Below are 218,622 nucleotides of genomic sequence, written 5' to 3'. Positions count from 1 at the left end.
GCCGCCCAGAAGCGCAAGCAGCGGATCGCCCTCCTTGCCCGGCGCGACGGATTGTACGAGATGCGTGACATTGCCCATTGCGGCGACGAGTTCGTCATTGAGCTGAACGCCATCGAAGAGCAACGGCGTCATGCCTGCGGCGACGAGGTTTGGAAACTTTTCCTGGCTGCGTGTGGTGCCGGAAACGCTTGCCGCTTCGGTTCTTAGCGCCTTAGCGATCGCTTTTCCCGAATATCCCGCGCCGAAAATCATCACATGCATGCGTCACGCCTCTGCCAGTTGCCATTCCATTTCCGCCTCCGGATCAGGCTCCGGCGCGCGACCGGCAGAGTATGTACGGAATTCGTCCCTGTCCATAAGCCGTGACAAAGCCCATGCGGCCATGCCGCGTACTTCGGGCGAAGGGTCGGTTTCGGCAAGTGCTTTGCATTGTTCCACGAATTGCCGGTCTGCGGAGTTGCCCGCCGCGATCAGCACGTTGCGGATGAAGCGATTGCGGCCGATGCGCTTCACGGGCGAGCCGCTGAAAAAACCGCGAAAGGCGGCGTCATCGAGCGTGAGCAGGAAGGCGATGGAAGGTTCCTTCAGATCCTCGCGCGCCTGCAATTTCATTTCGGAGGCGCTGGCGGCGAATTTATTCCACGGACAGGCGGCAAGGCAATCGTCGCAGCCATAGATGCGATTACCGATCATGGGCCGGAATTCGTGCGGGATCGGCCCCTTGTGCTCGATGGTGAGATAGGAAATGCAGCGGCGCGCATCCAGTTGATAGGGAGCGGGGAAGGCGGCCGTCGGACAGGCATCGAGACAGGCGCGGCAGGAGCCGCAATGGTCCCTCTCAGCCTCGTCAAGACAGAGTTCGGCCGTGGTGAACATGCTGCCGAGAAACAGCCACGAACCATGGGTGCGGCTGACGAGGTTGGTGTGCTTGCCCTGCCAGCCGAGACCGGCGGCGGCGGCAAGCGGTTTTTCCATTACGGGTGCGGTATCGACAAAGACTTTCACATCCTCACCGGCGCGCGCGGCAAAACGGGTAGCGATTTCCTTCAACCGCCCCTTGATGATGTCGTGATAATCGCGATTGCGGGCATAGACCGAAATGGCCGCCTTGTCGGGTTTGGAAAGCAGGCCGCGTGGGTCTTCCTCGGGGCCGTAGTTCAGCCCGAACATGACGATGGAGCGCACGTCTCCCCAGAGCGTTTTCGGCTCTGCCCGGCGGGCCTCGGTTTCTTCCATCCACGCCATCGTGCCGTGATAGCCATTGTCGAGAAATTGCCTCAGCCGTTCGGGTGCGAGCGGAATGCTGTCTGGGGCAGTGATGCGGCAGAGATCGAAGCCAAGCGAAAGCGCTTCCTGACGAACGAAGTCCGTCAGTTTACGCGCGCGTATCCGCTGCTTTTCGCTCGCGACGTCGATGGTCGTCTCTCCTGCGGGTTATTCTGCGGCATATATAATGCATGTCGCCCGAAAGTGCGCAGCGGTTTCGGGACAATGACATGCTTTAGATACAGCCGCACGCCACAGCAAATAACCCCGAGGCCAGACCTCAGAAGTCCAGATCGGCGTAGTGGGAGGAAGGGGCAAGGCGCGGAATGCGTTCGCTGAGGAACGGCCGGAAGGAAGGCCGGGATTTCACCCGCTGATACCATTCCTTGGCAATCGGCGCTTCGAGCCAGTTGATCTCACCGAGATAATCCAGCACCGAGACCGCGGCAGCCGCGGCAAGATCGGCATAGCTCAACCGGTCGCCGGCAAGCCAGGTGCGTGAACCGGCCAGCCATTCCAGATATTTGATGTGCTGGCGAATGTTGTTGCGGGCGGTGCGCAGCAGCTTGGAATCCGGCGGTCCGCCACCCTGCGCTGCCGTCATCTGCAATTTATAGACCCGTTCCCGCACCAGCGGCCGGGTCACATCGTTTTCCATCTTCTGCAGAAACCATTCCGTCAGCCGGCGGATTTCCGCGCGCTGAAACGGGTCTTCGGCAAGAAGCCGACGGTCGCGCTTCAGAACGCCATGCGTTTCATCAAGAAATTCCGCAAGCACATAAGGCCCGCTCAGCGAGCGCATATTGTCGTCCAGATAGACCGGCAGGGTGCCGGCCGGATTGAGCGCCAGAAACTCCCGCCGTCTTTCCCACGGTTGCTCCTCCACGAGATCGGTCTGGAACCCGTATTCCGCGAGAATCAGACGAACGAACCGGGATGCGGTCGACATCGGAGAGTGATAGAGAGTTGGCATCGGTACTCAATTTTTACGATTGGTTGTCATGATCGGCATTTGCCGAAAAACTTTTTCAGTTTCGCTTCATCAAGACGCTATAAGAGCTTGGCTACTTTAAAACAAGTTTAACGCAATTGCCTTCCATTGCCACTTTCCCCCTGAAAAGAAGGATACCTCATGGGTGACCAATCGATCATCAGCGCGCTTCTGCTGGGCATTATCGAGGGTCTGACGGAGTTCATTCCCGTCTCCTCAACGGCGCACGTGCTGCTGGCCGGGCATTTCCTCGGCTTCAAATCACCCGGCAACACCTTTGCCGTTCTTATTCAGCTTGGTGCGATCCTTGCGATCCTTCTTGTTTATTTTCAAAAGCTTGTGTCGATTGCGCTCGCTCTGCCGACAAGCGCGAAAGCGCGCCGCTTCGTGCTGGCCGTCGCTCTCGCTTTCCTGCCGGCGGCGATAATCGGCGCTTTGGCGCATGACTTCATCAAGACCGTGCTGTTTGAAACGCCGATGCTCATCTGCGTGGTGCTGATCATCGGCGGCGTCATTCTGCTCGGCGTCGACCGCATGCCCCTGAAACCGAAATATACCGACATCATGGATTATCCGCCGTCGCTCGCCTTCAAGATCGGCCTCTTCCAGTGCCTTGCGATGATTCCCGGCACATCGCGGTCCGGCGCCACAATCGTCGGGTCGTTGCTGATGGGAACGGACAAGCGCTCCGCCGCTGAATTTTCGTTCTTCCTGGCGATGCCGACCATGCTCGGCGCTTTCACGCTCGATCTTTACAAGAACCGCGATGCGCTGAGCTTCGATGATGGCGCGCTGATCGCCGTGGGTTTCATCGCCGCTTTCGTCTCGGGCCTCTTCGTCGTTCGCTCCCTGCTGGATTTCGTATCGCGGCGGGGCTTTGCACCCTTCGCCTGGTGGCGCATCGCCATCGGTTCGCTGGGCCTGATCGCGCTTCTGGTTCTGGGTTGAACCAGGGGCGGGAATAATCTCCGTTCGCGACGAACGAACAGAAAAAGAAAAAGCGCCCCCGGAGAACCGGCGGCGCTTTTTCTTTGAAACTTTTAAAGGCCAATCAGTTGGTGCTGATCGAAGCCGTTGCGCAGGGGTCGACGCCATAGGCGGGAGCGCAACCGCTCTTACCCGCTGCAACCGTTCCCGGCGCCATGAAAGAACCCGCCAGAACCACCAAAGCCGCACACGCAAAAAAGAGTGCGATAGATCTGCCCATTTTATGATTGCCTTTCAGACGTTCGTTCGCGCGGATCATGCCGCCCTGTGTGAATTGAGTGGTCGGGATATGTTTGGAATGTGGCGAATATCAATAAAGCAGCTTGTTGAATACCGGGTTAATACGAAGTCTTTTCCACAGTTGCGCTTGTGCCACGCTTGCCTGTGGAGGCCGGACCGCCGTTAACTTTTACCCGGCTTTGCAAAACAGCCCTCGTTCATTCAACACCTCCCCTGCAGTTGAGGGGGAAATGCACGAATAGCGGTTTGGTTGCAATTGAATTGCGCAAAAACAAAAAGCGGGAATGGCTCCCGCTTTCGTTTATGGTCGATGAGGCTGAAGGTGGGCTTCAGGCCGCTTTTCCGGCATTGGAGAACTGGCCGTGAGGGCGATATTGCACCATGTAGGAAGGCAGAATGGACGCGACGCAAACGGGGGTGATGCCGATGCCTTCCAGCGTCAGGCCGTTCTTTTCGGCGTCAGCGGAAACGACATTGTCCTTTTTCAGCATGGTCACCTGATCGACCGTAAGCGGCGGCTTAATCAGCGGTACTAGCGAAGTGATCTTGGCGATCGTCGAGGCGATACCGAAAGGCAGGTCCACGAAAGGACGCTGGCGGTACGTTGCAGCAAGAACCGCCTCAAGACAGTCGCGGAAAGTCATGACGTCCTGGCCACCGAGTTCGTAAATGGCGCCGGGCTTCAGCTTGCCGTCGACGCTGCGAGCGACGGCTTCCGCGACATCTTCGACATAGACCGGCTGGAACCTGGTTTTCCCGCCACCAATCAGCGGCAGGAACGGCATGCTGCGGGCCATTTTTGCGAACTTGTTGAAGAAATCGTCTTCCGGTCCAAAAATGATCGACGGGCGCAGGATCACGGCGCCAGGCAGGATGGAATGAATGGCGGCCTCGGCGCGGCCCTTGGTGCGGCCATAACCGGTCGACGAACTGGCATCCGCGCCGATGGCGGAGATATGCGTCAGCGTGGCGCCGGCATCGCGGGCCGCCTCGGCAATGGCTTTCGCGCCGAATTCCTGTACGGCGTCAAAGGTGTTGCGGCCGCTTTCGGTCAGGATGCCAACGCAATTGACCACATGGTCGGCGTCTTCCACGGCTTTGACGATGGAATCGCGATAACGCAGGTTCGCCTGGGCGAAGGAAATCTGCCCGACATTGCCGAGCGGCTGCAGGAAACCGGCGAGATCCGGGCGGCGCACGGCGACGCGGATGCGATAACCGCGCTTCGCAAGTATCCGCACGACATGCCGCCCGACAAAACCCGAACCGCCGAAAACGGTGACGAGGGGTGGAAGGTTGGCCAAGGTCATGGGAGGCTCCTCAGAAGCTGTCGATAAAGCGTTTTTCAGTCTCTTAGCCCAAAGCCGCGCGCGCGTGAAGAGATGTTGTCGCGAGGCTAAAAGCCGGTTCGGGAAATGCGGTTGACGGACGTCAAATTCCTTCGACGATCATCATCTCCGCATCCGCGACTTCCTGGCGGATTTTGGCCGCGGCCTGATATTCGGGAGAATTATAGCAGTCGATGGCGTGTTGCACCGAGGGGAACTCGATGATGACGTTGCGTGCACGCGCCTTGCCCTCCAGCTCGGTCAGTGCACCGCCACGGGCCAGGAAATTGGCGCCGAACCGCTCGAATGCGGGCTTAGCCGTCGTGACATAGTCCTTGTAACGCTCACTGTCGCGCACATCGACGCGGGCGATCCAATATCCCTTTGCCATTTCATCTCCTCCGATTGTCGTTACTGATTGGCCGGAAAGCTGGCGCGCAGCATGTCGTCAAGAATGGCGCGGGCCGCCGCTTTCGGGTCTTCCGCCCTGACGATCGGCCGGGCGACCACCAGATGGCTCGATCCGGCCTTGATGGCGTCGTAGGGTGTCATCACCCGCTTCTGATCGCCGAGATCTGCGCCGGCCGGGCGAATGCCGGGGGTGACGACGGCAAGGTCCGGACCGAGGATTTCGCGCACGGCGGTCGATTCTTCCGCCGAACAGACGATGCCGCCCATGCGCGCCTCGCTTGCCTGCTCCGCCCGGCGCAGCACCAGCGAACGGGCGTCAAGGGCATAACCCGCCTCGGCGAGATCGACGTCGTCCATCGAGGTCAGCACGGTGACGCCCAGCAGGCAGAGACCGGAGCCTTCGGCGGCCTTGACGGCAGCGCGCATCGCTTTGGGATAGGCATGCAGCGTCAGCATCGACATACCCATGCGGGCGATGTTTTCGACACCGGAGGCGACGGTGTTGTCGATGTCGAGCAGTTTCATGTCGAGAAAGACCTTCTTGCCGCTCTGGACAAGGTCGCGCGCGAATTCGAGACCGCCGGCAAAGACCAGCTGATAACCGATCTTGTAGAACAGAACCTCGTCGCCGATTTTCGACACGATGTCTTCGGCCTGCTGCACAGTCGGAACATCCAGCCCGACGATGAGTTTTTCGCGCGCGGTCATTGTCTTATCCCTGCCATGTTTCCATTGCCGTCCAGTCGCATGTGGGGGACGCGGCTGCAAGTGAAAAGTCGGCGATGGAGAAGCGAAAGAGATTGCCGCCACCGGGCGGCTGGTCCTTGCTGCGGCTGATGCCGCGGCCTTCGATATGGCATTTCAGAAGCGTACCCACGCCACCATGGCCGACAAAGGCAATCGGCTGCTGCGGGTCGTGCCGGTCAAGAATGGCTTTGACTGCCCCGACGATCCTTGCCTGAGCGTCGATTGCACGCTCCCAGCCGTGAAAACTCTCCTCGGGATGGGCGAAGAACCAGTCCGCCGCCTTTTCGAATTCCGGCGGCGGCAGGAAACCGGTGGCGGACCGGTCATTTTCGTGCATCGCCTCGACGATGTCCATTTCCGCCCCGGAGGTTTCAGCCAGGATGCGGGCGGTTTCGATCGCCTTGGTCTCGGCGCTGGAAACGATGCGGCGCAATGACCGTGCCCAGGGCAGGTGGCTTGCCTCACGCGTCCGCTCGGCACCCCTGTCCGAAAGCCCCCATTCGGGAACGGGAACAGCCGGATCGATCTTGACCTGGGGGTGGGTGATGTAGAGCGCATGCATGGCAATCGGTCCTCAAGGGCGATGGAAAGGGCAAATCGACACCCTAACCATTCGTCACGACCGGGAAATGACGGGTTCCGGCACTCTGTCGAATATCAGGCCCGCGTATAGGTCCACAATTGCGCCGGCGGAATATTGCGCACGATGAAATCGAAATGGCGGATGTGGTAGAGATGCGGCTGCGCGACGATGGGGGAAATCGGGCCGTAGGATATCTGCACGACAGGGCGGCCATGGGGCACGCGCTTCAGCAATTCGTCGAGAAGCTTGATACGGGCGGCCATGGGGAAATTCAGCATCGGCACGGCGGAAACGACGCTGTCGAACATCTGGCCCTTGTGTTCGCCAAGCGTCGCATCGAGATCGAAGGCGTCGCCATTGACGAAATTGACGCCCGGATAACTCCTGAGCAGCTGGTTGTAGAAATCGGTCGAATATTCGATGGCGGTCAGGTTCTCCGGCTTGATGCCGCGCGCCAGAATGGCCTTGGTGATGACACCCGTGCCGGGGCCGAGTTCGAGAACCGGCAGGCCGGAATGGGGATTGATGACACTCGCCATTTTTTTCGCCGTGATCGACGATGTCGGCACAATGGCCCCGACTTTTTTCGGCTGGCTGACCATGCCCTTGAAAAAGCGGATTTCTTCTTCAAATTTCTGTTCAAGCCGTTGCTTCAGGTTAAGTGCCATAGTTCCCTCAGATGCTTTTGGTCATTGTCAAAAAACTGTTACGCAATGTTGATCCCATTTGGCGCAAAAACAAGGCAAAATGTCGTAACTGGAAAAATTCACTTCCGACGGGAAACCTTCTTCGGCCGAATCAAAAAACGCCGGTGAAGCAGTTCCCCGGCGTTTTGGATGAAACCGATGAGAAATTCGCGTTTTCAAACGCGCATCGGCATCAAAACATATAACGCATCATCGCCAGCGGTGTCGCGAACGAGCGTCGGCGAGCCGGCGTCGGCCAGCAGGAAAATCGCGTCGTCGCCGGACAGCTGCGAGGTGATGTCGAGCAGATATTTGGCGTTGAAGCCGATTTCCATCGAATCATTGTCGTAGCCAACGGCGACTTCTTCCGTAGCACTTCCCGAATCGGGATTGTTGACGGTTAGCGTCAATTGCCCCTCTGTCAGCGCCAGCTTTACGGCGCGGCCGCGTTCGGAGGAAATGGTGGAGACGCGGTCGACAGCCTGCGCGAAGGTCTGGCAATCGACCCGCATTTCCTTGTCGTTGCCGGTCGGGATCACGCGCTGATAATCCGGGAAGGTGCCGTCGATCAGCTTCGAGGTCAGAACGACCGAGCCGATGGTCAGGCGGATTTTCGCATCCGAAACTTCAACCGTGACTTCCAGTTCCGGGTTGTCCATCAGCTTCTGCAACTCGCCGACGGTCTTGCGCGGAATGATGATGCCCGGCATGCCTTCGGAGCCGGAAGGCGCATCCACATCGGCGCGCGCCAGGCGGTGACCATCGGTCGCGACGGCGCGCAGCTTCAGGTCGCCATTGCTTTCGATGGTATGGAAGAAGATGCCGTTCAGGTAATAGCGCGTTTCTTCGGTCGAGATCGCAAATTGCGTCCGGTCGATCAGCATCTTCAGGTCGGTCGCCTTCAGTTTGAAGGTGTGGCTGAAGGTGCCGGCCGTCAGGTCCGGGAAGTCCGCTTCCGGCAGGCATTGCAGCGAGAATTTCGAACGGCCGGAGGCGACCGTCATCGAGGAGCCGTCCGGATTGGTGGCCAGAAGCACTTCGGAACCGTCCGGCAGCTTGCGCACGATTTCATAGAGCAGGTGCGCCGGCACGGTGGTGGCGCCTGCCTGCTCCACCATGGCCGGCGTCGCTTCGGTGATTTCGAGATCGAGGTCGGTCGCCTTCATGTCCAGATTGGCGCCGGAGGCGCGCAGCAGGACGTTGGACAGGATCGGGATCGTGTTGCGACGCTCGACGACCCGGTGGACGTGGTTCAGCGATTTCAGAAGGTTCGACCGCTCAAGAGTAATACGCATGGACGCTACCGCTTTCAACCGTTGCGAACCGGCCACCGCCGGATCGGCAAGAAGAGTCTTCACCGGCCAGAAAGCCGGATAATGTGGACGGGCAAAATGGCAGAGTTATTGCAGGAAATGCAAGAGCCGAGTGCATCTGCGGCGGGTCATTTTGCTGCTATACAGCATGATCCACAGGCTGGCACCGCTCATGGACCTTGTTCGCCTGTTTTCTATTGCCCATAAAGAGGGGTAAACCAGAGCGACCGGCCTGACAGGATCGGCCAGAATGATTGGAAGCCGAGTGACGGAAGACATATCGAACAGCGACATGAGAGAGGCGACCAAGAGCTTCAGGATCGGCACTGCCACCATTCCGGCGCGGCCGCTGGAGCCGGCGCTTTATCTCGTGGCCACGCCCATCGGCAATCTTGGCGATATCACCATCCGCGCGCTGGAAACGCTGGCCTCGGCCGATGTTCTCGCCTGCGAGGATACCCGCGTCACCCGCATCCTGCTCGAACGTTACGGCATCCGCACCCGCCCGCTCGCCTATCATGAGCACAATGCAAACGAAGCGGGGCCGAAGCTCATTGCGGCGCTCGAGGCGGGAAAATCCGTGGCGCTGGTCTCGGATGCCGGAACGCCGCTCGTTTCCGATCCCGGTTACCGCCTCGGCCAGCTCGCGCTCGAGGCTGGGCACCGTGTCGTGCCGGTGCCGGGAGCATCCGCACCGCTCGCCGCCCTCGTGGGTTCGGGAATGCCGAGCGACGCTTTCCTGTTTGCGGGCTTCCTGCCGGTGAAGGATCGCGGCAAGCGCGACCGTTTTGCTGAACTCGCGAAAATCCCGGCCACGTTGATCTTCTTTGAATCGCCGCATCGCATCGGCGCTTCCGTCAAGGTCGCGTCCGAAGTGCTCGGCCGCGACCGCCGCGCCGTGGTCTGCCGCGAGCTGACCAAGACCTTCGAGGAGTTCCGGCGCGGCACGCTGGGCGAGCTTGCGGATTATTACGATGGCGACCGTGTGGTGAAGGGTGAGATCGTGCTTCTGGTGGAGCCGCCCTCCTATGACGAGATTCCCGATATCGAGGATGTCGAGAAACTGCTGAAGGATCTCGTCGCCACCATGCCCGCCGCCAAGGCGGCAGGCGAAGCCGCAAAGCTGACGGGCCTGCCGCGCAAGGAGCTTTATCAAAGGCTGCTGGACATGAAGGAAACGGATGGCCGCTGACGGGCGAAGCAATAAAAGGCGCAAGGCCGAGCGACGCGGCCATGCCGCGGAATATTGGGCGGCTCTTTATCTGCTGCTGAAGGGATATCGCATCCTCGCCATTCGTTATCGCACCCGGCTGGGGGAAATCGATCTCATCGCCCGCAAGAAGGACCTCGTCGCCATCGTCGAGGTCAAGGCGCGAACGTCCGGCGCGGGTGCGGTGGATGCCGTTGGTTTCCATTCGCAGCAGCGCATTCGGGCGGCGGCCGATCTATGGCTCGCCCGTCGCAAGGATGCAGCGCGGTTTTCACTGCGTTTCGATATCATCGCCGTTTTGCCGCGACGCCTGCCGCAGCATTTTATCGACGCCTTTTGAGGGGAGGGAGACAATGTCCACCGAGCGGGAAAAAATGGCCGCGGGCGAATGGTACAGCTGCATGGATGCCGAGCTGGATATATTGCGCTGGCGGGCACGAGGGGCCGTCCACCAGCACAATACGATGCCGCCGGATGGGCGCGGGGGCAATGGCCCCCTTGCTACGGGCTCTTTTCGCTTCTGTTGGTGAAGGGGCATTTATCGAAGCGCTGTTTCATTGCGCTTACGGTTTCAACATCACGCTGGGCAAAAATGTTTATCTCAATGCCGGCTGCACCATTCTCGATTCCGCGAAAGTTACGATAGGCGACGGCGCGATGCTGGGGCCTGCGGTGCAGATCTATTGTGCGGAACACCATCTGGACCCGGTGCCGCGCGCGCAAGGCATTGAAATCGCAAAGCCCGTCACGATCGGCCGTGATGTCTGGATCGGCGGCGGAGCGATCCTTCTGGCTGGCATCACCATCGGTGACGGAGCGATTGTCGGCGCCGGTTCGGTGGTGACGCGCAATGTGCCGCCGGGGGTTACGGTGGTCGGAAATCCGGCTCGGCCCATAAAGCGCATGGCCGACTGAGATTTTCGTCAGTCGCTGTAATAAATCTGACATGGAACTGTCAAAGAGGCGTCATGGAACGTCTCTATTCGCATCCTCATCCCAATAAATGGTGGAGAGGATTTAGTAATGTTGAAGAAGATTTCCATGGCCGCAGTGGCCGTCAGCATTTCGGCGACGTCTTCCATGGCTGCTACCAACATCACCTGGTGGCACGGCATGGGCGGCCGCAATGGCGAAGTCATCAACGAAGTCGCCCAGAAGTTCAACGAAGCCCAGAAAGAATGCGCTCTGACGCCGGTTTCCAAGGGCTCCTACGAAGAAGCCCTGGCCAGCGGCATCGCTGCTTTCCGCTCCGGCGAACAGCCGAACATCCTCCAGGTTTTCGATGCTGGCGCCGCCACCATCATCAACGCCAAGGGCGCTGTCATTCCCGCCGAAGACCTCATCAACAAGGCCGGTTACAAGTTCGACCGCGACGCCTTCATCAACGGCGTGCGTTATTTCTACGCTGCCGCTGACGGCAAGTTTGTCGGCATGCCGTTCAACTCCTCCGCTCCCATCATGTACGTCAATGACGAAGCCCTGAAGAAGGCCGGCGTCGAAGCCCCGAAGACCTGGGAAGAGTTCGAGCAGGTTGCGCCGAAGCTGAAGGAAGCCGGCTACATTCCGCTCGTTCAGTCGCAGCTCACCTGGCAGTTCACGGAGAACTTCTTCTCCCGCAACAACATCCAGTTCGCCACCAACAATAACGGCTACGACAGCGTCACCGACACCAAACTCAAGGTCACCGACCCGAACCTCGTCATGATGTTCGACAAGCTCAAGGACTGGAAAGACAAGGGCCTGTTCGCCTATTACGGCGCCGGCTGGAACGACAACCAGAAGCCCTTCGAAGAAGGCAAGGTCGCCTTCTGGATCGGTTCCTCGGGCTCCTTCGGCGGCCTGCAGAAGACGGCGACCATGCCGTTCTCGGCAACCTTCCTTCCTTACTGGGGCTCCATCAAGGGTGCCGGCACCAACTCCTTCATCGGCGGCGCTGCGCTCTTTGCAATGTCTGGCAAGTCTGAAGCAGAAAACAAGTGCGTGGCCGACTTCTTCCAGTTCCTGACCTCGCCGGAAATCCAGGTCTTCTACCACAAGGCAACCGGTTACGTCGCCATCACCAAGGCGGCTTACGAAAAGGCCAAGGCTGAAGGCTACTACAAGGAAAAGCCGGTCGCGGAAGTCGGTATCCAGCAGCTCTCGCTGCCGGGCGGCGAATGGTCGAAGGGCTACCGCCTCGGCTTCTACCCGCAGATCCGCGCCGTCATGGAACGCGAATATAACCGCATCTTCTCCGGCGAAGTTACGCCGAAGGCTGCTTTCGAGATCATCGAGAAGGAAGGCAACGACCTGCTCGCCCGTTTCGCCAAGACGGCCGGCTGATCGTCTGTTTCGAAACCAATGACCATTGCCGAGCCTCCTTTCCCACGGAAGGGAGGCTCGCTCTCGGATAAGGAAGCGCAAGCGTGGCCTATACATCGTCTCAACCGCGCCGGTTTTTGTCCGGCTGGTCCGCAAAGGCTGGAAAGCCAGCCAAACCTGCCGACGCCGGCATGAAGCGCGTGCAGTTCTCCTCGTCCTACGTACCCTACCTGTTTCTGGCGCCGCAGCTTGCGGTGATTTTCATCTTCTTCTACTGGCCATCGGTTCAGGCCATACATTCGTCCTTCTATATCGAAGACCCGTTCGGCTTCGGCGCTTCCTTCGTCGGACTTGCCAATTATTCGGATGCGATCTTCAGCCCCGAATATCTCAGCATCGCCAAATTCACGGTTGTCTTCACCGTGCTGGTCACCTTCTTTTCGCTGGCGCTTGGCCTGCTGCTCGCCGTCAAGGCCGACGCGGTCATTCGCGGCAGCTCGACATACAAGACGCTGTTGATTTCCGTTTATGCCATCGCGCCGCCGGTCGCCGGTCTCATCGGCATGATGTTTTTCGACCAGCATATCGGCCCCTTCGTCAAAATGGCCGCATTCCTCGGCTGGGACATGAAGGTCGGCCTCAATTATTTCGATACGGCCTTCGCCATGATCGTCGTCGCGGTCTGGAAGCAGATCCCTTACAACTTCATCTTCTTCCTTTCGGGTCTTCAGGGCGTGCCGGTCTCGGTGCGGGAAGCCGCCGCCATCGACTGCCGCTCGGGCTTTCGCCGGTTCTGGACTGTGATCATGCCGCTTCTGGCGCCCACGGCCTTCTTCCTGCTGATCATCAACATCACCTATGCGCTCTTCGACACATTCGGCGTCATCGACGTGATGGTGAAGGACAAGGCCGCCAACAATCCGATCACGCTGGTCTACAAGGTGTTTCTCGACGGTTTCCGCGGCAATGACATCGGTGGCTCTTCGGCCCAGTCCGTCATCCTGATGCTGGTCGTCTTCGTTCTCACCATCATCCAGTTCCGCTTCATCGAAAAGCGCATCCATTACAATTGAGGGAAAAGACCATGTACAAGACAAAACCCCTCGATCATCTGGTGCTGATCATCGGCGCGCTGTTCCTGATACTACCGGTCATCGTGGCCTTCATGACCTCCACCCACACCGCTGCGGAAATCCACCGCAGCGGTCTGACGATGGTTCCCGGCGACAATTTCATCGAGACTTATGAAAAGGTCCTGACCCAGAAGGGCGGCTTCACCGGGCAGATCACGGGTCTCAATATGGTGCTGAATTCGCTGATCCTCGGCATCGGTTTTGCCGTCGGCAAGATCGTCCTGTCGATGACGGCGGCCTATGCGATCGTCTATTTCCGTTTCCGGTTTGCAACGCTCGCCTTCTGGATCATTTTCACCACGCTGCTTCTGCCGCTCGAAGTGCGCATCATGCCCTCCTACGAGGTGATGAGCAAACTTGGGCTTCTGAACTCCTATACCGGCCTCATCGTGCCGCTTCTTGCTTCGGCGACAGGCACCTTCTATTTCCGGCAGTTCTTCAAATCCGTGCCAGAGGAGTTGCTGGAGGCTGCCCGCATTGACGGCGCAGGGCCGGTGAAATTCTTCATCGACGTTCTCATCCCGCTGTCCCGCACCATGATGGCGGCGATCTTCATCATCATGTTCGTTTATGGCTGGAACCAGTATCTCTGGCCCATGCTGATGACGACGGATGAGGGCTTCTTCACCCTGATGCGCGGCATCAAGTCGATCCTGCAGGTCTGGGTCGGTTCGCAAATTCCCGATTACAACGAAGCTTTCGCGCTCGCCGTGCTGGCCATGCTGCCGCCGGTGCTGATCGTCGTCATTTTCCAGCGCTGGTTCATCAAGGGCCTGACCGAAAGCGATAAATAAGGAGACCGAAATGGCCGCGATAGAAATCAGTCAGGTCTGCAAGGATTATCATGGCGGCGTGCGCGCCGTGCACCACGTCGATATCGACATCAGGGACGGCGAGTTCATCGTTCTGGTCGGGCCCTCCGGATGCGGCAAATCCACGCTTCTGCGCATGGTCGCAGGGCTTGAGGATATTTCCGAAGGCACGGTGAAGATCGGCGACCGGGTGGTCAATCAGGCCGATCCGGCTGACCGGGATATCGCCATGGTGTTTCAGAACTATGCGCTTTATCCGCATATGTCGGTGCGCCAGAACCTGGAATACGGGTTGAAGAACCGCAAGACGCCGAAGACGGAGATCGATGCGCGTGTGGCCGAAGCCGCGCGTATGCTGCAGCTCGAACCCTATCTGGATCGCAAGCCGCGCGCCCTTTCCGGCGGCCAGCGGCAACGCGTCGCCATGGGTCGCGCCATCGTGCGCAAACCGGCGGCCTTCCTGTTCGATGAGCCTTTGTCCAACCTCGATGCCAAGCTGCGCGTTTCCATGCGCGGCGAGATCAAGCGCCTGCAAAAGCGTCTCGGCACCACCTCGATCTACGTCACCCACGATCAGCTGGAGGCCATGACGCTCGCCGATCGTCTTGTGGTGCTGAATGGCGGCTGTATCGAACAGATCGGCGCGCCGCTGGATGTCTATCATACGCCTGCCTCGACCTTCGTTGCGAGTTTCATTGGCTCTCCCGCCATGAACCTGCTGAACGCCGAATTGCATGGCGATAGCCTCGCCATCGGTCCGTCGCTCTTTGCGCTCAACGGTTTCGCACCTGCCTCCGGCCCCGTGACGGTGGGCATGCGGGCTGAGGATTTCCGCCTTGCTGCGGCAGGTGAGCAGGGCTTCCCGCTTCGGGTCGATTATATCGAGGAACTGGGTTCGCAGCGCCTTATCCACGGCATGATCGGCGACCAGAGCCTGACAGTTGCTTTCCCGCCGGATGTCGAGGTTCCGTCTGCGCTCTCCGTCACGATAGCGCCGGAAAAACTGCATTTCTTCTCCAGCGAAACCGGCAAGCGCATTGCCGGCAAAGCGGAGCAGCTGGCGACGCAGCCCACGCAACTGGCGACGGCCTGAGTGCTTCGCAGAAATCGGCGCGATGACTAAAATTGCGCCGATTGTCAAAACCGCTTCGTTACGATCCCGATGATAGAAGACCTCCAATATTTCACGGGGGTTTTCTAATATGTCCTTCAAAATGATGTTCGCTGCCGCGGCAACCATGGCGATCCGCACGGTGCCGATATTGCCGGCCTATTTGCGCCGGTCAAAAGACGAAGCTGTCGTCAGCGCATCTTGCACCGATCTGCGGCTTCAGCCGGCCCCCATCAATCCGGAATGGATCATTTCCGGTAACCCCCAGGCGCGCGCGGCGGATCATTCCAGAAGCGGCGACCGTGCCTCCAGCACCGCCATGTGGGATTGCACAGCGGGTGAGTTCCGCTGGTTCTTCGGTTGGGATGAAACCGTGTATATTCTCGAAGGCGAAGTGCATGTGACCGCGGAAGACGGTTCCATCAGCATCCTGCGGGTCGGCGATGTCGCCTATTTCCCTGCGGGAACATGGGCCACCTGGCGGGTGGATGATTATGTCCGCAAGGTTGCCTTCATGCGCCGTCCGTTCCCCAAGGCGCTGGCGCTTGCCTATCGCGTCAAGAACAAGCTGTTTGCCGGCCGTTCCTATAAGCTGGCGGCCTGAACCCATAAAACATTCCAGTCGGCGGGGCCTGCATGGCTTCGCCGACGGAATTGTGAAGGTTCAATAAAACTCACACGAACCACCGCTTGCAGCAGTTGCCTTTGAATGGGCGCTGCCCTACATCTTCAGGGTTTTCTGAAGCATTTCCGGGTTTCTACCGGTCCTGCAGGGAAGCTTGAAAAGGCGAGGCAATGGGCACCGCGGGCCGGCAAAGCGTCCGCATGCTGCAAGAGGAACATGCGCATGGCGAAGATCAAGAACGTCGCGATCCAGATGGATCATGTCTCCGGCATCAATATCGCCGGTGACTCCACCTTCGCCATGAGTCTTGAGGCGCAGGCCCGCGGATACCGGTTGTTCCACTATACGCCTGAGCGCCTCTCCATGCGCGATGGCAAGATTTACGCCACTGTCGAGCAGATGGAACTGCGCGACATCAAGGGCGATCATTTCTCCCTGTCCGAACCGGAGCGCGTCGATCTGTCGACCATGGATGTCATCCATCTGCGTCAGGATCCCCCATTCGACATGGCTTATATCACCTCGACCCATCTGCTGGAACGCATTCATCCGAAAACGCTGGTGGTCAACGATCCCGCCTGGGTCCGCAACTCGCCGGAAAAGATTTTCGTCACCGAATTCGCCGATCTGATGCCGAAGACGCTGATCACCAAGGACGTCGAGGAAATCGCCCGCTTCCGCAATGAAATGGGCGATATCATCCTCAAGCCGCTTTATGGCAATGGTGGCGCCGGCGTCTTCCATTCCGCGCGCGACGACCGCAATTTCTCCTCGCTGCTGGAGATGTTCGGTCAGATGTTCCGCGAGCCTTACATCGCCCAGCAATATCTGCCTGACGTCCGCAAGGGCGACAAGCGCATCCTCCTGGTAGATGGCGAGCCGGTTGGCGCAATCAACCGAGTGCCGGCGGAAAACGACGCCCGCTCCAACATGCATGCCGGCGGCCGGCCGGAACCGACGGAACTGACGGCGCGCGAGAAGGAAATCTGCCGCCGCATCGGCCCTGCCTTGCGGGAACGTGGTTTCCTTTTCGTCGGCATCGATGTGATTGGCGACTATATGACGGAAATCAACGTCACCTCGCCGACCGGCATTCGCGAAGTGCGGAAATTCGGTGGTGCGGATGTCGCAAGCCTGTTGTGGGATGCGATCGAGAAAAAGCGCGAAGCGCAGGATTTCTGAGGCGAGCTTACGCCGATCCAGCTTTGTTCCGCGAGTACAACTAGATACAACTAAAATACATCGCCAGCGAGAAATTGTTCGCTGGATGTTCTTGTTTTATTCTTTGCCCTGTGGCACGTTGCTTTCGGGTGGCCGTGATGGGGCGTGAAGCTCTGTTGATGCGGCCGGTTTGCGGGGGCAGGCCATGGTGGCAAGGGTCAATACGGTCGCATTTCAGGGCATAGAGGGTGTGCCCGTCGAGGTGCAGGTCATGGTCGCACCGGGAAAGGTGGGCATCCAGATTGTCGGCCTGCCCGATAAGGCGGTGGTCGAAAGCCGCGAGCGGGTGCAGGCCGCCCTGCATGCCTCCGGTCTGGCGCTGCCGGCCAAAAAAGTCACGGTCAATCTCGCGCCTGCCGATCTGCCCAAGGAAGGATCGCATTTCGATCTTCCCATTGCGCTTGGCCTCATGGCCGCTTTGGGCGCGATACCGGCAGAAATGCTGGGACGTTATGTGGTTCTCGGCGAACTCAATCTCGATGGCACCATCGGTATGGTTTCGGGCGCCCTGCCGGCGGCGATCGGCGCCAATGCGCTTGGCAAGGGGCTGATCTGCCCGGCTGAAAGCGGGCCGGAAGCGGCTTGGGCCGGCGCCGGTATCGATATTCTCGCCCCGCGCAGCCTGATTGCGCTGGCCAATCATTTTCGCGGCACCCAGCTTCTCTCGCGCCCGACGCCCGCCATTCGCGCCAACCCGGTCAATCTGCCGGATTTAGCGGATATCAAAGGACAGGAGAGCGCCCGGCGTGCACTGGAGGTGGCGGCCGCCGGCGGCCACAATCTGCTTATGGTCGGCCCGCCCGGCTCCGGCAAATCCATGCTCGCAGCCCGCCTGCCATCCATCCTGCCGCCGCTAGAGGCGGCGGAATTGCTGGAAGTTTCGATGGTTCATTCCATCGCTGGCCAATTGTCCGGCGGCAAGCTCTCGGACCGCAGGCCGTTCCGCACCCCGCACCATTCCGCTACCATGGCGGCGCTGATCGGCGGGGGGCTTCGCGCCAAGCCGGGTGAGGCTTCGCTCGCCCATCACGGCGTTCTTTTTCTGGATGAGTTCCCGGAATTTTCGCCGCAGGTTCTGGATGCACTGCGCCAGCCGCTGGAAACGGGCGAATGCATTATTGCTCGGGCCAATCATCGCGTCAGCTATCCGGCGGAAATTCAGCTCGTTGCGGCGATGAACCCCTGCCGCTGCGGCATGGCGGGAGAGCCAGGTTTCACCTGTGCCCGAGGCCCGCGCTGTGTGACGGATTATCAGGCCCGCATTTCCGGCCCGCTGCTGGATCGTATCGATATCCGCATCGACGTTCCCGCTGTCTCCGCCGCCGATCTCATCCGCCCAGTCGCGTCAGAGCCGAGTGCGGCGGTCGCCGCCCGTGTTGCCCGGGCGCGCCTTGCGCAGCAGGAACGTTACGCTGCAGCGGGATTTGGCGCCATTCGCACCAATGCCCGCTGCATGACGACCCTGATAGAAAAATATGCCGAGCCGGATGCGTCCGGGCTGCAATTGTTGCGCGATGCAGCCGAGCGGCTGAAGTTCTCCGCGCGCGGTTATCATCGCATTCTCAAGGTTGCCCGCACCCTGGCCGATCTGGATGGCAAACAGACGGTCGGCCGCATCCATGTGGCGGAAGCCGTGTCCTATCGTATCTCAGGCGAAAGGCTGACGGCGGCAGCCTAGAGCAGCCAGTAAAGTGCGAAGCGGTTGTGCGTCCGGAAATCCGTAAAAACAGGGAGATAGAGCACACCCACCGATTCCGTTTAAACCGGATATGCTCTGGAAGGTTGCCCTTTGTGCCTTGCCTAAAAAACATTGTGCCGCCAGCGGAGCCGGCGGCACATAAGAATATTCGCTAATCTGGCGCGCGATCGTACCGCGCTTGAAAGCGTGGACTTAAAGTCCAAGGCCCTCGAAAAGCGCCGTCGAAAGGTAACGTTCCGCAAAGGAAGGAATGATGACGACGATGTTCTTGCCGGCATTTTCTTCCCGCGCGCCGACCTTGATTGCCGCCGCCAGCGCCGCACCCGAGGAGATGCCGACCGGCACGCCTTCCAGCCTTGCCGCCAGACGTGCGGTTTCGAAAGCCTCGTCATTGGTCACGGTGACGATCTCGTCATAAATGCCGGTATCAAGGATGGCGGGTGCAAAACCGGCGCCGATGCCCTGAATCTTGTGCGGGCCGGGGTTGCCGCCGGAAAGAACCGGGCTGTCGGCAGGTTCGACCGCAATGACCTTCACCTCGGGCTTGCGGGATTTCAGCACCTGACCCGTGCCGGTGATCGTGCCGCCGGTGCCGATACCCGAGACGAGAATATCGACCGTGCCTTCGGTGTCGTTCCAGATTTCTTCAGCCGTCGTCTTGCGGTGAATATCGGGATTGGCAGGGTTTTCGAACTGCTGCGGAATGATGGCGTCAGGCAGCGTTTCGGCCAGTTCCTGCGCCTTGGCGATGGCGCCCTTCATGCCCTTGGGACCTTCGGTCAACACCAGTTCGGCGCCGAGCAGGGCCAGCATTTTCCGGCGCTCAACCGACATGGTTTCAGGCATGGTCAGGATCAGCTTGTAGCCCTTCGCAGCGGCCGCGAAGGCAAGCGCGATGCCCGTGTTGCCGGAGGTCGGCTCCACCAGCGTGGTCTTGCCAAGGGTGATCTTGCCCTGAGCTTCCAGAGCTTCGATCATGGCGACGCCTATGCGGTCCTTCACGGAAGCGATGGGATTGAAAAATTCGAGCTTGGCGAGAAGGTTGGCCTTCACGCCCTTCTCTTTCGCCAGCTTGTCGAGCCGCACGATCGGCGTGTCGCCGATTGTTTCCGTAATCGAGGAATAGACGCGTCCGCGTCCGGGCTTTCTGGCTTCGGGCATGATGCTCTCCTGTGTAAGACCGCAAGATTTGAGCGGCAGAATAGGAGCAATAGCTTTCGCAAGCTAGCGAACGTTCGTCCTAATATCCCTAGATTGCAGGAATAATTTCACGATAAATCGCGTAAATGCACTAATTTGTTTTACGTGCTGCGGATCGCGATCATGGTCGCGGTTCCGGCCAGAATACCCGCCGCCGTGCGGTTGAGGATCGTCAAGGCGCTCGGCCTTTTCAGGAGGTTACGCGCCTTGGCCGCAAGCAGGATATAAGGCAGGAGAACCGCCATCAGCACGACGAAGGTGATGGCGAGAAGTGTCGCATATTCCGACGGGCCGATCATGCGGATATCGATCAGCGTCGGCACCAGCGCCACATAAAACAGCATGGTTTTCGGGTTGCCGAGCGTGATCAGCAGGCCGGACAGGAAGGACATGGGCATGCTGGTGCTTTTCTTTGCCTTCAGCTCCTGTGGCAGCAGGCCGGCGGTCCAAAGCTTCCAGGCGATATAAAGGAGATAGGCCGCGCCCGCGAATTTCAGCACCATGAAGGCTTCCTGAAAGGTCTGCGCCACGAAGGCCAGGCCCAGGATCACAGCGGTCAGGTAAATCATGTCGCCCAGCACCAGCCCGAGACCCATGAAGAAGGTTTCGCGAAAGCCTGAACCCAGCGCCCGCGCCACGATCGCCGTCATGCCGGGGCCTGGAATGGCGGCGGCGATGAAGAGGGCAGTGGCATAGGCGAAAAGGGTCGTCAGCGTCATGATCGTGTTTCCCGGAAAATCCGCTAAATCCATAACGAAATTGCCGGATAAAGACAATCAGTCCGCGCGTCTGTTCCAGCGGCGTCGCTAAACCCCGGTGGAGCCAAAACCGCCGGTACCCCGTGCCGTCTGCGAGGTCTCCGTCACCTCGCTCACAACAACCTGGGTTACCGGCGCAATCACCATCTGCGCAATGCGCATGCCGCGCTCGATGATAAAAGCCTCCTGGCCAAGATTGGCGAGGATGACTTTCACCTCGCCGCGATAATCGCTATCCACCGTGCCGGGAGAGTTGAGGCAGGTGATGCCGTTCTTGATGGCGAGGCCGGAGCGGGGGCGGATTTGCGCCTCATAACCCTGCGGAACCTCGAAGACGAAACCGGTCGGGACCAGGGCGCGTTCGCCGGGTTGCAGGCTCATCGGTTCACCGGCAGGTACGGCAGCGCGCAGGTCCATGCCGGCGGCGCCACGGGTCTCATAGGACGGCAATTCGAGGTCAGCGCCATTGGCGAGGCGGACGAGCCGGAGAGGGGGGCGATTGTCGTTTTGAAGGGTCATGCGGCATTAGTTTGCCGAGATCGCGGCAAGGTCAATTGCAAATGCGGGCCTGAAACGCTAGATAGCCCGCAATTCCACAGGATTTGTCAGATGGCCGAAACACTTGCCGAGGCGGTCTCCCGCCGCCGCACCTTTGCTATTATTGCGCACCCGGACGCGGGTAAGACCACGCTTACCGAAAAACTGCTGCTGTTCGGCGGAGCGATCCAGCTTGCCGGTGAGGTGAAGGCGAAGAAGGACCGCATCCAGACCCGTTCGGACTGGATGAAGATCGAGCGCGAGCGCGGCATTTCGGTCGTCACTTCGGTCATGACCTTCGAATATAACGATCGTGTCTTCAACATTCTCGATACGCCCGGTCACGAGGACTTTGCTGACGACACCTACCGCACGCTGACGGCGGTGGATGCGGCAATCATGGTCATCGACGCCGCCAAGGGTATCGAGCCGCGTACGCTGAAACTGTTCGAAGTCTGCCGCATGCGCGATATTCCGATCATCACCTTCATCAACAAGATGGACCGTGAAAGCCGTGACCCCTTCGAGATTCTGGATGAAGTGGAAGAGAAGCTCGCGCTCGATACCGCGCCCATCACCTGGCCGGTCGGTCGGGCAAAGACCTTCTGCGGCGCCTATAATCTCGCCGACAGCACCTTCCGTGGCGTCGATACGCAGGTGGAAGCCATGCCGGTTAACGGTCCGCAGGCAGTTGCCGATCGTCTGCCGGAAAATGAGCGCCATCTTTTTGTCGAAGAAACGGAACTGGCGCTGGAGGCCTGCCGTCCTTTCGATCGTCAGGCATTCCTCGAAGGTCATATGACGCCGGTGTTCTTCGGTTCGGCGCTGCGCAATTTCGGTGTGCGTGACCTCATCAATGCGCTTGGCGATTTCGCACCGCCGCCGCGCGATCAGGTGGCGGATACCCGCACTGTACATGCAGCTGAAGAGAAAATGACGGCCTTTGTCTTCAAGATTCAGGCCAATATGGACCCGAACCATCGTGACCGCATCGCTTTTGCCCGCATCTGCTCCGGCAAGCTGGAGCGCGGCATGAAGGCGCGGCTTGCTCGCACCGGCAAACAGATGGGCCTCACTGCGCCGCAGTTCTTTTTCGCCTCGCAGCGCCAGCTTGCCGATACGGCCTTCGCGGGTGACGTGGTCGGCATCCCGAACCATGGTACGCTGCGCATCGGCGATACGCTGACCGAGGGTGAAAACCTGGTTTTCCAGGGCGTGCCGAACTTCTCGCCGGAAATCCTGCGCCGAGTGCGTCTGGAAGACGCCATGAAGGCCAAGAAGCTGAAAGAAGCCCTGCAGCAGATGGCGGAAGAAGGCGTCGTGCAGCTCTTCTCGCCGGAAGACGGTTCGCCGGCCATCGTCGGTGTCGTTGGTGCGCTGCAGCTCGACGTGTTGAAGGAGCGCCTGATGGGCGAATATGGCCTGCCGGTCTCCTTCGAAATGTCGCGCTTTTCCGTCTGCCGCTGGATTTCTTCCGATCAGCCGGCGGAAATGGACAAGTTCCTCAACGTCAAGCGCGGCGATATCGCCCGCGATCTGGATGGCGATCCGGTGTTTCTGGCGCAGGACGCCTTCTCGCTCCGCTATGAGTCCGAGCGTTTTCCGGCGATCAAGATGGTCGCGATCAAGGAATATCACGTCGCCAAGGCGGCGTGACAAAGGCGTGATTGCACTTTGTATGCCAAGGGCTTAGTTTCCCCTCAAACGGGAAACTGGTCCGGCATCATGACGCTTTCAGGCAAACATATTCTCCTCATCATCTCCGGCGGCATCGCGGCCTATAAAAGCCTCGATCTCATCCGCCGCCTGAAAGAGCGCGGCGCGAAGGTAACGCCGGTGATGACGAAGGGCGCCCAGGAATTCGTCACGCCGCTTGCTGTCGGTGCGCTGTCTGCCACCCATGTCTTCACCGAGCTCTTTTCCCGGCAGGATGAACAGGATGTCGGCCATATCAGGCTGGCGCGTGACTGCGACCTCGTGCTTGTGGCGCCCACTACCGCCGATCTGATGGCGAAGATGGCGCATGGTCTGGCAGACGATCTTGCTTCCACAGTCCTTCTCGCGACGGATCGAAAGGTGCTGGTGGCACCGGCGATGAACCCGAAAATGTGGACGGCGAAGCCCACGCTGCGGAATGTCGAAACGCTGAGAGAAGACGGCGTGTTTTTCATCGGACCCATGGCCGGTGAGATGGCAGAGAAGGGTGAGGCTGGTTTTGGCCGTATGGCCGAGCCATTGCAGATCGTCGAAGCCGTCGCCGCACTGCTGGATGAGGGGCCAAAGCCACTGAAGGGCAGAACGGCCATCGTGACCTCCGGTCCCACGCATGAACCGATTGACCCGGTGCGCTACATCGCCAACCGCTCCTCGGGCAAGCAGGGCCATGCCATTGCGGCGGCTCTGGCTAAGCTGGGGGCAGAGGTCACGCTGGTGTCCGGTCCGGTCACCATCGCCGATCCTGCCGGGGTCACGACGATCCATGTCGAGCGCGCCGAGGAGATGCGCGATGCGGTGATATCGAGACTGCCGGCGGATATCGCCGTCATGGTCGCCGCCGTCGCCGATTGGCGGGTGACGGGCTCGTCGGAGCAGAAGATCAAGAAGCAGCCGGGCGATGCGCCGCCAGCGCTGCAACTGACGGAAAATCCCGATATTCTCAAAACCGTCGGCCATCATGAAAAGCGCCCGAGGATTGTGGTGGGCTTCGCTGCCGAAACGCAGGATGTCGAGAAGAACGGCCGGGCGAAGCTGGAGCGCAAAGGCGCGGATTATATCGTCGCGAATGATGTTTCGGTGGAAACCGGCATTATGGGCGGGGATCGCAACAGCGTGAAGATCATTTCCGCAGATGGCATCGACGTTTGGCCGGATCTGGACAAGGTCGACGTTGCAAAACGTCTGGCGGCCCTGATTGCGGAGAAACTCGCATGAGCCTGTTCGATCGCAAGACTTTCGACAGGGTGCTCGGTAAATGGCCGGGCGTGCGTTTTGTCGACCAATGGGATTCCCATGTCGCCAAGGTGGGCGACAAGGTCTTTGCCGTGCTTGGCGAGCGGGAGGACTGGCGGCTGGTCGTGAAATGCTCGGAAGAGAGCTTCGAGATATTGACCTCGCTGGAAGGCATAGGGCAAGCGCCCTATTTCGCCAAACGCAAATGGATATCGATTGGCGATCATTCCCCGCTCGAACAGGAAGAACTGGAGCATTATGTGCGCCGCTCCTATGAGCTTGTCGCAGCCGGTCTGACCAAAAAACTGCGGGGCGAACTCGGTATCGTGATCGATACTGCGCGTGCCCTGTAGTTTTTCGGTTCAGTCGAGCTTGGTGTCCTTGCCGATGATCTGGCGGACGCCTTCCTTGGTGAAGGGCTGCAGGAGCTGCGGCAGGAATCCTTTCGCAATCTTACCCTTGATACCGATATCGGTGGAAGAGGGCCTGTCGGGGTTATGATAGGAGCCGAAGATCAAATCGAAGAAGACGAGATTCTCGCCGTAATTGGTGTTTCCTTCCGGAAGCTGCTTGGAATGGTGCCAGCGATGCAGGCGCGGTGTGCTGAACACGTAATCGAGCGGCCCCGTTTTCATATCGACGTTGCAATGGGTCAAAATGCCGATGAATGCGGTAACGGCACCGAGCCACCAGAAAACCTGTAGCGGCGCACCCATGAAATAGAGCGGAATCTGGCTGAGCGCGATCTTGAACAGGGAATCGGCCACATGGAACCGTCCCGTATTGACGACCCAGAGCCGCACGACGCTGTGATGCAGCGCATGGAAACGCCAGAAGAATACGGTTTCATGCGCAATACGGTGGGACCAGTAGAGGCCGAATTCGGCAATCGTCACCGCAAGGGCGACCTGAACGATCATCGGCAGATGATCCGGCCACAGATCGAACCGCATGGCGGCGAGCGGCTGCAGCACATTGGCGGTCACCATCGGGAAGATTGCTGCTGCGGCTGCTGCGAGCTGGACCAGCCCTTTCGTCAAAAGCGTATGGCCGATGCTGTTCACGGTCTCGCCATCACCCTCAAGCCATTGGATTTCGTAAGGAATATAGCGTTCGAGAAGAAACAGGCTCAAAACCGCGCCCGCATAGACGGTCAAAAAGGCCGCGATCGGATGGCTGCTCGTAAAAGCGAAATAGGACCCCACCAGGCCGCCGACAAACACCAGCGGCCACGAAGAATAGGAAAGGGCCTCTTTCAGTACCTGCGCTTTTGCCATCAAAATCAAATCCCGTCCGGCATCGTCCGTCTATACCGCCGGCGCAATTCCGCGCAGGCATCAAAGCAGCCCTTACCCCGCATCGATCACCTGTCTCGATTAGAGATCAGGCCCTTATCGCTCCAATGCATTACACAAACATGGCACTCACCGGTGCCGAGATGCTCAGCTTATCCTGATTGCGATGTAAAGAAGCGTCAGCGCTATGACCCAGAGTGCCGCCCGTCCCCATTTGGTGTGGCGCGCTTCCGCCTTGCCGATGGCTTCCGCCGTCTGCGCGTCGAAACGCAGGCCGTTCTCGCTCATATACATCAACTCGGAATGCAGCTTTTCGGTCTTGGCGGCGATCTCCGGGGCTGCCTCGGCAAGTTTGAGAGCCGCCTTCACGCCGTCCTTCAGATCGGTGACGATGCGTTTCGGGCCGAGATTGTCCCTGATCCAACCGCCGACAACCGGGTCTGCCGCCTTCCACATGTTGAAGCGCGGATTGAGCATGCGCGACACGCCTTCCACCACCACCATGGTCTTTTGCAGCATCACCAGTTCCGGCCGCGTTTCCATGTCGAAAAGCTCGGTCACTTCGAATAGCAGCGTCAAAAGCTTGCCCATGGAGATCGTTTCGGCCGGCTGGCCGTGGATCGGCTCACCAATGGCGCGGATCGCCTGGGCGAAGCTTGCTATATCGTGATGGCCCGGCACGTATCCGGCCTCGAAATGCACTTCCGCCACCCGCATGTAATCGCGGGTAATGAAGCCGTAGAGAATTTCGGCAAGGAAGCGGCGTTCTTTTTTGCCGAGACGTCCGGCAATGCCCATGTCGACGGCGACGATCTCGCCCTCAGCATCGACGAAGAGATTGCCGGGATGCATGTCGGCATGGAAGAAGCCATCGCGCAGGGTGTGCCGCAGGAAAGATTGGATCAGCGTGTCGGCGAGTTTGTTCAGGTCGTGGCCGGCGGCCTTCAACCCTTCGATGTCCGACATCTTGACGCCGTCGATCCACTCCATGGTGACGACATCGCGCCCGGTGCGTTCCCAGTCGACCTCGGGAACCCGGAATCCGGGATCGTCCCTGGTGTTTTCCGCAAGTTCGGAAAGGGCGGCGGCCTCGAGTCGCAGATCCATCTCGATCTTGGTGGTCTGCTCCAGCGTGCGTGTAACCTCGACGGGGCGCAGGCGACGGGCGGAGCGGACGAAACGCTGCTGCAGATCGGCGATCAGATACATCGCCTCGAGATCGTTCTGGAAACGCTGGCGCACGCCAGGGCGGATGACCTTGACGGCCACCTTGCGCGGCCCCTTCGGCGTATCCACCATTGCCGGATGAACCTGGGCAATGGAGGCGGCGGCGATAGGATCGCCGAATTCCCTGTAGAGATCGGACACCGAACGTCCGAGCGAGCCTTCGATATTGGCTTTCGCCGCAGCCGCCGGAAAAAAGGCCATGCGGTCCTGGAGGCTCGCGAGATCGTCGGCGAAGTCGGCGCCCACCACATCCGGCCGGGTGGCGAGAAACTGACCCATCTTCACATAGGAAGGACCAAGCCGTTCGACAGCCACCGCCAGACGGTCGCTGCGCTGCGCCCTTTTCGCCTTGCTGCGGGCGAATGGCTTCAGCAGCGCTTTCAACAATTGGGCGGGAGCAGGCAGGTCATCGGAAGGCAGGGCCAGCACGACGCCTTCGCGCACGAGAACCCAGCCAACCCTTGCGAGGCGGAAATATGCGCCCAAAGTACTCATGCTTATGCTTGTCTCCTGCGTCTGCCGGCCATGGTCTTAAAGCTTCCAGCCGAAATGCAGGGCGGCGATGCCGCCGGTGTAATTGGTGTAGGTGACACGGGAGAAGCCGGCGGCGCGGATCATCGTCGCGAAATCCTCCTGATTGGGGAATTTGCGGATCGATTCGACCAGATATTGATAGGGCTCGGCGTCACCCGTGATCATCTTGCCGAATTGCGGGATGGCGTTGAACGACCAGGCGTCATAAACGCGGTCGAGCAACGGCATTTCGACTTCGGAAAATTCCAGCACCAGCAGCCGCCCGCCGCGTTTCAGCACGCGATGGGCCTCCTTCAGCGCGACATCGATGCGCGGTACGTTGCGAATGCCGAACGCGATCGTATAGGCGTCGAAACTGTTTGCCTCGAAAGGCAGTTCCTCGGCATTGGCTTCCACGAAGGTCAGATTGTCGGAAAGCTTCTTTTTTGCCGCGCGCTCTTCGCCGACGGCCAGCATCGAGCCGTTGATGTCGAGAACGGTGGCATGCGCCAGACGGTTGGAGGCTTCGATGATGCGGAAGGCGATATCGCCAGTGCCGCCGGCAACGTCCAGAACCTTGTAGGACGCGTCCTTGCGCGGCGAAAGCGAAGAGACCATGGCGTCTTTCCACAGTCGATGCAGGCCAGCCGACATCACGTCGTTCATGATGTCGTAGCGTTTGGCCACCTTGTGGAAGACTTCGTTGACCAGCCCCTGCTTTTTGCCTTCGTCCACCTTGTGGAAGCCATAGGACGTTTCCATGCCGCCTTGGGCAGTGGTACGGGCGTCGGTCATCGTCTGTCTCCATATTTATTGCGTGGCGGACCATAGCGGAAACGCCATGGCAACGCTATCTGTTGCCGCATCGCCTGGGCGCGACATTTCGCGTGCACTGTATAGACCACATGGTCCTAACGATAAACTGTCGGATAAGCCAGATGCCAGAATTGCCAGAAGTCGAAACCGTCAGACGCGGCCTTGCGCCCGCCATGGAAGGCGCAAGGGTCCGCAGGCTCCATCTCGGCCGCCCCGATTTGCGCTTTCCATTCCCGCAGGATTTCGCAGCGCTTATCGAAGGCAAGACGATCCTGTCGCTCGGGCGCAGGGCGAAATATCTTCTGATCGAACTGGAGGATGGGCTGACCATCGTTTCCCACCTCGGCATGTCCGGCTCGTTTCGCATCGAGGCGGAAGCGGGCGAGGCCCGCGATGCTCCCGGCGTGTTTCACCATGCCCGTTCCAAGGACGGCAAACATGACCATGTCGTCTTTCATCTGGATAAAGGAGAAGAGCGCGTCTGCGTCATCTATAATGATCCGCGCCGCTTCGGCTTCATGCATCTGGTGGAGCGCAACAAGCTCGACCTTTACCCGGCCTTTGCCGAGCTTGGCCCGGAGCCGACAGGCAATGCGCTGAGCGCGGATTATCTGGCGAGCCGGTTTGAAGGTAAAAGCCAGCCCCTGAAAAGCACGCTGCTGGACCAGAAGGTCATTGCCGGTCTCGGCAATATCTATGTCTGCGAGGCGCTGTGGCGCGCGCAGCTTTCGCCTTTGCGGGCGGCGGGAACGCTGGTGACGAAAGGTGGCAAGCCCAAAGCGCAGCTCGTCGATCTGACGGAGAAAATCCGCGACGTGATCGCGGATGCGATAGCGGCCGGCGGTTCCTCATTGCGAGACCATATACAGACGGACGGAACGCTCGGTTATTTCCAGCATTCCTTTTCGGTCTACGATCAGGAAGGCCAGCCTTGCCGGACACCCGGCTGCGGGGGTACGGTTGAAAGGGTGGTGCAGGCGGGTCGTTCGACCTTTTATTGCGCCGCCTGCCAGAAGTAACGGAGCCGGAGTGCCGGAAGGGGAGATTGCCGTGGACTATGAAACGATACTGGTCGAGAAACGCGATGAGGTGGGTGTCATCACCCTCAACCGCCCCAAGGCGCTCAACGCTCTCAATTCGGTGCTTCTGAAAGAGCTGCGGCACATTCTGTCTTCGTTTTCCGCCGATGATTCCATCGGTGCGATCATTATCACCGGTTCGGAAAAGGCATTTGCGGCAGGCGCCGATATCAAGGAAATGCAGGGGCTGGATTTCGTCGATGCCTATGTCGGCGATTTTCTCGGCGGCTGGGACGAGGTTGCGGCCACCCGCAAGCCGGTCATCGCTGCCGTATCCGGCTTTGCGCTGGGCGGCGGCTGCGAACTGGCGATGATGTGCGATTTCATCATCGCTTCGGAGACGGCAAAATTCGGCCAGCCGGAAATCACCCTCGGCGTCATCCCTGGCATGGGCGGCTCGCAGCGGCTGACACGGGCAGTCGGCAAGGCGAAAGCCATGGATCTGGTTCTGACGGGGCGTATGATGGATGCGGCGGAGGCTGAACGGGCCGGTCTCGTGTCGCGTGTTGTGCCGGCTGCAAATCTCATGGAGGAGGCGGTGGAGGCGGCAACCCGCATCGCTTCCCTGTCGCGTGCTTCCGTTCTCATGGCCAAGGAAAGCGTCAATCGCTCCTTCGAGGTGCCGCTTGCGGAGGGACTGAGATATGAAAGACGATCCTTCCAGTCGCTCTTTGCGACAGTGGATCAGAAGGAGGGCATGGCCGCCTTCGTGGAAAAGCGCAAACCCGCTTTCCGGAATCGCTAAGGATTCGGAATATCGGCGCTTTTAAGCGTTTTGCGCGTTGACGGGCGTAAGCTTTAGCGGTATATGCCCGCCCACGGTTAAGGAAAGCCATCCGGCTTGTCCGAAATTACTCCCGCATTCTTGGGTTACGTGAGGTCTTCGAACGACCCGATCCTATGGTTGCGGAATTTGGTTTGAATTCGAAGAGAGGCATACATGGCCAATACAACTTCGGCGAAAAAGGCGACCCGCAAGATCGCTCGCCGTACCGCAGTCAACAAGGCTCGCCGTTCGCGCGTTCGCGGCTTCATCCGCAAGGTCGAGGAAGCCATCGCTTCCGGTGATCTCGCAGTCGCTACCGAAGCTCTGAAGGCAGCTCAGCCCGAGATCCAGCGCGCCGCCACCCGGGGCGTTCTGCACGGCAACACCGCATCCCGCAAGGTGTCGCGTCTCGCACAGCGCGTTAAGGCTCTTTCCGCCTAATCCGGCTAATCACAAATAATTATTCAAAAAGCCTGGTCTTTTGACCGGGCTTTTTGTGATTCTAACTGCCCGTTAACCATTGCTGCCGTAACGTGACAAACGCGTGTCAGATGGACGACAGGAAATTTGCAATAAAAACAACAGCTTGCTGGAGGTCTCTGGAAAACTCGGGGGCTTTCTCTACGGAAGTCGCGGCTAGTTTTGAGTCAAGAAGATTTTTATTTTTTTGCCAAAATCAGCTCTCAAAAATCGCCAAAATTGAATCTCATTGATTCATAAGCGATTCTGCTTCGCACCTCGTCGGTGATGCAAAACGGCCTTTGCGAGTCAATGGCCGATCTGAGTTTTTGCAGAAAAAACGCCATTGATCTCTCCCCACGATCCTGCCTAAATGCATTTCAACAAGGGGTGCGGATCTCAGTCCACAGATTATCTCGATGATCGTATCGACGATATTCACCTTCTTGCTGGCGGGTCTTTCGGGGTCCGTTTTTTCAGGTCATGGAGCTTTTTGTGCCGTTTCGGTCTCCGGAACGGGCGGGAGTTTTTTGTCCTCAAGAATGCGCCTTTAGGTTGTAACGAAAGGAGCGTTTTAGCGTGTCGCAGGCCTCTCCATGAGGGGGAGGGAAATGGGATAACCGGCTCGCAAACGAGTAGTCGCCTTTGCGTTCTTTCGAGGGGAACGCTGAAGGCAAAAATATACGAGGGGGATCTCTGGCGATCGATCTTTGATCGTCAGGCTATGATTGGCAATTTGAAAGGCGGCAATATGCAACTGAATTTGGCGATGGGTGCGGTGGCTGATGGGGACCGCGCACCAAAGACGCGTGATGCAACTTGCTCAGATGCGGCAGGGGACAAATCGGCAATGACGCACGATGCGCTGTTTGAACGTTTTAGCGCGCGGCTCAAGGCACAGGTTGGTCCGGAGGTCTATGCAAGCTGGTTTGCACGGCTCAAACTCCATTCCGTTTCGAAAAGCGTCGTCCGTTTTACCGTTCCGACGACCTTTCTGAAGTCCTGGATCAACAACCGTTACATGGATCTGATCACGAACCTCGTCCAGAGCGAGGATCCGGATGTGCTGAAGGTGGAGATTCTGGTCCGCTCGGCCAGCCGCCCGGTCCGTCCGGCTCAGACCGAGGAAAGGGCGCAGCCCGTTCCGGAAGTCGGCGCGGTTCAACGTAACAAGTCCTTCATTCCGTCGCAGCCCGCGACGCCTGCCGCGCAGCCTGCGGCTTCGCAGGCGACCCTGCGTCAGGGCGGTTCCGGGCCGTTGTTCGGCTCGCCGCTCGACACACGTTTCACCTTCGATACCTTTGTCGAAGGCTCGTCCAACCGCGTCGCGCTTGCGGCGGCAAAGACGATCGCCGAAGCCGGTGCCGGCGCCGTGCGCTTCAATCCGCTGTTCATTCATGCGGGTGTCGGCCTCGGCAAGACGCATCTTCTGCAGGCCATTGCCAATGCCGCCATCGACAGCCCGCGCAATCCGCGCGTGGTCTATCTGACGGCCGAATATTTCATGTGGCGTTTCGCCACTGCGATCCGCGACAATGATGCGCTGACGCTGAAGGACACGCTGCGCAATATCGACCTGCTCGTCATCGACGACATGCAGTTCCTGCAGGGCAAGATGATCCAGCACGAATTCTGCCATCTGCTGAACATGCTGCTCGACAGCGCCAAGCAGGTCGTGGTCGCGGCTGACCGTGCGCCGTGGGAGCTGGAATCGCTCGATCCGCGTGTCCGTTCCCGTCTTCAGGGCGGCATGGCCATCGAGATCGAAGGTCCCGACTACGATATGCGCTATGAAATGCTCAACCGCCGCCTCGGCTCTGCACGCCAGGACGATCCGTCCTTCGAGATTTCGGATGAAATCCTGACCCATGTGGCCAAGAGCGTGACGGCAAGCGGCCGCGAACTGGAAGGCGCCTTCAACCAGCTGATGTTCCGTCGCTCCTTCGAGCCGAACCTCTCGGTTGATCGTGTCGATGAGCTGCTGTCGCATCTCGTCGGGACGGGTGAGGCCAAGCGTGTACGCATCGAGGATATTCAGCGCATCGTCGCCAAGCACTATAACGTGTCGCGACAGGAGCTGGTGTCCAACCGCCGCACCCGCGTCATCGTCAAGCCGCGCCAGATCGCCATGTATCTGGCAAAGATGCTGACGCCGCGGTCTTTCCCCGAGATCGGTCGCCGTTTCGGCGGTCGCGATCACACCACGGTTCTGCATGCCGTGCGCAAGATCGAGGAACTGATTTCCGGTGACACCAAGCTCGGCCACGAGGTTGAGCTGTTGAAACGCCTGATCAACGAAAACAACGCATGAAAAAAGCGGCCTTCGGGCCGCTTTTTTATTGTCGTCTTGTTTATGGGGCTAAAGCTGGGTGGAGGCTGGCGTCAGCAGGCGAGATCGGCCACCACCGCATCGAGAATGAGCATGCCGGACGGCGTGCAGCGCAGGCGGGAATTGCCGAGCCTCTCCACGAAACCGTGCTGAAGGAGGAATTCCTCCTTTTCCGGGTCGAGATCGCGGCCGGAAAGGTCGCTCCAGCGGGCGAGGTCGATACCTTCGCGCAGGCGAAGGCCCATCAGCAGCAACTCATCGGCCTGCTCGTCGACGCCAAGCAACTCCTGATCGACCATGCCGTGGCCTTCCCGCTCAACGGTTTCGAGCCAGTTTTCCGGGTGGCGCTCGGTGGCGGTTGCGAGCTTGGAAGCGCCTCTCGTCAGGCGTCCATGCGCGCCGGGGCCGATGCCGGCATAATCGCCATAACGCCAGTAGGTCAGGTTGTGGCGGCTTTCAGCCCCCGGCCGGGCATGGTTGGAAACCTCATAGGCAGGCATGCCGTAACGCTCGGTGATTTCCTGCGTCGCTTCATAAAGCACGGCCGAATGTTCGCCATCCGGCACGATCAGCTTGCCGGCCTTGTGCAGCCCGTAGAAGGGCGTGCCTTCCTCGATGGTCAGCTGATAGAGCGACAGATGGTCGACCGCGTAGGAGACAGCCTCTTTCAGCTCGGCGTCCCATTCGGCCACCGTCTGGTTCGGACGGGCATAGATGAGATCGAAGGACATGCGCGGAAAAATCTCCCGCGCCAGCCGGATGGCTTTCAAGGCATCGGCAACATCATGCAGGCGGCCGAGGAACTTCAGGTCCCGGTCGTTCAGCGCCTGCACGCCGAGCGAGACACGGTTGACGCCCGCCGCGCGGTAACCGCGAAACCGTTCCGCCTCGACGCTGGAAGGATTGGCTTCCATGGTGATCTCGATACCATCGGGCACATGCCAGAAGCGCGAGACGCCATCGAGAAGTGCTGCGACCGTCTGCGGGTCCATCAGCGATGGCGTGCCGCCGCCCATGAAGATACTGGTCACGACCCGCGGGCCGCTCAGCGTCCGCATATGTTCCATTTCACGGAGAAAGGCCGCCGTAAACCGTTCCTGATCCACCGGCCGGTGGCGGACATGGCTGTTGAAATCGCAATAGGGACATTTGGCCGCACAGAAGGGCCAATGCAGATAGATCCCGAAACCGGGATCGCCCGTATCCGGCAGAAGCGATGCGCCGGGGGCAGAAAGTTGATGCTCCCCGACCATCGGGTTCATGCCTCCAGGCAGGTTTCTACGAATTTTTTAAACGCACGCGCACGGTGCGAAAGCGCGAAGGCGTCGCCATGTTTCCAGCCGTGTTTTTCATCCGCGCTCATCTCACCGAATGTGGTGTCGTATCCCTCCGGTTTGAAGACCGGATCGTAACCGAAACCGCTCGTTCCGCGCGGCGGCCACACCACCGTGCCTTCCACCTCGCCACGGAAATATTCGAGATGCCCGTCCGGCCAGGCGAGGCACAGCACGCTGACGAAACGGCCCGTGCGATCTTCGGGTTTCGATGCGCCGCGCTCGGCCAGCGCATCCTCGACCTTCTGCATCGCCATGGCGAAATCACGCGTGCCATCGGCCGTTTCCGCCCAATTGGCGGTATAGACACCCGGCGCGCCATCCAGCGCATCAATGACCAGACCGGAATCGTCTGACAAAGCCGGAAGGCCGGATGCCTTTGCGGAGGCAAGCGCCTTGATGGCGGCATTTTCCTCGAAGGTCGTACCCGTCTCATCCGGCTCTTCGAAATTCAGCTCTGCCGCCGATTTGGCGGAGAAGCCGAAAGGCCCGATCAGATCGGCGATTTCGGCGATCTTGCCCTTGTTGTGGCTGGCGACGACGATCGTTCTGGTATCGAGCTTGCGCATGGTGCTTTCCTGTCGGCTCAGGCGATTGCCTGTTTCTGAAGGGCGACCAGTTCGCCGCAACCGGCCTTGGCAAGACCGAGCAGCGTCAGGAATTCTTCCTCGGAGAAGGGCGCGCCTTCCGCCGTGCCCTGAACCTCGACGATGCCGCCGGAGCCGGTGATGACGAAATTTGCATCGGTCTCGGCCGACGAATCCTCGAGATAATCGAGATCGATCACCGGCTGGTTGGCGAAGATACCGCAGGAGATCGCGGCGATATGGTCCTTCAGAACCTTCTCGACCTTGATCATGTTGCGGGTTTCCATCCATTTCAGGCAATCGTGGAGCGCAATCCATGCGCCGGTGATGGAGGCGGTGCGGGTGCCGCCATCGGCCTGGATCACGTCGCAGTCGATGCTGATCTGGCGCTCGCCGAGCGCCTGCAGATCGACGACGGCGCGCAGCGAACGGCCGATGAGGCGCTGAATTTCCTGCGTTCGGCCGCCCTGCTTGCCGGAAGCGGCCTCGCGCTTCATGCGCTCATGGGTGGAGCGCGGCAGCATGCCGTATTCGGCGGTGACCCAGCCCTTGCCGCTGTTGCGCAGCCACGGCGGCGTCTTTTCTTCAAGGCTTGCGGTGACGAGCACATGCGTGTCGCCGAATTTCACGAGACAGGAACCTTCGGCATGTTTCGAGAAATTGCGCTCGAAGGAAACCTTGCGCATCTGGTCGGTTTTTCTGCCTGAAGGCCGCATATGATCCACTCTCCATGTTGGTCCCTGCCTTCTAAGACGAGGTCCGGGCTTTTGCAAAGCCAATTTCCATTTTGCCCCGGCGTTGCAACGCATTATATTGATGCAAGCTGGTTTGAACGACAAAGAACGGACGAAATGGGTTTTTCCGCACCGCTATCAAAAGATCAGGCATCGCTGCTGGATGAACGGTCTCGGGAAATTTTCCGGCGCATCGTCGAAGGCTATCTCGATACGGGCGAGCCGCTCGGATCGCGCAGCCTGTCGCGGCTGTTGCCGATGTCGCTTTCACCCGCCTCCGTTCGCAATGTCATGAGCGATCTCGAAGAGCTCGGCCTCATCTATTCGCCGCATATCAGCGCCGGTCGCCTGCCGACCCAGACGGGGCTGCGCTTCTTTGTTGACGCCTTCATGCAGGTGGGTGATCTGCCCGCCGAGGAAAGGGCGACTATCGACCGTCAGATCGGGCCGGTCGCCGGTCACGAACAGTCGCTGGAAGGGCTGCTGACGGAGGCGAGCCGCATGCTGTCCGGCATGTCGCGCGGCGCCGGCCTCGTATTGACGGCGAAGAACGACGTCATCCTCAAGCATGTCGAATTCATAAGGCTGGAACCCACCAAGGCGCTCGCCGTGCTGGTGGGCGACCACAATCAGGTCGAAAACCGCATCATCGAGCTGCCGGCCGGCATTTCCTCGTCGCAATTGACCGAAGCGGCGAATTTCATCAATGCTCATCTCTCCGGTCAGACGCTGCATGAGTTGCGCGGTCAGTTCCAGACGCAGCGGGCGGAGCTGCAATCGGAACTTGGTATATTGGCGCAGGACCTCGTGGAGCGTGGTCTTGCGGTATGGGCGGGAGACAATGAGGAGGGCAAGCTCGGCCGTCTCATCGTTCGCGGTCGCTCCAACCTGCTCGAAGGTCTCGCCGGTGAGGAAGATATCGATCGGGTGCGCCTGCTGTTCGATGACCTGGAGCGCAAGGAAAACCTCATTGAAATCCTCAATCTCGCGGAAAGCGGCTCGGGTGTCAGGATTTTCATCGGCTCGGAAAACAAGCTGTTTTCGCTGTCCGGTTCGTCGCTGATCGTCGCGCCCTATCGTGATGAGGACAATCGTGTCGTGGGTGCGGTCGGCGTCATTGGCCCAACCCGGCTGAATTACGCCCGTATCGTGCCGATGGTGGACTACACGGCGCAGATCATGGCCCGCCTTTCCCGCAAGCAGAGATAGGACAAACCCGCAAGGTCAGGGAATGCGGCAAGCTTTTCGCCGCAAGCCTTGATTTTTGCCCGTCAAAGCTCGATATCGGGCGCAACCAACATATTCAAATCTGGAGAACGTCATGACCGACGATACAAAAAAGCCCGGACCTGACGCGGACGTCGCCGAAGAGTTTGTCGAACCCGCGCTCGCCGGGGAAGAGCCGATTGACGCTGCCGAACCCGATCCGGTCGAGCTGCTGAAGGCTGAAAATGCCGACCTGCGTGACAAGTTCCTGCGCCTTGCAGCCGAAATGGACAATCTTCGTCGTCGCACGGAGCGCGATGTCAAGGATGCGAAAGCCTATTCGCTCGCGGGTTTCGCGCGCGATATGCTCGCCGTTTCCGATAATCTTCGCCGCGCGCTTGAAGCCATTCCCGATGAACTCAAGACCAATGGCGAAGCCGGTCTCAATGGTTTGATCGAGGGCGTCGAGATGACGGAACGTTCGATGCTGTCGACGCTGGAACGTCACGGCGTGAAGAAGATCGATGCCGAAGGCCAGAAGTTCGACCCGAATTTCCATCAGGCCATGTTCGAAATTCCGAATCCGGCGGTTCCGAACAATACCGTGCTGCAGGTGGTTCAGGCCGGTTTCACCATCGGCGACCGCGTCCTGCGCCCGGCAATGGTCGGCGTCGCCAAGGGCGGCCCGAAGGCGGAAGTTGCCGCATCGGCCGAGCCGGGCACCTCGTCTCTCAATGAAAAGGACGCGTAAGGCATCTGTTCTTACGTCATAAAAAACGCGCCTTCAGGGCGCGTTTTTTATTGCCGTTAAACTGAGGGAATTAGCCCGCGATCAGGCCGCCGTCGCCTGCTCCTGATTGAGGAAAGCGTAGATTGCGGTGTCGGAATCGGTGGCGCGCAGCTTGGCGACCAGTTCAGGGTCGCGCAGGGCGCGTGCAATTCTGGACAAGGCCTTCAGGTGATCCGCGCCGGCGCCCTCGGGCGCGAGCAGCAGGAAAACCAGATCGACCGGCTGGTCGTCCAGCGCTTCGAAATCGACCGGTGTTTCAAGACGTGCGAAGACGCCGGTGATCTGGTGGATGCTGTTGAGCTTGCCATGCGGAATGGCGATGCCGTGGCCCACACCGGTGGAGCCGAGTTTCTCACGCTGGAGGATGACGTCGAAAACTTCCCGTTCCGAGACTCCGGTAATTCTGGCTGCCTTTGCGGCCAGCTCCTGAAGCAACTGCTTTTTGGAATTCACCTTGAGGGCGGGAATAATCGCATCTTGTTGCAGCAAATCTGCCAACGCCATTCTCTTTTTCCTTCATGCCATCGAGACGATGCAGGAGGCAGCTACGCTTTCGCGCTCTGCCTCCCACGTCTTGTCAGACTGTTCAGCTCTTGATCGTTTCCGCGTCGATCCAGCCAATATTGCCGTCATGACGCCGGTAAACGATGTTGAGATATTCCTTGCCCGGGCTGCGGAACAGCAGAACCGGTTCGTCCGTCATGTCGAGCGCCATCACGGCGCTGGCGACGGACATTGTCTTAATCTGTTTCGAACTCTCCGCTACGATGGTGGGTGCGTAATCTTCAGGAACCTCGTGGTCCTCATCGGGAATAGCATCCATCACCGTATAGGCGATTTCCTGCGACACGCCATTCGCACCATTGTGGTGGTCCTTAAGCTTGCGCTTGTAGCGGCGCAGGCGCTTCTCGATCCGCTCTGCGGCGGCATCGAAGCTCGCCTGCGGATCATTTGCCTGACCCGCGGCATGCAATACAACGCCGGTATCGAGATGCAGCTTGCAGTCCGCGGCAAAACGCGATCCGGACTTCTCCACGGTCACCTGGCCTGAATACCCCCCATCGAAGTATTTGGTAACCGCCAGACCTATATTGTCCTCGATCCGCTGACGGAAAGATTCACCGATCTCCATATGTTTACCAGATACACGCACACTCATGGAAATTTTCCTTTTTGTAGTGATTTGCGAGTACCAGCTTACGTCAAGCCGCGCGCGCATCCAAGCGTTTCGAAGACCTTAAAAAGCCCTCATTCGAATTTTACGCCCATGGACGGTGGAGATGAATCCGTTACAAATGACCTTGCTTACGTGTGCGGCGGGCTTCTAGCCCTTGCCGTGGCAAGAGTCAATGGTGCGGCAAAAAACCGCCATAAACGTGATCGCGGCCGCCGCTCAGAAGGCGGACAGCTTGGCCAGCGCCTTCTTTTCCCGACGTCTCTGCACGGAGGAGGGGATGTTCATCGCCTCGCGATATTTGGCGACGGTGCGGCGGGCGATATCGATACCGCTCTTTTTCAGATTGTCGACGATATCATCGTCTGAAAGAACCGCCTCGGCGGCCTCCTGCGCGATCATGGCCTTGATGCGGTGGCGCACCGCTTCCGCCGAATGGCTGTCTCCGCCTTCCACGGCGCTGATCGACACGCTGAAGAAATATTTCAGCTCGAACAGACCGCGCGGCGTCAGCATGTATTTTTTCGATGTCACCCGGCTGACGGTGGATTCGTGCATCTTGATGGCGTCGGCCACCGTCTTGAGGTTGAGCGGGCGCAGATGATCCACGCCATTCACGAGAAAGGCGTCCTGCTGGCGCACGATTTCCGTCGCCACCTTCATGATCGTCCGGGCGCGCTGGTCGAGGCTGCGGGTCAACCAATGCGCCGTCTGCATGCACTCAGTCAGGAAATCCTGATCCTCGCCTGCACGCGCCTTGTGTTTCGACACCTCTGCGAAATAACTCTGGTTGATAAGCACGCGCGGCAGCGTCTCGGGATTGATTTCCACCAGCCAGCCGCCGGTGGAGGAGGGACGAACGATAATATCGGGAACGATGGTTTCGGACACCATCGAATCGTAGCCTGCGCCCGGGCGGGGATTGAGCGTGCGGATTTCCGCCAGCATGTCGAGGAGGTCTTCCTCATCGACGCCACAGATTTTTTTCAAGGAGGCGAAGTCGCGTTTCGCAAGAAGTTCCAGATTGTCGACGAAAGCCCGCATGGCCGGGTCGAGCCGGTCCTTCTGGGCAAGCTGGATCGACAGACATTCGCTTAAAGAACGGGAAAATACACCCGGTGGGTCGAAGCCCTGAAGTGTCTTCAGAACGTGCTCGACCGCTGATGGGGCCGCTCCCAGCCGTTCGGCGACATCATCGACGGCATCCGCCGCAATATAGCCGGTCTCGTCAAGCTGGCCGATCAGCGCATCGGCGATCATCCGGTCCTCGGCGGCGGATATGGCGAGCGGCAGTTGCTGATTGAGATGGTCGCCGAGGCTCTGTCTGGCCGCGACGAAATCGTCGAGATCGTAACTTTCCCCCGACTCCTGGCCGGGCATGGATTTCCATTGGCCGGCCAGTTCGGGCGCATCGGCCTTTCGGGGCTCGGCATCGTCGGGAAAGACGTTTTCGAAGCTGGTGTCCAGTTGCTCGCCGAGATTTGCGGCGCGATCACCATACCAGTCGTCGCTGTCGGGCGTCACCGTGGCGGATCTCTCCGAGCCTTCGCCGTCCGCGTCACCGAAACTCTCAGTCTCTGCCGGGGCATCGCTGCTCAAATCGCCATCGTTTGCCGCAATTTCCAGCAGCGGATTGCGCTCCACCTCCTGCGCGATGAACTGCGTCAGCTCGAAATGCGTCATCTGAAGCAGCTGGATGGACTGCATCAGTTGCGGTGTCATTACGAGAGACTGGTTTTGACGCAGCAAAAGGCTGGCAGACAATGCCATGGCGGACGCGAAACTCCCCTTACAGCTTCTCCGTCGCCTGATTTTCCAGAAATTTTACTGAGACGACGGAACTTGGCCCAAAAATTGCTTTTTTATCTTGTTTGGTCAAGCGTCAGGGTGGGGCGCGATGAAGAATCTTTCGCGCCCAGGCGTTTAAAGGCTAAAATTATTGCCGAGATAGAGACGGCGTACATCCGGATTGTTGACGATATCGTCCGGACGTCCATGCGTCAGAACCTCGCCGGCATGGATGATGTACGCGCGGTCGATGAGACCGAGCGTTTCACGGACATTGTGGTCGGTCACGAGAACGCCGATGCCGCGCGCTGTCAGGTGTCTCACCAGATTCTGAATATCGCTGACCGAAATCGGATCGACGCCCGCGAAAGGTTCGTCGAGCAGCATGAAGGTTGGATCGGTCGCGAGTGCGCGCGCAATTTCCAGACGCCGCCGCTCACCACCCGAAAGCGCCACGGCAGGGGACTTTCGCAGTTGCGCGATATGAAACTCTTCCAGCAGCTCATCGAGCTTGCGGTTGCGCTTGGCAGCGTCCGGCTCATGCACTTCCAGCACGGCGCGGATGTTTTCCTCGACCGTCAAGCCCCGGAAGATCGATGCTTCCTGCGGAAGATAACCGACACCGAGACGCGCGCGTCGATACATCGGCATGGTGGTGACATCATTGCCGTTGATGGCGATCTTGCCGGTATCCACGGGCACCAGGCCCGTGATCATGTAAAAACAGGTGGTTTTGCCCGCACCGTTCGGGCCGAGCAGTCCCACGGCCTCGCCACGGCGTACGACCAGCGAAACCCCGTTGACGACACGGCGCGTATTATAGGTCTTCGTCAGGCCATGCGCGATCAGCGTGCCCTGATAGGGGGTCTTGTCCGCCGGCGAGGCCGCGTCCGCGGATCGGCTGCGCCCGCCGCCGAATATCTTTGAGATCGAGGGTATCTTCACGAGGAAAGACTACTGTTTTTTCTGCGATTTCGGATCGAGCATGATCCGGACAGGGCCGCCGCAGCTTTCCAGCTTGGCCTGTCCTGTATTCATCAGGACGGTGAGCTTGCAGCCCGTGAAGACATTCGTGCCTTCGGACAGCACGACCTGCTTGCCGGTCAGAATGAAGGTCTGCGCCGCCATGTCGAATTCGCCGTGATCGGCCGTCGCCTTCTGGGTCTCGGACGTCAGATAGACATTATTGTCGACGAAGATTTTTTCGATATTGGCGTCACCGCTGGTGAGCGAAGAACCCTCGCCCTTGTAATTCACGGTCATCTTGCCGGCCTGAAGGGTGGTCGTTCCCTGCACCACTTTCACATTGCCGGTGAAATAGGCCTTGCGCTCCTGATCGCGAATCTCGAGCTGGTCGCTTTCAATCGCGATCGGCTGGTCGCCGGAAAGCTTGACGCCCTGCATGTTGCTGGTGGTGTTCTGGGCGAAAGCCACAGTTGCAAGACACGAAAAGACAAGGCCTGCGGCTGCAAGGCCGGCGGATTTGCCAAGGGAAACGGGACGGGAAATTTGCATCATCTGGACCGGGCTCTCACTTGCCTTCATTCTTGATATTGGATGCAGCGATACGTGCCCGTACCTGCCCCGAAAATGTAATTGTCTTGCCATTATCGGCGATGTCAATCGATTGCGCAACAATCGAGCCGTCGTTTGTTTTGATCGAAACCGGCTCCTGGCTGCTCATTTTCCCGGCCTTCAGATCGACATCCGCAGACTGGAACTTCGCTTGTATGCCATTGCTGAGATTGATGTCAAAAGGGGCGGTCATCTTCAGCTTGTTGGTCGCCCGGTCGAAAATGCCTTCCTGGGCGATCACCTGCGCGACGCTGTCGTTTACCGGCACTGCCGCCAGAACCTTCTCAAGCGTCATGAGATTGGGGTTGGCGATGTCCTGCAACGCACGGTCGGCGTTCATGGAATAATCGATCCCCTTCTCGTTGCGGCCGGCAACAGCGGGTTTTTCCATCACGATCTTGCCGTCTTCAATTCGTGCGCTCTCAAGAGAAACCTCGTCGGGCGCCCAGGTGCGGATAACCGAAACAGCGATGAAGGCGAGCGAAATGATTGCCGCGCCGAGCGGCAGAATGATTTTCAGCCGCTTCACGCGCGCAGAATGCCGCAGCGCGGTGTCATAAGCGCCGTTCTGGTCATTGGGCAGCGAAAATGCTGGCGCGGGTTCGCGGAGTCTTTCGAGCATAAGAGTGGGTCCGGAATGCTTCTAGGGCGCCATTCTGGCGCACAATCGAAGCTTGTGTCTCTATCTAAATGTCTTTGGCATGAGTGCTTTGTCCTGCCAATATGGTTTTTGTCTGGAGAGGTGCAAGGGAAATGCGAATTTTATCGTAATTCTGGTTTCCTTATTGTTTCCTTGCGGCTTCGCGTTAGAAGAACCATATGGCCTGAAGCGCAAAACCGGATGACAGAGGTTTTTATGGATAATATGGCGATAGCGGATCGCAGGCGGTTGCGCCGCAAGCTGACTTTCTGGCGGATTGCCGCCGTTCTCCTGCTTGTCGCCGGCGCTTTCGGTCTTTACCGGTTCTTATGGGATGGACCGCAACAAAGTGCGAAGCCCCATATTGCCCGCGTCGAGGTTTCCGGCCTGATCACCGACAATACCGAACTTCTCGAGCGGCTCGACAAGATCGCCAAGAGCGAGAATGTCAAAGGGCTGATCGTGTCGATTTCCTCGCCAGGCGGCACCACCTATGGCGGTGAGCGCATCTTCAAGGCCATTCGAGGCGTCGCGGAAAAGAAGCCGGTCGTCTCGGATGTGCGCACGCTCGCCGCTTCCGCAGGTTATATGATCGCATCGGCAGGCGATGTCATCGTTGCCGGCGAGACCTCGATCACCGGCTCGATCGGCGTGATCTTCCAGTATCCCCAGCTTGGCCCGTTGATGGAAAAGCTCGGCGTTTCGCTGCAGGAAATCAAGTCGTCGCCGATGAAGGCGGAGCCTTCGCCGTTCCACGAGGCGCCGGAAGAAGCGAAGACGATGATCCGCGCGATGGTGATGGACAGCTATGGCTGGTTCGTCGACCTTGTGGCCGATCGTCGCAAGCTGCCGCGCGAAGACGTGCTGAAACTGGCGGATGGATCGATTTTCACCGGCAGGCAGGCGCTCGCCAACAAGCTGGTTGATACCCTGGGCGGCGAAAAGGAAATTCGCAGCTATTTCGAAACACGCGGTGTTGCCAAGGATCTGCCGATCGTCGAATGGCGCGCGCCGTCATCCCGTTCGCCTTTTGCGCTTTTCAGTGTTGCGCAAATAGCGAAGTTTCTGGGATATGACGATTTAATTCCCTTCGCAGGCCCCGGCCAGCTCGGTACGGACAAGTTGTTTCTTGACGGTCTTGTTTCCGTTTGGCAGGTTGAGCCGCGTTAAAAATCCAATTCTTTCAGGGGGCAACCGTGATCAAGTCTGAACTGGTGCAGATCGTTGCTGCGCGTAACCCGCACCTTTATCACCGTGACGTGGAAAACATCGTCAATGCGGTGCTGGATGAAATCACCGACGCCCTGGCGGCAGGAAATCGTGTCGAGCTTCGTGGTTTCGGCGCATTTTCGGTGAAAAACCGTCCGTCGCGTTCCGGTAGGAACCCGCGCACGGGTGAATCGGTTTTCGTCGAGGAAAAATGGGTGCCTTTCTTCAAGACGGGCAAGGAACTGCGCGAGCGCCTGAACCCCGGCATGGGTGACGAAGAGGACGATTGATCGTCCTCACTGCCCGCGCCGGAAACGGAGCTAGCGGAGCCCCGCAGCGATGGAGTATTCTCGGATGTCGAAAAAAATCATCAACCTCATCATCCTGCTTCCGCTGGCGATTATCCTCGTCATCCTGTGCGTGGCCAACCGCCAGTCCGTGACGCTGGCGCTCAATCCGTTCCGACCGGAAGATGGCGTTCTGTCCTTCACCGCGCCGTTTTTCGTATTCCTGTTTCTGGCGGTCATTTTCGGTGTGCTGCTGGGATCGGCGGCCACATGGTTCGCCCAGGGCAAACATCGCAAACGCGCCCGCATCGAGGCGAAGGAAGCCGTTCGCTGGCATGACGAAGCGAACCGGCAGAAAGCCGCTGCGACAGGCCATCTTCCAAATGCCGGACAACTCCCCGCAAAGTGATGTAGCCGACATTCGTTCCGGCTCTAGGCGAGCGGCGCGTGGAATGCTATTTGCTGCGCCATAAGACGCGGGCAGAAGCGGAAAGATTTCCATTGAAGAAAAAAGACAGTCGGCCGGGCAATCGTGCACGTGCCGGGAGCGAGAAAAAACAGGTTCATGCCGCAAAGCCGGCACGACGGGCGGAAGTGGCACCGAAAAAGCGCGAGCCGGACGCTGTCCGCAGCGCGCCAAAACCTGCGCCGAGGGAAAAGGTTACTCCGGCGACAGCCGTTGAGCAGGTGCCTGCGCGACCGCTCAAGCCCCGCACCGGCGACCGTCCCGCTGAACAGGTTCCGGTTATTCTGGAATCGAGCGGTGCTGGCGATTTTCACCTGATCGACAGCGGTAACGGCCTGAAGCTCGAACAATACGGCGAATATCGCGTCGTCCGTCCCGAGGCGCAGGCGCTGTGGCAACCGTCGGTTCCCGACCGTGTATGGCAGAATGCCGACGCCGTCTTTACCGGCGATACCGATGAAGACGGCATGGGCCGCTGGCGCTTTCCGAAGGTGGCGCTCGGCGAAACCTGGCCCCTTTCCCTGCTCGGCATCGAATTTCTCGGCCGCTTCACGGCCTTTCGTCACGTCGGCGTCTTTCCGGAACAGATCGTGCATTGGGAATGGCTGAAACATGCCATCGAAACGGCCGACCGTCCGCTGAAAGTGCTGAACCTCTTCGGGTACACCGGCGTCGCGTCGCTGGTCGCGGCGGCCGCAGGCGCTGAAGTCACCCATGTCGATGCCTCCAAGAAGGCGATTGGCTGGGCCAAGGAAAATCAGGCGCTCGCCGGGCTCGAGCAGGCGCCCATCCGCTGGATCTGCGAAGACGCGATGAAGTTCATTCAGCGTGAGGAACGCCGCGGCAGCACCTACGATATCATCCTCACCGATCCGCCGAAATTCGGCCGAGGCACCCATGGCGAAGTCTGGCAATTATTCGACCATCTGCCGCTGATGCTGGATATCTGCCGGGAAATCCTGTCGCCCAAGGCGCTTGGCCTTGTGCTGACGGCCTATTCGATCAGGGCCAGCTTCTATTCGATGCATGAACTGATGCGTGAAACCATGCGCGGCGCCGGTGGTGTCGTCGCGTCCGGCGAACTCGTCATTCGCGAGGCCGGGCTTGATGGCAAGACGCCGGGCCGCGTGCTTTCCACATCGCTGTTCAGCCGCTGGGAGCCGAAATGACGAAAGATATGCGCGAAAACACCACGCGCCGGGTTGGCCAGGTCAAGGAAGTGACCAGCCTTGCCAATCCCATCATCAAGGATATCAAGGCGCTCACCCAGAAAAAGGGCAGGGAAGAGACCGGCACCTTCATGGCGGAAGGCCTGAAGCTGGTCATCGACGCGCTCGAACTCGGCTGGACGATCAAGACACTGGTTTACGCAAAGGCCGCCAAGGGCAAGTCGCTGGTGGAGCAGGCGGCGGTGAAGACGGTCGCATCGGGCGGACTGGTGCTCGAAGTCAGCGAAAAAGTTATCGCCTCGATCACCCGCCGCGACAATCCGCAGATGGTCGTCGGCATTTTCGAGCAGAAATGGAAGCCGCTGAAGGATATCCGCCCGGAAAAGGGCGAGACCTATATCGCGCTCGACCGGGTTCGCGATCCCGGCAATCTCGGCACCATCATCCGCACGGCGGATGCGGCGGGTGCTTCGGGCGTCATTCTTGTCGGCGACTGCACCGATCCGTTTTCGCTGGAAACAGTGCGCGCCACCATGGGTTCGGTCTTCGCCACCCCCGTCGCCCGCGCGTCGGTCGAGGAATTCCTGGCCTGGAAAAAATCGGCGCAGGTCAGCGTTGTCGCCACCCATCTCGCCGGCTCGGTGGATTATCGGAAGATCGACTATGCCGGAAGGCCGGTCGTGCTCCTGATGGGCAATGAGCAATCCGGCCTGCCGCCGGAACTCGCCGGCAAGGCCGACCAGCTCGCGCGCATTCCCCAGCAGGGCCGCGCCGACAGCCTCAATCTCGCCATCGCAACCGCCGTCATGCTGTTTGAAGCACGGCGACATCTCCTCGAACTCGCACCGGTGACGTAATGGCCAAAGCGGCTTTGTTCTCGAAATTCGGCCCGGCTTTCGCGCTGATCGTCGCCGCACTGGTGCTGGACCAGATCGTCAAGCAGTTGGTCGAAGCCTATCTGCCGTTGCGGGAGATGGTTCCCGTTGCCCCGTTCCTGGCGCTTTATCGCACCTATAATCTCGGCGTGGCCTTTTCGATGCTGGAGGATATGCATGGCTGGTTCATTGTCAGCATGCGGCTCATCATCGTCGTCTTCGTCTTGTGGCTGTGGCGCAAGACGGCGGCGGACCGCACCTTTGCCCATCTCGGTTTTGCCTTCATCATCGCGGGTGCAGCCGGCAATCTGCTCGACCGTTTTTTTTATGGACATGTCATCGACTATATCCTGTTTCATACGCAGACATGGTCTTTCGCGGTCTTCAATCTGGCTGACAGTTTCATAACCATCGGCGCAGCCTGCGTCATCCTCGACGAGTTTTTGCACGCCCGGACGGCTAAAAAGTAAAATTTTAGGGTTTCAGCCAAACATATCAAAACCGCTGCCGTGGTAGCGGTTGCCTATGAGCGAACTGGCAAGACTTCGGCAAAAAGTTTCAGATGAGCTGGGCCTGGCCGCCACGGCGGCGCAGCCGGCGGATCGTGTCGAGACAACAACGCACCATGCGGATGAAGAACATGCGACCGATACCAGGTCAATTGCGCTCTATGTCGCCGCGTCGTTATCGGTCGGGGCTTTTTCCGCAGCCCTGATCGCGCTTGCTGTGCCCTATGCGGTTACCGTTGCGCTGGCGACCTTCTTTGGCGCCGTGCTCGTCGGTGTCCTGCTCTATGCACTCTTTGATGAATCTTTCCATCAGCCCACCGTGCGGGCTGCAGATTCCGATCTTCGGCTGCGGCAAACGCAAAACCGCTCGCTGATTGCCGAAATGCAGGAATCCATGGGCGATATCGTCGTGATCCGCGACATGAACCGGCGCATTGTCGAGGCGAACCGCGTCTTTCGTGAAATGACCGGCTGTGCGGCGCCCGAAGGGCTGAGCTGCGAGGAAATCGGCATCGCTTTCCGTCCGGGCGAAAAGGTCCATGCCTATGATGTGGAGATCGCGACCCCGTTCGGTCAGCGCATCTTTTCCTGGCATGATGTCGTGACCCGCGATCTGGTAAGCAGCCGTCTTCTCATCAGCAGCATTGCCCGGGATGTGACCGAGGAGCGGCTTGCGCTGGCCGAAAGGGAAGACGCCCGGCAGCGCGCCGAAAAGGCCGATGCCGAAAAGGCGCGGCTGCTTGCCACGGTAAGCCATGAAATCCGCCTGCCGCTTTCCGGTATGCTGGGCATGAACCATCTTCTGTCGCAGACGAGGCTCAACGAGGAGCAGCGAAATTATCTCGATGGCATGCGGCAGTCCGGCCAGTCGCTGGTGCAGCTTGTCGAGGATCTGCTGGATTATTCGACCATGGAGGCCGGCCGCTTCAGGCTCAATCCGCGCGCGGAAAACCTGCGCCGGCTGATCGAGAGCATCGTGGAGATGCTGGCCCATCGCGCCCATGAAAAAGGCATAGAAATTACCTCCTTCGTTGCGCCGAATGTGCCCGATCATCTCGATTTCGACCCGGCGAGGCTACGTCAGGTCCTCTTCAATCTCCTCGGCAATGCCGTCAAATTCACGCAGGAAGGCGGCGTCGTCATCCGGGCGCGCATGGCCGACGACGAATTGCACATTGCCGTCGAGGATACCGGCCCGGGCATGAGCCGGGCGGAGCAGGCCCGTATTTTCGGGGAATTCGAGCAGGCGGGCCCGTTGTCGCAGCGAAGCGCCGGCACGGGCCTTGGGCTTGCGATCTCCGCCCGTATCGTGCGGGAATTCGGCGGCCGCCTCACGGTTTCGAGCCGCAAGGGCAAGGGCAGCACTTTCAAACTGGCATTTCGCCCGGCGGGCGCCCCGGCCGAAATGGCGGATCCGGCAAGGCGTCATTGTCTGCGGCATACAAATGTCCTGCTCATCGCACCGAAGGGCGTGGCGGCGGCGGTGACGATGGAGGCGATCGAGGCTTTCGGCGGTCAATGCACTCTCATCCATCAGCCTGAAGATCTGGAAAAGCTGAGGAGGGGTTCTGCCACGCGAGCGGCCGACCTTACCGATATCATCGTCGACCGGCGCATTTCGCCGCTTTTCAGGGACGCCCTGAAGGATTGGCCGCAACAGAATGTCCGCCGCACGCTGCTGGTCAGCCCCGAAGAGCGGCCGTCGACCATGCATGTGGCCTTCGACGCCTGGTTGATCCGGCCATTGCGGGAAAAATCCCTGATCGACGTCCTGTGCGGCCGTCTGCGCGGCATTGAGCGACGCGACGCCATCAACGACAACCACCCGGATGTGGGATTTTCCTCGCGGGTGGCGGAAGGGGCGAGCGGTATCGAGATACTCGTGGCCGAAGACGATGCCGTCAATCAGCGCATCATCCGCGCCGTTCTGGAAAAAAGCGGCTATATCGTCCGCGCTGTCGAGGACTTTGAGGCGTTGCGGCAATCTGTGGAGCCGGGCGCATCCCGCTTGCCTGACCTCATCGTCTCCGATCTCAACATGCCGGGCGGCGAGGGGCTCGATGTGCTTCCCGACCTTCTCCATATGCTGAAGGGCGAAAGAAATATTCCCGTCATCGTGCTCAGCGCAGATGCGAGTGACGCAACCGCCGAAATCCTGCTTGGGGCCGGTGTCGGTGCGGTTTTGACCAAGCCTGCCGACCCGCGACGGCTGGTTGAGGAAATTCGCCGTCTGCTGGAGGCGAAACGCCTGTCGCTATCATAACTTGACAGACTCGCGCTGGCGGCATTTTGTCACTATTCTGTCGTCAATTAGTGATTTATGACAGGAAAATTCTTTGGTGGCGGAGCGATTCCCCATGGTTGCCGAAATCCTCAATCACGACATTTGTGAAAACAATGTTGTCATTAATCCTCGTCCCGAGGCAGCTCAGGACAATGAGGGTCTTTTCGGCCGTATCGGCACGCTGGAAACACGGCTCGCCAGAAATGAACGCGAGATCGATGCCGCGCAATCCGTGCGTTACCGGGTTTTCGTCGAGGAAATGAAGGCGAGGCTTCCCGCGGAAGCCATGCGCCGCAAGCGCGACATCGATGCCTGGGACAGCGTCTGCGACCATCTGCTCGTGCTCGACAAGGCGATCGAAGGCGACAGCGAAGACCAGATCGTCGGCACCTATCGCCTGCTGCGGCAGGAAATCGCGCTTGCCAATAACGGTTTTTATTCCGCCAGCGAATTCGACATCGCCGGTCTCGTTGCGCGCCATCCGGGCAAGCGCTTCATGGAGCTTGGCCGTTCCTGCGTGCTGCCCGAATATCGCACCAAGCGCACCGTTGAGCTTCTGTGGCAGGGCAACTGGGCCTATGCCGTGAAACATCGCATGGACGCGATGATCGGCTGCGCCTCCTTCCCCGGCGTGCAGCCTGAAGCCCACGCGCTTGCCCTGTCTTTCCTGCACCATAATTGCGTGGCCAAGGGCGAGTGGGAAGCTTCCGCCCTTCCTGAGCTTTACCATGAGATGGATCTCGTCCCGGCCGAAGCGCTGAACGCCCGCAAGGCGCTGAACGCCATGCCGCCGCTGATCAAGGGCTATATGCGCCTCGGCGCCATGTTCGGCTCCGGCGCGGTCGTGGACCATGCCTTCAACACCACAGACGTCCTCGTGGTCCTGCCGGTTTCGTCCATCGCCGGTCGCTATATCAGCTATTACGGCGGCGAGGCCGAGCGCATCAACGGCTGACCGGGTTTTGGCGCAGCCGCGCGGGATGTTCCTGTGGGCAGCGTCCCGCGCGTGTTGTGTTGAGGTGGAGATTGCCGCTAGTGTCGGCGCTCCTTTTCCGCAACACGATATGACATCGGCAGGCCATTGACGGACGTTCTGACAACCGCTTCCCTGATCTCGGAAGAGAGCCGCGCGACGGCCACTCCGATGATGGAGCAATATATCGAGATCAAGGCGAACAATCCCGGTTCGCTGCTGTTCTACCGCATGGGCGATTTTTACGAATTGTTCTTCGACGATGCGGTTGAGGCTTCCCGTGCTCTCGGCATCACGCTGACGAAACGCGGCCAGCATATGGGGCACGATATCCCCATGTGCGGCGTTCCCGTCCATGCGGCAGATGATTATCTCCAGAAACTCATCCTGCGCGGTTATCGCGTCGCCGTCTGCGAACAGGTGGAAGATCCGGCGGAAGCCAAGAAGCGCGGATCGAAATCCGTGGTCAAGCGTGATGTGGTGCGGCTTGTCACGCCCGGCACGCTGACCGAGGAAAAACTGCTGTCGCCGACGGAATCCAACTATCTGATGGCGCTTGCCCGCATTCGCGGCAGTGCCGAGGCGCAGTTTGCGCTCGCCTGGATCGATATTTCCACCGGCGTTTTCCGTCTGGCGGAAACCACGCTGACGCGGCTGCTCGCCGATATCTGGCGCATCGATCCGCGCGAACTGATCGTCGCCGACAGCCTGTTCCATGACGAGGAACTGCGGCCGGTCTTCGATGTGCTTGGCCGCGTGGCGGTGCCGCAGCCGGCGATCCTCTTCGACAGCGCCACGGCGGAAGGGCGCATCGCCCGTTATTTCAACGTCTCGACACTGGATGGTTTCGGCACCTTTTCGCGGGTGGAAATGGCGGCCGCCGCCGCAGCCGTCGCCTATGTCGAAAAGACCCAGATCGCCGAGCGCCCGCCGCTTGGCGCACCGGAGCGCGAAAGTGCCGCCTCCACACTTTTCATCGACCCCGCCACCCGCGCCAATCTGGAGCTGGTGAAGACGCTGTCCGGTGAAAGAGACGGATCGCTGCTGCACGCCCTGAACCGCACGGTAACAGGCGGTGGTGCGCGGCTTCTGGCCGAGCGACTGATGTCGCCCCTGACCGACCCGGAAAAGATCAACGCCCGCCTCGATGCCGTGGCCTATCTCATCGATGACGTCTCGCTGTGTGATGGCCTGCGTGATGCTCTGAAACAGGTTGCCGATATGCCGCGTGCGCTCTCCCGCCTTGCGCTGGAGCGCGGCGGCCCGCGCGATCTCGGTGCCATCAGGCAGGGGCTGGCTTCGGCCGAAAGCATCGCCGCGATTCTGGATCAGGGATTGTTGCCGGATGAGCTGGCGGCGGCGCTCGCGGATTTGAAAGCCTTGCCCGGCGGTCTCGAAGCCATGCTCGGCTCGATGCTTGCCGACGATCTGCCGCTTCTGAAGCGTGATGGCGGTTTCCTGCGAGAAGGCGCCAATCCCGAACTCGACGAGGTGCGGGCGCTGCGCGACCAGTCACGCCGGGTGATTGCCGGGCTGCAACTGAAATATGCCGATGAGACCGGCATCAAGTCGCTCAAGATCAAGCACAACAATGTGCTGGGTTATTTCATCGAGGTGACAGCTGGCAATGCCGATGTGATGACGGCGACGGACGAGGCCAAGGCGCGCTTTATCCACCGTCAGACCATGGCGGGCGCCATGCGCTTCACCACCACCGAGCTTGCCGATCTCGAAAGCCGCATCGCCAATGCCGCCGCGCAGGCTTTGACCATGGAACTGGAAGCCTTCGAGCGCATGGTCAAGGCTGTGGTGCAGCAGGCGGAAGCGATAAAGGCCGGCGCGCTGGCGCTGGCGGTGATCGATGTCGCCTCGAGCCTTGCCTATCTCGCCACCGAACAGGCCTATTGCCGACCGATCGTCGATGCTTCCATGACCTTTGCGATCAAAGGGGGGAGGCATCCGGTGGTGGAGCAGGCGCTGCGGCGGCAGTCGGCCGGACCCTTCATCGCCAACAACTGCGATCTGTCGGCCGTCAATGGCGGCAAGAACGGCGCGATCTGGTTGCTCACCGGCCCCAATATGGGCGGTAAATCGACCTTCCTGCGCCAGAATGCGCTGATCGCCATCCTCGCGCAGATCGGCTCCTTCGTTCCGGCGGAAGCCGCCCATATCGGTGTCGTCGACCGGCTGTTTTCCCGTGTCGGCGCATCGGACGATCTGGCGCGCGGCCGCTCGACCTTCATGGTGGAAATGGTGGAAACCGCCGCCATTCTCAATCAGGCGACGGATCGTTCGCTGGTCATTCTGGACGAGATCGGCCGTGGCACGGCGACCTTTGACGGTCTTTCCATCGCCTGGGCGGCGGTGGAGCATCTGCACGAGGTCAATCGTTGCCGTGGTCTCTTCGCCACCCATTTCCACGAATTGACCGTGCTGTCGGAAAAACTCGGCCGCCTTTCCAATGCCACGATGCGGGTGAAGGAGTGGGAAGGTGACGTCATCTTCCTGCACGAAGTCGGACCGGGCGCTGCGGATCGTTCCTACGGTATTCAGGTGGCGCGGCTTGCGGGCCTGCCTGCCTCGGTGGTGGAGCGCGCCCGCGAGGTGCTGACGAAGCTCGAAGATGCCGACCGCAAGAACCCGGCGAGCCAGCTGATCGACGACCTGCCGCTGTTCCAGATAGCGGTTCGCCGCGAGGAAACCCGCAAGGCCGGACCGTCGAAGCTGGAGGAAGCTCTGAAAGGCTTCAACCCCGACGAAATGACGCCGCGTGAGGCATTGGACGCGCTCTATGCGTTGAAGAAAGAACTTGGCAAGGCTTGAGGGGATAGATTGCCTGTCCATCGCCTTTAAAACTCGCTATAGGACACTCCCATCGCAAGTGGTGGGATTTCCCACAGGACATGGATACCGGCATAGATGGCCATCAAGGACCTGGATTTTTCCGACATTCTCGATGTATCGGCGCTGAAGCGCGAATGCGACATCATCTTCAAGGAAGACGGCAAACGCATTGCCGATATTCGCTCCGATCTGCTGCCGATCTTTCGAAAGGCCAGCACGGAAGGCCGGGAAATGGCCAGGGAACTGCTGAAAGCCGATGGCAGCGGCATCGACTGCGCCAGACGCATCTCCTGGCTTCAGGATCGCCTGATTGAAATCCTCTATGATCTCGCCTGCCAATATGTCTACCCGAAAGATACACCGCAGATAGCGGTCGCTGCCGTCGGCGGTTATGGTCGTGGCACGCTCGCGCCTGGATCGGACATCGACCTCCTGTTCCTGCTGCCGGCCAAGAATACGCCGGACATGCACAAGGCCGTGGAGTTCGTGCTCTATCTCCTCTGGGATCTCGGTTTCAAGGTCGGCCACGCCACCCGCACGGTGGATGAGTGCATCCGCCTCTCCAAATCCGATATGACGATCCGCACCGCCATTCTGGAAGTGCGGGCGATCTGCGGTAAAAAATCCCTGACCGACGATCTCGAAAAACGCTTCGAGTCGGAAGTCGTCACCGGCACCGGCCCGGAATTCATCGCCGCAAAGCTGGCCGAGCGCGACCAGCGCCACCGCAAGGCGGGCGATACGCGTTATCTGGTGGAGCCGAACGTCAAGGAAGGCAAGGGCGGGTTGCGCGACCTGCACACGCTGTTCTGGATCGCCAAATATTATTACCATGTCCGCGATACGGCCGATCTGGTGAAGCTCGGTGTCCTGTCACGGCCTGAACTCCGGCTGTTCGAAAAGGCCGATGATTTTCTCTGGGCCGTCCGCTGCCAGATGCATTTCATCACCGGCAAGGCGGAAGAGCGACTTTCCTTCGACATTCAGCGCGAGATCGCCGATGCGTTGAACTACCAGCCGCGCCCGGGCCTTTCCGCCGTCGAACGCTTCATGAAGCATTATTTCCTCGTGGCGAAAGATGTGGGTGACCTGACCCGCATCGTCTGCGCCGCACTTGAAGACCGGCAGGCGAAGGATGTGCCTGGCCTTTCCGGCGTCCTCAGCCGCTTCGCCCACCGTGTGCGCAAGATTCCCGGCTCGGTGGAATTCGTCGAGGATCGTGGCCGCATCGCGCTCGCCAAGCCGGATGTCTTCAAGAACGACCCGGTCAATCTGATCCGGCTGTTCCACATTGCCGATATCAACAATCTGGAACTGCATCCCGATGCGCTGCGTGTCGTCACGCGTTCGCTTTCGCTCATCAATGACGAGCTGCGGGAGAACGAAGAGGCAAACCGGCTTTTCCTGTCGATTCTGACGTCTCGGCGCGATCCGGCGCTGACCCTGCGCCGCATGAACGAAGCAGGCGTGCTCGGCAAGTTCATCCCCGAATTTGGCAAGATCGTCGCGATGATGCAGTTCAACATGTATCATCACTATACGGTGGATGAGCATCTGATCCGCTCCGTTGGCGTGCTCTCGGAAGTGGACAAGGGAACGGCTGTCGATGCCCACCCGCTCGCCAACCAGCTGATGCCGAGCGTCGAGGAACGCGAGGCGCTTTATGTCGCCGTTCTGTTGCACGATGTGGCGAAGGGTCGCCAGGAAGACCACTCGATTGCCGGCGCGCGTGTCGCCCGCAAGCTCTGCCAGCGTTTTCGTCTCACCGGCAAGCAGACCGAAACCGTCGTCTGGCTGATCGAGCAGCATCTTCTGATGTCCATGGTTGCCCAGACGCGTGATCTGCACGACCGCAAGACGATCACCGACTTCGCCGACAAGGTGCAATCCATGGAGCGGCTGAAGATGCTGCTCATCCTGACGGTCTGCGATATCCGCGCCGTCGGTCCGGGCGTCTGGAACGGCTGGAAGGGGCAGCTGCTGCGTTCGCTCTATTACGAGACCGAACTGCTGCTGTCGGGCGGCTTCTCGGAGGTCTCCCGCAAGGAGCGTGCGCAGATCGCCCGGCAGGCGCTTTACGACGCCCTCGAAGACTGGGGCCAGAAGGCGCGGCGCAAATATACCAAGCTGCACTATGAACCTTATCTGCTGACGGTGGCGCTGGAAGACCAGGTGCGCCACACCCGCTTCATCCGCGAGGCCGACAAGCAGGAAAAAGCGCTGTCGACCATGGTGCGCACCCATTCCTTCCATGCCATCACCGAAATTACCGTGCTGGCGCCGGACCATCCGCGTCTGCTGTCCATCATCACCGGCGCCTGTGCGGCCGCCGGCGCCAATATCGCCGATGCGCAAATCTTCACGACGTCCGATGGGCGGGCGCTGGATACGATCCTCATCAACCGCGAATTTCCGATCGATGAGGACGAGACGCGGCGCGGCAACAATGTCGGCAAGCTGATCGAGGAAGTTCTCTCCGGCAAGCAGCGCCTGCCGGAAATGATCGCCACACGCACCAAAAGCCGCAAGAAGAAGAGCGCCTTCACCATTCCGCCCTCGGTCATCATCTCCAACGGGCTGTCGAACAAATTCACCGTCATCGAAGTGGAATGCCTTGACCGGCCGGGCCTTCTGGCTGACATGACGGCCGTCATCGCCGATCTGTCGCTCGATATTCACTCCGCCCGCATCACCACCTTCGGTGAAAAGGTCATCGATACCTTCTATGTGACCGACCTCTTCGGCCAGAAGGTGACGAATGACAACCGGCAGGCCAGCATCGCCACGCGCCTGAAGGCGGTGATGAGCGAGCAGGAAGACGAATTGCGAGACCGTATGCCCAACGGCATCATCGCCCACCCAGACGTGGCGGCCCTGCCGGCCGCGCGCACGGCAAAGGCTTGAGATTATGAGCCTGATCGGCAAGTTCGCCACCGTCGGCACCGCCACGCTCGGCAGCCGCATCTTCGGCTTTCTGCGGGAAACCCTGATGGCAGCCGCCGTCGGCACCGGCCCGGTGGCCGATGCCTTCAATGCCGCTTTCCGTTTTCCGAACACCTTCCGGCGACTTTTTGCCGAAGGCGCGTTCAACTCGGCTTTCGTGCCGCTCTTCGCCAAGGAAATCGAGGCGAACGGCATGGAGGGCGCAAGGCGCTTTTCCGAAGAGGTCTTCGGCGTTCTCTTCACCGTGCTTTTGGCCCTGACGATCCTGATGGAACTGTCGATGCCGTTCATCGTGCGCACGGTGATCGCGCCGGGCTTTCTGGAAGACCCGGTGAAGTTCGAAAACACCGTCCATCTCGCCACCATCATGTTTCCCTATCTCGCCTGCATGTCTCTGGCGGCGATGATGGGCGGCATGCTGAACTCGCTGCATCGTTATTTCGCAGCGGCAATCGCGCCCGTATTCCTCAACATCATCCTCATCGGCGTGCTCGCTTTGGCATGGTGGAAGAATTACGATCCGCTTCAGGTGGGTTATGCGCTCTCCTGGGGCGTCATGGCGGCAGGCCTGGTGCAGCTCGCCATCGTCTGGATCGCCGTGCGCAATGCCGGCATGCGCATCGGTTTCCGCAGGCCCCGTCTGACGAAGAATGTGCAGCGCCTTCTGGTCCTTGCCCTGCCGGCGGCCATCACCGGCGGCATCACCCAGATCAATCTTTTGATCAACACCAATATCGCATCTGCCGGCGAAGGCGTAATCTCCTCGCTCGCCTATGCGGACCGGATCTACCAGCTGCCGCTCGGCGTCGTGGGCATCGCGGTGGCCACCGTGCTTTTGCCGGAGCTGGCGCGGGCGTTGCGCGGCGGGCATATGGTGGAGGCGGGAAGCCTGCAGAACCGCTCGGTGGAATTCGTACTGTTCCTGACATTGCCCGCTGCCGCAGCACTTCTCGTCATGGCGGAACCCATCGTTCGTTTTCTTTACGAGCGCGGCAATTTCTCGCCTTCGGCCACGATCACCGTCGCGCAAATCCTCGGCATCTATGGTCTTGGTCTGCCCGCTTTTGTGCTGATCAAGGCCTTCATTCCCGGCTTCTTCGCCCGTGAGGATACGCGCACGCCGATGATCTTCGCGGCGATTTCCGTCGTCGTGAACGTCTCCCTGGCGCTGACGCTCTTCCCGCGCCTTGGCGGTCCGGGCATCGCCATTGCCGAAATCACTGCCGGCTGGGTCAATGCCGCCCTGCTGTTCGGCATGCTTTTGTGGCGTGGACACTGGCATGTGGATATTCCGCTGCTCACCCGCATTCCGCGTTTGCTGCTGGCAGCGGCCTTGATGGCCGGTTTCGTGCACTATGCGCTGACCTGGCTGACTTTCGAACTGTCTTCCGCCTCGTCCATTCTCGTGCGGGCCGGCACCATCATGGCTCTCGTTTTTGCGGCCATGCTGGTTTATTTCGGGCTCGCTTTCGTTTCCGGCGGTGCCGATATCGGCATGGTCAAACGAGCCATCCGCAAGCGCGGCAAGAAGAACATCGAGACGGAGGCGGGCTGATGTCCTTCGCCGAGAACCGCCGCATCGCGATCGTCACGCTTGTCGTGGATGATTACGATCGGGCGAAGGCGTTTTATTGCGACGTTCTCGGGTTCGAATGCCTTTCCGATCAGCCGCTTGGCGACGGCAAGCGGTGGCTGGTGGTGAAGCCGCAAGGCGTCGAGGGCGGCGGCCTGCTGCTTGCCGAGGCGGACGGTGAACAGCAGAGGCTTGCCATCGGTAACCAGACCGGCGGCGTGTCGGGTTTTTCCTGCATACCGATAATTTCCAGCGCGATTATGAGACCATGCTCGCCCGCGGCGTGCGCTTTCTGGAAGAACCGCGCCACGAGGTTTACGGCTCCGTTGCGGTCTTTGCCGATCCTTATGGAAATCGTTGGGATCTTCTGGAACCGCGCGGCTGACAGGCCCTGAAACCGCTTGATTGCCGGGGGCTGCGGGTGCATAAGCGCGCGTGCAATTCCAACCATGGGGCGGGGCCCTCCACAAGCCTTTTCGAGGACGACAATGAACGCATTCAAGCCGCTGGTTTTCTCGGGCGTCCAGCCGACCGGCAATCTGCATCTCGGTAATTATCTCGGCGCCATCCGCAAATTCGTGGCGCTGCAGGAAGATAACGACTGCATCTATTGCGTCGTCGATATGCATGCCATCACCGCCCAGCTCGTTCACTCGGACCTGAAGGCGCAGACCCGCTCGATTGCGGCCGCCTTCATCGCCTCGGGCATCGATCCCGTAAAACATATCGTCTTCAACCAGTCGGCCGTGCCTCAGCATGCGGAACTCGCATGGGTGTTCAACTGCGTGGCGCGCATCGGCTGGATGGAACGCATGACGCAGTTCAAGGACAAGTCCGGCAAGAATGCCGAGCAGGTCTCGCTCGGCCTGCTCGCCTATCCGAGCCTGATGGCCGCCGACATTCTCGTCTATCGCGCCACGCATGTTCCCGTCGGTGACGACCAGAAGCAGCACCTGGAACTTGCCCGCGATATCGCCCAGAAATTCAATATCGATTTCGGCGATCATATCCGCAAGGCGGGCCTCGGGCTCGATATCACCGTGGGCGATGAGCCGGTGCACGCCTATTTCCCGATGGTGGAGCCGCTGATCGGCGGTCCGGCGCCGCGCGTGATGTCGCTCAAGGACGGCACCAAGAAGATGTCGAAGTCCGATCCCTCCGATCTGTCGCGCATCAACCTGATGGATGATGTCGACGCGATCTCGAAGAAGATCAAGAAGGCGAAGACCGATCCGGATGCGCTGCCGAGCGAAGTGGAAGGCCTGAAGGGTCGCCCCGAGGCCGAAAACCTCGTCGGCATCTATGCCGCGCTGTCCGACAGGACCAAGGCGGATGTTCTTTCCGAATTCGGCGGACAGCAGTTCTCGGCCTTCAAGCCGGCCCTCGTCGAGCTTGCGGTCAATGTGCTGGCTCCCGTCAACAATGAGATGCGCCGCCTTCTCGATGACCCGACCCATATTGACGCCATCCTCAAACAGGGTGGCGAGCGGGCGCGTGCCATCGCCGAAAAGACGATGAACGAGGTGCGCGACATCATCGGCTTCCTGCGCTGACAGGTCGCTGCTGCGCGAATGCGGCGGGCGGTTTGCGCGTGCCGTGATTTGATATAATCTCCGCCCGAACCGTCGGGCGGTTTTACGGATCACGGCGGACCTAGGGAGTGCAGAATGGTTTCAAAACGGCTGTCGCGTCTGGAAGGGCATCGTCGCAAATTTCTTGCAGTTATCGATGACACACCGGAATGCGAGAGGGCCGTGCACTATGCCGGTCGTCGCGCCAAGAACTCCAATGGCGGGCTGGTGCTGCTCTACATGATCCCGGAAGGCGATTTCCAGCAATGGCTGGGTGTCGAACAGATCATGCGGGCCGAGGCGCGTGAGGAGGCGGAAGCCACGCTTGCCAAAATCGCCCAGAAGGTGCGCGAGACCATCGGCATCGAGCCGGAAGCGGTCATTCGCGAAGGCAGCGCCACCGAGCAGATTCACGGGCTGATCGAGGAAGACCGCGATATCGCGATTCTCGTTCTGGCAGCAGGCTCGACGAAGGAAGGGCCGGGACCGCTTGTTTCTTCCATCGCCGGACGCGGGGCAGCCTTTCCCATTCCCGTCACCGTGCTGCCGGATACGCTGTCGGACGAGGAAATCGACGCGCTCTGCTGATCCGGGTTCCGGACAAGATTTAGGGGCTGACGATTTCTTGAATGTAATTATCATGTCAGGGCTTGAAGTGCAGCTTCGCCGGGCGTATTTTTGGAAGAATTCTAAATTGCGGGGCGTGAACGGCGACCTCGAAGGAGACAGACGATGTTCATTCAGACGGAAGCCACGCCGAACCCGACGACGCTGAAGTTCCTGCCGGGCAAGGTGGTGCTGGAAAGCGGGACAGTTGAGTTTCTCAGCCCGTCGCAGGCGCAGGCTTCGCCACTGGCGGAACGCCTCTTCACCATTCCCGGCGTGACCGGCGTTTATTTCGGTTTCGATTTCATCACCGTCACCAAGGACGGCGCGGAATGGCAGCATCTGAAGCCCGCCATTCTGGGCTCCATCATGGAACATTTCATGTCCGGCCGCCCGATCATGGGCACGGCAATCGCTGCCGAAGTCTCGGATGAGGAAGGTGAGTTCTTCGAAGAGGGTGACGAAACCATCGTCGCCACCATCAAGGAACTGCTGGAAACCCGCGTCCGCCCCGCCGTGGCGCAGGATGGCGGCGACATCACCTTCCGCGGTTTCCGCGATGGCACGGTGTTCCTGAACATGAAGGGCGCCTGCTCGGGTTGCCCGTCCTCCACCGCCACGCTGAAGCATGGCGTTCAGAATCTGCTTCGCCATTTCGTGCCGGAAGTGCGCGAAGTCGAAGCGGTATAAAAGCGCAAGCCAGGCCATCATGATTGTTCTCGCACTCGACACCTCAGGTGTGGATTGTTCCGCCTGCGTTTATGACAGCGCCTCCGACAGGGTGCTCGGCGAGGTATGCGAAACGATCGGCAAGGGCCATGCCGAAAGGTTGATGGCGGTGATCGACGGTGCTCTGGGGCAGGCGCAACTGTCGCTCCAGAATGTCGGGCGCATCGCCGTGACCATCGGGCCGGGGTCTTTCACCGGTATCCGTGTCGGGGTTGCCGCCGCGCGCGGCTTTGCCCTGTCGCTCGGCGTCGAGGCCGTGGGCGTCACCACGCTTGAAACGCTGGCGCTTCATCATCTGCTTGCAAATCCCGGCCGGCCCGTGGCCGTCGGGCTGGATGCCAAACGCGGCGAAGCCCATCTCCAGACATTCGGTGCGGATGGATCGCCGCTGCGCGATGCCGCGCTTCTGTCTCTGGACGACGCCAAAACGGTCACTACCGGTTTCGATGGCGTCGTTATCGGTTCAGCCGCGCCGCTTTTGGCGGGGTTGGAGGCGGGTTCGGGACCGGATCACTTCCCGATTGCCTCGGTCGCGCGTGCTGCTGCGCGCAAGCCGGCTGGTCAGCCGAAACCCGCGCCGCTTTATCTGCGCGGGCCGGATGCCCGGCCGCAGACCGGTTTTGCGCTGGCACGCCAGGGCGTTGCCTGATAGGGCATTCCTCGACATGTGCAATGATTCCTGTGATGCCCGATTCCTGTTATGTTTGACGACTATCTGACCTGGAAACCCTATTTCGAGATCGTGCCGATGCAGCATGAGGATTGCGCCGCGGTGGCGGAGCTGCATGCGCTGCGCTTTCCGCGCCCTTGGAACGACGGGGAGTTTTCCGGACTTTTGACGCAAGGGTCGGTTTTCGGTGCTGTCGCACGCCAGACCAACGCCTTTTTCAGCAAGCCGCTCGGTGGTTTCGTGCTGGCGCGGGAAGTGGCGGGCGAGGCGGAAATTCTGACCGTTGCCGTGGCCGATAAATTCGCACGCGTCGGTCTCGGCTGGCGTCTGATGCAGTCGGCCATCCGCGAAGCGATGATGCGCGGCGCCGAAACCATGTTTCTTGAGGTGGATAATAATAATGCCTCTGCGCTGGGGCTTTACAGGAAGCTCGGCTTCAAAACCGTCGCGGAACGCAAGGCCTATTACACCGCAAAGGATGGAACGAAGTCGACGGCGCTTGTCATGCGTCGCGATCTTCGCTAGTTCCCTGCGACAGGCATTTTTTCGGCGAAAGCCGCAAACCGGAATTCTCAAAAGGCCAGAAGACGTGACAGACCTTTCGAAAACGCTGGAGGAGCTTTGTGCCGAACGCGGCATGCGGATGACCGACCAACGCCGTGTCATCGCCCGCGTCCTTCAGGAGTCAGCCGACCATCCCGATGTCGAGGAGCTTTACCGCCGTTCCTCCGCCGTGGATCCGCGCATATCGATTTCCACCGTCTACAGAACGGTGAAACTGTTCGAGGATGCCGGCATCATCGAGCGTCACGATTTTCGCGACGGCCGTTCGCGCTACGAGACCGTGCCCGAGGAACATCACGATCACCTGATCGACCTGAAGAACGGGGTGGTCATCGAATTTCATTCGGCCGAGATCGAGGCCCTTCAGGAAAAGATCGCCCGGGAACACGGCTTCAAGCTCGTGGATCACCGCCTGGAACTTTACGGCGTGCCGTTGAAGCCCGGCGAACACTGAGACGCCGGTGAACAAGCGGTCTTTCCCATCATGATGTGGCTGCGGACAGCCTATATTGCGGTCGTTCTCCTGATCGTCACGCTCGTCTTGCTGCCGCTTCAACTGCTGGGCCTTGCCTTCGACTGGCGGCTTCGCCGTCGCATTCCGCGCCTCTGGCATCGCATCGCCTGCCATGTTCTCGGCATCCGCGTGCATGTGCATGGCGATGTGGAGCGGGCGAAACCGCTGATGCTGGCGGTCAATCACGCCTCGTGGAAGGACATCCTCGTTTTGGGCAGCATTGCCGACGTCGTGTTCATCGCCAAGACGGAAGTGCGGGACTGGCCGGTATTCGGCTGGCTCGCCCGCCTGCAGAAAAGCATATTCGTTCAGCGTGAGCAGAAACGCAGCACCGGCGCGCAGGTGAGCGAGATCGCCAGCCGCATGGCCGATGGCGAGATCGTCGTTTTGTTTCCGGAAGGCACCACCTCGGACGGCAACCGCATGCTTGCCGTCAAATCCTCGCTGTTCGGTGCGGCCTCCACCGCCGCTGAACAGGTTCCGGGCAAGCTGGTTTATGTGCAGCCGGTCGCCATCGCCTATACAAGGGTGCAGGGCATGGCCATGGGGCGTTACCATCGCGTCATCGCCGCCTGGCCGGGCAGCATCACGCTGGTGCCGCATCTGCTCGGCATCATCAGGGCCGGCGCCATCGATGTCGACGTGACATTCGGTGACAGCGTTCCGTTTCACAGCACGGATAATCGCAAGCGCTTGGCGACCGATATCGCCGCTTCCATCCGCTCCATGCTGGCCTTCAGCCTGCGCGGCGGCTGGCGGAAATAGCGAGATCGTAGCTTTTCCGGCATTTTTCTGTTTAATCTGGCCGTGAAAAACACTAGATAGCCGCCATGACCCAGGAAACGCTTGGCCTTGACGCCCCACCCATGATCGCCCGCGAGGGTTCGAACAGCCAGCCCGCATCCATCGCGCGCGATGGGGCAAACAGCAGAAAGGTCTTCATCAAGACCTACGGCTGTCAGATGAACGTCTACGATTCCGTCCGTATGAGCGATGCGCTGGCGAAGGACGGTTACGTTCAGACAGAAGATATGGGCGAGGCGGATCTGGTTCTGCTGAACACCTGTCATATCCGCGAAAAGGCGGCTGAAAAGGTCTATTCGGCGCTCGGCCGCCTGCGCGACATGAAAAAATCGCGCGAAGAGCAGGGCCGTGAATTCATGATCGGTGTTGCCGGCTGCGTGGCGCAGGCGGAAGGCGAGGAAATCCTTCGCCGTGCGCCCGCCGTCGATGTCGTCATCGGCCCGCAGACCTATCATCGCCTGCCGGACGCCCTGAAGCGGGTGCGCGGCGGCGAGCGCGTCATCGAGACCGAATATGCGGTCGAGGACAAGTTCGAGCATCTGCCTGTGGCCGAAAAGGCGACGCTGCGCACGCGCGGCGTAACAGCGTTTCTGACGGTGCAGGAAGGTTGCGACAAGTTCTGTACCTTCTGTGTCGTGCCCTATACGCGCGGTTCGGAAGTCTCCCGCCCCGTGCGCCAGATCATCGATGAGGCGATGAAGCTCGTCGATGCCGGCGTGCGCGAGATCACGCTGCTTGGCCAGAACGTCAATGCCTGGCAGGGCGAAGGTCCAAAGGGCGAGAAATGGGGCCTTGCCGAACTGCTTTACCGGCTGGCGGAAATTCCGGGCCTTGCACGGCTTCGCTACACCACCAGCCATCCGCGCGACATGGACGAACGCCTGATCGGCGCGCATCGCGATCTGCGTATTCTCATGCCCTATCTGCATCTGCCGGTGCAGTCCGGGTCGGATCGCATTCTGAAAGCGATGAACCGTCGCCATACGGGTGAGGAATATATCCAGCTTGTCGAAAAAATCCGCGCCGCCCGCCCTGATATTGCCATGTCGGGAGACTTTATTGTCGGTTTCCCCGGTGAGACGGATCGCGATTTCGAAGATACGATGGCGATGGTCGAGACGGTGAAATATGCGCAGGCCTTCTCGTTCAAATATTCAACCCGCCCCGGCACGCCGGGAGCCGATCTCACCGATCAGGTTGCGGAAGAGGTGAAGGCCGAGCGGCTGGAAAGATTGCAGGCCCTGTTGCTGCGGCAGCAGAAGGAATTTGCGGAATCGCTGGTCGGAAAAACCATGGATGTGCTGCTGGAAAAGCCCGGCCGCATGCCTGAGCAGTTGATAGGTCGCTCTCCGTGGCTGCAATCCGTGAATCTTGATGCAAAGACTTTGAAAATCGGTGACATTGTTAATGTACGAATCACCGCAACGGGTCCAAACAGCTTGTTTGCCGAGGTGGCAGGGAGTTAGAGTGAGGAGCCGACACTGATTGGGACAGGAGCCTGACCGCTTGAACGCACACGAATTGGTATCAAATTCATCGCGCCAGCCACGCCAAGCCGCGACCGACGCCAATCACTTCGTCCTCACGTTCGAGAATAACAGGATAGCGGGAGAGCTATTCGGTCAGTTCGATCAGAACCTGAAGCTTCTGGAACAGCGCCTCAATATCGACGCTCGCCCGCGCGGCAATTCCGTCGCCATCACCGGCGATGTCATTGCCACCAATCAGGCTCGTCGGGCGCTGGATTTCCTTTATGAACGGCTGCTCAAGGGCGGAACCGCCGAGGTTTCCGACGTGGAAGGCGCGATCCGCATGGCCATGGCCGCGGACGACCAGCTGACCTTGCCGACGATGGAACGCAAGGCGAAGATTTCCATGGCGCAGATTTCCACCCGCAAGAAGACCATCGCTGCCCGCACGCCGACACAGGACGTCTACATGCGGGCACTGGAGCAATCCGAACTGGTTTTCGGCGTCGGCCCCGCCGGTACCGGCAAGACCTATCTTGCCGTCGCTCATGCGGCGCAGCTTCTGGAGCGCGGCGCGGTTGACCGCATCATCCTGTCGCGTCCTGCCGTCGAAGCGGGCGAACGTCTGGGCTTTCTGCCGGGCGACATGAAGGAAAAGGTCGATCCTTATCTGCGCCCGCTTTATGACGCGCTTTACGACATGATGCCGGGCGACAAGGTGGAGCGCGCCATTCAGGCGGGCGTCATCGAAATCGCGCCGCTGGCCTTCATGCGCGGCCGCACGCTCGCCAACGCCGCCGTCATTCTCGACGAAGCCCAGAACACCACGACCATGCAGATGAAGATGTTCCTGACCCGCCTTGGCGAGAACGGCCGCATGATCGTGACGGGTGACCCGAGCCAGGTGGATTTGCCGCGCGGCGTGAAATCCGGTCTTGTCGAGGCACTGCAAATCCTTGGCGATGTGGAAGGCGTGTCGGTCGTGCGCTTCAAGGATGTCGACGTCGTGCGTCATCCGATGGTGGCGCGCATTGTCCGGGCGTATGAATCCCACACGGCGGTGCCGGATGAAAGCCTTGTGAAGGGCAACTGACGTAAAGACAATGACAGCTCTGGATATTCAAATCAGCGTCGAGGCCGAAGGTTGGTCCTCGGAAGAGGATCTGCTGGCCTTTGCTACCAAGGTGTTGGACGCGGCGGTCGATTTTCTGAAGCGTGAAGAAGGCCAACCGTTCCCGAAAATGCCGGTGGAGCTGTCGCTGGTCTTTACCGACGATGAAAATATTCGGGAAATCAATGCCGAGTGGCGCGACAAGGACAAGGCGACCAATGTCCTGTCTTTCCCCGCTTTTCCGCTGGAGCCGGGCGGAATGCCGGGCCCGATGCTGGGCGATATCGTCATCGCGCGCGAGACGGTTGAACGCGAGGCCCTTGAACTTGAGAAGAGTTTCGGGGATCATCTGACCCATCTGCTCGTTCATGGGTTCCTGCATTTATTTGGTTATGACCACATGGACGAGGAAGAAGCGGAAGAAATGGAGTCGCTTGAGACTCGCATTTTGGCGGTGCTTGGCCTATCTGATCCATACGCGGGTCAGGAACCGCTTTGAATATTGTCTGGAGCCATGAACGAACATTCTGCACGACCTGCCAATGAGGGCAGAGAAAACGGCGAGCAGTCCTCTTCGGAGGAGGGCAGTAGTCACTTACGTCACGACTACAACGCCAAGCCGAAATCGACCATCTGGTCACGCATCGCACGGTTGCTGAAACCATCCCAGGGCGAGCGCCTGCGCGAGGATTTGACCGACGCGCTGATGGACGACACCGAAATCGGTGCGGCCTTTTCGCCCGAAGAACGGGCGATGCTGAACAATATCCTGCGTTTCCGCGAGGTTCGGGTCGAAGATATCATGATCCCGCGTGTGGACATCGACGGTCTCGATGAGAATATGACGATTGGGGATGCGCTGATCCTCTTCGAGGAAACCGGGCGTTCCCGCATGCCGGTCTATGACGAGACGCTGGATAATCCGAAGGGCATGATCCACATTCGCGATCTGCTGGCCTATGTCGCCAAGCAGGCCCGCAATAAACGCCGGGCCGGTTCGCGAAGCGTCGCTTACGGTGAGGTGAAGGCGCCTCGTTCACCGCGGCCGAATTTCGACCTGGCACGTGTCGATCTGGAGCAGACGGTCGCCGCTGCCGGGCTGGTGCGCAAAATTCTTTTCGCACCGCCCTCGATGCTCGCGTCCGACCTTTTGAAGACGATGCAGGCCCAGAGAACTCAGCTTGCGCTGGTGATCGATGAATATGGCGGCACCGATGGTCTCGTCAGCCACGAAGATATCGTTGAGATGGTCGTGGGTGACATCGACGACGAGCATGACAAGGACGAGGCGATGTTTTCGCGTCTTTCCGCCGATGTGCTTGTCGCGGATGCACGCGCGGAACTCACCGAACTTGCCGAGGTGATCGGGCCGGAATTCGATGTTCGTGAACATCTGGAGGAAATCGATACGCTCGGCGGTCTCATCTTCTTCGCGCTCGGCCGCATTCCGGCCAAGGGCGAGGTGGTCCGGGCCGTGCCCGGTTTCGAGTTCCAGATTCTCGATGCGGATAGCAGGCGCATCAAGGGCGTTCGTATCGTCCGGGATCATGGCTCCGAAGGTGAGGATGATCGCGCCCCGGGCGAAGCGGGCGCCAATGAGGTGATTGCGCTGCCTGCGCCGGATGTTCGCCTTATCACGCACCAGCAGAACGCCGATTAAGAAAGGTCGACGGGGTTTTTCCCCGTCGCTTCCACCTTTCGACAAATCAATCCGACAGGTATGAATGCCCGTGTTCGGCGTCGAAAAGAACAAGTGGCGCTTCGGTCGCCATGCCTCCTGTGGACTGCGAATCTTTTTTCCTTTACGTCGGGTCTGAGGGGAAATTCCGTGGCGCGGCCTTGTCGGCTGCGGGCTTTTCCGGACGCGCATAAACGGAGATGGCATGGAGCGTCTTGCAGGCAGGGTAATGCTGGCCGGCGGCATGAGCCGCGCAGTTATGGCGATTGCCGCAGGTGCGGTCGGGGCGCTCGCTTTGCCTCCATTCGGCTTTTTCGCGGCGCTGTTTTTCTCTTTCACCCTGCTTGTCTGGCTCGTGGATGGCTGCACCGGTAAGCCGGGCGGCGGCCTCTTCAGCCGCATCCTTCCGGCTTTCGGCATCGGCTGGTGTTTCGGGCTCGGTTACTTCGTCGCGGGCCTGTGGTGGCTCGGCAATGCTCTCCTGCTGGAGGCCGATGAATTCGCCTGGGCGCTGCCGCTCGCCATTCTTGGCCTTCCCGCTTTTCTGGCGTTGTTCTACGGTTTTGCGGTTGCCGCAGCCAATCTCCTCTGGTCCGAGGGCCTCGGCCGTATCGCTGCACTTGCTGCCGCCTTCGGCTTTTCGGAATGGCTGCGCAGCTTCCTGGCCACCGGCTTTCCGTGGAACGCCATCGGCTACGGCATCATGCCCATCCCGATCATGATGCAGTCGGCACATCTGCTTGGCCTTTTCAGCATAACGACGCTTGCGGTTTTCATCTTCGCCTCGCCCGCGCTGACAGGCACGAAAAAAGGCATGTGGCCGGGTCTCGCCGTGGCGGGGCTGCTGCTGGCCGGCCATTTCGGCTATGGCTTTTACCGTCTCCAGACGCCGGCGGAGGTGCCAGCGGACGCACTGACCGTTCGGATCGTGCAGCCTTCCATCGATCAGTCACGCAAGATGCTGAACGCGGACAGGGCGGAGATTTTTGGTGAGCATCTGCGGCTCTCTGCTCTGCCGCCCGGCGAAGGGAAAAAGCGCCCCGATATCATCGTCTGGCCCGAAACCTCCGTGCCGTTCATTCTGACGCAAAACCCGGATGCTCTGGCGGAAATCGCCAAAACGCTGGAGGATGGACAGGTGCTGTTCACCGGCGCCGTCAGAATGGAAGATCAGGGAGCCGGCCGCCCGCCGCGTTATTACAATTCGGTCTATGCGATCGACAGCCAGGGCGAGATCATCGGCGCGACCGACAAGGTGCATCTGACCCCCTTTGGTGAATATGTTCCCTTTGAAGGTATCCTGCGGGAATTCGGCATCGACAATGTCATCGCCCTGCCGGGGGGCTTTTCCGCCGCTTCCTCGCGCACGCCGCTCACGCTTCCCTCGGGCAAGACCTTTTATCCTCTCATCTGTTACGAGATCATTTTTCCGGGTGAGATGACGCCGGGGCTGGCCGGCTCGGCCGCTATCCTGAATGTGACCAATGATGGCTGGTTCGGCGACACGCCCGGCCCCTATCAGCATTTTCTGCAGGCGAGGGTCCGGGCCGTTGAGACGGGCGTGCCGGTGATTCGCGGTGCCAATACCGGAATTTCCGCCGTCATAGATCCCTATGGCCGCATTATTGCGGGGCTCGATTACGGTCGGGTGGGAATTGTTGACGCCACTTTGAGTGGTGGGTCAAACGACGCATTTACTTACGACACACATCGGACGTATTTCTGGTTGATTTTTTCTATCTTGATGATCGTTGCGGTATTTCCCGCCTTGAGTTTCGCTCGGCGCCAGAATTGACCGGGAACCCCTGTAATTGCATAGTGAATACGTCAGTCGTAAAACAAGTTTAGACGCTGTCGAATTGCCGACTCATTTCTTCGAATAGTAATGAAGCGAGATATCAACCCTTTCCGAGTGTCAGGACCGCATGATGACCGAGAATAAGAAAAAGCCTAACCCCATCGACATTCATGTCGGAAGCCGAATTCGCCTTCGCAGAACCATGCTCGGAATGAGCCAGGAGAAGCTGGGTGAAAGTCTCGGAATTACCTTTCAGCAAATCCAGAAATATGAAAAAGGCACGAACCGCGTTGGCGCCAGCCGCCTCCAGAACATTTCCGCGATCCTCAATGTGCCTGTTTCCTTTTTCTTCGAAGATGCACCCGGCGATCAGGTCGGCGGTACGACCGGCATGGCGGAAGCGTCGAGCTCCAATTACGTGGTCGACTTTCTGTCCTCGGCTGAAGGTCTGCAACTGAACCGCGCCTTCGTGAAGATCGCCGACCCGAAGGTTCGCCGCCGCCTTGTCGATCTCGTCAAGGCGCTCGCCGCCGAGGGTGACGCTGAGTAAGCGCAACCCGCGCGACGCAGAAAATTTCCGGCACGGGATGCCGGGCACTCAACGGTCCGCAAGGACCGTTTTTTTGTGCGCGATTAGAAAGGAATTCTCACATAAAGATATATTTATGTGGTTGTGTCCTTGTTTTTCACGGCCGAAATGACTAACAAACTCCAAGACCGTTCTTTGAGGGGAATCCCGCATGCGTGCCAATTATCTGTTCACCAGCGAGTCCGTGGCCGAGGGTCATCCGGACAAGGTTTGTGACCGTATTTCCGATGAAATCGTGGATCTCATCTATCGTGAAGCGTCCAAGACGGGCGTTGATCCCTGGACCGTGCGCATCGCATGCGAAACGCTTGCGACGACCAACCGCGTCGTTATCGCCGGTGAGGTTCGGGTTCCCGATACGCTTCTGAAGAAGGACAAGGACGGCAAGGTTCTCAAGGACGCCGCTGGCCATCCGGTCATCAACCCCTCGAAGTTCAAGTCCGCCGCCCGCAAGGCGATCCGCGACATCGGCTACGAGCAGGATGGTTTCCACTGGAAGACCGCCAAGATCGACGTTCTCCTGCATCCGCAGTCGGCTGATATCGCGCAGGGCGTGGACAACGCCTCCGACAAGCAGGGCGACGAGGGCGCCGGCGACCAGGGCATCATGTTCGGTTACGCCTGCAAGGAAACGCCGGACCTCATGCCGGCTCCGATCTATTATTCCCACCGTATCCTGCAGCTGCTCGCCACCGCCCGTAAAAGCGGCGAAGGCGAAGCGGCAAAGCTCGGCCCCGACGCCAAGAGTCAGGTCACGGTTCGTTACGTCGACGGCAAGGCGGCGGAAGCCGTATCCATCGTTCTGTCCACGCAGCATCTCGATGCAAGCTGGGATTCGAAGAAGGTTCGCGCCGTTGTCGAGCCCTATATCCGCGAAGCTCTGGGCGACCTGAAGATCGCTGACGATTGCCAGTGGTATATCAACCCGACCGGCAAGTTCGTCATCGGCGGTCCCGATGGTGACGCCGGCCTGACGGGTCGCAAGATCATCGTCGACACCTATGGCGGCGCTGCGCCCCATGGCGGCGGTGCATTCTCCGGCAAGGACACGACCAAGGTCGACCGTTCCGCCGCCTATGCCGCCCGTTATCTCGCCAAGAACGTCGTGGCTGCCGGTCTTGCCGAGCGCTGCACGATCCAGATTTCCTACGCAATCGGCATCGCCCAGCCGCTGTCGATCTATGTCGATCTGCATGGCACCGGCAAGGTCAGCGAAGATCAGGTCGAGGCCGCGATCCGTAAGGTCATGGACCTTTCGCCGTCGGGCATTCGCCGTCATCTCGATCTTAACAAGCCGATCTACGCCAAGACGTCTTCCTACGGCCATTTCGGCCGCAAGGCTGGCCGTGACGGCTCCTTCTCCTGGGAGAAGCTCGATCTGGTGAAGCCGCTCAAGGAAGCTTTGAGCGCTTGAAGCATTTCCAGTAAAACTGCGTAGCGGTTTTACGTCCGGAAAATGCGTCAACCAGATATGGCGCTTGTTATTTGACGGCGATTGAGAGATACCGTCACCAACTTTTGTAACCCGCACAGCGCCTCATGTGGCGCTGTGCGGGTTAAGTCTATTTGTTCTTGAGAGTATGAGATGACGGAAGAACGGCGTTCGCGCGCGACGGAAGCTTTTTTTGGCAGACGCAAGGGCAAGCCCTTGCGCAATCAGCAGGTCGATACAATCGAGAACCTGTTGCCTTTGCTGAAAATCGATCTGGAAAGCGCCCCGCCGCACAATCTCGCCGCTCTTTTTCCCGCGGATGTGCGATCGATCCGCCTGGAGATCGGTTTTGGCGGGGGCGAGCATCTCGCCCACCGCGCGGTTGAAAACCCGGAGACGGGTTTCATCGGCGTGGAACCCTTCGTCAATTCCATGGCCAAGCTGCTCGCCGCCGTGCACGAACGCGAGTTGATGAATATCCGCCTTTACGACGATGATGCGACGCAATTGCTGGACTGGTTGCCCGAGGGATCGATCGATCATATCGATCTTCTCTATCCTGACCCGTGGCCGAAGAAGAAGCACTGGAAGCGTCGTTTTGTTTCAGACGTCAACCTTGCCCGCTTCCATCGTGTGCTGAAACCCGGCGGAAAGTTCTGCTTCGCTTCCGATATCGATACCTACGTCAACTGGACGCTGCAGCATTGCGCCCGCCATGGCGGCTTCGAATGGACGGCGACGAGCGCCGATGACTGGCGCACGCCCTACGCCAACTGGCCGGGCACGCGTTATGAGAACAAGGCGAAAAGAGAAGGCCGCAGCTCGGCCTATCTCACCTTCATTCGCCGTTGAGCGGCTGATCCCTCAGAGGGCCGCATCCACTTCCGCTGCCAGCGGAATGGAAGGCTGGGCGCCGGCGCGGGTGCAGGCGAGCGAACCTGCGACGGCGGCGCGCTTCAGCGCCTTCTCGAAATCCATTCCCTGATCGAGGCTGGCGGCGAGATAGCCGCAGAAGGTATCGCCCGCACCGACCGTATCGACCGGCTCGATCTTGAGGCCGGAAGCCCGGAAAACCTTGCCGTTGCGCATCGCGATCACACCATCGGCGCCAAGCGTCACGATCAATGTCTGGCCGGTCCTGTCATGCAGGGCTTTCAGTTCGTTTTCCCGCTCAGAACCGGAAAGGCCGTTCTTTCCGAGCAACAATTCGAACTCGGTTTCGTTGGCTATGACGATATCGGCAAGGCCCGCAAGGCGCGGCCCATCGGCGGTCAGTGGCGCGGTATTGATGACGGTGGTGACGCGCTTTGCCTTCGCAGCCGTCAGCGCCGCTTCGATAGCGGACGCGGGTATCTCGAACTGCAGCATCAAAATATCGCCCGCCGACATTTCCGCCAGGGCTTTCGCGGCGTCGGATGCGGAGACTTCACCATTGGCGGCGGGAATGACCGAGATCATGTTTTCCCCGCCTTCGCCGATAAGGATCACTGCCGTCCCCGTAGGGCCGGGCGTGGTCTTCACCAGTGAGAGGTCGGTGCCGGCGTCGCGCAGCAATGTCAGCGCCGGCGCGGCAAAGGTGTCATCGCCCGCAGCCCCTGCCATCTTGACCGTGGCGCCCGCACGCCGTGCGGCCAGCGCCTGGTTGGCTCCCTTGCCGCCGGCGGCCGTGGAGAAGGTCTCGCCCGTCACGGTCTCACCGGGCTTGGGCAGGCGTTTGGCGGTGGCGACGAGGTCCATGTTGATGGAGCCAAAAACAGTAATCATGGAGGGCGTATCCGTATAGAATTCAAGCAAGGCGGCGACTTTGCCCGAGCGGATCACTCGTCGTCAACCACCCGCAACTTTGCCGTTCCCGCCCTGTTCTCGGCAAAGCGTCGGGCCTGCTCGATTTCCCCATGCGAAGTCTCTTTTTCCGTCGGTGAAAAATCGAGACCTTCGATTTTCTGACCGCGCGCCAGCACCTTGTCGGAGGAGATCAGCATCATGTCGATATCTTTTTGGGCCAGTCCAAAATGGGCCTGCAGCTTGCGCGTCCGGTCGTCCAGTCGCCGCACATCGTCCATGAGAAGGGCGACTTCGCCCTGAATGAGATGCGCCTGCTCGCGCATGCGCTGATCCTTGAGCACGGACTGGATGACCTGTACCGACAGCATCAGAAGCGATGGCGAAACGATGACGACACGGGCGCGGTGAGCGCGTTGCACCAGATATTCGAAATGCTGGTGGATATCGGCGAAGATCGATTCGGACGGCACGAAGATGAAGGCCGTATCCTGCGTCTCGCCGCGGATGAGGTATTTCTCGGCCACATCGCGAATATGCACTTCCATATCGCGGCGGAACTGCTGCACGGCGGCGCGTTTGGTTTCGGGCGTCTCGTCCGCCTTGATGGCATTCCACGCCTCCAGCGGAAACTTGGCGTCGATGACGAGCGGTGGGGCATTGTTGGGCATCTTGATGGTGCAGTCCGGCCGGTAACCGTTCGAAAGCGTCGGCTGCAACTGGAAGGCCCCGGCCGGAAGCGCATCGGCAATCAGCGTCTCCATGCGCGCCTGTCCGAAGGCGCCGCGCGTCTGTTTGTTGGAAAGAATGGCCTGCAGCCCGACGACGTCCTTGGCCAGATCCTGAATATTGCCCTGCGCGGCGTCGATGACCGCGAGGCGCTCCTGCAGGCGGCTCAGATTCTCATGCGTCGACCGGGTCTGCTCCGTCAGTGTTTCGCCAAGGCGCTGCGACATGCCGTCGAGGCGCTGGTTCAGCGTCTGGCTCATCTCGGTCTGGCGGGTGCCGAGCGTTTCCGCCATGGCGGCGATGCGGCCATGCAGTTCGGACTGTGTTTTCAGGAGGTCGGAGATTTCGCCGTCGGCTCCCGCTTTTTTCCCACGGCTCGCCGTCACCAGCCAGGTGGCGACCAGACCGAAAACCAGAGCCGCGAGCAGCGCGCCGAAGCTGATGTCGACGGAGCCGGCCCGCAGCGCGGGATCGAGGAGAACGGAGAAATCTATGCTCATGATTAAATCTAGCAGGTTTCTTGTGATTCGGAAGATCAAAACAAGAACATTCCTGCGGCGGAATTGAGTCGGGCGGGGCGGATGCCGGAGGCGGTTTGAACCTCGTGTTTTTTATTTCCTCCGCGCAAGAGATACGTTATGGGAAGCCATGACCATCAAACCGCTTATCATTTTGCCCGATCCCGTGCTGCGCCAGCAATCGAAACCCATCGAAAAGGTGGATGCCGAGGTGCTGCGTCTTGCCGACGACATGCTGGAAACCATGTATGATGCGCCGGGTATCGGCCTCGCCGCCATTCAGATCGGCGTGGCGCGCCGCATGCTGGTGATCGACGTTGCGCGCGAGGGCGAGGAAAAGACCCCGATCGTCTTCATCAATCCGGAAATCGTCAAGGTGTCGGACGATGTCTCGACCTATGAGGAAGGTTGCCTCTCCATCCCTGATTATTACGCCGAGGTGGAGCGTCCCGCGTCGCTCACGGTGCAATATGTCGGCCGTGACGGCAAGCAGCAGACGGTCGAGGCGGATGGCCTGCTCGCCACCTGCCTGCAGCACGAGATCGATCACCTGAACGGCGTTCTCTTCATCGACCATATTTCGCGGCTGAAGCGCGACATGGTCATCAAGAAATTCACGAAAGCGGCCCGCGCAAAGATCTGATCCGTCCTCTCTGGACCGGAATGGACGACAGGGCAGGGGGCGACGATGGCTCTTCGCATCATTTTTATGGGTACGCCGGAATTTTCCGTTCCCACCCTGCGTGCACTGGTGGAGGTCGGCCACGAGATCGCTGCGATCTACACCCAGCCGCCGCGTCCCGGCGGCCGTCGTGGCCTCGATCTGCAGAAGTCCCCGGTGCATCAGGCCGCCGAACTGCTGGGCCTGCCCGTACTGACGCCGGTGAACTTCAAGGCAGATGAAGATCGCCAGAAGTTTCGGGATTTCAATGCCGATGTGGCGGTTGTCGTGGCTTACGGGCTGCTGCTGCCGGAAGCGATCCTCAGCGGCACGCGCCTTGGCTGTTATAATGGTCACGCCTCGCTGCTGCCGCGCTGGCGCGGCGCTGCCCCCATCCAGCGGGCCATCATGGCCGGCGATGCCGAAACGGGCATGATGGTCATGAAAATGGAAAAGGGGCTCGATACCGGCCCCGTCGCGCTAACCGCGAAAGTCGCGATTAGCGAGAACATGACAGCCGGCGAGCTGCATGACAGCCTGATGCTAACAGGCGCGCGGCTGATGCGGCAGGCTATGGACAAGCTGGAATCCGGCGACCTGCCGCTCGTCACGCAGGCGGAAGAAGGCGTTCTCTACGCCGCGAAGATCGACAAGGGCGAGACCCGCATCGATTTTTCGAGGCCGGCGCAGGACGTGCATAATCACATTCGCGGCCTTTCGCCATTTCCCGGCGCATGGCTGGAAATGGACATCGGCGGCAAGGCGGAACGCGTGAAGGTTCTGGCCTCCGAACTGGCAAGCGGCATGGGAGAAGCGGGCGCGGCGCTCGATGACGCCCTTACCATTGCCTGCGGCAGCGGCGCCGTGCGGCTCACCCGTCTGCAAAAGGCGGGCGGCAAGCCGATGTCGGCTGCCGATTTCGTGCGCGGCACACCGGTTCCGACCACAACGAGGCTCGGCTGATGCCACGTTTCCGCATGACCGTCGAATATGACGGCACGCCCTATTATGGCTGGCAGAGACAGGATAACGGCCCCTCGGTTCAGGGTGCGCTGGAGGCTGCGGTTCGTTCACTGACGGGGGAGAGCGTCTCCATTCGCGGTGCGGGCCGCACTGATTCCGGCGTGCATGCCGTCGGGCAGGTCGTCCACGTCGATCTTTCCCGAGACTGGGAGCCCTACAAGCTGCGCAATGCCCTCAATGCGCATCTCGCCATGGCGGGCGAAGCCGTGGCCGTCCTCGATGCCGCTTCCGTGACCGAAGATTTCGACGCCCGGTTTTCCGCCCTTCGTCGGCACTACCTTTACCGCATCATCTGCCGGAAGGCCCGGCTGGCGCTGGAGCACAAGCGGGCATGGTGGGTGTCGAAGGACATGGACCATGAGCGCATGCATGAAGCGGCCCAGATGCTCGTCGGCCGGCATGATTTCACCACCTTCCGCTCCGTGCATTGTCAGGCGAACAGCCCCGTGCGCACGCTCGACCGGCTGGATGTGACGCGCACCGGCGATCTCATCGAGATACGTGCGACGGCGCAGAGCTTCCTGCATAACCAGATCCGTTCTTTCGCGGGCACGCTGAAACTGGCGGGCGAAGGCACGATGACGCCGGGGGATGTGCGCGCCGCGCTGGAGGCGCGCGATCGCAAGGCCTGCGGCCCGGTCGCACCGCCGGACGGTCTCTATTTCATGCAGGTCGATTATCCCGACGTCATTCCGCCGCGTCGCAGGTACCCTGAAGCCGATATGGCTGAGGACGCGGACTGACCGTGAAAACCCACGCCGCTTCTCAGGCCGGATAAACGCCGAGAAAACGCTGCAGCGCTTCCGACAGAAGCATGCCGGGCACCAGCAGCGTCATGACGATGGCCGAGACGAGCAGCGACTGGTCGCGGATGAAGAACCGCACAATTCGCGAGAAGGCAAAGACCAGCGACAGAAGCAGCGCCAGCCAGAGAATGGCGATCAGCCCCTGCAAGGGCGGCAGGAAGAATGCGATCAGGATCAGAACCGCATAGGCATAGGAAAATGGCAGCGACAGCCAGTTCATGGTGGTGACGAGCGGCGCGAATTTTTCCCGTGCGCCGAAGGCAAACAGCAGCATGCCGATCAACAGCAGCGGCACGATCCAGCAGATGGCCTCGACCATCGCCAGACGGAAGAAAAAGATGAAGCCCGTTCCGGTGCCGGGCGGATAGCTGGCGAGGAAGGCGGCGCGCAGCCACAGCCAGGAAACCAGCATGGCCGGCAGGCACCAGAGGGCGGAATAGAAGGACCGCCACATGCCGCGTTCGGAGAGGTCCAGATATCGCGCACCATTATGGTCGCCGAGCAGCAGAAGCCAAAGGCCCGTCAGATAAAGCCTTATTTCACTTGCCGTCGGCATGGGCGAACCAGCGTTCGATAAAGGTCTCGTAAATGCGCGTCAGCGTCTCGAGATCGGCAACGGCCACACGCTCATCGACCATATGCATGGTCTGTCCGACGAGGCCGAATTCCACCACCGGGCAATAATCCTTGATGAAACGCGCATCCGAGGTGCCGCCGGTGGTCGAAAGCTTCGGTTCCTTACCCGTCACGGCCTCCACCGCGCCGGAAAGCGACGAGATGAGGGCATTGTTCCGGGTAAGAAAGACATGGGCCGGGCGGTCGGCCCAGACGATATCGTATTTCACCGGTGCACGGTCGGGGCGAAGTTCGCCTTCCGCCGCGGCGGCATCGAGGCGGCGGATGATTTCCGCGCGCAGGCTCTCTGCAGTCCACGTATCGTTGAAACGGATGTTGAAGGAGGCCGTCGCCCGCGCCGGGATCACATTGGTGGCGGCATTGCCGGTATCGACGGTCGTTACTTCCAGATTGGAGGGCTGGAAATTGTCGGTGCCATGATCGAAGGGCGGATGCATCAGCGCATGAGTCAGTTGCAGCAGACCGCGAATGGGATTGTCGGCGAGATGCGGATAGGCGGCATGGCCCTGCACGCCATGGACCGTGATGCGGCCGGAGAGCGATCCCCGGCGGCCGATCTTGATCATGTCGCCAAGCTGGTCGGGATTGGTCGGCTCGCCAACCACACAGGCGTCCCATGTCTCGCCCTTGGCGGCCGCCCATTCCAGCAGCTTGGAGGTGCCGTTGATCGACGGGCCTTCCTCATCTCCTGTAATCAGGAAAGAGACGGAGCCCTGCGGCTTGCCGTGTTTTTCGATATGGCGGGCAATGGCGGCAACGAAACAGGCGATGCCGCCCTTCATATCCACCGCACCGCGACCGAACATTTCGCCGCCAGCGATTTCGGCCGCAAAAGGCGGATGGCTCCATGCGGCCTCGTCGCCCACGGGAACGACATCCGTATGGCCCGCAAACATCAGATGCGGACCCTCGGTGCCGAGCCGGGCGTAAAGGTTCTCCACGTCAGGCGTTCCCGCCTCGCTCGCCACCATCCTGTCCACCTGGAAACCTAGCGGTGAAAGCAGGGTGTTGAGCAGGGAAAGCGCGCCGCCTTCCGCAGGCGTCACCGAAGGGCAACGGATGAGGGCGGCGAGATTGGCAACTGGATCGGTCGTGGTCATGGCAGTCGCTTTATATCAGTCGCGCAGAAGCTCGTTGATGCCGGTCTTGGAACGGGTCTTTTCATCGACGCGCTTGACGATGACGGCGCAATAGAGGCTCGGGCCCGGTTCGCCGTTCGGGAAAGGCTTGCCCGGCATGGTGCCGGCAACGACGACGGAATAGGGCGGCACTTCGCCATAGGTGATCTCGCCGGTGGCGCGGTCGACGATCTTGGTGGACTTGCCGATGAAGACGCCCATGCCGAGAACCGCGCCTTCACGCACGATGCAGCCTTCCACGACTTCCGAACGGGCGCCGATAAAGCAATTGTCCTCGATGATCGTCGGGCCCGCCTGCAAGGGCTCCAGAACGCCGCCGATGCCGACGCCGCCGGAGAGGTGCACATTCTTGCCGATCTGCGCGCAGGAGCCGACGGTCGCCCAGGTGTCGACCATCGTGCCTTCATCGACATAGGCGCCGAGATTGACGAAGGAGGGCATCAACACGACGTTCTTGGCGACATAGGCGGAGCGGCGCACCACGGCGTTCGGCACGGCGCGGAAACCGGCGGCGCGGAACTGGTTTTCACCCCAGTTTTCGAACTTCGACGGCACCTTGTCCCACCAGGTGGATTCGCCCGGTCCGCCGGTCACGATTTCCATGTCGTTCAGGCGGAAGGAGAGCAGCACGGCCTTTTTCAGCCACTGGTTCACCTTCCAGCTTCCGTCAGCCTGCTTTTCGGCCACGCGTGCCTTGCCGCTGTCGAGAAGTTGAAGAGATGTGTCCACGGCGTCGCGAACCTCGCCCTTCGTCGATACGTTCACACCATCGCGGTTGTCGAAGGCGGTTTCGATGATGGTTTCGAGAGAGGTGAGATCCGTAAGGCTCATGGAAAATTCCTTAAAGTCGCGTGGTGTTCGTGGTCACGGATGGTCCCGCGCCGCTGGAAGGCTTTGGTCATTTGATCTAAGGGAGTGTTGGAAAGGCGTCAATGTGATTTGGGTGATTTGGCGCGTCAGACGAAAGGCATGGAAATGACACGACTGAAAAACGGCAAGTTGCGGCGCAAGGACGGGGTATGGGACCCCTTGAAGCGCAGTGCCGTGGACAAGCAGCAGGCCGAGGTCGTTCAAAAAACACCGCAGTCGGATTCCCCGTCCTATCGCCTCGCCTATGTGGACATGGATTTTCTCTGCCGCGAGGAATTGCGCCCCGTCAGGCTTCAATTGGAACTGCTGAAGACGGAGATGGCGCTGGCCGAGCGCGGGATCAAATCCACCGTCGTCATGTTCGGCGGCGCCCGCATTCCCGAACCCGGCGGCGAGGCTTGGGCGGCGCGCAACGAGACGCAGAAGCGCAATCTGGAGCAATCCTCGGTCTATTATGACGAGGCGCGTAAATTCGCCCGTCTCTGCACCGACTATGCCGCGAAATCCGACCACCTCGAATATGTCGTGGTCACCGGCGGCGGTCCCGGTGTCATGGAAGCGGGCAATCGCGGCGCTGCCGATGCCGGCGGCCCGTCCATCGGCCTCAACATCGTCCTGCCACACGAGCAGGCGCCGAACCCCTATGTGACGCCGGAACTGAGCTTCAACTTCCACTATTTCGCCATTCGCAAGATGCATTTCCTGATGCGGGCGAAGGCTGTGGTGATCTTCCCGGGCGGCTTCGGCACGCTGGACGAATTGTTCGAGGCCTTGACGCTCATCCAGACGAAACGCATGGAGCCCATTCCGCTCATCCTGTTCGGCGAGAAATTCTGGCGATCGGTGATCAATTTCGAATTCCTGGCGGATTTCGGCACCATCGCGCCTGAAGATATGAATCTTCTGCATTTCGCCGAAACGGCCGACGATGCATGGAAAATCATCTCGGCCCACTACGAACACTGATTATGCTTGGCGCGACGAAGTAATTTTAGGGCTTAATTAGCAATCTTCTTATAATTTTGCCCCGTCGCGCTGCAGCGCACTGTCCCCTGTGGACGGGCCTCCATGACGGAGATTTATCATCCGTTGACGTCAGCCTTTTCGGGCGGGCGATTTGATCGAGGCCAAAATGTTCAATTTCCAAGTGAAGTCGCTTGCGACCAAGCTGATCCTCGTAACCGGCTGCGCCATCACCACGGTTCTCGTTGCATCGAATTCTTTCCTCATTTCCCAGACGAGTGAGCGTGTGCACGCGCTGACCATGGATCAGGCCAATACCGAAGCGCGCGCCATCGCCAACGTCATCGCCGCCGATGTTGGTGAACTCGGCAGCGCCGCGCGCTCCATGGCCGGCGTCATCGGCCGTGCGCATCAGGCGAAATCGATGGATCGCCCCGGCATCGTCAACATCCTCAAGGCCAATGTCGAGCAGAATGCCTTTGCTTTCGGAAGCTGGTTCTGTGAGCAGCTCGGTCTCTTTGACGGGCAGAGCAAGGAGATTGCGGGCAGGCTCGATCTCGGCACCAATGAAAACGGTGCGTTTGCGCCTTATTGGTCGAAGACCCAGAAGGGCGACATCCAGTTCTCGACCTTCAAGAATGACTATGCGGCGGAATGGTATGCGCTCGCTTCCAAATCCGGCAAGGGCGCTATCACACAGCCCTATCTCGCAGAAGGCACGGAAGTACCCACAACCATGACTTCGCTTGCCTATCCGGTCATGTCGGACGGCAAGATGATCGGCGTGGCGGGTGTCGATATCTCCCTGGCCTCGCTGTCGCAGAAGCTGCAGGCGCTGCATCCTTTCGAGACCGGCCGCGTGACGCTCGTTTCGCAGGGCGGCCAGTGGCTGGTGCCGCCGACGCCCGCGCAGAATATGAAAGCCTATGACGGAGACGGTGCAAGCACCGTTCAGGCGGCAATCACCTCCGGCAAGCAGGGCCTCATCGAAAATCTCGGCCTCGATACGGACGCGCCCTATAACCGTCTCGTCTATCCCTTCGCCGTTCCGGGCCTCAACGCGACCTGGGTGGTGCTGGTGGATATTCCCCATCAGGCCCTGAACGCACCGGTTCAGGAACAGACCTACATGATGATCATCGGCGCGATCGTCATTCTCGCCGCCGTCATCACCGCGCTTTATTTCGCCGTGCGTCATTTCGTCCGCAATCCGCTCGCCTCGCTGGTTTCCGACGTCAGAACGCTGAGCGACGGTCGCTATGATGTGCCGGTTTCCGGACAGGAGCGCCGGGATGAGACGGGCGCCGTTGCTACCGCGCTTGAAGGTTTCCGCGCGAAGCTTGCCGGCATCCGCGAGATGGAGGCCGAAGCCGAGGCCCAGCGTGGTCACGCGGAAACGGCGCGCCAGCGCTCGGAATCCGAGCGTACTGAAAACAGCCGCATGCAGCAGCACATTGTCGGCGTGCTGGGTGCTGGCCTCAATGCGCTTTCGCAGGGCAATCTCACCTACCGTATCGAGGACGAGTTCCCCGGCGAATATGCGAAGCTGCGCGAGGACTTCAACTCGGCGCTTGCGAGCCTCGAGGAAACGGTTTCCACCGTCAACGCAACCGTCGTCAGCATCGGCAACGGCACAGGTGAGATCACCCGCGCCGCCAGCGATCTTTCGCACCGAACGGAACAGCAGGCCGCAAGCCTGGAAGAAACCGCCGCCGCCCTCAATGAGCTGACCGCGCAGGTCAATTCCAGCGCGGAAAACGCCGCAGAGGCGGCCGGAGCCGTCAGCCATGCCTGCGACGACGCGGGCAAGTCGGGTGAGGTCGTGCAGCAGGCCGTGAGCTCCATGGAAGGCATCGCGCAATCCTCGGCCGAAATCTCGCGCATCATCGGGGTTATCGACGAGATCGCCTTCCAGACCAACCTTCTGGCGCTGAATGCGGGCGTGGAAGCCGCGCGTGCGGGTGATGCCGGCAAGGGCTTTGCCGTCGTCGCCCAGGAAGTCCGCGAACTGGCGCAGCGGTCCGCCACCGCCGCCAAGGAGATCAAGGGCCTCATCAACACCTCGGCCATGCAGGTGGGCGAGGGCGTCCAGCTGGTCGGCAAGGCCGGTGAGACGATGAAAAAGATCGCCGATCAGGTCCTGCAGATCAACCAGCTGATACGGCAGATTTCCGCCTCCGCCAGTGAACAGGCGGTCGGCCTCAAGGAGATCAATTCCGCCGTCACGCAGATGGACCAGGTTACCCAGCAGAATGCGGCGATGGTGGAGGAAACCACGGCGGCCAGCGTAACGCTGAACAGCGAAGCCGAAACGCTGAAATCGCTCGTTGCCGGCTTCTCCGTCTCCGGCGACCATTCCAGCCAGCAGTTGCGCGCCACGGCGGCGGCAATGCGCGCACCCGCCGCCCCGGCGCAGGCACACGCACCTGCACGTGCCGCTACCCCCCGCGCGCGCCCGAGAACCAACGGTGCAAACGCTTTGGCGCAGGATGACTGGACGGAGTTCTGACGCGCCATTTCCGCCTCAAATGAAAAGGGCCGCTGGTATCGCCAGCGGCCCTTTTTCATGTCCGCTTCCGTCACAGACGGGCGAAACGTTCCGTCAGCAATTCGAAGAAACCGTCGGCATCCACATTGCGCATCACGCGGGCATTGGCGGGCCGTTCGGTAACATTCCACCAGTCCACCACGGTCATGCCCATGGTGAGTTCCGAATGGACCTCGATTTCGACATTGCACTCGCGACCCTGAAACAGTTCGGGTTTGACGAGATAGGCAATGACGGTCGGATCATGCAGCGGGCCGCCATCCGAGCCATATTTTTCGATGTCGAAACGCTCGAAGAATTCCAGCATTTCCGCCATGGCGATGGCCGGCCGTGTGCCAATGTCGCGAATGCGGCTGACCCGAGCCTTGGTCGTCAGCAACTGATGGGTGACGTCGAGCGGCATCATGACGATCGGCATGCCGGAGCGGAAAACGATATCGGCGGCCTGCGGGTCGACATAGATGTTGAATTCCGCCGCCGGTGTGATGTTGCCGCCCTCGAAGAAGCCGCCGCCCATCATCACCAGTTCCTTGACGCGGTCGGCGATCTCAGGCGCCTTCAGGAGCGCCAGCGCCACATTGGTCAGCGCGCCGAGCGTGCAGAGCGTTACGGTGCCTGAGGGTTCCCGCATCAGCGTTTCGATGATGAAATCGACCGCGTGCTGCTTTTGCGCTTCCATGGTCGGCTCATCGAGAACCGGGCCGTCGAGGCCGGTGCTGCCGTGAACGTGCTCGGCGGTGATGGGCTTGCGCACCAGCGGCTTCTCGGCGCCCTCATAGACGGGAATATCGGTGCGGCCGCACAATTCGCTGATGATGCGGATGTTGCGGCTGGTCAGCTTCAGCGGAACGTTGCCGGCGACGGCGCACAATCCGAGAATGTCGATTTCCTCCGGGCTTGCGAAGGCGAGCATGATTGCCGCCGCGTCGTCCTGGCCAGGATCGGTGTCGATAATGATTTTTCTGCGTTCTGCCATGTCTTGCCCGCCGTTGAGATGAGCGCTTTTTTCGAGCGGCGGATGCTCACTTGTCAAGCCTCATTCCCCGGTGTCCCCTTTGCTCGTCGCCGCGTCTTGCGTATTGCGGTTGTGCTTCCCATATTGCAGGGGCCGGTGCGATTGACCGGCGAGGTTGCCGGAAGCGGGACCGCGAAACGTCGCTTGGTTGCAAGGACAAAAGAGACATGAGCCGCATGACGCCATTCACCCACCCGCTTCTGCTGGGTTTTGATGCCATGGAAAAAACGCTGGAGCGCATGGCGAAGGCCAATGACGGCTATCCTCCCTACAACATTGAGCGCCTGCCCGGTGGGGAAGACGTGCCGGAACGCCTGCGCATCACCATCGCGGTTGCCGGTTTTTCGCAGGACGATCTGGATGTGACGACGGCCGATAATCAGCTCGTCATTCGCGGACGCCAGCAGGAACAGGAGAAACGCGATTTTCTCTATCGCGGCATCGCGGCGCGCCAGTTCCAGCGGGTTTTCGTGCTTGCCGATGGCATGCAGGTCAGGGAAGCGCGCCTGCGCAACGGCCTTCTTTCCATCGATCTGGTCCGGCCGGAAATTTCAAACGTGGTGAAGAAAATTAATATTTCCGTCTCAGAGTAGAACGTGAACGCCGGAATCCGACACGAATCGCTCGGCGTGAAGAAGGAGGCTGAAATATGCTGTTGAAAGAAGCGCATGCGCGTCTCACCCAATCCCAGCTCGCCCATATCGGCGAAGGAGAAGTGGGATATATCCGCAAGATCCGCGCGGAAGACGTCAGCCGCTGTTTCCCGGAAGCGCCCGATCTCGATCCGCAATTGGACCTTTGGGCGCTGTTCGGTGCAGATGGTACACCGATCCTCCTGACGGACAACCGGTCCAGTACGTTTTTCAAGGCTGCCGAAGACGATCTCCAGACCGTCAGCCTGCATTGAAGAAAAAAGCCCGCTTTTGAGCGGGCTTTTTCTTGAGCGGGTTAAAGGAACGGGCGGTCCGGCATGTCGTCGATGGAGATGACGCCGTCCTTGTTCTTGTCCAGCCGTTCGAACATCTTTTCGCCGGCGGCGGTGAATTCGGCCTTGCTGACCTGACCGTTCTCGTCGGTATCGGCCCAGCGGATCAGCGCGAAACCTGCGCCCTTGCCGCCATGCTTGCCCCAGCCCTGATGGCCGAAACGGCCGCCATGTTCGCGCTCGGCATGTCTTTCGGCGCGCTTGCCCTCGGGGCCCTTGCCGTCTTCGGCTTTGGCGTCCTCACGCTCGGGACGGGGATTGGCGGCGCGGAAAGCTTCCATCTTCGCCTGGCGATACTCGCGCATTTCCTTCGGCGTGATCGAGCCGTCCTTGTCCTTGTCGATCTCTGTGAAGAGCGTGTCCTGACGGGCGGCGAATTCCTCCTTGGAAATCTTGCCGTCCTTGTTGGTGTCAGCCACCTTCAGCAGGTGAACGAAGGCCGCCTCCTGGCGGATCGGCATGCGCTCGCCATGGCCTTTACCCGGAGCGGGCGGGGCGGCAAAGCTTGCCGTCGCGGCCGTGCCGATCAAAAGGGCTGCGCCAAGAGCAGACAGGGCGATTTTTCGTGTGGTCATCGTCATTACCTTTCTTTGGTGTCCCTGAAGAGAAGATAGTGACGTCCAATTCGCCTCACCACTTAAACATCCGTAAGGTGGATGAAGCTTCGGTAATGTTCGCTGCTCAGCTGGTGATAGTTTTCGTCAGGAAGCCGGTCAGGTCGTCGGTGATGTAGTCGATATGCGCGTCCGTCGCGGCGGGGATTTCCCAGCGTTCCATGATGATGCCCTCGAGATTGGCGGGGACGAGCAGAACGGTCTTCATGCCGAGCGCCTTGGGCGCCGCGAGATTGCGCGGCAAATCCTCGAACATGGCGGCTTTTTGCGTGTCGAGTTTCGCAAGCGCCGCAAACTTCTCATAGGTCGCGCTGGCCGGTTTCGGCAGATAGCCCGCGGCGACGATATCGAAAATATCCTCGAAATGATCGAGAATGCCGAGCGCACGGGCGGCGGCCTGCGCATGTTTGACGCTGCCGTTGGTAAGGATGAATTTGCGGCCCGGCAAAGCCTTGATTGCCTCACCGAGTTCCGGATGCGGTTTCAGCGCCGAATAATCGATGGCATGGGCGCGTTCCAGAAACTCGTCCGGGCTGATGCCGTAATGGATCATCAGCCCCTGAAGCGTCGTGCCGTGGTCATGATAATAGCGCTTCTGCAGTGCCCGGGCCTCGTCGGGATCGAGCTTCAGAAGCTCCGCCACATAGGCCGTCATGTTACGGTCGATCTGCGAAAACAGATTGATGTGATGGGGATAGAGCGTGTTGTCGAGATCGAAGACCCATTCGCTCACATGGTCGAAATCGGCGGCTTCGGGCAGGTTTTTCAGCTTTGTGTCCATGGCCTGCTTTATGCCCGTTTCGAAGGCCGGAGAAAATCGAAAAGACGACGATTGATCAGAAAATCGGGCTTGGCTGCGGCCTCCGGCCCATGATACCGCCAAGGCCATGGAACTCTGGATAGGCATCACTTTCGCAAGCGCGTTCTTGCAGAACCTGCGCTCGACCCTGCAGAAGCACCTCAAGGGCATGATGGGCACCACGGGCGCGACTTTCGTGCGCTTCGTGTTCGGCATGCCTTTCGCTCTCGCTTATCTTGCTTTCCTGCATTTCGGGCTCGGTCGCCCTCTGCCGGTGCCGAACATGTCCTTTGCCGTGTGGGCGACGGTCGGCGCCATGGCGCAGATTGCCGCCACCTTCCTGCTGGTGCACCTGTTCTCGTTTCGCAACTTCGCGGTTGGAACGGCCTATTCCCGCACAGAACCGGCGCAGGCGGCACTATTCGCGCTTATCTTCATCGGTGAAAGCGTCAATGGCGGCACATTGGCGGCCATCGCCATCTCGGTCGCCGGCGTCATGCTGATTTCGGTGGCGCGCACGGAAGTCACGCCCGCTTCCTTCTTCACCTCGATCTTCAGCCGGACGGCGGGTATCGGCCTTGCCTCGGGCGCTTTCTTCGGCCTCTCATCGGTCGCCTATCGATCGGCATCGCTCGCGCTTGCGCCGAGCCTTCCCGCTCCGGACGCGATGATGCAGGCAGGTTTTACCCTCGTTGTCGTCATCGTCATGCAGACGGTTTCGATGTTCCTGTGGATCGTCTGGCGCGAGCGGGAAGAGTTGCGGCGGATCGCCAGGGTGTGGAAACCGTCGCTTGCGGTCGGTTTCGTGGGCGCTACGGCCTCGTTCGGCTGGTTCACGGCGATGACCCTGCAGCAGGCCGCCGTGGTGAAGGCATTGGCGCAGGTTGAGATGCTTTTCGCCTTCGCCTCGACCGTGCTTTTCTTCAAGGAGAAGATCAACCGGCTCGAACTGTCCGGCTGCCTGCTGATTGTCGTGGGTGTGCTGTCGCTGCTGGCATTCGGCTGAATGCCTGTCGTGGCGGACAGGCTTGCCGTCCGCCACATGAAGCCTATCAGGGCACGATGAGCGTGCCGGCGCCTTCCGTGAAGATTTCCAGAAGGACGGAGTGGGGCGTCTTGCCGTTGAGGATCACCACGCCCTGAACACCGGCCTTGATAGCGTCGATGCAGGTCTCGACCTTCGGGATCATACCACCGGAAATCGTGCCGTCCTTGATGAGCGCACGCGCCTGCGAGACGGTAAGTTCCTTGATGAGTTCCTTGTTCTTGTCGAGAACGCCGGGAACGTCGGTGAGAAACAGCAGACGCGAGGCGTGAAGCGCACCCGCAATCGCGCCGGCGAAGGTATCGGCGTTGATATTGTAGGTGGCGCCATCGCGGCCAGGCGCGACCGGGGCGATGACCGGGATCATTTCCGACTTGGCGAGGAGGTCGAGCAGGGTGCGGTCGACTTCGGTGACTTCGCCGACGAAGCCGAGATCGAGCACACGTTCGATATTGCTGTCGGGATCGATGACGGTCTTTTTCGCCTTTTCGGCGAAGACCATGTTGCCGTCCTTGCCGCACAGGCCGATCGCCCATTCGCCCGTCTGGTTGATGAGGGCGACGATTTCCTTGTTGATCGAGCCGGCCAGAACCATTTCGACGATCTCGACCGTCTTGGCGTCAGTGACGCGCAGGCCGCCCTCGAATTTCGATTCGATGCCCATCTTGGTCAGCATCGCGCCGATCTGCGGGCCGCCGCCATGCACGACGATGGGGTTAATGCCCGATTGCTTCAAAAGGGCGATGTCTTCCGCGAAAGCCTTGCCGAGCGTGGAATCCCCCATGGCGTGGCCGCCATATTTCACCACGATGGTCTTGTTCTCGTATTTCTGCATGAAAGGCAGAGCCTGTGCGAGCAGCCGCGCCTGAGTTTCGCTTTCGGAAGACGTCATCTAAAAACCTCGGTCTGTGGTTGCGGCCGTTGAAAGCCTGTCACCGCTCTAAAGCAAGTCTTTGACGGATGAAATAACCTCCTGGCCTTATTGTGTCGGCAGCGGTCAAATTTCTTTTTTTTGGCTGTCCCAACGCTGTAATGCGATTGACATAAAGGCCCAATGGGACCAGCCTTGCAGGGGAAAGGGGAGGGGTTAATTCAGGGCGATATGGGATGTCGCGCGCCGCGGGAGCGATGCTGACCTGAACGACCGAGGAGCGCGAGACCACATGACGGCACCCGATCGAGACAAGCAAAGCGGTTTGCGGGATGAAGTCCTTGCGGGCGAATATGTGCTGGGTGCCCTGCCGCCGGAAAGCATGGCGGAGCTTGCCAAGCGCGTCAAACGCGACCGCCAGTTCGCGGCCATGGTCAGGCGCTGGCGGGACAATCTGGCGGAAACCGAATATCGCGAAAACGCGACCGTCGCCGCGCTGCTGGAGCGGGACCCAAGCCGCTCCGGCCTGCCTTTCAGGGGCCAGCCGCTGCGGGGTGGCAGCATGTTCGCAGCCATGCTTTCGGAGGTCTGGCATTCCGTGCGCTTCTGGCGCCTACTGGCGTTGACGGCGACGCTCTGGACCGCCGTTCTGCTTTTCACCATCGCCTGAGAGGCGTGCCTCTCAAAGAGAGATCGTTCTGACGATCTCGGCCCGCAGGCTATCCAGCCCGAATGATTTTTCCGAGGATGTGGCGAGAACTTCCGGATAGGCGGCGGGACGCTTGCGGATTTTCTCCAGCGTTTCGCCGATCAGACGCGGAACGCCGGCATCCTTGATCTTGTCCGTTTTCGTCAGCACGATCTGATAGGAAACGGCCGCCTTGTCGAGCAGGGTCAGAACCTCCTCGTCATTCTTTTTCACGCCGTGGCGGGAATCGATCAGCACGTAAACGCGCTTCAGGGTCGCACGGCCGCGCAGATAATCGAAGACGAGCTTGGTCCAGGCGTCGACCTGATCCTTGGGGGCCTGCGCATAACCATAACCGGGCATGTCAACCAGCGCCATCGGAGGCAGATCGCCCGCTTCGCCGGAATAACCATCCGGAACGAAATAGTTGAGTTCCTGCGTGCGTCCGGGCGTATTGGATGTGCGGGCGAGCCCCTTATGGCCCACCAGCGCATTGATGAGCGAGGACTTGCCGACATTCGAACGACCGGCGAAGGCAATCTCCGGCGGGCCTTCGGGCGGCAGGAATTTCATTGCGGGAACGCCGCGAATGAAAATCCAGGGTCGCCCGAACAGGGGCTTTTCGGTTGCCGTGCCGGTCTCACTCATTTCGATTGCACCGGCTTTCGCTTGAACAGCCCCTTGATGTTGTCGAACAGCTCGATCTTGGCGCCCTGGCGCTTCATGATGACGGCCTGCTGGGTGATGGACAGCGTATTGTTCCATGCCCAGTAGATGACCAAACCGGCCGGGAAGGAGGCCAGCATGAAGGTGAAGATCAGCGGCATCCAGTTGAAGATCATCGCCTGCGTCGGATCGGGCGGAGTCGGGTTCATGCGCATCTGCAGGAACATGGTGATGCCCATGACAAGCGGCCAGACACCGATCATCAGGAAGTGCGGCACGTCGTAAGGCAGAAGGCCGAAGAGGTTGAACAGCGACGTCGGATCGGGCGCGGAAAGGTCGTGAATCCAGCCGAAGAACGGCGCATGCCGCATTTCGATGGTGACGTAGATGACCTTGTAGAGCGCGAAGAAGACCGGGATCTGCAGCAGCATCGGCCAGCAGCCGGCAACCGGGTTGATCTTCTCTTCCTTGTAGAGCTGCATCATCGCCTGCTGCATGGCCATGCGGTCATCGCCATGCTTGGCCTTCAGCTCTTCCATCTTCGGCTGCACGCGCTTCATGTTCGCCATGGAAGCATATTGCTTGCTGGCGAGCGGGAAGAAGAGCGCCTTGACGACGATGGTGGTAAGCAGGATCGCCACGCCGAAATTGCCAAAATAACGGAAGAAGAAATCCATCAGTTTGAACATCGGCTTGGTGATGAAGTAGAACCAGCCCCAGTCGATCAGAAGGTCGAACTTCGGAATGGCGTAGGTCGTCTCGTAACGATCGACCAGCGGCACTTCCTTGGCGCCAGCGAAAACGAGGCTCTTCAGCTCGATCGACTGGCCGGGCTCGACCGTCATCGTGTCGCTCTTGAAATCGGCCTGATAGCTCGGCTGATTGCCGGTGATATGCGAAAAGCGGGTTTCGAACGGCGTTGTCTGCGGCGGAACGATGGCAGCAGCCCAATATTTGTCAGTGATGCCGAGCCAGCCGCCGGTTGCCTTGGCAATAGTTACCGGTGCTTCTTCAACATCCTTGTATTTTTCTTCCGTCAGGCTGCCGTCTTTGCCCGAAACGCCAAGAAAGCCTTCATGGATGACGAAGACGGGCGGGATCGCTGGCTTGTTGTTACGCGTCACGCGACCGTATGTGGCGAAGGAGACCGCAGCCTGTCCCGGGTTCTCGACCTTGTCGGCGACCGAGATCATGTAATGCTCGTCGATCGAAACCGTGCGGGAGAAAACCACACCCTTGGAATTGGTGTAGGTGAGGGTGACCGGGGTGGTTTCCGTCAGCTTGTCGCCGCTTGCCAGCGTCCAGACGGTGGTCGGGCCGGGAACGCCGCCGACTTCCTGTGCTGCAACGTAACCGAGTTCGGTGAAGTAGCCGTCCTTGGTGTCGGAGGGCGAGAACAGCGTGATGATCGGGCTCGAGTCATCGACGGTCTCATGGTAGTCCTTGAGCCGGATGTCATCGAAGCGGGCGCCGGTAAGGTTGATCGAGCCGGCGATGGCGTTGGTCTCGATGGCCACGCGCTGGGTTCTTGCAATCGACTCTTCGCGGGTCGCCGTGGCGGCAGTCTGCGGTGAGGAGGCGGGCGGTGCGCCTTCAACGGCGGCACCTGGTGCTGCACCCGGCGCCGGCTGCTGTTGCTGCGTCGTCTGCTGCTGCGCCTGGCGGGCCTCTTCGGCGCGGCGCTGCTGCTCGATACGCGGATTCATGTAAAGGAATTGCCAGGCGAGGACGATGACAACCGAAAGGGCTATCGCGATGAAGTAATTACGGTTCTTTTCCATCATTCTTTCCTGGAGCGGGTCTCCTGGGACCGTTTCGGTTTCGCCGTTCCTTCAATTCGCTCGTTAAGGAGAGACTGAAGTTTCGGGAAGGCCGTATCGAGCACGTCCCTGCGGGCGACAATCACATAGTCATGACCGGGCTTCATTGCGAATCCGGCAGAAAGCCTGACGGCTTCCTTGAGACGGCGGCGCATGCGATTTCGCTCGACCGCGTTGCCTTGTCTTTTCGTTACGGTAAAACCGACGCGAGGCTCGGTTTCCGGGGCTTTCCGGTCAAGCACTTCCAGAAGAAAGGTGCCTCCCCGCCGTTTTTCTCCTGCCTGAACGGCAAGGAAATCCGACCGGTTTTTAAGCCGGCCGGGCAGTTTTCCTGTCTTACTCATGTGCCCGCGACTTTCACCGGGTCACAGAGGCGGCAATTAAGCCGAAAGACGAGCGCGGCCGCGCGCACGGCGGGCTGCGAGAACCTTGCGGCCGCCAGCGGTAGCCATACGGGCGCGGAAGCCATGGCGACGCTTGCGGACAAGCTTGGACGGTTGGTAAGTACGCTTCGACATTTATTTAATACCGCGGTGTGCGGCCCTTCTTGAATTTGCAATAATTTGCAAGAGCGTTTCGTTTTTTGCACGGCTAACCCCGCCTGGGCGAGCTTTCAATGGCCGAGCGTGCGCGGCTTATAAGGGCATAGGCCGAGCAAAGTCAATTGCCGAAGGGGTTTTCGCGCTTCACCTTTTGCGGAAAACGCACCGTCGTCTCCTTCGCCGACTGCCGATAGGGGCCGATTCCGGCGCGCAATCGATAAAATCTGAAATTCTTTCTTAACGCAGCATTGATAAATCTTGTGACGCGAAAAGTTATGCCAGCTTCCCATTTTCATCGCGCGGCTGGTTTTTGTTGGGGGAACGAAGTTGAGAATTCGCGGTCGTATCAATCTACTTGTCGGGCTGATGAGCCTTGTGGCCTGTACCATTGGCGGGCTGTCCATCTATGCGATCAACGAATTCTGGGTTCGGTCGCATCACTTCGAGGAAGCGGCCGAAAGGGCCTACAAGGGCGAGGCGCTCAACCGCCTGGTAACGGCAGTCGTCATGGAGGCGCGCGGTGTCTACGCGGCGGCCGATGTGGCGGCAGCCACCCCCTTTGCCGACGGCATGGTCAAAAACCTCGACGCCATGGAAAAGCTCATTGCCAGCTGGGCGCCGCTCGTGCCGGCGGAACAACAGGCGAGTTTCGACAAGCTTGTCGGCCGGTCCAAGGAATTCCGCACCTTCCGTCTGGAGACCGTGCGACTGGCGAAGGAAAACGGGCCGCAGGCGGCCAGCCAGCAGGGCAATAACGAGGCGAACCGCGCCAACCGCAAGGCCTATCAGGCGGAGATCGACAGCGTCGTGAAAAACGACCTTGCCGAACTCGAAGTCGTGAAGGCAGGAGTCGATTCTTTCAGCACCGCCATATTCTGGGTGATCGTCGCGGTGACGGTTGCAGGTGTCGGCGCGGGAGCCGCCTTCGGCCTCTACATCGGAACGCGGCAGCTCAGCGCGCCCATCCGCAGGGTTTCGCAGGTGATGAATGCCGTGGCCGATGGAAATCTCGACGCGGACGTCCCCTATCTCGGCCGCAACGACGAAATCGGCGAAATGGCTGCGGCCGTCGAGGTCTTCAAGAAAAACGGCAGCGAAGTGCGCCGCATGAATGCGCAGGAAGCCGCCATGCGCGCCAAGAGCGACGATCTGCAGGCCGGCATGGCCGTCGTCGTCGACGCTGCGGCCCAGGGCGATTTCAGCCGCCGCATCAACAAGGATTATGGCGACGACAACCTCAATCGTTTCGCCGCGACAATCAATTCGCTCCTCACCGGCGTCCATAATGGCGTATCCGAGACCAGCCGCGTCATCGAAGGCCTTGCGCGGGGCGATCTGACGGAGAGAATGGATGGCGAGTTCCGCGGCGTCTTCGCCGAACTTCAGGAGAACGTCAACCAGACGCTGACCAAGCTGCGCGAGACGATGCGGGAAGTGCGCGGCAGCACGGAAGGCATCAGCGGCAACGCGAACGAATTGCGCTCGGCGGCCGACGACCTGTCGAAGCGGACCGAGCAGCAGGCCGCGGCGCTGGAGGAAACCTCCGCCGCTCTGGATGAGATCACCGCCGTCGTCCGCAATTCGACCGACCGTGCGCAGGAAGCCAGCGCCATGGTTGCCGAAACGAAGCAGAAGACGGAAGAGTCCGCCAATGTCGTGCGCGATGCCGTGTCCGCCATGGATCGCATCGAGCACGCCTCGCGTGAAATCAGCCAGATCATCAACGTCATCGACGAAATCGCCTTCCAGACCAACCTGCTGGCGCTGAATGCCGGCGTGGAAGCCGCGCGTGCGGGTGAAGCCGGCAAGGGCTTTGCCGTCGTCGCTCAGGAAGTGCGAGAACTTGCGCAGCGGTCCGCAACGGCGGCGAAGGACATCAAGGCGCTGATCACCAAATCCGGCGAAGAGGTCGGGCGTGGCGTATCGCTGGTGCAGAGAACCGGCGGCGCACTGAGCGAGATCGAGACCCGCGTTCTGGCAATCAATGAGCACATCCATTCGATCGCCACGGCCGCCAGGGAACAGTCCACCGGCCTGCATGAAGTGAATACCGCCATCAACCAGATGGACCAGGTAACGCAGCGCAACGCCGCCATGGTGGAGGAGACTTCGGCCGCAACCCACAAGCTGAGCAGCGAGGCCGACCATCTCGTGACGCTCGTGGCGCGCTTCAACGTCGGCGCGGAGAATGCGCAGCGCAGCCCCCGCATCGAGCAGCCCGCGAGGCCGATGACGGTTTCCGCCGGACCGGTGGCGGTCTCCGGCAGGACGCCGGCGGTGGCCTCTCCGGCCCGCAAATTGATGAACAGCGTCAGCCGGGCGCTCAATGCCCAGCCCGCGGCGGCACCTGCCCATGGCGACTGGCAGGAGTTCTAGGCGACCGGCGGGTTGCTTCAAAACCGGCTTACCTTCGAACGCCGCCCCTGCCGGGCGGCGTTTGTTTTTCCGGCAATGAAAACCTTTATTTTGCAGCGCATTGGAAAAATATCCATTAGGTCCTATTATCATCGCTGCATATAAACCGAGCCGTTCCACGCAAGCAGCGGCGCGCATACAGGATCATGGCCCGGTGTTTTCTAAAGGCGTAGACAGCTTGGACCGCACGCAAGACGATCCGGTGCATTGCATGCCGGGATTGACCGCCGGTCTTTCGGGACGGCTGCTGCTGCTCACGGTCATCTTCGTGATGATCGCCGAAGTGCTGATCTTCGTGCCTTCCGTCGCCAATATGCGTCTTTCATGGTTGCGCGACCGTCTGAATACGGCTGCGGCCGCCGGCGCTGTCATCGACGGCCTGCAGGCCGAACTGCCGCGAAGCGTGCAGAACGACACGCTGATGGCGACAGGGGCGAAGCTTATCGCGCTGCGCAAGGACGGCACCTCACGCCTGCTCGCCGTGGCGGAAACGCCGCCGGGTGTCGATGAGCAATATGATCTTTCCGACGTTTCGCAGGTGGCTGCGGTGCGGGACGCTTTTTCCACCCTGCTGTTCGGCGGCAACCGCGTCATCCGCGTTTTCGATGTCGTCGGCGACAGCGACACGATCATCGAACTGGTGCTCGGCGAAAACAAGCTGCGGGCGGCAATGCTTGCCTATGCCCGCAACGTTTTCCTGATTTCCATCGTCCTGTCGCTGATCACCGCAGGCCTGATTTTCATTTCCATCAATCGCATCATGATCCGGCCCATACGCCGGCTGACGCTCGGCATGCAGAACTTCTCCGAGGATCCGGGCAATCCCGAGCGGATTTTCGTGCCCGAGCAGGGGGCCGACGAACTGGCGGTTGCGGGCCGCCACCTTGCCGACATGCAGACCGAACTGCAGAAAACCCTGCGCCAGCAGAAGAACCTCGTGGATCTCGGCCTCGCGGTCTCGAAGATCAACCATGACATGCGCAACATCCTGTCCTCCGCGCAGCTCATGTCGGACCGTCTGGTGGATGCCAAGGATCCGATGGTCAGGAGCTTCGCGCCGAAACTGCTGCGCACCATCGACCGCGCCGTGGCTTATACCGGCGAGGTTCTGGCCTATGGCCAGGCGACCGAAGGCGCACCGAAACGCAAGATGGTGCAGTTGAGCCTTCTGGTGCGGGATGTGCGCGATATTCTGGCGCTCGATCCGGACAGCGGCATCGAATTTCAGGACAGCGTCCCCCCCGACCTCACGGTGGATGCGGATTCCGAGCAGCTTTTCCGGGTCATCCACAATCTCTGTCGCAATGCCGTTCAGGCCCTGCAATCGGATACCGCGAATGCCGCGCTTCGGCATCTCTCCATCTCGGCCCAGAGGGCCGGCAGCGTCGTCAGCATCGTCATCGACGACAATGGACCGGGCATGCCGCGCAAGGCCAAGGAGAACCTGTTTTCCGCTTTCAGGGGTTCGGCCCGCTCCGGCGGCACGGGCCTCGGGCTGGTCATTGCCCGCGAACTCGTGCTTGCCCATGGCGGCACGATCGCACTCGTCGAAAAGCCCGGTCCCGGCACGCAGTTCCGCATCGAGATCGCCGACCGCGCCGCTTCCGTACAGGCGGCCAGAACCGCCTGAAAAACCTGCTCCGCAGCCGGTTCGCGTAATCATTCTCCCCGCCCAAACGGTCACGGTATCTGGCCCGTGGAAAATGATCCTCATGGAATTTAAAATAAAATCAATGAGATAAATGAATTGCTGCGGAAAAATGACAATTTCGAAGCGAAATCGCTTGCATTCGGAATGAGGACGTTTTAGAGGATCGCCACGCCACCGGAAACGACCGGAACGGCACGCACCCGTAGCTCAGCTGGATAGAGCACCAGACTACGAATCTGGGGGTCAGGAGTTCGAATCTCTTCGGGTGCGCCATTTCTCTTCCCATAAAATTAGATACTGAGACAATCGCCCCCGCGTGCGATATGGCTGATATCGGTAAGTCCGTTCAGGCGGATGCTTCGACGCTCCGCAGGACCGAGTGAATTCCGAACGTCCCGAAGATATGTTAAAATCACCCGATCATCAGCTGTTCCCGGGGTGAAAGCCATGTTGGAAGCGGACAAGGTGTTTGCAGGTTCGATTCCGGAAAATTACGACCGCTATATGGTGCCGCTGATTTTTGCGCCATTCGCCGCCGATCTGGCGCGCCGGGCCGCTGCCTTGATGCCGATTGATATTCTCGAAATCGCCGCAGGCACCGGCGCCGTCACGCGCGAATTGGCCCCCCGATTATTGCCCGCGGCAAACTATGTGGTAACCGACCTCAACCAGCCGATGCTCGATTTTGCGGCGTCGCAACAGGCGCCGGATCGCCGCATAAAATGGCAGCAGGTGGATGCCCAGACGCTGCCTTTTGAAAACGCTGTGTTCGATCTCGTTTTCTGCCAGTTCGGCGCGATGTTCTTTAATGACCGCTTGTCGGCCTATCGCGAGGCGAAGCGGGTATTGAAGCCCGGCGGACATTATCTATTCAATGTATGGGATCGCATCGAGGAAAATCACTTCGCGGATGATGTGACAAACGCCCTGGCGCGCCTGTTCCCCGATGATCCGCCGCGCTTCATGGCCCGTACCCCGCACGGTTATCATGACACGGCACTCATTCGCCGCGAGCTGGAGGAGGCCGGCTTTTCCCGCGTGACGATTGAGACGGTGACCGCGCAGAGCCGCGCCTCTTCGCCACGCATTCCGGCCATGGCTTATTGTCAGGGAACCGTGCTTCGGACGGAAATTGAGGCGAGAGCACCGGGAAGGCTCGACACCGCGACAGATTGCGCCGCCGCAGCCATTGAAAAGCGGCATGGCGGTGGTGCGGTTGCCGCGAAAATTCAGGCGCATGTGATTCTCGCCGCCGTTTAAACCGGCGCTGCCGACCCGGTTCTCAGCCTATAAATGCGAACGGGGAATATTTGAGCGATACCCCTAAATATTAGTGGTTTTGGGTGGAGGCCTGTACCACCGGGTTTTCCGATAGTTCGAGATTATCGGGCTTTCGCGTGTCATCGAACTTTCCGCAAACCTTCGTCATATTGTCATACAATATAAGCATATGCGCTCCAGAAAAGGAGCGCAGAATGACGCCACAATCACTTGAACTTTCGGGCATCGGCAAAGGCTTCGGGGCTGACGATGTTCTGAAAGAGATCGATCTCTCCATTCGTCCCGGAGAGTTTTTGTCTCTCGTCGGCATGTCGGGCTGCGGCAAGTCCACGCTTCTGCGTATCATTGCGGGGCTGGAAACACCGGATCGCGGTTCGGTCTCCATCGGCGATCAGGATGTGACTGAGGTTGATCCGAGCGATCGAAATCTGGCGATGGTTTTCCAGTCCTATGCCCTTTATCCGCATATGAGCGTGCGCCAGAACATTGCCACACCGCTCAGGATGCGGCGTCTGCCCTTTGCCGCCCGCCTGCCCCTGATCGGACGGTTTGCGGCCCCGGCGGAAACGCTGAGCCAGATCGACGCTGCCGTCGAACAGGCGGCCGAAACCCTGCAGATCGCGCATCTGCTGGATCGCAAGCCGGCGCAGCTTTCCGGCGGCCAGCGTCAGCGTGTGGCGCTTGCCCGGGCGCTGGTGCGTTCGCCCGCCGCCTTCCTGATGGACGAACCGCTCTCCAACCTCGATGCGAAGCTTCGCGCCCATATGCGTGAGGAACTGGCCGGACTGCACCGTCGGCTGGGGGCGACTTTCATCTATGTCACCCACGACCAGATCGAAGCGATGACCATGTCCGACCGCATCGCCTTGATGTCGGAAGGCCGCATCGAGCAGCTGGGCACGCCGGACGAGCTTTACCGCAAGCCCGCGACGCTGACGGTCGCGCGTTTCATCGGCACGCCATCCATCAACCTGCTGCCGGTCGAAATCGACGCGCAGGGTAAAGTCACGGCCTTTGGACGCGATCTTGGCATCGAGGGTGTGGGCCGCGATGCCGGCCCGGCGACGCTCGGCCTTCGCGCCGAAGATTTGCGCCCGGGCGAAGAAGGTTTTGCCGTGCGTGTGGTGCGCAGCGAAACCCACGGGGCCGACCGCTTCGTGAGCTGCCGCCTGCTGAGCGACGAGACGGTCGCCATCACCCTGCGTCAGGGCGTCGGCGATGCCGTGGGCGCGGATATGAATGGCGTGATGAATCTCGGCTTCGCGCCGGAACGCGCGCATCTTTTCGCGGCCGATGGCCTGCGTCGCAAGGTGACGGTGCGCGAACGGGTGCCGGCATGACGGCGGTCGATTTTTCCACGCCCGCGCGCGCGAAGGCTCGCCCGCGGCTGTCGAAGGCGGACCGGCGGATGATCTGGCGCGGCCTGATGTTCGCTGCCCCCGCAAGCCTGCTGCTTCTGGCGATCTATATCGTTCCGATGCTCGTTCTGGCCGGTTTTTCCGTCACCGATTACCAGCTCGGTTCGCTCTCCACCCGTTTTGTCGGCCTTGGAAACTTCGTCAAGGCGTTTCAGGATCCGGTCTTCCTGCGCTCTCTGGCCAATACCGCCATCTATGCGCTCATCGTCATTCCCTTCGGTGTGTTTCTGGCGCTCGGCGTGGCTTTGCTCGTTTATAACCGCAAGCGCAGCCGGGCTTTCTGGGAGGTGGCTTATTTCCTCCCCGTCACCGCAACCCTCGTCGCCATGGCGACCGTGTGGCAGTTCCTGCTGCATCCCTCGCTCGGTCCGGTCAATGCGGCGATCAAATGGCTGGGCTTCGAGCCGGTCGCCTTCCTCTCCAATCCCGTCCTCCTCATTCCCACCATGGCGCTGATGGGCGTCTGGCAGATCCTGGGTTTCAACATGGTGCTGTTCCTCGCGGGCCTCACCGCCATTTCGAAGGATCTGCACGAGGCGGCGCGGCTGGATGGCGCCAAGAACCCGATCGACCGCTTCCTGACCGTGACCTGGCCGATGCTTGGGCCGACGACCATGTTCGTGGTGGTCACCACCTCCATCTCGGCCTTCAAGGTGTTCGAGACGGTGGCTGTGCTCACCAAGGGCCGCTTCGGATCGGAAACCCTGCTGTTCGATCTCTATCTGGAAGGTTTCGAATATTCGAACACCGGTTATGCCGCCGCGCTGACGATTATCTTCCTCGCGATCGTGCTGGTCCTGTCTATCGGCCAGACGCTGCACATGGACCGGAAGGTGCATTACTGATGGCCGCGCTCCGCAAATATCTCCCACATCTCGTGCTTGCCCTTGGCGCTTTCGTGATGCTCCTGCCGTTCTACTGGATGGTGTTGACCTCGATCCGTTCACCGGCAGAGATTTTCGATGTCTCGCTCTGGCCGATCCCGCAGAAATTCGACGCGGCCGATAATTACGCCCGGGCGGCGGGTCAGGTGCCGATGGCGCGTTTCATGCTGAACGGCGTCATCGTCTGCGTGGGCATTCTCGTCGTGCAGATCCTGACGTCGGTTCCGGCTGCCTATGCGCTGGCGAAACTCCGGTTCCCGGGCCGCAAGCTGCTGCTGGGCCTCGTCATTGCGGCGCTCTGCGTTCCCATTCAGGCGCTCGCATTGCCGCTTTTTGTCGGTCTCGCCAAGACGGAACTTCTGAACACCTATTTCGCGATGATGATGCCGTTCTTCCTTTCGGTCTTCGCCATCTTCCTGTTCAACCAGTCCTTCCGCAGCTATCCGAATGAGATCATCGAGGCCGCCCGCATGGACGGATTCTCGGAAATGGAGATTTGCTGGGGGCTGGTCCTTCGCGGATCGCTGCCTTCGCTCGCCGCTTTCTCGATCTTCTCGCTCGTTGCCCACTGGAACGACCTTTATTGGCCGATGATCGTGGTCTCTGACACCAATCTCGCCCCGCCGCCGCTTGGCATGATGCTCTTCGCCGATGTCGAATCCGGCGCGAATTACGGTGCGCTGATGGCGGGCGCCACACTGATTACCGCGCCGATGGTGCTGTGCTTCCTCCTCGCACGGCGGCACTTCATCGCCGGTATTACCATGACCGGCGTCAAGTGACGCCGTTCAGATTTCCTCCTCCCAACCTCTCTGGAGACTGACATGAAACTCAACCGACGCGCTGTGATGGGCGGTCTGGCTCTCGGCATGGCTTTTGCGGGCCTCGCTCAGCCGGTTCTGGCCAATGAAATCACGCTCAACGTTCTTTACAACCTGCCGGGCTTCACCAAGTTCCATCAGCCGCTGGCCGATGAATTCATGAAGAAGAACCCGGATGTGAAGATCAACTTCCTCGCTCCGGCCGCCGGTTATAATGAAGGCCAGCAGCAGGTTCTGCGTTCCGCCGTAACGGGCAATCTGCCGGATGTTTATTTCTCGGGTTACAACCTGACGGCGGAACTCGTTCACACGCTCGCACCGCGCAACCAGATCACCGATCTCGGCCCGTTCATTCAGGCTGAAGGCGGTCAGGCCTTCCTCGACAAGAACTACAGCCCGAAGATGGCCGCCCTCGGCCAGATCGACGGCAAGCAGTACGGCCTGCCAGTCAATGCGTCCTCGCCGATCATCTACATCAACTCCGACCTCGTCACCAAGGCTGGCGGCGATCCGGACAAGATGCCGACGACCTTTGCGGAACTCATTGCTCTCGCAAAGAAGATCAAGGCTCTCGACCCGAAGTTCGCCGGCATGAGCTACGACATCAACGGCTGGCCGGATGATTGGTTGTGGCAGGCGCTCATCGTCGAACAGGGCGGCAAGCTCGTTGACGAGAAGGCCAAGACCGTTGGCTTCGATAACGAGATCGGCCTCAACGCCCTGAAGATGACCCGTCAGTTCGTTACCGAAGGCGGCCAGAACCTGCTCGACTGGGATCAGTCGCGCCAGCAGTTCGGTGCAGGCCTCACCGGCTTCATCTTCTCGACGCCTGCCCATGTTCAGACGATCCAGGGTCTGGTCGGCGACCGCTTCAAGCTGAAGACCGCGACCTTCCCGCTCGACAATAAGGAAAAGGGCGGCGTTCCGACCGGCGGCAACTCGGCTGTTATCCTGACACAGGAAAAGGCCAAGCAGGACGCCGCCTGGAAGTACCTGAAGTGGATCACCGGTCCGGAAGCGCAGAACACCATCGTTCGCATCACCGGTTACCTGCCGACCAACAAGCTGGCCACCGGCCCGGACTTCCTCGCTCCTTATTATGTCGAGAACCCGAATGTGAAGACCGCTTCGCTTCAGGCTGACCGCTCTCTGCCCTGGGCCGGTTATCCGGGTGGCGATTCCGTCCGCATCTGGCGCACCCAGCGCGACATCATCGGCACCGTCATGCGCGGTGAGGTGACGCCGGAAGCTGGTCTCAAGCAGATTGTCGAGCAGACCAACGCCCTGCTGAAATAAGCAAGACCATCGAAAAGGCTGCGGGGAAATCCGTTCCCGCAGCCATTTTGCGCAGAAAGACCTGTTATGAAGATCATTCAGATCACCGACACCCATCTCGTACCCCCCGGCATTGCTGTAAACGGCGTCGACCCGGAAAAGCAGCTGCGCGCGGCGGTGGCGGATATTGTCGAAAAACATGCCGATGCCGATCTTCTTGTGATGACGGGTGATCTCTGCAATTACGGCGAGCCGGAAGCCTATGAGCTGCTTCGCGATATCCTCGCGCCCGTCTCGATCCCCGTGCGGTTGATGCTCGGCAATCACGACCGCCGCCCGGAATTCGTGGCCGCCTTTCCGGAACAGCCTCGCGACGATAACGGCTATATCCAGTCCTTCATCGATACCGAATTCGGTCGGCTGCTGTTTCTCGACAGCCACGAGGCCGATGTGATCGGCGGCATATATGGCGCGGATCGTATGGCTTGGCTGGAGAGTGCGCTGGAAAGCGCGGGCGAATTGCCGGTGACGGTATTCATTCATCACCCGCCGATGGATTGCGGCATCCGCCATTTCGAACATATCGGCATGCATGATGACGGAGCTGTCATGCGCCGTCTCGCCGCTCATCCGGCCGGTATACGTCATATCATTTTTGGCCATATCCATGTGCCGATGGCAGGCACGACCGCCGAAGGCATCGCCTACAGTTCCGGTCAGGCCTGCGCGCACCGTTTCATCACCGATATCGATGTTGTCGATCCGCTGTGGACGGGCGGCAATCCCTGTTACCGGGTCATAAGCCTCGGTGCATTTGGCCTGCGTGCCTATGATGCGGAAGTGGGGCAGGTCGTGCTCGGTCAGGCGCCTGTTTGCGAAGGCCCCTGACACCGGACGTTTCCGTGTTGCACGGAGATGACCTTCGCCTCGTCGCCTGTTGCCGGTGGTGAGGGAGGGGTTTTGGCGATTGCAGGGCTGCGGTGGTGAGAAGACCTCCGTGGCCTGTCGCGCCGATGCGTCATTTGAGATTTGTTGAACGGGATGTGATGCGTCGAAACCATGGTTCCGTGCGCACCCTTGATCTATGTCAGTTTCATCGATGAAACTGCACGCCATAGTCGCCGAAAGGTGGCCAGCCGAATGCCGTGCCATCGTGATGACAGATTATGGAGAATTGCATGCTTGAAAAGCGTATCCGCAACGCGTCCCTCTTGAGCAGGATCGTCAGCGCCGAAGAGGCCGCCAGTCTCATTCAGGACGGCATGACGGTGGGCATGAGCGGTTTTACGCGCGCCGGCGAAGCGAAGGCGGTGCCGCTGGCGCTGGCCGAGCGCGCCAAGGCGAACCCCATGAAAATCACCCTGATGACTGGCGCCTCACTCGGCAACGATCTCGACAAGACCATGGTGGAGGCGGGCATGCTGGCGCGCCGCATGCCGTTCCAGTCCGATCCGGCTTTGCGCAGGGCGATCAATGACGGCAAGGTGATGTTCATCGATCAGCACCTTTCCGAAACGGTCGAGCAATTGCGCGGCGGCCAAATCCACGGGGTCGATATCGCCATTGTCGAGGCGGTGGCGATCACGGCGGAAGGCGGCATCGTGCCCACCACCTCCGTCGGCAATTCCGCGAGCTTCGCCATTCTGGCCGACAAGGTCATCGTTGAAATCAACCTGTCCCAGCCCGAGGTGCTGGAGGGGTTGCACGATATTTTCATTCCCGCGAGGCGCCCGACCCGCATGCCCATTCCGGTGGTGGCGACGGATAGCCGTGTCGGCCTGCCGTTCATTCCGGTGCCGCCGGAAAAGATCGCCGCCATCGTGCTGAGTGACAAGAGCGACAGTTTTTCAACCGTGCTGCCGCCGGATGACGAGACCAAGGCCATTGCCGGCCATCTCACCGAATTCCTGTTGAACGAGGTGCGTCATGGCCGCATGACCCATGAGCTCCAGCCGCTCCAGGCCGGCATCGGCACCATTGCCAATGCCGTGATGCACGGTTTCATCGATACGCCGTTTCACGATCTCAAAATGTATTCGGAGGTCCTGCAGGATTCGACTTTCGAACTGTTTGATGCGGGCAAGCTGACTTTCGCCTCCGGCTCGTCGATTACGCTGTCTTCCGCCATGAACGAGCAGGTGGTGCCACGACTGGCGGAATATAAGAGCAGGCTTATCCTGCGGCCGCAGGAAGTCAGCAACCATCCGGAAGTCATCCGCCGCCTTGGCATTATCGGCATCAACACGGCGCTGGAATTCGATATCTACGGAAACGTCAATTCCACCCATGTCGGTGGAACGCACATGATGAACGGCATCGGCGGCTCGGGGGATTTCGCCCGCAACGCCTATATGTCCATCTTCGTCACCAAATCGATTGCCAAGGGCGGGGCCATTTCAAGCGTCGTGCCGATGGTCAGCCATGTCGATCATACCGAACATGATGTCGATATTCTCGTCACCGAAACCGGGCTCGCCGATCTGCGTGGGCTGGCGCCTCGTGAGCGCGCGGCGGTCATCATCGCGAACTGCGTGCATCCTGATTATCGTGATGCGCTGATGGATTATTACCAGCGGGCGGCGGCGCGGGGTGGACATACGCCGCATCTCATCGAAGAAGCGCTATCCTGGCATGCGGCTCTACGCGAAAGGGGCACGATGCTGCCGCAGAAATAGGCCTGCGTTTTACGAGGCGGCGCGGTTGCCGGTGTGAAAGCCGTGCAATTGGGTCCGTTTGGACACACCGGGGCGGAAATTGTCCGCTTCTGTGCCGTGGTTGCTGGCGCGTCTGTTCCGCCTCCGGTAGAAAATCCTCTCCCCCGGCTGCTGTCCGGCTGCCTCTGGGTTGTAGGAGAGTAACGTGATGCCCATTCGCTTCGTGGCCATGATCGCCATTGTCGCCCTGCTCGTCGGCTGTGGGGGGCGTCCGATCGGGGTCATGACGCCCACGGGGCAGACCGTGGCGGGAACCACACCGGTCAACCTTCTGGTCGCCACTACCCGCGCGCCATCGGAAAACGCCGCCGTGCTTTTTGGCGGCGAGCGTGGAACGGGTCTGAAGGTGGATGCGGTGACGGTTTCCATTCCGCCCAATGCCAACCGCAAGGTCGGGCAGGTGCAATGGCCGAAGAAACTGCCGCCGAACCCGCTGAAGGATTTCACCACGGTGGCGGTGGAGCCAATTCGCTCCGAAGCGGAGACCAGAAGCTGGATCAGCAGACATATCCAGAAGGACCGCCGCGTGCTGGTCTTCGTGCATGGTTTCAATAATCGTTACGAAGAATCCGTCTATCGCTTCGCCCAGATCGTCCATGATTCCGGCACGGATGTCGTGCCGGTGGTCTTCACCTGGCCGTCGCGGGCGAGCATTTTCGACTATAATTACGACAAGGAAAGCACCAACTATTCGCGCGATGCGCTGGAGGAGATGCTGACGCGCCTCGCCAAGGACAGGTCCATCGGCGAGGTCACGGTCATGGCCCATTCCATGGGCACCTGGCTTGCGGTGGAGGCGCTGCGCCAGATGGCCATCCGCAATGGCCGGGTCGATCCGAAGATCGGCAATGTCATTCTCGCCGCGCCGGATCTGGATGTGGACGTGTTCAGCCGGCAATTCGCAAGCCTCGGCAAAACGCCGCCGAAATTCACTCTGTTCGTTTCGCAGGATGATAGGGCGCTCAGTCTGTCACGCCGCATTTCCGGCAATGTCGACCGTCTCGGCCAGATCGACCCATCGGTCGAACCCTATCGCAGCGAGCTTGAAAAGGCCGGCATCACCGTTCTGGATTTGACCAAGCTGCAATCCGGCGACCGCCTGAACCATGGCAAATTTGCCGAAAGCCCCGAGGTTGTCCGGCTTATCGGCGACCGCCTTATCGCCGGTCAGACGGTGACGGATTCAGATGTCGGTCTGGGTGAGGCGCTGGGTGCAGTCAGCATCGGGGCTGCGCAAACTGTCGGAACGGCGGCGAGCGTCGTGGTCAGCGCGCCGATTGCGGTCTTCGATCCGCGCACGCGTGAAAATTACGGCAGGCAGGTGGAACGGCTCGGCCGCTCCGTGGAAAATACCGTTGGATCGGTGGGCGATACGGCCGGTTCCGTGGTGGACGATCAGGCTGTTCAGTCGTCGAGAGTGAATTGCGAGGCGGCCGCCAATCGAAACCGGGCAGAGTGCCGTAACCGATAGATCAAAGATCAAGAGCGAGATGGTGAAACCGTAAGCGATTTTCACCATCTCGCCCTCGCAGATTTGTATACAGCTTGTATTTTTATCTGTATGGTCGGGTCAACAAGCCAACTTCCGGAGTAGACCCCCATGCGTTGGAAACGCACCCTCCAGCTTCTCGATGTTCATTGCGAAGGCGAAATCGGCCGTGTCGTCACCGGCGGCGCGCCGAAAATTCCCGGCGACACGGTGGCCGAACAGCTTCACTGGATGAATACCGATCCGCAGGGTGAGGCGCTTCGTCGCTTTCTGACGCTGGAGCCGCGCGGCACACCGATGGGGTCGGTCAATCTTCTCCTGCCGCCAAAGCACCCGGATGCGCACGCCGCTTTCGTCATTCTCCAGCCGGATCAGGCGCATGCCAGCTCCGGCTCGAATTCCATCTGCGCGACGACGGCGCTTCTGGAAAGCGGCATGGTGGAAATGCAGGAGCCGGAAACCGTCATCATCCTCGAAACGGCCGCCGGTCTGGTCAAGGCCACGGCCACCTGCCGCGACGGTCGTTGCGAAAAGGTCAAGCTGACCATGGTGCCATCCTTCGTGCATGAGCTGGATGTCAGCATCGACACGCCCGAATGGGGCAGGGTGACGATGGATATCTCCTATGGCGGCATTTTTTATGCGCTGGTCGATGTCCGCCAGATCGGCCTCACCATCGAAAAGGCCAATGCGGCAAAGCTGGTCTCGGCGGGCATGATCCTGAAAGATCTGGTCAACCGCGAAATGACCGTCGTTCATCCGGAAATTCCGGCCATTTCCGGCGTTGCCTATGTCATGTTCCGCGATGTGGATGCGGATGGCTCCATCCGCACCTGCACCACCATGTGGCCGGGCCGGGCGGATCGCTCGCCCTGCGGAACCGGAAACTCCGCCAATCTCGCCACGCTTTATGCGCGCGGCAAGGTGAAGGTGGGAGACGAGTATAAATCCCGCTCGATCATCGGTTCGGAATTCGATGTCGGCCTTTCCGCCGTTACCGAGGTGGCGGGTCGCCCGGCCGTCATTCCCACCATTGCAGGGCGCGGTTTCACCTTCGGTCTGCATCAGGTCGGTCTCGATCCGTTTGATCCGCTGGCTGATGGTTTCGCCATGACCGATGTCTGGGGCCCGGAAGCGGGCAACATCTGAGGCAGGCTTTAAAAAAATGACATTTACAGCCGCCCGATGGACTTTGGCGGCTGTTTTCCCGCGGCAAAAGATGCTAAGCGGGCGCCAATTCCGTCATGCTCCGAGGTATCCCGATGAAGTCGCTCACCCTGCGCCGCCCTGATGACTGGCACCTGCACCTGCGTGATGGAGCAATGCTGGAAGGGGTGATCGGGGATACGAGCCGCCATTTCGCCCGCGCCATCATCATGCCGAACCTGGTGCCGCCGGTCGTCACCACGGCCGATGCCCGCGCCTATCGCGAACGCATCGTCAAGGCCATTCCCGCGGGTGACCGTTTCGAACCGCTGATGACCCTCTATCTGACCGAGGACACGCAGGCCGACGATGTGGAAGAGGGCAAAAAAAGCGGCCTCATCACTGCCGTAAAGCTCTATCCGGCGGGTGCGACGACCAATTCCCATGGCGGTGTGCGCGATTTCAACAAGGCCATGCCGGTTCTGGAGCGCATGGCGAAGATCGGCCTGCCGCTTTGCGTCCATGGTGAGGTGACGACGCCGGAAGTCGATATTTTCGACCGCGAGAAGGTGTTCATCGATACGGTTCTGGAGCCGCTGCGCCAGCGCCTGCCGGAACTCAAGGTGACGATGGAGCACATCACCACCCGCGACGGCGTGGACTATATCAAGTCGTCCAAGGCCAACATCGCCGGCTCCATCACCACCCACCATCTCATCATCAACCGTAACGCCATCCTGGTCGGCGGTATCAAGCCGCATTATTATTGCCTGCCCGTCGCCAAGCGCGAAGAGCACCGGCTGGCGCTGCGGGCTGCCGCGACTTCGGGCGATGCACGCTTCTTCCTCGGCACGGATTCCGCGCCGCATGTGGACCCGCTGAAGGAATGCGCCTGCGGCTGCGCCGGCATCTATACCTCGATCAACACCATGAGCTGTCTTGCCCATGTCTTCGAGGATGAAAACGCCCTCGACAGGCTGGAAGCCTTCGCTTCTCTCAACGGCCCGGCCTGGTATGGGCTGGTCCCGAACGAGGAGACCATCACGCTGGTCAAGCGCGAGGAAGCGGTGGCCTTTCCTGAAAAAATCGAGACGGGCGCCGGGCCGGTCACCGTGTTCGATCCGATGTTCCCGCTCCATTGGGATGTGAGTTGATTTTTTAGTAACCGCCGGCAATGCCGGCGGTTTTGTTATGGTCCCCAGGCATTCGCCCTTCGGCGCCGCCTGCGGATGCCTGCAATGCTGAACCGAGATGTTGTGCTTTCCGAAAACCGATCCGGGTTTTCGGAGCGATAAACCAAGGCCGAAAAGGAGAACGCCTATGAACCATTTCACATTCACTGACCGCGCCGTCGTTGCGGAACTGGTTGCGAAGATGTTGTGGGAAATCAAGGCGGTCCACTTCAATTCCGAAAGCCCCTATACCTTCGCTTCGGGCATGAAGAGCCCGGTTTACATCGACATGCGCAAGCTCATCTCCTTCCCGCGTATCCGCTCGGCGGCGATGGATTTCGCAGCGGCGGCGGTGATGCGCGAGGCCGGTTTCGAGAAGTTCGACTGTGTGGCAGGCGGTGAAACGGCGGGCATTCCCTTTGCCGCTTTCCTTGCCGAGCGCCTCGGCCTGCCGATGATCTATTGCCGCAAGAAGCCGAAAGGTCATGGCCGCAACGCCCAGATCGAAGGCCATATGCCGGAAGGCGCGCGCGTTCTCGTCATCGAGGATCTGACGACGGCCGGCGGCTCGATGTTCACCTTCATAGACGCCATCCGTGCGGCGGGCGGCATTGTCGATCACGGCATCGCGCTGTTTTATTACGGCATCTTCGAAGAGGCTGAAGCGCGCTTCGCCAATGGCAATGTCAAGCTGCATTACCTGACCACCTGGCGCGATGTTCTGGCCGTTGCCCGGGCGGAAAAACTGTTCGATGAAAAGACCCTCTCTGAGGTCGAAGCCTTCCTCGATAACCCGCTGCCATGGTCGGCAAAACGCGGCGGTGTCAGCGAATTGCCGCAATCTTAATTTCGGATGCGGCCAGCCCGGTTTTGCGGCTGGCCTTCCGATCGATCTTCGTCTAAATCGATTTAAGTCCATTTGATTTGCTGTTTTGAGGAGGACCGTAATGATCCTGTGTTGTGGTGAAGCCCTGATCGACATGCTACCCCGGCAGACGACGCTGGGTGAGGCGGGTTTTGCCCCCTATGCAGGCGGAGCGGTCTTCAACACGGCGATTGCGCTGGGGCGTCTTGGCGTTCCCTCCGCTTTTTTTACGGGCCTTTCCGATGACATGATGGGCGATATCCTGCGGGAAACCCTGCGCGCCAGCAATGTCGACTTCAGCTATTGCGCCACCCTTTCGCGGCCGACCACCATCGCCTTCGTGAAGCTGGTGGATGGCCATGCGACCTATGCCTTTTATGACGAAAACACCGCCGGCCGCATGATTACCGAGGCGGAGCTTCCGGCACTGGGCGCGGATTGCGAGGCGCTGCATTTCGGTGCGATCAGCCTCATCCCGGAGCCCTGCGGCAGCACCTATGAGGCGTTGATGACGCGCGAGCACAAAAGCCGCGTCATCTCGCTCGATCCGAATATCCGCCCCGGCTTCATCAAGGACAAGCAGTCCCATATGGCCCGCATTCGCCGCATGGCGGCCATGTCGGATATCGTGAAATTCTCGGATGAAGACCTTGCCTGGTTCGGTCTGGAAGGCGATGAGGACACGCTTGCCCGCCACTGGCTGCATCATGGTGCGAAACTCGTCGTCGTCACCCGTGGCGCCAAGGGCGCGGTGGGGTATAGCGCCAATCTCAAGGTTGAAGTGCCTTCTGAGCGGGTGGAAGTGGTCGACACTGTCGGCGCGGGTGATACCTTCGATGCCGGCATTCTTGCTTCGCTGAAAATGCAGGGCCTTCTGACCAAGGCGCAGGTTGCCTCGCTGACGGAAGACCAGATCAGGAAGGCTTTGGCGCTGGGTGCGAAAGCGGCCGCTGTCACCGTTTCGCGGGCTGGCGCGAATCCGCCCTTTGCGCATGAAATCGGTTTGTGATGAGCGCGGTTGAACCATTTTGAAAAGGTGGTTCAACACTCTTCCCGGCTTTAGAACCGTAAAAAACCGTTATTTTGATATTATGAAGCTTGTGTCCGCTGTTTTTTCACGAAACAAGCATCGCATGAGCGTTCCCAAGTCCCATCCTTTCGATTTCGACCCGACCTATGGCATGCAGCGCGAGCAGCTGCTGACCATCACCCCGCCCGAAGCGCCGCCGGGTTTCGATGATTTCTGGAAAAAGCGCTATCGCCGCGCACTCGCCACGGATCCCCGACCGGTGCTGCGCAAGAGCAGGCTCAGCGACCCCCGCTGGCATGTCCTCGATATGACCTACACCTCCACCGGCGGTTTTCGCATCGGCGGGTGGCTGCTTTTGCCGCGCGAAGGGCAGGTGCGCCGTGGCCTCGTTGTCGGCCATGGTTATGGCGGGCGAGGGGAGCCCGATTTCGACGTGCCGGTGGAAGAAACGGCCGTGTTGTTTCCCTGTTTTCGCGGGCTGTCGCTGAGCGCCTGTCCGCCGATTTCGTCCGACCCCGCCCTTCATGTTCTCTATAATATCGACAGGAAAGACGATTACATCATCGGCGGCTGCGTCGACGATCTGTGGGTTGCCGTTTCCACGCTCATCAGCCTCTATCCGTGGCTGGAAGGGCAGGTGGGTTATAGCGGCATCAGTTTCGGCGGCGGCATCGGTGCACTGGCCATCCCTTTCGACGAGCGCATAGACCGTGGTCATCTTGTCGTGCCTACATTCGGACACCGGCCGTTCTGGCTGACGCTGCCGACCGTCGGCAGCGCGGATGCGGTTCAGACCTATCAGAAAACCCATGCCAACCTGCTTGAGACGCTGCGCCTGTTCGATGCCGCCAGTGCCGCCACCCGCATAAAAGTGCCGATGCTGGTCGCGCCCGCACTTTTCGACCCTGCGGTCGCGCCGCCCTGCCAGTTCGCGGTGGCCAATGCGCTGCCACAATCAAAATTTAATGAAATATTCATCCTCGACGCCGGGCATTTCGATTACCCTGACAGCGCATCGCAAGATGCGGTCCATAAGGACAAGGTCAGACGGTTTTTCAAGGTGCCATGAAACGCGAATATCTCCGCTGGTATAGTCAAAGGCTCCATCGCGACATGGAGCTGCTAATATTCGGACATTCCGGCACCAAGGTGCTGATGTTTCCCACCCGCGACGGGCGTTTCTTCGAATATGAGGAACTTGGTCTTGTCGGCAGTCTGGCTGACAAGCTGGAGGCGGGCCACCTTCAGCTCTATTGTATAGAGGGGCTGGCCAGAGAGACCTTCTATGCGGCCGGGCATCATCCCGCCGATCGTATTCGCCGCCATGCAGCCTTCGAAGAGTATATTCTGAACGAAGTGCTGCCGCTAATGGCCGAGAAAAATCCGAATAGTGATACGATCGTGCAGGGCTGCAGCCTGGGTGCGTTTCAGGCCGCCAGCCTCGTCTTTCGCCACCCGCATCTTTTTCGCAAGCTCGTCGCATTTTCCGGCCGTTATGACCTGACGATGAAGGTGGAATCCTTCGGCGACCTGTTCGATGGCTATTACGACGACGATGTCTATTTCCACATGCCGAGCCATTTCCTGCCGGGCCTTGCCTGCCCATGGCGGCTCGATAGCCTGCGGCGTATCGACATGGTCTTCACCATCGGCGATGCCGATCCGTTTCTGGACAACAACCACCACCTCAGCCGGGTTCTGTCGGAGAAGCAGGTGGGGCATCGGATGCATGTCTGGGATGGTCGCGCCCACCGGGCGGGCGCGTGGCGCAAGATGGCGGCGCTTTATATTTGAGCGGCCACATTAAAAAAGCCGGAGGCGTCTCCGGCTTTTTAGATCGAGGGCGTAACGACCCTCAGCCCGCCAGTCCCGCCAGCGCTTTCACCAGCCCCTGGGTCGAGCTGTCATGGCCGGCCGCACTTTCCTTGCCTTCAACCACGGGAAGCAGCCCGGTCGCCAGTTCCTTGCCAAGCTCCACGCCCCACTGGTCGAAGGAGTTGATGCGGAACAACACGCCTTCGACGAAAACGCGGTGCTCGTAGAGCGCGATCAGGCGGCCAAGCGCAAAGGGTGTCAGCTTGTCGTAGACGAAGGTGATGGAGGGGCGGTTGCCGGTGAAGACGCGATGCGGCGCGATGAAATCGGCTTGGCTGTCTTCCATGCCCTTGGAGGTGAGCTGAGCTTTCGCTTCGGCAAGCGTGCGGCCCTTCATCAGCGCTTCCGATTGCGCCAGGCAATTGGCGATGAGAAGCTGGTGCTGGTGGCGCAGTTCGAGCTCGAAACCGTTGGCGGCGATCATGAATTCCGCCGGAATGACGCTCGTGCCCTGGTGGATCAGCTGGTAGAAGGCGTGCTGGCCATTGGTGCCTGGCTCGCCCCAGACGACCGGGCCGGACTGGCCTTCGACGGGCGTGCCGTCGATGGTCACACCCTTGCCGTTCGATTCCATGTCGAGCTGTTGCAGATAGGCGGGGAAACGCGAGAGCCGCTGGTCATAGGGCAGGATCGCACGGGTCGGATAATTCAGCACGTTGCGGTTATAAAAACCGATGAGGCCGAGCAGCATCGGCAGGTTTTCACGGATCGGCGCCTCGCGGAAGTGCCTGTCCATGGCATGTGCGCCATCCAGGAACTTGCCGAAATTATCCGGCCCGATGGCGATCATCAGCGGCAGGCCGATGGCCGACCAGATCGAATAACGTCCGCCCACCCAGTCCCAGAAACCGAAGATGCGGTCGCTTTCGATACCGAAGGCAGCCACCTTTTCCAGTGCGGTCGAAACGGCGGCGAAGTGATGCTTGACGGCAGCCTCACCCAGCTTCTCGGCGATGAAACGGCGCGCGGTCGCGGCGTTCGTCATCGTCTCGATGGTGGTGAAAGTCTTGGAGGCGACGATGAAAAGCGAGGTCTCGGGATCGATGAGCTTCAGCGTATCGGCAATATGCGCGCCATCGATATTGGAAACGAAATGCGCGCGCGGGCCGTCATGGAAAGGCGCGAGCGCCAGCGTCGCCATCACGGGACCGAGATCGGAACCGCCGATGCCGATATTGATGACATCGGTAATCTTCTTGCCAGTCGCGCCCTTCAGCGAGCCGGAACGGATCGCATCGGCGAACTTGCCCATGGCCGCCAGAACGGCGTTCACATCTGGCATCACGTCCTTGCCGTCAACCAGAACCGGCGTGTTGGAGCGATTGCGCAGCGCGGTATGCAGCACGGCGCGGTCTTCGGTGAAGTTGATCGCCTTGCCGGAGAACATCTCCTCGCGCTTGGCCTCGACGCCGCCTTCGCGTGCGAGCTGTTCGAGAAGCGTGACGATCTCTTCGTTCACGGCGCATTTGGAATAGTCCATCAGCAGGTCATCGAATTTGGCGCTGAAACGGCTGAATCTCTTGTCGTCTGCCGCAAAGGCGGCGCGAAGATCGGTTGCGGCTGTGCTGCTCGCCGTTGCTTTCAGTTTTTCGATGGTGGCCTGCATCTTGTGCTCCTCGGCTTCCGTGGAAGGATGAGGAAACTATTCTTTTTCAGGCGGCCAAATCAAGGCGACTTTGATAAAAGAAAAGGGCCGGGATGAAAGAAAGAGCCGGTCGCCCGGCTCTCCCCATTGCACGAGACAATCAGTTCAGATTGCGCAATTCGCGCCGCAAGATTTTGCCGACATTCGATTTCGGCAACTCGGTGCGGAACTCGATGATTTTCGGCCTTTTGTAGTTCGTCAGGTTCTTGGCGCAGAAGGCCTTGAGCTCCGCTTCCGTGAGCGACTGGTCTTTCTTGACGACGAAAAGTTTGACGGTTTCGCCGGAATGTTCATCCGGAACACCGATGGCGGCGCATTCCAGCACGCCGGGATGGCTGGCGGCCACTTCTTCCACCTCGTTGGGATAGACGTTGAAACCGGAAACGAGGATCATGTCCTTCTTGCGGTCGACGATCTTGGTGTAACCGCGCTCGTCCATGAAACCCATGTCGCCGGAACGGAAGAAGCCGTCGGCGGTCATGGCTTTTGCGGTTTCATCCGGCCGCTGCCAATAGCCGGCCATGACCTGCGGCCCGCGAATGCAGATCTCGCCGACTTCGCCTGTCGGCAGGCTGTTGCCGTCCTCGTCGCGAATATCGATTTCCGTCGAGGAGATGGGCAGGCCGATGGTGCCGCTGAATTCCGTGGAATCGAGGCGGTTGACGGTGGCGACCGGGGATGTCTCGGAGAGACCGTAGCCTTCGGCAATCGGGCAACCGACGATGGAAAGCCAGCGCTCCGCAACGGGCCTTTGCACCGCCATGCCGCCGCCGAGAACCAGAATAAGCGACGACAGATCAAGCTTGCGGAAATCCTCGTTGTTCATCATCGCGTTGAAAAGCGTGTTGATACCTGGGAAGACATGCGGCTGATAATGCGCCAGTTCCTTCACGAAGCCGGGAATGTCGCGCGGATTGGCGATCAGCAGATTATGACCGCCGAGCGCAATGCCCATCAGCGAATTCACCGTCAAGGCGAAGATGTGGCAGAGCGGCAGCGCGCAGATGAAGTTGAGAACCTCCGGGCGGTCTTTTTTGCCATTGAAGGCCGCGTCCAGCCACAGGCTGATCTGAAGCTTGTTGGCCAGAAGATTGGCGTGGGTGAGAACCGCACCCTTGGATACGCCCGTCGTGCCGCCGGTATATTGCAGGAAGGCGATGTCCTGTGCCGTGAGGCTGACCGGCTTCAGCGAAAATCCCTGACCTTCCTTCAGCATGGCCTTGAAGCTGATGGAACCGGGAATGGTGTAGGCGGGCACCAGTTTCTTGACCTTGCGAACCACCAGATTGACGATATGTCCCTTCAGGCCGAGGAGATCGCCCATCGCCGCGACGACCACATGCCGCACCGCTGTTTTCGGTACCGCCTGCTGGGCCACATGGGCGAAGTTTTCCAGAACGAAGATCGCCTTTGCGCCGGAATCCTTGAGCTGATGTTCCAGTTCGCGCGGGGTATAGAGCGGATTGACGTTGACCACGATCATGCCCGCTCGCAGGATCCCGTATACGGCGACGGGATTTTGCAGGATATTCGGCATCATCACGGCAACCCGGTCGCCTTTTTCCAGCCCTCTGGATTGCAGCCAGGCAGCGACCGCGCGGGTTTCAGCGTCCAGTTCCCGATAGGTCAGGGACTTTCCCATGCTGGAAAAGGCCTTGCGGTCGGCAAATTGCGCACAGCTCTTTTCGAGAAGTTCGACAAGGGAGGCATGGGCGGATGCGGGGATTTCGGAAGGTACGCCCGGCGGATAGGATGCCAGCCAGCGCTTCTCTGCGCTGACGTTTTCCGGGTGTCCCAGGGACAGTTCACTCATGCTTCTCCTCCCAGAGTCTTTGTCGCGCCGCGCATTTTTTGAAACGCGTGAAGGGCGCTTTCGGCTGCCTGATGTTCACGAAGCTCCCGCATTCAGCCGGCCCAATCGGCCGGTTTGAGGGAACCCCATGTGGCGTCACCGGATCGACCGCTCCTCTCGCTCCCCGGTGACGAATGATAGACGCGTAATCCCTCGACGTCCATCTCGTCGGCGAAACCTATTTAACTCTAACGTAAACGTCAATATTGCTGCCGCACATCTCGCCAACTCGTGAAGGCAAAAGCATTTTTCCCGGCTTTTTTGACTTTAATCCTGATTTGAGCGATCAACATAATTCGCAAAGCAGGGCAGGATTGGAAATGGCAGGCAGGGCAGCGCTTGAACTGAAATCGGTCGGGAAGAGATTCGGCGATACGGAAGTGCTGTCCGATATCGATCTTTCCGTCGAACGCGGCGAAATCATTTGTCTGGTGGGACGCTCCGGCTGTGGAAAATCGACCCTGCTGCGCATCGTCGCGGGCGTCGAGACACCGGACCATGGCAGCGTTTCCCTGAACGGCGCTGTCGTTGCCGGTCCCGCTGTTTTCGTCGAGCCGGAAAAGCGCAATATCGGTTTTGTCTTTCAGGATTATGCACTGTTTCCGCATCTGACCGTCGAGCAGAATGTCATGTTCGGTCTTCGGTCTTTGCCGAAGGTGGAAGCCCGCCGCCGCGCCGCAGAGATGATCGAACATGTTCACCTGCAGGAATTGGCGAAACGTTATCCGCATACGCTTTCGGGCGGCGAGCAGCAGCGTGTGGCGCTTGCCCGCGCACTTGCCCCACAGCCCGGCCTGCTTCTGATGGACGAGCCCTTTTCCAATCTGGACAGGGGATTGCGCGACAGCGTGCGTGAGGAAACGCTCGGCCTGTTGCGGCAACTGGGCACGACAGCGATCATGGTTACCCATGATCCGGAAGAGGCGCTTTCCGCAGGCGACCGTGTGGTTCTGATGCAGCGCGGGCGCATCGTGCAGAGCGGCACGGGTTACGAAATCCACGATCATCCCAAAACCCGTTATGCCGCCGATTTTTTCTGCGCCTTCAACAAGATCGAAGGCCGGGTGAGACAGGGCCGCGTCGAAACGCCGCTCGGGCTTCTGGGCGATGCGTCCGATCTGCCTGACGGCCTCGCCGCCGTCGCCTATGTTCGCCCAAATGCGATTTCGATCATCGAGGACGGCGCCGCGAAAGAAGGAATTGCCGGCGAAATATCGAGCCGTGTCTTCCTCGGGGAGATCGAGCAGCTTGGCATAGCCGTACCCGGATTGTCGGCCGATCTGCGTGTCAGGACGATGCAGCGCACACCCGCCCGGACGACGGCCGTGCGCTTCGGTATCGATCCCAAGGGAGTGCTGATATTTACTGCAAGTTGAGTGAGCGGATTTGCATGTTTATTTCCGCTCCATTTTTCAACTCTTGGTGATCGAATCCGCCTGAAAAACAGAGAAATAAAACTTGATTTGGGTCATCATGTATGATGTCTGCTCCCTCTATATGCCGCTATCGGAGAGGGAGACTAAACATGACGAAATTTACCAGATTTGCCCTGCTTGCCAGCACGGTTGCCTTTGCGGCCGGAACGGCCGGCGCCGCGGAGCTCAACATCTACACCACCCGCGAACCGGGCCTGATCCAGCCGCTGCTGGACTCCTTCACCGCCTCGAGCGGCGTCAAGGTCAACACCGTGTTTCTGAAGGACGGTCTTGCCGAGCGCGTTCTGAGCGAGGGCGCAAGCTCGCCTGCCGACGTTCTGATGACGGTGGATGCCGGCAACCTCGTCGATCTCGCTGAAAAGGGCGTCACCCAGGCGGTCGAATCCGAAACCCTGACCAAGGCTATCCCGGCTGAACTTCGCGACGCCAAGGGCCATTGGTTCGCGCTCTCCATGCGCGCCCGCGTTCTTTATGCGGCGAAGGATGTCGATCTCGCTTCCTTCAACTATGAAGATCTGGCGGATGCGAAGTGGAAGGGCAAGGTCTGCATTCGCGCCGGCCAGCATCCCTATAACACGGCGCTCTTTGCCGACTACATCGCCCATTACGGCGCTGCGGACACCGAGAAGTGGCTTGCCGGCGTCAAGGAAAACCTGGCCCGCAAGGCAGGCGGCGGCGACCGCGATGTCGCCAAGGACATCCTCGGCGGCATTTGCGATATCGGCATCGCCAACTCCTATTATGTCGGCCTGATGCGCTCGGGCAAGGGCGGCGAGGAGCAGGTGAAGTGGGGCGACGCCATCAAGGTGGTTCTGCCGACCTTCAAGAATGGCGGCACGCAGGTCAATATCAGCGGCGCGGCTGTGGCCAAGAACGCTCCGAACAAGGCGGAAGCCGTCAAGCTGCTGGAATATCTCGTCTCCGACGAAGCCCAGAAGATCTATGCTGAAGCCAACTACGAATATCCGGTCAAGCAGGGTGCTGCTCTCAACGAGATCATCGCTTCTTTCGGCACGCTGAAGATCGATAACAAGCCGCTGACGGAAATCGTCTCGCATCGCAAGCAGGCGAGCGAGCTGGTCGACAAGGTCGGTTTCGACAAGTAAAGGCCAATCAGCGATAACATGGTGGAAGGCGTTCGCATCCGCGGGCGCCTTTCCGCGTATTTTCCAGAAGCACATGAATCCAGACGCCATCCAGCCATTGACACCTCGTGCCCGAGCCAGGTTTTCATCCTCCTTCTGGTGGCTGTGCCTCTCCGTGCTGGCGGTCTGTGGCGCCATGGTGCCGGTTCTGGCGCTTGTATCGCAGGCCTTGCAGGGTTCTGAAGGCCTGTGGGCGCATCTAGGCTCGACCGTGCTCTGGACGGCGCTTCCGGATACGGCGATCCTTCTCGCCGGGGTCGGGCTACTGGCCGGTGTCGTCGGAACCTATGCCGCCTGGCTGGTCACCGCCTATGATTTTCCCGGCCGCAAAATATTGGAATGGGCGCTGCTGCTGCCGCTGGCCATGCCTACCTATATCGTCGCTTACGCCTATCTGGATATTCTGCATCCCATCGGACCGGTGCAGGGCGCGATCCGCTGGCTGCTCGGTTATTCCAGCCCGCGCGAATTTCGTCTGCCGGACATAAGGTCCATGACGGGCTGCATCGTCCTTCTCGGCTTCGTGCTGTTTCCCTATGTCTATATTCCCGTGCGCGCCATGTTCCTGACGCAGGCGGGCAACCTGCTGGAAGCGGCACGCACGCTTGGCGTTTCCAGACGCGCGGCATTCTTCAAGGTGGCGGTGCCGCTGGCGCGCCCGGCGATTGCGGTCGGCATCAGCCTTGCCCTGATGGAAGCGCTGAATGATATAGGCGCATCGGAATTCCTCGGCGTCCGCACGCTCACCGTTTCCGTCTACACCACCTGGGTCACGAAATCCGACCTGCCGGGTGCGGCGCAGATTGCGCTCTCCATGCTGTTCATCGTTGTCGCTCTCGTGGCGCTCGAGCGCTGGGCGCGACGCAAGCAGCGTTATGCCGTTTCGGCGCAGAAAAGCAGGGAACTGGAGCCGCTACGGCTTAACGGCCTGAAGGGCTGGTTCGCCTTCGTGCTCGGCGGTTTGCCGGTCCTGATCGGCTTTGTGGTGCCGGCCAGCTATCTCGTCATCGAGGCATGGAAACGGTTCCGTTTCAGCGGCCTCTCCGCCCGTTTTGCCGATGAGGCTCTGAACACGATCGTCTTTGCCGGGCTGGCGACGGTTATCACCCTTATCCTCGGCCTTGCGGTTGCTTACGCCATGCGCCTTGCACCGGGACGTCTATCGCTCTGGTCCTACCGGCTTTCGACGGTCGGTTATGCGGCCCCCGGCACGGTCATCGCCATCGGCGTGCTGATCGCGCTTGGCGGCTTCGACCGGTTTGTCGACCAGACCATGCGTGACTGGTTCGGCATCTCTACCGGCCTCATTTTCATCGGCAGCGGCGCGGCGCTGATCTATGCCTATTCGGCGCGTTTCCTCACCATTGCGGCGGGCGGTGTGGATGCCGGCCTCAGCCGCATACCGCAATCCTTCGATCACGCTTCGCGAACGCTCGGGCGATCCGCGACGCAGACATTCCGCCAGATTCATCTGCCGCTTTCCAGGGCGTCGCTTGCGGCAGCGGCGCTGCTGATCTTCGTCGATTGCGTCAAGGAGCTTCCCGCCACGCTTTTGTTGAGGCCGCTGAATTTCGAAACCTTCGCTACCCATCTTTATGGCGAAGCGGCGCGCGGCACCTATGAGGAAGCGGCAATCGCAGCGCTGGCAATCGTCGTCATCGGCATGCTTCCGGTCATGCAGCTTGCAAGGATCGGCCGGCGCAAGGGCTGATATCGGAGCCCTGTCCGATAAATGACGGGCGTAAAACTGTGCGAGAGGCCAATAAGCTTCAAATCCCGCCAGAAAACGACAAGCATCCTGCCTTAATCCTGATGTAAATACTCAGCTTAATTGAGGTGCCGCGGCCTGTCGGATATGGACATCGGCCGCGATCTGTTTCGGGGCATATCTTGAAAAATTTGCATGGGATGTTTTTGAGCCGTCTGGCTTTGGGCACGGCCGCCGTTGTTTTGCTGGCGCCAGCGATGGGCCACGCGCAAGGCACGACCGTTCTGCAGCAGATTACCGTTGAAGGGCAGGGTGTGGAAAACACCACAGGTCCGGTCCGGGGTTATGTTGCGAAGAAGAGCGCGACGGGTTCGAAAACCGAGACGGAAACCAGGGATATTCCGCAATCCGTGTCGGTCGTCGGCCGCCAGGAAATGGATGACCGCGGCGCAGTGACGAAAATCGACGAGGTGCTGCGTTACACCCCCGGTGTGACGGCGGAGCCCTTCGGCACGGACCCGGATACGGACTGGATTTATATTCGCGGTTTTCAGGCCACCCAGACCGGCGTGTTTCTGGATGGTCTGAACCTGTTCAGCTACGGTTTCGGCGGTTTCCAGATGGATGCCTACGGTCTGGAGCGTGTGGAAATTCTGAAAGGTCCGGCCTCGGTGCTTTATGGCGGCGCCAATCCCGGCGGTATCGTGCAGATGGTCCGCAAGCGCACGCAGGATGAGCCGGTGCGCGAAACGGAAATCGGCATCAATAATTTCGGCAATGCCTTCTTCGGTTTCGATCTCGGCGACAAGGTGGATGGTGAAGGGGTGTGGAAATACCGCGTCACCGGCAAGGTCTCCGGCGGCGACAATTACACCGATTATTCCGAGGATTTACGCGGCTTCATCATGCCGCAGATCACCTTCGAGCCGGACGCGCAGACAAGCGCGACGCTCTACGGCTATTTCTCGGCGCTCGATCAGGTTCATATCGGCAACGGCTTCCTGCCTTATGTCGGCACAGTGGTAGACGCGCCCTTCGGCAAGCTCGACCGCAAGGCGTTTTATGGCGAGCCGGATATCGACAATGGCCGCGTCTACCAGTCCATGGTGGGTTACGAGGTCAGTCATGAATTCGACAATGGCTGGAAGATCAGCCAGAACGCCCGTTATGGCCACCTCTACAAGCACGAGACCGGCCCCTATGCCGGCGGTTGGGCCAATACAGATGCAAACGGCCAGCCGATCCTCGATGCCACCACCAACGACTATATGCTGACCCGCTTCGGTTACGATGGCGTGTCGAAAGTCGACAGTTTCGGCGTCGATAACCGGGTCGAAGGCCAGTTCGATACCGGCGCGGTCAATCACTCGCTGCTCTTCGGTCTCGACTATAAATATTACCGGCTGGACCAGGTGCAGGCCTGCTGCGGATCGAATGCAATCGGTGCGCTCAACCCGGTCTATGGCTCGACGCAGGGAACGAATTTCGTTTATGCCGACAATATCGTGACCCAGCAGCAGATCGGCATCTACGCGCAGGACCAACTGCGTTTCGGTGATGGCTGGCTGGTCACGCTGAATGGCCGTTACGACTATGTGGATACGGAACTGAACAATAGGCTCCCTGCCGGCCTCTCCCGCCGCTCGAATGACGATGCGCTGAGCGGCCGCGCCGGTCTCGCCTATGAATTCGACAATGGGCTGACACCCTATGTATCGGCGGCCACTTTCTTCAATCCGCTCATCGATACGCTTGCGGATGGCACTCCCGCTTCGCCGGAAGAGGGACACCAGTTCGAGGCCGGCATCAAATATGAGCCGACCCTCTTCGACGGCAGCATCACGGCCTCCGTCTTCAAGCTGGTCAAGGACAATGCCATCGTTTCCTATACGGCCGGTGGTGTGACCACGAGCGGTCAGTTCGGGCAGGTGGAATCCACCGGCTTCGAGCTGGAGGCCAAGGCCAATCTCACCGACAACTGGAAGGCGCTCGCCTCCTATTCCTATACGGATCTCGAGATTACCCGCGATGCCAATCCTAACCTTATCGGGAAATCGCCATGGATCGTGCCCGCCCACACCGCCTCGCTGTGGCTGGACTATGCCTTCACCACAGACGCGCTGGAAGGCCTGAGCCTCGGCGGCGGCGTACGGTATCAGGGCAAATCCTGGGCGGATGAGGCAAATACGCTGCGCGTTCCGGATGCCGCCGTCTTCGACGCCGCAATCCGCTACGAGAAGAACGACTGGACCGCATCGATCAACGTCGCCAATGTCTTCGACAAGGAATATGTGAAGAGCTGCGCCGGCGTCTCCGTCTGCGGCTGGGGCGATAGCCGCACCATCACCTTCAAGCTTTCCAAGAAGTGGTGAGGCCTGGCCGAAGGCTGGCGGTTGCGGGGAAAGCAGTTTGCCACTATAAACATGAATAGATTTATCATGTTTATAGTGGCGCCATGGCGCCCTGCGGGATCGAGAGGCCATGGCTTTCCGCGTGCGGATGGAAAATGAGATTGAGGGCTTTGCCGTCATCGGCGGCCCGCGCTCGCGTGTGTGGAACGGCATCGTCGCCGATCTCTGGGATGTGCGTTGCGCCCCGAAGGCGGGCGGCCGTTATGTCGGCAAGGATCCGCGCTTTGTTTTCCTGCTGGATATGGACGGGACGGATGACGGCCGGTTCATGATGAACCGTTGCCGTCGCGATAATTACGGCTCGTCCAAGGCGAACCGTATTTCCTTCGTGCCCGCCGATCTGGATGTGCATGCCGAACTGAGCAACGTCTCCTTCGTGCGCCATCTCGATCTGCATTTCGATGCGGGATTGCTGGGTGCCCGCCTGGTGCAGGGCTTCGACCCGCACAGCCTGCTCGATCCGCATCTGATGTTCGAGGATGAGCGCCTGCTGGCGCTGGCGCGACTGATTGCCGCCGAATGCGATAATCCCGATCCGCTGCATGACCTTTATGGCGAAAGCCTCGTGCTGGCGCTATTGACGGATTTCCTGAAAGTGAAGCGGGAGCCGGTCAAAAAACGCAGCAAGCTCGCCGCCTGGCAGTTGAGGGCGGCCACGGATTACATTCGCGAACATTGCCTGCGGTCGATCCGGCTGGAGGAACTTGCGGAACTCACCAACCTGTCGCAATCGCATTTCAGCCATGCCTTCAAGGCCTCAACCGGCGTGCCGCCGCACCAATGGCAGATGCAGGCGCGCATCGATCGCGTCAAGGAACTGATGATGCGGACCGACATGGCGCTGACCGACATCGCCATTGCCGCCGGTTTTTCGGATCAGGCGCATTTCTCCCGCGTCTTTCGCAAGATGGTCGGTGTTTCTCCCTCTGTCTGGCAGAAAATCCGCCAATAAAGGCGCCTTTTCGTTCCATTCTGCTTCAAAAAAATTCCCGCCGCGGCGCCTGAAACGCCGCGGAACGAATTGTCCGTCGAGGGGTTTACCAGACGTGACACAAACGAGGAAAATCAAGGAGGAAAGGCACATGATGCATCAGGAACCCCGCGCCGGACAGGACCCATATGTCAAGGATACGCCGAGCCTGATCGCCAGCGACAAGGTGGAAGGCACCCGTGTTTACGGCGCCGACAGCAAGCATATCGGCTCGATCCAGCGCATCATCCTGGAAAAGCGCGGCGGGCGCGTGGCCTATGCGGTGTTGAGCTTTGGCGGCTTCCTCGGCATCGGTGACGACTATTATCCGCTGCCTTGGGAAAAGCTGCACTACGACGAAGAACTCGACGGCTACCGCATCGATCTCACCAAGGAAGAGATCGAAAACGCGCCGCACTTCGCCAATCTGGATGATGACGACCTGCTGAACGCCAAGGACCGCAAGGTCTATGATTATTACGGCGTCGCACCCTATTGGATGTAAGGCCCAGGAAAAAAGCGCTTCCGGCTGTTTGATCACCGAAAGCGTGGCAAATAAAAGAACGGCTCCTTTTCAGGAGCCGTTTTCTTTTGGGGGCGTCAATGCGGGTTTTTCTGCATCTCGGAAACCGCGTCTGTGAAGCACTTTCGTGCTTCCTCGGGCGATTTACGTCCGTCAAGGGCGGCGCGGCAGGCGCTTCTCGCTCTCACGAAGCTCAATCCGCCAATTTTGGGCCAGCCTTCGGTCAATAATGTCAAAGCTTCGAAGGGGCCGGCGATGACACTCTTGCCATTCGCCTCGAGATTGACCTCGACAGGTTCTGTCCATCTCTCGTTCTTCATCGTGCACCTCCCAGAGCAACGCGATCCCGAAATACACCCGACAGCGAAGCAACCCATGAACGCAGTCGTGTGTCACTGCTGCTTAGGATATGCGCAAGCGATCGAATTGACAACGGGGATCAGCGGAAGCCGAAAAACGACAGGATCGCCAGGACGATGACGACGAGGCCGACGATGTAGATGATCTGATTCATGATTTTCTCCTTGGCTGGTGTCATCACCATAACGTGAGGGAGAAGACGAGGTTCCAGCAGCCAATGAGAATTTAATCACGTACTAAAATGTTGCGGACGCTTCATCGTTGATAAAAGGCGAATGTCACCTGCGCAGGATCACCCAGATGGCGTGGATGATGCCGGGAACATAACCGCACAGCGTCAGGAGAATATTCAGCCAGAAATGCAGGCCGAGTCCGACCTGAAGAAACACACCGACGGGCGGGAGAATGATGGCGATCAGAATACGAATGACGTCCACGGTGAGAGCTTTCAAGTTAACCAAAACTAGACAATCAACGTGAGTGGAGCCCGGTTGGTTTCAGCGTGACGACGAATACCTTCCTTCCATCGGTGTAGCCGGCAGCCGGAAGCCGCCAATTCTGATGAACCCACTCCCGTATGACGCATCAGGTCAGAGCGACCGGTCATTCAGCCCTCGTTCAGGCCTGCCGCATCACTCTTCCTAACGGAACCGAGGACACGGACAGACGTTGAGGTCCGTTATTGGGAGATGAGTTAATGAAGATTCTAACCGCAGCAATCTGCCTCTTGTCGGTCGGCATCCTGAGCGGATGCGTTGACGATGGCGGTTACCGCACGGGCGGATATTATTCGTCCGGCGTCTATTATCGGGCTTATGATCGAGACAGATATTACCGCGACTATGACCGCCGGAACTGGCGGCAACACAGAGAGTGGCGGGATCGCAGGGACTCGCGCGGTGACTATCGCCACCGCCCGCGCCCACCGTATTACGGTCAGTACGGCGTGATTGTTCGTTAATCGCGGCGCTTTTATCTCGCCGGTCTGCACGGCCGGCCATATGACTCGGGCTGGTCCTGACAGCGCGTGTCTATTCAGATAATAGTCTGGGAGAAAAATGGTGCCGCTTACGGGCATTGAACTGCAATGTCATCGATTATCGTTGATGATCATCGGTTATCAAATACCCCGGTAATCAGCCTTTATTCTTGTTTCGTTCACCATCATGCATTATCAATCGTTATCACCGATCCTCAAAACAAAAGGTGGATTGGAAGGTGGATTGATAAATGGTGCGCTCCCTCAACAAATTGTCTGCCGCTTCGGTGAAGCACTCCCAAGCCGGGAAGTATTCCGATGGCGGAGGCCTATGGCTTTTCAAGCGTGAGGATGGCGGCGGGCAATGGGTGCTCAGGATCACGGTCCATGGCCGCCGCCGTGAAATGGGCTTGGGTGCGATATCTGACGTTTCATTGAAAGAGGCGAGGGAAGAGGCGGAACGCTGGCGGGCTGTTGTTCGCGCTGGTCGAGACCCTATCAAAGAACGGGAACGCTCGAAGCGGGAATCGGCCAAACGCCTCCATTTGCTCAAAGACATTGCGGAAGATGCCTATGAGAGCCGCAAGGCCGAACTCAAGGGCGACGGCAAGGCTGGCCGATGGTATAGCCCGCTTGAACTGCACGTCATTCCGAAGCTCGGCAAGGTGCCGGTCGCTGAGGTGGATCAAACCATGATCCGCGACACGCTTTCCCCTATATGGCATTCCAAGGCAGAGACGGCTCGTAAGGCTCTCAACCGCCTCGCCATATGCTTTCGTCATGCCGCTGCCTTGGGATTGGATGTTGATATTCAGGCAACAGACAAGGCGAGAGCCCTGCTAGGGCAACAGCGACATGAAGCAACCAACATCCCGGCCATGCCGTGGGCTGAGGTGCCGGCGTTCTATCAAGGCCTGTCCGAAGGCTCGATAACTCATCTCGCACTTCGCCTGCTGATCCTTACCGGTGTTCGATCCCGGCCGTTGCGCTTCCTTCATATCGACCAGATCGACGGGGACGTGTGGACGATCCCCGGCGAAGACATGAAAGGGCGAAAGGGCAAGACGCCAGATTTCCGCGTGCCTCTTACTCCTGAAGCGCTCGAAATCATCAATGCCGCCATGCCGATATCTCGGGATGGCTTCCTGTTTCCCAGCATCAAGAAGGGCGTGATTTCCGACGCTACGATGTCGAGGCACATGGAGCGCGCGGAGATGCCCTATCGCCCACACGGTTTCCGCTCGTCGCTTCGAGACTGGATCGCAGAGGCAACGGACACGCCGCATGATGTGGCTGAAACGACGCTGGGCCATATCGTCGGCGGCAAGGTTGAGCGCGCATATCGACGGACTGACTTTCTGGAACAACGGCGCAAGCTTTTGCAGCGCTGGGCGAAACACGTCACCGGGCGGAATGGCCAGGTGCTTCAACTGGTAAAAGGTGTGTGATGATTTGCGTTGAAGGCTACGAGCCGATCAATGTTTTTTGGAGGGCCGCAAAGAGCGTTTTTTCCACGCCCGTCCGCGAAGAAAGATGGAAACGAATTGAGGATGCCCAGAAAAAAGAGGAACCTCGCCCGCAGTTTCCGTTTGCAGACTGGAATTGCGAAATAGCGGCGCAGCTTGCGGTTTACGAGCTATTTTCCGCAAAGTATCACGATGCTGGAAAAAAGCCCAAGGTACTACGGCCGGACGGCGTATTGATGGATATCTCGGTTGCCGCCCTCGATCCTCGCATCACCTTCAGCCACGATTTTGAACTAGCGCTTGTAGCCAAGTATGGTCAGAGACTTGATGGAACCCAGAATGTTGATGCATTTCTGGAAGCGTTGACGAATGACTATTGGGTCGAATTGTTCTTGGCCTCACAATGTTTCATTCCCCGGAAGCTATCGTTTCAAAATTTCCACAGGACAGCACCTATCGTGAACTGGAAAACGAGCACACTGGACCTTGGCTCGATCAGGTGCTTTGAGGAAGGGTTCAGGGGGCTAAGAGACAGCGTCAGGCTGCTTTCGATGGCCGGCATAGAGCGCATCGTAGATCGAAGAACCCTGAGCCAACTGGAATCAGATGTTGTTGACCTGTCGGCATTGAGGCCGCTTATGCCATTTGATGGCTGTACCATCATGGCTCCGTCCGAGTGGCTTAAGGAGCTTACCTCAAGGCCCAGAGAGGCCCCCTTAAGAAGCGTCAAGGACAGCCCGGTTAATGCGATTCTGAGGATCGCAAGGGACACACCCGGCATTACTAAGCGGGAAATCAAATCCTTGGTGTGCGCTGAATACGAAATTTCTGATCGGCAGTGCGAAAAGGCGTGGTCAGACGCGGTTAAGAAAAACAGTGCTTTATCCTCTCCCGGTCCACGAAAGAGGAATTCATAGCGCCTATTCGAATAGGTTTTTTAAATCGTGCAGACTATTTGTTCCTGATCCGTTCATGAACAATCACCTCATATCAACCGATATCGAGGCGATGAAATGAGGATCACACAGACTGAAACAGGATCGGCCGACACCTTGCTTCGTGACAAGGAAGTGGCCGCCCAGCTGCGCGTCAGCGTGCCGACTGTATGGCGGCGCGTTAAAGACGGCACTATTCCCCGACCATTGAAGATTGGCTCGCTGTCTCGCTGGCAGCAGTCGGACATCAGCGCCGTAATCGAAGCGGCAAAGGCCCAGAGGGCTGCCTGATGTCCCTCATCAGTAACCCGGCGGCGCTTGCACACGCCCACCGGGTCGAACGTCTCAATTCTCTGGATCGGAACGCCTTGAAGATAGTGGCCTTGAGCGCTGCTGTCCAGTGTGTCGGCTGCCCGATCCGCGAAAGCGAAAGGCACGTCGATGACGGTAAAGCTCTCAATCCGATTTGGTGAAGAAAACCGCGTCCTGCATCTGCGCGGACGTGAAGCGTGGGCGATGCGCAAACTGCTGGAAGCCGGCGAGACTGGATGCACGCCATTCAATGCACCTGGCCCCAGATGGTCACACTACGTCCATCGGCTGCGCGGCTATGGTTTGCTGGTCGAGACGATCCACGAACCGCACGGCGGCCCATTCCCCGGCCATCATGCCCGGTATGTCCTGCGCATCAATGTCGAGGTGATCGAGCAGGGAGAAGCGGCATGAGGAGCAGCGAACGCATAGACGCGGCAACTGAGGCTTTCAAGGCTCTGGATTTCGAGCATGCCACAGTGGCGAGCCTGAACGAAATCAAAGACCGCTTCTGCCTGACCGAGCCTCAGTTTCAGGAAGCAGCCATGTCCGCGATTTCCGAGCGGGTGAAGGCGTCTGAACTCAAGCAGATCGAACTGGATGCCCGAAGGGTCGAACTGGTCAGCAAGGCGAAGGTTAAGGGCGCGCGGCAGGCCGAGGTAGAAATCCTGCAGTCACCGCTGCCGTGGTCGCGAGAGAAGCTTGTGGCGATGGTTGACCTTGTGGTGGACTGGTTTCTCTCTGAAATCTCCCGCGACGATGACGACGAATTCACAATGGATCTCGTCTGCGAAATGACGAATGGCGCAAGGGTCGGCTTCATCGAGCGCGTAGTGGAACTGTCGGCAACCTCTTTCCCAGAGGTGCACGCATGAACAAACCCACAGAACGTAAGGAAGTTGACGAGGCGGTGACAGCTGCGTCCCGGTGGATTGCAGGGCAGGAGCCTCGGCAAGATGTCATCCGGGAAGTGAAAACCCGCTTCGGGCTTACCGCCGTGCAGGCATCGCAGGCTTGCGCGCTGGCGGTTCGGTATCGGGCAGGGGGTGCGCATTGAAAACGCTCGCCCAGATCAACAACGTCTTGGATTTCTGCCCGCCTCGCCGTAGGGAGCTCATCCCCGGTTTCCTGCCGGTCGGCGTGAATGTCCTTTGCGGTGAACATGGCTCAGGTCTGAGCCATGCTGCCTGCTCCCTTTCGCGCATCGTAGCGACCAGCGGCGACGAAGGCGGGGTACTGTACATCACGGATAACGCCTATCGTCTCGTCGGCCCTATGGTCGAGTTTGAGCCCGACAGTGAGATCCTTTCAATTGGAAGCACCGAAGTGGGTGCCGGCGTATCAGCGAACGATGTAATCGGCATCATTGCGTCGGATGCGATAGAGTTCAAATCGGTCTTTGGAAAGCCTCCTGCACTGATCGTCATCGACAGCCTTTCAAGCTGCTTCGGTGAAGGGATCGAGCACGATGTTCAGCGCTCTTATGCGGTGGCGAACAAGCTCGAAGCAATCTCTCAAACCCATCGCTGCGCAATGCTTATGCTGTCTGAAGTCCCAGATGGCGGCGTGCTGCTCGACCGCGCCGACGGCGTGATTAGGCTCACCGATCGGGAAATGGCGAATGTGAAACTCCGGAACGGCGTAAGCGGCAAAACCTTGTCTAATTGGAGCGCCGCGAATTGAAAAAGAAGCCCAATTGGAAAACCACTTTTCAGGCTGGGATGTTTGCCTGCGCCGAGCTTCGCAAGCGCAAAATCCATCGTGACCTGTTGTCCTACATCACCTTCAAGGCCGACCAGGCAATGAGGGTGTGCTGGTCCAGCCAAGCTGAGATAGCCGATGTTCTGGATTGCTCTGTGCGAAACGTTCATGGCTTGCTGACGTACCTCGAAAGGATTGGAGCAATCTATCCGGCCCCTTTCGCTCATCTTCCGAAAGGGCACCAAGCTCGCATTCGGAGCCTAACGCCCAATAAAGCCACCGCCAACGCGAAGGTTTATTACCTATCGGAAAAGTGGGCGCTGGATGAACTCGCCAGCGGTGAAGTAGCGAACAGGCACACAACGGGCCTACCAATATCGGAACAAGACCGGGAGCGTGGAAGAATAAAGGCTAATGAACGCCGACGCCGTTACGCTCCTTTCGATTCCAAAGATTCTCGCGATGTCGCGACAGATCCGGCTCTCGAAGAATGGCTTTTCATGAACGCAATTCCGTCGTGGACCGGAAGTCCCACTTCCACACCAGATATGGGGTGGACCGGAAGTCCCACTACAGACATGTCTATGGATAACACAACGGACCCAACCACAGGCGTTCATAACCGAAATGGTGAACCCCTCCCTTCCAAAGCCCAAATAACTCAGGTTACGAATTCATCGCTGACATCGAGCCAGACTCTTCCATCTCCGTCTGAGTATGACGCTGCGCGCGCGCGAGGGGAGCGCCACGGCCATGCCAATACGAACGACGGCGATAAAACCGTGACGCTCTCGATGACGAAACCGTTTCCCAAACCAAAGACCATCGATGAAGGCCGGTCTTTTCTCGTCAGCCGTGGATGCCCAACTGCCGAACTGAAGCGATGCCTCGAAAGGTTGATGGACGGAGACCTCACGCCATTTGACATCGAGGACTGGGATTTGAGCCAGAGGGTACGCGCATGACGCAACTGAGTTTGTTCGAATGGGCGGATGCGAAGCCAAGCAACGTTATCAATCTTGTCCCGGCCTTGATCGACAAGGCGGTCATGGAAACTATCTACAACGTACCGCGTCCCAAAGGCGGGTATGTCATCCCTATGAAGCGGAAGGTGGCATGACAAAGCTGAAGCTCCCCGAGCCACCGCCGTTCAAGCTGATCGTGTTCCCGCTGCCGGCGCAGATTGGCAGGGTGCGGCACGTCGCTGATAAATACCTCGATCAGCCCAATCAGGAAGCTCGAGCTCGGTATTGGCGCGTCATCGTGGACAATCTCCGCAAACGGCTGACCAAACACGGATGCACTGACGCCGAGATATCCGGGCATGTGCTTGCCTTCCGCGAGGCCGTGCAGAAGGAAATCAACCGGCGGGCAAAAAAGAGACGGCAAATTGAAAACCCGACTGATCCGAAGGGGGCGGCGTGATGGAAAACATTGAAATTGAAATCGCTCGTTTCGAGGCCACCGCCGCGCCAGTGTTTGCAGCCATGGACAAAGCTGGAAGGCAACTCGCGGAGCGTGTGGTTCTGGAATACTCGTTTCCGTGGTCGCTCGATGAGGTGAAGTTCATGGTTGAGTGCGCGTTCAAGGAATGCGCTGAAATCATCGCTCCATATGGATCGGAAGTATCAGAGATAGCCGGTGCCGCCTTTGCAGAAGCGTTCTTCACCCGCTCGGTTGAACTCGCGGAGGCGATGGGCGCCAGCCAGGGCAACGCCTGACATGAAGCCGGTGCCCATCCTCCCCGAAGAAATCATCAGCACGAAGGAAGCGGCGCACCTTGCCCAGCAGCCGGAGCGAACTATTCGTCGCTGGGCGAGGCAATACGGTATCGGCCGGCAGCCCGAGCGGCATTCCCCGTTGCAGGTGTCTGTTCTCGCGCTGGAGATGCGCCTATGCGGCGACGACGCTGCCCTAGACCTTCTCCGAAGCAATCGCCGGGATGATCCTGCAGTACGGTTCTACAGCGACAGGCTGGGCCTGACATAACCTGCCGCACAGTCAGGTTTCCACCATTGGTGTAAAGCTCTCTATCGGATTTTCCGACACTGGCGTTCTGGTGGCCGGGTTTGCATCAAGTGGGAATTTCTCACCTGGTGAAAACCTCCCATCCGCACCAAGCGTACGTATTACGTCCGGGTGGATGCCGGGATTTCCGGCAACCAAACAGTTTTACACCAATGGTGGAAAAGTAAGCGATAGTAAGCAAACGGCCGTCATTCCAGACCAAGTACGCGCGCGATGCTCACTGTCATCCGATGACAGTGACGGACTCTCTGATTCGCATGAACCGTATGTTTAACGTCCGGTTGGAACCCAGAATTTCCGGGTTCGAAAACATGCAAATCTGCACAGTTTACCATATCGGGTAATGCTCGCTGAGCGACCGATGAACGCACGCTCGACGCCCGATGCATGTCGGTGCTGAAACCATTGGGAGTTTTCCACTCGCCGTACAGCACGGCCAGTTTGCGCCACGGTGGCGCGAAATCAACTTCTCCCATTGGGGTTGTTTCCACCGTGGAAAGAACGGGACGCCCGCCACCGCGGCGCATGTAAATGCAGCGCTTCATTTGCAATATTGGTGGGCGATCGAATTGATGACTGCTTGCATCAATCCTCGTGCTTCTCCGCCTTCAGTTCCATCTGGTAGGTCATCAATAAAAGCCTCCAGCGAATTAACGGCTTGCTCGCCAGTCATCAGTTTCGCTTCCAGCATCGCGTAGATATTAGCTCTAGCTATCATAAACGCTGCTACCGCGTAGCCCCCTGGGCCCGCTGATGGAACAAAAGGTGAGCCGCCGCGACGTGCTATCATGGACAGCGTTTTCGCGTAGATTTCCTTGATAGCGCTCTCGCCGGCTTCGAGTTTCTGGTATCCACGAACAGTTAGGCCGAGGCGGCCCGCCAAATCACTTTGTGTAAGGCCCAAGGTTTTTCTAAGATTGATCAGTTCATCTGGGGTCATTGTGACCACTCCTACGTCCGAACGAAGCTTAATTACTCCGGTAGGACGTTATACGAACTAAGTTCGTGACGGTCAAGTTTGAAGACGAACTTAGTTCGTAACTAATGGTCCCATCTCTTATGGCTAGATCCTCGATCACCAGGGGAGAATCAGTGATCACCGCTGCCAAGCCGGTAAATGCGGTCGTGGACCGTATTTCGCGCAGACACCCCGATTTGCTTATCTCAGCGTGTATGAAGTCATCATTGCAACGCTAGGACGGACAAAAGTTGCAACACGATGTCACTACCCCCGCCGAATCTGCGGTGAGAAAATGCGGGCAGTTTCAACCATGCGAAAGGCATCTGAAATGCAGACCGCTTCCAAGCCGAGAGAAACGACAGTACCGATCATGCTTCGCGGCGGCCGGGTAACGGGCAGCTTCAAAGAAAACCTTTTGGACGCAGCTAATCGAGCCGGCATGTCGGCAAACGAATATGTTTTGCAGTGCGCAGCCGAAAAGATGAGGCGCTCGGGCCGTCAGTTCTCCGGCATATTCCATCCGAACGATATCAGCGAGGGCGTGATTTGACTTGGTCTATAGTCGCCCGAGATCCAAAAACTGGAGCGCTCGGTATTGCGGTTGCTAGCGGCGGTGCGTCGGCTGGGAACCGCGTTCCATTTGTGAAGGCCGGCGTTGGTGCCGTCGCCGCGCAAGGTCTGGTATCGACGCCTTACGGCAGCGCCATTCTTTCGATGCTTGAAAAGGGAGCGTCACCCGACGAGATTACCGAGGCTCTTGGCGGCCAAGAAGGCGCCTTCGGCCAACGACAGTTCCATCTGATCAATGCCGCCGGCGAGAACGCCGCCTATACCGGTGAGCAGTGCGAATATTTTGCTGGTCACATCCTGGGCCGCGGCGTCTCTGTGGCAGGTAATTTCCTAGCTGGGCCTCACGTGCTCACAGAGGCGCTGAAGGTTTACAACGCCGGGCAGGGTGATCCAATCCCGGAAAGGTTGTTGGCGGCTCTTATGGCTGGGCAGTCCGCTGGGGGTGACATCCGCGGCGTTAGGTCGGCAGGACTGACGGTGGCCACCGATCAAAGTTCTACTCCGATCCAGATTTCGGCCGACGCTTCGCATGATCCAATCGGAGAAATCAAAAATATGTACGCTCGCGAGCAACGTCGCCAGCAAACAGCGCGTCTATTCGCGCAACAGATCATCGGCCCTTCCGCATCGATGGTAGACGGCGCAAAGCCGGGCTTCACAAGGGCGATGGGGCAATTCATCACCGGACGAAACAATGGAGGGCTCTATTGATGCCGACATTCGAAATCATGGGCCCAGATGGCCGCAAGCATCTCGTGCAGGCCGAGAGCCAGCCAAAAGCACTGGCGCAATTCCACAACCTGGCTCAACAGCCAGCAGCGCCTCAATCACAGCAAACAAGTGGCAACTCGTGGGAATCCGCTCCGCCCATGGAAGCGCCACGCCGAGACGATGGCGGCGCCGATATCTTCGCATCCGGCGCACAGCAGGCGCAGCAGCCCGAGCGCATGAAGCAGCTGGAAACGGCTCTCATCAACGCCGATCAGGCAGGCGACACGGATGCAGCCAAGGTTCTCGCTGCCGAAATCCAGAAAGGCCGGTCGGCGCAGTCGTCGCCTGACCTCGACAAAATCAAGCGCAACGTCACCAAGATGGCAGGTATGAACGCTCCTGTCGAAGATATCGACGGCTATATCGCCAGCGAGGGCGTGACGGTTGATGCGGTTCGCAACCACAAGCCCAGCGCGGGCCCATGGACAAAATACCAGCAGTTCGAAACGGGGCCGTGGACCAAGTTCCAGCAGCCGCCATCGCCAAACAGCCATCCTTCATTCGAGGAAGGGCAGGCCCTGCTTGCGGCAGAAGACCAACAGCAGCGAATGGAAGGCGCAAGCGGCGGTATCGGGGCAACATTGACCGGGTTTGCCGATGGCGTACCGGTTGCCGGTCCTGCCTTGCTTGGCGCGGGCCAGCGGGGCGCTGCAATTGCGTCCACAATCATCAACGGCGGAACCTACGATGAGAACCTGAAGCTCGCACAGGGCCTCACGCAGGATGCTCAGGACGCCCATCCATGGCTCACCACAGGTGCAAATGTAGCAGGTGCCGTCGCCGGTACCGCGCCGTTGATCGCCGCCGCTCCTGCTGCCTTCGGTGCTGGCGGCGGCGGTATGGCTGCCAGAACCGTTGCATCGGGACTTTCCGGTACAGCGCTCGGCGGTTCTGATGCTGCTGTTCGCTCAGGGGGTGATATCGAGAAAACAGCTATGGGCGCTGGTTTCGGTTTGGCATCTGGACTTGCGGGCCCTACGGCCGGAAGGCTGATTGGTCTTGGCGCTCAGAAGTTCCGCAATGCCTTCATCAATCGATCGGCAGCAGCATCGGCCGGGACAACGCCGAAGGTGGTCAGGGGATTGGCCGACCTTGCTGCCCGTGATGGTCTGGACGCGAATGCTATGCGCAGCGCCCTTGATGACCTTGGCCCCGAAGCAATGCTGATGGACATCAGCCCCGGTCTACAGGGCCGTGCCGGCGGCATCGCAGCGACTCCCGGCCGCGGACAAGCAGTTATCAGGGAAGCGCTTGCGGAACGTCAGGCTGGCGCTAACGCTCGCATCGGGCAAGTGGTTGATGAAACCCTTGGCCCGAACGTGGTTCCCTCTCAGGTCGAGGCTGGCATTAAGGGGAATCAGCGGAATCTGGGCACGCTGTATGACGAAGCATTCCGGGGTGCAAAGGCGGTGGATACGCGTCCGATTGCCGAAGGCCTCGAAGCTCAGGCGGTCAATCTCCGGGGGGATGCTCAAACAGCTGTGCAGCGTGTGCGGTCCATGCTGGATATCGACGGCGCGCCTGGCAATCTCGATCCTAATCCCGGCACCCTTTTTCAGACCCGTCAGGCGATAGACGGCATGATGTCATCGGAGGCGAACCCGCAGGTTATCCGGGCACTGAAGACAGCCCGCGCGCAGATCGATGACGAGTTGGCCCGCACGGTGCCGAACCTCAAGGCTGTGGATGCCTCCTATGCCGAGTTGGCCCGTCAGCGCGAAGCATTGGCGCGGGGGCAGACCGTTCTGGATAGCAAGCGCACATCGCCGCGACCTTCAGAGCTCGCCGCCGAGGTGTTGGCGGGTGCGGAACCTCAAGGTCTGCAAATCGGCCCTTCTGCAGTTCCATTCCGCATGTCTCAAGGTGCCCGCGCAGAGGTGGATCGCATTCTCGGCAACAATGCGAACGATATTTCTGCGCTTAACAAGCTCATCAAGACGGAGGGCGATTGGAACCGTTCCCGGTTGGCAACGCTGTTCGGTGAAGAAAAGGCGGGGAAGCTGTTCAAGGCGCTGGAAGCTGAAAGGGTCTTTGCCGATACCAACAGCACCGTTACGCGCAACAGTGAAACCGCACGTCGCGCGCTCGCTGCTGGCGAGGGGCAGGCTGCCGATACAGACCTTATACGCCAAGCAGCGGCTGTTGGCGGTCTTACGGCGGTGCCGAGGGCGATGGCTATCAAGGCCGGTGACCGGATTTTCAACGCTCTCATGTCTGGTCGAAAAGAGGCGCTCGAATCCGGAATGTCGGAGGTGCTTAGTTCACGGAACCGCGCAATCCTTGAGGCGCTGCGGACAAGGGAGGCGCTTCCAGCAACCAACCGACGAGCCGAAGCCATTACCCGCGCATTGCTGACCGGAACGAGTTTGTTACCGGCGCGCTGAGCGGTCGAGTTTCTCGTTTATCAACCAGATAGCGAGGACAAGGAACGCGCCACAAATAAATCCGACAGGGAAGCCGGGACCATCAAACAGCCCGGCTACCGCCAGAAAGCCCTGACCGACGCCATAGACCACGCCGATGAGCAACAGAACGCAGGCGATTTGAATGATGCGGTCGAGAAGCATCGGGCAGCCTTCCAGAAAGAGAGGCCGACAGAATGAGCATAGACGTGAACCAAATTCAATCCATCTCCGACGCGGCCCTGTATATCCAGGCGCTCAGGAAACGCCGCGATGAAGGGCATGACGTACTTGCTGACGCCGATGCCGTGCTGATCCGGATGAATGAACTGCCCTGTGAAACCGTGGAAGACGCTCTGGCGCTGCTCGATGTGGCGCAGCATATCTCTGCCAACGCTTTCATCGAGGCGGGAGGGGATATCGAGGATCCGCACGGCGGAAGCGCACGAGCCTCCGAACTGGCGCTGATCGTCATGAACATTGGCCGCGCCATGGAGACGATCAACACGACCATGGTTGCGCATTCGATCAAGACCGATCGGCCGGCGAACTGAGGGCTTGGCGAGCTTCACCGCTTTGTGAAAGCTGGCCGGGGCAACTGGCCGACGTCCCAGTCCGTTGAAGCCGTCATCGCAGCATTGGAGGAAAGCACACGATGAGCATTCCCGGTATCGCAGCATGTAGCCTGTCCATTCTGTTTCTGTCGACGTTCGTCCTCTTTGTGTGAGGCTTGCCAATTGATTGCCGTCATTTCCGCCAACAGTAATCCCTACGGCGCGTTTGGCGGGCACTGGATTAAAGTCGGTTGACGTTTTCGGCATCATTGTGCGAGCCTGATGCAAGGTTGACGCAACCGAATGGCGTCACCACTTGTTGGGACGGAAACCTCTTACGAATTAGTAAGACCTCGTAAGATACGTTGACATCCTTCCGCATTTTGTATCAGAGACCCGAATATGAGCATCTTCGTAGTTTTCAGCGCTTCCATGCCGGACCGGCTTAGGCCCGTTATCGAGGAGCACTACCGCGACGATAATCTAGAGGTGAAGCCAGGTCAGTGGCTGATCTCCGCTAACGAAACCGCGAGAGACTTATCTACTAGACTGGGTTTGCTCGAACCGCATAACGGTGCTGCGATAGTTTTCAAGATGGATTCATACTTTGGCCGAGCCCCAACAGACATATGGGATTGGATTAAGACGAAGTCGGAGGCTTAGGTAAGCAACATGAAACACGGGCAAGGGGGCGAAGTTTCACCACCGCATGATTTTCCGAATGTCACACCTAGTCCGTCGAGTATGCCTGCGTACTCGAACCAGATGCTTTTCGACATTCATCAGTCAAACGGCAAACTTGAGGTGCGTGTAGAGCATTTGTGCAAGCAGCACGACGATTTGTCCGCGACAATCGATAAATCGATGGAAAAGCAGACGCAATCGCTCACTGCCTCGATAGAGCGTTTAGAAAAAGCTCTGGACGGGAGACTTACCGGCGTTGAAACCCGCCTCACCGACATAGAGAAGAAGGCCGGATTTATTGCCGGATTCCTCGCCGCCGCAATTGTTTTGATACCGGTCTGTGGAGTTGTCATTTGGTGGGCACTTGGCGAGAAGGTCGAATCCCTCTTGCTTGAAAAGCCTGCGCAGTCAACAGCAACGCCAGCCCCGAAGCCCAAGCCCTAGCGTCGGCATACAGGGGCTATTGATCATTCGACGCAGCAGTGCCGCGGCCGATGTGCTCAGGGTGGTTCGGAGAATGTCAGTCCTCGGCAGCAACCGAGCTTTCGCCCCACATGTCGCACAGCGCCAATTGAACGGCTGTGGTGAGCAGTATGACCTTGTGGGCAATCTCATCATCCGAGAAGCCGCAAGCCTTCCAGCGCTCGGCCAGGACGCGCATTTCCAGCTTCCAGTACCGATTGGCCGCCTCGCCGTTGAGGCTGTTCAGGTTACGCGCAATCCGGTCAATTTCATTCCGGCAGCGATCAACGGGGAACATCAAAACCTTGGTCATAGTCCGCGGCCTCCTGCCAGCCTGCCGGCGCTGTAATCGCCCTCGTCGCCGTACGGTTCAAAATCCGAAGTATCAAACTCGAGGTCATCGTGAACCCGGCCCATGATGAGCCGGGGTGTGCTTGGTACGGAAGGCTCCATGTCGCCGCCTTCTTCAAGGTCGCAATCGCCGTCTATCTGGTCGAGCAGGGCAATCGCCTGCTCAATCCATGTTTCGAGAAACTGGCGGCGCAGCTTCAATATCGCGATGCGTTCCCTCATTTCGATGCCTGTAGCTGGCTGGTGGCGAAGACAAGCAAGTCCTCGATTTCATCCGGGTATTCGGCGGCGAAGCGCACGATGAGCCAGACGCGGCGCTGTTCGTCCTCGACGGTATCGAAGCGGGTCGAGCGAAGATGCTTGATGATGCTGTCCAGCTGGAAGGCCGCCCAGTCGTCTTGGAAGTCACGGAAGAACGCTGCACCAGCGTGGTAATCGCGACCTGCGTTCGCCCTCGGCTGGTTGATGAGACTGCCAATCGCATGCTCCATGCGAATCCAGCCATCAACGGCCAATTCAAAATCAAGGATGGTCCAATCCGTGAAATCCATTGACGGCATATTCGGCATGCCCTTGCGCGGGGCCGCGACGGCGGGACACGCTTCGGCTACCGCTTCCAAGTGCGGATAGACCGCATCAAGCTTCTGCTCAACCGCTTCCGACAATGAGCGGGCCACATCCATCAAACCACTTACGCGGTCCAGTTCATGGTTGCGGGTCGGGCCAATGCCGTAATCCATTTCGCCCAGTGCCATGCAAGCGCTGTCGAGCAGGTGTTTGAGGTTGGCGATATCGCCCACGATGGCATTCAGATCAGCATTGCGGTCCGATGTGGTGTTGGTCTTGGACATGCGAGGTTCCTCCATAGGATCGGGCATCACCAATCAGGCGAGCAGTGCGTTGATTTCGGATTTGATGGCGGTGCGACGAGCGGCGGCGCTGTAGCGGAATGAAAGCGTGTCAGTTTCGGCCAGAGCGGCGCGGAGAGCGCGGAGACGTTCACCGGCTGGGGTTTTCATCACGGCGACCACCTTTGCGCCCTGACGGGCTTCCTCGCGGTTCTTCTTGGCAACGCGCCATGCGGTCTTGAGGCAGGCCGAGAAAGAGCCATCCACAATGCCGCGCTCGATCTGCTTGGCGGAGTACTGGCGGCGGATGTAGCGGTAGCGCTCCCATGCATCCGACATGATTGCAGTCAGGCCGAATTTAGGCATGCCTTCGGCGGTGGCCTGAACGGGGGTGTTCGGCATTGGGTAGCTCCAATTGAGAAATTATCAACTGTAGTTGTGTTAACCTTAATTGCAGATCACGTCAACCCTACTTGATAAAAAATCAACCGCGATATAGAAAAGACATATGATTACACCTGAACAAATCCGAGGCGCCCGCGCCATGCTTGGGCTGACGCAAGCCGAGCTTGCCAAGTCTGCCGGTATTTCCACCACCGGCCTCAACAACATCGAACGCAACTCAGCCGATCCGAAAGCGTCAACTTTGCGTGCGATACGGACTGCCCTTGAAGAAGGCGGCATCATCTTCATGAACGATGGGGAATTAGTTCGCGGCGGTCCCGGAATTCGCCTCAAGTCGCAGCGCGCAGAGTTTGAGCCTGTGGGCCTTGGCATTGATGTCGATCGGCATGAGGATCAGCCAGGACTTGCAGGCGCGAAGCCGAACGGTAAGGGCGCTTGATATGCGCGTCATTATCCTCTTGCTTTTTACCGGTATCGGAACCAGCGCATTGGCAAGCGAAATTGAAACGATGGTTTGCGAAAACCCGAGACGCGAGTATCAGGTTAGGTTTGCCCGTTCGGAAAACTCTTTCCTTGCTGATAAAACGGCGTATCGTATCTTGGCGGTAGAGGAAACGTCCGAGAAATTGATTGTGGTGGGTGTAACTGTCGGCGACGGTCCCACATTCAGGGCGCATTTCAAGCCGTACAAGAAGATGGAATTTTTCAGCGATAGTCAGCTTCAACAAACCGACGGATGCCGCTGAGAGGGAACCGAAACGCGATGAGAAAGTTTAATCAAGCGATATCAACGCATATCATTCAATCTCAATAAATTGCATTGACCGGGTCTTTACACTTAATTCGCAAATCACATATAGAATGCTCAAAGCTGCTAGAGCGGCTACCAGATAGACGAGTGAGCCGACCTATTCCGACAAGCTGCGATGCGGCCCGCGAAAGCGTAGGGAGTTGGTCGGCTCCGTCTTTTCCACCGGGGGGCGGAGAGATTGCAGCGGCCGTTGTACGCGATACTCTTGGACGGTGGTTTCCTTACAAAAAAACTCTATGGCAAGCTTGGGCAGCATCCTACGGCTGATGATATCGCTGATGCGTGCGCTGAGCTTCAAAAGATTCCCCAAGTGGATGGGTATGAGCTTCTGCGCATCTACTACTACGATGCGATGCCTTCGTCAGAAAAGCTGCAGTACCCGGTATCAAAGACCGATTACAATTTGGCGCTTACCGAGCGATATCGCATGTCGCAAAGTTTGTTTGACCAACTGATTTTGAAGCCTCAGTTCGCGCTTCGCATGGGCGAAGTTACGCTATCTCCTCAGAAATGGACGATAAAACCACGGTCGCAAAAGCAGCTAATCAAGGCTGCGCGCGACTTACAGGATAGCGATTTTACGCTCGACCTGTCCCAAAAAGGCGTAGACATGCGAATCGGCATGGACATGGCGCGCCTCGCGATCCGAGAGATGGTGAGGGCGGTTATTGTCGTGACTGGGGATTCGGATTTCGTGCCTGCCTTTAAATTTGTTCGCAGAGAAGGCGTGAAGGTTATTCTGGAAACCTATGGACACAATGTGCGGGTGGAATTGAAGCAGCATTCCGATTTCGTACTGGAGACCAAGGCGGTTGTCGAAGCTGAGGCGAATTCTGTAGCCGATGCCGCGGAATAAAAGGCTCTTATCGAGCCTCTATCGCAGCAGCAGACCTGTATCGGCCTTTAGCACAATCGCTTTGTGTGCATCTCCCAGCATCTGAACGTCAACAACGATTCGCGGGAGATCATGCCATGACTTTGATAGGTTCAAATTGTTCTCGACCTCAATGATTGCCGCCAATCTAATTTCCGCGTGGGCAGGAGCGCCATTTCGATTTTCCCAGCCCGGAATAACAAACGGCTGAATTGAGAAGCTGATTGTTGCAACGGGCTTGTCCTTTCCGTTAATCGTCAATCTGTTCAGCATAACTGTGGTTGTCGGATCATCAACCTTGATGTGGCGCACGACAATTGCCCGTCGATTCCAATTCACGATCCTCACCACAAGCTCAGCATTGTCCTGAAGATGCTCGATAGCGTCAAGTGTTGGCATAGCATCGCCTATTGCGAAATCTGTTTGCCGCTTCTGTTCACGCAGCTGCCGCATAATGAAGAGGATCGTAATAAATGCGGCAAATCCCCCGAACCATCCACTCAAGGAACCGAGCCAGGTTTGGACGTTGCATTCGTCCGGATTGCACCATTTCCAGCCCTGCCATTCAACGAAATCGGGTAGGAAGCGCATGAAGACAACAAAAGCTATCAATGCCACGGCTGTCGTAACCGCAACGCAAAATCCTCTGTCCGTCAGCATTTTCCCCTCCCGTACAATACCGCGTGAAAATATCTCGCTGGGGCTGGTGCGAGGGTTACGTGCCGCTCTGAGCTCCCCAAATTCGGTGAGCGCAAATCTGCGTTGACCGGCTGAAATCCAAGCCCGTTGCCAGTCCCCAAATCTGGGGAGCGGTACTTCGGTATCTCTCGGAAGGTTTGGCCTGCCGACACCAGCGGCCAGTCACTACGCGGTCGAAAGCGAGCCTAATAAAACCTAGTCCGCCGGTATCGCTTTGTGGACCATAGAAGCGCAGAGCCGAACTACGGGGATCACGTTGGTTTGCAGGGGAAACAGCGCCGTAAAGTGACCAGTACGCGCGCACGCGCACGCGACCCCTATTTGAACCGATCCTCTGATGAGATATTATTCCTGCACCGATAGGAAATTCATCTCAAATTTGGAGCATCTGGAATGGTCGCATATTCTCGTGGAAAGCCTATTCGTGACTTCGCCGTGTCGATCGAGGACGCAGCGCGCGTCATCCATATCAGTAAGGGCGGCTTTCGAAAGCTGGTTGATGAAGGCTTCATCCGTTCCATGGCTCGGGCCGGGTTCTTTCGCCTGGGCGATATCATCGACGGCTATGCCGAGGCGGTGCGCGTCGGTCGTTTGTCTGCCCCTCATGAGCGCGGTAACTGCCCAGCGACCATTCCAGCGATGAAGACGCTTGATGCTCCTGTCGCGCTTCCTGTGGCTGCGTGAGGGCCTGTGATGCGCAGCACGTTCAACACCCATAGGATTGCTCAAGAATGTGGCGTGAAGCTGCTGGCGCCAAAAGAGCACAACGGCGCGACGAACCGGCCGGGGGAATGTTTCTGCCGTGCCACTGTCAAATGGATCGGCACCACATACGGGCCAGATCACTTGCGCCTTGTCTTCAATCTCATGACCGGCACGAAACAGAATGCCGCCTGCCTGTATGGCGACCTGATGAAGGCAATCGCCCGCGTCTTGCATGAGGATCAAGCCTTGTTGCCCCGGCCGACACTGGTGTCGGATTTCGATGCAATGGATCTGGCCGATATCCGCCGACGCGCTCAAGCCATGAAATGCGGTGTGCCTCTTGCAGAAAGGGCAGGAGTGCTCATCTCGCTTCATCTGGCCGATGCTCCCTTGGCCGCTGCCGCATAGCCGAGGATCGCGCATCTGCGCTCCATCCTCAGTTTGAGGGCGGATGCTGGTAAATGCTAAGGCTCCAAACGATGGCAGGTTACTTCCGAAGGTAACTTTTTCCGCCGTCCTCTTTGAGGCAGTATTGCCCCCCGCGGGGACCGGTGCAGTATGCCCCGTCTCTGCACGAGCAGTCCTTTGAACTCGTCGGCGCCATATCAACGGCTGTCGATCCAAGTACCCCGAGACTACCCATCGTTGCGATGCAAGACTTCTTGCTGGCGCTGACCGATCCATCCATGCAAATGAATGTATCGCCTTGGCATCGTTCTATGCCGCCCTTCTTTCCGCTGCACGGCGTGTTTGTTGCCGCCGCAGCTCCCGCTGCAAGCAAAACCATCGCTGCAATCATAAATCCCTTCATTAACCGCCCCCGCGTTGTGAGGGCGCATTATCTGCCTAAAAGGATTGAAGAAACATTCTTGGCATTGGCTAAGGTTCGCAAAGGTGCGGAACCTTACAAAACCTGAAACCGGAAGTGAATGTCTGAACGCTTCGTTCGGGTGCCACCCCATCATTCGTTTTTTTCATTCCGGTTTTACTGCACCATCACAATTGCTACTCCGATATGGCATAGGGGACTGGTAGGAGGATGTTATGGCCTTCTACTCGGCATGGAGGAAGGTGTGGACGAACTCAAGCGATCAATGGCCCGAGAGGAGCTCTACGAATTGGTGTGGTCCACGCCTATGCAGAAGCTTGCCGAGAGATATGGCCTATCCGACCGAGGTTTGGCAAAAACATGCCAGCGACATCTCGTTCCAGTTCCTTCGAGGGGGTATTGGGCTAAAATCAACGCTGGACAAGCCGTCAAACGAACGCCTTTGCGAAAGGTCGGGAACACAGCGCTTCATACGGTACACATCGGCGGCAGGCAATCAAGCACGCCCAGTCCATATCTCTTGGAGGTCATGGCTTTAGCCAGACGGGAAATAGAAGCTGAAAATCAAAGGTTATCGTGCGGCGTGGACGATGGACCTAACTCTGCTTCCATTAAGCAGGCGCCTGCACCAGAGAAGTTGGTCGAGCGGGACAGGCCAGCGACACCGACATCTGGCAAGCTTCAACAAGAAGTCCAAGCCTTTATTTCAGAGCTACGGAGATGCGAGGTCGACCGAGACGGATTCATTCAGTTGAGGTGGATTAAGGTCGCACCGAAGGACGTTACCCGAGTTGGAATCATATTAGGCAGCCTCACGTTGCAACTGAAACCCTATGGTTTCGTGTTAAACGGGAGTGGGAATCGCTTAGGATTTTCGAAGGATGGGACGACAGTAGATTTCGAAATAGAAGCTCCACGGAAACGAGAGACTAACGTTTCCAGGTCTGAATGGAGGAGTTTTACCTACAAGCATGTTGGGCGGTTCAAGCTACGGATCTATGGTCGTGCAGAAGGCGTTAAAAAGGAATGGATCGATACCGATGCCAAGTCGATAGAGGATCACATTGATAAGATTGTCGATAGCTTCCGCATTAATCACGTTGCCGAGAGGGAGCACGATGAGCGAAGTCGCCAAGAAGCTGAGCGTCGGGCGCATATGGCATCTCGCAGGAAGATGGCAGAGCAGCGCACGAAGCGAGAAGATGATCGACTAGCCTATCTCCGATGGATTGCCGATGCGCGGCGTGAGGCAGATGATTTGCGCGACACCATTGCGACTGTTCCCGTAAACAAAGACATACCGGACGATTACAGCCGCATGCTCGCTTGGGCTCAGAAGCGTCTGCAGCACCTCGAGGAGCAAACCAGTGTTGATAAAATCCAGGCAACATTGGAAATGAAAGAGCTGTTTGCCGATCCTGATCCACTTCACGATCCGGAAGGGGATCCGCCACCAAAAGTGAATTATTGGGACTACTGAAATTTATTCAGCCGTCCGCTACTGCTTTCCCAAACAGGATATCTCCAGAAGTCATTTGAAACCGCAAGAGCCGAAACTTCTTTTTGGTCTCCCTAATAAAAATTCTAGTTGAGTAGACTCGACTCCAATCTCTCTGCGTGTTTTTGTACTTGTTGGGACGTTATTGGGGGCTTTTTTGACAATTGTTTATTTGAGGGTGCTGGGCGCCCTGCTCATTTCGTGCGCCTTGAGCGCATGCACCGCTTCGCGCGAGGCATTTAACGCCAATCCGAAATCGATCGATAAGCCGACGCTCTGTCGGACATATCTCCAAAATCAAGATCCGGTCTTCCAGCAGGACATCCTGAGAGAACTGAATCGCCGCGAGGTTCAGGCATTTGATTGCCCGCAGATGGTACAAAACCAAGATGCAGCAGCTGCGGCTTTAGTTGCCGTGGCGCTGGTAGGAACTGCTGTTGCTGTTTGCGCCAACAACAATTGCGGCGGCGGTGGCTATCCGCCGCCCAAGTCATATCACGGTAACTGCCAATACAACTGGCAGTACGACGCGGCCGGTAATCGCTGCGGTAATCGTAGTGCTTGGGCTCGCCCCGGCGGCTATTACTGACATAAGGTCGCAATAAATGCCTGTACCAACGGCAGGGCCAATGTGGGAGAGCTTCTTGCCGGAGGTGGATGCGGTGGTTGAGGCAGCTCTGGGCGCAGAAGAGCTTGAGCGGATGAAACGGGACGAGGTGGGGAAGCAGTGAAGTCAGGCGGCCTGATCCAGAGTCCCCGTAAATCTGAAGAAGTTCGCCATTTTTGTTGCGGCTTCTTCAGACGTGAACTTCGCCAAAACGACGGCGGGCGCCATTGGGTTTGATGCGCTCACCCTCACGAGATAGAGGCCGAACCCATCAACAAAAGGAGAATCCTCAACAGCTAGAGCAGCTTCAGCGTCAGTGATTTCACAGATGCATAGACGCTCATCGTTGGAAAATTTTGCGACTGCCTGGAATGTCATGACCTTATCTCCGTTCACCCCATAGGATGCACTTGACATGGTAAACAATCCCTCAATCTCGGTAAACAAGCTGGCGGAATATATCGTTTGCAAGGCAGCGAGAAAGAGAAAAATCCTTTCTGACCGGAAGTATCCCGACCCTGAATTTAATCCGGGGATATTTCATCGCGAGGCCGCTGAAGCAATATCGCTCTATCTCGCTGAAGGCGCGGTTGATCCATCGCCCCTGACAAAGCAGCAGGCTCATCTCAATCAAATAAAAACGGACAAAGTCGGAACGGCAAGGCGAATTTCCGCGAACGTGGACGCCCTCGAGCGTTTCTCCGAGATGCTCGACAACATCGACATGGAGGGCCTAGAGCCTAAGCTTGGTCCGCACAACCCGCCCAAACTTACCTTTCACAACGTAGATATCTCTGTTCGTCCGGAAATCATAATTCGTGGCACCGGTCCAAAGGGCAAGAAGTACGTTGGAGGGTGGAAACTCCATTTCTCAAAAACCCATCCACATACCAAGGAATCTGCGGATTACGTTTCCGCCGTCCTACAAGAATTCTGCAAACTCCATGTCGCCGCCGATGATGAGATTGTGCACCCCTTGTATTGCAAGGTGATCGACGTGGCGTCAGGAACCGTGTTTGATGGCGTTAAATCAACTACCGCACTCATGAAGGATATTGCAGCCGAGTGCCAAAACATGAAAGGCATTTGGGACACTATCTGACCCGCTCCGGCGGGTTTCTTTTTGCTCTGACCTCGTTATCGGCTGGGGTTGAAATTGACAACTTCGGCCTCACTGTGTGACCTTATCGTGTATCGATGGGTGGGGTACATGGACAAAGAGGCAATCCGCGAAACGCTTAGGCGCATTCTCCGTAACGAGCTTGATGATTGTGAGCGTGCGATCAGGAGTGAAGACTTATCTCGAGCAAGACGCGAGCTCGATGACGCTATCACCAAGATCAAACGCCTGATGAACAGCCTCTAGCCTTATTCCCGTCGATGTAGGGTGAACATCAGAACCGACAGATCCAGACAAATCGTCGGACATCGTGTCCGGTCAAGATTTTCTGTGCATTACGCACACGCTCGACCTTAGCTTTCCGAGGGCGCGCGTCTATTCGGCCAGGCGTCGCAGATGATCCTCTGCGCCATTTCAAAAGCGCAATCACGATGAAAAGCGTTGCCGGCGGGTTCAGTGCCATAGAGGTCATAGACTATTGTAGCGCCTGAAAGTGGCCTGTCGCATGCAACACATTTCGAGGTGAGTTCAAAGTGCGACTTTGCCCGAGCTTCCTCTGGGCTGGCGAAATAGGTCATGAAGCGATTCCCCGGTCTGTGAACGATGAAAACCTGCCAGAGAGCGGAAGCTTCCGCAACAAATACCGAAGGGGAAAAGGTGGGCAGAAAGGTGGATAAAACAACGGCGCCTAGAGCTATGGCGTTGAAATACCTGCGATTTTTGTTTGAAAATGGTGCCGCTTACGTGACTCGAACACGTGACCCCGTCATTACGAATGACGTGCTCTACCAACTGAGCTAAAGCGGCCCGATTGTGACCCGTTTGCTGCGGATCAGCTTCATGGCGGGCTGATACAGGCAATGCTGACGGATTTCAAGCCTTGAATGTGCTGGTTTTGAAATTTCCGTAAAAAGCTTTGCCTGTCCATTGTTTGCCGCAGACTTCAGCCTTTCCCGCAGATGCGCTTTTTGGCCGTTTCATATTCATTTGCCAGACGATCGACGAGCGCCGCCACCGGTTCCACTGCCTTGACGGCGCCGATTCCTTGCCCCGCGCCCCATATGTTTTTCCAGGCCTTGGCGCCGCCGGAGACCGTTTCGAAGTCCATTTTCGAAGGATCGGCTTCGGGCAGATTGTCGGGGTCCATGCCGGAGGCGACGATCGAGCTTTTCAGGTAGTTTCCGTGTACGCCCGTGAAATAGTTCGAATAGACGATGTCCTTGGCCTGCGCCTCGACAATAGCCTGCTTGTAGCCTTCGGAAGCGCGCGCTTCCTCGGTGGCGATGAAGGGGGAGCCGATATAGGCCATATCCGCGCCCATGGCCTGCGCCGCGAGAATGGAGCCGCCATTGGCGATGGCGCCGGCCAGCAGCAGCGGGCCGTCGAACCATTCGCGGATTTCCTGAACGAGGGCGAAAGGCGAAAGCGTGCCCGCATGTCCGCCGGCACCCGTCGCCACCGCGATAAGCCCATCCGCGCCCTTGCGGATGGCGGAGCGGGCATGGCGGTCGTTGATGACGTCATGCAGCACGATACCGCCATAGGAATGCACGGCCGCATTGACCTCCGGCACCGCGCCAAGCGACGAGATCACCACCGGCACCTTGTATTTCACGCAAAGGCCGAGATCGTGCTCCAGCCGCCGGTTGGACATGTGCACGATCTGGTTGACCGCGAAGGGCGCCGCCGGGCGCTCGGGATTGGCCCGGTTGTGAGCGTCAAGCTCCTCGGTGATCATTGCCAGCCACTCGTCGAGCTGGCTTTCGGGCCGCGCATTGAGTGCCGGGAAAGCGCCGATGACGCCGGCCTTGCACTGCGCCAGTGTCAGCTGCGGATGTGAAATGATGAATAGCGGTGATGCTATGACCGGAAGACGCAGATTGTCTTTCAGTACGGACGGTAGCATGTCTCCTCCCACGAATTACGTTTACGCGCACGTAAGTCAATATCGCGTTCAGCAGCAGATTGAAAGCGAAAACAGCGTGGCATTCGCCTCTCGAATCTGCGTTCGTAGTGCCACAATGAATTGATTTTCCCCAAGGCAATCCGGTCTTTATCACAAACGATGCTTGCGGAGGGGCGGTATAGCCGTTACCGAATCGTGAACCCATGGCGCAGCGCCGCATATTTTTTGCAAAGCGCAATAGAACAAGGATCGGTCGTGAGCGGACTGGAAACGGCAATCAGAAATGCTCTGGAAAAATCGGACAGATCGAACGCCGAAGTTCGTGCACGGATTTATCAATCCTCCCGTCAGGCACTGGAAGCGGGCCTGCGCAAGCAGGGCATAGACGATCCGCAGGTTGTCTCCCAGCAGCGCCAGCGGCTTGAAGGCCTGATCCACCAGATCGAGAATGAGGAGCGCAACAGTCTTCTGGACAGGGTGGAGCAGCAATTGCGCCCAGTAGCGCCGGAAAGTCCGACGCAGGATGATCACTCGGTCGATCCCGTTTCGCAGACGCCCCACCGCAGTGATATGGGTGTTGAGCCGGAGCTGCGTGGCGAAACGCGCGATGTGCGTCCGGGGGCGGCCGCTGCTCCGGAGCCGCTGAGTGCGGGGCAGCGCAATGGCAAGCCGCCGAAGAGAGGTTCCCGCGCGGGCGACTCCTCGCTTGCCTTCCGTCCGGAGGGCGCGGTTGGCCGCCGCAAGCGCCGGGGTCTTTTCGCCCGGCTTTTCATCTACGTGACGCTTCTGGCCTTTATCGGTTTCGGCGCCTGGTGGGTCTATTCCTCAGGTCTCCTGCTCTCGCCGGAGCAGCGCGATACCAGCGTGCCCAATCCGCCGGCGCAGGTGCAGGCGGAGGATTTCAACGGGACGGAGCCCGCGCCGAGCCTTTCCGCCGGCCGTGGTTTTTCCGATGACTGGGTGGAAGTCTTCAATGCGGAGCGTGGCAGTTCCGGTGTTTCGGCCGGCCCGCGCGCCAGTGTCGAAAACATCGCCACACCCGCTGGCAAGGCTATAAAGGTGACCTCGAGAAGTGTCTCGCAGGATGGCGCGGTCAGCGTCGAGGTTCCGGTGGAGGTGATGCGGGATATGGCGGGCAAGTCCTCGACCATTTCCATCACGCTGCAATCCTCCAGCGACCGGCAGACCCAGGTGTCCGTCGCCTGCGATTTCGCGACATTGGGCGATTGCTCCCGCCACCGCTTCACCGCCACGGCCGAGCGCGCGGACATGCTGCTGAACACGACATTCGAACGATCTCTCGCCCCCAATGCGCCGGGCAGGATCTTCATCAACAGCGACATCGATGGCAGCGGCCGCCCGGTCAATCTTTATTCCGTGCGCATTCTGCCGGGCCAGTAAGGGAAAACAGGCGTCTCGAATGGAGGCGCCTGTCAGCATCTTACGGTCCTATTTGAGAAAATCCGGCCCCGATCCCAAAATCTTGTCGTCGATCTCGCCGATTGCCTTTTTGTCCTTGCCCTCATAATCGAGCGCAAGAAGAATGTGGCGGATGAGATTTACCCGCGCGCGGCGCTTGTCGTTGGCGCGAACCACCGTCCATGGGGCGGCATCGGTGTGGGTCTTTTCCAGCATTTCGTCGCGCTTTTGCGTGTAGTCGTCCCATTTCGTCAGCGCGGCTATGTCCATATCCGAAAGCTTCCAGCATTTCAGCGGGCTGTGGCGGCGGTCGTGAAAGCGCCCGATCTGCGTTTCGCGGCCGATGTCGAGCCAGAATTTGAAAAGATGGATGTCTTCATGGGCAAGCATTTTTTCCAGACGCGGCGTTTCCTTAAGGAAGAGCTTGTGTTCTTCCGGCGTGCAGAAACCCATGACCGGCTCGACCCCGGCGCGGTTATACCACGAGCGGTCGAAGAGAACGAATTCGCCGGCGGTCGGAAAATGCGAGATGTAGCGCTGGAAATACCATTGGCCACGCTCGGTTTCCGTCGGTTTGGTCAGCGCCACCACGCGGGCATAACGGGGGTTGAGATAGGCCCGGGCCGCGAAGATTGCGCCGCCCTTGCCCGCCGCATCGCGGCCCTCGAAAACCGCCATGACCCTTTTGCCGGTGGCCTGCAGCCAGAACTGCACCTTGACCAGTTCCACCTGAAGCGCCTCGAGAGTGGTGTCATAATCCTCCCGCTTCATCTTCTTGTCGTAGGGAAAATTGCCGGCGGAAAGTTCCTTTTCCTCGACCCAGTCAGGAAGAACCGGATCGTCGATGTCGAAGCTGCGCAGCTTGCCGCCAATGGTGATATCGACCGTCCGCTTCTTCGTTTCTTCGTCCATGTTTTCCTCCGGCTGTTGTTGTGTAAAGGCAACTCGCCGCCAATGAGTTCACATCCATTGCCAGATTTCAAGTGAAACAGGACCGGTTGACCGGGGTGCGGCGGCGGGAGCGATTGCGGCGTCGATTTTGCGCATATACGTTGTGGAAAATGCGCGATGATGAATCTCTGTCATGAAGCTGGCCTATGAGATTTCGATGCGCTGTAAGATGAGAATGGAAAGAGCAGGCTGAAATGGCAGTCAAGGAAGGCGATGGTGGATTAAGACGTTTGGGAAGGAAGCTCGGCCGGAACTGGTTGCCCATTCTCATCGTCAGCATGCTCGCCATCGTGGCCGTTGTCGAACTCAACACGCCCTACATGCCCGTCGCCCTGTGGCTTTGCGCCGTCATTGCCATTCTTGCCGTTCGGGATGGGCCGGCGGTGGCCTCGGCAAAAGACGGGGGGAACCCTGCTCCGGAAACGGAAGAGCCGGAAGTGCCCGGTGAAAACGTCATTTCAGGCGTAAGGGCGGGACTCGCGGTTCTGGATACCCCCGTTTTCATTCTCGACAGGAACGCCAGCGTGCTGTTTCAGAACGGCGCGGCCGAGCGCGCCTTCGGCCAGTTGCCCGCCGGAGCGCATATTTCCGCCCGGCTGCGCTCTCCCGGCCTCCTGGATGTCATTCGCGAAACAATCACCACCGGCCAGCCCAACCAGGTCGAACATTCGGAGCGCTTCCCTTCCGAACGGGTCTTCATCGTCCGCATCGCCCGTGCGGATGTGGGGGAGGGGGCGGGTCCCCCATTCTACATCCTGTCGTTCCGCGACGTTTCGGAGCTTCGCCGCATCGACCGCATGCGCAGCGACTTCGTCGCCAATGCCAGCCACGAATTGCGCACGCCGCTCGCTTCGCTGCGCGGTTTCATCGAAACCATGCAGGGGCCGGCACGCAACGACCCGAAGGCGCAGGAACGGTTCCTTGCCATCATGCTGGATCAGGCAACCCGCATGAGCAGGCTGGTGGACGATCTCATGTCCCTTTCGCGGCTGGAATTGCGCGCAAACATTGCACCCGACCAGAAGGTCGATCTCGTTCCCGTCATCGGCCACGTGCGCGATACCCTGCTGCCGCTTGCCGATGAGCTGGATGTGACCATCACGCTGCACCTGCCCGACCGGCCGGCAGAGGTGCAGGGAGACCGCGACGAACTGGTGCAGGTATTCCAGAACCTCGTTGAAAATGCTTGCAAATATGGCCAGGAAGGCAAGGTCGTGGATGTCTGGCTGCGGGCCGAACCCGGCAAGCCGGTGGAGGTGAGCGTCATCGACAAGGGGCCGGGCATTCCCGCCGAACACGTGCCGCGTCTGACGGAGCGTTTTTATCGTGTCAGCGTCGCCGACAGCCGCTCGAAAAAGGGCACGGGTCTCGGGCTTGCCATCGTCAAGCACATCCTCACCCGCCACCGCGCCCGCCTCATCATTAAATCGGAATTGGGCAGCGGCACGGACTTCACCGTGAGATTCTGACATAAAATATGCATCTGCTTTTAATGTCGTGGGTATTTATAAATAAAATCAATAATTTAGATTGTCACAAATCTTTCGTCAAAGTGACATAAAAGGATGGGGCTACGGTGGTTAAGAAAAGGTCGCCGAGCGCAAGCTAAGAGCGAGTGTCGCTATCGGCTGCGTCCACAACAAAGCCCACGACGGGAGAGACAAATGAACATCGTTAAATTTTCCGCAGCAGCTCTGGTGGCTTCTGTCGCCTTCGCTGGCGCCGCCGCTGCTCGCGACCAGATCCAGGTTGCCGGTTCCTCCACGGTTCTGCCCTACGCCAAGATCGTTGCCGAGACCTTTGCCGAAACCTTCCCGAACTTCAAGGCTCCGGTTGTTGAGTCCGGCGGCACGGGCGGCGGTCTGAAGGCATTCTGCTCGGGCGTTGGCGAAGGCACCATCGACATTGCCAACGCTTCGCGCAAGATCAAGAGCGACGAACTGGCCGCCTGTAAGGCTGCTGGCGTTGCCGACGTTCAGGAAGTGAAGATCGGTTACGACGGTATCGTCTTCGCAATGGACTCGTCCAACAAGGACATCAAGCTCGAGCCGAAGGACCTTTACCTCGCTCTCGCCGCTGAAATCGTCAAGGACGGCAAGCTCGTTGCCAACCCCTACAAGAAGTGGTCGGAAATCAACAAGGAACTGCCGGACGTCGCGATCGCTGCTTACATCCCGGGCTCCAAGCACGGCACGCGTGAAGTCTTCGAAGAGAAGATCATGGCTGACGGCTGCAAGGAAGCTAAGGCGACCGACGCCATCAAGACGCTCATCACCGACGCCAAGCAGGCTGCTGCCAAGTGCGTTGCAGTCCGTAAGGACGGCGCTGCAGTCGACATCGACGGCGACTACACCGAAACGCTTGCTCGCATCGACGCCAACAAGACCGGCCTCGGCGTTTTCGGCCTCGCTTTCTATGAAAACAACGCTGACCGTCTGAAGGTCGCCACCGTTTCGGGCGTCGTTCCGTCCACCGAAACCGTTGCCAGCGGCAAGTACCCGGTTTCCCGCCCGCTTTTCTTCTACGTGAAGAAGGCTCACCTGGGCGTTATCCCGGGCCTTAAGGAATATGTCGAGTTCTTCGTTTCCGACGAGATGATCGGCCCGGATTCCCCGCTCGCCAACTACGGCCTGGTTGCCGCTCCGGACGCAGAGCGCGAAGAGATCCGCTCGAAGTTCTCGGCCGGCTCCACGATGTAATGAAGAAGGAGGGGTGCGGCTTTGCCGTACCCCTCATTCGGCTTCGCTTGGGCCGTCGTCCGCGGTTGACAGTTCCTAACCATCGCCATCCACATGATTGTCGATGGATTACAGATGGATAGGATGTATCAACCTTGACGCTTGCCAGACTATGATACAGTCAGGCGGCAGGCATCATGGGATGGTCCAGCGGTCTCGTTTTGATGACTTTTTGATTTGCCCGATATCGCACCGTGCTCTTGAGGCACGCCGAGGGAACTCTAATGAACACATCGATCCTTTTGCTGATACTGGTCCTAATCGGCATCGGCAGCTATCTGCTCGGCAGCCGCCGTGCCGTTGCCCTGTCTGGTGGTCGCCCCTCCAGCATGCATTCCCGTGCCGGTTATCACGGTTCCTACGCGGTCGTCTGGGCGGTGCTGCCCGCGGCGTTCATTCTCTGTGCCTGGCTCATTGTCAGCCCATTGCTCGTCACCTCGGCGGTGCGCGGTAGTTTCCCCGAGGATGTCCGGGCGCAATCCGAAGCGCAGCAGAGCTTGACCTACGGCATGGTAACCTCCATCGCCCGTGGCCTCCAGCGGCTGACGCCGGAGGAAACCGCGCAGGTCGAGGCCGACACGGCTGCGGTCCGGCCGCTTCTGGCATCGAAGGGTGTCGCAATCGCCGGCGATCCCGAACGCTTCATGGTCGATGCCGCCCACACGCTCAACAGCATGACCTCCACCAGCCGTATCGCGATGATCGCCGTCGTGCTGCTGGCCGCGCTCGGCGGCGGCGCCTATGCGCTGCGCGCGATCGCGCCGCGTTTCCGGGCGCGCAACCAGGTCGAGAAAGTCATTCTCGCGGCCCTGCTCGTCGCCTCGTCCATCGCCATCCTCACGACCATCGGCATCGTCTTGTCGATGCTGACCGAGGCGATCCAGTTCTTCACCATGGTCCCGGCGCACCAGTTCTTCTTCGGAACGGTCTGGGATCCGCGTTTTGCAGCGGCAGGCGCTACCGATTCCTCCGGCCAGTTCGGCCTGATCCCGCTGCTCGCCGGCACGCTTTATATCGGCTTCGTCGCCATGCTGGTTGCGGTTCCGGTCGGTCTCTTCTCGGCGATCTACATGGCGGAATATGCCTCGCCGCGCTTCCGCTCCATGGCAAAGCCGCTGCTTGAAGTGCTCGCCGGCATTCCCACCATCGTCTACGGCTTCTTCGCGCTGACGACGGTCGGTCCTTTCCTCAGGGACATTTCCACGCAGATCAACGGTCTGGCGACGGGCAACTACGCCAACTTCATCCAGGCGCAGAGCGTCATCACCGCCGGCTTCGTCATGGGCATCATGCTGATCCCCTATGTGTCGTCGCTGTCGGATGACATCATCACCGCCGTGCCGCGCTCGTTGCGTGACGGTTCGCTCGGCCTTGGCGCCACGCGCTCCGAGACGATCAAGAGGGTCATTATTCCGGCCGCTCTTCCCGGTATCGTCGGTGCCGTGCTGATGACGGCTTCGCGCGCCATCGGCGAAACCATGATCGTGGTTCTTGCGGCCGGTGTTGCCGCCCGTCTGCAGCTCAATCCCTTCGAGCCCATGACCACGGTGACGGTCAAGATCGTCAGCCAGCTTACCGGCGACCTTGAATTCACCTCGCCGCAGACGCTGGTTGCCTTTGCACTCGGCATCACGCTTTTCGCCATCACGCTTTGCCTGAATATCTACGCGCTTTACATCGTGCGCAAATACCGGGAGCAATATGAATGACCGACATCGTTTCTCCCGCAGCCGGTGCTGCCGTCAACAAGGCCACGCGCCGTGATATCGGCATCAAGCGCCGCTATGCCGCCGAACGCCGCTTCCGTGCCTACGGCATGGCCGCGATTTCCTTCGGCCTCATCTTTCTCTTCCTGCTGCTTTTCTCGGTTGTCTCCAAGGGTTACACCGCCTTCCAGCAGACGATGATCACCGTTCCGGTCGAGTTCTCCGAACAGATCATCGATCCGAAGAATGAGCGCGCTACCAATCCGGCAAAGCTGATGACGGCCAATTATCCCGTCATCGCCCGCGATGCGGTCGCCAAGGTCCTTGGCGTTGCGCCGACGGATCGTGCCGGTCTTCGCGCCGTCAACCTCCTGATTTCCGACAGCGTGCGCACGCAGCTTCGCGACATCGTCGTTGCCGATCCCGCCGTCATCGGCACCACGCGCACCGTCACGCTGCTGGCGTCGGGCGATGTCGACAGCGCCTTCAAGGGCCAGGTCGACCTGAAGGCGGATGAAGCCAATCGCCGTATCTCGAACCAGCAGCTCGGCTGGATGAACCAGCTCGCCGAAAGCGGCCAGCTCGGCAAACATTTCAATACCGGCATCTTCGTCAACGGCGCGTCGAGCCGTCCGGAAGCGGCGGGTGTGGGTGTGGCGCTGATCGGCTCCTTCTACATGATGCTGATCGTGCTCGTGCTGTCGTTGCCGATTGGCGTCGCGGCCTCCATCTATCTCGAGGAATTCGCCCCGAAGAACCGTCTGACGGATCTTATCGAGGTGAATATCAACAATCTCGCGGCCGTTCCTTCGATTGTTTACGGTCTGCTCGGCCTCTCGGTCTTCATCAACTTTATGGGCTTTCCGCGCTCGGCCTCGCTGGTCGGCGGCCTCGTCCTGACGCTGATGACTCTGCCGACGATCATCATCGCGACGCGCGCTGCCCTGAAAGCCGTGCCGCCGTCTATCCGCGCCGCCGCCCTCGGCCTCGGCGCTTCCAAGATGCAGACGATCTTCCACCATGTGCTGCCGCTCGCCATGCCCGGCATTCTGACCGGCACCATCATCGGTCTCGCCCACGCGCTGGGCGAAACAGCGCCGCTGCTTTTGATCGGCATGGTGGCATTCGTTGCGAATTACCCGACAACGCCGATGGATCCGTCCACGGCTCTGCCGGTGCAGATTTACATGTGGGCGAACGAAGCCGAGCGCGCCTTTGTCGAAAGGACATCCGGCGCTATCATCATCCTGCTTTTGTTCCTCATCGTCATGAATGTTGGCGCAATCCTGTTGCGTCGCCGCTTCGAACGGCGCTGGTAGAGGGAGCTTGAGCAATGAACATGTTGTCGGAAGCAGCAGTTGAAAAGGCGCTGGACAAAAAAATGAATGAAGTCTCATACAAGATGATCGGCAAGGACGTTTCGGTTTATTACGGCGAAAAGCGCGCGCTTTACGACGTGAACCTCAACGTTCGGGAAAATACGGTGACCGCGCTTATCGGCCCGTCCGGCTGCGGTAAATCCACCTTCCTGCGTACCCTGAACCGTATGAACGACACGATCGACGGTTGCCGGGTCACCGGCAAGATCACGCTCGACACCGACGATATCTACGATCAGGCGATTGACGTCGTGGAATTGCGCGCCCGCGTCGGCATGGTGTTCCAGAAGCCGAACCCCTTCCCGAAGTCGATCTACGAAAACATTTCCTACGGTCCGCGCATCCATGGTCTCGCCCGCAACAAGGCGGATATGGACCAGATCGTCGAGCAGAGCCTGCAGAAGGCGGGTCTCTGGAACGAGGTGAAGGATCGTCTGCACGAATCCGGCACCGGTCTTTCCGGCGGTCAGCAGCAGCGCCTTTGCATCGCACGCGCAGTTGCCGTCAGCCCGGAAGTGATCCTGATGGACGAGCCCTGCTCGGCTCTCGACCCTATCGCGACCGCAAAGGTCGAGGAACTGATCCACGAGCTGCGCACCAATTACACCATCGTCATCGTCACGCACTCCATGCAGCAGGCGGCGCGTGTTTCCCAGCGCACGGCCATGTTCCATCTTGGTCATCTTGTCGAGGAAAACGAAACCGACAAGATGTTCACCAATCCGGACGACCAGCGCACGCAGGATTACATCATGGGCCGCTTCGGCTGATCCCGGCCGGCGCTTTATCGAAACCGAACAAGACTGGTGCTTCTGCCGTGCCCGCTTCCGGGTACGCGCATGCAGGCCAAGCCGGAGGACTAGACCATGACACAGACAACGACCCATTCGCACATCGTTTCCGTTTATGACGATGAATTGAAGTTTCTGACGCGCCGCATCGCCGAAATGGGCGGTCTTGCGGAGCAGATGTGCGCCGACGCCGTGCGTGCGCTCGTCAATTCCGATGCCGCGCTCGCTCAGAAGGTCATTTCCGACGATGCGATCCTCGACCACGCCGAACGCGAGATCGGCGACAAGGCCATCGTCACCATCGCCAAACGCCAGCCGATGGCGGCAGACCTTCGCGAGATCATCGGCACCCTGCGAATTGCAGCTGACCTTGAGCGCGTCGGCGACCTTGGCAAGAACACCGCCAAGCGTGTGATTGCGGTTGCCGGCACCGGCGTGCCGCGCAAGCTTGCCCGTGGCATCGAGCACCTGTCGGAACTGGCGCTGGTACAGCTCAAGGAAGTGCTGGACGTCTATTCCACGCGTTCCGCCGAGAAGGCCAATGCCATTCGCGAGCGCGACGAGGAAATCGACGCCATGTACACGTCGCTCTTCCGTGAGCTTTTGACCTACATGATGGAAGATCCGCGCAATATCACCACCTGCACGCATCTTCTGTTCTGCGCCAAGAACATCGAGCGTATCGGCGACCACGCCACCAATATCGCCGAGACGATCTATTACATGACCACCGGCAGCCAGCCGGAGGGCGAGCGTCCGAAGGACGACAGTTCCAACACCCTCGGTTCGGTGACCGAGTAACAGACAGGCAGCGGCTTGCGGAGTTAGTATATGGTGCCCAAGATTGCAGTTGTGGAAGACGAGGAAGCGCTGAGCGTCCTGCTTCGTTACAATCTCGAGGCTGAGGGATATGACGTCGACACGATACCCCGTGGCGACGAGGCAGAAATCAGGCTGCAGGAACGTATTCCGGACCTTCTTATCCTGGATTGGATGCTTCCCGGCGTTTCCGGTATCGAACTGTGCCGTCGGCTCAGAATGCGGCCGGAAACCGAACGCCTGCCCATCATCATGCTGACGGCGCGCGGCGAGGAAAGCGAAAGGGTTCGCGGTCTTGCCACCGGCGCCGACGACTATGTCGTCAAGCCGTTCTCGACGCCGGAACTCATGGCCCGCGTCAAGGCCATGCTGCGCCGCGCCCGCCCCGAGGTTCTGTCTTCGGTGCTGAAATGCGGGGATATCGAACTGGATCGCGAGACCCATCGCGTTCACCGCAAAAGCCGCGAAGTGCGCCTCGGCCCGACGGAGTTCCGCCTGCTGGAATTCCTGATGACCTCTCCCGGCCGGGTGTTTTCCCGCTCGCAATTGCTGGATGGCGTCTGGGGTCACGATATCTATGTGGATGAGCGCACCGTCGACGTGCATGTCGGACGTCTGCGCAAGGCGCTCAATTTTTCGCATATGCAGGATGTCATCCGCACCGTGCGCGGCGCTGGATATTCAATGGAAGCCTGAGAAAACCGAAACCGATGGTTTCACCCGGGATAAGTTCCCCCAAAATCAGAAGGCCCGAGACCGGAACGGTGTCGGGCCTTTCGATTTTGAACCTTCCGCAAACGCGTATCCTCGTTCTTTTGAAGGTGACAGACGGTCTGCTGAAAGCCGGATTGCGCGGTGAAACCTGACAGTAGGAAGGGCGCGGCACGTCGCCGACGAATTCAGAGCATTTGCCGCGAGGCGCATCGCGGTTTTACATCCGGAGAATGCCCAAGAACAGGGATTGGGAGCGCCTCTTGGACAGCGTGCGCTCTATTCCAGAACCACCTTGGATTTTGCCATAAAAAAACGGGCCCGAAGGCCCGTAGTTTTTGAGTGTCGAATGCGTGCCGCAACACTCAAGCCTTACGACGCTCGCTTACCGGCTGGTAGGCGAGCTTTGCATGGAACTTGCAATAGGGCGAAGATTCCAGTGCTTCACAACCGCAGAAATGGAAATCATCCTTCAGCGGATCGCCGACCGGCCACTTGCAGGTGCGCTCCGTCAGTTCCGTCAGCGTCAGGCGGCGGGAAATCGGCGTAACGACATTTTTGGAGGGAACGTAATCGAGAACTTCGGCGGTCTCGATATCGATCTCCTCGTGCAGCGCCGTTGCCGCGCTCGAGCGGTTCAGGGCGCGTGCAGGTGCTGCGCTGACGCGGGCCGTGAAATTCGTCGCGCGCGGGGCAGGGGCGGCAGTGCGCTTGGGCGCGGAACGCGCTGAAGTAACCGGGCCGCCGGCCTTCACGCGTCCCGGCAGGTTGAGGCGATGGACCTTGCCGATGACGGCATTGCGGCTCACGCCGCCCAGCTGTGCTGCTATCTGGCTGGCGCTAAGCCCCTCGGACCACAATTTCTTGAGTTTTTCGACCCGTTCGTCTGTCCAGTTCATGCCGCTTCTCCGCTCGTCGCGTATAGTGTCGGCAGAATCCTTCTCCGCCTCGCGGGCGTGCCGCGAGCGTGGTTTCTGCCTGATTTTTGGTGACTAGTTCCGCCGCAATGCAGTCTAGTAATTAGCGATTAACCTAGTGCCACGCAGACTCCGTGGCAAGAGTCGCGGGAATCATCTCGAATCGATTTTCCGGTTTTCCCCAACTTGCTGGCGAGTTGAGTCTGAAAGGCAACACCTTGGGCCTCATCCGCCGCCGCCTACTAGGGCTTGAGAAGCCCGGGAAACGCGGACTTTTGTTGACATCGGCAGGCGAAGTGACAATAGTGCCCCTGCCGCCGCGAGGCGGCATTTTTGATTTTCAGGCAAGGGATAACCCCGAAAGCCTATTGACAACCGTCTGACAGCGCATCCGCGCAAGGAGTGATACAGCCATGGCCGAAGCCGCCGCGCCATTGTTCGATACGTTTGCAAGAGCCCCCCTGCGCTTCGAGCGAGGCGAGGGCGTCTGGCTGTTCACGGAAAGCGGCGAACGATATCTGGATTTTGCAGCCGGCGTCGCGGTCAACTCGCTGGGCCATGCCCATCCGCACCTCGTTGAGGCGATCAAGACCCAGGCCGAGAAGGTCTGGCACGTCTCGAACCTTTATGAAGTGCCGGGCCAGGAAAAGCTTGCAAAGCGCCTGACGGAAGCGACATTCGCAGACAAGGTCTTCTTCACCAATTCCGGCGCGGAAGCGCTGGAATGCGCGATCAAGACCGCGCGCCGTTATCATTATTCCAAGGGGCATCCGGAAAAGTTCCGGATTATCACTTTCGAAGGCGCCTTCCATGGCCGCACGCTGGCGACGATTGCCGCCGGCGGCCAGCAGAAATATCTGGAAGGCTTCGGTCCCAAGGTCGAAGGTTTCGACCAGGTGCCGTTCGGTGACGCCGATGCGCTGAAAGCCGCCATCACGGCCGAGACGGCCGCGCTTCTGATCGAGCCCATTCAGGGTGAGGGCGGTATTCGCGCACCAGCCAAGGAATTCCTGCAGCTGCTGCGGTCGCTCTGCGACGAGCACGGCATGCTGCTGATTTTCGATGAGGTCCAGACCGGCGTTGGCCGTACGGGCAAGCTCTTTGCCTATGAGCAGACGGGCGTTGCGCCGGACATCATGGCGGTTGCAAAGGGTATCGGCGGCGGTTTCCCGCTCGGCGCCTGCCTTGCGACGGCGGATGCCGCTTCCGGCATGACGGCGGGCGTGCATGGCACCACCTATGGCGGCAACCCGCTGGCCATGGCTGTTGGCAATGCGGTGCTCGATGTCGTCCTCTCCGAGGGCTTCTTGGAAAAGGTCCGTGATGTCGCGCTGGTCTTCCGCCAGGGCCTTGCTTCGCTGAAGGATCGTTATCCTGACGTTATCGAGGAAATCCGTGGCGAAGGCCTGCTTCTCGGCATCAAGGCCAAGGTTCCATCGGGCGAGCTGCTGCAGGCCATGCGCGCCGAGCATCTGCTTGGCGTGCCTGCGGGCGACAACGTCATCCGTCTCCTGCCGCCGCTCGTCACCACGGCGGAAGAGGCTCGTGATGGTCTGTCACGCGTGGAAGCGGCTGCCGCTTCGCTGACAGCGAAACAGGCAAAAATCGCCTGAGGAAACAATAAAGGGCGGGCCTCTTCCCCGAGGCTCGCGAGCATGGGACAGTTTGAAATGGCTTCACCTAAACATTTTCTCGACCTGTCGGCCGTCAGCTCGCAGGACCTGCGGGCAATTCTCGACGATGCCCGCGCACGCAAGGCGGCCACCAAGGCCGGAACGGCGGAAAAGCCGCTTGCCGGCAAGATGCTGGCTATGATCTTCGAAAAGCCTTCCACCCGCACCCGCGTCTCCTTCGATGTCGGCATGCGCCAGCTCGGTGGCGAGACGCTTTTCCTCTCCGGTACGGAAATGCAGCTCGGTCGCGCCGAAACGATTGGCGATACGGCCAAGGTGCTGTCGCGTTACGTCGACGCCATCATGATCCGCACGACGGATCATTCGCGCCTGCTGGAGCTTGCCGAGCACGCGACGGTGCCGGTCATCAACGCCCTGACGGATGACACGCATCCCTGCCAGATCATGGCGGATATCATGACCTTCGAGGAACATCGCGGCCCGGTCAAAGGCAAGACCATTGCCTGGACGGGTGACGGCAATAACGTCCTGCATTCCTTCGTCGAAGGCTCGGCGCGTTTCGGTTACCGCATGACGATGGCAGTGCCCATGGGCTCCGAACCGCATGACAAGTTCCTGAACTGGGCGCGCAACAATGGCGGCGAAATCATGCTGTGCCACGACGCCGACAAGGCTGTTGCGGGTGCGGACTGTGTCGTCACCGATACCTGGGTGTCCATGAACCAGGAACACAAGGCGCGCGGCCACAACATCTTCCAGCCCTATCAGGTGAATGAAGCCCTGATGGCCAAGGCGGAAAAAGACGCGCTGTTCATGCATTGCCTGCCGGCCCACCGCGGTGAGGAAGTGACGGATGCCGTGATCGACGGCCCGCAATCCGTCGTCTTCGACGAGGCGGAAAACCGCCTCCACGCGCAGAAGTCGATCATCGCATGGTGCATGGGCGTCATCTGAGCAATGGCCCGGCCTGACACGCGTCACGCCGGGTGCTTGAACTTGCGCGCATAGATTACCATCTGTGGGACTTCGAAGAGGCTCGTCGGTTTTGCTGGCGGGCCATTGTCACGATTTGCACGTTTTTCCCCGGAAGCGGTTTCTCTTCCCGGATCTCTGTGCGACAAGCGAAAAAAGCACATTTTAAAAGCCGGACTTTTGGACGGTAGCGGCGCCACGGCTGCGCCAGGGAGTATGACATGGCAGATGTAACGGTTGAACTGGACGATCTCGATTTTGCTGGCGACGACAAGGTTGTGCCCTTTCAGGTCGAAGGTCTGGATGTGCGCGGCCGCGCCGTGCAGGTGGGTCCGCTGCTGAATGCCATTCTCGAACGGCATGACTATCCCCCGGCGGTCGCCCGCCTGCTGGCGGAAGCGACCGTTCTGACGGCGCTGATCGGCACGTCGCTCAAGTTTTCCGGCAAGCTGACCGTCCAGACCAAGGGTGACGGCCCGGTCGACCTTCTGGTTGCGGATTTCACCGCGCCGGAAAGCATGCGCGCCTATGCCCGTTTCGATGAGGAGCGGCTGGCGGAGGCGATTGCGGCCGGGGCGACGTCGCCGGAGCAATTGCTCGGCAACGGCATTCTGGCCTTCACGATCGATCAGGGGGCGGGCATGCAGCCCTATCAGGGCATCGTGCCGCTCGATGGCTCCTCGCTGGAAGACATTGCCGGGGTTTATTTCCGCCAGTCGGAACAGCTTCCCACCCGCGTGCGGCTGGGCGTTGCCGAGTTCTTCGACCGCGATGGCGAAGGCAAGCCGCGTCATGGCTGGCGTGCGGGCGGCGTTATTGCGCAGTTCCTGCCGCAGGCGCCCGAGCGGCTGCGCATGCGCGACCTGCATGGCGGCGATGGCGATGAGGGCGGTCATGAGGTGCAGGAAGACGATGCCTGGACCGAAGCCGTCACGCTGTTGAACACGGTTGATACCGACGAGCTGACCGATCCGCAGGTGCCGGTGGAACGTCTTCTCTTCCGGCTTTTCCATGAGAGCGGTGTGCGCATCTATGAGCCGCAGGCGGTTTTCGACCGTTGCAGCTGCTCGCGGGACAAGATCAAGGGCGTGCTGTCCGGCTTCACCGCCGAGGAGATCGAGGCGAGCGAGGAAGACGGCGCCATTGCCGTGACTTGCGAGTTCTGCTCCACGACCTATCGCTACGATGTCAGCGAATTTGAAAATGCCTGAATGAAAGCCGCGTCCTGAAGGCGCGGCTTTTTCATTGCCGGATGAGTGTCAGTTCAGGACCCGCATCAGGCCGGGTGAATCCAGCGAAAAAGCGGGGATGGTGACGTTGAACACCTCGCCATTTTCCGTTTCCATTTCATAATGGCCAAACATCAGGCCGGAAGGTGTATCCAGCGGGCAGCCGGAGGAATATTCGTAGCTGTCGCCGGGTTTCAAATGCGGCTTCTCACCCACGACGCCCGGCCCATAGACCTCATCCACCTGTCCGTTCTGATCGGTGATGTGCCAGTAGCGATTGACGAGGGTAACCGGAATATCGGAATTGTTCGCGATCACGACTTTGTAGCCCCAGACGTAACGATCGTCATCCGGGTCGGATTGTTCCTCGAGATAATACGGATCGACCGTTACCTCGATATCCCTTGTCAGAGCACGATACATACGCGCCACACCTCGATATTATGCCTGCCGCCGCATCCTACACTATAGGCTCTGGCTATCGTCAAGAAAATGAATGACTTGACGGGCAGGAGGCGTCTCCTGTTGCGCTGTTTTCCACCGTTAGGGATAACGGTAAAGGTAAATATTGGTTGCCTGAAGCGGTCTTTTCGGACCGTGCAGGCGAACCATGGCCCGACACGCGGTCAGGCCATGGCAATTTGCCGATTGAATTTTCAGGCCGAAACGGCCGCCAGACCCTTTGCCAGATCTTCCAGCAGATCGTCGGTATCCTCGATGCCGCAGGAAAGGCGCAGGGTGCCGCCGGAAATACCGAGTTCGGCACGCGCCTCGTCGGTGAGGTTCTTGTGCGTCGTCGTGCCGGGGTGGGTGATGAGGCTCTTGGCGTCGCCGAGATTGTTGGAAATCTTCACGATTTCCAGCGCGTTCTGCAGCTTGAAGGCTGCTTCCTTGCCACCCTTCAGTTCGAAAGCCACAAGCGTCGAGCCGCCGGACATCTGCCGGGCGATGATGTCCGCCTGCGGGTGGTCGGCGCGGCCGGGATAGATGACCTTGGCGACCTTGCCGTTATCGGCGAGAAAATCGGCGATTTTGCCGGCATTGGCCGTCTGCTGTTTGACACGCAGCGGCAGGGTCTCGATGCCTTTCAGAAGCGTCCAGGCATTGAAAGGCGACATGGCAGGGCCGGTATGGCGGAAATAGTCCTGCAGCTCTTCCTCGATCCACTTCTTGTCGGAAAGGATCACGCCGCCAAGGCAGCGGCCCTGGCCGTCAATATGTTTGGTGGCCGAATAAACGACGATATGCGCGCCGAGTTCGAGCGGCTTCTGGAAAAGCGGTGTGGCAAAGACGTTGTCGACCACCACTTTCGCACCGATCTGGTTGGCGAGCTTCGCCACGCCGGCAATATCCACCACTTCGAGCGTCGGATTGGTCGGGCTTTCGAGGAAGAACAGCCTGGTGTTCGGCTGGATCGCCTTTTCCCAGTTGCCGAGATCGCGTCCGTCGATCAGCGTGCATTCGATGCCGTATTTCGGCGCAAGCGTTTCGACCACCCAGCGGCAGGAGCCGAAGAGGGCGCGGGCAGCAACGATATGGTCGCCGGCGCGCAGCTGACACATGATGGCGGCGGTGACGGCGGCCATGCCCGACGCAAGTGCGCGGGCGTCTTCAGCGCCTTCCAGCAGGCACATGCGCTTTTCGAACATGTCATTGGTGGGGCTCGCATAGCGGGCGTAGATGAACCCATCCGTTTCACCCTTGAAGCGCGCTTCGGCGGCTTCGGAGTTTTCGTAGACGAAACCCTGGGTCAGATAGATCGCTTCCGACGTTTCACCGTAAGGGGAGCGTAGCGTACCGCCGTGAACGAGCTGGGTTGCCGGGCGCCATTTATTGCTCATGTGATCACCTTCAAAACAAAAAAACCGGCCGCAAAAGCAGACCGGTTCCTAGCACCCGGTCTTTTTAGCCACTTGTTTAACGTGGCTGCAAGCCGACCGGCCAAATCACCACGGGATAAGCTTGCCATACTGCCGTTACCGGCTTGCGTCAATGCTTTCCTTTTGGTTTTGTCGCCGTAAAAAGGAATGATGACCATGACCAGAACCACGGGCATTTTGGCGGATGGCGCAATCAAGGCGCTGTTTGCGGGCGGCAAGCTGAAGAGCGAGGCCGACCTCGATGCTGACCAGGTGCAGCCCGCCAGCCTTGATCTCAGGCTCGGCTCGAAGGCCTATCGCGTGCGCGCCAGTTTCATGCCCGGCCCCGGAAACCGCGTCATCGACAAGCTCAATCGTCTCAGCCTGCACGAGATCGACCTCACCCACGGCGCGGTGCTGGAAACCGGTTGTGTCTATATCGTTCCCTTGATGGAAAGCCTTGCGCTGCCGGTGGACATGTCGGCCTCGGCCAATCCGAAAAGCTCGACCGGCCGTCTCGATATCTTCACCCGCGTCATGACTGACAGCGCGCAGGAATTCGACAAGATACCGGCGGGTTATGCCGGCCCGCTCTATCTGGAAATCAGCCCGCGCACCTTCCCCATCGTGGTGCGACGCGGCTCGCGCCTGTCGCAGATTCGCTTCCGCATCGGCCATTCGCTGCTCAACGAAAGTGAATTGCTGAAGCTGCACGAGACGGAAACGCTGGTTGCCAGCGACACGCCCAACGTGACCGGCGGCGGCATCGCGCTCTCGATCGACCTCAAGGGTTTCGGCGAAAACGGGTTGATCGGTTATCGCGGCAAACATCATACGGCGGTGGTGGATGTCGACAAGAAGGCCCAGCACGACGTTCTCGATTTCTGGGAGCCGCTCTACGCGCGCGGCCGTGCCGAACTGATCCTCGACCCGGATGAATTCTATATTCTCGTCTCGCGCGAAGCCGTCCACGTTCCACCGCTCTATGCGGCTGAAATGACACCCTTCGACCCGCTGGTGGGCGAATTCCGCGTGCACTACGCCGGCTTCTTCGATCCCGGCTTCGGCCATGCGCAGGCCGGCGGCACAGGCAGCCGCGCTGTGCTCGAAGTCCGCAGCCACGAGGTTCCATTCATCCTGGAACACGGCCAGATCGTCGGCCGGCTGGTTTACGAGCATATGCTGCAGAAACCGGAAGGCCTCTATGGCACCGGCCTCGGCTCGAATTATCAGGCGCAGGGGCTGAAGCTCTCCAAGCATTTTCGCGCCGAATAACCAACCCGGCAGGTGCTTGACACCCGCTGCGAACTATCCGATGTCTTATGCGCGGCGCGGGTGTAGCTCAATGGTAGAGCAGCAGCTTCCCAAGCTGAATATGCGGGTTCGATTCCCGTCGCCCGCTCCACCTTATTTCTCAGGGCTTTCCGTCGTTTTAGCCCCTCAAAAAACAGGCGAGTTTTACAGCCAGTTTTACAAGTTATGTTCGCGTTCTGGCCTCGTTTAGCTGCCGGATCATTTCTTTCGTGGCGGAATTTCGGCCCACATAACGGCGAATAATTTTCTCAACCGTCTCCTCCTCCCACGCCATAATTTCAGCGATCACGCGCACCGACAGACCCGCGATATAGAACTTTGTCGCGGCGGTCCCTCGCAAGTCGTGGAAGTGCAGATCGCGCTCAAGCATGTTCGTCTTTTCTTTCGCGCGCCAGAACATCGTATTTAGGCCGCTCGGCTTCCATGGCTTCTTTTTGGAGCTGGTGAGGATGACCGGCGAGCGCTTCGGAATGCGATCAAGAATTTCGTTCAATGCGTCGTAGCGCGGTATGATCGCCTCGCGCTTGTGCTTGCTCTTGCCCGTCGAAATGATGATGGCATCGGGGCCGACATGCGACCATGACAGTTTCAGCAGATCGCTGACGCGCAACCCTGTATGGGCGGCGAGGTCGATAACCCATTTCACCTCGTCAGAACATCCAGCTTTCACCTGCGCAATGTCGGCGTCCGTCCATATGATTTCGGATCGGTCGGAACTGTAAAGGTGCTTGATGCCTTCGGCGGGATTGGCGCTAAGTTTGCCCATCGGGTCCACGCCGTGGGACAGGATGCGGGAAAGAACCTGCATTCCGGTGTCTGCGGCGCGGGGCGTCTCGCTGTACTGGCCACGCCATTGCCGGATGCGGGGCCGGATTTTATCGGTGCGGTTGAACTGCGCAATGCTCAGATTGCCGAAATATTCGGAAATGCGATCAATCCACGGCGACCAGACGCGCTTCGTTGAGTCGGCGAGCTTCTTGAATTCCGTCGCTTTGTAGTGGGTGATGATGGAGCGGAAGCGACCGCTTTCCGGCTCCATGCGGCTCGCCACGGCTTCGTTGTAGGATGCCATGAAAGCGGCTGTTCCGGGCTGGCCTTCGAGCCTTGGGCCACCGCGCCAAGCGTAATAGTAAATATTGCCCTTGGCCCTAACGGTGTGGATGCCCTTTAGCTCAACTGTGACCATGCTTCTTATCAAACTCCGCAAGCTCGCGGTCCAGATCGTCTTCGTCGTTCTGTGCCGGTGGCGTAAAATGCCATCGAAATGTGCCGTCTGGCAATGTGTCCAGTGCAGTCGGCGTCATACCGTTCTTTTTGAGCGCTTCAAGGGTCGCGTTTACGTCGCGAATTCGAAGTGTCGGGCGGCGCGTTTTTTTTGAGTGGTTACCGACCTGTGCCATGCGGCCTCCATCGATTTTCGCTCTCAATCGCCTTAGAGACTAAGCTGCGGTCTTGAGGCGCGATTGCTTCGCAGACCGCAGCCAGTAGCTTCGGATCGCGAAATGCGCGGTAGACTAGCCCCAGTGCTTCGATAACCGCTCGTTCGGAAGTGGGTGCGCCTTCTAAGGTGCATCGATATTGACCCACCGAAATTTCAGCGGCGTATTGTCCGCACCATTGGTGATAGGGTGTTGTGTATGTGCGAAGGACCGCGAAGCTCATGCCGCACCGCCGCTCTGCTTACGCTGGCGGGACTTCCATTTCACATAGTCGATGAATGACATGTCGCTATCGTAGTCGAGCCAGTCCTGATAGCGCTGCTGTCCGCGCGAAAGCTTCGGCGGCGATGGGCTGTTTGCCACCGCTGCGCGCTTGCCTTCTTCGGTGACGGTGAAAACGTCGCTCTCGCCAAATAGCTCTACCTTCGCCCTGCGGCTCATGAGACCCATTGCGGTCAATTCCATGCAATGAGCGTGGTCACTACCGCCCGCGCCGGTAACGAAACCGTTGCGGTAAAAGGTGCCGCGTCCGTACTGGTCAAGGCCAAGCGAGTGCTGAAGGATATTGAGATGGGCGGGCGTCATTCTCGTTCGCCTTTCTTTTTCTCGGCGCGTAAAATGCGCATCGCGCGGTTGCGGTTGCGCTTGGCGAGCATGATTACCTCGTCCATTTCGTCTACGATGCGCCGGGCTGCTTCCGCTTTTGAGAGGAAATCGCCGGTTTCTGTTTCGGGGGCGAGGCTGACGTGCCGTTCCATAGGATCGCCATATGAGACGACATAGCGACGATTAACCATTGGAGCCGCCCTCCTGCCTCGCTGATGCTGTGGGGGTGGTGCGATGCTGTTTGCAAAGTGATTGAACGGTCGCGATGTGATGCCGCAAATCATCCAGCCACTCTTTTTGATTTTCGCCCCCGCGCCAGTTGATGCAGCCTGCCCAAGACGCGAGGTCGTATGCCGCATCTGCCAGCGCGACGACGCTCGACACGTCCTGCACCCGTGCGGAGAGCGCGGAATATGCTTCGCGGGCGCGGCGCAGATCGCCCACTGTGATATCGATTTCCATGCCCCTGTTTCTCGCAACCTGCCAAAGCTCAACGTTATCGTTGAACCGGATGAGGCCGGGGATTTCGTTGTACCTGTCTGCTTTTTCGGCGAACGGTCGCAAAGCCATCACGGCGACGGATGGCGCGGGATGCGGCGGACGGTCGTAGACAGCGGTTTCCGAGATTTCAAATTCTTCGATGTCATCGTCGGATATGTTCTTTTTGGTGTGGAAGAAATCCACTTTTCGGTGCGGGCCACGGCCATCGCAATATCGCACCGTGCTTTCGTAAACATAACCGTAGGGCTTCACCGGCTCCGCAGCGGACAGGGTGGCTTCTTCTCGCTTGATGACAGCATAGATTTCCGCAATCACGCAGGCATCTTCGATAGCTCCGCCAAAAACCTCGTCAACGATTTTGCCTAAAAGGTCGCGGCTGATTACCTCGCTCATGCTGCACCGCCTTCCGGCGCGGGCTGGCTCGGCAAGGGCATCCAGTGCGAAAAGACATGCTCCGGCCACACGGTGGTATAGGAGCGCTCGAACCAGTGAAGCGTCTCGCCGTTGAACTCGTGGCCTTTCTTATTCCAGAGAATGGAAATCGGGCATTTGTGCACCGTGTGCCACGCCTGAATAGCCGTTCCGTTCCGGGGCGCGGTGTCCATCGTCTTCCACAGGTTGACGGCGGGTAACGGCGCTTCAGGATAGAGGGGCTTCGGGTCGCAAAAGAATTCAGCGGCCATTTCCTGCACGTCAGCGCGATCCATGACCATGTGAAAGCACCCGGTCTTGTCTTCCCAATACCACGCAAGCGGCGTTGAGGCCGTGGGGCTGGCAATGAGTTCGCCGCGCTGGTGCAACATCATGGCAAGGTTCGCCACGTCAACCGGGTCACCTTTTGCGACGTGCTGAACCAGCATCTTGGAAAGATCGGCCTGCGAACATGCCGCCTTGTCTTCCCATCCGCCACGGCCTTGGTCTCGCTTTTTTGCAAGCTTGATCTTCATCGCGGCGGCGAAGCGATCCACCGCGAAATCGTCAGCGTGGTATGCGGCGGTGAAAGGGGTCGCGGGGTCGCGCAGAATCACCGCGCCCGCCGTCAAAATCATCTTGGGGGACTTCATCGGCTCGCCTCCTGCTTGACGGGTTGGCTGGCCCACTCGGCGAGTGCCATGGCGATCTCGTTTTCTGTCGCGGTCACCTTGGACGCGTTGCGATAGGGAACGATGGTGAGGCTTTCCGCTGCATTGTCATGCAACAGCTTGGCAAACGTGGTGACGTAAAGCTGATGCGGCAGGCCGATCCAAACCGGAATGTGTTGGTGCTTGTCGGCGAACACTACAATCGTGTCGCAGCCGGGCGGCATGTCGATCATAACCGAGACGCCGAACACGCCACCATCCTGTACGCGAAAGGACGGCTTCCGTTGCTCGCGTTCCGCCTCGCGGCTCATGATAACGCGCTGATCGTGGGCGGCGCGCAAGGTGGTGTCGGACAGCAAGCCGCCGTTGCCACCCTTGCCGCCTGCGCCGTTCATGTCGAACTCGACGCAATCAATAAGCTTCTTCGCTGCTTTGACGATATCTGTCATCGGGTGGCCTCAAGGTTTTTCCGCCAGTCGAAAAAGCCAAGTGCGCCTTTGACCGGGATGAATTCGCAGGGTTTGGGATTGGCCAGCACGAAGCCGTACGGGCCGAAGAACCACGGGCTTTCGTGGCGCGTGACGCAATCTACGATATCGACGGTTCCGACGATGCCGCCACGCGGCAGGCGACGTTCATCTTTTCGGCCCGGAAAGGCAGGCCCGGCGTCGCCTTCTGGCAGGGCGGCGCGGGCAACATAAAGACCGTCAAGCCACTCTTCCGCCGTCATGCCCTTGGCGGCGTGGATGCAGACCGGGCCGCGAAACTTCGTCGGCCACGTCCGGTTCTCGACCGGCTTGCCGAGTTCGAAAATGCAATGAACCCATGGCTGTCGGACCGACAGCGCCAGTTGCGGCAGGGCGGCAAGAGTGGAAAGCTGCTCGGGCGTCATGCTGCGCCCTCGATCTGGACGAACGTGGCCGCAACGCCTTCAACAACGAAGCGCCAAGCGTGGCCTTCGCCCCACCAATAAATGATAAGGTCATGGTGACCGGGTTCCAGTTCGCTGTTGGCGATAAGCTCGGGAATGGAGTCGGCCATTGTTTCCCAATCCCAAGCCAGCGCGAAATAGTTGGCGTAGGTGGGAAAGCTTTGGTCGGTGTCCCATGAGCCGTCTTCACGGATTTCAAGCCGGAACACACCAAAATAGCGATGCTCTGCGAAAGTGATGGCATCACCGTTTTTCACCGGGATGTGCGGATAGTTGTCACTGTCGTCGGCCTCGTCCTTGTCAGCCGGGCGCAGCACGTAGGAGCCTTCAATCCTCTGAATGAAGGCGTCCGGCGTCGTGGCCGGGGTGGCGGTGGTTTCGTCGCACCACTGCTCGGGAACGAATTTCAGTTCGGTCATGGTGGTGGCTCCTGCTATTCGAAAGGTAAGTTGCGCTTGCCAAGCTGGAAGCGCGAAAGCTCGAAGCTCGCTTCGCGAGGCGGTTCCGGTGCCAGCATGGGCGAGCGGGTACATTCTTGGGAGAAGAAGTAGAGTTCCGAAGAAGCGGAAGAGAGCGCGTTCTGATAGAAGCGCTCAAGCCAATCGTGATCGAAGTGAATGGCGCGATAGTTCCGGCGCATGGAACCGAGATGATTGAGCCGCTGTGGGTTCATGGCGACCACTTGGATTTTGTTGTCGTCGCGCGTGGCGGCGAGCTTCTTCCGTAGACGTCTCATTTCATTTTCTGTCGCAACGATAATGAGGTCGCCCGGCTGCGCGGCGGCAAGCATCGCCGTGGTGCGGCCCGTGCGCCGCGCGGTCATGCCATACACGTCAAGCGTGGCCGTCAAAAAGAGGATCACGTCATCACTTCGCATAGTGAACTCCATTGATGATGCGGACGGATTCGACAAAGCCGGGGCGCTGGCGGCGGGCCTTCTGTTCGGCGCGCAGGGCGTTGGCGGCGGTCGTGGTGATTGTGAAGCCGTCATAGAAGCGGACACGAAACAACGGCTGTCGGGCTTCGGTCTGGCTGTCGGTTTGCTGCTGTTTCATGCTCTCGCTCCGTCCGGCTGGATGGAGGCGGGCGGCGACCGCCCGCGCTCCGGGGGAAATCAGGCCGACATTTCCGGCTTGCCTGCGAACTTCGGCAGGCCAAGCTCTGCGGCGGTTTCGTGCAGGGCGAAGGTCACGGCCTTGGTGATGTGGGTATCGGGCCGGTAAAGCATGCACGTCCACGAAAGCTTGCCTTCACGGAGGCGGTAACGCAGGCGCACGGGCAAGCGGATGCTTTCACCCTGGAAGAACGGCGCGATATTGAGGACGAACACGCCCGGCACGGTGATGGGGTCGCCGTTGGCGTTCTTGTGGTCTTCTTCGAAGACGATCTGGCTTTCACCGGTTTGCAGTTTCACAGCCGTTTTGACGCGGGTTTCAGCGTTGATCTGCAAGCCCTGCGAAAGCACCACAAGTTCGTTCGGATAGGCCACTTTGGCCTTGAACAGCAATTCGAGGTCTTTGGTTTCGTCAGAGTCCGGCGAGGCCAATTCCGCGATATGGTCTTCGATGAATTCGGCAAACTCATTTTGCGTCAGGGCCTTGCCATTGATGCCCTGCCAAGCTTTCCACTCTTCGGAAAGCGGGAATGCATAGTGCACGCGGTGCTTGCCGTTGTCCGGGTCGTCGCCATGGTAGTCGATGACGGCGGTGAACGTGGGGTTGCGCCAGTCCGTCACCGCAAAGATGACGCTGTTTTCCGTCTGATGGCGCTCGACAAGCTGGACAAAGGATTCCAGCGTCTCAGCGACGGCGGTGCCTTGCTTGCGCTCCGGGCGGGTGCGCCACGCTGCGAAGATCGCGGACACGTCTGCGAGCCTGCCGCTGCTCGGGTCCAGAAGCGCCGGGACGGTGGAGGGAATGCCCTTGGCGTCGGCAGGTGCCGGAACCTGCACAATCGCGGCGTTGGTCAGCGCCGCAAGCTTTGCGATTTCGGCGACGGCGGTTTGGGTGAGTTGGTCCATTTCGGTTCCTCTGTTGGTGCGCCGGTCACTGGCCGGTCGCGGTTGCTAAAGTTGGGAAATCAGCTTGCGGAGACTTCGCGCGGCGAAAACATGTCGTGCTGGCGGGGATGTTCGGTCGAAAGCGCGCCGTCCTCGACAACCCAAAACACCGAGTTCTTGCGCGGCAGCTTCGGGGTTTTGGATTCCATGTCGGCAGCAATCGTCACCATGCCGTCCTTGACGGACAGGGAGAGTTTCAGGGTCACGGAACCCTTAAAGCTCTGCATGGGGTTGGCTTCGGACATGTCCGAAAGCTTTTCCAGCGTCTGGCCGATCTCGGCGGAAAAGGCGGGGTTTAGCTGGCCGTTTTCCAACATGCCGATGATGGTGGAGGCATCGCGTATTTTCTTCATGCGGATGGTTCCTTGTGGTTTGGAGGATGGTCACGCGCGCCCGGCGGCGGTGTGGTGGCGCTTGATTTCGGCGATGCTGGTGGCGCAAAGCGCCGCGCCGCCGATGATGGCGAGGATGAGGACGGCGCAAGCGCAGGCGAGAAAGAACCGGCCATAGGGCGGCGTTGCCTGATGCGGGCGCTCTGTCGGAATCATGGGGTAAATCTGGATCAAGGCTGTCTCCATCCGTTCGGGAAACCGCCTCGCGCGAGGCGGAAACCGGAGCGGATGACTAGGCTGTGAAATCGCTGATGTTGGCGGTGATGTCTTCGAGGCTGGAAACGGCTTCCTCAAGCGCGTCAATCGCCTCTTGAGCCGTGCTGCCTTTTTCGCCGTCCTGAAATGATTCCGGCATGTTGTCGTAATATTCCTGCTCTTCGTCGCGGCAGGTTTCCAATATGCCCTTGGCCTCATCAATCATTGCGGCGGCGCGGGCGATTTCCTTGCGGCGTTCCTTGTTCATGTCTTTCTCCGTTGATGCTGTTGGATGATGGCCCGAAGGCCATCGCCGAACGGCATCAAGCGGCCTCGCGTGCGTCCTGAACGCGCATGTCGTGGAAGCGGGCAATAGCTGCATCGCCGCAGCGGTGGATTTCATCGGCGGTGAACCATTCCCGAAGGTCGGCTTTCGTGCAGCCTTCGCCCACGCGCTGGATGGCGTCCGCCATTGCCTGCGTCAATTCGGTGTCGTTCGCGGTGTTGATGCGCATTCCGGTATCTCCTGATTGGGTTGGGGTGAGCCTTTTTGCCTCATGCTCGGGAGGGCTTTTCAGCGGGACAACCGGCCTGCGACGAAGCCGATTGCGACCAGCAGAACGCTGGAAAGGAGGTCCATGGCGAAGGAAAAGAAGAGGGCCTGCATCGTGACGAGAAGGCCCGCCGCCGTCGCCAAGGCGATATTCTTCGCGGTCGCCATGGTTAGAGGTACTTGGCCAGATCAAGCCCGACAGTGGACGCGATCTTCGCAAGCACTGCTTTTTCGTCGTCGGAAATGCCGCCGCTGTCCGCCACGTCCAGCGCGACCAGAAGCACGGTTTCGCTCATGTCGTGGTCGGCCTTGATGTCTTCGATTTCTCTGAAAAGACCAGCCTTGCCCACGCGGCCCACGGCGCGGTTGCACATTTTGTCCATCGTGGTTTCGATGGCTCGGGCATCGAACGCGCCGGAAAGGGCGGCGTTGGATTTCACAGCGGCGACGGCGGCGAGGAGTTCGCTATCGTCAAGGTCGCCGTCCGCAGTGGCGACGAGGGCCGACGCGGCGCAAACCGCTTCTAGAAAATCAGTCTTGCCGGAAAACTTCTTTGCCTTGTCTCCGACGAGGCTTTTGAACATTGCAAGCATAAGGCTCCATCCTTCTTTCGTTGAGGGAGCCGGGCGGCATGTTCACATTTCGAGGGTGCGCCGCCCGGCAGTCTGCCGCGCCGCAGAGAGGTTTAGCGGCTCGGATGAGTTGGAAAATAAATCCAATTACGCGTTTGTCAATCTATAATTGGAAATAAAATCCAACTCGCGAAAACGACTCGACTCTCCACCCGTTTTTGCAAATATTAGAACGGAAGGAGAACAAAATGGGCTATGCGTTGTTGAAATATAAAACGTTCACGCTGTTTCTGCGGTGTGAAAACTGCCTTCGGGAGACGTCTAAGGCCATCGAAATCCCTCCGGGCGATGACAGCCCGCGCGACGTGGATGAGTTGCTTGAAAGCGGCTTCCTAGCGCAAATCCCGTTTGCGTGTGGCCCTTGCGGCAATCCGATTGCCCAACTGATCGGAGTAAAGGAGTAAAGCCATGCGGGAAACCGAAGTTTTGGAATTTGTTATTGTTCCCCCATACCCGAAGCGCCACCAGATAGCGGCTTCAGAGGCGCATTTCTCTGACTTTCTCAGACGGCGTTTCCGGGGTTATTCTTTCAGGGTGGCGGGGATCGCGCCTGTTGGGTCGGATGACGATGATAGCTTTCACGTCATCCCTGTTATTAGCTTTCTAGATGACGCGGGGAACATGCGAATGTGTGAACCGCCCCAGCCTTGGGTTATTGCTGAGATTAGCGAGGCGTGCCGCGAGTTCACGGCAAACAAACGCCGCTGGCTCTCTTAAAACGACAGGTCGTTTATGATGCGGCGCGCAAGTGCGATAATCTCAACCTGTGTGCCGTCGTCCGCCGAGTAGTCCCGATTTATTATGATCGGCTTGTGTCTTGCGTTCGTAGAGCGCGGGTGGAATTCAGTCCTGTCCTGATAGATTTCCACCTGTTTGACGGACCATTCACGCGTCATGCCGCCGTCCTTTGAGCGCTCCACTACGACCACCATTCCATCCCGAAGCACCACTTCGTTGGCAATGTCTTCGAACGATACGGCGACAATTCTGTCGCCTTCTAGGATTGGGCGGGGCTTCAGGTCGTTCATCGAGTCCCCGGATACGTCGAATATCATCTGCCGCGCATGGGGAAACCGATCATCTGGCGGCACTGAGACTAGTTCTCGCTCTCTTTGATCGAAGGCGTCAACTTCTCGGAATGTTCCGGCTTCGACCCTGCCGATGACGGCGGCTGCGACAAGTTGGCCCTGAATGGGCTTGACGTTTTGATGGTCTGCTACTTCGATGCCATCTCTCAACCAAAGATGGGAAACGCCCAAGGTATTAGCCAAGGTTTTCAGCGTATCACCGCGAGGCTGGCTGATGTCTCCGCGCAGATATTTGTTTACGCTGTCATAGGGAATACCGGAGCGGTTCGAAAGCTCCTTCTTCTTCCAGCCCTTGGCGTCCATCGCCTCTTGTAATCTGTGCCACCAATTCATGTTTGCCATCATAGAGCCGGAGTTATTTTCCGTTTTGGATTTCTGTTGCCTTGTAATTGGATTTTAAATCCATTATTGGTGCGTGCATGGACACGACACCGACCCTCACAATTGCTGAAATCATCAGCCGCGCTGGCGGCCCCAAAGCAATTGCGGACGCGAGCCGGTTGACTGTCGATCCCTTCTCTAAGGATGCGGTTTACAAGTGGGCGAAAGGCGGGATTCCAGATCGCCATTGGCCAATCATCATCGCGCTTACCAATCTGGAAGTTTCGGCGATCTATTCGGCAAACCTCGCGGCGAGGGGCAACGTCTTTCCGCAACTTTTTCATGAGGCCGCAGAATGAACGGCCTCTTTTCTCTTTCGCGCGGCCAATCCTCCCGGCCTGCTGCGACCCGCGCCGGTGCGCTTTCCTTCTTCTCGCCCGGCGCGGGCAACTCTCGTTTTGCATGTGGGCCTCCGTAACTTCCTGATGCCCTGAAACTCTCATCTCCAATCAATTCCCACCACGGGAAAAACGCCGGGATTTTCCCGGCGCGGGAAAGGTATTGTCTCATGATTTCAAACGCATGGTTTCACCGCATCAAAGCCGCGCAACGTGACCTTATCCGCCTCGTGGGCGGTATCGAGCGTGCAGCGGATATTTCCTCCATTTCGAAAAGCCATATCGGGCGCATGAACAACGCGACCGACCCGGAGTTGATGCCGCTGCACGCTGTCTATGCGCTGGAAAGCGAATGCGGTGTGCCGGTCGTCACCTCTGCCATGGCCGAATTGAACGGGCGGCGGTTGTCAGACCCGGAAGGCGAGCGCGCCGCCGAACAGTGCGTCGTCGTCGCCTATTCCGACATGGTGCGGAAGGCTGGCGATTTGATCTCCGGTGGCGCGGTCGCGATTTCCGACATGATGGTAACGCCCGCCGAGGCCACGAAGATGGACCGGGACGCGGCGGAACTGGAGGCGGGTCTAGCCGCGCTCCGCAAGGCGCTCGCCAGCGTGAAAGCCAAGGGCGGCCATAAAGTTGGGTTTAGTGTTGTCGGGGGTGCGGAATGAAGCCTCTGACCGATCCGGCTATCACCGAATTGATGAATCGCCCCTTGTCAGACAGTGCAAGGGGCTTTTTGCGCGAGGTAAAGTTCCAACGCGGCAAGCTGGAACTTTATACACCCGTTCGGCGGCGGCTCGCCGAAGAGTGCCGCCGCTGCGGCTATGTTCATATTACCGCCGATGGCGAAACAGCCAAACTGACCGGCTTGGGGCAGGCGTATCTTGACCGTTTGATGAGGGCGCACTGATGGCCCCTTACAAACAAGTCAAACTCCCCAAGCCCGGCCCAAGCGCCCTTGTCGTCATCACCGCCGCCGTCCGTGACGGCGCGGTGACGGTCGAATCTCAACAGCAGGGCGTTGCGGCAAACAAGTCAGTCAGCAACGGCTATCTGACGCGGGACAAGAAGAACGGGAAAACCTATTACCCGACCGACCGCGCCCGCGAAATGCTGGCGATGCTTGAAGGTATTGCGGAACCGGGCGACATGCTGGAACGCGGAACGGAAACTGCCGTGGTGCCGGTCGCGGACGCTTCCGGGCTGGTCGCAACGGTAGAGCGGGCGCGTGCGCTGCTGGATGAAGGCGACGTAATGAACGCCCGCATCGTGGCATCGGTCGCCTATAATCAGGCGAAGACCGCCGCACAGTTTGCGGAACAGATCGGCGCAACGGAAAAGCTGGTCGCCAAGGCCCGGCGCATGCAGGCCGACGCGTTGTTGATTGAAGCCCGCGCGAAAATCCTTATTGCCGACAAATGGGACGAGGCGCGGGCGGCGGGTGAAGTTTCCAAGGGCGGCAGGCCAAAACCCGTTTCCGATGGAAACGGGTTAACGGCGGTCGATACCGGGCTTTCCCGCAAGGAAATTCACGACGCCCGCAAACTCGCAGCGGCGGAACATCGCGAACCCGGCATTGTCGAACGGGCGATTCAGGCGCGGCTTGCCGCCGGGCTGGAACCGACGAAAGCCAATCTTCGTGCGGCGGTCGGCACGGCCAGCGCCACGAAAGAAGAGCGCGGGGCAAACCTCTATGAGACGCCGCCGGAAGCGATGTTTACGCTGCTGGCGCTGGAAGAATTCTCCGCATGTGTGCTGGAACCAGCCTGCGGGCGCGGTGCCATCTCGCGCATGCTGGAAGCGTTTCACTACGGCGTCGTGCTCGCCGATATCAACGATTACGGCACGGCGGACAGCAATGGCGAATTGCAGGCTGTGCAGGACTTCCTGATATCACAGCCGGACGAACCCGGTTCATACGATATCGTCACCAATCCGCCCTACGGTGACGTGCTGAATGCCTTCGTGGCTCATGCCCTGCGGGTCTACCAGCCGCGCAAGATGGCGCTTTTGCTCAATCTGAATTTCCTGTGCGGGTTCGCGGACGATGACCGAAATTTCGTCATGGACGATTGCCCGCCCGCGCGCGTCTACGTCTTCAAGCGCCGCCTCCCGATGATGCACCGCGACGGATGGGACGGAAACAAAGCCAGCAGCCGCATGAATACGGCATGGTTCGTTTGGGAACGTGACGAGGCCGGAAACTACGGCAGCGCCACCATTGTCCGCCGCGTGGACTGGAAGGATTACCAGCCTCAGCAACCCGCCGTTACATCGGAAAGCGAGGCGGCATGAGCGTTTACGTTGACGACATGCGCGCGCCCTTCGGAAACATGGTCATGTGCCACATGTGGGCGGATTCGGATGATGAACTGCTTGCCATGGCGGACCGCATAAGCGTGCCGCGCAAATGGATTCAGGGGCATCCTGTTCTTTCGTTTGGCAAACATCGAAATGCCAGTTGGGTTCATTTCGATATCGCGCTTTCGAAACGCGCCCTTGCGGTCAAATTTGGGGCTATCGAGACTGACAGGTTTGGCCCGGTCATTCATACGGCCAAGCTGCGGCTTGCCGGTGCCCTTGCTGCCGGGAATGAGGATGAAGCGCAGGCCGCGCGGGCGCGATTAGCCACGATTGAGGGTATTCGTGCGCGGCAAGGCGGTGCGCGATGACGGGTCTTGTCGATCCTGCCCGCGCTCGCGAGTTAAAAGCCGTTGATCGCCTGCGCTACCTGTCGGCGCGCATCGACGGCGACGTATGGGCTTTCGAGCCACGCGGGAACAATATCGCAGTCATCGCCCGCCGTTCGACGGGTGATGAGGCGCTTATCTGCACGCTGCATGCCGACGCCCTGCCGGACGAACGCGACCTGATTTGCGGGGCGGCGGAAAATCTCGCCTTTCTCTTGGGCCTTATCGGTCGGGCTTCTGATGCCGTTCGGAACTTGAAAAAGCAGCTGGAGGCGCAGCAAACCGCCGCCGTGCGGAAAAAATACGCGGCGCAGGCCGCAATCCTGCTTTCCGACCGCACCTTCCAGCGCTTCCTTGAAATCAAGGGTGCGGGCGGGCCGGTGCGCGACAAGATGCAGGCCGACACCCGGTTGAAAAGCATCCTCGCCATTTCCAGCAAAAAAGAAATCGACAATGACCCGCGCGCGCAAGCCGCCTTCCTGCATTTTCGGAAGGACTTCGAAGCGTGGAAAAGAGGGGGTTCCCGGTGAGCGACCGCATCTTTCCAGAAGTTTCCATTTCCTACGGCGACAAGTCCACCAAGGCCATGCAGATCACATGCGCCTGCTGCGGCGCTGTCGCCTATTTCCCGCATCAAACCGGGGTCAACCGTAAGCCGCCAATCGCGGCAACTCAGCATTTCCAGAACAAGGGATGGGTGGTCGGCAACAATCCGCGCAAGGATTTTTGCCCGATTCATGCCAGCCCGGCCAAGCGTAAAGGACAGAAAGCCATGGCGGACACCGTAGCGACGATTGCAGACAAGCCCCGCGAAATGACCCGTGATGATCGTCGGATTATCAATGACAAGCTGGACGAGGTTTATGGCAAGGACGCCTACAAATCCCCCTGGACGGATGCTGCCGTGGCGAAGGATTTGGGCGTTCCGCGCGATTGGGTGGCGCAGGTTCGCGACCAGTTCTTCGGCCCGGCAGGATCGAACCCGCTTTATGATGAATTCCTGAAAGAGACGAAGCTGGTGGAAGGGGCGTTCCTCGCTTGCGAGGAAGCGACCGCACGCGCCGAAAAGGCTGCTGCCGACCAGCGCCGGGCGCACGGCGATCTTTGCAAGGCCATGGACAGCTACCGCGCTCTGGCGCGCAAGGTAGAGCGGGAAATCAGCCGATGACCGACCTTATGCCTATCGTTGAAATTCTGGCGGACTGCCAGACGGACGCGGCGCGCGCGGACTGGCTTTTGCGCGCGCCGCAGGGCGTCATCTACCGCGACCATACCACAATCCGCCGGGTTTTGCAGGAAGCGCATTTTACGCTCGGCGTGGACGCGCTGGACGTAGAATTCGCAGCTATCAACGCCACGCGCCTGCCGGACGGCGGATTGCCGCATACGGTCGTTCTCGGCGTCCATGCCGTGCGCTCTTTCCTGCGCGACGTGGTGCGGAAAGGCGGTGCACAGTGATGGAACCGGATCACGGCGCAATGTCGCGTGCTTGGTCTTGGCGTCACGCGGTCGGTAAATCCGGCCTGCCGCCGATCACGCGCCTTGTGCTGCATACGCTTGGCCTGAAAATGGATGCGACCGGCGGTTCCTGCTATCCGCCGATTTCGGAACTGGTGGACCTGACGGGCCTCGACAAGAAAACCGTTCTGAAACACCTCGAAATCGCCGAAGAAAGCGGTTGGATTGTCGTCACGCAGCACGGTTTTCGCGGCCAGAAATGGAAGCGGAACGAATACGTTGCGCGGTGGCCGGGACGCGACCTTTCCGGCAATGCCGCCAGCAGCGAAGACAATGAAGGTGGTGGAAATCCTCCACCACGTTCAGACGATGCCCGCACCTTCCAAGGTGGTGGAGCCGTTCCACCACGTTCGCCGGAAAAGGCGGTGGAAATGGTTCCCGAAGGTGGTGGAAATGACGACCGGAAGGTGGTGGAGGAGTTCCACCAAGATAAGAATCTTCCAACTAACATTCCAGAAAACTCTCCAGCCGCTGGCGCGGAAGAGGGAGTTTTGAAAAAGGTTGATCGAAAAAAGATAGAGCACGCTTTCACGCTGTGGTTTGCGACGTGGAAAAAGGGCGATATCGAATATGCCCGCAACGCATGGTTCGCTCTTTCCCCGGAAGATCGGACCGAGTGCGTGGAGCGGACGCCCGCCTATCTTCGTTGGGCCAAGCCCGCCGACCTGATGGCCGCAGCGGTCTACCTCAAAAACCGTCACTGGCGCGACCTGCCGGAACATGTTCTTGCTGAGCCGATCAACACCCACGGGATTGCCAAGGTCTGTGGCAAGCTCTGGATGGGGACGCGCTTTGAGGCGTTGTCGAAAGAGCCGACCGGGTTGCTGTATGTGACCAGCTTTGACGAAACCCGCATCGCCAAGGGCATGATTTCCCGCGAACAGCTTGTGTTCGAAAAGCGCCGTGACAATGGCTGGCCACTCGTCAACACCATGCGCGACCTTGCCCGTCGCCGCGAGCCTTTCAACACGTCGCTCTCGCTTCTCCCATTGGTGCAGGACTTCCGGCAGGTGCATCGCGACAGCGATGTGTTCGCCGCATGGAAGCGCCTGCATGAACGCAACGGCTGGCCCTTTATCGAGCATCCGCCCGAATGGGTTTACTTCCCCCCGGTCGATGACGGGGCTGACGATCTCGAAGCGGCAGTTGATGCCGCGCTTTCCAAATTTCTTTCCACCATCAGCGAGGGACGCACCAATGATGCATAACGTGAAGATTTATGCCGCCAGCAAGCCGGTCAACCCGGAGCTTTATGACCTGTCGCGTTTCGCGTCTCTGTTCGACCAGATGCAGAACACGAAGCGACTCAACGTCACCATGCTTTCCATGGCGGCGGAGAATCAGCCGGGAAAACACGAATGGTTCGTGGTGGAGACGAAGCATAAGGCGGAAAAAGCTGTTGAAGACGCCCTTCGGAAAGCTGGCGTGAAAGTTTTTCTCCCGCTCGAAACCATCGGTGAAACGGTCGTTCGCGGTCGCATTATCCCTGCTGTCTCGCGTCCTCTTCTGCCGGGATATGTACTGGTCAACATCGTCTATTCTCCCGCCGCAGTCTGCGGTATTGCCCGGCTGGAAGGTGTCGCGGGCTTCGTTGGCGGGATGGTTCACCCTCATCGTGTATCAGACGAGGAAATGAATCGTTTCAAGGCTTTCGGCGATGACGATACTGCGCCTGACGTGAAGCACTGCGAACAGTTCAAGCGCGGCGATAAGGTTCGTTTCGTGCTTGGCCCCTTCGCCAGTTTCGGCGGCACCATCCTGAAATTGCGCAAGGATCGGACCGTTGACGGCGAGCGCGTTGCTACCGGCGCTGTGGTGGCGGTGGAAGTGTTCGGCAAGGTTTCGACCATCGAAGCCCCTCTTGCATTGCTCGAACAGTTGTGACTATGCATAGCGCAGGATGATCTGCTGATCCTGTGCAGGCGCGCCGGTTTCGACCGGCGAGTGGGGTTCCAAAAACCTCCACGCTGGTAAGCCGGGGCGGACCCTGCCTTGACGCTCTCGCCAGAGAGACCGATTCAAGGCCAGTGCGACAGCTATATCATCGGCGGACTTGAGCGAAGGCGACCCTAACCCGGTCGCCTTTTTCGTTTGCATAGGGTGTAGGCAACTTCCGGGAAAATCTGACGATGGCTGTTCTGTCCATGAAGTGGGCCGACCGCAATCTTGCGGAATACGGCGACCGGATAGCCGAACTGAAAAGGCGCTTCCCGACAGTTCTGCCGCGTATCGTCAATCAGGTCGGCAACAGAACGAAAACCGTTGTCATCCGCGAACTGACGAAACAGACGGGCTTGCCGCGCGCCACCATCGTCAAGGCCATCGGCAATCCGGCAACCGCGAAGCCGGGCCGCTACGTCTATGACATGACCACGCGGGGCGGAAACATTCGCCTCAAATATCTACGCCCGAAGGAAACCGAAGCTGGTGTCTTGGCTCGGCCATTCGGAAAGCCGACGCTCTATCCCGGCGCGTTCCTGCGTGGTGGACAGTTCCCCGACCGAAAGCCGGTGGCGCAGTTCAACGGCCATGCCTATTACCGGCTCAACCGCTCAGGCACGAAGATCACCTTTGCCCGCTCGGGCGTCTTCATCCCGCAGGAAATGACGAGCGGCGCGACAGCGGAAGCATTCCAGCGCATAGCAGCGCCCTTGCTGAAAGAGCGGGTCGAAGCCGCCCTTGCCAAGCTGGTCCCCTGACCGGCCACCCCGACCCCCGACCTTGACCCGCCCCATACCCCCCCTCGGTCGGGTCCTCCCCCAAGAGAGGCCAAGTAGCGGGTGTGGGCGACTGCGGGATTTCGCTCTGTGAAGAAAATTATAGGGGGGTTCCACCGCCCTTTCAGTGGAATCGGAATCAGATGGCAAAGAGCTATCCTGACGAGTTGCGTGAACAGGTCGTGGCCTTCATGGACGAGGGCCACACGGTCCGGGAGGCGGCGGCAAAGTTCAACGTCAGCCCGAGTTTCGCGGCCAAATCGCACAAGAAACATGCGGAAGCTGGCGAAAGCCTCCCGCTGCTTACAGAAACGGCACCTGCCGAACCGGAAAAGCCCTCGCTCGATATCGAAATCACCGCGTCCGAACTGGCGGAACTGCTGAAGGTTTCGAAGCGGGCGGTATCGGATTTCGTAGAGCGTGGAATCGTGGTGAAGACAGAACGGAATCGCTTCGATCTTCGCCAGTCTATCCAGCTTTACTGTGAGCATTTGCGTGGTGTTGCCGCCGGTCGCGGCGGTGATGGCGCGGATGTTCTGACAGCCGAACGCGCCCGACTGGCACGCGAACAGGCAGACCAGACAGCCATGAAAAACGCGGCCATGCGCGGCGAACTGATTTCGATGACGGACGTGCGAAACGAGTGGGTTTCGATAGGCCGACGCATCCGCAACGCCGTTCTGTCGGTGCCTTCTCGCTGTCGGCAGATGCTTCCGCATCTCACGACCTACGATGTGGACCTGATCGGCCAAGAAATCCGGTCGGCGCTTACCGAACTTGGTGACGAGGACGATGACAACGGCGCTGGCGACATTGCGGCGAGCGGTATGGGACAGCCTGTTGCCGCCGCCGAAACTTCGGCTGTCGGAATGGATTGAACATACCGTCCATCTGCCGGAAGGCGTTTCATCGCTGACCGGCAAGGTTCGGCTGTGGCCTCCGCAGCGTGAAATTGCCGACGCCATTGGCGATAGCGCGATTGAGCGGGTAACGCTGGTCAAGCCGGTCCGCGTCGGCTTCACGACGCTGCTGACCAGCGCCATGGCAAGCTTCTGTTCGAACGACCCGTCGCCGATCCTTTCGCTTCTGCCGACAGAGGCCGACTGCCGCGACTATATGGTTTCGGACGTTGAACCGATTTTCGATGCGTCGCCAGCGCTTCGCGGTCTTTTGACCGGCGATACCAGCGAAGGCGGACGCAACACCCTTCTTGCCCGTCGCTTTCCCGGCGGCTTCCTGAAAGTCATTGCCGCCAAGGCACCGCGCAACCTGCGCCGTCACAATGTCCGCATCCTCTTCATTGACGAGGCGGACGGCATGGATGCGACGAAGGAAGGGTCGCCGATCCTGCTGGCGGAACGCCGCACGCTGTCCTTTGCGGACCGCAAGATTGTCATGGGTTCGACGCCTGTTTACGAGGCGACCAGCCATGTGTTGCGGGCCTATGAGCAATCGGACAAGCGAATTTATGAGGTGCCTTGCCCCGAGTGCGGTCACTTCCATGAAATCACATGGGCCGATATCCATTGGCCCGAAGGCGAACCGGAAAAGGCGTATTATGTTTGCGTCGAATGCGGTTCTGTTGTGGAGGAACGGCACAAGCCGGGCATGGTGGCGAATGGCCGCTGGCGCGCTCTTCGACCGGAAATCAAGGATCATGCCGGTTTCCGCATGAACGCCCTGATATCGCTTCTGCCTAACGCCTCCTGGGGGCGGCTGGCGCGCGAATTCGTCACGGTCAAAAACGACCCTTCGACGCTTCAAACCTTCGTCAACACCATCCTTGCCCAAGGGTGGAAAGAGGACGGCGACGAACTGGACGATATCGAGCTTGCGGGCCGCGCCGAAGATTTCGGGCTGGAAAATATCCCGGTCCAAGTCTTGATTATCACCGTCGGCGTGGACGTGCAGGATGATCGTCTAGAAGCAACCTTCGTCGGTTGGGATAAAGAGGGCATCCCTTACGTTCTCGGCCATACCGTTGTGTGGGGTCGCTACGATGACCATACCACATGGGCCGAACTGGATGTTGCTCTGACCACGCAATGGGACCATCCCCTTGGTGGCAAGATCAAGGTCGATGCTGTTTGCGTCGATAGCTCGGACGGCGAGACCATGGAAACGGTCTATCGCTTCGCGTTCCCGCGCTTTAATCGCCGTGTTCTGGCGATCAAGGGCGCTGCGGGCAACCGGCCATGGATTGAGCGCTCAAAAACGAACGTGAAGGGCGGACGCCTTTTCATCGTCGGCGTGGACGGCATCAAGAGCCATATTTTCGGCAGGCTGACCCGGCCCAAGTCCATCCGGTTTTCGAAAGACCTGCCGGATGTCTGGTACGAGCAGCTTGCGGGCGAAAAGATGGAAGTCCGCTATTTGCGCGGCCAGCCAAGCCGCCAGTTCGTCCCGATACCGGGCCGACGCCACGAGGCGCTTGACTGCACCGTTTATGCCTTCGCCGCCCGCCAGATGGTCAATGCCAATTGGGCGCACCGCGAGGGCGAGCTTTCGACGCCGCCGGAACCGGCGGTCGCCACCTACACACAAGAAATCGCGAAACCGGAGTGGCTTGCATAATGGCGACTACAGACGATCAAATTGCTGCGCTTGAAGATGCAATCGCAATGGGCGCGCGAAAGGTGATATTCCACTCTGGCGGCACACGCCGCGAGGTGGAATATCACTCTCTCAAAGACATGAGGGAGGCACTCGCCGCCCTGAAATCCACCCGGTCGGGCGGCTCCCGCACCATTTACGCGGCGCTCGACTGATGGGCCTCGCGACCATTCTTGACCGGACCATTGGTTATTTCTCGCCCGAAGCTGGTCTTCGGCGGGTAAAGCACCGCGCCGCGCTGGCCGTCATGTCACGCGCATATGCTGGTGCAGAAACCAGCCGCCTGAAATCCGGCAGGCGCGCACCATCCACATCGGCGGACGCGGAAATCGCGCGCGCCGGTCGGGCGCTTCGGGACCGCATGCGCGATCTCGCCCGAAACAATCCTTACGCTGCCAAGGCGATCCACGAACTTGTCACCCACGCTATCGGTGACGGCATCATTCCCCGTTCGAAGAACAAAAAGCTCAACAAGCTTTTTGCGGAGTGGAGCAAGGTTTGCGATGCGGACGGCGATCTTGATTTCAACGGCTGTATCAACCTCGCGGGCCGCGAAATGTTTGAGAGCGGTAACGGTCTGATCCGACGCCGCCGCCGCAGGCTGGAAGATGGCCTGCCGGTTCCGCTGCAAATACAGGTGCTGGAATCGGACCTGATCGACACCACCAAGGAAGGCGTGCTTTCCGATGGCGGCAAGATCATTCAAGGTATCGAATTTGACGCGATTGGCAGGAAGCGCGCCTATTGGATGTTCGGCTCGCATCCCGGCAACAGCTTCTTTGACCCGAAATCCACGATTGTTTCAAAGCCGGTTCCGGCGTCCGATATTGCCCATGCTTTCGAGAAGCAGCGGACGCAGGTGATGGGCGCACCGTGGGGCGCGCCAGCAATGGTCGATACCTACGATCTGGCGTCGTACGAGCAATCGGAATTGACGCGCAAGCGGCTGGAAGCCTGTATCGTTGGCGTCATGACGGGCGGCGACGAAGCCGACCAGCTTGGCATGCCAATGACGGATAGCCAGCCCACCAAGCCCGGCATCTATGACGTGAACGGCAGGCGTGTCGAAAAATTCGAGCCGGGCATGTTCTATAATGCCGTTGGTGGTCGGGGCATTGAGTTTTCGCAACCGGCAGTGACGGACAGCTATGATCCGTACAAGAACTCGATGCTGCACACTATTGCCGCAGGTTGGCGCGTTCCTCATGCGATCCTGTCCGGTCGGCTCGACAAGGTGAACTATTCGTCCAGCAAGGTTGGGCTTGAAGGCTTCCGCCGGACGATCTCCGCCGTTCAATGGCTCATCATCATTCCGATGCTGTTGCAGCCTATTTGGGACTGGTTCTGCGAAGCGGCTTACTTCGCTGGCATCATCAAGACGCCCAAGGTTCCCGTGGAGTGGTCGCCGCCGCGCTTCTATTCCGCCGATCCGCTCAAAGATGTGAACGCCCGTATCAAGGAAGTTCGCTCGGGCTTCCGCTCTCTGTCCAGCGTTATCGCCGAGATGGGTGAAAACCCGGATGACGTGCTGGACGAAATCGCGTCCGACGCGGCCAAGATCGACAAGCGCAAGCTTGTTCTCGACAGCGACCCCCGGCGGATGTCTCAGGCCGGGCAGGTGCAGCAGCGGGACGAAACAGACGACCCGCCCGACGACAAGTCGGAAGACGACAAGGAACCCGACGATGACGAAACTTGAACTGCGCAAAGCCCCTGCGTCCCTGCCGATGCAGGTTCGCGGGCAAGACCTCAATATCGGTTCTATCGATGAAGAGGCGCGCACCGTGACGCTGGTATTCACGACCGGCGCGGCGGTGCGCCGCCTGCGCTATACCGGATGGGACACGGCTGTCCCGTTCGATGAAATCCTTGTCGTCAGCGAACGGGCGCTGGACCTCACGCGTATGAATTTGGGTGCGCCGGTTCTGGACAGCCATTCCCGGTGGTCCACCTTTTCGCAGATCGCTGTTGTTGAACGGGCATGGATCGAAAAGGGCGAAGGATGGGCGACCATCCGTTTCCCGAAGGCCGGGATTGATCTTGCCGCCGACCGCATGTTCGGGCTGGTCTCTGACAAGATCATCAAGAATGTGTCGGTAGGATACTCCATCGATAAAATCCGGGTGGAGGAAGCGGCCAAGAAAGGCGAGGTCGAAAAGATTTTCGTGGAGCGCTGGACGCCAAACGAGATTTCTTTTGTCACTGTTCCCGCCGATCCCGGCGCGCAGGTCCGGTCCAGCGAAGCCACCTTCCCGCTCTCTATCCAGTCTGCCGCCGGTCACGGCCTTCGTGCCGCCCGCATGCGTATGGCCGAAGAGGCCCGCCGCTTCGGCTGACACTCATTCCAATTTTTTCAGTTCGCCGCCTGACTTCCACCGGGGATGCAGGGCGACGGCGCTTGTCCTGCCCGGTAATACAAAAGGAACCGCACGCCATGAAAAAGGCTGCATATGTTTTCGCGACCGTCGCCGCAATCGTCTGCTTCGGTCTGGCCTTCACCATTCTTTCCGCCGACCCTTCCCACGCGGCCTCGCTGATCGGTCACGATGCATTCGTGCAGACGCGCGGCATGCTGGATCATGTCTATCAGGCCACCCCGGCACTGCTGGCCCTGCGGGCGACCGCCGCCGACCTGACGACGCGCGCCGAAAACAAGCGCAAGGAACTGGTGGAAGGTCTTTCCGATGAAGCTGCCCGCGCCATCGAAAAAGAGCATTCGGACATTCTTGCGGAACTGGATGGCGTCCGCGCCGGGATTGCAACGCTCGAAACTGCGGAGCGCGGCGGTCCGGCTCCCACGCCAGTCAATACCAGCCCGCAGGCGGTTGCGCAGAACGCGGAGCGGGCCGAACGCGAGCGCGTGACGACTATCGATGATCTGGCGGCGCGTGCGGGTTTCCCTGACTTCGCGCGTGACCATATCCGTTCCGGCACTTCTCTGGAAAGCTTCCGGGGCCTGCTTCTGGATCACTTGGTGACCAATGAGCGCTCCACCCCGACCGACAGCCGCGTTCGCGTCCATGTTGGCAACGACGAAGCCGATACCCTCCGTTCGGCCCGTGTCGAAGCGCTTGCTTATGGTCTCGGCGCGCCGGTCCCGCAGGCCGGTCCGTCCGCCGCCGCTCGGCAGTATATGGGCCAAGGTCTGGTCGATATCGCTGCCGACAGCATTAATTATCGCGGTCGCCGTATGCTGAATGCGCGCGACATTGACGATATTTTCATGCGTGCTTCGCATTCGACTTCGGATTTCCCCGTGATCTTCGAAGGCGCTGTCAATCGCACGCTGGAACAGCGCTATGCACTGGCGCAGCCGACCTTCAAGCGGTTTGCCCGCAAGAAGAACTTCCGCGACTTCCGCCCGGATACGGTGGTCAAGACCGGCGATTTTCCGATGCTGGAAAAGATTCTGGAAAACGGCAAGATCAAGTTCGGGTCGTTCGGTGAAGGCAAGGAAGCCGTGCAGGCATTCAGCTATGCCATCGCTTTGAACATCAGCCGCCCCATGCTCATCAATGACGACCTTGGCGCCATCGCCGAACTGTTGACCAGCTATGGTGCATCGGTCGCCCTGTTCGAAGAAGTCACCTTCTATGCCGGCGCTTTCAATGGCAAGCTGGCAGACGGCAAGGATGTCTTCCATGCTGACCACGGAAACCTCGCCGCAGCGGGTTCGGCTATCACGGTTGATAGCGTCGGCGATGGCCGCAAGGCGATGGGTTTGCAAAAGTCCATCGACAAAAAGCCTTTGCTTGCAAACCCTGCACGCATCATGCTGGTCGGCCCGAACCAGTTGACCGAAGCGGAAAAGCTGCTGGCGTCTATCACGCCTGCAACGGTTTCCACGGTCAACATTTTCTCCGGCAAGTTCGAACTGGTTGAAACGTCGCAGATTGCGGACAATTCCTGGAATCTCTTCGCCGATCCCGTGACCGGCTCCAATTACCGCTGGGGCTATCTCGAAGGTTACGAGGCTCCGCGCGTCCGCATGGACGAGCCGTTCGGCTCTCAGGGTTTCAGCATGTCGGTGGAACATGATTTCGGTTGCGGCGCGACCGACTTCCGCTTCGGCTATCGCAACCCCGGCCAAGCGTAACCCGCCCGCCTGACTTCGTTGGGAGAGCCTCGCGGCTCTCCCTCTCCCCTCACGTTGATCGCAAGGAAGATCACCATGAAAAATTATCGAGGCCCCGCCGATACGGTGGAAGTCACTGCGCCCGCCGATGTCAATTCCGGCGACGGCGTTCTTGTCGGCAAGCTGTTCGGCGTGGCGCAGTTTTCCGCCAAGGCTGGCCAGCGCGTCAATCTCGCCCGGGAAGGCGTCTTCACCCTGCCCAAGACGAATGCGCAGGCATGGACCGAAGGCGCACTTCTTTATTGGGATGGTGCCAAGCTGACCACCGCCGATAATGCTGGCGCGAATACCAAGGTTGGTTACGCCGCCGCCGTCGCCGCCAATCCATCGGCGACTGGCGACCTCATCTTGCATCAGTAAGATGGTGGACTGGCGAAAACTGGAAGCTGCCGTTGACCGGAAGGTTGGCGGCGCTTTTGGCGAAACGGTCCGCCTGTCGTTCATGGCTAACGGCAGGGCGGACCCGGACCGCCCGAAGATCGTCATCCGCTGCGAAGCCCTTCACACGGAAGACGACACAACGCGACCGGCAGGCAATGCCGTTAGCGGCCCTCATCGTGTCCGCTTCGCTGCGGCGGATGCCGTGCTTTTCATTGATCGCTCGACCTACGAAGGCCCGGCGCTTCAATCCGGTGACCGGGTGCGTGCGATGGACCGGGTTGGCGAACCGGCTTGGTCGGTTGATTTCGTCAGCGACCGGCACAGCAACCTTATCGCTGTCGCCCTGAAAGAGATTTAGGAGCTTCCATGTCCTTTATCCGTTTTGCCGCCCGCATCTCCGCCGTGGAGGCGATCAAGGGAAACACGGTCGTTGGCGAAAACGTGCTGGACAGCGAAATCGGCGTGCTCGATATCGCTGCCGATGGCTCCTTGCGAACCGATAAGGATAAGCCGTTTATCTCGGTTTACACTGATGGTTCGAAGCTTTTGGAAGGTCTTGAGCTTCGCTCGCTGACCTCGCCGGGGCAACTCGATATCGTCTTTGAGGCTGGCGTAACCACGGCGCACGCGGTCACCGACGCCGAGACGGACGAAAGCGTTATTCTCGGCATGCCTGCGACGGATGCAACATTTGAGTTTCATCTTGATATGGCGCTTCGCCAGACCGGCGATGCCCTCAATGACCCGGAGAACGAATGGGCGGAAATCTTCCGGTCTCTCTGCCTGTCGTTTCAATCCGCCTCGCGGTCGCGCATCAGCGGCGATACGAACGGCATGCGGCTTGCTGCGCACCAACTGAAAATCACAGCCAACATGGTCGCCGAACCGTTGCGAGGGGAACCACTCAAGCCGGGTTCGCCCTTCGCCCGGTTTCTTGCCAAATGCGAAAGCGACCTTGTTCCCAATGATCCGTCCATGGTGGAAAAGATCGCCCTCATGCGGGCGCATCTTTCCGGTGATGCCAGTGAATTGCAGACCGCCATGCGGCGCTACGGTCTTATCCATGACGAGGCCGACGCCCTGTTGATCACGCCTTATGAGGGGTCTCCGTAATGGCGACTTTGGTGGACCAGATCACAGAACTTTATGTCCGTATGGCCGAACTTGAGCGCCGGAACCGCAACCGGCGGCGCAAGGGAACGATTGCGGAAGTCAGCGACGACAAATCCAAATACCGCGTCAAACTGTCGGAACAGGAAGACGGCAAGCCTTACCTGACGCCATGGATCAAGGCGCGAACCCTTGCCGCCGGTGGCGTCAAGGTGGATGTCCTCTACAGCGTCGGAGAACAGGTGGATGTTGTTTCCGAAAACGGCGACCTGACTGATGCGCAGATAGATTTTTCGACTTACAGCGACGACAACGCCCGCGAGAACAGTGACACGCCGTTTCATATCAAGGTCGGTGATACCGTGATTGAAGCATCGGCGGGACAGGCGAAAGTCACGTCGCCGAAGGTGATTGTTGAATCGCCGAACGTGCGGCTTGGCGGTGACGGCGGCAAGCGTGTCGCCCGGATCGGCGACCTTGTGCATGTCATGTCCGGGTCTTCATCCGGCAAATGGCCAATTGTCGAAGGCTCCGAAAAAGTCTTCGCGGTGGACTGAGGAACGCCCATGAAAAATTACAAGGTTCGAACCGGCTGCGAAATCGCCGGGCGCTGGCGGTCGGCTGGCGAAACCATCTCCCTGACCGACGACGAAGCCCGCGAGCTTGCGCCGCCCTTCGGCAATGTCGTTTTCCCTGAAAAAGAGGATAGCGCCCATGGCAAGCTCAACCGGCGTAAACGGCCAGACCGGCGCACCGCTGAATGATTGGCCGCATACGCAGCAATCAATCCGCAAAATCCTGAAAACGCCGAAAGGCTCCCGCGTCATGCGGCGGACCTTCGGCAGCAATGTTCCTGATTTCATAGACAGCAAGATGACGCGGCGGAACGTGCTTGCGCTCTACTCTGCCGCCGCAACCGCAATCCTTGAATGGGAACCGCGCTTCCGCATGACTGCCGGGCGCGTAACCGAAGCGGATGCCGGTGGCGTCATCGCGCTCGATATCTTCGGCACCTATTACCCTCGCGGCCATCGTGGCGATTACTCCATTGCGGAGAGCGCCAGCGTCCGCGTCATTTATCCGGGCAAATGACCATGGCGATTTACGCACCGACGACCATTGATGTTTCCCGCCTGCCGTTGCCCGATGCGATTAGCCCGCTGGATTTCGAAACGCTGTACAGCGAATTCAAGGTCCGCTTCCTCGCATTCTGGAACACGCTGCGGGCGGTCGATCCGTCCCTACCGGAATATGACGTGCAGGATCTCGAAACTGACCCGGCGGGCGTCGTCGGCGAAGCGTGGTCATACCTGCGCCTTCTGGACCGGCAGAATGTCAATGACACCTTCCGGTCGCTGCTGGCGGCATATGCGAAGGGGTCCAATCTGGATGCCATCGCCGCAAACCGGAACATTCTCCGCCTGACCGTGATTCCCGCAACCGCGAATGCAGCGGCGATCATGGAAGGCGATGACGCGCTGTTGCGGCGTTACCTGCTGTCTTACGATCTGCCGTCCGCCGGTTCTGCCGGTCGATATCTTTATGATGCTTGGACGGCTTGGCCGCAGTCTGCCGACAAGGCCCTTGGCCTTTGGGATGCGCGAGTAAATGGCCGGGCAGTCCATGGCCGTCGCGGTGATACGGATGTTGTTGTTATCGGCCCGATGGGCAGGCTTCCGACAGGTTTGGAGCTGGAAGCAGTCCGGGCGTCGGTAACAAACCCGAACCGTGCGCCGGAAGCCGTGGCTATCTCGGTCATGGCCGCCGGGCGGACGGAATATGCGGTCTCGCTTGTCCTCGAAATTCCGGCCGTTGGGCCGTCTGCGGATATCGTCCGGCAGGAAGCGGAAAAGCGTGTCACCGCAGCGGCGACCGCCCGCATCCTGATTGGTGGCGAAATCCCCGAATCCCTGTTTTCGGGGGCGGCATTTGGTGACGGTGTCATCAGGGTGCGCGACCTCTCGCCGGTCGTCATCCAGCCCGACGCCTACAAGGTGCCGGTGATGACCAGCCTTAACATCGCTGTCGAGGTGCGGGCATGAGCGACGTAGGTGTGTTGCTGCCGTCATCGGCGGAGCCATTCGAAAAGGCGCTTGCCTCCGGTATGTCGGATGATCTGCCGATACCCTTTGCGGTTCTGATGGACCCGTACCAGACGCCCGCGCGGTTCCTGCCTTGGCTGGCCGTGCATCATTCCGTCGATCTCTGGTTTGATGATTGGACCGAAGAGCGCAAGCGGGAAATGATTGCGCAGTGCGCCGGGGTTTCGACACTCTATCCCGCCTCTCCCTTGGGCGCGCTGAAAGGCACGCTTGCCGGGCTGAAACGCTACCTTGCGTTTGTTGATGCGGAAATCGTGGATCGCATCGCACATCCGAACCGCTTCACCTTTGGGCGCGCGGTGATAGGCCGGACGCCGATAGCGCATCAGTCATTCGTTGCGCATTACCTTGTCCGCGTTTCGTTGACCGCACCGAAAAATCGTTTCCAGATTGGCCGCAGCGCCTTCGGGCAGGCGGCGATGACGGCCATCGACCTCGAACCCATCCGCCGCGCCAAGCGCGCCATGACGACCGCCAAGACGCCGGAGACACTCTATTCGGTGTCCTTCGCATGGCGGCGCGGCATCACCTTTAACGACAATATTTTCATCGACGGAAGCCATGCCATCGGCGGTTACATGGATCGCAAGCGGCTGGATTGAGGGTAACGACACATGCAGCGCACTTCCTTTGCAGAAGCTGAAATCGCCGATCACGCGGATTTCGAAGCCATCGGCTTGCAGGCGCAGGCCGCGACGGACGGCCTCTGGCTGGACGCCATCGGCTATCCGGCCCATTGGGCCGCCTTCACGGTTGCCCGCAAATCGGCGCAGGAAATCACGGTTTCGGCTGGCCGCTATGTCGCCGGGGAAATCGTCTTTGCGCAGGAAGCGCCGACCGATATGAACCTTCAGCTTCATATCCCGGCGGCAGCTTCAGACCAGCGTTGGGTTGCCGTGCTGTTGCGTGGCAAGGAAGTGACCGACACGGTAACGCGTCCGTTTGAAACGTCCGACGATCCCGAAACCAGCGTCATCGTAAACCGCACCACGCCGAAGACAATCCGCCGGGTTGTCGAACTGATTGTGCAGCCGGGCGAAGCGAACCCGGTTCCGGTCAAGCCGGTGGTGGCATCGACGGATGCATGCATTGCCTTCGTGCTGCTGACCTCTTCCGGGATTGATGCCATCGAGCCGGGTAACGGCGACCGCGTGAAGACACTCTATGAAGTCGAAGGCCGCGTTACAGCGTTGGAAGTCGATCTGGACGGCCTCTTCATGCGGACAGAGACGATTGAAACGCAGATCGTCAACATTCAGGGCAAGCTTACCGAAATTCCGCGCCGTGAAGTCATCCGGCAGATGCAGCGCGATATCGGCGCGGCCCGGCTGAAAGTCGATCTTCCAGACGAGGCGCGCGCCTTTGTTTTCGATGACGGCCTGATCCCTGATCGTTGGGATATGGCGCATGTTGACTGGCTGGCGCGGATCGAAGAGGGCATCCGGTTCGGGTTTGCTGCCGAAGCGCAGGCCCGCCTTGAAGTGCAGGCGGAAGACGATCCGAAGATTGCGTTTCGCGGTCGCCGCATGGTGCCAGCCTTTGACGAGGTGACGCGCATTGCAAACACGTCTCTGGACAGCACCCTGAATATCTCTCAGTTGGTACATACGGAAGTGACGGCGATCCGCAAAGAGGCTTCGCGGGTCCGCATCACTTACGGTCCGACTATGGGCGCTTGCGAGAATGCCGCTGGCTGGTCCGGCCTTGGGGGCGATTCCAGGGTGGGGCAAATGCTGAGCGTCAACGGCGAGCTTTTCGAGGTCGTCTATGTCGGCGTGAACAACGGTCCGGGACACCAGACCTATGGTGTCCGGCAGGTCCGCTATGAAGCCTATAGCGAACCCTATTGGGAATATGTCACGGAAGAAGTGGGGCTTAACGGCTCCATCTATGGCCAGTCCTTCCTTGTGGCCCAGCCCATGCAAGTGACCAGCCTTGACCTGTCGTTTGCCCGCGTCGGCGCTGACGGCGACGTGCATATCTTCATCGTGGAAACCACGACCGGGGGGATGCCGCGTTTCGATGCGGTGCTTGCGCAAGGAAAACTGGACCATGCCAATCTTGTTGTCGGCTGGAACAAGGCGGTGCTTCCGATCACGCTGCTGGAAAGCGGTAAGCGGTATGCTTTCGTCACCGTAACGACTGGCGCGCACGCTCTGCATATCTCCGGTTCGAACAAGTATACGGGCGGAACGCAGTTCCTGACGACAGACGGCGCATTTGCTCAGGGGTCAACGGAAACGGATATCTGCTTCCGCCTGAATGCCGCCCGTTATCGCAGTCCGCGCACGGTCATTCCGATGCAGGCGCTCAACCTCGCGGACGGCATGACGCAGATCGACATGCTGTTTGCGGGTTGGGTGCCGGGCGGCTGTACGCTCGGTTGGGAAATCCGGCCTTCCGGTTCGACCGTCTGGACGGAACTGGATGACGGCGACCCGGCGACGAACCCGCTTGTTGGGTTGCCTGCGTCGGTGGAGTTGCGCATGGTCATGATGGGCACGGCTGATTTGCAGCCGATGATCCAGCTTGATCAAAAAGCGATTTCCCGCGTTGCCCGCAACCGCAACACCATGCGGGCCGTCAGCGACAGCTTTCCGTTCGGGTTCTCCACGACAAGCATCCAGACGCAATACACGCTGGATAGCTTCGATCCTGACCGCCACACCTTCACGCCCGCCATCATGGTCGGAAATACGGTGGTCAACCCGAGTACAACGGAAATCACGATTGACCCGCAGCGTCCTGCGCGTCGGACCTATCTTTCCACCTATACGCTCGGCGCAGCGGCGAATGCCGCTCGCATGCGCCCTGCTGCCACCACAAACAATGTCGCAACCGTGCCGTTCGTGCAGGATGCGTTCATTGCCGCACTCTAAGGGGTTCTCATGGCTATCCAGATCGACGCTGAAAAATCCTATCAGGTGAAGCTGGCGCGGCCCGTCAAACTTGGGGCTTTCACGTTCAAACCGCTCAATGAAATCGAAATGCTCGGCAAGATCGTTGCGGCGATCATCGAGCAGGAAGGTGACGAGGTGATTGACTATGCCAGAGAGGTCTGACGGCTATCAGCTTCCATCATGGCCGAAGACGCTTATTGATCGGCTGTTGTGGAATACCACAATGGCCGACATTCACGCCCGGCTTGTCGCTCGCGAAGAACTGGAAGCATCATTCGAAAGCCTGATGACGCAGGGGATTCAGGCTTCGCTTGATTATATTCAGGTCAACGTCGCCCCTCAACTGGCCACCCTGCAGCAATCGATTTCGTTGGCGCAGGACCAGATTGACCAGATCATTATAGGCGGCAAAGCGCCCGATACTCTCAAGTTCGGCGGGCAACTACCAGCCTATTACGCGACCGCGCAAGGCTTGCAGGATGTCCAAACGAGCCTTGCGAACTATCTGCTCAAAGACCAGCGAAACGCGCCGGAAGGCGTTGCGCCGCTCGGGCTGGATAGCAAGGTGCCGCTTGAAAACCTGCCGACAATGACGACAACCACCACGGTTGGTGCGGCTGTCGCTGGGGCAAATGGCCTCGCAACACCCGATGATGGTGACGCCTTCGCGGGTGTCAGGTCCGGCACGTCAACCATGTTTCGAACGACATGGGGCAACATCAAATCCGCTCTGACTGCTTTGTTCGATAATCGGTACCTGAAGTTTATTGGCGGTATCATTGATGGGACGCTGGCAATTAGGAGCGGCGCGCCAACGCTGAATCTCATCGATACTGACGGCAATACGGCCCGTTCACTGCACCACAACGCCGGGCTTATCGGATTTCTCAAGCCGGATGGCTCTTGGTGTTTCTATACGGGTGATGGTGGCAATGTATGGACGCCCGCCTACGGTTGGCTTCATGAACGGTTCGCCTATGCCGGGTCGGAGTGCCAGCACAATTCCGGTGTTGTCGAATTCAGCGGCTTCGATACGGGCATCACGGACAGTATCGGGCAGGCTTCAAACCCCTATGTTGTGATTGGTCTCAGGCGTGGAAACGTTGGGCAAGGCAATGCGTCCTATCTCCGCTGCGTTGCTCTTCGAAACAGGTGAAACATGCTTTCTCACGATGAACTGACGCTCTGCATCAAGCAGCAGCATCCAAATGCAAAACACATGGTGGATTTTTTTGTTGCCATGCCTGTTGATGCATCCACGGGTCAGCAAGCCGGACAAGCTTTCATAGCGGAATGGAACTTGGACGCCGCTCGACCGACGCCCGAAGACATAGAAACCTATGAGACCGTCTATGCCGACGCTCTGGCAACGTTTCGTCAGCCAAATCCTTACGCGGTCGATGTCGAGCGTGACCGCCGTATTGATGCGGGTTTCGTCTTCGATGGCGTCCATTATCAATCCCGGCCCGAAGATCGCGAGAACATTGCTGGCGCAAAAGCGGCGGCAACCGATGCGATAACGATCTACGGCGCGGAGCCGGGTGACTTCGGCTGGCAACGCCTTCTTGATCCGAATGCGCCGCCGGAATTTCGATGGATCGCAGCGGACAACTCAACGCATGCGATGGACGCTCAAACCGCAATGCGGTTCGGGTACGCGGCCTTGAACCACAAGCAGGCCCATATCTTCGCGGCGCGCACGCTGAAAGACATGTCCCCGATCCCTGCCGATTTCGCAACGAACCCGGCCTACTGGCCGTGACGCCTCTCTGCCTCGCCCGTTCCGGCGGGGCGGCTCCTCCTCTCCGGGTTTGAGCCGGAACCCTTCCTTCAAAATTTGGAACCTTCAACGGAGACCAGCCGAATGGTTGACCTGTCCTATCATCATGGCGTCAAGCTTGTCGAAAGCGCCGACACCCCGGCAATCGCACGCGTGACGCGCAGCGGCATTACCTTCGTGAACGGCATCGCGCCGGACGCGGACCCTGCCGCATTTCCTCTCGACTACCCGACCATCGTTCGTTCGTTGACGGCGGCAACCGCGCTCGGCGCGGCGGGAACGCTGCTGCAAGACCTCACCACTATTTTCGACGAAGGCGGCTCTTGGTGCATCGTCAACCGTGTCCCAGACAGCGCCGACCCGGCAACGCTGCAAAATAACCTCATCGGCGATCCTGTGGCCCGGACCGGCATTTATTCCGCCCTTCGCGCCAAGGCCCTGACCGGCTACCAGCCGCGTGTCATCATCACTGCCGGAGATACCGGCGCGTGGATCGAGGACGGCGTGGTTTCGGTGGCGTTGACTTCGCAGGGCGATAATCTGACCGAAGCGCCGGTCGTAACCGCGACGGGAGGCGGCAATGATCCGGGCAAGGTGTTGCCGACGCTGGAGGCCGTGATGGGAACCGGGGCCGACGCCGACAAGGTTATTTCCGTCAAGGTCGTTGCGCCCGGCAAAAAAATGTCGCAAGCGCCCGTCCTGACCTTTACGGGCGGCGGGGCTGATGCTGGCAAAGTTCTGCCGACAGCAACCGCCAATCTCGGCGATGTGGCGAACCCCTTTGTTTCGGCACTCAATGCCGTCACCCCGAAAATCCGCGCCCGCGCCTATATCTCGGGTCCGAACACGACCGACGCCGAAGCCGTGCGCTTCCGTCAGACGGTCAACGGCGGGCGCATCCTGATCATTGATCCGAAGGTGATCAAGAACGTCAACGGCGTGCCGGTGACGAAGCCTGTCGCCGCTGTCTTCGCTGGCGTCCGCGCCCGTGTCGTGGCGTCGGCGGAAGGCTTCTCCGGGTCGGTGTCGAACAAGATCATTCGCACCATCGACGGTGTTGCGCGAACCGTCTCCTATCCTGATGACAGCAACTACCTGAACGAAAATCAGGTCGCCACGATCATCAATGAGCGTGGCGGTTTCAGGACGTGGGGTAGTCGTCTCGCGATTGATGATCCGCTGTGGCAGTTCGATAGCGTGCGTGCCACCGCCGACATGATCAACGAGTCCTTGGAAGACCTCTATTTCCTCTACGTGGATCGCAAGACCACGAAGGGCAATTTCAAGATGCTCATCGAAGACGGCAACGCGGCCATGCGTGTCTTCACAAAGAACGAAGACATTCTCGGCGGTAGCGTCTGGCTGTCCGACCAGAACGACCCGACCTTGATGGTCAACGGCAAGACGCTGCTTGGGGTCGAATTCGAGCCGGTTGGCCTGATGGAGCAAATCCATATCACCACCCACCGCAACATCGTCCGGTATCAGTTGCTGATTGACGAGGTGAATGGGGCAATCGAAATTGGCGCGCTCTCGGTCGCCGCGTAAGGAGCTTTTCACATGGCGCAAAAAACTCTCCCCGCCTACATCCTGCGGAACTGCATGCTGTGGGCGGACCGTCAAAGCAAGCTCGGGCAGATCGGCGATATCACGCCGCCGGTTCCCGAAGCCGTCCGCGAGGATGTCCGCAACGCCGGAATGATTAAGGCCCGCAAGGTCCATCTCGGTTACAACGCGCTGGAATTCAGCTTCAAGATGCCGGGTGTGGACCCGCAGATTTTGAAGCTGCACGGCATCAAGATCGGCGAGGAAACGCCCTTCATGATCACCGGGGCGCTGGTGGACGAAGATGGCACCACGCATAGCGCCGTGATGACCATTCGCGGCAGGGTCTACAAGCCGGACGCCGGGACGTGGAAGGCAGGCGAGCTTTCCGAAAACGACTACGGAGTCGACGTGAACTATTACAAGCTCGAAATCGACGGCGAGCAAATCTACGAGATGGACGATTTTGATTTCAAGGTCGGTGGCGTCTCGCAGTTCGGCGATATCCGAAACGCCTTGCTGCTGTAACGGCTCGGGCTTCCTTCACTCTCCATTCCTTCCAATCCGGCCCGCGTTCTGCGGGCCATTTTTTCAGGTGAAATCATGGACGTAATTTCTGCAACACTCGCCAAGCCGGTCGAGCATGACGGCAAGACCTTTAAAGACCTGACGTTCCGCGAACCGGAAGTCGGTGACCTGATGTTGGCTGACGACGCAACTTCGGACCTCTCCCGTATGGTCACGCTGCTGGCGCTCATTTCCGATGTTCCGTTGCCCGCCTTCAAGAAGATCACGGGCAGCGATTTCAAGACAATCCTCGCCAAGACAAAGTCGCTTTTGGGAAACGACCAGAAGACCACGACTGGCGAATAGCCGCCGTTTACGTCGCCAACACCACACACACGCCGCTCAACGTTATTGAGCGGTGGCCCGCCCGCAAACTCCTGGCCTACTTCGAGACGGCCAAGGAGTTCCGAAAAATCATGAGAGAATGACTATGGGTGTCCAGCAAAGTAGCCTTCGCATTTCGCTTATCGATGATGCGTCGGCCACCGCAAGGCATATCGGGCGGTCGCTGGATGGACTGCGGGCGCAGTCCGCTTCAGCCCTCGCTCCAATGCGCGGAATCATCGGACAGGCTGTCGCGCTCGGCGCTGGCTATTTCGGGGTCACGCGTGGTCTGGAAGCGACGGCGGGCGCGGCCATCGAATTCGAGACCGCTTTTGCTGACGTTAAAAAGGTTGTTGAGGCGACTGACGAACAGTTTGAAAACATGCGCCGCAGCATCCGGCGCATGTCCGGCGAAATCCCGCTGTCATCCACAGCGCTCGCGACCATTTTTGCAGCCGCGGGTGAAAGCGGTATCGCGACCGAAGACTTGCAAAGCTTCGCGGAAATGGCGGCGCGTGTCGGCATCGCCTTCGATCTCGGCGCAGGTGAGGCAGGCGAAAGCCTTGCCAAGCTGAAAACGCAGCTTGGTTTGACGGTGGCCGAAACCGGCGACATGGCGGACGCCATCAACCACCTGTCGAACAACATGGCCTCCAAGGCGAAGGACGTGACCGACTTCATGTTGCGGGTCGGCTCCTTCGGTGAAATGGGCGGCTTTGCAAAAGAAGAACTTGCGGCCATGGGTAGCGCCATGATCTCCGCCGGTTCGGATGCCAGCACGGCGGGAACCGCCATGTTGAACGTCATCCGCAGGCTGACGAAAGGCGAGTTTGCCCAGAAGTCGCAGCGGGACGCCGCCAAGGCGCTCGGGCTGCATCTGCCGTCCATCGCCAAGGATATGCAGAAAGACGCGAAAGGCACCATGCGCAAGGTGCTTACGGCGATTGCGAAAGCGCCGAAGGATAAGCAGGTTTCCTTGCTGTCCGAATTCTTCGGTGACGAAGCGCGCGCCTTCATGCCGCTGGTCGGCAATATCAAGCTCTTGGATCAAGCGCTGGATAGCGTGGCCGACCGCACGAAATATGCAGGTTCGGCGTTCAATGAGTACATCCAGCGCGCCAGCACCACGCAAAACGTTCTGGACCTGCTCGGAAACAAGATTTCCAATGTCTTTGCAGAAATCGGTGACAGCATGTTGCCGACCATCCGCGAGGGTGCGCAGGGCATCGGCGAGGTTCTGGACACGCTTGGCAACCGCGTGACGATCTTCGACCAGATCACCAATTTCACGAAGGGGTTTGCGCAGGGCTTCGGTTATACCGGCGGCATGAAGGAGTTCATGAACGATCTCGGTGACCTGTTGCTTGGTCCTGTCGATCCGAATGCTGCCGACCGCATTGGGGCAATCTTCATGCGGGCGAAAGAGTGGGGCGCGTCCATCCGCGAATTGAACGATGCGATAAAGGACAATCCTATCGCCAAGTTTTTTGCGGAAATGTCCGGTTACGGCTTCCAGCTTTTTGCGTGGGGCATGGGTATCTCCATGTTGGCGGGCACCATTCGTAAGCTCGCGGCGGCGCTTTTCCTGCTCTCTGGTGCAAGTACGGCTCTTTCGATCTTAAAGACCATCGGAACTCTCAGTGAGTTTCCCGGTCTTGGCGGTCCCGATAGCAAAAAGGTGCCGCCCAAATCATCAAAAGGTGCGGGTGGTGTACCGGATGTTGTCCCGTGGTTTAATAGTGCCGCGCAGTGGATTAAGGGGTTTGGCTCTCAATCGCTTTTCGGTCTCGGGGTGCAAGGCTTAGGGGATACCCCCGGCGACACTTTTGAGGATCAAGTAAAGAACCAGCAGAAGTACAAGGATGGTCTCCGCAGGCTCTTCGGTCTCAACACGGGCGAAGACGGCGTATCGGGCTGGGACCGCTTCTGGTTTGGGGATGCGGCGAAGCCCGAATTTAGCCTCCGTGATCACATGGGTATATCCACCGGGGGGCAATCCAGTGCGACGGTAGCCTCATCAACCCCTGTGTCGGGTGACATTAAACCAGTTCGAATTGATGCGTCTTCAATCTCCGAACTAAAAAACCCCCAAGGCACGCAGGATGTAAGGGTGACGAACCAGCAGCCATTCAACATAGTTGTAAACGCCAACATCACTAACAACGGTGTGGGTGATCCAAAGGCCGCAGCTGATGCGACCTTGAATGAGTTGGGGTCGCAGGTCAAAAGCGCGGTCGAGGGGGTTCTTAGCGATTAACCAGAGGGGCGGAGGAAGTAGTAAAGTTGCCCATCCCGCTCCTCAATCGTATAAGTTACGCCATAGCTTTGCCCGTCATCCGCGAGAATTTTAGCGGTGCAGGTTCGTTTGCCGTCAGTGATTCCTGCATCCTTTATATCGTTGACCGACAACGCATTCATCGCGCTAATGTTGGCTGGCAGGCGGGGGAAAATCTCCTTCGCCTGCGCAATCGACGTCTTCGCAGCGCAAGCCGGAATACCGCTTCCAAGGTAAATGCCAGACGAAAGGCCGCCGGTTGCAATGTAGATCGAAGCGACGAAGGACAGCACCCAAACTATGGCGGGCAGTTGGTTCTTTTGAAGGCGTTTGGCTCGGACGAAAAGATATGCAACCGGAGACAGGCATATCCATGCCGCCACTCCCAAAATGCGTTTTCCGCTGCCAGCATCGGTTACGAGGCGGTTGTCCATCGCAATGCATGACAGCCATATAACCAAACTTGCGATCCCATACACACCCGATCCAAGTTCCTTTCCGGTGGTTTCTTGAGACCAGACGTCTATTAGCGCGAGTACCAGCGGCGATAGTGCAATTATCCAAATCCAGCGATCACTGATCGCAGAGCTTGGTAAAGGCGGCGGCTGTCCGTTAGTCTCTGATCTTAGTTCAGCAACCGAGTCCAGACGTTTCCATTCACTGCCGAAAGTTGTGTTCCATACCAACGTGTCGGAAAAAATATCTCCGTTAGCGTAGAGTTCCCGGAGCGATTCAAAGCTCACCGGGCCGTTCCGCTTACCCTTCAAATTGTAGTGCCATTCCATAAGCAACGCCCCTTACCCCTAGTTGCTGCTTTCAATGCAACCTAACGTGATTTGCACGTGGAGTCTTTATGTCTGGTTACACATCGATGATGCTCGGGGATTTCGCCTTCGAGGCGCTAGGCTTTGGCTATCAGGGTGTCAAGCGCAAGGTGAACACACCTTGGGTGGAAATGCCGGTTGGTCAAACCCTCAACCAGCAACAATGGACCGGCCCCACTTCCGACGAAGTGACAATCTCGGGCGTTCTTTTCCCCGAGGAATTCGGCGGACAAACGCAGCTTGATGGCATCATTGCCGCAGCTTTGGCCGGAACCGAAATGATGCTTGTGACCGGAGATGCGGCGCAGGGTGACATACGCGGTGTTTTTACTGTGCAGAGTATCGAAGAAGACAAGTCATACATTAATCGGAAGGGTGAGGCAGGACGCAACGCCTACTCCATTATGCTCAAACGCTCAGGTTCAGGCACAATGCCAAGTGCGGGCGGTCTGGTGGATCGGGCTGCATCCTTCCTGTCTGAACTGTTCCGGTGACCACATGGCGACAATTTACACAACGCGGCAGGGCGAGACGGTTGATCTCGCCTGCCTCGCTTTTTATGGGCGCACGGCCAAAGTGGTCGAAGCGGTTATTGATGCCAATCCGGGTCTTGCTGCGCTCGGTCCTGTCCTTCCGCTCGGCACGAAAATCACCATGCCGGACATTCCCCCCACCAGCACGGCCAAGCCGTTGACCAGCCTTTGGGACTGACCATGAAACCGCGCGTGGAAGTGAGTATCGACGGCGTGCCAGTGGCAGGCCATTTCTATGAACGTTTGCTCTCCCTTACCGTCACGGACGAAGAGGGAATGAAATCCGACACGGTGGATATTGAACTGAATGACGGCCCGCCGAACTTTCTGGCGATCCCGCGTAAGGGGGCAATCATTTCGGTCAAGATGGGCTTCGGTGATGATCTCGTGCCGAAAGGTGTTTTCACCGCGGACAAAGTCAATGTCGATTGCCTGCCCTATAAAATGTCGATCTCCGGCAAGGCTGCGGACCTTCGCAGCGGAAAGCTGAAAGAGCGGCAGGAAAGGTCATGGGATAAAACGAAACTCGGCGATATCCTGTCTCAGATAGCCAGCGAAAGCGGATTAACTCCTGCCGTTGATAATGACCTTGCGGACTTTGAATATGACTGGCTGGCGCAACAGGACGAAAGCAACATCAATTTCCTGCGGCGGCTGGCGGAGCGGCATAATGGCCTCTTCGCGGTCAAGCAAAGGCGACTGATTTTCACCCGGCTTGGCTCAGGTCTTTCTGCGTCGGGTTCGCCGCTAGGATCGATCATCCTGACGCCCGAGAAAATCAAGGTCGGAAGCCTGAAAGTTGAAATCAACGACCGCACGAAATACAGCAAGGTCGTGGCGTACTATCAGGATTCCGATAAGGCGGAGCGCGTGGAAATCGACGCGGATGCAGATGCGGACGGCGATAGCGTTTATCGTTTGCCAGAACCTTATGCATCGCCCGCCGAAGCCGATAAGGCAGCGCAAGCGAAAGCCAAGGAACTGCAACGCGGCGAAGGCTCGGTGTCGGTCACGGTGATCGGCGATGCGGGTATTGATGCGGGCGTGCCGCTGCTGTTCGCCGATGTCCGCCCGGGCGTGGACGGCGTGCCGTACATCATCAAGACGGCCAAAACGTCCTACACCAAAACCGGCGCTCTTGAAGTGGCAGTTTCCGGCAGGCTCTACGATGGCAAATCTGCAACCGAAAAATCGGCCGGCACGGAAAGCAGCGGTTCCAGCGCCAGCCCGGACGCCTCGAAAGCAACCGGTAAGGTTGCCCCAAACAGCGCGCCCGGTACGCCTGCCACGCCATCCTCTTTCCTGACCCCGCGCCGCTTCGGTCGGACGGACGAAAACTAGCGCGCGGCCCTACCACTCTTCCCTAAAATCTCAAGGAGATATCTATGTCCGTTGTGACCACGTCACCGCGTGGGCGCGCCTTTATGAGCGCTCATGAAGGAAACCCGCTTACCTGCTACCTTGATCCTGTCCGTATTCCGACCATCGGGCGCGGTTTCACGATGCGCAGCCGGGCCGTCCGGCGCGAATTGGAAAAGATCGGCATTACAAAATTGGTGCCGGGTAAAACGAAACTCACGTCAGCCCAATCGGATGCCATCTTCGCGGCTGTGCTTCGGGATGAATTTGAACCTGCGGTGGTTGCCAAGTCGCCGGACGCTCGCAAACAGCATGAAATGGATGCGGCGGTTTCGGCGATATTCAACCTTGGCACGGGCGCTATGGATTGGCAGTGGGCGAAATTCTGGCGCGCCGGAAAACAAAAGCAGGCGGCGGATTATCTCGCCAGCCACTACAACACTGCGGGGGGCAAGAAGCTGCCCGGCCTCGTTCGCAGGCGCAAGGAAGAAGCCCTTTTGTTCGAAAAGGGAATCTACACGGGCGTTGGTGAAGGGGTGCCGCGCTCCGCGCAAGAGACAGCGCTCCCGCAGCCCGATCCCGTAGTGAAGGAAGCGCAAGCGATCCTTTCTGCGAAGGGCTTCAATCCCGGCGCAATCGACGGCTGGATGGGCGAAAAGACCGCCGCCGCCGTCAAGGCATACCAGTCTGCGCACCCGCATCTTGTTGCCGATGGGATTATTGGTCCCGCCACCTTGTCGCAGCTGCGTCGTGACGCTGCCGCCACGAAAGAGGCGGTGCAGGGCGGCGCAGGTTCGCTCTTCGGTTCCGGTTTTGCCGCATGGTCGCTCGGTTTGCCCTGGGGGTGGATCGCGCTTCTTTTTGCGGCGGTCGTGCTCGGCATCATCGCTTACCGGAAACGCGACGTTATTTCCCGGCGCATCAATAGTTTGCTTGGTCGCGAGGTCGCGGTGTGATGGCGAAGCCGGGACTTTACCTTTTGCTTGGGCTGGCGGCGGTGTCCTTCATCGCCGCTGGCATCCTCTTCATCGACCGCAACGCGACGTATCGCGCGGTCATCAACATTGAAAGGCAAAATAATGCGGCTGGGGATCGGGCGGACAGCGCTCGTCATCGTTTCGACGATTGCGCTGGCGGGGTGTGGGATTTCGGGGCCGGGCGATGTATCCGGTCTGCGCCGGGTGGTCGGAACTGATCTGGTCGGCGCGCGGGGCGCAACGCAGGAAGATCAACGGAAAATTGACAGGACGGTTGCGGGCCTTTGTGGTGGCGACGTTTGGAGCCGGGACGAATGCGCCCGCCATGGAAAAGAGCGCTGACATGCCGGAAAAATACACCTCTTTCATCGAGCTGATGAATGCGTGGGTTGGCGGTGCCTTCACCACCATTATCGCCTCCCTGCTTGGTCGCTTCATGTGGCACGGCAATGAGGCGCGGAAAGGTCGCCGCAAGTTCTTCGGCATTGAACTTTTTTGGGAACTGCCGGTCGCGCTCGGCATGGCGGTTATCGGCGAAAGTGCCGCCGCCTACGCCGATCTTGGTCAACCTGCATCAACGGGTCTGATTGCGCTTCTGGCCTATCTCGGGCCGCGTGGCGTCGAAGCCCTCTTCCATAAATGGTTTGACCGCCGCATGGCCGGTTGACGAATCCTATCAGCATTGTCAAAGCCGTCCGGTTCGCGCCGGGCGGCTTTTTGTGTTTGTGGTGTCGGGGGACGTTGCTATGGTTACGCCTGCGGGTAGCGCTTCTTATCTGCTGGAGACTGGAGTGGATGAGCGATTTCAGAATAAGCCCTGTAACTATCCAATGGGGCGACCTTGCCACCCTTGAGACCGTCACGGACTTAGCGCGTTGCCTGCTCGAAAATTGGCCGGGCAACACGACGACCGAAGCTTATGTGACCGCCCTGATGGTCTGTTCCGCTGTTCTCGAAAACGGCTTGGATGACCGACCAGAAGATGCGCGCGCGGCCTTTATTGATGCCGCCCACGAAGCGCTCCTATCAGTATCGCCAGATGATGACGATTTGGATTTCTAGCTGCTATTTTTCTTCGTCTGATCTCCGCACTATTCGGCCTCCATGCCGCAACCGCACGATGCCGTTTATATTGTGCTTGTAGACCTGATAGGCGGCGTTCGCCGCCATGATGTTGCCAGCGCCAGCAAGCTCCATACATCGAAAGCCGTCGCCCGTAATTTCATCGACGGTGAAAGGAAATTTGGTGTCGAAAAACGGCACCTTTTTGGGGTCTGGCAAATCCACCACATGTTGCTCCTGACCTACCTCACAAAAGAAAATGCTTTCCCGGCCATAGACCCATGCGGTGACGGTTCGCCAGTCAAGCTTTCCCTTTGCCTTGTAACAAACCTGCCATTCATTCTTGTAGCAAATCAGCATTGGCCAGCTAAGCGGCTTCCTGATTGTGGTTTGGATTTCGGTTGATCTTAGGAGCGGCGCGGGCATTGTCCCTCCCATTTCCGTTCTGTGAAACTTTTCATTCCCTAGCGGCCAAAAACCTACGGCCAGTCCCTTTTTGCACGCGCTAGTACAAAGCTGTTCTTTTCTCGATTGCCACAGCCAAGGCACCGCAACAGCGGCTCCATGGAAATGATCGGGCGGAATTTGCCGTAACGACGCTGTAGCGCCCACCTGTCCAGCATGCCGACGCGTTTGCAGCGCCAGCATTGTCCACAGACCACATACCACTGCGGCAAATCGGCCAAGGTCGCCGAGTGGTCCCGCTGCGGCACAAAAATGCCTGTCGGTTTCGGCGGCATGTTGTCATTATTGCCGCCGGTTAGATCGATGCCGCGACGATGGCGCATGTCATTCCCGTTCGGCGCTCGGTTTCCATCCGCGTGTATATCCCCGGCCCATTGCTGCGACGGCGATTGATAGCTGATTTTGCAGATGGTGGATTTCATCCAGTAGCGTTTCCACGGCGGCAACAGCATTGCCGTCATGACACTGGATGACATAGGCCGCGATATCGTCCGGCTGTTTGATTGCGTTCGGGCGCACGTTTCCAATCTCCTGTTTCAGAGCCGTAAAGTTACCCCTGTCATGAAACGGCGCGCGCCCCCGCGCCGGTAAATCAGTCTGGCATCAAGTCGGCAATCTGCCCGTGCGAGACCAGCAGACGCGGGTTTGCCATACTGCCGCTTTCCTCGTCCACGGTGACGGCATACGCCGCAACGCCGATATGACGCGGAGCCATGGCGCTTGCAATTTTTTCGGCGGATGCTTGGCTGGTTGCTGGTCGCATGTCGCCCGGCACAATGCCCCCGCGTCCCTTTTTAAACTGTACTACGATGATTTTTTCGGCGTCAGACATGTCTCTTGCTCTCTCGTTTGTTCTATAAATGTTCTCATTTAAAGGGAGAGTCAAGAAGATGAATTTCTGCCTCGATGTGGAAGGTTGAGGAGATAGACAGGTGAGCGGGATGGAGTCGAACCATCTCATGTTTCCACCCGGAACTTGTGTCTTCGTTTCCACCGGGGACTTGTGCCAGCGCGCTAACCGAGCGCCCGCTTACCTGAATAAATTGCTAGCACGAATGCGAGGATTTTGGAATGACAAGGTTGTGGTTGCAGCCTGTTTTCGTGCCGGTGAAGTTTTACAGCGCTATTGAAAACGTTGATGGAATTTCGACGCGAGAAAGCGAGTTTTACCCGCAAGGCGTTGATATTCCTACCATAGATCGAGCTTCCCAAGCTGAATACGAGGGTTCGATTCCCTTCACCCGCTCCATTTTCCAGGCGTCTGACACTCTTCCTGTGCCATGTTTAGCCGCCATCGTGTCAGTCGTTGCGCGAATATGCAATTTAGCTTGACTACGATTAAATTGCACGTAATAGTTGATGCAGTCGTAACATAGGGGAAGTGTTATGAGTCGCAAACTTCTTTCGGAATTTCTGGGAACCTTTTGGCTCGTGTTCGGAGGATGCGGCAGTGCGGTTTTTGCCGCCGGCTTTCCTGAACTCGGCATTGGCTTCCTTGGTGTCGCTTTCGCTTTTGGTCTGACGGTTCTGACCATGGCCTATGCGGTTGGCGGCATTTCGGGCGGTCATTTCAATCCGGCCGTTTCAGTCGGCCTCACCGTTGCCGGTAAATTCCCGGCGGCGAACCTCGTGCCTTACATAGTGGCGCAGGTTCTGGGGGCGATCATCGCGGCTGCGGCGCTTTATGTCATCCTCACCGGCAAGGCGGGGGCCGATATTGGCGGTTTTGCCGCCAATGGTTATGGTGAACATTCGCCGGGCGGATATTCTCTCGTATCGGCACTGCTGATCGAGGTCATCCTGACGGCGTTTTTCCTGATCGTCATTCTGGGCTCAACGCATGGCAGGGTTCCTGCCGGCTTCGCGCCGATCGCCATCGGCCTTGCCCTCACCCTTATTCATCTGATTTCCATTCCGGTCACCAACACATCCGTCAATCCGGCCCGCTCCACGGGACAGGCATTGTTCGTTGGCGGATGGGCGCTGCAGCAGCTCTGGCTGTTCTGGCTCGCTCCGATCCTCGGCGGCGCCATCGGGGCCGTGATCTGGAAAATCTTCGGCGAGGAAGAGAAGGCCGGCCATGCCGGTTCGGTTCAACCTGCGCAGACATGAATAAGAGGCTTTGTTTCCTCGAATGGTCGGGGAAACAACTGAGGAGGATGACATGGATCTTGCTTCGATATTGGCCCAGATCGTCGGCGGTGCGGTAGGCGGCACGGCAGGCGGAAAGATAGTGAAGGACTCCGATCTTGGTTCGCTCGGCAATCTGATTGCCGGCGCCATCGGCGGTCTCGGCGGCGGAACCGTGCTCGGTTCGCTGCTCGGCGCGGCGGGCGATGCGGCAGCCGGCGGCGTGGATATCGGCGCTCTCGCCGGCCAGCTCGTTGGCGGCGGTGTCGGCGGTCTGATCGTGCAGATAATCGTCGGCCTGATCAAGAACAAGCTCGTTACCAAGTAGAGCGGTTCGGTCGCCTTCAGGATGAAACGACGGACCTTGCCGGAGGAGCTTAGTTCGGCAAGGCGCTGTTTCTGTTATCGATGACGGCGGTAACGTAAGGCCTGAAGCGGCTTTGCCGGTAGCAGCAATGTAACTGAAGCCGCGAGTCGCCGCCGCAGCTGGTCGAAAGAAGTATCAGGACTGTTCTAGCTCTGCCGAAGATGCTGGATCATGAGGTATTTTTGACAACCGGTGCATGTGGCGTCTTGTTCCATGCGAAGGGTTTGGTTTTGAGTTCCACCACGGCTCGCCAGGCCGCGATGGACAGCATCAGCCAATATGCGGGCAATGCCAGCCACCGCCTTCCGACATGCCTTCTTTCATAGGCAATCATTCTGCTGCGGCCCATCAGCACGAAGATCGTGTAGCTTCCGACGATATTCAGCACATCGATAAAAAACAGAAGACCCTGCCAGGTGAGTAGCAGGTCAGCGCCATTTTCCCGGAGGGCGATCGTCATGAATGCCAGCGAAACGAAGAGCAGAGGGTGCGCCAGCGACGACAGAAGCATGCCGCCGATCAGCAGTTGAAAAATCACATAGGCGAACCATCCCATGTCGCGCGCGGTCGCAAAGGGCGCGCGAGTCATCACCAGCCAACTTTGCAGCCAACCCTTATACCAGCGTGTTCGCTGGTTCAGCCACACGGTTAGTGAGGTCGGCGCATCCTCCAGCGTTTGCCGCCGGATGACGCCGCAACGATAACCCAGCCGATGCAGCCGGAGGCCGAGATCGGCATCCTCAGTTACATTATAGGGGTCCCAGGCGCCGGCCTTCCGCAGCACGGCGGTCCGGAAATGATTGGAGGTGCCGCCAAGCGGTAGCGGCAAGCCGTGTGTGGCAAGGGCAGGTAACATGCAGCGGAAGAGACCGGAATATTCCAATGCGAAACAGGCGCTGAGCCAGGAGGAAGAGGCGTTGCTGATGATAAGCGGCGCCTGCAGGCAGGCCACCTCGTCCGGCTCGTTGCGAAAGGCGGCATGGGCTTCGCGCAATTGCTGCGGATGGGGCCGGTCTTCGGCATCATAGACGACAACGAATGCGCCGCGCGCGCCGGAAAGCGCGTAGGTCAGAGCCTTGGGTTTGGTGCGTGGCAGGGAGGGCGGCACCCTGACGACCTCCATATGCGGGCCGGGATTTACCCGCCGGATCGCCTCGATGGTCGCGCTATCGTCGGCCTCGCAGACAAGCTTGATGTCCAGTCGGGATTTGGGCCAGTCCAGACGTTCCAATGCGCCGATGAGCTGCCCGACGACCGCCTCTTCCCGGTAAAGCGCCACCAGAACGGTATAGACAGGCAATTCGTTTTCCTGCCGAAGAGGCAAGACGGTTTTCGCGTCGTTTTCCCGGGGTGCATGGAGGAGCGCGAACAGCCTGAAAAGCAGGGTCAAGAGGTAAAGCATCGTCAGGGTGACATGCAGATACGTAAATGCCGCTTCCGTGTAAAACAGCAGCGACAGAATGAGCAGGGTAAGGAGAACGCCGCTGCAAAAACCCTGCTGGCCGTGAAGCGTGATCCTGGCGGAATGGTGCGGCGCCGTATTGAAAAGCCGCTGGCGGGTTTCAGCCGAGCGGCGGGCCTCACCCGCTTTCCAGATTGCGCTGCGCATGGCCTGCGGGGTTGTCACGGCAAATTCGTCGAGAAGACGCGGGCGTTGATCCAGCATGTTTTTCAGCGACGTCATCCGCGCCAGTTCTGGCACGATCAGCAGCGTTGGCGTGCCGTTCAGCGGTGTCAGCCGCAGGAACCTCGGCTCGGAGAGCTGAGTGTCCAGCTTATTCAAGTCCGTCACCCGGTCCGGTCCGATTTCCGGGAAAAACGGCAACCGCAGGAATCTGGCGAAAGCGCCGAAATAGGCATCCGTTGTGACGAGGCCGCTTGCCAGCAATTCGTCCTCCAAAGTCGAGCCATTTTCCAGAGCCCGTTGTTCGAATGCCTCGATATAGGGCCTGCCAAATCCCAGCGAAGAGAGAAAGCGGGCCTGTCCGGCCTGGTCCTGTTCAGGAACGGTTGAGAGTGGATTTTCACTGGCGTGGGAAAATGCAATTTTTCGTGTCGTCGGCGTCGTGCGAAACGAATCTCGTGTATATTGCCTAAAATAATCCATGCATCGCCGCCGCCGTCATGGTAACGCCCCACTTCCTGTCACGGATAGTATAGATGAGAATGACGAATGTAACGCGGAATATAAGTCTCGGATTTACTTTAGCTTTCGCTTTACAATTTAGTGGTTTTTTTAGCGATGTACGTGCGGAGGGCCTGTCGGACGGGAACCGGATGCCGGTGCTGTTCGATGCGCAGGAGCGATTTCCGGGCGGCGATCTTTCTTCCGTTCCCCGCATCAGATTTCTGATGTCGGTCGATTTCCCGCCCTTCAATTTTACCGATCAGGAAGGCCGGCTTGCGGGTTTCCATGTCGATCTGGTGCGTGAAATCTGCGCTCAGTTGAAGGTCGAAACCAAATGCCAGGTGCAGGCGCTGCCGTTTGACGAGCTGGAGGCGGCTTTGGAAATGGGTGAGGGGGAAGCGGTGATTTCCGGCCTCGCCACCACCGCCGACCTGCGCAAGAGTTTTACCTTCTCGCGGCCCTATCTCTTGATGCCCGCCCGTCTTGCGGTGAGCAAGGCGGCGAAATTCACCGGCTCCGGCGCCGATGCGCTTTCGGGAAAGAAGGTGGGTGTGGTTGCCGGCTCGCGGCACGAACAGATGCTGAAGGCATTCTTCCCAAAGGCAGCGGCCGAGGGTTTCGATGGCTACGAGCCGATGTATGACGCGCTGAAGAAAGGCAAGGTGGACGCCATCTTCGCTGACGGTCTGCGCCTGCCTTTCTGGGTTTCAGGAAGCGTGTCCGAGGGCTGCTGCGCGCTCTTCGGCGGTCCCTATATGTCCGACAGATTTCTCGGTGAAGGCCTTTCCATCATGACCGTCGATCCCGATAACGTGCTTGTCCCGGCTTTCGATCAGGCGCTGGCGGCCCTTTCCCGCAACGGCCGGCTGGAAGAAATCTACCGGCGTTATTTCCCTTATGGGCTCTATTAGGGAGAGCCGGCCACCGGATCGGTTCTTACGCCAGCTCCTATTTGGCTGGCGCGAAAACCTCTTCGTTGCGGCGCAGGCGCAGCAGCGCGATCCATACGGCGGCGGCGATGGCGGTTTCCACCATGAAATAGCTGCCGATTGTTCCCGAAATGCTGAAGGACCAGGTGAAGAAGGCGACGACGACGGAGCCGATGAGATTGCCGCTGTTCCAGATCTTCGCGCGAATATCCTGCCGTCCGGATGCGCCGAGCGCCTCGAGCGCGGTGGCGGCAACGGCCATGGGAAGAACCGCCCAGCAAAGCACGCGGGTGATGATGGGCAGCGAAACATATTCATCGCCGAACAAAAGCGGCAGGAAGGGCGCGATGATGAAAATGACGAGCGCACTGCCGGTCGCGATGAAAAGTGCGGCCTTTAGCACGTTATAGGCGCGCTCTATGGTCTTGCTGATGCCCTGCAGGGCCGCGGAAGCCGAACCCGGATAGATCAGCCGGTTGAGAGCCTCGACGGAGAGATAGGAACTGTCGAGAATGCGTCGGGCGATGGAATAGCTGCCCAGCACCTCGGCGCTGGCAATGGCGCCGAGAACGAGAATATCGGCATTGCCGCGCACGGCCTTGAACAGGAACTGGGTGGAAAACAGGACGCCGATGCGGATTTCCTCACGCACGATGCGGAACACCGGGCTGCCGAGTCTCGCTATCGCCTTGACCGAGATCATGGCCGCAATGGTGTGGGCGGCAAGGTTCCACAGCGCCCAGGCCTCCACCGTTTCAACCTTGAAGATAAGGCAGGCGACCACTGCGGCAATGGTGCGGGCGACGGCAAACATCACTTCCAGCTTGTTGGCGGAGGCGAAGTCGGAATGGGCGATGAAGCTCTGCGTGGAAAGCGAGATGACTTTCAGGAGGACGAGGTTCGTGAACAGGATCAGGAAGGTGGTGATCAGCGTGTGCAGCAAGGTTTCCGAGGTCGGGAAAAATACCGGGATCGTCACCATGCCGATGATGGTCAGCACCACGCCTGTCGCGGCGCTCAAGAGATAGCTGTGGCCGAGCATGACGGGAAACATGCTGCGATCCTGCGCGACACGGCGGATCAGCGATTCCTGCGAACCGATGCCGCAGATCTGGACACCGAGATTGGTGACGGCCGTGATGGAGGCGTAAAGCGCGAATTGTTCGACACCGAGATGGCGGGCAAGCAGCGCGAAGGTCAGAAGCTGGGCGGCGCTGGACATGAGGAGCGCTCCGCCGGATGCCATGTAGGTCAATCCCAGTCTGACTAGATGGCCGAGCCGCGGCGTATTGAACGACACCTCATTCTCCATGTTTTCCGGCATTGCCGGGCGAATTCAAAAATGACTGCGCTGCTTTTTAAAATCTGGCGAACTGAAAAAGCCGCAACCGGCCAATAAAGTGAAAGTCCGCGACCCGTATGAATGGCAGTTTATCCTGTCTTATCCCTCTTGAGGTAAGAGAGGGTTAAAGCAATTGCATAATAATGATGATAATGACTGTTTATGGTTATTTGGACATGGCCCTGTTTCAGAAGGGTTTCGTTGTTCGTCACAAGGCAGGCCAATGATCCGACTATCCATTTTCGATGCAGGCGACCATGCCGCGTTTGGCTGATACGCAGCCCGTCTCTGCGCAGGGCAGCGCCATTTCCCTTGCCGGCAGCCGGCGCGACGCGTTTTTTTTCGTCGCCACCATGCTCTATATCTGGATTTCCGTCGCGCCTTTCGAAAATCTCGCGGCACCGCCCGTGCCGCACGCCGCCGCAAACCAGCTGACCGGCCTCGTGATCGCATTGATCCTCGGCGTTTTTGCGCTGCGCCACCGGCTGACGGGGCTTCTGCTGCGGCCGCGGCTGCCCATTCTGCTGCTGTTCTTCTGGCTGGCGATATGCTCGGTGGTTGGAACCCAGCCCGGCACGTCGCTGCAACGTCTGATTTTCACGGCGCTCCTGTGCTTCATCACCAGCGTCCTTGTCGTCATGCCGCGCGACCGGCGGCAGTTCGACCGGATGATGGCCATCTTCGCCATCATTCTTTTGGCGCTGTGTTATCTGGGGGTGATCTTCCTCAGCTCGCGCTCGATCCATCAGCCCTATGATCTCGATGAAAAAGCGCTGGCGGGTGACTGGCGCGGTATCTTCAATCACAAGAATGCCGCCGCTCCGGCCATGATCATTCTCTTCATGATCGGGCTTTACCTGCGCAACGCCTGGTCGACGCTGGGCGGCATCGCCATCACGCTGCTGGCAGGGTTCTTCCTGTGGAAGACCAACGGAAAAACCGCAGCCATGCTGCTGCCCGTCACCGTGGCGCTGATCTGGATCATGGAAAGGCACGCCAACCGCACTCTGCTGATGATCGGCGGTCTTCTGGCCTTCATCAACATATCCGCGGTCGGCTCCACTTATTTCCCGAGCATACAGAATTTTGTCGAAAGCCTGGGCATCGATTCGACCTTTACCGGGCGGACGGACATATGGCGGCTATCCTTCGACACTTTCGCGCAATCGCCGATCTTCGGTCAGGGGTTCCAGGCATTCTGGGCGAGCGACCGGCTTCTGTCGCAGGCCGATATTGCCGGCACCTGGGCGGTCACAGCCTTCCATGCCCATAATGGCTACATTGAAAGCCTGCTGAACGGCGGCCTGCCGGCCTTCATTCTCACCGTCATCTGGCTGGTCATCATACCCGCGAACGATTTCCGCACGGCGGTGGATAAGGGCACGGATGCCGGCCTGACCCGACTTTTTGCAAGAATCTGGGTGTATGCGCTACTTTCTTCGTGTTTAGAGAGTAATTTCTTTACCGGAACCGGGCCTATCTGGTCTTCTCTTCTAATCGCAATCTATTGTTTGAGGCATCAGGCTTACGACATACTCGAAGAGGGACAGTAATTTGCAGACAGGCCGGGGGGCTTTGTATGACGCAAAAAATCGGGACTTTTACAGACCGGATCAATAACCGGCTGGTGCGCTATTTCCCGGGACCGGGGGTGCGGATCGAAACGTCCGAACCGATCGTGTCCTTCACATTCGATGATGTGCCGGCAAGCGCCTGGACGGCGGGTGCGCGCATTCTGGAAAACGAGGGCGTTTGCGGCACGTTTTACATCGCCGGCGTGTTTATCGACCAATACGATGAACAGCAGCAGATGATTTCCGCGAAAGGCTGCGCGGAACTGGCGGCGGCCGGCCATGAGCTTGCCTGCCACACCTTTTCCCATCGCAAACTCTCGAGCTTTTCCCGGCGGGGGCTCGAGGAGGATCTCGATCGCAATGACCGCGTGCTCGGCTCATTCGATGCAAGCCGCCACGGGCGCAATTTCTCCGTTCCCTTCGGCATGGCCTCCCCGGTCATGCAGCCGCTGCTGCGACGCCGGTTCAGGACGGCGCGCGGCATCATGCCGGGGATCAACCGGGGCAGTGTCGACCCGCATAATCTTGCCGCAGTCGAGTTGCGTTCGGATCAAAATTACCTCGACGCCGCCGATGGCTGGCTGGAGGATGTTCTGCAAAAAGGCGGCTGGCTCATCATCTTCACCCATGATGTTTCTCAGACGCCGAGTTTTTACGGTTGTCCGGAGGGCAGATTTCAGGGTCTCGTCCGCAGGGCGGTGTCGGGCGGTGCGAAGATCATGACGGTCGATGCCGCCGCAAGGACACTCGGTCTGTAAAGGAATATTCTCAGCGCGCCTGCCCGGTCGATACCGTGGAAAACGCAGTTGCGGGTTATTGGCTGGCCCAGATGATGCGGGCGATCCATTCCACATCGGCCATGTCGAAGCTGCGGTTCGGATGTTCCGGGTTGAGCGAAAGAAGCTCGATGTTTTTGGGGCTTTGCCGCGCCAGCACCTTGGCCATCACTTCGCCGTCGCGGCTTTTCAGCACCACGCGGTCGCCGCGCCGCACCTGTGCGCCGGGCTCCACGATGAGGATGTCGCCGTCACGGTAGAGCGGCATCATGCTCTCGCCCTGCACCTCCAGCGCATAGACGCCCTGCCTGCGCTCGGGAGAGGAGGGGAATTCCACCACATCCCAGCCCTGACCCGCCGGAAAACCGCCATCGTCGAAAAAGCCGCCGGAGCCTGCCTGTGCGAAACCGAGCAGGGGAATGGCGTTGCCGGCGCCGGAAGGCTGCATGGTCTGCGCTCTGCCGAAAGCATAACCGAAAAACTGGTCGACGC

244 protein-coding genes, 3 tRNA genes, 2 pseudogenes and 1 riboswitch (2 of these 250 cut by a window edge) are annotated in these 218,622 nt (G+C 59.1%); of the genes and pseudogenes, 166 read left to right on the top strand and 83 right to left on the bottom strand.

Translation table 11 applies throughout. The features are described from left to right. The 3 genes from ACIK7D_RS06740 to ACIK7D_RS06730 all read right to left on the bottom strand — a co-directional run. On the bottom strand, nucleotides 1–261 hold the start of the coding sequence (locus ACIK7D_RS06740) for an SDR family oxidoreductase (RefSeq protein ID WP_137004262.1). It extends 612 nt beyond the left edge of the window; 261 of the gene's 873 nt are visible here — the first part of the coding sequence; the start codon lies at nucleotides 259–261; its stop codon lies off the left edge, out of view. A gap of 3 nt (nucleotides 262–264) precedes the next feature. Next, nucleotides 265–1,416 carry a tRNA epoxyqueuosine(34) reductase QueG gene (queG, locus tag ACIK7D_RS06735; RefSeq protein WP_137004263.1) on the bottom strand — a complete coding sequence of 384 codons (1,152 nt, stop codon included), beginning with the start codon at nucleotides 1,414–1,416 and terminating at the stop codon, nucleotides 265–267. A 130-nt stretch (nucleotides 1,417–1,546) separates the two neighbouring features. Continuing rightward, nucleotides 1,547–2,239, bottom strand: coding sequence for a glutathione S-transferase family protein (locus ACIK7D_RS06730; protein ID WP_003520121.1), 693 nt, complete (start codon nucleotides 2,237–2,239; stop codon nucleotides 1,547–1,549). A 159-nt stretch (nucleotides 2,240–2,398) separates the two neighbouring features. Here ACIK7D_RS06730 and ACIK7D_RS06725 point away from each other — a divergent pair, with 159 nt between their 5' ends. Next, complete coding sequence (locus ACIK7D_RS06725) at nucleotides 2,399–3,205, top strand: undecaprenyl-diphosphate phosphatase (RefSeq protein ID WP_080852772.1); 807 nt, start codon at nucleotides 2,399–2,401, stop codon at nucleotides 3,203–3,205. 608 nt (nucleotides 3,206–3,813) lie between these two features. Here ACIK7D_RS06725 and ACIK7D_RS06720 read toward each other — a convergent pair. The 6 genes from ACIK7D_RS06720 to dnaN form a co-directional block, all read right to left on the bottom strand. Then, complete coding sequence (locus ACIK7D_RS06720) at nucleotides 3,814–4,794, bottom strand: complex I NDUFA9 subunit family protein (protein ID WP_400155901.1); 981 nt, start codon at nucleotides 4,792–4,794, stop codon at nucleotides 3,814–3,816. A gap of 121 nt (nucleotides 4,795–4,915) precedes the next feature. Further along, nucleotides 4,916–5,203, bottom strand: a complete 288-nt coding sequence (locus ACIK7D_RS06715; protein ID WP_065654603.1) for a DUF1330 domain-containing protein — start codon at nucleotides 5,201–5,203, stop codon at nucleotides 4,916–4,918. 20 nt (nucleotides 5,204–5,223) lie between these two features. After that, nucleotides 5,224–5,931 carry an orotidine-5'-phosphate decarboxylase gene (gene pyrF / locus ACIK7D_RS06710; protein ID WP_400155900.1) on the bottom strand — a complete coding sequence of 236 codons (708 nt, stop codon included), beginning with the start codon at nucleotides 5,929–5,931 and terminating at the stop codon, nucleotides 5,224–5,226. A 4-nt stretch (nucleotides 5,932–5,935) separates the two neighbouring features. Next, a complete protein-coding gene (locus tag ACIK7D_RS06705) occupies nucleotides 5,936–6,532 on the bottom strand; it encodes a histidine phosphatase family protein (protein ID WP_137004265.1) in 597 nt (198 codons plus the stop codon). A 95-nt stretch (nucleotides 6,533–6,627) separates the two neighbouring features. Continuing rightward, nucleotides 6,628–7,221, bottom strand: a complete 594-nt coding sequence (pmtA, locus tag ACIK7D_RS06700) for a phospholipid N-methyltransferase PmtA (RefSeq protein WP_003520115.1) — start codon at nucleotides 7,219–7,221, stop codon at nucleotides 6,628–6,630. Between the two features lie 194 nt (nucleotides 7,222–7,415). Beyond that, entirely contained in the window at nucleotides 7,416–8,534 is a 1,119-nt protein-coding gene (dnaN, locus tag ACIK7D_RS06695) for a DNA polymerase III subunit beta (protein WP_080818129.1), read from the bottom strand. A 268-nt stretch (nucleotides 8,535–8,802) separates the two neighbouring features. Between dnaN and rsmI the strand changes: the two genes are divergently transcribed. From rsmI to ACIK7D_RS06640, 11 genes and pseudogenes are all read left to right on the top strand, one after another. Continuing rightward, nucleotides 8,803–9,744, top strand: coding sequence for a 16S rRNA (cytidine(1402)-2'-O)-methyltransferase (rsmI, locus tag ACIK7D_RS06690; protein WP_135398030.1), 942 nt, complete (start codon nucleotides 8,803–8,805; stop codon nucleotides 9,742–9,744). After that, entirely contained in the window at nucleotides 9,734–10,102 is a 369-nt protein-coding gene (locus ACIK7D_RS06685; RefSeq protein WP_400155899.1) for a YraN family protein, read from the top strand. Before rsmI ends, ACIK7D_RS06685 begins: the two co-directional genes overlap by 11 nt. Beyond that, complete coding sequence (locus tag ACIK7D_RS06680; protein ID WP_400155898.1) at nucleotides 10,020–10,292, top strand: maltose acetyltransferase domain-containing protein; 273 nt, start codon at nucleotides 10,020–10,022, stop codon at nucleotides 10,290–10,292. Before ACIK7D_RS06685 ends, ACIK7D_RS06680 begins: the two co-directional genes overlap by 83 nt. Nucleotides 10,293–10,500: 208 nt before the next feature. Continuing rightward, nucleotides 10,501–10,665, top strand: a pseudogene (locus ACIK7D_RS06675) (DapH/DapD/GlmU-related protein); the annotation flags it as partial. A 120-nt stretch (nucleotides 10,666–10,785) separates the two neighbouring features. After that, the gene (locus ACIK7D_RS06670) at nucleotides 10,786–12,084 is read left to right on the top strand and encodes an extracellular solute-binding protein (RefSeq protein WP_080818117.1); all 1,299 of its coding nucleotides are present in this window, start codon (nucleotides 10,786–10,788) and stop codon (nucleotides 12,082–12,084) included. Nucleotides 12,085–12,167: 83 nt separating this feature from the next. Continuing rightward, nucleotides 12,168–13,136, top strand: coding sequence for an ABC transporter permease subunit (locus tag ACIK7D_RS06665; RefSeq protein ID WP_170985783.1), 969 nt, complete (start codon nucleotides 12,168–12,170; stop codon nucleotides 13,134–13,136). Between the two features lie 11 nt (nucleotides 13,137–13,147). Further along, nucleotides 13,148–13,990 (top strand): sn-glycerol-3-phosphate ABC transporter permease UgpE, encoded by an 843-nt coding sequence (ugpE, locus tag ACIK7D_RS06660; RefSeq protein WP_003520108.1) that lies wholly within the window; start codon nucleotides 13,148–13,150, stop codon nucleotides 13,988–13,990. Between the two features lie 10 nt (nucleotides 13,991–14,000). Then, on the top strand, nucleotides 14,001–15,101 hold the full coding sequence (locus ACIK7D_RS06655) for a sn-glycerol-3-phosphate import ATP-binding protein UgpC (protein WP_400155897.1): 1,101 nt from the start codon (nucleotides 14,001–14,003) through the stop codon (nucleotides 15,099–15,101). A gap of 109 nt (nucleotides 15,102–15,210) precedes the next feature. Beyond that, nucleotides 15,211–15,723 carry a cupin domain-containing protein gene (locus tag ACIK7D_RS06650; RefSeq protein ID WP_080818111.1) on the top strand — a complete coding sequence of 171 codons (513 nt, stop codon included), beginning with the start codon at nucleotides 15,211–15,213 and terminating at the stop codon, nucleotides 15,721–15,723. Nucleotides 15,724–15,966: 243 nt separating this feature from the next. After that, the gene (gene gshB, locus ACIK7D_RS06645; protein WP_003503823.1) at nucleotides 15,967–16,926 is read left to right on the top strand and encodes a glutathione synthase; all 960 of its coding nucleotides are present in this window, start codon (nucleotides 15,967–15,969) and stop codon (nucleotides 16,924–16,926) included. A 184-nt stretch (nucleotides 16,927–17,110) separates the two neighbouring features. Continuing rightward, nucleotides 17,111–18,643, top strand: a complete 1,533-nt coding sequence (locus ACIK7D_RS06640) for a YifB family Mg chelatase-like AAA ATPase (RefSeq protein WP_400155896.1) — start codon at nucleotides 17,111–17,113, stop codon at nucleotides 18,641–18,643. 213 nt (nucleotides 18,644–18,856) lie between these two features. Here ACIK7D_RS06640 and cysK read toward each other — a convergent pair whose 3' ends face one another. The 3 genes from cysK to dut all read right to left on the bottom strand — a co-directional run bounded on the left by cysK (nucleotide 18,857) and on the right by dut (nucleotide 21,141). Further along, entirely contained in the window at nucleotides 18,857–19,825 is a 969-nt protein-coding gene (cysK, locus tag ACIK7D_RS06635) for a cysteine synthase A (RefSeq protein ID WP_400155895.1), read from the bottom strand. Between the two features lie 140 nt (nucleotides 19,826–19,965). Continuing rightward, entirely contained in the window at nucleotides 19,966–20,583 is a 618-nt protein-coding gene (locus tag ACIK7D_RS06630; RefSeq protein WP_003520102.1) for a LysE family translocator, read from the bottom strand. Nucleotides 20,584–20,670: 87 nt separating this feature from the next. Beyond that, complete coding sequence (gene dut / locus ACIK7D_RS06625; RefSeq protein ID WP_400155894.1) at nucleotides 20,671–21,141, bottom strand: dUTP diphosphatase; 471 nt, start codon at nucleotides 21,139–21,141, stop codon at nucleotides 20,671–20,673. Between the two features lie 90 nt (nucleotides 21,142–21,231). On the opposite strand from dut, the gene ACIK7D_RS06620 reads away from it, so the two are divergent. From ACIK7D_RS06620 to ACIK7D_RS06610, 3 genes are all read left to right on the top strand, one after another. Further along, nucleotides 21,232–22,815 carry a peptide chain release factor 3 gene (locus ACIK7D_RS06620; protein WP_003520100.1) on the top strand — a complete coding sequence of 528 codons (1,584 nt, stop codon included), beginning with the start codon at nucleotides 21,232–21,234 and terminating at the stop codon, nucleotides 22,813–22,815. Between the two features lie 69 nt (nucleotides 22,816–22,884). Next, nucleotides 22,885–24,090 (top strand): bifunctional phosphopantothenoylcysteine decarboxylase/phosphopantothenate--cysteine ligase CoaBC, encoded by a 1,206-nt coding sequence (coaBC, locus tag ACIK7D_RS06615; RefSeq protein ID WP_400155893.1) that lies wholly within the window; start codon nucleotides 22,885–22,887, stop codon nucleotides 24,088–24,090. Next, a complete protein-coding gene (locus ACIK7D_RS06610) occupies nucleotides 24,087–24,461 on the top strand; it encodes an MmcQ/YjbR family DNA-binding protein (protein ID WP_078051349.1) in 375 nt (124 codons plus the stop codon). Before coaBC ends, ACIK7D_RS06610 begins: the two co-directional genes overlap by 4 nt. Before the next feature lie 9 nt (nucleotides 24,462–24,470). Here ACIK7D_RS06610 and ACIK7D_RS06605 read toward each other — a convergent pair whose 3' ends face one another. The 3 genes from ACIK7D_RS06605 to ubiE form a co-directional block, all read right to left on the bottom strand. Then, a complete protein-coding gene (locus ACIK7D_RS06605; RefSeq protein WP_080818096.1) occupies nucleotides 24,471–25,385 on the bottom strand; it encodes a sterol desaturase family protein in 915 nt (304 codons plus the stop codon). Nucleotides 25,386–25,550: 165 nt separating this feature from the next. Beyond that, nucleotides 25,551–27,125 carry a 2-polyprenylphenol 6-hydroxylase gene (gene ubiB / locus ACIK7D_RS06600; protein WP_080818093.1) on the bottom strand — a complete coding sequence of 525 codons (1,575 nt, stop codon included), beginning with the start codon at nucleotides 27,123–27,125 and terminating at the stop codon, nucleotides 25,551–25,553. Nucleotides 27,126–27,161: 36 nt separating this feature from the next. Further along, nucleotides 27,162–27,938 (bottom strand): bifunctional demethylmenaquinone methyltransferase/2-methoxy-6-polyprenyl-1,4-benzoquinol methylase UbiE, encoded by a 777-nt coding sequence (gene ubiE / locus ACIK7D_RS06595; RefSeq protein ID WP_400155892.1) that lies wholly within the window; start codon nucleotides 27,936–27,938, stop codon nucleotides 27,162–27,164. A 143-nt stretch (nucleotides 27,939–28,081) separates the two neighbouring features. Here ubiE and mutM point away from each other — a divergent pair, with 143 nt between their 5' ends. From mutM to dnaA, 4 genes are all read left to right on the top strand, one after another. After that, nucleotides 28,082–28,978 (top strand): bifunctional DNA-formamidopyrimidine glycosylase/DNA-(apurinic or apyrimidinic site) lyase, encoded by an 897-nt coding sequence (gene mutM / locus ACIK7D_RS06590; RefSeq protein WP_400155891.1) that lies wholly within the window; start codon nucleotides 28,082–28,084, stop codon nucleotides 28,976–28,978. Nucleotides 28,979–29,009: 31 nt separating this feature from the next. Then, nucleotides 29,010–29,783 (top strand): enoyl-CoA hydratase, encoded by a 774-nt coding sequence (locus tag ACIK7D_RS06585; RefSeq protein ID WP_400155890.1) that lies wholly within the window; start codon nucleotides 29,010–29,012, stop codon nucleotides 29,781–29,783. A gap of 195 nt (nucleotides 29,784–29,978) precedes the next feature. Further along, nucleotides 29,979–30,245 carry a 30S ribosomal protein S20 gene (gene rpsT, locus ACIK7D_RS06580; RefSeq protein WP_003493474.1) on the top strand — a complete coding sequence of 89 codons (267 nt, stop codon included), beginning with the start codon at nucleotides 29,979–29,981 and terminating at the stop codon, nucleotides 30,243–30,245. 868 nt (nucleotides 30,246–31,113) lie between these two features. Continuing rightward, on the top strand, nucleotides 31,114–32,574 hold the full coding sequence (gene dnaA / locus ACIK7D_RS06575; protein ID WP_003520091.1) for a chromosomal replication initiator protein DnaA: 1,461 nt from the start codon (nucleotides 31,114–31,116) through the stop codon (nucleotides 32,572–32,574). A 71-nt stretch (nucleotides 32,575–32,645) separates the two neighbouring features. Here the strand turns inward: dnaA and hemW are convergent, their stop codons facing one another. Genes hemW through rph form a run of 3 tightly spaced genes read right to left on the bottom strand, consistent with a single transcriptional unit; the run spans nucleotide 32,646 to nucleotide 35,229 of the window. Then, a complete protein-coding gene (hemW, locus tag ACIK7D_RS06570) occupies nucleotides 32,646–33,845 on the bottom strand; it encodes a radical SAM family heme chaperone HemW (RefSeq protein WP_059759503.1) in 1,200 nt (399 codons plus the stop codon). A 5-nt stretch (nucleotides 33,846–33,850) separates the two neighbouring features. Continuing rightward, nucleotides 33,851–34,495: an RdgB/HAM1 family non-canonical purine NTP pyrophosphatase gene (gene rdgB / locus ACIK7D_RS06565; RefSeq protein WP_003520089.1), complete on the bottom strand. Its 645-nt coding sequence runs from the start codon at nucleotides 34,493–34,495 to the stop codon at nucleotides 33,851–33,853. 17 nt (nucleotides 34,496–34,512) lie between these two features. Beyond that, nucleotides 34,513–35,229, bottom strand: a complete 717-nt coding sequence (gene rph, locus ACIK7D_RS06560; protein ID WP_080818085.1) for a ribonuclease PH — start codon at nucleotides 35,227–35,229, stop codon at nucleotides 34,513–34,515. Between the two features lie 135 nt (nucleotides 35,230–35,364). On the opposite strand from rph, the gene hrcA reads away from it, so the two are divergent. Both hrcA and grpE read left to right on the top strand, forming a co-directional pair. Beyond that, the gene (gene hrcA, locus ACIK7D_RS06555) at nucleotides 35,365–36,456 is read left to right on the top strand and encodes a heat-inducible transcriptional repressor HrcA (RefSeq protein ID WP_020811203.1); all 1,092 of its coding nucleotides are present in this window, start codon (nucleotides 35,365–35,367) and stop codon (nucleotides 36,454–36,456) included. A 112-nt stretch (nucleotides 36,457–36,568) separates the two neighbouring features. Further along, complete coding sequence (grpE, locus tag ACIK7D_RS06550) at nucleotides 36,569–37,204, top strand: nucleotide exchange factor GrpE (protein WP_080852756.1); 636 nt, start codon at nucleotides 36,569–36,571, stop codon at nucleotides 37,202–37,204. Between the two features lie 81 nt (nucleotides 37,205–37,285). On the opposite strand, the gene ptsN is transcribed toward grpE, so the two are convergent. The 6 genes from ptsN to lptC all read right to left on the bottom strand — a co-directional run bounded on the left by ptsN (nucleotide 37,286) and on the right by lptC (nucleotide 42,402). After that, nucleotides 37,286–37,747 (bottom strand): PTS IIA-like nitrogen regulatory protein PtsN, encoded by a 462-nt coding sequence (ptsN, locus tag ACIK7D_RS06545; RefSeq protein ID WP_003503792.1) that lies wholly within the window; start codon nucleotides 37,745–37,747, stop codon nucleotides 37,286–37,288. Nucleotides 37,748–37,829: 82 nt separating this feature from the next. Further along, nucleotides 37,830–38,402, bottom strand: a complete 573-nt coding sequence (gene hpf, locus ACIK7D_RS06540; RefSeq protein ID WP_003520085.1) for a ribosome hibernation-promoting factor, HPF/YfiA family — start codon at nucleotides 38,400–38,402, stop codon at nucleotides 37,830–37,832. A gap of 234 nt (nucleotides 38,403–38,636) precedes the next feature. Continuing rightward, nucleotides 38,637–40,187: an RNA polymerase factor sigma-54 gene (gene rpoN / locus ACIK7D_RS06535; protein WP_400155889.1), complete on the bottom strand. Its 1,551-nt coding sequence runs from the start codon at nucleotides 40,185–40,187 to the stop codon at nucleotides 38,637–38,639. 153 nt (nucleotides 40,188–40,340) lie between these two features. Further along, nucleotides 40,341–41,150: an LPS export ABC transporter ATP-binding protein gene (lptB, locus tag ACIK7D_RS06530; RefSeq protein WP_003520083.1), complete on the bottom strand. Its 810-nt coding sequence runs from the start codon at nucleotides 41,148–41,150 to the stop codon at nucleotides 40,341–40,343. A gap of 9 nt (nucleotides 41,151–41,159) precedes the next feature. After that, nucleotides 41,160–41,723, bottom strand: a complete 564-nt coding sequence (locus tag ACIK7D_RS06525; protein WP_003503784.1) for an LptA/OstA family protein — start codon at nucleotides 41,721–41,723, stop codon at nucleotides 41,160–41,162. 13 nt (nucleotides 41,724–41,736) lie between these two features. Beyond that, nucleotides 41,737–42,402 carry an LPS export ABC transporter periplasmic protein LptC gene (gene lptC, locus ACIK7D_RS06520; RefSeq protein ID WP_059759327.1) on the bottom strand — a complete coding sequence of 222 codons (666 nt, stop codon included), beginning with the start codon at nucleotides 42,400–42,402 and terminating at the stop codon, nucleotides 41,737–41,739. 234 nt (nucleotides 42,403–42,636) lie between these two features. Here lptC and sppA point away from each other — a divergent pair, with 234 nt between their 5' ends. From sppA to trmB, 27 genes and pseudogenes are all read left to right on the top strand, one after another. Beyond that, complete coding sequence (gene sppA, locus ACIK7D_RS06515) at nucleotides 42,637–43,590, top strand: signal peptide peptidase SppA (protein WP_080818837.1); 954 nt, start codon at nucleotides 42,637–42,639, stop codon at nucleotides 43,588–43,590. A gap of 2 nt (nucleotides 43,591–43,592) precedes the next feature. Then, nucleotides 43,593–43,919 (top strand): integration host factor subunit beta, encoded by a 327-nt coding sequence (locus tag ACIK7D_RS06510; RefSeq protein WP_219256707.1) that lies wholly within the window; start codon nucleotides 43,593–43,595, stop codon nucleotides 43,917–43,919. A 64-nt stretch (nucleotides 43,920–43,983) separates the two neighbouring features. Further along, entirely contained in the window at nucleotides 43,984–44,325 is a 342-nt protein-coding gene (locus tag ACIK7D_RS06505) for a LapA family protein (protein WP_003520079.1), read from the top strand. A gap of 92 nt (nucleotides 44,326–44,417) precedes the next feature. After that, a complete protein-coding gene (locus tag ACIK7D_RS06500; protein WP_400155888.1) occupies nucleotides 44,418–45,551 on the top strand; it encodes a class I SAM-dependent methyltransferase in 1,134 nt (377 codons plus the stop codon). After that, on the top strand, nucleotides 45,548–46,408 hold the full coding sequence (locus tag ACIK7D_RS06495; protein ID WP_400155887.1) for a TrmH family RNA methyltransferase: 861 nt from the start codon (nucleotides 45,548–45,550) through the stop codon (nucleotides 46,406–46,408). The genes ACIK7D_RS06500 and ACIK7D_RS06495 overlap by 4 nt, the downstream gene beginning before the upstream one ends. Then, nucleotides 46,408–46,896 carry a signal peptidase II gene (gene lspA, locus ACIK7D_RS06490; RefSeq protein ID WP_400155886.1) on the top strand — a complete coding sequence of 163 codons (489 nt, stop codon included), beginning with the start codon at nucleotides 46,408–46,410 and terminating at the stop codon, nucleotides 46,894–46,896. Before ACIK7D_RS06495 ends, lspA begins: the two co-directional genes overlap by 1 nt. A 55-nt stretch (nucleotides 46,897–46,951) precedes the next feature. Continuing rightward, entirely contained in the window at nucleotides 46,952–49,198 is a 2,247-nt protein-coding gene (locus ACIK7D_RS06485) for a hybrid sensor histidine kinase/response regulator (protein WP_400155885.1), read from the top strand. 94 nt (nucleotides 49,199–49,292) lie between these two features. Further along, nucleotides 49,293–50,174 carry a GNAT family N-acetyltransferase gene (locus ACIK7D_RS06480; protein ID WP_003520073.1) on the top strand — a complete coding sequence of 294 codons (882 nt, stop codon included), beginning with the start codon at nucleotides 49,293–49,295 and terminating at the stop codon, nucleotides 50,172–50,174. 126 nt (nucleotides 50,175–50,300) lie between these two features. Next, complete coding sequence (gene mutS, locus ACIK7D_RS06475) at nucleotides 50,301–53,015, top strand: DNA mismatch repair protein MutS (RefSeq protein WP_170985781.1); 2,715 nt, start codon at nucleotides 50,301–50,303, stop codon at nucleotides 53,013–53,015. Between the two features lie 96 nt (nucleotides 53,016–53,111). Beyond that, nucleotides 53,112–55,940 (top strand): [protein-PII] uridylyltransferase, encoded by a 2,829-nt coding sequence (locus tag ACIK7D_RS06470; RefSeq protein WP_400155884.1) that lies wholly within the window; start codon nucleotides 53,112–53,114, stop codon nucleotides 55,938–55,940. A 4-nt stretch (nucleotides 55,941–55,944) separates the two neighbouring features. Then, nucleotides 55,945–57,534, top strand: coding sequence for a murein biosynthesis integral membrane protein MurJ (gene murJ, locus ACIK7D_RS06465; RefSeq protein WP_400155883.1), 1,590 nt, complete (start codon nucleotides 55,945–55,947; stop codon nucleotides 57,532–57,534). After that, nucleotides 57,534–57,937, top strand: a pseudogene (locus tag ACIK7D_RS06460) (VOC family protein). Before murJ ends, ACIK7D_RS06460 begins: the two are co-directional and overlap by 1 nt. 103 nt (nucleotides 57,938–58,040) lie before the next feature. Next, entirely contained in the window at nucleotides 58,041–59,105 is a 1,065-nt protein-coding gene (gene trpS, locus ACIK7D_RS06455; RefSeq protein ID WP_080818064.1) for a tryptophan--tRNA ligase, read from the top strand. A 114-nt stretch (nucleotides 59,106–59,219) separates the two neighbouring features. After that, nucleotides 59,220–59,711, top strand: a complete 492-nt coding sequence (locus ACIK7D_RS06450; RefSeq protein ID WP_003503758.1) for a universal stress protein — start codon at nucleotides 59,220–59,222, stop codon at nucleotides 59,709–59,711. 144 nt (nucleotides 59,712–59,855) lie between these two features. Then, on the top strand, nucleotides 59,856–60,419 hold the full coding sequence (locus ACIK7D_RS06445; protein ID WP_400155882.1) for a NifU family protein: 564 nt from the start codon (nucleotides 59,856–59,858) through the stop codon (nucleotides 60,417–60,419). Nucleotides 60,420–60,438: 19 nt separating this feature from the next. After that, complete coding sequence (gene tsaB / locus ACIK7D_RS06440) at nucleotides 60,439–61,107, top strand: tRNA (adenosine(37)-N6)-threonylcarbamoyltransferase complex dimerization subunit type 1 TsaB (RefSeq protein ID WP_400155881.1); 669 nt, start codon at nucleotides 60,439–60,441, stop codon at nucleotides 61,105–61,107. 51 nt (nucleotides 61,108–61,158) lie between these two features. Beyond that, nucleotides 61,159–61,653: a GNAT family N-acetyltransferase gene (locus ACIK7D_RS06435; protein ID WP_127756773.1), complete on the top strand. Its 495-nt coding sequence runs from the start codon at nucleotides 61,159–61,161 to the stop codon at nucleotides 61,651–61,653. Between the two features lie 64 nt (nucleotides 61,654–61,717). Next, nucleotides 61,718–62,146: a Fur family transcriptional regulator gene (locus ACIK7D_RS06430; protein ID WP_003503749.1), complete on the top strand. Its 429-nt coding sequence runs from the start codon at nucleotides 61,718–61,720 to the stop codon at nucleotides 62,144–62,146. Nucleotides 62,147–62,176: 30 nt separating this feature from the next. Next, entirely contained in the window at nucleotides 62,177–62,971 is a 795-nt protein-coding gene (locus ACIK7D_RS06425) for a 1-acyl-sn-glycerol-3-phosphate acyltransferase (protein WP_080818058.1), read from the top strand. 65 nt (nucleotides 62,972–63,036) lie between these two features. Next, entirely contained in the window at nucleotides 63,037–64,476 is a 1,440-nt protein-coding gene (gene miaB / locus ACIK7D_RS06420; protein WP_400155880.1) for a tRNA (N6-isopentenyl adenosine(37)-C2)-methylthiotransferase MiaB, read from the top strand. 40 nt (nucleotides 64,477–64,516) lie between these two features. After that, nucleotides 64,517–65,572, top strand: coding sequence for a PhoH family protein (locus ACIK7D_RS06415; RefSeq protein WP_400155879.1), 1,056 nt, complete (start codon nucleotides 64,517–64,519; stop codon nucleotides 65,570–65,572). 10 nt (nucleotides 65,573–65,582) lie between these two features. Beyond that, nucleotides 65,583–66,089, top strand: coding sequence for an rRNA maturation RNase YbeY (gene ybeY / locus ACIK7D_RS06410; RefSeq protein ID WP_137002804.1), 507 nt, complete (start codon nucleotides 65,583–65,585; stop codon nucleotides 66,087–66,089). A 15-nt stretch (nucleotides 66,090–66,104) separates the two neighbouring features. Continuing rightward, nucleotides 66,105–67,250 (top strand): hemolysin family protein, encoded by a 1,146-nt coding sequence (locus tag ACIK7D_RS06405; protein WP_080818054.1) that lies wholly within the window; start codon nucleotides 66,105–66,107, stop codon nucleotides 67,248–67,250. A 223-nt stretch (nucleotides 67,251–67,473) separates the two neighbouring features. Continuing rightward, nucleotides 67,474–69,063, top strand: a complete 1,590-nt coding sequence (gene lnt, locus ACIK7D_RS06400) for an apolipoprotein N-acyltransferase (protein WP_080818052.1) — start codon at nucleotides 67,474–67,476, stop codon at nucleotides 69,061–69,063. Nucleotides 69,064–69,196: 133 nt separating this feature from the next. Beyond that, a complete protein-coding gene (locus tag ACIK7D_RS06395; protein ID WP_026363797.1) occupies nucleotides 69,197–69,616 on the top strand; it encodes a helix-turn-helix domain-containing protein in 420 nt (139 codons plus the stop codon). Between the two features lie 190 nt (nucleotides 69,617–69,806). Continuing rightward, nucleotides 69,807–71,069, top strand: a complete 1,263-nt coding sequence (metK, locus tag ACIK7D_RS06390; RefSeq protein WP_003520054.1) for a methionine adenosyltransferase — start codon at nucleotides 69,807–69,809, stop codon at nucleotides 71,067–71,069. A gap of 171 nt (nucleotides 71,070–71,240) precedes the next feature. Further along, complete coding sequence (trmB, locus tag ACIK7D_RS06385) at nucleotides 71,241–71,939, top strand: tRNA (guanosine(46)-N7)-methyltransferase TrmB (protein WP_400155878.1); 699 nt, start codon at nucleotides 71,241–71,243, stop codon at nucleotides 71,937–71,939. Between the two features lie 12 nt (nucleotides 71,940–71,951). On the opposite strand, the gene ACIK7D_RS06380 is transcribed toward trmB, so the two are convergent. Continuing rightward, complete coding sequence (locus ACIK7D_RS06380; protein WP_127756776.1) at nucleotides 71,952–72,851, bottom strand: ribokinase; 900 nt, start codon at nucleotides 72,849–72,851, stop codon at nucleotides 71,952–71,954. Nucleotides 72,852–72,904: 53 nt separating this feature from the next. Beyond that, complete coding sequence (locus ACIK7D_RS06375) at nucleotides 72,905–74,098, bottom strand: DNA recombination protein RmuC (protein WP_162936737.1); 1,194 nt, start codon at nucleotides 74,096–74,098, stop codon at nucleotides 72,905–72,907. A gap of 148 nt (nucleotides 74,099–74,246) precedes the next feature. Here ACIK7D_RS06375 and def point away from each other — a divergent pair, with 148 nt between their 5' ends. From def to truA, 3 genes are read left to right on the top strand one after another with little or no spacing between them, the layout of a single operon-like run. Further along, nucleotides 74,247–74,759, top strand: coding sequence for a peptide deformylase (gene def, locus ACIK7D_RS06370; RefSeq protein WP_400155877.1), 513 nt, complete (start codon nucleotides 74,247–74,249; stop codon nucleotides 74,757–74,759). Between the two features lie 45 nt (nucleotides 74,760–74,804). Next, nucleotides 74,805–75,740 carry a methionyl-tRNA formyltransferase gene (fmt, locus tag ACIK7D_RS06365; protein WP_400155876.1) on the top strand — a complete coding sequence of 312 codons (936 nt, stop codon included), beginning with the start codon at nucleotides 74,805–74,807 and terminating at the stop codon, nucleotides 75,738–75,740. Next, nucleotides 75,740–76,543, top strand: coding sequence for a tRNA pseudouridine(38-40) synthase TruA (truA, locus tag ACIK7D_RS06360; protein WP_400155875.1), 804 nt, complete (start codon nucleotides 75,740–75,742; stop codon nucleotides 76,541–76,543). Before fmt ends, truA begins: the two co-directional genes overlap by 1 nt. 22 nt (nucleotides 76,544–76,565) lie before the next feature. Here truA and ACIK7D_RS06355 read toward each other — a convergent pair whose 3' ends face one another. The 3 genes from ACIK7D_RS06355 to dapD are packed head-to-tail and all read right to left on the bottom strand — an operon-like array spanning nucleotide 76,566 to nucleotide 79,212. Then, nucleotides 76,566–77,162: a hypothetical protein gene (locus tag ACIK7D_RS06355; protein ID WP_003520047.1), complete on the bottom strand. Its 597-nt coding sequence runs from the start codon at nucleotides 77,160–77,162 to the stop codon at nucleotides 76,566–76,568. Further along, nucleotides 77,146–78,342, bottom strand: coding sequence for a succinyl-diaminopimelate desuccinylase (gene dapE, locus ACIK7D_RS06350; protein ID WP_400155874.1), 1,197 nt, complete (start codon nucleotides 78,340–78,342; stop codon nucleotides 77,146–77,148). The genes ACIK7D_RS06355 and dapE overlap by 17 nt, the downstream gene beginning before the upstream one ends. Before the next feature lie 15 nt (nucleotides 78,343–78,357). Further along, entirely contained in the window at nucleotides 78,358–79,212 is an 855-nt protein-coding gene (dapD, locus tag ACIK7D_RS06345) for a 2,3,4,5-tetrahydropyridine-2,6-dicarboxylate N-succinyltransferase (protein WP_003520045.1), read from the bottom strand. A gap of 138 nt (nucleotides 79,213–79,350) precedes the next feature. Here dapD and ACIK7D_RS06340 point away from each other — a divergent pair, with 138 nt between their 5' ends. Next, nucleotides 79,351–80,217, top strand: coding sequence for an LOG family protein (locus tag ACIK7D_RS06340; protein ID WP_400155873.1), 867 nt, complete (start codon nucleotides 79,351–79,353; stop codon nucleotides 80,215–80,217). Between the two features lie 166 nt (nucleotides 80,218–80,383). Further along, nucleotides 80,384–82,723: a methyl-accepting chemotaxis protein gene (locus ACIK7D_RS06335; protein WP_137002811.1), complete on the top strand. Its 2,340-nt coding sequence runs from the start codon at nucleotides 80,384–80,386 to the stop codon at nucleotides 82,721–82,723. Between the two features lie 70 nt (nucleotides 82,724–82,793). Here ACIK7D_RS06335 and ACIK7D_RS06330 read toward each other — a convergent pair whose 3' ends face one another. Further along, complete coding sequence (locus ACIK7D_RS06330) at nucleotides 82,794–83,738, bottom strand: nucleoside hydrolase (RefSeq protein ID WP_080818038.1); 945 nt, start codon at nucleotides 83,736–83,738, stop codon at nucleotides 82,794–82,796. Between the two features lie 206 nt (nucleotides 83,739–83,944). Here ACIK7D_RS06330 and ACIK7D_RS06325 point away from each other — a divergent pair, with 206 nt between their 5' ends. Next, nucleotides 83,945–84,370 (top strand): Hsp20 family protein, encoded by a 426-nt coding sequence (locus tag ACIK7D_RS06325; protein WP_010970852.1) that lies wholly within the window; start codon nucleotides 83,945–83,947, stop codon nucleotides 84,368–84,370. 56 nt (nucleotides 84,371–84,426) lie between these two features. Continuing rightward, nucleotides 84,427–84,684: a DUF1150 family protein gene (locus ACIK7D_RS06320; RefSeq protein ID WP_003520040.1), complete on the top strand. Its 258-nt coding sequence runs from the start codon at nucleotides 84,427–84,429 to the stop codon at nucleotides 84,682–84,684. Between the two features lie 41 nt (nucleotides 84,685–84,725). On the opposite strand, the gene ACIK7D_RS06315 is transcribed toward ACIK7D_RS06320, so the two are convergent. Continuing rightward, a complete protein-coding gene (locus ACIK7D_RS06315) occupies nucleotides 84,726–85,343 on the bottom strand; it encodes an EF-hand domain-containing protein (RefSeq protein WP_080818037.1) in 618 nt (205 codons plus the stop codon). A 100-nt stretch (nucleotides 85,344–85,443) separates the two neighbouring features. After that, the gene (locus tag ACIK7D_RS06310) at nucleotides 85,444–86,157 is read right to left on the bottom strand and encodes a pyrimidine 5'-nucleotidase (protein WP_400155872.1); all 714 of its coding nucleotides are present in this window, start codon (nucleotides 86,155–86,157) and stop codon (nucleotides 85,444–85,446) included. 106 nt (nucleotides 86,158–86,263) lie between these two features. Between ACIK7D_RS06310 and ACIK7D_RS06305 the strand changes: the two genes are divergently transcribed. Further along, entirely contained in the window at nucleotides 86,264–87,181 is a 918-nt protein-coding gene (locus ACIK7D_RS06305) for a DMT family transporter (RefSeq protein WP_137452434.1), read from the top strand. 46 nt (nucleotides 87,182–87,227) lie between these two features. Here ACIK7D_RS06305 and argB read toward each other — a convergent pair whose 3' ends face one another. Further along, complete coding sequence (argB, locus tag ACIK7D_RS06300) at nucleotides 87,228–88,112, bottom strand: acetylglutamate kinase (protein WP_003503698.1); 885 nt, start codon at nucleotides 88,110–88,112, stop codon at nucleotides 87,228–87,230. A gap of 271 nt (nucleotides 88,113–88,383) precedes the next feature. Here argB and ACIK7D_RS06295 point away from each other — a divergent pair, with 271 nt between their 5' ends. After that, a complete protein-coding gene (locus ACIK7D_RS06295) occupies nucleotides 88,384–88,761 on the top strand; it encodes a hypothetical protein (RefSeq protein WP_020812283.1) in 378 nt (125 codons plus the stop codon). A 12-nt stretch (nucleotides 88,762–88,773) separates the two neighbouring features. On the opposite strand, the gene yihA is transcribed toward ACIK7D_RS06295, so the two are convergent. The 4 genes from yihA to rpmH are packed head-to-tail and all read right to left on the bottom strand — an operon-like array spanning nucleotide 88,774 to nucleotide 91,783. After that, on the bottom strand, nucleotides 88,774–89,427 hold the full coding sequence (gene yihA / locus ACIK7D_RS06290; RefSeq protein ID WP_035263945.1) for a ribosome biogenesis GTP-binding protein YihA/YsxC: 654 nt from the start codon (nucleotides 89,425–89,427) through the stop codon (nucleotides 88,774–88,776). Beyond that, a complete protein-coding gene (yidC, locus tag ACIK7D_RS06285; RefSeq protein WP_080818031.1) occupies nucleotides 89,424–91,226 on the bottom strand; it encodes a membrane protein insertase YidC in 1,803 nt (600 codons plus the stop codon). Before yidC ends, yihA begins: the two co-directional genes overlap by 4 nt. Continuing rightward, nucleotides 91,226–91,609: a ribonuclease P protein component gene (rnpA, locus tag ACIK7D_RS06280; protein ID WP_003520031.1), complete on the bottom strand. Its 384-nt coding sequence runs from the start codon at nucleotides 91,607–91,609 to the stop codon at nucleotides 91,226–91,228. The genes yidC and rnpA overlap by 1 nt, the downstream gene beginning before the upstream one ends. Before the next feature lie 36 nt (nucleotides 91,610–91,645). Continuing rightward, nucleotides 91,646–91,783, bottom strand: coding sequence for a 50S ribosomal protein L34 (gene rpmH / locus ACIK7D_RS06275; protein ID WP_003493611.1), 138 nt, complete (start codon nucleotides 91,781–91,783; stop codon nucleotides 91,646–91,648). A gap of 351 nt (nucleotides 91,784–92,134) precedes the next feature. Here rpmH and ACIK7D_RS06270 point away from each other — a divergent pair, with 351 nt between their 5' ends. The 17 genes from ACIK7D_RS06270 (at nucleotide 92,135) to ACIK7D_RS06190 (ending at nucleotide 111,762) form a co-directional block, all read left to right on the top strand. Continuing rightward, complete coding sequence (locus ACIK7D_RS06270) at nucleotides 92,135–94,183, top strand: methyl-accepting chemotaxis protein (RefSeq protein WP_400155871.1); 2,049 nt, start codon at nucleotides 92,135–92,137, stop codon at nucleotides 94,181–94,183. A gap of 250 nt (nucleotides 94,184–94,433) precedes the next feature. After that, nucleotides 94,434–95,852: an ATP-binding protein gene (locus tag ACIK7D_RS06265; RefSeq protein WP_400155870.1), complete on the top strand. Its 1,419-nt coding sequence runs from the start codon at nucleotides 94,434–94,436 to the stop codon at nucleotides 95,850–95,852. 217 nt (nucleotides 95,853–96,069) lie between these two features. Further along, nucleotides 96,070–96,146: transfer RNA gene (locus ACIK7D_RS06260), tRNA-Arg, on the top strand. A 174-nt stretch (nucleotides 96,147–96,320) separates the two neighbouring features. Then, nucleotides 96,321–97,133, top strand: a complete 813-nt coding sequence (locus ACIK7D_RS06255; protein ID WP_400155869.1) for a class I SAM-dependent methyltransferase — start codon at nucleotides 96,321–96,323, stop codon at nucleotides 97,131–97,133. Nucleotides 97,134–97,348: 215 nt separating this feature from the next. Continuing rightward, nucleotides 97,349–98,494 carry an ABC transporter ATP-binding protein gene (locus ACIK7D_RS06250; protein ID WP_400155868.1) on the top strand — a complete coding sequence of 382 codons (1,146 nt, stop codon included), beginning with the start codon at nucleotides 97,349–97,351 and terminating at the stop codon, nucleotides 98,492–98,494. Beyond that, entirely contained in the window at nucleotides 98,491–99,417 is a 927-nt protein-coding gene (locus ACIK7D_RS06245) for a carbohydrate ABC transporter permease (protein WP_127756789.1), read from the top strand. The genes ACIK7D_RS06250 and ACIK7D_RS06245 overlap by 4 nt, the downstream gene beginning before the upstream one ends. Further along, nucleotides 99,417–100,238, top strand: coding sequence for a carbohydrate ABC transporter permease (locus tag ACIK7D_RS06240; protein ID WP_127756790.1), 822 nt, complete (start codon nucleotides 99,417–99,419; stop codon nucleotides 100,236–100,238). The genes ACIK7D_RS06245 and ACIK7D_RS06240 overlap by 1 nt, the downstream gene beginning before the upstream one ends. A gap of 42 nt (nucleotides 100,239–100,280) precedes the next feature. Beyond that, nucleotides 100,281–101,573 (top strand): ABC transporter substrate-binding protein, encoded by a 1,293-nt coding sequence (locus ACIK7D_RS06235; protein WP_003503651.1) that lies wholly within the window; start codon nucleotides 100,281–100,283, stop codon nucleotides 101,571–101,573. Nucleotides 101,574–101,639: 66 nt separating this feature from the next. Next, the gene (locus ACIK7D_RS06230; protein WP_400155867.1) at nucleotides 101,640–102,440 is read left to right on the top strand and encodes a phosphodiesterase; all 801 of its coding nucleotides are present in this window, start codon (nucleotides 101,640–101,642) and stop codon (nucleotides 102,438–102,440) included. A 290-nt stretch (nucleotides 102,441–102,730) separates the two neighbouring features. Then, nucleotides 102,731–104,227, top strand: coding sequence for an acetyl-CoA hydrolase/transferase family protein (locus ACIK7D_RS06225; RefSeq protein ID WP_400155866.1), 1,497 nt, complete (start codon nucleotides 102,731–102,733; stop codon nucleotides 104,225–104,227). Between the two features lie 187 nt (nucleotides 104,228–104,414). Further along, the gene (locus tag ACIK7D_RS06220; RefSeq protein ID WP_137453242.1) at nucleotides 104,415–105,737 is read left to right on the top strand and encodes an alpha/beta hydrolase; all 1,323 of its coding nucleotides are present in this window, start codon (nucleotides 104,415–104,417) and stop codon (nucleotides 105,735–105,737) included. A 129-nt stretch (nucleotides 105,738–105,866) separates the two neighbouring features. Then, on the top strand, nucleotides 105,867–106,904 hold the full coding sequence (locus tag ACIK7D_RS06215; protein WP_400155865.1) for a 4-hydroxyproline epimerase: 1,038 nt from the start codon (nucleotides 105,867–105,869) through the stop codon (nucleotides 106,902–106,904). A 113-nt stretch (nucleotides 106,905–107,017) separates the two neighbouring features. After that, entirely contained in the window at nucleotides 107,018–108,055 is a 1,038-nt protein-coding gene (pyrC, locus tag ACIK7D_RS06210) for a dihydroorotase (protein WP_400155864.1), read from the top strand. 166 nt (nucleotides 108,056–108,221) lie between these two features. Further along, on the top strand, nucleotides 108,222–108,920 hold the full coding sequence (locus tag ACIK7D_RS06205; protein ID WP_003520012.1) for an orotate phosphoribosyltransferase: 699 nt from the start codon (nucleotides 108,222–108,224) through the stop codon (nucleotides 108,918–108,920). Between the two features lie 100 nt (nucleotides 108,921–109,020). Then, complete coding sequence (locus ACIK7D_RS06200; RefSeq protein WP_262534743.1) at nucleotides 109,021–109,947, top strand: carbohydrate kinase; 927 nt, start codon at nucleotides 109,021–109,023, stop codon at nucleotides 109,945–109,947. A 124-nt stretch (nucleotides 109,948–110,071) separates the two neighbouring features. Beyond that, on the top strand, nucleotides 110,072–111,037 hold the full coding sequence (locus ACIK7D_RS06195) for an acetylxylan esterase (RefSeq protein ID WP_400155863.1): 966 nt from the start codon (nucleotides 110,072–110,074) through the stop codon (nucleotides 111,035–111,037). Beyond that, a complete protein-coding gene (locus tag ACIK7D_RS06190; protein ID WP_400155862.1) occupies nucleotides 111,034–111,762 on the top strand; it encodes an esterase family protein in 729 nt (242 codons plus the stop codon). The genes ACIK7D_RS06195 and ACIK7D_RS06190 overlap by 4 nt, the downstream gene beginning before the upstream one ends. A 61-nt stretch (nucleotides 111,763–111,823) precedes the next feature. Here the strand turns inward: ACIK7D_RS06190 and pgi are convergent, their stop codons facing one another. Together pgi and ACIK7D_RS06180 are read right to left on the bottom strand one after the other, a co-directional pair. Further along, the gene (pgi, locus tag ACIK7D_RS06185) at nucleotides 111,824–113,449 is read right to left on the bottom strand and encodes a glucose-6-phosphate isomerase (RefSeq protein WP_400155861.1); all 1,626 of its coding nucleotides are present in this window, start codon (nucleotides 113,447–113,449) and stop codon (nucleotides 111,824–111,826) included. A 139-nt stretch (nucleotides 113,450–113,588) separates the two neighbouring features. Beyond that, nucleotides 113,589–115,301 carry a long-chain fatty acid--CoA ligase gene (locus tag ACIK7D_RS06180; protein WP_137452423.1) on the bottom strand — a complete coding sequence of 571 codons (1,713 nt, stop codon included), beginning with the start codon at nucleotides 115,299–115,301 and terminating at the stop codon, nucleotides 113,589–113,591. A gap of 359 nt (nucleotides 115,302–115,660) precedes the next feature. Here ACIK7D_RS06180 and ACIK7D_RS06175 point away from each other — a divergent pair, with 359 nt between their 5' ends. The 6 genes from ACIK7D_RS06175 to ACIK7D_RS06150 all read left to right on the top strand — a co-directional run bounded on the left by ACIK7D_RS06175 (nucleotide 115,661) and on the right by ACIK7D_RS06150 (nucleotide 123,515). Next, the gene (locus ACIK7D_RS06175; RefSeq protein WP_400155860.1) at nucleotides 115,661–116,716 is read left to right on the top strand and encodes an ABC transporter ATP-binding protein; all 1,056 of its coding nucleotides are present in this window, start codon (nucleotides 115,661–115,663) and stop codon (nucleotides 116,714–116,716) included. A gap of 149 nt (nucleotides 116,717–116,865) precedes the next feature. After that, nucleotides 116,866–117,882: an extracellular solute-binding protein gene (locus tag ACIK7D_RS06170; protein WP_003520003.1), complete on the top strand. Its 1,017-nt coding sequence runs from the start codon at nucleotides 116,866–116,868 to the stop codon at nucleotides 117,880–117,882. A 73-nt stretch (nucleotides 117,883–117,955) separates the two neighbouring features. Beyond that, nucleotides 117,956–119,632 (top strand): ABC transporter permease, encoded by a 1,677-nt coding sequence (locus tag ACIK7D_RS06165; RefSeq protein WP_400155859.1) that lies wholly within the window; start codon nucleotides 117,956–117,958, stop codon nucleotides 119,630–119,632. A 179-nt stretch (nucleotides 119,633–119,811) separates the two neighbouring features. Beyond that, a complete protein-coding gene (locus ACIK7D_RS06160; RefSeq protein ID WP_400155858.1) occupies nucleotides 119,812–122,001 on the top strand; it encodes a TonB-dependent siderophore receptor in 2,190 nt (729 codons plus the stop codon). A 109-nt stretch (nucleotides 122,002–122,110) separates the two neighbouring features. Beyond that, nucleotides 122,111–122,992 carry an AraC family transcriptional regulator gene (locus tag ACIK7D_RS06155; protein WP_020810555.1) on the top strand — a complete coding sequence of 294 codons (882 nt, stop codon included), beginning with the start codon at nucleotides 122,111–122,113 and terminating at the stop codon, nucleotides 122,990–122,992. Between the two features lie 130 nt (nucleotides 122,993–123,122). Then, nucleotides 123,123–123,515 (top strand): PRC-barrel domain-containing protein, encoded by a 393-nt coding sequence (locus ACIK7D_RS06150; protein WP_400155857.1) that lies wholly within the window; start codon nucleotides 123,123–123,125, stop codon nucleotides 123,513–123,515. Nucleotides 123,516–123,610: 95 nt separating this feature from the next. Here the strand turns inward: ACIK7D_RS06150 and ACIK7D_RS06145 are convergent, their stop codons facing one another. Continuing rightward, on the bottom strand, nucleotides 123,611–123,853 hold the full coding sequence (locus ACIK7D_RS06145) for a DUF982 domain-containing protein (protein WP_003519998.1): 243 nt from the start codon (nucleotides 123,851–123,853) through the stop codon (nucleotides 123,611–123,613). Nucleotides 123,854–124,171: 318 nt separating this feature from the next. Beyond that, the gene (locus tag ACIK7D_RS06140) at nucleotides 124,172–124,330 is read right to left on the bottom strand and encodes a YqaE/Pmp3 family membrane protein (protein ID WP_020811433.1); all 159 of its coding nucleotides are present in this window, start codon (nucleotides 124,328–124,330) and stop codon (nucleotides 124,172–124,174) included. 260 nt (nucleotides 124,331–124,590) lie between these two features. On the opposite strand from ACIK7D_RS06140, the gene ACIK7D_RS06135 reads away from it, so the two are divergent. The 12 genes from ACIK7D_RS06135 (at nucleotide 124,591) to ACIK7D_RS06080 (ending at nucleotide 131,275) form a co-directional block, all read left to right on the top strand. Beyond that, nucleotides 124,591–124,854: a hypothetical protein gene (locus ACIK7D_RS06135; protein ID WP_400155856.1), complete on the top strand. Its 264-nt coding sequence runs from the start codon at nucleotides 124,591–124,593 to the stop codon at nucleotides 124,852–124,854. Nucleotides 124,855–125,123: 269 nt separating this feature from the next. Then, on the top strand, nucleotides 125,124–126,320 hold the full coding sequence (locus tag ACIK7D_RS06130) for a tyrosine-type recombinase/integrase (protein WP_400155855.1): 1,197 nt from the start codon (nucleotides 125,124–125,126) through the stop codon (nucleotides 126,318–126,320). Beyond that, entirely contained in the window at nucleotides 126,320–127,255 is a 936-nt protein-coding gene (locus tag ACIK7D_RS06125; protein ID WP_400155854.1) for a hypothetical protein, read from the top strand. The genes ACIK7D_RS06130 and ACIK7D_RS06125 overlap by 1 nt, the downstream gene beginning before the upstream one ends. Before the next feature lie 96 nt (nucleotides 127,256–127,351). Next, complete coding sequence (locus ACIK7D_RS06120) at nucleotides 127,352–127,564, top strand: helix-turn-helix transcriptional regulator (RefSeq protein ID WP_400155853.1); 213 nt, start codon at nucleotides 127,352–127,354, stop codon at nucleotides 127,562–127,564. Nucleotides 127,565–127,714: 150 nt separating this feature from the next. Next, complete coding sequence (locus ACIK7D_RS06115; protein WP_400155852.1) at nucleotides 127,715–127,999, top strand: hypothetical protein; 285 nt, start codon at nucleotides 127,715–127,717, stop codon at nucleotides 127,997–127,999. After that, complete coding sequence (locus ACIK7D_RS06110) at nucleotides 127,996–128,460, top strand: hypothetical protein (protein WP_400155851.1); 465 nt, start codon at nucleotides 127,996–127,998, stop codon at nucleotides 128,458–128,460. Before ACIK7D_RS06115 ends, ACIK7D_RS06110 begins: the two co-directional genes overlap by 4 nt. A gap of 178 nt (nucleotides 128,461–128,638) precedes the next feature. Then, nucleotides 128,639–129,268, top strand: a complete 630-nt coding sequence (locus tag ACIK7D_RS06105) for a hypothetical protein (RefSeq protein WP_400155850.1) — start codon at nucleotides 128,639–128,641, stop codon at nucleotides 129,266–129,268. Then, a complete protein-coding gene (locus ACIK7D_RS06100; RefSeq protein WP_400155849.1) occupies nucleotides 129,265–130,251 on the top strand; it encodes a hypothetical protein in 987 nt (328 codons plus the stop codon). The genes ACIK7D_RS06105 and ACIK7D_RS06100 overlap by 4 nt, the downstream gene beginning before the upstream one ends. Further along, on the top strand, nucleotides 130,248–130,406 hold the full coding sequence (locus ACIK7D_RS06095; RefSeq protein WP_179784090.1) for a hypothetical protein: 159 nt from the start codon (nucleotides 130,248–130,250) through the stop codon (nucleotides 130,404–130,406). Before ACIK7D_RS06100 ends, ACIK7D_RS06095 begins: the two co-directional genes overlap by 4 nt. Beyond that, entirely contained in the window at nucleotides 130,403–130,711 is a 309-nt protein-coding gene (locus ACIK7D_RS06090; protein ID WP_400155848.1) for a DUF6074 family protein, read from the top strand. Before ACIK7D_RS06095 ends, ACIK7D_RS06090 begins: the two co-directional genes overlap by 4 nt. Next, the gene (locus tag ACIK7D_RS06085) at nucleotides 130,711–131,007 is read left to right on the top strand and encodes a hypothetical protein (RefSeq protein WP_400155847.1); all 297 of its coding nucleotides are present in this window, start codon (nucleotides 130,711–130,713) and stop codon (nucleotides 131,005–131,007) included. Before ACIK7D_RS06090 ends, ACIK7D_RS06085 begins: the two co-directional genes overlap by 1 nt. A gap of 1 nt (nucleotide 131,008) precedes the next feature. Next, a complete protein-coding gene (locus ACIK7D_RS06080) occupies nucleotides 131,009–131,275 on the top strand; it encodes a hypothetical protein (RefSeq protein ID WP_400155846.1) in 267 nt (88 codons plus the stop codon). 580 nt (nucleotides 131,276–131,855) lie between these two features. On the opposite strand, the gene ACIK7D_RS06075 is transcribed toward ACIK7D_RS06080, so the two are convergent. Then, entirely contained in the window at nucleotides 131,856–132,254 is a 399-nt protein-coding gene (locus ACIK7D_RS06075) for a helix-turn-helix domain-containing protein (RefSeq protein WP_400155845.1), read from the bottom strand. Between the two features lie 349 nt (nucleotides 132,255–132,603). Here ACIK7D_RS06075 and ACIK7D_RS06070 point away from each other — a divergent pair, with 349 nt between their 5' ends. From ACIK7D_RS06070 to ACIK7D_RS06060, 3 genes are read left to right on the top strand one after another with little or no spacing between them, the layout of a single operon-like run. Beyond that, the gene (locus tag ACIK7D_RS06070) at nucleotides 132,604–132,825 is read left to right on the top strand and encodes a hypothetical protein (RefSeq protein WP_400155844.1); all 222 of its coding nucleotides are present in this window, start codon (nucleotides 132,604–132,606) and stop codon (nucleotides 132,823–132,825) included. Continuing rightward, complete coding sequence (locus ACIK7D_RS06065) at nucleotides 132,741–133,556, top strand: DUF1028 domain-containing protein (RefSeq protein ID WP_400155843.1); 816 nt, start codon at nucleotides 132,741–132,743, stop codon at nucleotides 133,554–133,556. Before ACIK7D_RS06070 ends, ACIK7D_RS06065 begins: the two co-directional genes overlap by 85 nt. Continuing rightward, the gene (locus ACIK7D_RS06060) at nucleotides 133,556–136,000 is read left to right on the top strand and encodes a hypothetical protein (protein ID WP_400155842.1); all 2,445 of its coding nucleotides are present in this window, start codon (nucleotides 133,556–133,558) and stop codon (nucleotides 135,998–136,000) included. Before ACIK7D_RS06065 ends, ACIK7D_RS06060 begins: the two co-directional genes overlap by 1 nt. Here ACIK7D_RS06060 and ACIK7D_RS06055 read toward each other — a convergent pair. Then, entirely contained in the window at nucleotides 135,986–136,183 is a 198-nt protein-coding gene (locus ACIK7D_RS06055; RefSeq protein WP_400155841.1) for a hypothetical protein, read from the bottom strand. The genes ACIK7D_RS06060 and ACIK7D_RS06055 overlap by 15 nt on opposite strands. A 44-nt stretch (nucleotides 136,184–136,227) precedes the next feature. Here ACIK7D_RS06055 and ACIK7D_RS06050 point away from each other — a divergent pair, with 44 nt between their 5' ends. Beyond that, complete coding sequence (locus ACIK7D_RS06050; protein ID WP_400155840.1) at nucleotides 136,228–136,572, top strand: hypothetical protein; 345 nt, start codon at nucleotides 136,228–136,230, stop codon at nucleotides 136,570–136,572. 672 nt (nucleotides 136,573–137,244) lie between these two features. After that, entirely contained in the window at nucleotides 137,245–137,700 is a 456-nt protein-coding gene (locus tag ACIK7D_RS06045; RefSeq protein WP_400155839.1) for a hypothetical protein, read from the top strand. Nucleotides 137,701–137,776: 76 nt separating this feature from the next. On the opposite strand, the gene ACIK7D_RS06040 is transcribed toward ACIK7D_RS06045, so the two are convergent. The 4 genes from ACIK7D_RS06040 to ACIK7D_RS06025 are packed head-to-tail and all read right to left on the bottom strand — an operon-like array spanning nucleotide 137,777 to nucleotide 139,319. Beyond that, nucleotides 137,777–138,031, bottom strand: a complete 255-nt coding sequence (locus ACIK7D_RS06040; RefSeq protein ID WP_400155838.1) for a DUF6074 family protein — start codon at nucleotides 138,029–138,031, stop codon at nucleotides 137,777–137,779. Next, nucleotides 138,028–138,291 carry a hypothetical protein gene (locus ACIK7D_RS06035; protein ID WP_400156024.1) on the bottom strand — a complete coding sequence of 88 codons (264 nt, stop codon included), beginning with the start codon at nucleotides 138,289–138,291 and terminating at the stop codon, nucleotides 138,028–138,030. The genes ACIK7D_RS06040 and ACIK7D_RS06035 overlap by 4 nt, the downstream gene beginning before the upstream one ends. Next, on the bottom strand, nucleotides 138,288–138,920 hold the full coding sequence (locus ACIK7D_RS06030; RefSeq protein WP_400155837.1) for a hypothetical protein: 633 nt from the start codon (nucleotides 138,918–138,920) through the stop codon (nucleotides 138,288–138,290). Before ACIK7D_RS06030 ends, ACIK7D_RS06035 begins: the two co-directional genes overlap by 4 nt. A 33-nt stretch (nucleotides 138,921–138,953) precedes the next feature. Further along, nucleotides 138,954–139,319, bottom strand: a complete 366-nt coding sequence (locus ACIK7D_RS06025) for a hypothetical protein (protein ID WP_400155836.1) — start codon at nucleotides 139,317–139,319, stop codon at nucleotides 138,954–138,956. A gap of 106 nt (nucleotides 139,320–139,425) precedes the next feature. Here ACIK7D_RS06025 and ACIK7D_RS06020 point away from each other — a divergent pair, with 106 nt between their 5' ends. The 3 genes from ACIK7D_RS06020 (at nucleotide 139,426) to ACIK7D_RS06010 (ending at nucleotide 140,989) form a co-directional block, all read left to right on the top strand. Beyond that, nucleotides 139,426–139,761, top strand: a complete 336-nt coding sequence (locus ACIK7D_RS06020) for a helix-turn-helix domain-containing protein (RefSeq protein WP_400155835.1) — start codon at nucleotides 139,426–139,428, stop codon at nucleotides 139,759–139,761. 1 nt (nucleotide 139,762) lies between these two features. Next, nucleotides 139,763–140,068 carry a hypothetical protein gene (locus ACIK7D_RS06015; protein WP_400155834.1) on the top strand — a complete coding sequence of 102 codons (306 nt, stop codon included), beginning with the start codon at nucleotides 139,763–139,765 and terminating at the stop codon, nucleotides 140,066–140,068. Nucleotides 140,069–140,323: 255 nt separating this feature from the next. Next, nucleotides 140,324–140,989, top strand: coding sequence for an NYN domain-containing protein (locus tag ACIK7D_RS06010; RefSeq protein WP_400155833.1), 666 nt, complete (start codon nucleotides 140,324–140,326; stop codon nucleotides 140,987–140,989). Between the two features lie 18 nt (nucleotides 140,990–141,007). Here ACIK7D_RS06010 and ACIK7D_RS06005 read toward each other — a convergent pair whose 3' ends face one another. Then, nucleotides 141,008–141,667 carry a hypothetical protein gene (locus ACIK7D_RS06005; protein ID WP_400155832.1) on the bottom strand — a complete coding sequence of 220 codons (660 nt, stop codon included), beginning with the start codon at nucleotides 141,665–141,667 and terminating at the stop codon, nucleotides 141,008–141,010. A 432-nt stretch (nucleotides 141,668–142,099) separates the two neighbouring features. Between ACIK7D_RS06005 and ACIK7D_RS06000 the strand changes: the two genes are divergently transcribed. The 5 genes from ACIK7D_RS06000 (at nucleotide 142,100) to ACIK7D_RS05980 (ending at nucleotide 145,327) form a co-directional block, all read left to right on the top strand. Continuing rightward, entirely contained in the window at nucleotides 142,100–142,390 is a 291-nt protein-coding gene (locus ACIK7D_RS06000) for a hypothetical protein (RefSeq protein WP_400155831.1), read from the top strand. 9 nt (nucleotides 142,391–142,399) lie between these two features. Next, a complete protein-coding gene (locus tag ACIK7D_RS05995) occupies nucleotides 142,400–142,819 on the top strand; it encodes a hypothetical protein (RefSeq protein WP_400155830.1) in 420 nt (139 codons plus the stop codon). Between the two features lie 254 nt (nucleotides 142,820–143,073). Then, entirely contained in the window at nucleotides 143,074–143,328 is a 255-nt protein-coding gene (locus ACIK7D_RS05990) for a hypothetical protein (RefSeq protein WP_400155829.1), read from the top strand. A 156-nt stretch (nucleotides 143,329–143,484) separates the two neighbouring features. Further along, a complete protein-coding gene (locus tag ACIK7D_RS05985; RefSeq protein ID WP_400155828.1) occupies nucleotides 143,485–144,720 on the top strand; it encodes a hypothetical protein in 1,236 nt (411 codons plus the stop codon). A gap of 175 nt (nucleotides 144,721–144,895) precedes the next feature. Next, a complete protein-coding gene (locus tag ACIK7D_RS05980) occupies nucleotides 144,896–145,327 on the top strand; it encodes a hypothetical protein (RefSeq protein ID WP_400155827.1) in 432 nt (143 codons plus the stop codon). Nucleotides 145,328–145,471: 144 nt separating this feature from the next. Here ACIK7D_RS05980 and ACIK7D_RS05975 read toward each other — a convergent pair whose 3' ends face one another. Beyond that, entirely contained in the window at nucleotides 145,472–145,723 is a 252-nt protein-coding gene (locus tag ACIK7D_RS05975) for a hypothetical protein (RefSeq protein ID WP_183229790.1), read from the bottom strand. A 37-nt stretch (nucleotides 145,724–145,760) separates the two neighbouring features. Between ACIK7D_RS05975 and ACIK7D_RS05970 the strand changes: the two genes are divergently transcribed. Continuing rightward, complete coding sequence (locus ACIK7D_RS05970; RefSeq protein ID WP_400155826.1) at nucleotides 145,761–146,447, top strand: hypothetical protein; 687 nt, start codon at nucleotides 145,761–145,763, stop codon at nucleotides 146,445–146,447. Between the two features lie 749 nt (nucleotides 146,448–147,196). Here the strand turns inward: ACIK7D_RS05970 and ACIK7D_RS05965 are convergent. Together ACIK7D_RS05965 and ACIK7D_RS05960 are read right to left on the bottom strand one after the other, a co-directional pair. Then, a tRNA-Thr gene (locus tag ACIK7D_RS05965) sits at nucleotides 147,197–147,272 on the bottom strand. A 136-nt stretch (nucleotides 147,273–147,408) separates the two neighbouring features. Beyond that, on the bottom strand, nucleotides 147,409–148,371 hold the full coding sequence (locus tag ACIK7D_RS05960; protein WP_400155825.1) for an NAD(P)H-dependent flavin oxidoreductase: 963 nt from the start codon (nucleotides 148,369–148,371) through the stop codon (nucleotides 147,409–147,411). A 255-nt stretch (nucleotides 148,372–148,626) separates the two neighbouring features. Here ACIK7D_RS05960 and ACIK7D_RS05955 point away from each other — a divergent pair, with 255 nt between their 5' ends. After that, nucleotides 148,627–149,772, top strand: coding sequence for a hypothetical protein (locus ACIK7D_RS05955; protein WP_137452420.1), 1,146 nt, complete (start codon nucleotides 148,627–148,629; stop codon nucleotides 149,770–149,772). Nucleotides 149,773–149,820: 48 nt separating this feature from the next. Here the strand turns inward: ACIK7D_RS05955 and ppk2 are convergent, their stop codons facing one another. After that, nucleotides 149,821–150,702, bottom strand: coding sequence for a polyphosphate kinase 2 (ppk2, locus tag ACIK7D_RS05950; RefSeq protein ID WP_400155824.1), 882 nt, complete (start codon nucleotides 150,700–150,702; stop codon nucleotides 149,821–149,823). Nucleotides 150,703–150,935: 233 nt separating this feature from the next. Here ppk2 and phoR point away from each other — a divergent pair, with 233 nt between their 5' ends. From phoR to phoB, 7 genes are all read left to right on the top strand, one after another. Beyond that, entirely contained in the window at nucleotides 150,936–152,210 is a 1,275-nt protein-coding gene (phoR, locus tag ACIK7D_RS05945) for a phosphate regulon sensor histidine kinase PhoR (RefSeq protein ID WP_137002842.1), read from the top strand. A 195-nt stretch (nucleotides 152,211–152,405) separates the two neighbouring features. Continuing rightward, the gene (locus ACIK7D_RS05940) at nucleotides 152,406–153,440 is read left to right on the top strand and encodes a substrate-binding domain-containing protein (RefSeq protein WP_080817989.1); all 1,035 of its coding nucleotides are present in this window, start codon (nucleotides 152,406–152,408) and stop codon (nucleotides 153,438–153,440) included. Between the two features lie 263 nt (nucleotides 153,441–153,703). Continuing rightward, nucleotides 153,704–155,188, top strand: coding sequence for a phosphate ABC transporter permease subunit PstC (gene pstC, locus ACIK7D_RS05935; RefSeq protein ID WP_137002843.1), 1,485 nt, complete (start codon nucleotides 153,704–153,706; stop codon nucleotides 155,186–155,188). Next, nucleotides 155,185–156,504: a phosphate ABC transporter permease PstA gene (pstA, locus tag ACIK7D_RS05930; protein WP_137002844.1), complete on the top strand. Its 1,320-nt coding sequence runs from the start codon at nucleotides 155,185–155,187 to the stop codon at nucleotides 156,502–156,504. Before pstC ends, pstA begins: the two co-directional genes overlap by 4 nt. Before the next feature lie 14 nt (nucleotides 156,505–156,518). Continuing rightward, on the top strand, nucleotides 156,519–157,334 hold the full coding sequence (gene pstB / locus ACIK7D_RS05925; RefSeq protein WP_003519986.1) for a phosphate ABC transporter ATP-binding protein PstB: 816 nt from the start codon (nucleotides 156,519–156,521) through the stop codon (nucleotides 157,332–157,334). Nucleotides 157,335–157,430: 96 nt separating this feature from the next. Then, nucleotides 157,431–158,156 (top strand): phosphate signaling complex protein PhoU, encoded by a 726-nt coding sequence (gene phoU, locus ACIK7D_RS05920; protein WP_003519985.1) that lies wholly within the window; start codon nucleotides 157,431–157,433, stop codon nucleotides 158,154–158,156. Between the two features lie 30 nt (nucleotides 158,157–158,186). Then, on the top strand, nucleotides 158,187–158,870 hold the full coding sequence (gene phoB / locus ACIK7D_RS05915; RefSeq protein WP_003493692.1) for a phosphate regulon transcriptional regulator PhoB: 684 nt from the start codon (nucleotides 158,187–158,189) through the stop codon (nucleotides 158,868–158,870). Nucleotides 158,871–159,250: 380 nt separating this feature from the next. Here the strand turns inward: phoB and ACIK7D_RS05910 are convergent, their stop codons facing one another. Continuing rightward, nucleotides 159,251–159,784: a GcrA family cell cycle regulator gene (locus tag ACIK7D_RS05910; RefSeq protein WP_400155823.1), complete on the bottom strand. Its 534-nt coding sequence runs from the start codon at nucleotides 159,782–159,784 to the stop codon at nucleotides 159,251–159,253. Nucleotides 159,785–160,215: 431 nt separating this feature from the next. On the opposite strand from ACIK7D_RS05910, the gene ACIK7D_RS05905 reads away from it, so the two are divergent. The 3 genes from ACIK7D_RS05905 (at nucleotide 160,216) to ACIK7D_RS05895 (ending at nucleotide 163,619) form a co-directional block, all read left to right on the top strand. Further along, nucleotides 160,216–161,415 carry an aspartate aminotransferase family protein gene (locus ACIK7D_RS05905; protein ID WP_400155822.1) on the top strand — a complete coding sequence of 400 codons (1,200 nt, stop codon included), beginning with the start codon at nucleotides 160,216–160,218 and terminating at the stop codon, nucleotides 161,413–161,415. A gap of 57 nt (nucleotides 161,416–161,472) precedes the next feature. After that, nucleotides 161,473–162,390 (top strand): ornithine carbamoyltransferase, encoded by a 918-nt coding sequence (argF, locus tag ACIK7D_RS05900; protein WP_003519982.1) that lies wholly within the window; start codon nucleotides 161,473–161,475, stop codon nucleotides 162,388–162,390. 239 nt (nucleotides 162,391–162,629) lie between these two features. Beyond that, complete coding sequence (locus ACIK7D_RS05895) at nucleotides 162,630–163,619, top strand: Hsp33 family molecular chaperone (protein WP_080817974.1); 990 nt, start codon at nucleotides 162,630–162,632, stop codon at nucleotides 163,617–163,619. A 48-nt stretch (nucleotides 163,620–163,667) separates the two neighbouring features. Here the strand turns inward: ACIK7D_RS05895 and apaG are convergent, their stop codons facing one another. Both apaG and ACIK7D_RS05885 read right to left on the bottom strand, forming a co-directional pair. Then, entirely contained in the window at nucleotides 163,668–164,060 is a 393-nt protein-coding gene (gene apaG / locus ACIK7D_RS05890; protein ID WP_003503545.1) for a Co2+/Mg2+ efflux protein ApaG, read from the bottom strand. Nucleotides 164,061–164,293: 233 nt separating this feature from the next. Beyond that, nucleotides 164,294–165,478, bottom strand: a complete 1,185-nt coding sequence (locus ACIK7D_RS05885) for an O-succinylhomoserine sulfhydrylase (RefSeq protein WP_080817971.1) — start codon at nucleotides 165,476–165,478, stop codon at nucleotides 164,294–164,296. A gap of 43 nt (nucleotides 165,479–165,521) precedes the next feature. Continuing rightward, nucleotides 165,522–165,600: riboswitch (SAM riboswitch) on the bottom strand. Between the two features lie 73 nt (nucleotides 165,601–165,673). Here ACIK7D_RS05885 and ACIK7D_RS05880 point away from each other — a divergent pair. Both ACIK7D_RS05880 and ACIK7D_RS05875 read left to right on the top strand, forming a co-directional pair. After that, complete coding sequence (locus ACIK7D_RS05880; protein WP_137002848.1) at nucleotides 165,674–166,771, top strand: 2'-deoxycytidine 5'-triphosphate deaminase; 1,098 nt, start codon at nucleotides 165,674–165,676, stop codon at nucleotides 166,769–166,771. A 56-nt stretch (nucleotides 166,772–166,827) separates the two neighbouring features. Continuing rightward, nucleotides 166,828–166,901, top strand: a tRNA-Gly gene (locus ACIK7D_RS05875). 72 nt (nucleotides 166,902–166,973) lie between these two features. Here ACIK7D_RS05875 and ACIK7D_RS05870 read toward each other — a convergent pair. From ACIK7D_RS05870 to ACIK7D_RS05785, 18 genes are all read right to left on the bottom strand, one after another. Then, a complete protein-coding gene (locus ACIK7D_RS05870; RefSeq protein WP_400155821.1) occupies nucleotides 166,974–167,996 on the bottom strand; it encodes a tyrosine-type recombinase/integrase in 1,023 nt (340 codons plus the stop codon). Further along, on the bottom strand, nucleotides 167,983–168,210 hold the full coding sequence (locus ACIK7D_RS05865; RefSeq protein ID WP_400155820.1) for a hypothetical protein: 228 nt from the start codon (nucleotides 168,208–168,210) through the stop codon (nucleotides 167,983–167,985). The genes ACIK7D_RS05870 and ACIK7D_RS05865 overlap by 14 nt, the downstream gene beginning before the upstream one ends. Nucleotides 168,211–168,468: 258 nt before the next feature. Then, nucleotides 168,469–168,834, bottom strand: coding sequence for a hypothetical protein (locus tag ACIK7D_RS05860; protein WP_400155819.1), 366 nt, complete (start codon nucleotides 168,832–168,834; stop codon nucleotides 168,469–168,471). Then, nucleotides 168,831–169,046: a hypothetical protein gene (locus ACIK7D_RS05855; RefSeq protein ID WP_400155818.1), complete on the bottom strand. Its 216-nt coding sequence runs from the start codon at nucleotides 169,044–169,046 to the stop codon at nucleotides 168,831–168,833. The genes ACIK7D_RS05860 and ACIK7D_RS05855 overlap by 4 nt, the downstream gene beginning before the upstream one ends. After that, complete coding sequence (locus tag ACIK7D_RS05850; protein WP_400155817.1) at nucleotides 169,039–169,749, bottom strand: hypothetical protein; 711 nt, start codon at nucleotides 169,747–169,749, stop codon at nucleotides 169,039–169,041. Before ACIK7D_RS05850 ends, ACIK7D_RS05855 begins: the two co-directional genes overlap by 8 nt. Further along, entirely contained in the window at nucleotides 169,746–170,420 is a 675-nt protein-coding gene (locus ACIK7D_RS05845; protein WP_400155816.1) for a hypothetical protein, read from the bottom strand. Before ACIK7D_RS05845 ends, ACIK7D_RS05850 begins: the two co-directional genes overlap by 4 nt. Further along, a complete protein-coding gene (locus ACIK7D_RS05840; RefSeq protein ID WP_400155815.1) occupies nucleotides 170,417–170,887 on the bottom strand; it encodes a hypothetical protein in 471 nt (156 codons plus the stop codon). Before ACIK7D_RS05840 ends, ACIK7D_RS05845 begins: the two co-directional genes overlap by 4 nt. Further along, nucleotides 170,884–171,330 (bottom strand): ASCH domain-containing protein, encoded by a 447-nt coding sequence (locus ACIK7D_RS05835; RefSeq protein ID WP_400155814.1) that lies wholly within the window; start codon nucleotides 171,328–171,330, stop codon nucleotides 170,884–170,886. The genes ACIK7D_RS05840 and ACIK7D_RS05835 overlap by 4 nt, the downstream gene beginning before the upstream one ends. Further along, entirely contained in the window at nucleotides 171,327–171,788 is a 462-nt protein-coding gene (locus ACIK7D_RS05830) for a hypothetical protein (protein WP_400155813.1), read from the bottom strand. Before ACIK7D_RS05830 ends, ACIK7D_RS05835 begins: the two co-directional genes overlap by 4 nt. Nucleotides 171,789–171,802: 14 nt before the next feature. After that, a complete protein-coding gene (locus ACIK7D_RS05825; RefSeq protein ID WP_400155812.1) occupies nucleotides 171,803–172,246 on the bottom strand; it encodes a hypothetical protein in 444 nt (147 codons plus the stop codon). Then, the gene (locus tag ACIK7D_RS05820; RefSeq protein ID WP_112200747.1) at nucleotides 172,236–172,424 is read right to left on the bottom strand and encodes a hypothetical protein; all 189 of its coding nucleotides are present in this window, start codon (nucleotides 172,422–172,424) and stop codon (nucleotides 172,236–172,238) included. The genes ACIK7D_RS05825 and ACIK7D_RS05820 overlap by 11 nt, the downstream gene beginning before the upstream one ends. Nucleotides 172,425–172,483: 59 nt before the next feature. Beyond that, nucleotides 172,484–173,389, bottom strand: a complete 906-nt coding sequence (locus tag ACIK7D_RS05815; RefSeq protein WP_400155811.1) for a YfdQ family protein — start codon at nucleotides 173,387–173,389, stop codon at nucleotides 172,484–172,486. Nucleotides 173,390–173,448: 59 nt separating this feature from the next. Beyond that, nucleotides 173,449–173,781 (bottom strand): hypothetical protein, encoded by a 333-nt coding sequence (locus tag ACIK7D_RS05810; RefSeq protein WP_174022781.1) that lies wholly within the window; start codon nucleotides 173,779–173,781, stop codon nucleotides 173,449–173,451. 30 nt (nucleotides 173,782–173,811) lie between these two features. After that, complete coding sequence (locus tag ACIK7D_RS05805; RefSeq protein ID WP_400155810.1) at nucleotides 173,812–173,994, bottom strand: hypothetical protein; 183 nt, start codon at nucleotides 173,992–173,994, stop codon at nucleotides 173,812–173,814. 58 nt (nucleotides 173,995–174,052) lie between these two features. Next, nucleotides 174,053–174,283, bottom strand: a complete 231-nt coding sequence (locus ACIK7D_RS05800; protein WP_400155809.1) for a hypothetical protein — start codon at nucleotides 174,281–174,283, stop codon at nucleotides 174,053–174,055. Between the two features lie 55 nt (nucleotides 174,284–174,338). Continuing rightward, nucleotides 174,339–174,530, bottom strand: a complete 192-nt coding sequence (locus tag ACIK7D_RS05795) for a hypothetical protein (RefSeq protein ID WP_112200742.1) — start codon at nucleotides 174,528–174,530, stop codon at nucleotides 174,339–174,341. 59 nt (nucleotides 174,531–174,589) lie between these two features. Further along, nucleotides 174,590–174,736 carry a hypothetical protein gene (locus tag ACIK7D_RS05790; protein WP_400155808.1) on the bottom strand — a complete coding sequence of 49 codons (147 nt, stop codon included), beginning with the start codon at nucleotides 174,734–174,736 and terminating at the stop codon, nucleotides 174,590–174,592. A 2-nt stretch (nucleotides 174,737–174,738) separates the two neighbouring features. Next, entirely contained in the window at nucleotides 174,739–175,152 is a 414-nt protein-coding gene (locus ACIK7D_RS05785; protein WP_400155807.1) for a tellurite resistance TerB family protein, read from the bottom strand. 236 nt (nucleotides 175,153–175,388) lie between these two features. Here ACIK7D_RS05785 and ACIK7D_RS05780 point away from each other — a divergent pair, with 236 nt between their 5' ends. Beyond that, nucleotides 175,389–175,604, top strand: coding sequence for a hypothetical protein (locus ACIK7D_RS05780; protein ID WP_400155806.1), 216 nt, complete (start codon nucleotides 175,389–175,391; stop codon nucleotides 175,602–175,604). 309 nt (nucleotides 175,605–175,913) lie between these two features. Here the strand turns inward: ACIK7D_RS05780 and ACIK7D_RS05775 are convergent, their stop codons facing one another. Continuing rightward, the gene (locus tag ACIK7D_RS05775; protein ID WP_400155805.1) at nucleotides 175,914–176,621 is read right to left on the bottom strand and encodes a helix-turn-helix domain-containing protein; all 708 of its coding nucleotides are present in this window, start codon (nucleotides 176,619–176,621) and stop codon (nucleotides 175,914–175,916) included. A gap of 86 nt (nucleotides 176,622–176,707) precedes the next feature. Between ACIK7D_RS05775 and ACIK7D_RS05770 the strand changes: the two genes are divergently transcribed. The 5 genes from ACIK7D_RS05770 to ACIK7D_RS05750 all read left to right on the top strand — a co-directional run bounded on the left by ACIK7D_RS05770 (nucleotide 176,708) and on the right by ACIK7D_RS05750 (nucleotide 179,679). Further along, nucleotides 176,708–176,968 carry a carph-isopro domain-containing protein gene (locus tag ACIK7D_RS05770; protein ID WP_182590475.1) on the top strand — a complete coding sequence of 87 codons (261 nt, stop codon included), beginning with the start codon at nucleotides 176,708–176,710 and terminating at the stop codon, nucleotides 176,966–176,968. A 209-nt stretch (nucleotides 176,969–177,177) separates the two neighbouring features. After that, nucleotides 177,178–177,675 carry a hypothetical protein gene (locus ACIK7D_RS05765; RefSeq protein ID WP_112495673.1) on the top strand — a complete coding sequence of 166 codons (498 nt, stop codon included), beginning with the start codon at nucleotides 177,178–177,180 and terminating at the stop codon, nucleotides 177,673–177,675. Further along, nucleotides 177,672–177,917, top strand: a complete 246-nt coding sequence (locus ACIK7D_RS05760) for a hypothetical protein (protein WP_174022775.1) — start codon at nucleotides 177,672–177,674, stop codon at nucleotides 177,915–177,917. The genes ACIK7D_RS05765 and ACIK7D_RS05760 overlap by 4 nt, the downstream gene beginning before the upstream one ends. Beyond that, nucleotides 177,917–179,302 (top strand): SAM-dependent methyltransferase, encoded by a 1,386-nt coding sequence (locus ACIK7D_RS05755; RefSeq protein ID WP_400155804.1) that lies wholly within the window; start codon nucleotides 177,917–177,919, stop codon nucleotides 179,300–179,302. Before ACIK7D_RS05760 ends, ACIK7D_RS05755 begins: the two co-directional genes overlap by 1 nt. Then, on the top strand, nucleotides 179,299–179,679 hold the full coding sequence (locus tag ACIK7D_RS05750; RefSeq protein ID WP_367354099.1) for a DUF4031 domain-containing protein: 381 nt from the start codon (nucleotides 179,299–179,301) through the stop codon (nucleotides 179,677–179,679). The genes ACIK7D_RS05755 and ACIK7D_RS05750 overlap by 4 nt, the downstream gene beginning before the upstream one ends. A gap of 32 nt (nucleotides 179,680–179,711) precedes the next feature. Here the strand turns inward: ACIK7D_RS05750 and ACIK7D_RS05745 are convergent, their stop codons facing one another. Continuing rightward, a complete protein-coding gene (locus ACIK7D_RS05745; RefSeq protein ID WP_400155803.1) occupies nucleotides 179,712–180,182 on the bottom strand; it encodes a hypothetical protein in 471 nt (156 codons plus the stop codon). A 41-nt stretch (nucleotides 180,183–180,223) separates the two neighbouring features. Between ACIK7D_RS05745 and ACIK7D_RS05740 the strand changes: the two genes are divergently transcribed. The 27 genes from ACIK7D_RS05740 to ACIK7D_RS05610 all read left to right on the top strand — a co-directional run bounded on the left by ACIK7D_RS05740 (nucleotide 180,224) and on the right by ACIK7D_RS05610 (nucleotide 203,646). Further along, on the top strand, nucleotides 180,224–180,865 hold the full coding sequence (locus ACIK7D_RS05740; RefSeq protein ID WP_400155802.1) for a hypothetical protein: 642 nt from the start codon (nucleotides 180,224–180,226) through the stop codon (nucleotides 180,863–180,865). Then, nucleotides 180,862–181,155 (top strand): hypothetical protein, encoded by a 294-nt coding sequence (locus ACIK7D_RS05735; protein WP_010970900.1) that lies wholly within the window; start codon nucleotides 180,862–180,864, stop codon nucleotides 181,153–181,155. The genes ACIK7D_RS05740 and ACIK7D_RS05735 overlap by 4 nt, the downstream gene beginning before the upstream one ends. Continuing rightward, nucleotides 181,155–182,423: a helix-turn-helix domain-containing protein gene (locus tag ACIK7D_RS05730; protein ID WP_400155801.1), complete on the top strand. Its 1,269-nt coding sequence runs from the start codon at nucleotides 181,155–181,157 to the stop codon at nucleotides 182,421–182,423. Before ACIK7D_RS05735 ends, ACIK7D_RS05730 begins: the two co-directional genes overlap by 1 nt. Further along, nucleotides 182,365–183,099, top strand: coding sequence for a transcription termination/antitermination protein NusG (locus ACIK7D_RS05725; protein ID WP_400156020.1), 735 nt, complete (start codon nucleotides 182,365–182,367; stop codon nucleotides 183,097–183,099). The genes ACIK7D_RS05730 and ACIK7D_RS05725 overlap by 59 nt, the downstream gene beginning before the upstream one ends. Before the next feature lie 245 nt (nucleotides 183,100–183,344). Continuing rightward, complete coding sequence (locus ACIK7D_RS05720) at nucleotides 183,345–183,914, top strand: hypothetical protein (RefSeq protein WP_400155800.1); 570 nt, start codon at nucleotides 183,345–183,347, stop codon at nucleotides 183,912–183,914. Between the two features lie 161 nt (nucleotides 183,915–184,075). Further along, on the top strand, nucleotides 184,076–184,810 hold the full coding sequence (locus ACIK7D_RS05715; protein WP_333898844.1) for a MerR family transcriptional regulator: 735 nt from the start codon (nucleotides 184,076–184,078) through the stop codon (nucleotides 184,808–184,810). Further along, nucleotides 184,725–186,506, top strand: coding sequence for a phage terminase large subunit family protein (locus ACIK7D_RS05710; protein ID WP_400155799.1), 1,782 nt, complete (start codon nucleotides 184,725–184,727; stop codon nucleotides 186,504–186,506). Before ACIK7D_RS05715 ends, ACIK7D_RS05710 begins: the two co-directional genes overlap by 86 nt. Further along, nucleotides 186,506–186,700, top strand: coding sequence for a phage head-tail joining protein (locus ACIK7D_RS05705; protein WP_112200667.1), 195 nt, complete (start codon nucleotides 186,506–186,508; stop codon nucleotides 186,698–186,700). The genes ACIK7D_RS05710 and ACIK7D_RS05705 overlap by 1 nt, the downstream gene beginning before the upstream one ends. Further along, nucleotides 186,700–188,244: a phage portal protein gene (locus ACIK7D_RS05700; RefSeq protein WP_400155798.1), complete on the top strand. Its 1,545-nt coding sequence runs from the start codon at nucleotides 186,700–186,702 to the stop codon at nucleotides 188,242–188,244. The genes ACIK7D_RS05705 and ACIK7D_RS05700 overlap by 1 nt, the downstream gene beginning before the upstream one ends. After that, nucleotides 188,231–188,881 (top strand): hypothetical protein, encoded by a 651-nt coding sequence (locus ACIK7D_RS05695; RefSeq protein WP_400155797.1) that lies wholly within the window; start codon nucleotides 188,231–188,233, stop codon nucleotides 188,879–188,881. The genes ACIK7D_RS05700 and ACIK7D_RS05695 overlap by 14 nt, the downstream gene beginning before the upstream one ends. 98 nt (nucleotides 188,882–188,979) lie before the next feature. Further along, nucleotides 188,980–190,641, top strand: coding sequence for a hypothetical protein (locus tag ACIK7D_RS05690; protein ID WP_400155796.1), 1,662 nt, complete (start codon nucleotides 188,980–188,982; stop codon nucleotides 190,639–190,641). 75 nt (nucleotides 190,642–190,716) lie between these two features. Then, entirely contained in the window at nucleotides 190,717–191,040 is a 324-nt protein-coding gene (locus ACIK7D_RS05685; protein WP_080841902.1) for a DUF2190 family protein, read from the top strand. Between the two features lies 1 nt (nucleotide 191,041). Further along, nucleotides 191,042–191,419 carry a hypothetical protein gene (locus ACIK7D_RS05680; RefSeq protein WP_400155795.1) on the top strand — a complete coding sequence of 126 codons (378 nt, stop codon included), beginning with the start codon at nucleotides 191,042–191,044 and terminating at the stop codon, nucleotides 191,417–191,419. 8 nt (nucleotides 191,420–191,427) lie between these two features. Beyond that, entirely contained in the window at nucleotides 191,428–192,174 is a 747-nt protein-coding gene (locus ACIK7D_RS05675; protein WP_400155794.1) for a hypothetical protein, read from the top strand. Next, the gene (locus ACIK7D_RS05670; RefSeq protein ID WP_333898837.1) at nucleotides 192,174–192,728 is read left to right on the top strand and encodes a phage baseplate assembly protein V; all 555 of its coding nucleotides are present in this window, start codon (nucleotides 192,174–192,176) and stop codon (nucleotides 192,726–192,728) included. The genes ACIK7D_RS05675 and ACIK7D_RS05670 overlap by 1 nt, the downstream gene beginning before the upstream one ends. Before the next feature lie 9 nt (nucleotides 192,729–192,737). Continuing rightward, a complete protein-coding gene (locus ACIK7D_RS05665) occupies nucleotides 192,738–192,935 on the top strand; it encodes a hypothetical protein (RefSeq protein ID WP_400155793.1) in 198 nt (65 codons plus the stop codon). Further along, complete coding sequence (locus tag ACIK7D_RS05660) at nucleotides 192,886–193,263, top strand: GPW/gp25 family protein (protein WP_112207653.1); 378 nt, start codon at nucleotides 192,886–192,888, stop codon at nucleotides 193,261–193,263. The genes ACIK7D_RS05665 and ACIK7D_RS05660 overlap by 50 nt, the downstream gene beginning before the upstream one ends. A 2-nt stretch (nucleotides 193,264–193,265) precedes the next feature. Beyond that, nucleotides 193,266–194,213 (top strand): baseplate J/gp47 family protein, encoded by a 948-nt coding sequence (locus tag ACIK7D_RS05655; protein WP_400155792.1) that lies wholly within the window; start codon nucleotides 193,266–193,268, stop codon nucleotides 194,211–194,213. After that, complete coding sequence (locus ACIK7D_RS05650) at nucleotides 194,210–194,875, top strand: phage tail protein I (protein ID WP_400155791.1); 666 nt, start codon at nucleotides 194,210–194,212, stop codon at nucleotides 194,873–194,875. Before ACIK7D_RS05655 ends, ACIK7D_RS05650 begins: the two co-directional genes overlap by 4 nt. Before the next feature lie 12 nt (nucleotides 194,876–194,887). Further along, nucleotides 194,888–197,152, top strand: coding sequence for a hypothetical protein (locus ACIK7D_RS05645; protein WP_400155790.1), 2,265 nt, complete (start codon nucleotides 194,888–194,890; stop codon nucleotides 197,150–197,152). 9 nt (nucleotides 197,153–197,161) lie between these two features. Further along, nucleotides 197,162–197,335 carry a hypothetical protein gene (locus ACIK7D_RS05640; protein ID WP_400155789.1) on the top strand — a complete coding sequence of 58 codons (174 nt, stop codon included), beginning with the start codon at nucleotides 197,162–197,164 and terminating at the stop codon, nucleotides 197,333–197,335. Nucleotides 197,336–197,396: 61 nt separating this feature from the next. Beyond that, nucleotides 197,397–198,329, top strand: a complete 933-nt coding sequence (locus ACIK7D_RS05635) for a hypothetical protein (protein WP_400155788.1) — start codon at nucleotides 197,397–197,399, stop codon at nucleotides 198,327–198,329. A 3-nt stretch (nucleotides 198,330–198,332) separates the two neighbouring features. Then, a complete protein-coding gene (locus ACIK7D_RS05630) occupies nucleotides 198,333–198,935 on the top strand; it encodes a hypothetical protein (RefSeq protein ID WP_400155787.1) in 603 nt (200 codons plus the stop codon). A gap of 102 nt (nucleotides 198,936–199,037) precedes the next feature. Continuing rightward, entirely contained in the window at nucleotides 199,038–200,501 is a 1,464-nt protein-coding gene (locus ACIK7D_RS05625; protein ID WP_400155786.1) for a phage tail sheath subtilisin-like domain-containing protein, read from the top strand. Between the two features lie 12 nt (nucleotides 200,502–200,513). After that, on the top strand, nucleotides 200,514–201,026 hold the full coding sequence (locus ACIK7D_RS05620) for a phage major tail tube protein (RefSeq protein WP_080816010.1): 513 nt from the start codon (nucleotides 200,514–200,516) through the stop codon (nucleotides 201,024–201,026). A 75-nt stretch (nucleotides 201,027–201,101) separates the two neighbouring features. Further along, entirely contained in the window at nucleotides 201,102–201,371 is a 270-nt protein-coding gene (locus tag ACIK7D_RS05615) for a phage tail assembly protein (protein WP_111788852.1), read from the top strand. 124 nt (nucleotides 201,372–201,495) lie between these two features. Next, on the top strand, nucleotides 201,496–203,646 hold the full coding sequence (locus tag ACIK7D_RS05610) for a phage tail tape measure protein (RefSeq protein ID WP_400155785.1): 2,151 nt from the start codon (nucleotides 201,496–201,498) through the stop codon (nucleotides 203,644–203,646). On the opposite strand, the gene ACIK7D_RS05605 is transcribed toward ACIK7D_RS05610, so the two are convergent. Continuing rightward, nucleotides 203,643–204,449, bottom strand: a complete 807-nt coding sequence (locus tag ACIK7D_RS05605; protein ID WP_400155784.1) for a DUF4339 domain-containing protein — start codon at nucleotides 204,447–204,449, stop codon at nucleotides 203,643–203,645. The two genes, ACIK7D_RS05610 and ACIK7D_RS05605, sit on opposite strands and share 4 nt — an antisense overlap. Nucleotides 204,450–204,517: 68 nt before the next feature. Here ACIK7D_RS05605 and ACIK7D_RS05600 point away from each other — a divergent pair, with 68 nt between their 5' ends. The 8 genes from ACIK7D_RS05600 to ACIK7D_RS05565 all read left to right on the top strand — a co-directional run bounded on the left by ACIK7D_RS05600 (nucleotide 204,518) and on the right by ACIK7D_RS05565 (nucleotide 208,419). After that, complete coding sequence (locus ACIK7D_RS05600) at nucleotides 204,518–204,982, top strand: phage tail protein (protein WP_400155783.1); 465 nt, start codon at nucleotides 204,518–204,520, stop codon at nucleotides 204,980–204,982. 4 nt (nucleotides 204,983–204,986) lie between these two features. Next, entirely contained in the window at nucleotides 204,987–205,199 is a 213-nt protein-coding gene (locus ACIK7D_RS05595) for a tail protein X (protein ID WP_306017849.1), read from the top strand. 2 nt (nucleotides 205,200–205,201) lie between these two features. After that, nucleotides 205,202–206,362: a phage late control D family protein gene (locus tag ACIK7D_RS05590; protein ID WP_400155782.1), complete on the top strand. Its 1,161-nt coding sequence runs from the start codon at nucleotides 205,202–205,204 to the stop codon at nucleotides 206,360–206,362. Between the two features lie 44 nt (nucleotides 206,363–206,406). Continuing rightward, nucleotides 206,407–207,336: a glycoside hydrolase family protein gene (locus tag ACIK7D_RS05585; RefSeq protein WP_400155781.1), complete on the top strand. Its 930-nt coding sequence runs from the start codon at nucleotides 206,407–206,409 to the stop codon at nucleotides 207,334–207,336. Next, on the top strand, nucleotides 207,336–207,575 hold the full coding sequence (locus ACIK7D_RS05580) for a hypothetical protein (protein ID WP_400155780.1): 240 nt from the start codon (nucleotides 207,336–207,338) through the stop codon (nucleotides 207,573–207,575). The genes ACIK7D_RS05585 and ACIK7D_RS05580 overlap by 1 nt, the downstream gene beginning before the upstream one ends. Continuing rightward, entirely contained in the window at nucleotides 207,460–207,699 is a 240-nt protein-coding gene (locus tag ACIK7D_RS05575; RefSeq protein WP_400156019.1) for a hypothetical protein, read from the top strand. Before ACIK7D_RS05580 ends, ACIK7D_RS05575 begins: the two co-directional genes overlap by 116 nt. Before the next feature lies 1 nt (nucleotide 207,700). Continuing rightward, nucleotides 207,701–208,024 carry a phage holin family protein gene (locus ACIK7D_RS05570; RefSeq protein WP_010970912.1) on the top strand — a complete coding sequence of 108 codons (324 nt, stop codon included), beginning with the start codon at nucleotides 207,701–207,703 and terminating at the stop codon, nucleotides 208,022–208,024. A 128-nt stretch (nucleotides 208,025–208,152) separates the two neighbouring features. Continuing rightward, nucleotides 208,153–208,419, top strand: coding sequence for a DUF982 domain-containing protein (locus tag ACIK7D_RS05565; protein ID WP_400155779.1), 267 nt, complete (start codon nucleotides 208,153–208,155; stop codon nucleotides 208,417–208,419). A gap of 3 nt (nucleotides 208,420–208,422) precedes the next feature. Here ACIK7D_RS05565 and ACIK7D_RS05560 read toward each other — a convergent pair whose 3' ends face one another. The 4 genes from ACIK7D_RS05560 to ACIK7D_RS05545 all read right to left on the bottom strand — a co-directional run bounded on the left by ACIK7D_RS05560 (nucleotide 208,423) and on the right by ACIK7D_RS05545 (nucleotide 209,716). Then, nucleotides 208,423–208,845, bottom strand: a complete 423-nt coding sequence (locus ACIK7D_RS05560) for a hypothetical protein (RefSeq protein WP_400155778.1) — start codon at nucleotides 208,843–208,845, stop codon at nucleotides 208,423–208,425. A 53-nt stretch (nucleotides 208,846–208,898) separates the two neighbouring features. Then, nucleotides 208,899–209,306 carry a hypothetical protein gene (locus ACIK7D_RS05555; RefSeq protein WP_400155777.1) on the bottom strand — a complete coding sequence of 136 codons (408 nt, stop codon included), beginning with the start codon at nucleotides 209,304–209,306 and terminating at the stop codon, nucleotides 208,899–208,901. Continuing rightward, nucleotides 209,209–209,412, bottom strand: coding sequence for a hypothetical protein (locus tag ACIK7D_RS05550; protein WP_164056636.1), 204 nt, complete (start codon nucleotides 209,410–209,412; stop codon nucleotides 209,209–209,211). The genes ACIK7D_RS05555 and ACIK7D_RS05550 overlap by 98 nt, the downstream gene beginning before the upstream one ends. A gap of 64 nt (nucleotides 209,413–209,476) precedes the next feature. Further along, nucleotides 209,477–209,716, bottom strand: a complete 240-nt coding sequence (locus ACIK7D_RS05545; protein WP_400155776.1) for a hypothetical protein — start codon at nucleotides 209,714–209,716, stop codon at nucleotides 209,477–209,479. Between the two features lie 239 nt (nucleotides 209,717–209,955). Between ACIK7D_RS05545 and ACIK7D_RS05540 the strand changes: the two genes are divergently transcribed. Genes ACIK7D_RS05540 through ACIK7D_RS05530 form a run of 3 tightly spaced genes read left to right on the top strand, consistent with a single transcriptional unit; the run spans nucleotide 209,956 to nucleotide 211,342 of the window. Then, nucleotides 209,956–210,216: a hypothetical protein gene (locus ACIK7D_RS05540; protein WP_400155775.1), complete on the top strand. Its 261-nt coding sequence runs from the start codon at nucleotides 209,956–209,958 to the stop codon at nucleotides 210,214–210,216. Nucleotides 210,217–210,270: 54 nt separating this feature from the next. Next, a complete protein-coding gene (aqpZ, locus tag ACIK7D_RS05535) occupies nucleotides 210,271–210,996 on the top strand; it encodes an aquaporin Z (protein WP_400155774.1) in 726 nt (241 codons plus the stop codon). A gap of 52 nt (nucleotides 210,997–211,048) precedes the next feature. Then, a complete protein-coding gene (locus tag ACIK7D_RS05530) occupies nucleotides 211,049–211,342 on the top strand; it encodes a hypothetical protein (RefSeq protein ID WP_003519942.1) in 294 nt (97 codons plus the stop codon). 208 nt (nucleotides 211,343–211,550) lie between these two features. Here the strand turns inward: ACIK7D_RS05530 and ACIK7D_RS05525 are convergent, their stop codons facing one another. Further along, nucleotides 211,551–213,488 (bottom strand): glycosyltransferase family 2 protein, encoded by a 1,938-nt coding sequence (locus ACIK7D_RS05525; RefSeq protein ID WP_400155773.1) that lies wholly within the window; start codon nucleotides 213,486–213,488, stop codon nucleotides 211,551–211,553. Between the two features lie 170 nt (nucleotides 213,489–213,658). On the opposite strand from ACIK7D_RS05525, the gene ACIK7D_RS05520 reads away from it, so the two are divergent. Next, on the top strand, nucleotides 213,659–214,420 hold the full coding sequence (locus ACIK7D_RS05520; RefSeq protein WP_400155772.1) for a transporter substrate-binding domain-containing protein: 762 nt from the start codon (nucleotides 213,659–213,661) through the stop codon (nucleotides 214,418–214,420). Between the two features lie 37 nt (nucleotides 214,421–214,457). Here the strand turns inward: ACIK7D_RS05520 and uppX are convergent, their stop codons facing one another. Then, nucleotides 214,458–215,750 carry a Wzx-type polysaccharide biosynthesis protein UppX gene (uppX, locus tag ACIK7D_RS05515; RefSeq protein ID WP_035265123.1) on the bottom strand — a complete coding sequence of 431 codons (1,293 nt, stop codon included), beginning with the start codon at nucleotides 215,748–215,750 and terminating at the stop codon, nucleotides 214,458–214,460. 287 nt (nucleotides 215,751–216,037) lie between these two features. Between uppX and uppY the strand changes: the two genes are divergently transcribed. After that, nucleotides 216,038–217,333, top strand: coding sequence for a Wzy-type polysaccharide biosynthesis protein UppY (gene uppY, locus ACIK7D_RS05510; protein WP_400155771.1), 1,296 nt, complete (start codon nucleotides 216,038–216,040; stop codon nucleotides 217,331–217,333). Nucleotides 217,334–217,359: 26 nt separating this feature from the next. Continuing rightward, the gene (locus tag ACIK7D_RS05505) at nucleotides 217,360–218,112 is read left to right on the top strand and encodes a polysaccharide deacetylase family protein (RefSeq protein WP_400155770.1); all 753 of its coding nucleotides are present in this window, start codon (nucleotides 217,360–217,362) and stop codon (nucleotides 218,110–218,112) included. 55 nt (nucleotides 218,113–218,167) lie between these two features. Here the strand turns inward: ACIK7D_RS05505 and ACIK7D_RS05500 are convergent, their stop codons facing one another. Then, nucleotides 218,168–218,622 carry the 3' portion of a helix-turn-helix transcriptional regulator gene (locus ACIK7D_RS05500; RefSeq protein WP_080817957.1) on the bottom strand. The gene runs 196 nt beyond the window's last position, so 455 of the gene's 651 nt are visible here — the last part of the coding sequence; its start codon lies off the right edge, out of view — the gene reads right to left on this strand; its stop codon occupies nucleotides 218,168–218,170.

The sequence above is a fragment of the Agrobacterium sp. P15N1-A genome (assembly GCF_044626815.1).
GTDB lineage: Bacteria > Pseudomonadota > Alphaproteobacteria > Rhizobiales > Rhizobiaceae > Agrobacterium > Agrobacterium leguminum.
The sequence above is the reverse complement of the archived record's forward strand: the minus strand, read 5'-3'. Positions and strand labels throughout refer to the sequence as shown.

Bases quoted from the DNA above. Each gene is read 5' to 3' on its own strand.
- ACIK7D_RS06135 (WP_400155856.1), top strand. From the start codon at position 124,591: ATGAAGATTCTAACCGCAGCAATCTGCCTCTTGTCGGTCGGCATCCTG.
- ACIK7D_RS06450 (WP_003503758.1), top strand. From the start codon at position 59,220: ATGGTTTCAAAACGGCTGTCGCGTCTGGAAGGGCATCGTCGCAAATTT.
- ACIK7D_RS06295 (WP_020812283.1), top strand. From the start codon at position 88,384: ATGACGGCACCCGATCGAGACAAGCAAAGCGGTTTGCGGGATGAAGTC.
- ACIK7D_RS06315 (WP_080818037.1), bottom strand. From the start codon at position 85,343: ATGACGATGACCACACGAAAAATCGCCCTGTCTGCTCTTGGCGCAGCC.
- ACIK7D_RS05840 (WP_400155815.1), bottom strand. From the start codon at position 170,887: ATGACAGATATCGTCAAAGCAGCGAAGAAGCTTATTGATTGCGTCGAG.
- ACIK7D_RS06730 (WP_003520121.1), bottom strand. From the start codon at position 2,239: ATGCCAACTCTCTATCACTCTCCGATGTCGACCGCATCCCGGTTCGTT.
- ACIK7D_RS06670 (WP_080818117.1), top strand. From the start codon at position 10,786: ATGTTGAAGAAGATTTCCATGGCCGCAGTGGCCGTCAGCATTTCGGCG.
- dut (WP_400155894.1), bottom strand. From the start codon at position 21,141: ATGACCCTTCAAAACGACAATCGCCCCCCTCTCCGGCTCGTCCGCCTC.
- yidC (WP_080818031.1), bottom strand. From the start codon at position 91,226: ATGGAAAAGAACCGTAATTACTTCATCGCGATAGCCCTTTCGGTTGTC.
- ACIK7D_RS06035 (WP_400156024.1), bottom strand. From the start codon at position 138,291: ATGAGGGAACGCATCGCGATATTGAAGCTGCGCCGCCAGTTTCTCGAA.
- ACIK7D_RS06095 (WP_179784090.1), top strand. From the start codon at position 130,248: ATGACGCAACTGAGTTTGTTCGAATGGGCGGATGCGAAGCCAAGCAAC.
- ACIK7D_RS06170 (WP_003520003.1), top strand. From the start codon at position 116,866: ATGACGAAATTTACCAGATTTGCCCTGCTTGCCAGCACGGTTGCCTTT.
- ACIK7D_RS05770 (WP_182590475.1), top strand. From the start codon at position 176,708: ATGGACACGACACCGACCCTCACAATTGCTGAAATCATCAGCCGCGCT.
- ACIK7D_RS05755 (WP_400155804.1), top strand. From the start codon at position 177,917: ATGGCCCCTTACAAACAAGTCAAACTCCCCAAGCCCGGCCCAAGCGCC.
- trpS (WP_080818064.1), top strand. From the start codon at position 58,041: ATGAACGCATTCAAGCCGCTGGTTTTCTCGGGCGTCCAGCCGACCGGC.
- ACIK7D_RS05660 (WP_112207653.1), top strand. From the start codon at position 192,886: ATGGCAAGCTCAACCGGCGTAAACGGCCAGACCGGCGCACCGCTGAAT.
- phoR (WP_137002842.1), top strand. From the start codon at position 150,936: ATGGCAGTCAAGGAAGGCGATGGTGGATTAAGACGTTTGGGAAGGAAG.
- sppA (WP_080818837.1), top strand. From the start codon at position 42,637: ATGGATAATATGGCGATAGCGGATCGCAGGCGGTTGCGCCGCAAGCTG.
- ACIK7D_RS05895 (WP_080817974.1), top strand. From the start codon at position 162,630: ATGGCAGATGTAACGGTTGAACTGGACGATCTCGATTTTGCTGGCGAC.
- ACIK7D_RS06310 (WP_400155872.1), bottom strand. From the start codon at position 86,157: ATGGACACAAAGCTGAAAAACCTGCCCGAAGCCGCCGATTTCGACCAT.
- ACIK7D_RS06020 (WP_400155835.1), top strand. From the start codon at position 139,426: ATGATTACACCTGAACAAATCCGAGGCGCCCGCGCCATGCTTGGGCTG.
- ACIK7D_RS05850 (WP_400155817.1), bottom strand. From the start codon at position 169,749: ATGAGCGAGGTAATCAGCCGCGACCTTTTAGGCAAAATCGTTGACGAG.
- ACIK7D_RS06045 (WP_400155839.1), top strand. From the start codon at position 137,245: ATGAAACACGGGCAAGGGGGCGAAGTTTCACCACCGCATGATTTTCCG.
- ACIK7D_RS05960 (WP_400155825.1), bottom strand. From the start codon at position 148,371: ATGCTACCGTCCGTACTGAAAGACAATCTGCGTCTTCCGGTCATAGCA.
- ACIK7D_RS05720 (WP_400155800.1), top strand. From the start codon at position 183,345: ATGGCTGTTCTGTCCATGAAGTGGGCCGACCGCAATCTTGCGGAATAC.
- ACIK7D_RS06200 (WP_262534743.1), top strand. From the start codon at position 109,021: ATGATCCTGTGTTGTGGTGAAGCCCTGATCGACATGCTACCCCGGCAG.
- gshB (WP_003503823.1), top strand. From the start codon at position 15,967: ATGGCGAAGATCAAGAACGTCGCGATCCAGATGGATCATGTCTCCGGC.
- pstA (WP_137002844.1), top strand. From the start codon at position 155,185: ATGACCGACATCGTTTCTCCCGCAGCCGGTGCTGCCGTCAACAAGGCC.
- ACIK7D_RS05775 (WP_400155805.1), bottom strand. From the start codon at position 176,621: ATGAATTGGTGGCACAGATTACAAGAGGCGATGGACGCCAAGGGCTGG.
- ACIK7D_RS05610 (WP_400155785.1), top strand. From the start codon at position 201,496: ATGGGTGTCCAGCAAAGTAGCCTTCGCATTTCGCTTATCGATGATGCG.
- rnpA (WP_003520031.1), bottom strand. From the start codon at position 91,609: ATGAGTAAGACAGGAAAACTGCCCGGCCGGCTTAAAAACCGGTCGGAT.
- rpoN (WP_400155889.1), bottom strand. From the start codon at position 40,187: ATGGCATTGTCTGCCAGCCTTTTGCTGCGTCAAAACCAGTCTCTCGTA.
- ACIK7D_RS05885 (WP_080817971.1), bottom strand. From the start codon at position 165,478: ATGAGCAATAAATGGCGCCCGGCAACCCAGCTCGTTCACGGCGGTACG.
- ACIK7D_RS06075 (WP_400155845.1), bottom strand. From the start codon at position 132,254: ATGACCCCAGATGAACTGATCAATCTTAGAAAAACCTTGGGCCTTACA.
- lnt (WP_080818052.1), top strand. From the start codon at position 67,474: ATGGAGCGTCTTGCAGGCAGGGTAATGCTGGCCGGCGGCATGAGCCGC.
- phoU (WP_003519985.1), top strand. From the start codon at position 157,431: ATGACACAGACAACGACCCATTCGCACATCGTTTCCGTTTATGACGAT.
- ACIK7D_RS05785 (WP_400155807.1), bottom strand. From the start codon at position 175,152: ATGTTCAAAAGCCTCGTCGGAGACAAGGCAAAGAAGTTTTCCGGCAAG.
- ACIK7D_RS05800 (WP_400155809.1), bottom strand. From the start codon at position 174,283: ATGAACAAGGAACGCCGCAAGGAAATCGCCCGCGCCGCCGCAATGATT.
- ACIK7D_RS06040 (WP_400155838.1), bottom strand. From the start codon at position 138,031: ATGACCAAGGTTTTGATGTTCCCCGTTGATCGCTGCCGGAATGAAATT.
- ACIK7D_RS05630 (WP_400155787.1), top strand. From the start codon at position 198,333: ATGCTTTCTCACGATGAACTGACGCTCTGCATCAAGCAGCAGCATCCA.
- dnaN (WP_080818129.1), bottom strand. From the start codon at position 8,534: ATGCGTATTACTCTTGAGCGGTCGAACCTTCTGAAATCGCTGAACCAC.
- ACIK7D_RS05555 (WP_400155777.1), bottom strand. From the start codon at position 209,306: ATGAAATCCACCATCTGCAAAATCAGCTATCAATCGCCGTCGCAGCAA.
- ACIK7D_RS06725 (WP_080852772.1), top strand. From the start codon at position 2,399: ATGGGTGACCAATCGATCATCAGCGCGCTTCTGCTGGGCATTATCGAG.
- ACIK7D_RS06230 (WP_400155867.1), top strand. From the start codon at position 101,640: ATGAAGATCATTCAGATCACCGACACCCATCTCGTACCCCCCGGCATT.
- ACIK7D_RS06395 (WP_026363797.1), top strand. From the start codon at position 69,197: ATGACCGAGAATAAGAAAAAGCCTAACCCCATCGACATTCATGTCGGA.
- ACIK7D_RS05520 (WP_400155772.1), top strand. From the start codon at position 213,659: ATGCCGGTGCTGTTCGATGCGCAGGAGCGATTTCCGGGCGGCGATCTT.
- aqpZ (WP_400155774.1), top strand. From the start codon at position 210,271: ATGAGTCGCAAACTTCTTTCGGAATTTCTGGGAACCTTTTGGCTCGTG.
- coaBC (WP_400155893.1), top strand. From the start codon at position 22,885: ATGACGCTTTCAGGCAAACATATTCTCCTCATCATCTCCGGCGGCATC.
- ACIK7D_RS05825 (WP_400155812.1), bottom strand. From the start codon at position 172,246: ATGCGAAGTGATGACGTGATCCTCTTTTTGACGGCCACGCTTGACGTG.
- ubiE (WP_400155892.1), bottom strand. From the start codon at position 27,938: ATGACCGACGCCCGTACCACTGCCCAAGGCGGCATGGAAACGTCCTAT.
- ACIK7D_RS06680 (WP_400155898.1), top strand. From the start codon at position 10,020: ATGCAGCGCGGTTTTCACTGCGTTTCGATATCATCGCCGTTTTGCCGC.
- ACIK7D_RS05680 (WP_400155795.1), top strand. From the start codon at position 191,042: ATGGTGGACTGGCGAAAACTGGAAGCTGCCGTTGACCGGAAGGTTGGC.
- ACIK7D_RS05760 (WP_174022775.1), top strand. From the start codon at position 177,672: ATGAAGCCTCTGACCGATCCGGCTATCACCGAATTGATGAATCGCCCC.
- ACIK7D_RS06640 (WP_400155896.1), top strand. From the start codon at position 17,111: ATGGTGGCAAGGGTCAATACGGTCGCATTTCAGGGCATAGAGGGTGTG.
- ACIK7D_RS05735 (WP_010970900.1), top strand. From the start codon at position 180,862: ATGACCGACCTTATGCCTATCGTTGAAATTCTGGCGGACTGCCAGACG.
- ACIK7D_RS05675 (WP_400155794.1), top strand. From the start codon at position 191,428: ATGTCCTTTATCCGTTTTGCCGCCCGCATCTCCGCCGTGGAGGCGATC.
- trmB (WP_400155878.1), top strand. From the start codon at position 71,241: ATGACGGAAGAACGGCGTTCGCGCGCGACGGAAGCTTTTTTTGGCAGA.
- ACIK7D_RS06115 (WP_400155852.1), top strand. From the start codon at position 127,715: ATGACGGTAAAGCTCTCAATCCGATTTGGTGAAGAAAACCGCGTCCTG.
- miaB (WP_400155880.1), top strand. From the start codon at position 63,037: ATGACCCAGGAAACGCTTGGCCTTGACGCCCCACCCATGATCGCCCGC.
- ACIK7D_RS06225 (WP_400155866.1), top strand. From the start codon at position 102,731: ATGCTTGAAAAGCGTATCCGCAACGCGTCCCTCTTGAGCAGGATCGTC.
- ACIK7D_RS06630 (WP_003520102.1), bottom strand. From the start codon at position 20,583: ATGACGCTGACGACCCTTTTCGCCTATGCCACTGCCCTCTTCATCGCC.
- ACIK7D_RS05765 (WP_112495673.1), top strand. From the start codon at position 177,178: ATGATTTCAAACGCATGGTTTCACCGCATCAAAGCCGCGCAACGTGAC.
- ACIK7D_RS06505 (WP_003520079.1), top strand. From the start codon at position 43,984: ATGTCGAAAAAAATCATCAACCTCATCATCCTGCTTCCGCTGGCGATT.
- ACIK7D_RS05715 (WP_333898844.1), top strand. From the start codon at position 184,076: ATGGCAAAGAGCTATCCTGACGAGTTGCGTGAACAGGTCGTGGCCTTC.
- ACIK7D_RS06000 (WP_400155831.1), top strand. From the start codon at position 142,100: ATGGTCGCATATTCTCGTGGAAAGCCTATTCGTGACTTCGCCGTGTCG.
- ACIK7D_RS06180 (WP_137452423.1), bottom strand. From the start codon at position 115,301: ATGAGTGAACTGTCCCTGGGACACCCGGAAAACGTCAGCGCAGAGAAG.
- ACIK7D_RS05970 (WP_400155826.1), top strand. From the start codon at position 145,761: ATGGTAAACAATCCCTCAATCTCGGTAAACAAGCTGGCGGAATATATC.
- ACIK7D_RS06715 (WP_065654603.1), bottom strand. From the start codon at position 5,203: ATGGCAAAGGGATATTGGATCGCCCGCGTCGATGTGCGCGACAGTGAG.
- ACIK7D_RS06055 (WP_400155841.1), bottom strand. From the start codon at position 136,183: ATGCTTCTCGACCGCATCATTCAAATCGCCTGCGTTCTGTTGCTCATC.
- rpsT (WP_003493474.1), top strand. From the start codon at position 29,979: ATGGCCAATACAACTTCGGCGAAAAAGGCGACCCGCAAGATCGCTCGC.
- dapE (WP_400155874.1), bottom strand. From the start codon at position 78,342: ATGACCACGACCGATCCAGTTGCCAATCTCGCCGCCCTCATCCGTTGC.
- rdgB (WP_003520089.1), bottom strand. From the start codon at position 34,495: ATGCGCAAGCTCGATACCAGAACGATCGTCGTCGCCAGCCACAACAAG.
- ptsN (WP_003503792.1), bottom strand. From the start codon at position 37,747: ATGGCGTTGGCAGATTTGCTGCAACAAGATGCGATTATTCCCGCCCTC.
- ACIK7D_RS06090 (WP_400155848.1), top strand. From the start codon at position 130,403: ATGACAAAGCTGAAGCTCCCCGAGCCACCGCCGTTCAAGCTGATCGTG.
- ACIK7D_RS06485 (WP_400155885.1), top strand. From the start codon at position 46,952: ATGAGCGAACTGGCAAGACTTCGGCAAAAAGTTTCAGATGAGCTGGGC.
- ACIK7D_RS05820 (WP_112200747.1), bottom strand. From the start codon at position 172,424: ATGAAACAGCAGCAAACCGACAGCCAGACCGAAGCCCGACAGCCGTTG.
- lptC (WP_059759327.1), bottom strand. From the start codon at position 42,402: ATGCTCGAAAGACTCCGCGAACCCGCGCCAGCATTTTCGCTGCCCAAT.
- pstB (WP_003519986.1), top strand. From the start codon at position 156,519: ATGAACATGTTGTCGGAAGCAGCAGTTGAAAAGGCGCTGGACAAAAAA.
- pyrC (WP_400155864.1), top strand. From the start codon at position 107,018: ATGAAGTCGCTCACCCTGCGCCGCCCTGATGACTGGCACCTGCACCTG.
- ACIK7D_RS06330 (WP_080818038.1), bottom strand. From the start codon at position 83,738: ATGGCAGAACGCAGAAAAATCATTATCGACACCGATCCTGGCCAGGAC.
- tsaB (WP_400155881.1), top strand. From the start codon at position 60,439: ATGATTGTTCTCGCACTCGACACCTCAGGTGTGGATTGTTCCGCCTGC.
- ACIK7D_RS05580 (WP_400155780.1), top strand. From the start codon at position 207,336: ATGGCGAAGCCGGGACTTTACCTTTTGCTTGGGCTGGCGGCGGTGTCC.
- ACIK7D_RS05860 (WP_400155819.1), bottom strand. From the start codon at position 168,834: ATGACGCCCGCCCATCTCAATATCCTTCAGCACTCGCTTGGCCTTGAC.
- ACIK7D_RS06650 (WP_080818111.1), top strand. From the start codon at position 15,211: ATGTCCTTCAAAATGATGTTCGCTGCCGCGGCAACCATGGCGATCCGC.
- ACIK7D_RS06215 (WP_400155865.1), top strand. From the start codon at position 105,867: ATGCGTTGGAAACGCACCCTCCAGCTTCTCGATGTTCATTGCGAAGGC.
- ppk2 (WP_400155824.1), bottom strand. From the start codon at position 150,702: ATGGACGAAGAAACGAAGAAGCGGACGGTCGATATCACCATTGGCGGC.
- grpE (WP_080852756.1), top strand. From the start codon at position 36,569: ATGACCGACGATACAAAAAAGCCCGGACCTGACGCGGACGTCGCCGAA.
- murJ (WP_400155883.1), top strand. From the start codon at position 55,945: ATGAGCCTGATCGGCAAGTTCGCCACCGTCGGCACCGCCACGCTCGGC.
- ACIK7D_RS06340 (WP_400155873.1), top strand. From the start codon at position 79,351: ATGGAAATGACACGACTGAAAAACGGCAAGTTGCGGCGCAAGGACGGG.
- mutM (WP_400155891.1), top strand. From the start codon at position 28,082: ATGCCAGAATTGCCAGAAGTCGAAACCGTCAGACGCGGCCTTGCGCCC.
- ACIK7D_RS05595 (WP_306017849.1), top strand. From the start codon at position 204,987: ATGGCGACAATTTACACAACGCGGCAGGGCGAGACGGTTGATCTCGCC.
- pgi (WP_400155861.1), bottom strand. From the start codon at position 113,449: ATGCAGGCCACCATCGAAAAACTGAAAGCAACGGCGAGCAGCACAGCC.
- ACIK7D_RS05615 (WP_111788852.1), top strand. From the start codon at position 201,102: ATGGACGTAATTTCTGCAACACTCGCCAAGCCGGTCGAGCATGACGGC.
- ACIK7D_RS06320 (WP_003520040.1), top strand. From the start codon at position 84,427: ATGCTGTTGAAAGAAGCGCATGCGCGTCTCACCCAATCCCAGCTCGCC.
- pyrF (WP_400155900.1), bottom strand. From the start codon at position 5,931: ATGACCGCGCGCGAAAAACTCATCGTCGGGCTGGATGTTCCGACTGTG.
- ACIK7D_RS06245 (WP_127756789.1), top strand. From the start codon at position 98,491: ATGACGGCGGTCGATTTTTCCACGCCCGCGCGCGCGAAGGCTCGCCCG.
- ACIK7D_RS06030 (WP_400155837.1), bottom strand. From the start codon at position 138,920: ATGTCCAAGACCAACACCACATCGGACCGCAATGCTGATCTGAATGCC.
- ACIK7D_RS05560 (WP_400155778.1), bottom strand. From the start codon at position 208,845: ATGCCCGCGCCGCTCCTAAGATCAACCGAAATCCAAACCACAATCAGG.
- cysK (WP_400155895.1), bottom strand. From the start codon at position 19,825: ATGCCCGAAGCCAGAAAGCCCGGACGCGGACGCGTCTATTCCTCGATT.
- ACIK7D_RS05845 (WP_400155816.1), bottom strand. From the start codon at position 170,420: ATGAAGTCCCCCAAGATGATTTTGACGGCGGGCGCGGTGATTCTGCGC.
- ACIK7D_RS06080 (WP_400155846.1), top strand. From the start codon at position 131,009: ATGAAGCCGGTGCCCATCCTCCCCGAAGAAATCATCAGCACGAAGGAA.
- ACIK7D_RS05905 (WP_400155822.1), top strand. From the start codon at position 160,216: ATGGCCGAAGCCGCCGCGCCATTGTTCGATACGTTTGCAAGAGCCCCC.
- rph (WP_080818085.1), bottom strand. From the start codon at position 35,229: ATGCGGCCTTCAGGCAGAAAAACCGACCAGATGCGCAAGGTTTCCTTC.
- ACIK7D_RS06720 (WP_400155901.1), bottom strand. From the start codon at position 4,794: ATGACCTTGGCCAACCTTCCACCCCTCGTCACCGTTTTCGGCGGTTCG.
- ACIK7D_RS06610 (WP_078051349.1), top strand. From the start codon at position 24,087: ATGAGCCTGTTCGATCGCAAGACTTTCGACAGGGTGCTCGGTAAATGG.
- truA (WP_400155875.1), top strand. From the start codon at position 75,740: ATGCCACGTTTCCGCATGACCGTCGAATATGACGGCACGCCCTATTAT.
- rpmH (WP_003493611.1), bottom strand. From the start codon at position 91,783: ATGTCGAAGCGTACTTACCAACCGTCCAAGCTTGTCCGCAAGCGTCGC.
- ACIK7D_RS05585 (WP_400155781.1), top strand. From the start codon at position 206,407: ATGTCCGTTGTGACCACGTCACCGCGTGGGCGCGCCTTTATGAGCGCT.
- ACIK7D_RS05590 (WP_400155782.1), top strand. From the start codon at position 205,202: ATGAAACCGCGCGTGGAAGTGAGTATCGACGGCGTGCCAGTGGCAGGC.
- ACIK7D_RS06405 (WP_080818054.1), top strand. From the start codon at position 66,105: ATGAACGAACATTCTGCACGACCTGCCAATGAGGGCAGAGAAAACGGC.
- ACIK7D_RS05625 (WP_400155786.1), top strand. From the start codon at position 199,038: ATGGTTGACCTGTCCTATCATCATGGCGTCAAGCTTGTCGAAAGCGCC.
- ACIK7D_RS06120 (WP_400155853.1), top strand. From the start codon at position 127,352: ATGAGGATCACACAGACTGAAACAGGATCGGCCGACACCTTGCTTCGT.
- ACIK7D_RS06605 (WP_080818096.1), bottom strand. From the start codon at position 25,385: ATGGCAAAAGCGCAGGTACTGAAAGAGGCCCTTTCCTATTCTTCGTGG.
- ACIK7D_RS06060 (WP_400155842.1), top strand. From the start codon at position 133,556: ATGCCGACATTCGAAATCATGGGCCCAGATGGCCGCAAGCATCTCGTG.
- ACIK7D_RS05750 (WP_367354099.1), top strand. From the start codon at position 179,299: ATGAGCGTTTACGTTGACGACATGCGCGCGCCCTTCGGAAACATGGTC.
- ACIK7D_RS05815 (WP_400155811.1), bottom strand. From the start codon at position 173,389: ATGGACCAACTCACCCAAACCGCCGTCGCCGAAATCGCAAAGCTTGCG.
- ACIK7D_RS05940 (WP_080817989.1), top strand. From the start codon at position 152,406: ATGAACATCGTTAAATTTTCCGCAGCAGCTCTGGTGGCTTCTGTCGCC.
- ybeY (WP_137002804.1), top strand. From the start codon at position 65,583: ATGACAGCTCTGGATATTCAAATCAGCGTCGAGGCCGAAGGTTGGTCC.
- ACIK7D_RS05655 (WP_400155792.1), top strand. From the start codon at position 193,266: ATGGCGATTTACGCACCGACGACCATTGATGTTTCCCGCCTGCCGTTG.
- ACIK7D_RS06110 (WP_400155851.1), top strand. From the start codon at position 127,996: ATGAGGAGCAGCGAACGCATAGACGCGGCAACTGAGGCTTTCAAGGCT.
- ACIK7D_RS05830 (WP_400155813.1), bottom strand. From the start codon at position 171,788: ATGACCGAACTGAAATTCGTTCCCGAGCAGTGGTGCGACGAAACCACC.
- hpf (WP_003520085.1), bottom strand. From the start codon at position 38,402: ATGAGTGTGCGTGTATCTGGTAAACATATGGAGATCGGTGAATCTTTC.
- uppY (WP_400155771.1), top strand. From the start codon at position 216,038: ATGCCGCGTTTGGCTGATACGCAGCCCGTCTCTGCGCAGGGCAGCGCC.
- pmtA (WP_003520115.1), bottom strand. From the start codon at position 7,221: ATGGCACTTAACCTGAAGCAACGGCTTGAACAGAAATTTGAAGAAGAA.
- ACIK7D_RS06445 (WP_400155882.1), top strand. From the start codon at position 59,856: ATGTTCATTCAGACGGAAGCCACGCCGAACCCGACGACGCTGAAGTTC.
- dnaA (WP_003520091.1), top strand. From the start codon at position 31,114: ATGACGCACGATGCGCTGTTTGAACGTTTTAGCGCGCGGCTCAAGGCA.
- phoB (WP_003493692.1), top strand. From the start codon at position 158,187: ATGGTGCCCAAGATTGCAGTTGTGGAAGACGAGGAAGCGCTGAGCGTC.
- ACIK7D_RS06495 (WP_400155887.1), top strand. From the start codon at position 45,548: ATGACGAAAGATATGCGCGAAAACACCACGCGCCGGGTTGGCCAGGTC.
- ACIK7D_RS06380 (WP_127756776.1), bottom strand. From the start codon at position 72,851: ATGATTACTGTTTTTGGCTCCATCAACATGGACCTCGTCGCCACCGCC.
- ACIK7D_RS05790 (WP_400155808.1), bottom strand. From the start codon at position 174,736: ATGGCGACCGCGAAGAATATCGCCTTGGCGACGGCGGCGGGCCTTCTC.
- ACIK7D_RS06480 (WP_003520073.1), top strand. From the start codon at position 49,293: ATGGTTGCCGAAATCCTCAATCACGACATTTGTGAAAACAATGTTGTC.
- ACIK7D_RS05745 (WP_400155803.1), bottom strand. From the start codon at position 180,182: ATGCAGGAAGGCGGCTTGCGCGCGCGGGTCATTGTCGATTTCTTTTTT.
- ACIK7D_RS05665 (WP_400155793.1), top strand. From the start codon at position 192,738: ATGAAAAATTACAAGGTTCGAACCGGCTGCGAAATCGCCGGGCGCTGG.
- ACIK7D_RS05685 (WP_080841902.1), top strand. From the start codon at position 190,717: ATGAAAAATTATCGAGGCCCCGCCGATACGGTGGAAGTCACTGCGCCC.
- lspA (WP_400155886.1), top strand. From the start codon at position 46,408: ATGGCCAAAGCGGCTTTGTTCTCGAAATTCGGCCCGGCTTTCGCGCTG.
- ACIK7D_RS05730 (WP_400155801.1), top strand. From the start codon at position 181,155: ATGGAACCGGATCACGGCGCAATGTCGCGTGCTTGGTCTTGGCGTCAC.
- ACIK7D_RS06250 (WP_400155868.1), top strand. From the start codon at position 97,349: ATGACGCCACAATCACTTGAACTTTCGGGCATCGGCAAAGGCTTCGGG.
- ACIK7D_RS05975 (WP_183229790.1), bottom strand. From the start codon at position 145,723: ATGACATTCCAGGCAGTCGCAAAATTTTCCAACGATGAGCGTCTATGC.
- ACIK7D_RS05710 (WP_400155799.1), top strand. From the start codon at position 184,725: ATGACAACGGCGCTGGCGACATTGCGGCGAGCGGTATGGGACAGCCTG.
- ubiB (WP_080818093.1), bottom strand. From the start codon at position 27,125: ATGAGTACTTTGGGCGCATATTTCCGCCTCGCAAGGGTTGGCTGGGTT.
- ACIK7D_RS05910 (WP_400155823.1), bottom strand. From the start codon at position 159,784: ATGAACTGGACAGACGAACGGGTCGAAAAACTCAAGAAATTGTGGTCC.
- ACIK7D_RS05705 (WP_112200667.1), top strand. From the start codon at position 186,506: ATGGCGACTACAGACGATCAAATTGCTGCGCTTGAAGATGCAATCGCA.
- dapD (WP_003520045.1), bottom strand. From the start codon at position 79,212: ATGAGCCTTACGGATCTCACCTCTCTCGAAACCATCATCGAAACCGCC.
- def (WP_400155877.1), top strand. From the start codon at position 74,247: ATGACCATCAAACCGCTTATCATTTTGCCCGATCCCGTGCTGCGCCAG.
- ACIK7D_RS05505 (WP_400155770.1), top strand. From the start codon at position 217,360: ATGACGCAAAAAATCGGGACTTTTACAGACCGGATCAATAACCGGCTG.
- ACIK7D_RS06220 (WP_137453242.1), top strand. From the start codon at position 104,415: ATGCCCATTCGCTTCGTGGCCATGATCGCCATTGTCGCCCTGCTCGTC.
- ACIK7D_RS06685 (WP_400155899.1), top strand. From the start codon at position 9,734: ATGGCCGCTGACGGGCGAAGCAATAAAAGGCGCAAGGCCGAGCGACGC.
- ACIK7D_RS06005 (WP_400155832.1), bottom strand. From the start codon at position 141,667: ATGCTGACGGACAGAGGATTTTGCGTTGCGGTTACGACAGCCGTGGCA.
- ACIK7D_RS05570 (WP_010970912.1), top strand. From the start codon at position 207,701: ATGCCGGAAAAATACACCTCTTTCATCGAGCTGATGAATGCGTGGGTT.
- ACIK7D_RS05600 (WP_400155783.1), top strand. From the start codon at position 204,518: ATGTCTGGTTACACATCGATGATGCTCGGGGATTTCGCCTTCGAGGCG.
- ACIK7D_RS05835 (WP_400155814.1), bottom strand. From the start codon at position 171,330: ATGACGCCCGAGCAGCTTTCCACTCTTGCCGCCCTGCCGCAACTGGCG.
- ugpE (WP_003520108.1), top strand. From the start codon at position 13,148: ATGTACAAGACAAAACCCCTCGATCATCTGGTGCTGATCATCGGCGCG.
- ACIK7D_RS06335 (WP_137002811.1), top strand. From the start codon at position 80,384: ATGTTCAATTTCCAAGTGAAGTCGCTTGCGACCAAGCTGATCCTCGTA.
- ACIK7D_RS06375 (WP_162936737.1), bottom strand. From the start codon at position 74,098: ATGAGCATAGATTTCTCCGTTCTCCTCGATCCCGCGCTGCGGGCCGGC.
- ACIK7D_RS05880 (WP_137002848.1), top strand. From the start codon at position 165,674: ATGACCAGAACCACGGGCATTTTGGCGGATGGCGCAATCAAGGCGCTG.
- yihA (WP_035263945.1), bottom strand. From the start codon at position 89,427: ATGAGTGAGACCGGCACGGCAACCGAAAAGCCCCTGTTCGGGCGACCC.
- ACIK7D_RS06240 (WP_127756790.1), top strand. From the start codon at position 99,417: ATGGCCGCGCTCCGCAAATATCTCCCACATCTCGTGCTTGCCCTTGGC.
- ACIK7D_RS06705 (WP_137004265.1), bottom strand. From the start codon at position 6,532: ATGCATGCGCTCTACATCACCCACCCCCAGGTCAAGATCGATCCGGCT.
- ACIK7D_RS05650 (WP_400155791.1), top strand. From the start codon at position 194,210: ATGAGCGACGTAGGTGTGTTGCTGCCGTCATCGGCGGAGCCATTCGAA.
- argB (WP_003503698.1), bottom strand. From the start codon at position 88,112: ATGACGTCTTCCGAAAGCGAAACTCAGGCGCGGCTGCTCGCACAGGCT.
- ACIK7D_RS05670 (WP_333898837.1), top strand. From the start codon at position 192,174: ATGGCGACTTTGGTGGACCAGATCACAGAACTTTATGTCCGTATGGCC.
- ACIK7D_RS06025 (WP_400155836.1), bottom strand. From the start codon at position 139,319: ATGCCGAACACCCCCGTTCAGGCCACCGCCGAAGGCATGCCTAAATTC.
- ACIK7D_RS06155 (WP_020810555.1), top strand. From the start codon at position 122,111: ATGGCTTTCCGCGTGCGGATGGAAAATGAGATTGAGGGCTTTGCCGTC.
- ACIK7D_RS05645 (WP_400155790.1), top strand. From the start codon at position 194,888: ATGCAGCGCACTTCCTTTGCAGAAGCTGAAATCGCCGATCACGCGGAT.
- ACIK7D_RS05810 (WP_174022781.1), bottom strand. From the start codon at position 173,781: ATGAAGAAAATACGCGATGCCTCCACCATCATCGGCATGTTGGAAAAC.
- ACIK7D_RS05725 (WP_400156020.1), top strand. From the start codon at position 182,365: ATGCCGCGCTTTCCAAATTTCTTTCCACCATCAGCGAGGGACGCACCA.
- ACIK7D_RS05690 (WP_400155796.1), top strand. From the start codon at position 188,980: ATGAAAAAGGCTGCATATGTTTTCGCGACCGTCGCCGCAATCGTCTGC.
- ACIK7D_RS06150 (WP_400155857.1), top strand. From the start codon at position 123,123: ATGATGCATCAGGAACCCCGCGCCGGACAGGACCCATATGTCAAGGAT.
- uppX (WP_035265123.1), bottom strand. From the start codon at position 215,750: ATGGAGAATGAGGTGTCGTTCAATACGCCGCGGCTCGGCCATCTAGTC.
- hemW (WP_059759503.1), bottom strand. From the start codon at position 33,845: ATGGTCGGGGAGCATCAACTTTCTGCCCCCGGCGCATCGCTTCTGCCG.
- ACIK7D_RS05795 (WP_112200742.1), bottom strand. From the start codon at position 174,530: ATGCGCATCAACACCGCGAACGACACCGAATTGACGCAGGCAATGGCG.
- ACIK7D_RS05855 (WP_400155818.1), bottom strand. From the start codon at position 169,046: ATGGTTAATCGTCGCTATGTCGTCTCATATGGCGATCCTATGGAACGG.
- apaG (WP_003503545.1), bottom strand. From the start codon at position 164,060: ATGTATCGTGCTCTGACAAGGGATATCGAGGTAACGGTCGATCCGTAT.
- ACIK7D_RS06205 (WP_003520012.1), top strand. From the start codon at position 108,222: ATGAACCATTTCACATTCACTGACCGCGCCGTCGTTGCGGAACTGGTT.
- ACIK7D_RS05620 (WP_080816010.1), top strand. From the start codon at position 200,514: ATGGCGCAAAAAACTCTCCCCGCCTACATCCTGCGGAACTGCATGCTG.
- ACIK7D_RS05605 (WP_400155784.1), bottom strand. From the start codon at position 204,449: ATGGAATGGCACTACAATTTGAAGGGTAAGCGGAACGGCCCGGTGAGC.
- ACIK7D_RS06190 (WP_400155862.1), top strand. From the start codon at position 111,034: ATGAAACGCGAATATCTCCGCTGGTATAGTCAAAGGCTCCATCGCGAC.
- ACIK7D_RS06355 (WP_003520047.1), bottom strand. From the start codon at position 77,162: ATGCCGACGGCAAGTGAAATAAGGCTTTATCTGACGGGCCTTTGGCTT.
- ACIK7D_RS06085 (WP_400155847.1), top strand. From the start codon at position 130,711: ATGGAAAACATTGAAATTGAAATCGCTCGTTTCGAGGCCACCGCCGCG.
- ACIK7D_RS05995 (WP_400155830.1), top strand. From the start codon at position 142,400: ATGCGCAGCACGTTCAACACCCATAGGATTGCTCAAGAATGTGGCGTG.
- ACIK7D_RS05525 (WP_400155773.1), bottom strand. From the start codon at position 213,488: ATGGATTATTTTAGGCAATATACACGAGATTCGTTTCGCACGACGCCG.
- ACIK7D_RS06525 (WP_003503784.1), bottom strand. From the start codon at position 41,723: ATGATGCAAATTTCCCGTCCCGTTTCCCTTGGCAAATCCGCCGGCCTT.
- ACIK7D_RS06620 (WP_003520100.1), top strand. From the start codon at position 21,232: ATGGCCGAAACACTTGCCGAGGCGGTCTCCCGCCGCCGCACCTTTGCT.
- ACIK7D_RS06145 (WP_003519998.1), bottom strand. From the start codon at position 123,853: ATGAAGAACGAGAGATGGACAGAACCTGTCGAGGTCAATCTCGAGGCG.
- ACIK7D_RS05865 (WP_400155820.1), bottom strand. From the start codon at position 168,210: ATGGCACAGGTCGGTAACCACTCAAAAAAAACGCGCCGCCCGACACTT.
- ACIK7D_RS05575 (WP_400156019.1), top strand. From the start codon at position 207,460: ATGCGGCTGGGGATCGGGCGGACAGCGCTCGTCATCGTTTCGACGATT.
- ACIK7D_RS06265 (WP_400155870.1), top strand. From the start codon at position 94,434: ATGCCGGGATTGACCGCCGGTCTTTCGGGACGGCTGCTGCTGCTCACG.
- rsmI (WP_135398030.1), top strand. From the start codon at position 8,803: ATGATTGGAAGCCGAGTGACGGAAGACATATCGAACAGCGACATGAGA.
- ACIK7D_RS06255 (WP_400155869.1), top strand. From the start codon at position 96,321: ATGTTGGAAGCGGACAAGGTGTTTGCAGGTTCGATTCCGGAAAATTAC.
- ACIK7D_RS05545 (WP_400155776.1), bottom strand. From the start codon at position 209,716: ATGTCTGACGCCGAAAAAATCATCGTAGTACAGTTTAAAAAGGGACGC.
- ACIK7D_RS05640 (WP_400155789.1), top strand. From the start codon at position 197,162: ATGGCTATCCAGATCGACGCTGAAAAATCCTATCAGGTGAAGCTGGCG.
- ACIK7D_RS05870 (WP_400155821.1), bottom strand. From the start codon at position 167,996: ATGGTCACAGTTGAGCTAAAGGGCATCCACACCGTTAGGGCCAAGGGC.
- hrcA (WP_020811203.1), top strand. From the start codon at position 35,365: ATGGGTTTTTCCGCACCGCTATCAAAAGATCAGGCATCGCTGCTGGAT.
- ACIK7D_RS05780 (WP_400155806.1), top strand. From the start codon at position 175,389: ATGGGCTATGCGTTGTTGAAATATAAAACGTTCACGCTGTTTCTGCGG.
- ACIK7D_RS06235 (WP_003503651.1), top strand. From the start codon at position 100,281: ATGAAACTCAACCGACGCGCTGTGATGGGCGGTCTGGCTCTCGGCATG.
- ACIK7D_RS06325 (WP_010970852.1), top strand. From the start codon at position 83,945: ATGAGCCGCATGACGCCATTCACCCACCCGCTTCTGCTGGGTTTTGAT.
- ACIK7D_RS06195 (WP_400155863.1), top strand. From the start codon at position 110,072: ATGAGCGTTCCCAAGTCCCATCCTTTCGATTTCGACCCGACCTATGGC.
- ACIK7D_RS06165 (WP_400155859.1), top strand. From the start codon at position 117,956: ATGAATCCAGACGCCATCCAGCCATTGACACCTCGTGCCCGAGCCAGG.
- ACIK7D_RS05565 (WP_400155779.1), top strand. From the start codon at position 208,153: ATGAGCGATTTCAGAATAAGCCCTGTAACTATCCAATGGGGCGACCTT.
- ACIK7D_RS06175 (WP_400155860.1), top strand. From the start codon at position 115,661: ATGGCAGGCAGGGCAGCGCTTGAACTGAAATCGGTCGGGAAGAGATTC.
- ACIK7D_RS05695 (WP_400155797.1), top strand. From the start codon at position 188,231: ATGACGAAACTTGAACTGCGCAAAGCCCCTGCGTCCCTGCCGATGCAG.
- metK (WP_003520054.1), top strand. From the start codon at position 69,807: ATGCGTGCCAATTATCTGTTCACCAGCGAGTCCGTGGCCGAGGGTCAT.
- ACIK7D_RS06655 (WP_400155897.1), top strand. From the start codon at position 14,001: ATGGCCGCGATAGAAATCAGTCAGGTCTGCAAGGATTATCATGGCGGC.
- ACIK7D_RS06015 (WP_400155834.1), top strand. From the start codon at position 139,763: ATGCGCGTCATTATCCTCTTGCTTTTTACCGGTATCGGAACCAGCGCA.
- ACIK7D_RS06435 (WP_127756773.1), top strand. From the start codon at position 61,159: ATGTTTGACGACTATCTGACCTGGAAACCCTATTTCGAGATCGTGCCG.
- ACIK7D_RS06070 (WP_400155844.1), top strand. From the start codon at position 132,604: ATGCAGACCGCTTCCAAGCCGAGAGAAACGACAGTACCGATCATGCTT.
- ACIK7D_RS05635 (WP_400155788.1), top strand. From the start codon at position 197,397: ATGGCCGACATTCACGCCCGGCTTGTCGCTCGCGAAGAACTGGAAGCA.
- ACIK7D_RS05700 (WP_400155798.1), top strand. From the start codon at position 186,700: ATGGGCCTCGCGACCATTCTTGACCGGACCATTGGTTATTTCTCGCCC.
- fmt (WP_400155876.1), top strand. From the start codon at position 74,805: ATGGCTCTTCGCATCATTTTTATGGGTACGCCGGAATTTTCCGTTCCC.
- ACIK7D_RS05530 (WP_003519942.1), top strand. From the start codon at position 211,049: ATGGATCTTGCTTCGATATTGGCCCAGATCGTCGGCGGTGCGGTAGGC.
- ACIK7D_RS06125 (WP_400155854.1), top strand. From the start codon at position 126,320: ATGATTTGCGTTGAAGGCTACGAGCCGATCAATGTTTTTTGGAGGGCC.
- ACIK7D_RS06425 (WP_080818058.1), top strand. From the start codon at position 62,177: ATGATGTGGCTGCGGACAGCCTATATTGCGGTCGTTCTCCTGATCGTC.
- ACIK7D_RS05540 (WP_400155775.1), top strand. From the start codon at position 209,956: ATGACAAGGTTGTGGTTGCAGCCTGTTTTCGTGCCGGTGAAGTTTTAC.
- ACIK7D_RS06305 (WP_137452434.1), top strand. From the start codon at position 86,264: ATGGAACTCTGGATAGGCATCACTTTCGCAAGCGCGTTCTTGCAGAAC.
- ACIK7D_RS06470 (WP_400155884.1), top strand. From the start codon at position 53,112: ATGGCCATCAAGGACCTGGATTTTTCCGACATTCTCGATGTATCGGCG.
- argF (WP_003519982.1), top strand. From the start codon at position 161,473: ATGGCTTCACCTAAACATTTTCTCGACCTGTCGGCCGTCAGCTCGCAG.
- pstC (WP_137002843.1), top strand. From the start codon at position 153,704: ATGAACACATCGATCCTTTTGCTGATACTGGTCCTAATCGGCATCGGC.
- ACIK7D_RS06130 (WP_400155855.1), top strand. From the start codon at position 125,124: ATGGTGCGCTCCCTCAACAAATTGTCTGCCGCTTCGGTGAAGCACTCC.